Source organism: Aeromonas sp. 102P, from assembly GCF_051920345.1.
GTDB classification, from domain to species: domain Bacteria; phylum Pseudomonadota; class Gammaproteobacteria; order Enterobacterales; family Aeromonadaceae; genus Aeromonas; species Aeromonas veronii.
In genome coordinates this window covers 4013841-4244526 of the sequence record NZ_JBQBCZ010000001.1, presented here as the reverse complement: position 1 = coordinate 4244526, position 230686 = coordinate 4013841, and the positions used below count along the sequence as shown (strand labels likewise).

Annotated in this window: 191 protein-coding genes, 17 tRNA genes, 12 pseudogenes and 2 riboswitches (2 of these 222 only partly in view); of the genes and pseudogenes, 100 read left to right on the top strand and 120 right to left on the bottom strand. The window is 58.8% G+C overall.

Annotated elements, in window-relative coordinates:
* On the top strand, nt 1–1473 hold the 3' portion of the coding sequence (locus tag ACTG1K_RS19900; protein ID WP_440006488.1) for a glycosyl hydrolase family 18 protein. It extends 1122 nt beyond the left edge of the window; 1473 of the gene's 2595 nt are visible here — the last part of the coding sequence; its start codon lies off the left edge, out of view; the stop codon is at nt 1471–1473.
* A 130-nt stretch (nt 1474–1603) separates the two neighbouring features.
* Here ACTG1K_RS19900 and ACTG1K_RS19895 read toward each other — a convergent pair whose 3' ends face one another.
* Nucleotides 1604–2839: a sensor domain-containing diguanylate cyclase gene (locus tag ACTG1K_RS19895; RefSeq protein WP_440006486.1), complete on the bottom strand. Its 1236-nt coding sequence runs from the start codon at nt 2837–2839 to the stop codon at nt 1604–1606.
* Between the two features lie 315 nt (nt 2840–3154).
* Nucleotides 3155–3242, top strand: a riboswitch (cyclic di-GMP riboswitch).
* 99 nt (nt 3243–3341) lie between these two features.
* On the opposite strand from ACTG1K_RS19895, the gene ACTG1K_RS19890 reads away from it, so the two are divergent.
* The 8 genes from ACTG1K_RS19890 (at nt 3342) to ACTG1K_RS19855 (ending at nt 12296) form a co-directional block, all read left to right on the top strand.
* The gene (locus tag ACTG1K_RS19890) at nt 3342–5954 is read left to right on the top strand and encodes a glycosyl hydrolase family 18 protein (protein ID WP_440006484.1); all 2613 of its coding nucleotides are present in this window, start codon (nt 3342–3344) and stop codon (nt 5952–5954) included.
* 73 nt (nt 5955–6027) lie between these two features.
* Nucleotides 6028–9009, top strand: a complete 2982-nt coding sequence (locus ACTG1K_RS19885; protein WP_440006482.1) for a M66 family metalloprotease — start codon at nt 6028–6030, stop codon at nt 9007–9009.
* 79 nt (nt 9010–9088) lie between these two features.
* Nucleotides 9089–11002 (top strand): glycoside hydrolase family 19 protein, encoded by a 1914-nt coding sequence (locus ACTG1K_RS19880; protein WP_425854815.1) that lies wholly within the window; start codon nt 9089–9091, stop codon nt 11000–11002.
* 741 nt (nt 11003–11743) lie between these two features.
* A tRNA-Ala gene (locus tag ACTG1K_RS19875) sits at nt 11744–11819 on the top strand.
* 28 nt (nt 11820–11847) lie between these two features.
* Nucleotides 11848–11923: transfer RNA gene (locus ACTG1K_RS19870), tRNA-Ala, on the top strand.
* Between the two features lie 63 nt (nt 11924–11986).
* Nucleotides 11987–12062: transfer RNA gene (locus ACTG1K_RS19865), tRNA-Ala, on the top strand.
* Nucleotides 12063–12110: 48 nt separating this feature from the next.
* A tRNA-Ala gene (locus ACTG1K_RS19860) sits at nt 12111–12186 on the top strand.
* A 34-nt stretch (nt 12187–12220) separates the two neighbouring features.
* A tRNA-Ala gene (locus ACTG1K_RS19855) sits at nt 12221–12296 on the top strand.
* A 171-nt stretch (nt 12297–12467) separates the two neighbouring features.
* Here ACTG1K_RS19855 and ACTG1K_RS19850 read toward each other — a convergent pair.
* A complete protein-coding gene (locus ACTG1K_RS19850; RefSeq protein ID WP_440006480.1) occupies nt 12468–14651 on the bottom strand; it encodes an ExeM/NucH family extracellular endonuclease in 2184 nt (727 codons plus the stop codon).
* 293 nt (nt 14652–14944) lie between these two features.
* Nucleotides 14945–15027: riboswitch (cyclic di-GMP riboswitch) on the top strand.
* 115 nt (nt 15028–15142) lie between these two features.
* Between ACTG1K_RS19850 and ACTG1K_RS19845 the strand changes: the two are divergent.
* Together ACTG1K_RS19845 and ACTG1K_RS19840 are read left to right on the top strand one after the other, a co-directional pair.
* Nucleotides 15143–18173: pseudogene (locus tag ACTG1K_RS19845) on the top strand (glycosyl hydrolase family 18 protein).
* 139 nt (nt 18174–18312) lie between these two features.
* Nucleotides 18313–19256, top strand: a pseudogene (locus ACTG1K_RS19840) (chemotaxis protein CheV).
* Nucleotides 19257–19439: 183 nt separating this feature from the next.
* On the opposite strand, the gene ACTG1K_RS19835 reads toward ACTG1K_RS19840, so the two are convergent.
* Nucleotides 19440–20051: an arylesterase gene (locus ACTG1K_RS19835; protein ID WP_005335237.1), complete on the bottom strand. Its 612-nt coding sequence runs from the start codon at nt 20049–20051 to the stop codon at nt 19440–19442.
* A 56-nt stretch (nt 20052–20107) separates the two neighbouring features.
* On the opposite strand from ACTG1K_RS19835, the gene ACTG1K_RS19830 reads away from it, so the two are divergent.
* Nucleotides 20108–20803, top strand: coding sequence for an ABC transporter ATP-binding protein (locus ACTG1K_RS19830; protein WP_019446439.1), 696 nt, complete (start codon nt 20108–20110; stop codon nt 20801–20803).
* Between the two features lie 36 nt (nt 20804–20839).
* Nucleotides 20840–21058, top strand: a pseudogene (locus ACTG1K_RS19825) (hypothetical protein); the annotation flags it as partial.
* On the opposite strand, the gene ACTG1K_RS19820 reads toward ACTG1K_RS19825, so the two are convergent.
* Nucleotides 21056–22003 carry an IS481 family transposase gene (locus tag ACTG1K_RS19820; RefSeq protein WP_440004735.1) on the bottom strand — a complete coding sequence of 316 codons (948 nt, stop codon included), beginning with the start codon at nt 22001–22003 and terminating at the stop codon, nt 21056–21058. The pseudogene ACTG1K_RS19825 and the gene ACTG1K_RS19820 sit on opposite strands and share 3 nt — an antisense overlap.
* Before the next feature lie 99 nt (nt 22004–22102).
* Here ACTG1K_RS19820 and ACTG1K_RS19815 point away from each other — a divergent pair.
* Nucleotides 22103–24319, top strand: a pseudogene (locus ACTG1K_RS19815) (ABC transporter permease); the annotation flags it as partial.
* A gap of 127 nt (nt 24320–24446) precedes the next feature.
* On the opposite strand, the gene ACTG1K_RS19810 reads toward ACTG1K_RS19815, so the two are convergent.
* Nucleotides 24447–25352: a TIGR01777 family oxidoreductase gene (locus ACTG1K_RS19810; RefSeq protein WP_103250955.1), complete on the bottom strand. Its 906-nt coding sequence runs from the start codon at nt 25350–25352 to the stop codon at nt 24447–24449.
* Nucleotides 25353–25604: 252 nt separating this feature from the next.
* Between ACTG1K_RS19810 and ACTG1K_RS19805 the strand changes: the two genes are divergently transcribed.
* Entirely contained in the window at nt 25605–27134 is a 1530-nt protein-coding gene (locus ACTG1K_RS19805) for an EAL domain-containing protein (protein WP_440006478.1), read from the top strand.
* A 74-nt stretch (nt 27135–27208) separates the two neighbouring features.
* On the opposite strand, the gene ACTG1K_RS19800 is transcribed toward ACTG1K_RS19805, so the two are convergent.
* On the bottom strand, nt 27209–28390 hold the full coding sequence (locus tag ACTG1K_RS19800) for a PLP-dependent aminotransferase family protein (protein WP_440006476.1): 1182 nt from the start codon (nt 28388–28390) through the stop codon (nt 27209–27211).
* Between the two features lie 349 nt (nt 28391–28739).
* Between ACTG1K_RS19800 and trmB the strand changes: the two genes are divergently transcribed.
* The 6 genes from trmB to ACTG1K_RS19770 all read left to right on the top strand — a co-directional run bounded on the left by trmB (nt 28740) and on the right by ACTG1K_RS19770 (nt 33184).
* On the top strand, nt 28740–29453 hold the full coding sequence (trmB, locus tag ACTG1K_RS19795) for a tRNA (guanosine(46)-N7)-methyltransferase TrmB (RefSeq protein ID WP_005335228.1): 714 nt from the start codon (nt 28740–28742) through the stop codon (nt 29451–29453).
* Nucleotides 29454–29501: 48 nt separating this feature from the next.
* Nucleotides 29502–29834: a YggL family protein gene (locus ACTG1K_RS19790; RefSeq protein WP_005348158.1), complete on the top strand. Its 333-nt coding sequence runs from the start codon at nt 29502–29504 to the stop codon at nt 29832–29834.
* A 122-nt stretch (nt 29835–29956) separates the two neighbouring features.
* Nucleotides 29957–30877: a glutaminase B gene (glsB, locus tag ACTG1K_RS19785; protein WP_005348151.1), complete on the top strand. Its 921-nt coding sequence runs from the start codon at nt 29957–29959 to the stop codon at nt 30875–30877.
* Nucleotides 30878–30906: 29 nt separating this feature from the next.
* Nucleotides 30907–32202 (top strand): sulfurtransferase, encoded by a 1296-nt coding sequence (locus ACTG1K_RS19780; protein WP_279490335.1) that lies wholly within the window; start codon nt 30907–30909, stop codon nt 32200–32202.
* 203 nt (nt 32203–32405) lie between these two features.
* The gene (locus ACTG1K_RS19775) at nt 32406–32615 is read left to right on the top strand and encodes a YgdI/YgdR family lipoprotein (protein WP_005335219.1); all 210 of its coding nucleotides are present in this window, start codon (nt 32406–32408) and stop codon (nt 32613–32615) included.
* A gap of 167 nt (nt 32616–32782) precedes the next feature.
* On the top strand, nt 32783–33184 hold the full coding sequence (locus ACTG1K_RS19770; RefSeq protein WP_040066783.1) for a DUF2541 family protein: 402 nt from the start codon (nt 32783–32785) through the stop codon (nt 33182–33184).
* An 83-nt stretch (nt 33185–33267) separates the two neighbouring features.
* Here ACTG1K_RS19770 and mog read toward each other — a convergent pair whose 3' ends face one another.
* Nucleotides 33268–33798: a molybdopterin adenylyltransferase gene (gene mog / locus ACTG1K_RS19765; RefSeq protein ID WP_005348144.1), complete on the bottom strand. Its 531-nt coding sequence runs from the start codon at nt 33796–33798 to the stop codon at nt 33268–33270.
* Nucleotides 33799–34191: 393 nt separating this feature from the next.
* Between mog and ACTG1K_RS19760 the strand changes: the two genes are divergently transcribed.
* From ACTG1K_RS19760 to folA, 4 genes are all read left to right on the top strand, one after another.
* Entirely contained in the window at nt 34192–34527 is a 336-nt protein-coding gene (locus tag ACTG1K_RS19760; RefSeq protein ID WP_440006474.1) for a DUF3135 domain-containing protein, read from the top strand.
* 235 nt (nt 34528–34762) lie between these two features.
* The gene (locus tag ACTG1K_RS19755; protein ID WP_005348133.1) at nt 34763–35560 is read left to right on the top strand and encodes a threonine/serine exporter family protein; all 798 of its coding nucleotides are present in this window, start codon (nt 34763–34765) and stop codon (nt 35558–35560) included.
* Entirely contained in the window at nt 35557–36024 is a 468-nt protein-coding gene (locus tag ACTG1K_RS19750; protein ID WP_026035076.1) for a threonine/serine exporter family protein, read from the top strand. Before ACTG1K_RS19755 ends, ACTG1K_RS19750 begins: the two co-directional genes overlap by 4 nt.
* 18 nt (nt 36025–36042) lie before the next feature.
* On the top strand, nt 36043–36534 hold the full coding sequence (gene folA / locus ACTG1K_RS19745; RefSeq protein ID WP_362773301.1) for a type 3 dihydrofolate reductase: 492 nt from the start codon (nt 36043–36045) through the stop codon (nt 36532–36534).
* A 79-nt stretch (nt 36535–36613) separates the two neighbouring features.
* Here folA and ACTG1K_RS19740 read toward each other — a convergent pair whose 3' ends face one another.
* From ACTG1K_RS19740 to prfB, 5 genes are all read right to left on the bottom strand, one after another.
* Nucleotides 36614–37408, bottom strand: coding sequence for a phosphoadenylyl-sulfate reductase (locus ACTG1K_RS19740; protein WP_440006472.1), 795 nt, complete (start codon nt 37406–37408; stop codon nt 36614–36616).
* A complete protein-coding gene (gene cysI / locus ACTG1K_RS19735) occupies nt 37398–39122 on the bottom strand; it encodes an assimilatory sulfite reductase (NADPH) hemoprotein subunit (protein WP_440006470.1) in 1725 nt (574 codons plus the stop codon). The genes ACTG1K_RS19740 and cysI overlap by 11 nt, the downstream gene beginning before the upstream one ends.
* Entirely contained in the window at nt 39122–40912 is a 1791-nt protein-coding gene (locus ACTG1K_RS19730) for an assimilatory sulfite reductase (NADPH) flavoprotein subunit (RefSeq protein WP_440006468.1), read from the bottom strand. The genes cysI and ACTG1K_RS19730 overlap by 1 nt, the downstream gene beginning before the upstream one ends.
* Before the next feature lie 198 nt (nt 40913–41110).
* Nucleotides 41111–42646: a lysine--tRNA ligase gene (gene lysS / locus ACTG1K_RS19725; protein ID WP_421205090.1), complete on the bottom strand. Its 1536-nt coding sequence runs from the start codon at nt 42644–42646 to the stop codon at nt 41111–41113.
* Nucleotides 42647–42662: 16 nt separating this feature from the next.
* A protein-coding gene (gene prfB / locus ACTG1K_RS19720; protein WP_100645262.1) for a peptide chain release factor 2 occupies nt 42663–43761 on the bottom strand; the annotation gives its coding sequence in 2 pieces (ribosomal slippage) (nt 42663–43685 and nt 43687–43761; 1098 coding nt in all).
* A 256-nt stretch (nt 43762–44017) separates the two neighbouring features.
* On the opposite strand from prfB, the gene ACTG1K_RS19715 reads away from it, so the two are divergent.
* On the top strand, nt 44018–45889 hold the full coding sequence (locus ACTG1K_RS19715) for a methyl-accepting chemotaxis protein (RefSeq protein ID WP_124929092.1): 1872 nt from the start codon (nt 44018–44020) through the stop codon (nt 45887–45889).
* Between the two features lie 240 nt (nt 45890–46129).
* Here ACTG1K_RS19715 and gltS read toward each other — a convergent pair whose 3' ends face one another.
* Complete coding sequence (gene gltS / locus ACTG1K_RS19710; protein WP_005348115.1) at nt 46130–47329, bottom strand: sodium/glutamate symporter; 1200 nt, start codon at nt 47327–47329, stop codon at nt 46130–46132.
* A 446-nt stretch (nt 47330–47775) separates the two neighbouring features.
* Here gltS and ansA point away from each other — a divergent pair, with 446 nt between their 5' ends.
* Nucleotides 47776–48783: an asparaginase gene (gene ansA, locus ACTG1K_RS19705; RefSeq protein WP_005335195.1), complete on the top strand. Its 1008-nt coding sequence runs from the start codon at nt 47776–47778 to the stop codon at nt 48781–48783.
* A 135-nt stretch (nt 48784–48918) separates the two neighbouring features.
* Here ansA and ACTG1K_RS19700 read toward each other — a convergent pair whose 3' ends face one another.
* Nucleotides 48919–49212, bottom strand: coding sequence for a YeaC family protein (locus tag ACTG1K_RS19700; protein WP_021229727.1), 294 nt, complete (start codon nt 49210–49212; stop codon nt 48919–48921).
* Nucleotides 49213–49283: 71 nt separating this feature from the next.
* Complete coding sequence (locus ACTG1K_RS19695) at nt 49284–50717, bottom strand: glyceraldehyde-3-phosphate dehydrogenase (RefSeq protein WP_043822179.1); 1434 nt, start codon at nt 50715–50717, stop codon at nt 49284–49286.
* A 211-nt stretch (nt 50718–50928) separates the two neighbouring features.
* Here ACTG1K_RS19695 and ACTG1K_RS19690 point away from each other — a divergent pair, with 211 nt between their 5' ends.
* Both ACTG1K_RS19690 and ACTG1K_RS19685 read left to right on the top strand, forming a co-directional pair.
* Nucleotides 50929–51729, top strand: a complete 801-nt coding sequence (locus ACTG1K_RS19690; protein WP_425854843.1) for a DUF2989 domain-containing protein — start codon at nt 50929–50931, stop codon at nt 51727–51729.
* A gap of 7 nt (nt 51730–51736) precedes the next feature.
* Nucleotides 51737–52300 (top strand): NUDIX domain-containing protein, encoded by a 564-nt coding sequence (locus ACTG1K_RS19685; RefSeq protein WP_425854844.1) that lies wholly within the window; start codon nt 51737–51739, stop codon nt 52298–52300.
* 106 nt (nt 52301–52406) lie between these two features.
* Here the strand turns inward: ACTG1K_RS19685 and lipA are convergent, their stop codons facing one another.
* From lipA to leuS, 14 genes are all read right to left on the bottom strand, one after another.
* Nucleotides 52407–53372 (bottom strand): lipoyl synthase, encoded by a 966-nt coding sequence (lipA, locus tag ACTG1K_RS19680; RefSeq protein ID WP_005335190.1) that lies wholly within the window; start codon nt 53370–53372, stop codon nt 52407–52409.
* Nucleotides 53369–54046 carry a lipoyl(octanoyl) transferase LipB gene (lipB, locus tag ACTG1K_RS19675; RefSeq protein ID WP_040066806.1) on the bottom strand — a complete coding sequence of 226 codons (678 nt, stop codon included), beginning with the start codon at nt 54044–54046 and terminating at the stop codon, nt 53369–53371. Before lipB ends, lipA begins: the two co-directional genes overlap by 4 nt.
* Nucleotides 54047–54108: 62 nt before the next feature.
* Nucleotides 54109–54372 carry a DUF493 family protein YbeD gene (gene ybeD / locus ACTG1K_RS19670; protein WP_005335178.1) on the bottom strand — a complete coding sequence of 88 codons (264 nt, stop codon included), beginning with the start codon at nt 54370–54372 and terminating at the stop codon, nt 54109–54111.
* A gap of 292 nt (nt 54373–54664) precedes the next feature.
* Entirely contained in the window at nt 54665–55861 is a 1197-nt protein-coding gene (locus ACTG1K_RS19665; protein WP_005335176.1) for a D-alanyl-D-alanine carboxypeptidase family protein, read from the bottom strand.
* A gap of 186 nt (nt 55862–56047) precedes the next feature.
* The gene (locus ACTG1K_RS19660) at nt 56048–57028 is read right to left on the bottom strand and encodes a septal ring lytic transglycosylase RlpA family protein (protein ID WP_279491241.1); all 981 of its coding nucleotides are present in this window, start codon (nt 57026–57028) and stop codon (nt 56048–56050) included.
* Nucleotides 56970–57968, bottom strand: coding sequence for a lytic murein transglycosylase B (gene mltB / locus ACTG1K_RS19655; protein ID WP_181223067.1), 999 nt, complete (start codon nt 57966–57968; stop codon nt 56970–56972). Before mltB ends, ACTG1K_RS19660 begins: the two co-directional genes overlap by 59 nt.
* On the bottom strand, nt 57968–59071 hold the full coding sequence (gene rodA, locus ACTG1K_RS19650; RefSeq protein ID WP_005335170.1) for a rod shape-determining protein RodA: 1104 nt from the start codon (nt 59069–59071) through the stop codon (nt 57968–57970). Before rodA ends, mltB begins: the two co-directional genes overlap by 1 nt.
* Nucleotides 59064–60986 carry a penicillin-binding protein 2 gene (mrdA, locus tag ACTG1K_RS19645; RefSeq protein ID WP_139442252.1) on the bottom strand — a complete coding sequence of 641 codons (1923 nt, stop codon included), beginning with the start codon at nt 60984–60986 and terminating at the stop codon, nt 59064–59066. Before mrdA ends, rodA begins: the two co-directional genes overlap by 8 nt.
* Nucleotides 60987–61089: 103 nt before the next feature.
* Nucleotides 61090–61557, bottom strand: a complete 468-nt coding sequence (gene rlmH / locus ACTG1K_RS19640) for a 23S rRNA (pseudouridine(1915)-N(3))-methyltransferase RlmH (RefSeq protein WP_005335166.1) — start codon at nt 61555–61557, stop codon at nt 61090–61092.
* Nucleotides 61558–61576: 19 nt separating this feature from the next.
* Nucleotides 61577–61918 (bottom strand): ribosome silencing factor, encoded by a 342-nt coding sequence (rsfS, locus tag ACTG1K_RS19635; protein ID WP_005335165.1) that lies wholly within the window; start codon nt 61916–61918, stop codon nt 61577–61579.
* A 103-nt stretch (nt 61919–62021) separates the two neighbouring features.
* Nucleotides 62022–62672, bottom strand: a complete 651-nt coding sequence (gene nadD / locus ACTG1K_RS19630; protein WP_440006464.1) for a nicotinate-nucleotide adenylyltransferase — start codon at nt 62670–62672, stop codon at nt 62022–62024.
* Nucleotides 62666–63703, bottom strand: coding sequence for a DNA polymerase III subunit delta (gene holA, locus ACTG1K_RS19625; RefSeq protein WP_005354117.1), 1038 nt, complete (start codon nt 63701–63703; stop codon nt 62666–62668). The genes nadD and holA overlap by 7 nt, the downstream gene beginning before the upstream one ends.
* Before the next feature lie 13 nt (nt 63704–63716).
* Complete coding sequence (locus ACTG1K_RS19620; protein ID WP_005335160.1) at nt 63717–64199, bottom strand: LPS-assembly lipoprotein LptE; 483 nt, start codon at nt 64197–64199, stop codon at nt 63717–63719.
* A 98-nt stretch (nt 64200–64297) separates the two neighbouring features.
* Nucleotides 64298–66874, bottom strand: coding sequence for a leucine--tRNA ligase (gene leuS, locus ACTG1K_RS19615; protein ID WP_319920089.1), 2577 nt, complete (start codon nt 66872–66874; stop codon nt 64298–64300).
* 145 nt (nt 66875–67019) lie between these two features.
* Here leuS and ACTG1K_RS19610 point away from each other — a divergent pair, with 145 nt between their 5' ends.
* Together ACTG1K_RS19610 and ACTG1K_RS19605 are read left to right on the top strand one after the other, a co-directional pair.
* On the top strand, nt 67020–67514 hold the full coding sequence (locus tag ACTG1K_RS19610; protein WP_005335155.1) for a zinc ribbon-containing protein: 495 nt from the start codon (nt 67020–67022) through the stop codon (nt 67512–67514).
* 83 nt (nt 67515–67597) lie between these two features.
* The gene (locus ACTG1K_RS19605; RefSeq protein WP_440006461.1) at nt 67598–68158 is read left to right on the top strand and encodes a hypothetical protein; all 561 of its coding nucleotides are present in this window, start codon (nt 67598–67600) and stop codon (nt 68156–68158) included.
* A gap of 62 nt (nt 68159–68220) precedes the next feature.
* Here ACTG1K_RS19605 and ACTG1K_RS19600 read toward each other — a convergent pair whose 3' ends face one another.
* The 3 genes from ACTG1K_RS19600 to fldB all read right to left on the bottom strand — a co-directional run bounded on the left by ACTG1K_RS19600 (nt 68221) and on the right by fldB (nt 71682).
* A complete protein-coding gene (locus ACTG1K_RS19600; protein ID WP_440006459.1) occupies nt 68221–69561 on the bottom strand; it encodes a TldD/PmbA family protein in 1341 nt (446 codons plus the stop codon).
* Complete coding sequence (locus ACTG1K_RS19595) at nt 69561–70961, bottom strand: TldD/PmbA family protein (RefSeq protein WP_440006457.1); 1401 nt, start codon at nt 70959–70961, stop codon at nt 69561–69563. The genes ACTG1K_RS19600 and ACTG1K_RS19595 overlap by 1 nt, the downstream gene beginning before the upstream one ends.
* Nucleotides 70962–71163: 202 nt before the next feature.
* Nucleotides 71164–71682, bottom strand: a complete 519-nt coding sequence (gene fldB / locus ACTG1K_RS19590) for a flavodoxin FldB (protein WP_075113479.1) — start codon at nt 71680–71682, stop codon at nt 71164–71166.
* Between the two features lie 250 nt (nt 71683–71932).
* Between fldB and xerD the strand changes: the two genes are divergently transcribed.
* The gene (xerD, locus tag ACTG1K_RS19585) at nt 71933–72832 is read left to right on the top strand and encodes a site-specific tyrosine recombinase XerD (protein ID WP_075115057.1); all 900 of its coding nucleotides are present in this window, start codon (nt 71933–71935) and stop codon (nt 72830–72832) included.
* A 72-nt stretch (nt 72833–72904) separates the two neighbouring features.
* Here xerD and mscL read toward each other — a convergent pair whose 3' ends face one another.
* Nucleotides 72905–73315, bottom strand: a complete 411-nt coding sequence (mscL, locus tag ACTG1K_RS19580) for a large-conductance mechanosensitive channel protein MscL (protein WP_047438040.1) — start codon at nt 73313–73315, stop codon at nt 72905–72907.
* 316 nt (nt 73316–73631) lie between these two features.
* On the opposite strand from mscL, the gene ACTG1K_RS19575 reads away from it, so the two are divergent.
* The 3 genes from ACTG1K_RS19575 to ACTG1K_RS19565 all read left to right on the top strand — a co-directional run bounded on the left by ACTG1K_RS19575 (nt 73632) and on the right by ACTG1K_RS19565 (nt 77317).
* Nucleotides 73632–74279 carry a disulfide isomerase DsbC N-terminal domain-containing protein gene (locus ACTG1K_RS19575; protein WP_005335146.1) on the top strand — a complete coding sequence of 216 codons (648 nt, stop codon included), beginning with the start codon at nt 73632–73634 and terminating at the stop codon, nt 74277–74279.
* On the top strand, nt 74245–75975 hold the full coding sequence (gene recJ, locus ACTG1K_RS19570) for a single-stranded-DNA-specific exonuclease RecJ (protein WP_113739677.1): 1731 nt from the start codon (nt 74245–74247) through the stop codon (nt 75973–75975). The genes ACTG1K_RS19575 and recJ overlap by 35 nt, the downstream gene beginning before the upstream one ends.
* Before the next feature lie 157 nt (nt 75976–76132).
* Nucleotides 76133–77317 carry a MerR family transcriptional regulator gene (locus ACTG1K_RS19565; protein ID WP_440006454.1) on the top strand — a complete coding sequence of 395 codons (1185 nt, stop codon included), beginning with the start codon at nt 76133–76135 and terminating at the stop codon, nt 77315–77317.
* A 67-nt stretch (nt 77318–77384) separates the two neighbouring features.
* Here ACTG1K_RS19565 and lnt read toward each other — a convergent pair whose 3' ends face one another.
* The 5 genes from lnt to miaB all read right to left on the bottom strand — a co-directional run bounded on the left by lnt (nt 77385) and on the right by miaB (nt 83056).
* Entirely contained in the window at nt 77385–78929 is a 1545-nt protein-coding gene (gene lnt, locus ACTG1K_RS19560; protein ID WP_302245438.1) for an apolipoprotein N-acyltransferase, read from the bottom strand.
* Nucleotides 78930–79077: 148 nt separating this feature from the next.
* Complete coding sequence (corC, locus tag ACTG1K_RS19555) at nt 79078–79962, bottom strand: CNNM family magnesium/cobalt transport protein CorC (protein WP_005335139.1); 885 nt, start codon at nt 79960–79962, stop codon at nt 79078–79080.
* 95 nt (nt 79963–80057) lie between these two features.
* Nucleotides 80058–80522: an rRNA maturation RNase YbeY gene (gene ybeY, locus ACTG1K_RS19550; protein ID WP_101529543.1), complete on the bottom strand. Its 465-nt coding sequence runs from the start codon at nt 80520–80522 to the stop codon at nt 80058–80060.
* Nucleotides 80519–81568, bottom strand: coding sequence for a PhoH family protein (locus tag ACTG1K_RS19545; RefSeq protein WP_005335135.1), 1050 nt, complete (start codon nt 81566–81568; stop codon nt 80519–80521). The genes ybeY and ACTG1K_RS19545 overlap by 4 nt, the downstream gene beginning before the upstream one ends.
* A 54-nt stretch (nt 81569–81622) precedes the next feature.
* On the bottom strand, nt 81623–83056 hold the full coding sequence (miaB, locus tag ACTG1K_RS19540) for a tRNA (N6-isopentenyl adenosine(37)-C2)-methylthiotransferase MiaB (RefSeq protein WP_440006451.1): 1434 nt from the start codon (nt 83054–83056) through the stop codon (nt 81623–81625).
* A 265-nt stretch (nt 83057–83321) separates the two neighbouring features.
* Between miaB and ACTG1K_RS19535 the strand changes: the two genes are divergently transcribed.
* The 4 genes from ACTG1K_RS19535 (at nt 83322) to ACTG1K_RS19520 (ending at nt 87028) form a co-directional block, all read left to right on the top strand.
* Nucleotides 83322–84485: an FAD-dependent oxidoreductase gene (locus ACTG1K_RS19535; RefSeq protein ID WP_440006449.1), complete on the top strand. Its 1164-nt coding sequence runs from the start codon at nt 83322–83324 to the stop codon at nt 84483–84485.
* Between the two features lie 49 nt (nt 84486–84534).
* The gene (locus ACTG1K_RS19530; RefSeq protein ID WP_204477619.1) at nt 84535–85101 is read left to right on the top strand and encodes a cysteine hydrolase family protein; all 567 of its coding nucleotides are present in this window, start codon (nt 84535–84537) and stop codon (nt 85099–85101) included.
* A 132-nt stretch (nt 85102–85233) separates the two neighbouring features.
* A complete protein-coding gene (locus tag ACTG1K_RS19525; protein WP_064340812.1) occupies nt 85234–85890 on the top strand; it encodes an excalibur calcium-binding domain-containing protein in 657 nt (218 codons plus the stop codon).
* A gap of 199 nt (nt 85891–86089) precedes the next feature.
* Nucleotides 86090–87028 carry a diguanylate cyclase gene (locus tag ACTG1K_RS19520; protein ID WP_440006447.1) on the top strand — a complete coding sequence of 313 codons (939 nt, stop codon included), beginning with the start codon at nt 86090–86092 and terminating at the stop codon, nt 87026–87028.
* Nucleotides 87029–87122: 94 nt separating this feature from the next.
* On the opposite strand, the gene ACTG1K_RS19515 is transcribed toward ACTG1K_RS19520, so the two are convergent.
* Nucleotides 87123–88031, bottom strand: coding sequence for a LysR family transcriptional regulator (locus tag ACTG1K_RS19515; RefSeq protein WP_440006445.1), 909 nt, complete (start codon nt 88029–88031; stop codon nt 87123–87125).
* A gap of 116 nt (nt 88032–88147) precedes the next feature.
* On the opposite strand from ACTG1K_RS19515, the gene ACTG1K_RS19510 reads away from it, so the two are divergent.
* Together ACTG1K_RS19510 and ACTG1K_RS19505 are read left to right on the top strand one after the other, a co-directional pair.
* Complete coding sequence (locus ACTG1K_RS19510) at nt 88148–88393, top strand: hypothetical protein (RefSeq protein WP_440006443.1); 246 nt, start codon at nt 88148–88150, stop codon at nt 88391–88393.
* An 8-nt stretch (nt 88394–88401) separates the two neighbouring features.
* Nucleotides 88402–89049: an HAD-IA family hydrolase gene (locus ACTG1K_RS19505; protein ID WP_440006441.1), complete on the top strand. Its 648-nt coding sequence runs from the start codon at nt 88402–88404 to the stop codon at nt 89047–89049.
* 107 nt (nt 89050–89156) lie between these two features.
* On the opposite strand, the gene ACTG1K_RS19500 is transcribed toward ACTG1K_RS19505, so the two are convergent.
* Nucleotides 89157–89759: a nitroreductase family protein gene (locus ACTG1K_RS19500; RefSeq protein ID WP_425854877.1), complete on the bottom strand. Its 603-nt coding sequence runs from the start codon at nt 89757–89759 to the stop codon at nt 89157–89159.
* Nucleotides 89760–90246: 487 nt separating this feature from the next.
* Between ACTG1K_RS19500 and ACTG1K_RS19495 the strand changes: the two genes are divergently transcribed.
* Nucleotides 90247–90729 (top strand): YMGG-like glycine zipper-containing protein, encoded by a 483-nt coding sequence (locus ACTG1K_RS19495; RefSeq protein ID WP_323936622.1) that lies wholly within the window; start codon nt 90247–90249, stop codon nt 90727–90729.
* 80 nt (nt 90730–90809) lie between these two features.
* Here the strand turns inward: ACTG1K_RS19495 and ACTG1K_RS19490 are convergent, their stop codons facing one another.
* From ACTG1K_RS19490 to ACTG1K_RS19470, 5 genes are all read right to left on the bottom strand, one after another.
* On the bottom strand, nt 90810–91766 hold the full coding sequence (locus ACTG1K_RS19490) for a D-2-hydroxyacid dehydrogenase (protein WP_236293663.1): 957 nt from the start codon (nt 91764–91766) through the stop codon (nt 90810–90812).
* A gap of 143 nt (nt 91767–91909) precedes the next feature.
* Nucleotides 91910–92674, bottom strand: a complete 765-nt coding sequence (locus ACTG1K_RS19485; RefSeq protein WP_425854879.1) for a DUF3530 family protein — start codon at nt 92672–92674, stop codon at nt 91910–91912.
* 134 nt (nt 92675–92808) lie between these two features.
* Entirely contained in the window at nt 92809–93375 is a 567-nt protein-coding gene (gene efp / locus ACTG1K_RS19480) for an elongation factor P (protein ID WP_005335100.1), read from the bottom strand.
* A gap of 45 nt (nt 93376–93420) precedes the next feature.
* Complete coding sequence (gene earP / locus ACTG1K_RS19475; protein ID WP_425854881.1) at nt 93421–94617, bottom strand: elongation factor P maturation arginine rhamnosyltransferase EarP; 1197 nt, start codon at nt 94615–94617, stop codon at nt 93421–93423.
* Between the two features lie 96 nt (nt 94618–94713).
* Nucleotides 94714–95757: a GMP reductase gene (locus ACTG1K_RS19470; protein ID WP_005348017.1), complete on the bottom strand. Its 1044-nt coding sequence runs from the start codon at nt 95755–95757 to the stop codon at nt 94714–94716.
* A 381-nt stretch (nt 95758–96138) separates the two neighbouring features.
* Between ACTG1K_RS19470 and rloA3 the strand changes: the two genes are divergently transcribed.
* Complete coding sequence (rloA3, locus tag ACTG1K_RS19465; protein WP_181223898.1) at nt 96139–96633, top strand: retropepsin-like aspartic peptidase RloA3; 495 nt, start codon at nt 96139–96141, stop codon at nt 96631–96633.
* Nucleotides 96634–96671: 38 nt separating this feature from the next.
* Here the strand turns inward: rloA3 and ACTG1K_RS19460 are convergent, their stop codons facing one another.
* The 7 genes from ACTG1K_RS19460 to ACTG1K_RS19430 all read right to left on the bottom strand — a co-directional run bounded on the left by ACTG1K_RS19460 (nt 96672) and on the right by ACTG1K_RS19430 (nt 103277).
* Complete coding sequence (locus ACTG1K_RS19460) at nt 96672–98108, bottom strand: ATP-binding protein (protein ID WP_440006437.1); 1437 nt, start codon at nt 98106–98108, stop codon at nt 96672–96674.
* The gene (locus tag ACTG1K_RS19455; protein ID WP_139429381.1) at nt 98105–98791 is read right to left on the bottom strand and encodes a response regulator; all 687 of its coding nucleotides are present in this window, start codon (nt 98789–98791) and stop codon (nt 98105–98107) included. The genes ACTG1K_RS19460 and ACTG1K_RS19455 overlap by 4 nt, the downstream gene beginning before the upstream one ends.
* 130 nt (nt 98792–98921) lie before the next feature.
* Nucleotides 98922–99554, bottom strand: a complete 633-nt coding sequence (locus ACTG1K_RS19450; RefSeq protein WP_416004383.1) for a tetratricopeptide repeat protein — start codon at nt 99552–99554, stop codon at nt 98922–98924.
* 1 nt (nt 99555) lies between these two features.
* Nucleotides 99556–100425 carry an SDR family oxidoreductase gene (locus tag ACTG1K_RS19445; RefSeq protein WP_440006435.1) on the bottom strand — a complete coding sequence of 290 codons (870 nt, stop codon included), beginning with the start codon at nt 100423–100425 and terminating at the stop codon, nt 99556–99558.
* A 34-nt stretch (nt 100426–100459) separates the two neighbouring features.
* Nucleotides 100460–101113, bottom strand: coding sequence for a TenA family transcriptional regulator (locus ACTG1K_RS19440; RefSeq protein ID WP_005354042.1), 654 nt, complete (start codon nt 101111–101113; stop codon nt 100460–100462).
* Complete coding sequence (locus tag ACTG1K_RS19435; protein WP_440006433.1) at nt 101110–102606, bottom strand: AMP-dependent synthetase/ligase; 1497 nt, start codon at nt 102604–102606, stop codon at nt 101110–101112. The genes ACTG1K_RS19440 and ACTG1K_RS19435 overlap by 4 nt, the downstream gene beginning before the upstream one ends.
* The gene (locus tag ACTG1K_RS19430) at nt 102603–103277 is read right to left on the bottom strand and encodes a thermostable hemolysin (RefSeq protein WP_440006431.1); all 675 of its coding nucleotides are present in this window, start codon (nt 103275–103277) and stop codon (nt 102603–102605) included. The genes ACTG1K_RS19435 and ACTG1K_RS19430 overlap by 4 nt, the downstream gene beginning before the upstream one ends.
* A 144-nt stretch (nt 103278–103421) precedes the next feature.
* Between ACTG1K_RS19430 and ACTG1K_RS19425 the strand changes: the two genes are divergently transcribed.
* Complete coding sequence (locus ACTG1K_RS19425; protein WP_440006429.1) at nt 103422–104069, top strand: class I SAM-dependent methyltransferase; 648 nt, start codon at nt 103422–103424, stop codon at nt 104067–104069.
* 41 nt (nt 104070–104110) lie between these two features.
* Here ACTG1K_RS19425 and ACTG1K_RS19420 read toward each other — a convergent pair whose 3' ends face one another.
* On the bottom strand, nt 104111–105499 hold the full coding sequence (locus ACTG1K_RS19420; RefSeq protein WP_440006427.1) for an NAD(P)/FAD-dependent oxidoreductase: 1389 nt from the start codon (nt 105497–105499) through the stop codon (nt 104111–104113).
* A gap of 28 nt (nt 105500–105527) precedes the next feature.
* Nucleotides 105528–106451 (bottom strand): ABC transporter six-transmembrane domain-containing protein, encoded by a 924-nt coding sequence (locus tag ACTG1K_RS19415; protein ID WP_440006425.1) that lies wholly within the window; start codon nt 106449–106451, stop codon nt 105528–105530.
* A gap of 107 nt (nt 106452–106558) precedes the next feature.
* Between ACTG1K_RS19415 and ACTG1K_RS19410 the strand changes: the two genes are divergently transcribed.
* The 3 genes from ACTG1K_RS19410 to ACTG1K_RS19400 all read left to right on the top strand — a co-directional run bounded on the left by ACTG1K_RS19410 (nt 106559) and on the right by ACTG1K_RS19400 (nt 109326).
* The gene (locus tag ACTG1K_RS19410; RefSeq protein ID WP_440006424.1) at nt 106559–107152 is read left to right on the top strand and encodes a TetR/AcrR family transcriptional regulator; all 594 of its coding nucleotides are present in this window, start codon (nt 106559–106561) and stop codon (nt 107150–107152) included.
* Nucleotides 107153–107258: 106 nt separating this feature from the next.
* Nucleotides 107259–108485, top strand: a complete 1227-nt coding sequence (locus ACTG1K_RS19405) for a winged helix-turn-helix domain-containing protein (RefSeq protein ID WP_440006422.1) — start codon at nt 107259–107261, stop codon at nt 108483–108485.
* 55 nt (nt 108486–108540) lie between these two features.
* A complete protein-coding gene (locus tag ACTG1K_RS19400) occupies nt 108541–109326 on the top strand; it encodes a substrate-binding periplasmic protein (RefSeq protein WP_440006420.1) in 786 nt (261 codons plus the stop codon).
* Between the two features lie 89 nt (nt 109327–109415).
* On the opposite strand, the gene ACTG1K_RS19395 is transcribed toward ACTG1K_RS19400, so the two are convergent.
* The 9 genes from ACTG1K_RS19395 to tnpA form a co-directional block, all read right to left on the bottom strand.
* The gene (locus ACTG1K_RS19395) at nt 109416–110540 is read right to left on the bottom strand and encodes a M20 family metallopeptidase (RefSeq protein WP_440006418.1); all 1125 of its coding nucleotides are present in this window, start codon (nt 110538–110540) and stop codon (nt 109416–109418) included.
* Between the two features lie 25 nt (nt 110541–110565).
* Nucleotides 110566–111033, bottom strand: a complete 468-nt coding sequence (locus ACTG1K_RS19390) for a YjiG family protein (protein ID WP_005335063.1) — start codon at nt 111031–111033, stop codon at nt 110566–110568.
* On the bottom strand, nt 111030–111758 hold the full coding sequence (locus ACTG1K_RS19385; RefSeq protein WP_206874449.1) for a nucleoside recognition domain-containing protein: 729 nt from the start codon (nt 111756–111758) through the stop codon (nt 111030–111032). Before ACTG1K_RS19385 ends, ACTG1K_RS19390 begins: the two co-directional genes overlap by 4 nt.
* Before the next feature lie 257 nt (nt 111759–112015).
* A complete protein-coding gene (gene frdD / locus ACTG1K_RS19380) occupies nt 112016–112372 on the bottom strand; it encodes a fumarate reductase subunit FrdD (protein ID WP_040066869.1) in 357 nt (118 codons plus the stop codon).
* 10 nt (nt 112373–112382) lie between these two features.
* Nucleotides 112383–112781 carry a hypothetical protein gene (locus ACTG1K_RS19375; protein ID WP_005335058.1) on the bottom strand — a complete coding sequence of 133 codons (399 nt, stop codon included), beginning with the start codon at nt 112779–112781 and terminating at the stop codon, nt 112383–112385.
* A 16-nt stretch (nt 112782–112797) separates the two neighbouring features.
* Complete coding sequence (locus ACTG1K_RS19370; RefSeq protein ID WP_005335057.1) at nt 112798–113532, bottom strand: succinate dehydrogenase/fumarate reductase iron-sulfur subunit; 735 nt, start codon at nt 113530–113532, stop codon at nt 112798–112800.
* Complete coding sequence (gene frdA, locus ACTG1K_RS19365; protein ID WP_005335056.1) at nt 113525–115309, bottom strand: fumarate reductase (quinol) flavoprotein subunit; 1785 nt, start codon at nt 115307–115309, stop codon at nt 113525–113527. The genes ACTG1K_RS19370 and frdA overlap by 8 nt, the downstream gene beginning before the upstream one ends.
* A 509-nt stretch (nt 115310–115818) precedes the next feature.
* The gene (locus tag ACTG1K_RS19360) at nt 115819–117696 is read right to left on the bottom strand and encodes a methyl-accepting chemotaxis protein (RefSeq protein ID WP_021229777.1); all 1878 of its coding nucleotides are present in this window, start codon (nt 117694–117696) and stop codon (nt 115819–115821) included.
* Nucleotides 117697–117861: 165 nt separating this feature from the next.
* Entirely contained in the window at nt 117862–118287 is a 426-nt protein-coding gene (gene tnpA / locus ACTG1K_RS19355) for an IS200/IS605 family transposase (protein ID WP_440005151.1), read from the bottom strand.
* Nucleotides 118288–118338: 51 nt separating this feature from the next.
* Here tnpA and ACTG1K_RS19350 point away from each other — a divergent pair, with 51 nt between their 5' ends.
* Nucleotides 118339–119511, top strand: coding sequence for an RNA-guided endonuclease TnpB family protein (locus ACTG1K_RS19350; RefSeq protein WP_440005582.1), 1173 nt, complete (start codon nt 118339–118341; stop codon nt 119509–119511).
* A 79-nt stretch (nt 119512–119590) separates the two neighbouring features.
* Here the strand turns inward: ACTG1K_RS19350 and ACTG1K_RS19345 are convergent, their stop codons facing one another.
* Together ACTG1K_RS19345 and mscM are read right to left on the bottom strand one after the other, a co-directional pair.
* Nucleotides 119591–120274, bottom strand: a complete 684-nt coding sequence (locus ACTG1K_RS19345) for a glycerophosphodiester phosphodiesterase (protein ID WP_440006415.1) — start codon at nt 120272–120274, stop codon at nt 119591–119593.
* 24 nt (nt 120275–120298) lie between these two features.
* Nucleotides 120299–123580, bottom strand: a complete 3282-nt coding sequence (gene mscM, locus ACTG1K_RS19340; protein WP_088868674.1) for a miniconductance mechanosensitive channel MscM — start codon at nt 123578–123580, stop codon at nt 120299–120301.
* Between the two features lie 155 nt (nt 123581–123735).
* Here mscM and ACTG1K_RS19335 point away from each other — a divergent pair, with 155 nt between their 5' ends.
* On the top strand, nt 123736–125073 hold the full coding sequence (locus ACTG1K_RS19335) for an MATE family efflux transporter (protein ID WP_160882464.1): 1338 nt from the start codon (nt 123736–123738) through the stop codon (nt 125071–125073).
* A gap of 88 nt (nt 125074–125161) precedes the next feature.
* Here ACTG1K_RS19335 and ACTG1K_RS19330 read toward each other — a convergent pair whose 3' ends face one another.
* On the bottom strand, nt 125162–125983 hold the full coding sequence (locus tag ACTG1K_RS19330) for a peptidoglycan DD-metalloendopeptidase family protein (protein ID WP_101529520.1): 822 nt from the start codon (nt 125981–125983) through the stop codon (nt 125162–125164).
* A gap of 302 nt (nt 125984–126285) precedes the next feature.
* Here ACTG1K_RS19330 and ACTG1K_RS19325 point away from each other — a divergent pair, with 302 nt between their 5' ends.
* On the top strand, nt 126286–127065 hold the full coding sequence (locus ACTG1K_RS19325) for a BPSS1780 family membrane protein (protein WP_064340837.1): 780 nt from the start codon (nt 126286–126288) through the stop codon (nt 127063–127065).
* A 66-nt stretch (nt 127066–127131) separates the two neighbouring features.
* Here the strand turns inward: ACTG1K_RS19325 and ACTG1K_RS19320 are convergent, their stop codons facing one another.
* A complete protein-coding gene (locus ACTG1K_RS19320; protein WP_440006412.1) occupies nt 127132–128031 on the bottom strand; it encodes a LysR family transcriptional regulator in 900 nt (299 codons plus the stop codon).
* Between the two features lie 125 nt (nt 128032–128156).
* On the opposite strand from ACTG1K_RS19320, the gene ACTG1K_RS19315 reads away from it, so the two are divergent.
* The 4 genes from ACTG1K_RS19315 (at nt 128157) to oxyR (ending at nt 132607) form a co-directional block, all read left to right on the top strand.
* A complete protein-coding gene (locus ACTG1K_RS19315; protein WP_184233386.1) occupies nt 128157–129017 on the top strand; it encodes a Vmh family MBL fold metallo-hydrolase in 861 nt (286 codons plus the stop codon).
* Between the two features lie 75 nt (nt 129018–129092).
* Entirely contained in the window at nt 129093–129737 is a 645-nt protein-coding gene (locus ACTG1K_RS19310) for a DsbA family protein (protein ID WP_224969612.1), read from the top strand.
* A gap of 172 nt (nt 129738–129909) precedes the next feature.
* Nucleotides 129910–131550, top strand: coding sequence for a methyl-accepting chemotaxis protein (locus ACTG1K_RS19305; RefSeq protein WP_252656235.1), 1641 nt, complete (start codon nt 129910–129912; stop codon nt 131548–131550).
* Between the two features lie 157 nt (nt 131551–131707).
* A complete protein-coding gene (gene oxyR, locus ACTG1K_RS19300) occupies nt 131708–132607 on the top strand; it encodes a DNA-binding transcriptional regulator OxyR (protein ID WP_425854907.1) in 900 nt (299 codons plus the stop codon).
* Nucleotides 132608–132656: 49 nt separating this feature from the next.
* Here the strand turns inward: oxyR and ACTG1K_RS19295 are convergent, their stop codons facing one another.
* Nucleotides 132657–135128, bottom strand: coding sequence for a penicillin-binding protein 1A (locus ACTG1K_RS19295; protein ID WP_279461738.1), 2472 nt, complete (start codon nt 135126–135128; stop codon nt 132657–132659).
* A gap of 301 nt (nt 135129–135429) precedes the next feature.
* On the opposite strand from ACTG1K_RS19295, the gene tapM reads away from it, so the two are divergent.
* The 19 genes and pseudogenes from tapM to ACTG1K_RS19200 all read left to right on the top strand — a co-directional run bounded on the left by tapM (nt 135430) and on the right by ACTG1K_RS19200 (nt 153731).
* Nucleotides 135430–136491, top strand: coding sequence for a PilM family type IVa pilus assembly protein TapM (tapM, locus tag ACTG1K_RS19290; RefSeq protein ID WP_005362273.1), 1062 nt, complete (start codon nt 135430–135432; stop codon nt 136489–136491).
* A complete protein-coding gene (gene tapN / locus ACTG1K_RS19285; protein ID WP_139476498.1) occupies nt 136479–137057 on the top strand; it encodes a PilN family type IV pilus biogenesis protein TapN in 579 nt (192 codons plus the stop codon). The genes tapM and tapN overlap by 13 nt, the downstream gene beginning before the upstream one ends.
* Nucleotides 137054–137653, top strand: a complete 600-nt coding sequence (gene tapO / locus ACTG1K_RS19280) for a PilO family type IV pilus biogenesis protein TapO (RefSeq protein ID WP_005353996.1) — start codon at nt 137054–137056, stop codon at nt 137651–137653. Before tapN ends, tapO begins: the two co-directional genes overlap by 4 nt.
* Nucleotides 137650–138183 carry a pilus assembly protein PilP gene (locus ACTG1K_RS19275; RefSeq protein WP_005335020.1) on the top strand — a complete coding sequence of 178 codons (534 nt, stop codon included), beginning with the start codon at nt 137650–137652 and terminating at the stop codon, nt 138181–138183. Before tapO ends, ACTG1K_RS19275 begins: the two co-directional genes overlap by 4 nt.
* Before the next feature lie 16 nt (nt 138184–138199).
* Nucleotides 138200–140425, top strand: coding sequence for a type IV pilus secretin PilQ (gene pilQ / locus ACTG1K_RS19270; protein ID WP_440006408.1), 2226 nt, complete (start codon nt 138200–138202; stop codon nt 140423–140425).
* A gap of 191 nt (nt 140426–140616) precedes the next feature.
* The gene (gene aroK / locus ACTG1K_RS19265; protein ID WP_005335014.1) at nt 140617–141135 is read left to right on the top strand and encodes a shikimate kinase AroK; all 519 of its coding nucleotides are present in this window, start codon (nt 140617–140619) and stop codon (nt 141133–141135) included.
* 14 nt (nt 141136–141149) lie between these two features.
* Nucleotides 141150–142232, top strand: a complete 1083-nt coding sequence (gene aroB / locus ACTG1K_RS19260) for a 3-dehydroquinate synthase (RefSeq protein ID WP_021229792.1) — start codon at nt 141150–141152, stop codon at nt 142230–142232.
* Nucleotides 142222–143802, top strand: a complete 1581-nt coding sequence (locus ACTG1K_RS19255) for an SPOR domain-containing protein (RefSeq protein ID WP_376888854.1) — start codon at nt 142222–142224, stop codon at nt 143800–143802. Before aroB ends, ACTG1K_RS19255 begins: the two co-directional genes overlap by 11 nt.
* Before the next feature lie 70 nt (nt 143803–143872).
* Nucleotides 143873–144745 (top strand): Dam family site-specific DNA-(adenine-N6)-methyltransferase, encoded by an 873-nt coding sequence (locus tag ACTG1K_RS19250; protein WP_005335008.1) that lies wholly within the window; start codon nt 143873–143875, stop codon nt 144743–144745.
* A 189-nt stretch (nt 144746–144934) separates the two neighbouring features.
* Entirely contained in the window at nt 144935–145609 is a 675-nt protein-coding gene (rpe, locus tag ACTG1K_RS19245) for a ribulose-phosphate 3-epimerase (RefSeq protein ID WP_110302575.1), read from the top strand.
* A complete protein-coding gene (locus tag ACTG1K_RS19240) occupies nt 145596–146264 on the top strand; it encodes a phosphoglycolate phosphatase (protein WP_440006405.1) in 669 nt (222 codons plus the stop codon). The genes rpe and ACTG1K_RS19240 overlap by 14 nt, the downstream gene beginning before the upstream one ends.
* A 42-nt stretch (nt 146265–146306) precedes the next feature.
* The gene (trpS, locus tag ACTG1K_RS19235) at nt 146307–147311 is read left to right on the top strand and encodes a tryptophan--tRNA ligase (protein WP_440006403.1); all 1005 of its coding nucleotides are present in this window, start codon (nt 146307–146309) and stop codon (nt 147309–147311) included.
* A 118-nt stretch (nt 147312–147429) separates the two neighbouring features.
* Nucleotides 147430–147645, top strand: coding sequence for a hypothetical protein (locus tag ACTG1K_RS19230; RefSeq protein ID WP_005334997.1), 216 nt, complete (start codon nt 147430–147432; stop codon nt 147643–147645).
* 21 nt (nt 147646–147666) lie between these two features.
* The gene (locus ACTG1K_RS19225) at nt 147667–148248 is read left to right on the top strand and encodes an aminodeoxychorismate synthase component II (protein ID WP_425854921.1); all 582 of its coding nucleotides are present in this window, start codon (nt 147667–147669) and stop codon (nt 148246–148248) included.
* A 277-nt stretch (nt 148249–148525) separates the two neighbouring features.
* Nucleotides 148526–149742, top strand: a pseudogene (locus tag ACTG1K_RS19220) (aspartate aminotransferase family protein).
* Between the two features lie 76 nt (nt 149743–149818).
* Nucleotides 149819–150838, top strand: a complete 1020-nt coding sequence (gene astA, locus ACTG1K_RS19215; protein ID WP_005334994.1) for an arginine N-succinyltransferase — start codon at nt 149819–149821, stop codon at nt 150836–150838.
* Between the two features lie 72 nt (nt 150839–150910).
* Entirely contained in the window at nt 150911–152380 is a 1470-nt protein-coding gene (gene astD, locus ACTG1K_RS19210; protein ID WP_440006401.1) for a succinylglutamate-semialdehyde dehydrogenase, read from the top strand.
* Nucleotides 152381–152439: 59 nt separating this feature from the next.
* On the top strand, nt 152440–153237 hold the full coding sequence (locus ACTG1K_RS19205) for a DUF1338 domain-containing protein (protein WP_021229798.1): 798 nt from the start codon (nt 152440–152442) through the stop codon (nt 153235–153237).
* Between the two features lie 233 nt (nt 153238–153470).
* Nucleotides 153471–153731, top strand: coding sequence for a hypothetical protein (locus tag ACTG1K_RS19200; RefSeq protein ID WP_335811870.1), 261 nt, complete (start codon nt 153471–153473; stop codon nt 153729–153731).
* Nucleotides 153732–153816: 85 nt separating this feature from the next.
* On the opposite strand, the gene ACTG1K_RS19195 is transcribed toward ACTG1K_RS19200, so the two are convergent.
* The gene (locus ACTG1K_RS19195; RefSeq protein WP_202001848.1) at nt 153817–154419 is read right to left on the bottom strand and encodes an HAD family hydrolase; all 603 of its coding nucleotides are present in this window, start codon (nt 154417–154419) and stop codon (nt 153817–153819) included.
* 173 nt (nt 154420–154592) lie between these two features.
* On the opposite strand from ACTG1K_RS19195, the gene ACTG1K_RS19190 reads away from it, so the two are divergent.
* On the top strand, nt 154593–155969 hold the full coding sequence (locus ACTG1K_RS19190; RefSeq protein WP_440006398.1) for an MDR family MFS transporter: 1377 nt from the start codon (nt 154593–154595) through the stop codon (nt 155967–155969).
* Between the two features lie 111 nt (nt 155970–156080).
* On the opposite strand, the gene nifJ is transcribed toward ACTG1K_RS19190, so the two are convergent.
* From nifJ to pnuC, 8 genes are all read right to left on the bottom strand, one after another.
* Entirely contained in the window at nt 156081–159626 is a 3546-nt protein-coding gene (nifJ, locus tag ACTG1K_RS19185) for a pyruvate:ferredoxin (flavodoxin) oxidoreductase (protein WP_440006396.1), read from the bottom strand.
* A 228-nt stretch (nt 159627–159854) separates the two neighbouring features.
* Nucleotides 159855–161495, bottom strand: coding sequence for an alpha-glucosidase (locus ACTG1K_RS19180; RefSeq protein WP_440006394.1), 1641 nt, complete (start codon nt 161493–161495; stop codon nt 159855–159857).
* A gap of 200 nt (nt 161496–161695) precedes the next feature.
* A complete protein-coding gene (locus tag ACTG1K_RS19175) occupies nt 161696–162076 on the bottom strand; it encodes a DUF1622 domain-containing protein (RefSeq protein WP_127005888.1) in 381 nt (126 codons plus the stop codon).
* Between the two features lie 61 nt (nt 162077–162137).
* Nucleotides 162138–163058, bottom strand: a complete 921-nt coding sequence (locus ACTG1K_RS19170) for an alpha/beta hydrolase (RefSeq protein ID WP_440006392.1) — start codon at nt 163056–163058, stop codon at nt 162138–162140.
* An 87-nt stretch (nt 163059–163145) separates the two neighbouring features.
* Complete coding sequence (gene yqfB / locus ACTG1K_RS19165; protein ID WP_440006390.1) at nt 163146–163472, bottom strand: N(4)-acetylcytidine aminohydrolase; 327 nt, start codon at nt 163470–163472, stop codon at nt 163146–163148.
* A 42-nt stretch (nt 163473–163514) separates the two neighbouring features.
* The gene (locus ACTG1K_RS19160) at nt 163515–164186 is read right to left on the bottom strand and encodes a Crp/Fnr family transcriptional regulator (RefSeq protein ID WP_440006388.1); all 672 of its coding nucleotides are present in this window, start codon (nt 164184–164186) and stop codon (nt 163515–163517) included.
* A 105-nt stretch (nt 164187–164291) separates the two neighbouring features.
* Complete coding sequence (locus tag ACTG1K_RS19155; protein ID WP_429216140.1) at nt 164292–165017, bottom strand: nucleoside phosphorylase; 726 nt, start codon at nt 165015–165017, stop codon at nt 164292–164294.
* A gap of 3 nt (nt 165018–165020) precedes the next feature.
* Nucleotides 165021–165737 (bottom strand): nicotinamide riboside transporter PnuC, encoded by a 717-nt coding sequence (gene pnuC, locus ACTG1K_RS19150; RefSeq protein ID WP_440006386.1) that lies wholly within the window; start codon nt 165735–165737, stop codon nt 165021–165023.
* Nucleotides 165738–165999: 262 nt separating this feature from the next.
* Here pnuC and ACTG1K_RS19145 point away from each other — a divergent pair, with 262 nt between their 5' ends.
* The gene (locus ACTG1K_RS19145; RefSeq protein ID WP_425854939.1) at nt 166000–167832 is read left to right on the top strand and encodes an SLC13 family permease; all 1833 of its coding nucleotides are present in this window, start codon (nt 166000–166002) and stop codon (nt 167830–167832) included.
* Nucleotides 167833–168050: 218 nt separating this feature from the next.
* Here ACTG1K_RS19145 and ACTG1K_RS19140 read toward each other — a convergent pair.
* From ACTG1K_RS19140 to lolB, 15 genes and pseudogenes are all read right to left on the bottom strand, one after another.
* A tRNA-Leu gene (locus ACTG1K_RS19140) sits at nt 168051–168134 on the bottom strand.
* An 8-nt stretch (nt 168135–168142) separates the two neighbouring features.
* Nucleotides 168143–168219, bottom strand: a tRNA-Met gene (locus tag ACTG1K_RS19135).
* 39 nt (nt 168220–168258) lie between these two features.
* A tRNA-Gln gene (locus ACTG1K_RS19130) sits at nt 168259–168333 on the bottom strand.
* Nucleotides 168334–168343: 10 nt separating this feature from the next.
* Nucleotides 168344–168420, bottom strand: a tRNA-Met gene (locus ACTG1K_RS19125).
* Between the two features lie 39 nt (nt 168421–168459).
* Nucleotides 168460–168534: transfer RNA gene (locus tag ACTG1K_RS19120), tRNA-Gln, on the bottom strand.
* A 46-nt stretch (nt 168535–168580) separates the two neighbouring features.
* Nucleotides 168581–168655 (bottom strand) — tRNA-Gln (locus ACTG1K_RS19115).
* A gap of 46 nt (nt 168656–168701) precedes the next feature.
* Nucleotides 168702–168776, bottom strand: a tRNA-Gln gene (locus ACTG1K_RS19110).
* An 8-nt stretch (nt 168777–168784) separates the two neighbouring features.
* Nucleotides 168785–168861, bottom strand: a tRNA-Met gene (locus ACTG1K_RS19105).
* A gap of 234 nt (nt 168862–169095) precedes the next feature.
* The gene (ychF, locus tag ACTG1K_RS19100) at nt 169096–170187 is read right to left on the bottom strand and encodes a redox-regulated ATPase YchF (RefSeq protein ID WP_005353921.1); all 1092 of its coding nucleotides are present in this window, start codon (nt 170185–170187) and stop codon (nt 169096–169098) included.
* 116 nt (nt 170188–170303) lie between these two features.
* Nucleotides 170304–170900 (bottom strand): aminoacyl-tRNA hydrolase, encoded by a 597-nt coding sequence (gene pth, locus ACTG1K_RS19095; RefSeq protein WP_058059203.1) that lies wholly within the window; start codon nt 170898–170900, stop codon nt 170304–170306.
* A gap of 218 nt (nt 170901–171118) precedes the next feature.
* On the bottom strand, nt 171119–173107 hold the full coding sequence (locus ACTG1K_RS19090; protein ID WP_440006383.1) for a bifunctional metallophosphatase/5'-nucleotidase: 1989 nt from the start codon (nt 173105–173107) through the stop codon (nt 171119–171121).
* A 116-nt stretch (nt 173108–173223) separates the two neighbouring features.
* A complete protein-coding gene (locus ACTG1K_RS19085; protein WP_005343846.1) occupies nt 173224–174171 on the bottom strand; it encodes a ribose-phosphate pyrophosphokinase in 948 nt (315 codons plus the stop codon).
* A gap of 195 nt (nt 174172–174366) precedes the next feature.
* Nucleotides 174367–174441 (bottom strand) — tRNA-Gln (locus ACTG1K_RS19080).
* A pseudogene (ispE, locus tag ACTG1K_RS19075) lies at nt 174421–175291 on the bottom strand (4-(cytidine 5'-diphospho)-2-C-methyl-D-erythritol kinase). The gene ACTG1K_RS19080 and the pseudogene ispE overlap by 21 nt, the downstream one beginning before the upstream one ends.
* Complete coding sequence (lolB, locus tag ACTG1K_RS19070; protein ID WP_005353907.1) at nt 175291–175869, bottom strand: lipoprotein insertase outer membrane protein LolB; 579 nt, start codon at nt 175867–175869, stop codon at nt 175291–175293. The pseudogene ispE and the gene lolB overlap by 1 nt, the downstream one beginning before the upstream one ends.
* 126 nt (nt 175870–175995) lie before the next feature.
* On the opposite strand from lolB, the gene hemA reads away from it, so the two are divergent.
* The 7 genes and pseudogenes from hemA (at nt 175996) to ACTG1K_RS19035 (ending at nt 183094) form a co-directional block, all read left to right on the top strand.
* On the top strand, nt 175996–177255 hold the full coding sequence (gene hemA, locus ACTG1K_RS19065; RefSeq protein ID WP_139476479.1) for a glutamyl-tRNA reductase: 1260 nt from the start codon (nt 175996–175998) through the stop codon (nt 177253–177255).
* Nucleotides 177256–177306: 51 nt separating this feature from the next.
* Nucleotides 177307–178395, top strand: a complete 1089-nt coding sequence (prfA, locus tag ACTG1K_RS19060; RefSeq protein WP_042061304.1) for a peptide chain release factor 1 — start codon at nt 177307–177309, stop codon at nt 178393–178395.
* A 61-nt stretch (nt 178396–178456) separates the two neighbouring features.
* Nucleotides 178457–179307: pseudogene (gene prmC / locus ACTG1K_RS19055) on the top strand (peptide chain release factor N(5)-glutamine methyltransferase).
* 56 nt (nt 179308–179363) lie between these two features.
* Complete coding sequence (locus tag ACTG1K_RS19050) at nt 179364–179747, top strand: SirB2 family protein (protein ID WP_021229819.1); 384 nt, start codon at nt 179364–179366, stop codon at nt 179745–179747.
* Nucleotides 179748–179759: 12 nt separating this feature from the next.
* The gene (locus tag ACTG1K_RS19045) at nt 179760–180560 is read left to right on the top strand and encodes a SirB1 family protein (protein ID WP_005334938.1); all 801 of its coding nucleotides are present in this window, start codon (nt 179760–179762) and stop codon (nt 180558–180560) included.
* Between the two features lie 97 nt (nt 180561–180657).
* Nucleotides 180658–181512: a 3-deoxy-8-phosphooctulonate synthase gene (gene kdsA / locus ACTG1K_RS19040; protein WP_005334937.1), complete on the top strand. Its 855-nt coding sequence runs from the start codon at nt 180658–180660 to the stop codon at nt 181510–181512.
* Between the two features lie 301 nt (nt 181513–181813).
* Nucleotides 181814–183094, top strand: coding sequence for a dicarboxylate/amino acid:cation symporter (locus ACTG1K_RS19035; protein ID WP_440006381.1), 1281 nt, complete (start codon nt 181814–181816; stop codon nt 183092–183094).
* 116 nt (nt 183095–183210) lie between these two features.
* On the opposite strand, the gene grcA is transcribed toward ACTG1K_RS19035, so the two are convergent.
* Nucleotides 183211–183591, bottom strand: a complete 381-nt coding sequence (gene grcA / locus ACTG1K_RS19030; RefSeq protein WP_005334936.1) for an autonomous glycyl radical cofactor GrcA — start codon at nt 183589–183591, stop codon at nt 183211–183213.
* A gap of 619 nt (nt 183592–184210) precedes the next feature.
* Here grcA and ACTG1K_RS19025 point away from each other — a divergent pair.
* The 3 genes from ACTG1K_RS19025 to ACTG1K_RS19015 all read left to right on the top strand — a co-directional run bounded on the left by ACTG1K_RS19025 (nt 184211) and on the right by ACTG1K_RS19015 (nt 186071).
* Nucleotides 184211–184702 carry a substrate-binding periplasmic protein gene (locus ACTG1K_RS19025; protein WP_440006379.1) on the top strand — a complete coding sequence of 164 codons (492 nt, stop codon included), beginning with the start codon at nt 184211–184213 and terminating at the stop codon, nt 184700–184702.
* A gap of 69 nt (nt 184703–184771) precedes the next feature.
* Nucleotides 184772–185449 (top strand): uracil-DNA glycosylase, encoded by a 678-nt coding sequence (gene ung / locus ACTG1K_RS19020; protein ID WP_005353881.1) that lies wholly within the window; start codon nt 184772–184774, stop codon nt 185447–185449.
* Nucleotides 185450–185519: 70 nt separating this feature from the next.
* Nucleotides 185520–186071, top strand: a complete 552-nt coding sequence (locus tag ACTG1K_RS19015; protein ID WP_005353878.1) for a hemerythrin domain-containing protein — start codon at nt 185520–185522, stop codon at nt 186069–186071.
* Between the two features lie 168 nt (nt 186072–186239).
* Here the strand turns inward: ACTG1K_RS19015 and ACTG1K_RS19010 are convergent, their stop codons facing one another.
* The 4 genes and pseudogenes from ACTG1K_RS19010 to ACTG1K_RS18995 all read right to left on the bottom strand — a co-directional run.
* Complete coding sequence (locus tag ACTG1K_RS19010; protein ID WP_323928280.1) at nt 186240–187040, bottom strand: helix-turn-helix transcriptional regulator; 801 nt, start codon at nt 187038–187040, stop codon at nt 186240–186242.
* A gap of 11 nt (nt 187041–187051) precedes the next feature.
* Entirely contained in the window at nt 187052–187588 is a 537-nt protein-coding gene (locus tag ACTG1K_RS19005) for a YbhB/YbcL family Raf kinase inhibitor-like protein (protein WP_181223863.1), read from the bottom strand.
* Nucleotides 187589–187774: 186 nt separating this feature from the next.
* A protein-coding gene (locus tag ACTG1K_RS19000; RefSeq protein WP_440006377.1) for an IS3 family transposase occupies nt 187775–188994 on the bottom strand; the annotation gives its coding sequence in 2 pieces (ribosomal slippage) (nt 187775–188646 and nt 188646–188994; 1221 coding nt in all).
* Between the two features lie 104 nt (nt 188995–189098).
* Nucleotides 189099–189497, bottom strand: a pseudogene (locus tag ACTG1K_RS18995) (MGH1-like glycoside hydrolase domain-containing protein); the annotation flags it as partial.
* Nucleotides 189498–189990: 493 nt separating this feature from the next.
* Between ACTG1K_RS18995 and ACTG1K_RS18990 the strand changes: the two are divergent.
* The 3 genes from ACTG1K_RS18990 to ACTG1K_RS18980 are packed head-to-tail and all read left to right on the top strand — an operon-like array spanning nt 189991 to nt 194203.
* A complete protein-coding gene (locus ACTG1K_RS18990) occupies nt 189991–191550 on the top strand; it encodes an OmpA family protein (protein WP_440006375.1) in 1560 nt (519 codons plus the stop codon).
* Between the two features lie 11 nt (nt 191551–191561).
* Complete coding sequence (locus tag ACTG1K_RS18985) at nt 191562–193370, top strand: hypothetical protein (protein WP_323928413.1); 1809 nt, start codon at nt 191562–191564, stop codon at nt 193368–193370.
* Nucleotides 193367–194203, top strand: a complete 837-nt coding sequence (locus ACTG1K_RS18980; RefSeq protein WP_259585586.1) for a hypothetical protein — start codon at nt 193367–193369, stop codon at nt 194201–194203. The genes ACTG1K_RS18985 and ACTG1K_RS18980 overlap by 4 nt, the downstream gene beginning before the upstream one ends.
* Before the next feature lie 53 nt (nt 194204–194256).
* Here ACTG1K_RS18980 and ACTG1K_RS18975 read toward each other — a convergent pair.
* The 6 genes and pseudogenes from ACTG1K_RS18975 to ACTG1K_RS18950 all read right to left on the bottom strand — a co-directional run.
* Nucleotides 194257–194730, bottom strand: a pseudogene (locus tag ACTG1K_RS18975) (transposase); the annotation flags it as partial.
* Nucleotides 194731–194738: 8 nt separating this feature from the next.
* Nucleotides 194739–195745: pseudogene (locus ACTG1K_RS18970) on the bottom strand (IS3 family transposase); the annotation flags it as partial.
* Between the two features lie 36 nt (nt 195746–195781).
* A protein-coding gene (locus ACTG1K_RS18965) for an IS3 family transposase (protein ID WP_139731354.1) occupies nt 195782–196986 on the bottom strand; the annotation gives its coding sequence in 2 pieces (ribosomal slippage) (nt 195782–196668 and nt 196668–196986; 1206 coding nt in all).
* Nucleotides 196987–197077: 91 nt separating this feature from the next.
* Nucleotides 197078–197239, bottom strand: a pseudogene (locus ACTG1K_RS18960) (transposase); the annotation flags it as partial.
* Nucleotides 197240–197286: 47 nt separating this feature from the next.
* Nucleotides 197287–198165: pseudogene (locus tag ACTG1K_RS18955) on the bottom strand (IS4 family transposase); the annotation flags it as partial.
* 126 nt (nt 198166–198291) lie between these two features.
* Nucleotides 198292–199548, bottom strand: a complete 1257-nt coding sequence (locus tag ACTG1K_RS18950) for an adenylosuccinate synthetase (protein WP_005334922.1) — start codon at nt 199546–199548, stop codon at nt 198292–198294.
* A gap of 170 nt (nt 199549–199718) precedes the next feature.
* Between ACTG1K_RS18950 and ACTG1K_RS18945 the strand changes: the two genes are divergently transcribed.
* A complete protein-coding gene (locus ACTG1K_RS18945; RefSeq protein ID WP_005353868.1) occupies nt 199719–200633 on the top strand; it encodes a LysR family transcriptional regulator in 915 nt (304 codons plus the stop codon).
* A gap of 124 nt (nt 200634–200757) precedes the next feature.
* Here ACTG1K_RS18945 and ACTG1K_RS18940 read toward each other — a convergent pair whose 3' ends face one another.
* Nucleotides 200758–202182 carry a TAXI family TRAP transporter solute-binding subunit gene (locus tag ACTG1K_RS18940; RefSeq protein ID WP_440006372.1) on the bottom strand — a complete coding sequence of 475 codons (1425 nt, stop codon included), beginning with the start codon at nt 202180–202182 and terminating at the stop codon, nt 200758–200760.
* Between the two features lie 82 nt (nt 202183–202264).
* Nucleotides 202265–203410 (bottom strand): MalY/PatB family protein, encoded by a 1146-nt coding sequence (locus ACTG1K_RS18935; protein WP_288728089.1) that lies wholly within the window; start codon nt 203408–203410, stop codon nt 202265–202267.
* Between the two features lie 181 nt (nt 203411–203591).
* Between ACTG1K_RS18935 and ACTG1K_RS18930 the strand changes: the two genes are divergently transcribed.
* Complete coding sequence (locus ACTG1K_RS18930; protein WP_005334914.1) at nt 203592–204764, top strand: MFS transporter; 1173 nt, start codon at nt 203592–203594, stop codon at nt 204762–204764.
* A 14-nt stretch (nt 204765–204778) separates the two neighbouring features.
* Here ACTG1K_RS18930 and ACTG1K_RS18925 read toward each other — a convergent pair whose 3' ends face one another.
* Both ACTG1K_RS18925 and ACTG1K_RS18920 read right to left on the bottom strand, forming a co-directional pair.
* A complete protein-coding gene (locus ACTG1K_RS18925; protein ID WP_440006369.1) occupies nt 204779–205693 on the bottom strand; it encodes a LysR family transcriptional regulator in 915 nt (304 codons plus the stop codon).
* A 132-nt stretch (nt 205694–205825) separates the two neighbouring features.
* On the bottom strand, nt 205826–206581 hold the full coding sequence (locus tag ACTG1K_RS18920; protein WP_005334909.1) for a YciK family oxidoreductase: 756 nt from the start codon (nt 206579–206581) through the stop codon (nt 205826–205828).
* A gap of 222 nt (nt 206582–206803) precedes the next feature.
* On the opposite strand from ACTG1K_RS18920, the gene sohB reads away from it, so the two are divergent.
* Entirely contained in the window at nt 206804–207811 is a 1008-nt protein-coding gene (gene sohB, locus ACTG1K_RS18915; RefSeq protein ID WP_069554054.1) for a protease SohB, read from the top strand.
* Between the two features lie 16 nt (nt 207812–207827).
* Here the strand turns inward: sohB and ACTG1K_RS18910 are convergent, their stop codons facing one another.
* The 4 genes from ACTG1K_RS18910 to ACTG1K_RS18895 all read right to left on the bottom strand — a co-directional run bounded on the left by ACTG1K_RS18910 (nt 207828) and on the right by ACTG1K_RS18895 (nt 212801).
* Nucleotides 207828–208775, bottom strand: a complete 948-nt coding sequence (locus tag ACTG1K_RS18910; RefSeq protein WP_440004735.1) for an IS481 family transposase — start codon at nt 208773–208775, stop codon at nt 207828–207830.
* 621 nt (nt 208776–209396) lie between these two features.
* Nucleotides 209397–210287, bottom strand: a complete 891-nt coding sequence (locus ACTG1K_RS18905; RefSeq protein WP_440006367.1) for a dihydrodipicolinate synthase family protein — start codon at nt 210285–210287, stop codon at nt 209397–209399.
* A 28-nt stretch (nt 210288–210315) separates the two neighbouring features.
* Nucleotides 210316–211194, bottom strand: coding sequence for a MurR/RpiR family transcriptional regulator (locus tag ACTG1K_RS18900; protein WP_440006365.1), 879 nt, complete (start codon nt 211192–211194; stop codon nt 210316–210318).
* Between the two features lie 125 nt (nt 211195–211319).
* Nucleotides 211320–212801: a sodium:solute symporter gene (locus ACTG1K_RS18895; RefSeq protein WP_440006363.1), complete on the bottom strand. Its 1482-nt coding sequence runs from the start codon at nt 212799–212801 to the stop codon at nt 211320–211322.
* A 232-nt stretch (nt 212802–213033) separates the two neighbouring features.
* Here ACTG1K_RS18895 and ACTG1K_RS18890 point away from each other — a divergent pair, with 232 nt between their 5' ends.
* The 3 genes from ACTG1K_RS18890 to nanQ are packed head-to-tail and all read left to right on the top strand — an operon-like array spanning nt 213034 to nt 215247.
* The gene (locus ACTG1K_RS18890; protein WP_440006361.1) at nt 213034–213900 is read left to right on the top strand and encodes an N-acetylmannosamine-6-phosphate 2-epimerase; all 867 of its coding nucleotides are present in this window, start codon (nt 213034–213036) and stop codon (nt 213898–213900) included.
* Nucleotides 213900–214769: an N-acetylmannosamine kinase gene (locus ACTG1K_RS18885; RefSeq protein WP_440006359.1), complete on the top strand. Its 870-nt coding sequence runs from the start codon at nt 213900–213902 to the stop codon at nt 214767–214769. The genes ACTG1K_RS18890 and ACTG1K_RS18885 overlap by 1 nt, the downstream gene beginning before the upstream one ends.
* A gap of 13 nt (nt 214770–214782) precedes the next feature.
* Complete coding sequence (gene nanQ, locus ACTG1K_RS18880) at nt 214783–215247, top strand: N-acetylneuraminate anomerase (protein WP_440006357.1); 465 nt, start codon at nt 214783–214785, stop codon at nt 215245–215247.
* Between the two features lie 354 nt (nt 215248–215601).
* Here nanQ and ACTG1K_RS18875 read toward each other — a convergent pair whose 3' ends face one another.
* The 3 genes from ACTG1K_RS18875 to ACTG1K_RS18865 all read right to left on the bottom strand — a co-directional run bounded on the left by ACTG1K_RS18875 (nt 215602) and on the right by ACTG1K_RS18865 (nt 218177).
* Nucleotides 215602–215850: a YfhL family 4Fe-4S dicluster ferredoxin gene (locus ACTG1K_RS18875; RefSeq protein ID WP_440006355.1), complete on the bottom strand. Its 249-nt coding sequence runs from the start codon at nt 215848–215850 to the stop codon at nt 215602–215604.
* Nucleotide 215851: 1 nt separating this feature from the next.
* Nucleotides 215852–217213: a prephenate-dependent tRNA uridine(34) hydroxylase TrhP gene (gene trhP, locus ACTG1K_RS18870; protein WP_440006353.1), complete on the bottom strand. Its 1362-nt coding sequence runs from the start codon at nt 217211–217213 to the stop codon at nt 215852–215854.
* 226 nt (nt 217214–217439) lie between these two features.
* A complete protein-coding gene (locus tag ACTG1K_RS18865; RefSeq protein WP_425854986.1) occupies nt 217440–218177 on the bottom strand; it encodes an EAL domain-containing protein in 738 nt (245 codons plus the stop codon).
* A gap of 268 nt (nt 218178–218445) precedes the next feature.
* Here ACTG1K_RS18865 and ACTG1K_RS18860 point away from each other — a divergent pair, with 268 nt between their 5' ends.
* The 4 genes from ACTG1K_RS18860 (at nt 218446) to ACTG1K_RS18845 (ending at nt 223370) form a co-directional block, all read left to right on the top strand.
* Nucleotides 218446–219150, top strand: coding sequence for a hypothetical protein (locus ACTG1K_RS18860; RefSeq protein WP_425854987.1), 705 nt, complete (start codon nt 218446–218448; stop codon nt 219148–219150).
* A gap of 46 nt (nt 219151–219196) precedes the next feature.
* The gene (locus ACTG1K_RS18855; protein ID WP_440006350.1) at nt 219197–219688 is read left to right on the top strand and encodes a CS1 type fimbrial major subunit; all 492 of its coding nucleotides are present in this window, start codon (nt 219197–219199) and stop codon (nt 219686–219688) included.
* 72 nt (nt 219689–219760) lie between these two features.
* Nucleotides 219761–222178: a TcfC E-set like domain-containing protein gene (locus ACTG1K_RS18850; RefSeq protein WP_440006348.1), complete on the top strand. Its 2418-nt coding sequence runs from the start codon at nt 219761–219763 to the stop codon at nt 222176–222178.
* The gene (locus tag ACTG1K_RS18845) at nt 222165–223370 is read left to right on the top strand and encodes a hypothetical protein (RefSeq protein ID WP_335848300.1); all 1206 of its coding nucleotides are present in this window, start codon (nt 222165–222167) and stop codon (nt 223368–223370) included. The genes ACTG1K_RS18850 and ACTG1K_RS18845 overlap by 14 nt, the downstream gene beginning before the upstream one ends.
* Here the strand turns inward: ACTG1K_RS18845 and ACTG1K_RS18840 are convergent.
* Complete coding sequence (locus tag ACTG1K_RS18840) at nt 223367–224005, bottom strand: response regulator (protein ID WP_440006346.1); 639 nt, start codon at nt 224003–224005, stop codon at nt 223367–223369. The two genes, ACTG1K_RS18845 and ACTG1K_RS18840, sit on opposite strands and share 4 nt — an antisense overlap.
* Before the next feature lie 248 nt (nt 224006–224253).
* Between ACTG1K_RS18840 and ACTG1K_RS18835 the strand changes: the two genes are divergently transcribed.
* The gene (locus tag ACTG1K_RS18835; protein ID WP_440006345.1) at nt 224254–227571 is read left to right on the top strand and encodes an ATP-binding protein; all 3318 of its coding nucleotides are present in this window, start codon (nt 224254–224256) and stop codon (nt 227569–227571) included.
* Here the strand turns inward: ACTG1K_RS18835 and ACTG1K_RS18830 are convergent.
* The 5 genes from ACTG1K_RS18830 to astB all read right to left on the bottom strand — a co-directional run bounded on the left by ACTG1K_RS18830 (nt 227545) and on the right by astB (nt 229893).
* Complete coding sequence (locus ACTG1K_RS18830; protein ID WP_139476462.1) at nt 227545–227835, bottom strand: hypothetical protein; 291 nt, start codon at nt 227833–227835, stop codon at nt 227545–227547. The two genes, ACTG1K_RS18835 and ACTG1K_RS18830, sit on opposite strands and share 27 nt — an antisense overlap.
* A gap of 142 nt (nt 227836–227977) precedes the next feature.
* Nucleotides 227978–228062, bottom strand: a tRNA-Tyr gene (locus ACTG1K_RS18825).
* A 44-nt stretch (nt 228063–228106) separates the two neighbouring features.
* Nucleotides 228107–228191 (bottom strand) — tRNA-Tyr (locus tag ACTG1K_RS18820).
* Nucleotides 228192–228229: 38 nt separating this feature from the next.
* Nucleotides 228230–228314, bottom strand: a tRNA-Tyr gene (locus ACTG1K_RS18815).
* 241 nt (nt 228315–228555) lie between these two features.
* Nucleotides 228556–229893, bottom strand: coding sequence for an N-succinylarginine dihydrolase (astB, locus tag ACTG1K_RS18810; protein WP_440006343.1), 1338 nt, complete (start codon nt 229891–229893; stop codon nt 228556–228558).
* 355 nt (nt 229894–230248) lie between these two features.
* Between astB and topA the strand changes: the two genes are divergently transcribed.
* A protein-coding gene (gene topA / locus ACTG1K_RS18805; protein ID WP_440006341.1) for a type I DNA topoisomerase crosses the window boundary here: on the top strand, nt 230249–230686 show its beginning. 2184 nt of this gene lie beyond the right edge of the window; the window shows 438 of its 2622 coding nt (coding positions 1–438); it begins with the start codon at nt 230249–230251; the stop codon falls past the right edge of the window.

Below are 230686 nucleotides of genomic sequence, written 5' to 3'. Positions count from 1 at the left end.
AAGGCGGCCCAGCCCTACATGGACCACATCTTCATGATGACCTACGACTACAACGGTGCCTGGAGCAACACCGAGCTGGGCCACCAGACCAACCTCTATGCGGCGAGCTGGGATCCCGATACCAAGTACACCACCGACAAGGCGGTGAATCAGCTGCTGGCGCAGGGGGTTGAACCGGGCAAGCTGGTGGTCGGGGCCGCCATGTATGGCCGTGGCTGGACTGGGGTAAGTGGTTATCAGGGCAACAACCCCTTCACCGGCAAGGCGACCGGCAAGGTGAAAGGCACCTGGGAGGACGGAGTGGTGGATTACCGCGACATCGTCAACAACCGGATGGGGGCGGGCTGGGAGAAGGGCTATGACGAGGTGGCCGAGGCGCCCTATCTGTTCAAGGCGGCGACCGGCGACCTCATCACCTATGACAACGAGCGCTCGGTCAAGGCCAAGGGGCAGTATGTGCTGGCCAACAAGCTCGGTGGCCTCTTCTCCTGGGAGATCGATGCCGACAACGGCGACATCCTCAACGCCATGCACGAGGGGCTGGGCCACGGCGAGGGGACGACTCCACCAGCCAACAAGCCGCCATTGGCCAATGCAGGCAGTGACCTCAAGGTGACCGGCCCTACCGAGGTGACGCTGGATGGGTCGGCCTCCCACGATCCGGAAAACAGCGCGCTCAGCTTCAGCTGGAAGCAGATCTCCGGGCCGCAGGCTGCCCTGCTTGATACCACTCAGGCCAAGGCCCGCGTGGTGCTGGATGCTGTGGCTGCCGACATCAATCTGGTGTTCGAGCTGACAGTGACTGATGACCAGCAGTTGAGTGCCAAGGATCAGGTGGTGGTGACCAACAAGGCGCCGCAGGCCAATCTGGCGCCGGTGGTGAGTGTACCTGCGACGGCCTCTGTGGAGGCGGGCAAGCAGGTGACCATCAAGGCGACCGCCTCCGATCCGAACGGTGATCCGTTGACTTATCAGTGGAGTGTGCCGGCAGGCATCACCGCAACGGGTCAGAACAGCGCCACTCTGGTGGTGACTGGCCCGAACGTCACCAGCGACACCGGCTATGACCTGAGCGTCACTGTCTCCGACGGCGGGCTGGATGCCAGTGCGGCAACCCGTCTGACGGTCAAACCGGCCAGCAGCGGCGGTGGTTGCACGGCGACCGATCCGGATGCGGCCAACTGGCCAGTCTGGAAAGCGGCAAGCACCTATAACAGCGGCGACAAGGTGAGCCACAACCAGCTGGTGTGGCAGGCCAAGTACTGGACCCAGGGCAACGAGCCGAGCCGCACCGCGGATCAGTGGCTGCTGGTGAGCAAGGTGCAACTGGGTTGGGATGCCAATGTGGCCTACAACGGTGGCGAGCTCACCACCCATAACGGCCGTCAGTGGAAGGCGCAGTACTGGACCAAGGGCAATGAGCCTGGCAAACACGACGTCTGGCAGGATGTGGGAGCCGCCAGCTGTAAATAAGCATTGAATGGTGGCGGGGCATGCCGGTCATGCCCCGTTTATTCTCCCCGCTTCGCCACATTCTGGCGGGTCTGCTAATCGGTTTCCCCACCCAGCTTCTCTTTTGTGCCTGCAAAGCAGCCCTTCCGGGCTAGTGATTAATGCTCTCCCCGATAGCTGGCATCTGTGCCGCACGCTGCTCTTTGTGGTGCCGCTTGTGTTGGTACATGTCGGCATCGGCTCTGGCAAACGCGGCGGCAAAGTCGCCACGATAGGGGGCCATCCCCATGCTGCACGAGATAGTGGGGGAGGCGCTGGCCAGCATGGTCGTCAGCCTGGCCATCGCCTGTTGCAGCTCGGTCGGTGTCAAAGTGGTGAGTAGCACAAACTCATCCCCGCCAAATCGGGCGGCAATCACCCCCTGACCGAAGTGCTGGCGTATGCCATCTGCGATAAGGCGCAGGGCCTGATCACCCGCCAAATGGCCACTGCTGTCATTGAGTTGCTTGAGATTGTCCATGTCGATCAGCAGCAGGGTGCCTTCCGGCTGCCCCTGCAGAGCGAGTTCGAATTGCTGGCGATTGGCGAGCCCGGTCAGCTGGTCGGTATTGGCCAGCTGATAGATGCGGCGGGACTGCTGATAGATGGTGATGGCGTGGCGAATATCCCGCGCCAGGATCGCCATCAGGTGGCTGTCGTAGCGGGTAAAGGCATGACGTTTGCTGCTGTCCATATTGATCATGCCGTAGAGCTGACCATCGATATGGAGCGGGGTCGCCAGCGTGGCCTGGATGGGCAGGTCGGTGCAGTTGACCAGCAGCTCTCTGTCCTGTTCGGACAGGGGCATGGTGGCATTTATCTTCGACAGGTCGTTGATCAGCAAGGTTTTGTTGCAACGCCCCTGAGTCAGCTTGTACTGAAAGGTGTGCTCCAGCGGCAGATTGATCCGCCGCAGTTTCACCAGATCCATGCCGATGGCGGCTTCATATCTCAACATGCCTGTGCCCGGCAGCAGCTTGATCAGGCAGCCCATCTCGGCTCCCGGGATCAACATCACGGCTCGTCTGAGCAGATCCTCCAGAAAGGCCTCTTCGGTCTGGTATTGCGCCGAGTTGCGGGCCAGCTCGGCGGTGGTTTTGTTGATCTTGAGCGCCTCACTCAGATGCTGCCACTGGCGGTGCAGGTGGTAGCGGTAGTGGCGATAGAGCCAGAAGGTGCAGATAAGGTAGCTCTGGACTAGCAAGGTGCTGGCAAGCGGCGCCCTTTGCCAGCCATTGAGGCTGTTGATAAGCCAGATCATCCCGGCCAGTGGCAAGGCATAAATCGTCAAACGAACAAATTTGTCGTATCTGGATAACCGGGTGCGTGAGGGCAATTCGCTGGGCATGAAGACACCTGCTGGCCATGCAAAGCGGCGATTATAAATTCATTAGTTGCGATACAGATGGGTCTTTTGTCGCATATTGTTCTTACTCATTGATTTTTCTCAATTTGGTGTGATGCAGATCAAAAAAATGGTGTGAGGTATCTGGTTGGAGGTGATGAGATTAGGTCTGCATATCCGGCTGTTTTTTAAACATTAATTTCTTGAAAGTGGGTAATTGTCGGGGTTGGTAACTGGTGGGCTGGCAATGGTCCTATTTGCTTACTTATCAGAATTACCCTACAGTCAATCGGCGATTATTTATCGCCAGAAATAACGTTGTGACAAGGGCAAACCGATTGAAAAGTCGGGACGCAAAGCTTCCGGTCTAAGGGTCAAGACGACCTAGGATAGCGGGGCCACCACAGTAGAATGCAGGCTGCCTTTGCCAAGGGGTGGCCGTTTTTGTGTCACCTGTCGTGTTGCGTTGCCCTTTCGTTTTTCCAATAACGAAAAGGAAAGCAATATGCTAAGTCCAAAACCCGCACTGCTGGCCATGATGGTCGGTACCCTGCTCGCCTCCTCCGCCGCTTATGCGGCAGCTCCCGGCAAACCCGCTATCGGTTGGGGCACCACCAAGTTTGCCATCGTCGAAGTCAACCAGTCCGCGACCGCTTATAACGAGCTGGTCAAGGTGAAGGATGGCGCCGATGTGACCGTCACCTGGAATCTCTGGAACGGCGATATCGGCCAGAGTGCCAAGGTGCTGCTGGATGGCAAGGAAGTCTGGTCCGGTCCCTCTTCCGCCGCTGGCACTGCCACCTTCAAGGTGCACAAGGGGGGCCGCTATCAGATGCAGGTCGCGCTGTGCAACGGCGATGGCTGCACCCTGTCTGATGCCAAGGAGATCGTGGTCGCCGATACCGATGGCAGCCACCTTGCGCCGCTCAAGCCTGCCCTGCAGGAGAATAACAAACCCTATGTCAACAAGTCCGGCAAGGTGGTCGGTACCTACTATGTGGAGTGGGGGGGCTATGATCGCAACTTCACCGTGGACAAGCTGCCGGCCCAGAACCTGACCCATATCCTCTATGGCTTCACCCCGATCTGTGGCGGTGATGGCCTCAACGACAGCCTCAAAGAGATTGCCGGCAGCTTCCAGGCGCTGCAACGTGCCTGTGCCGGGCGCAAGGATTTCCAGGTCGCCATTCACGATCCCTGGGCCGCGCTGCAAAAAGGGCAGGGGTCACTGGTCGCCTGGGATGAGCCCTACAAGGGCAACTTCGGCAATCTGATGGCCCTCAAGCAGGCCTATCCGGACCTGAAGATCCTCCCCTCCGTCGGTGGCTGGACCCTCTCCGACCCCTTCTTCTTCATGCATGACAAGGCCAAGCGTGACGTGTTCGTCGCCTCGGTCAAAGAGTTCCTGCAGACCTGGAAGTTCTTCGACGGTGTCGACATCGACTATGAGTTCCCGGGCGGCGACGGTGCCAACCCCAATCTGGGGGACAAGACCAAAGATGGGGAAACCTATGTGCTGATCATGAAGGATCTGCGCGCCATGCTCGACGAGCTGGAGGCCGAGACCGGTCGCACCTATCAGCTCACCTCCGCCATCGGGGCCGGTTACGACAAGATTGAGGATGTGGATTACAAGGCTGCCCAGCAGTACATGGACCACCTCTTCGTGATGAGCTACGACTACAACGGTGCCTGGAGCAATACCTCCCTGGGTCATCAGGCCAACCTCTATCAGGCCACCAACGGCTCGGCCAACAAGCGCTACAACACTGATGCAGCGGTACAGCAACTGCTGGCGCAAGGGGTCGACTCGGAAAAGCTGGTGATCGGTGCCGCCGCCTACGGTCGCGGCTGGAAAGGGGTGAGCGGATATCAGGGCAACGATCCCTTCACCGGCACCGCCACCGGCAAGATCAAAGGCACCTGGGAAGATGGCGTGCTGGATTATCGCCACATCGTCAACAGCCATATGGGCGCAGGCTGGGAGTACAACTACGACGAGACTGCCGAAGCGGCCACCCTGTTCAAGCCCTCCACCGGCGAGCTGATCACCTATGACGACGAGCGCTCGGTCAAGGCGAAAGGCCAATACGTGCTGGCCAACAAGCTGGGCGGGCTCTTCTCCTGGGAGATCGATGCCGACAACGGCGATATCCTCAACGCCATGCATGAAGGTCTCGGCCACGGTGAAGGGGTTACCCCACCAGCCAACAAGCCGCCAGTGGCTAACGCGGGCAGCGATGTGGCGGTGACCGGCCCGGCTACCCTGACGCTGGATGGCTCAGCCTCCCACGATCCGGAAAAAGGCTCCCTGACCTACAGCTGGAAGCAGGTCTCCGGTCCGCAAGCCGTGCTGGGTGATACCACGCAGGCCAAGGTGCGGGTCGATGTGAATGCCGTCAGTGCCGATACCGCGCTGGTGTTCGAGCTGGCAGTGACCGACGACCACAACCTCACCGCTCGCGATCAGGTGGTAGTCACCAACAAGGCGCCGCAGCCCAACCTGCCTCCGGTGGTGACTTTGCCTGCCAGCGTCAAGGTGGAAGAGGGCAAGCAGGTGACCATCACCGCCAAGGCATCCGACCCCAACGACGACGAGCTGATCTATCAATGGCAAGTGCCTGCCGGTATCACGGCGACCGGCCAGAACAGTGCCACCCTGGTGGTCACCGGCCCGGCGGTCGATGTCGAAACCGGTTATGACCTCTCTGTGACCGTCTCCGATGGCGCACTCGATGCCAACGCGGCCACCCGTCTCACCGTCACGCCAATCAACGAAGGTGGTGAGGGTGGCTCTTGCAACACCACAGATCCGGAAGCAGCCAACGTTCCCGCATGGCAGGCCAGCAAGGTCTACAACGGCGGTGACAAGGTGAGCCACAACCAGCTGGTATGGCGTGCCAAGTTCTGGACTCAGGGTAATGAGCCGAGCCGCGCCGCCGATCAGTGGGCGCTGGTGAGTCAGGTTGATCTGGGCTGGAACGCAGTCGTTGCCTACAACGGCGGGGATCTCACCAACCACAACGGCCGTCAGTGGAAGGCCAAGTGGTGGACTCAAGGCAATGAGCCGGGCAAGCACGATGTCTGGCTGGATATCGGGGCAGCAAGCTGTAACTGAGGCCTCCTCACCGATGACGGGGCATGGCGACATGCCCCTCATTCCCGGTAGCAATATGAACGAGAACCCGACAATGACCACAAATGTGACCCGAATCGCTGCCCTCATCATGGCAACCCTGGCGGCTGGCCCCCTGTCTGCCGCCACCTCGCCCCTGATATTCAATGAGACGACACCGCAAAGCGATCTGGCGGGCAGCCTGGCTGCCAGCGTGCAGTTTGCCCAGAGCCAGATCCTGCCGTCCCATCCCAAAGAGGGGGATCGCCAACCCATCCTGACCAGCCTGCGCAAGAGCCTGCTGCTGGTGAAACCACTCCAGGCCGATGGGGTGACCCCCATGACGGTGGAGGCCCGTGACGGCAGCGGCGAGCTGCTGGGCACCCTGACCTTGTCGCCGCCATCGGCGCTGCCAGAGACTGTCTACCACCTCGCGGGAGCTCCTGCCGGGGGAGTGAGTTTCATCCCGGAGAGCGGCACCACTGCCATCATCAGCAGCAGCGCTGATTTGGCCAAACTGAACGACAAGAGCGGCGCCTTCCTCAAGGATCGACTGAGCGGGCGTGCGCTGGTGGAGATCCAGACCGCCGACGGCCGCTGGGTTCGGGATATCTACCTGCCCGTGAGCCCGGAGCTGGAGGGCAAGATGGTGCGGATCCGCTCCAGCGCCGGTTATAACTCGACGGCCTTTTATGGTGAGCGACAGGTGACCGTCTCCCGTGGCCAGACCCTGCAGTTCAAGTTTGCCAATGGGCAGTGGTTCCGCGAGGGGGAGCTGGAGAACAACCGCATCACCTATGCAGCGGATACCTGGAGCGGCGAGCTGCCTGCCGAGTGGATCCAGCCCGGACTGACCCTCTCCGTTCGTCAGGGCAATCTCAGTGGTGAACTGCGTGATATCAAGGTCGGCGCCCCCGGCGAGCTGCTGCTGCACACCATCGACATCGGCATGCTCACCACGCCACGGGATCGCTTTGCCTTTGCCAATGACAAGGAGGCCCATCGCGAATACTTCCAGACCATTCCGGCCAGCCGGTTGATCGTCAGTCAGTATGCACCGCTCTCCCTGCCTGAGGTGATGCTGCCCAATGGCACCTTGCTGACCGATTTTGACCCGAGCGAGGGGGGGTGGCATGGCGGCACCATGCGTCAGCGCATCGGCAAGGAGCTTATCTCCCACGGCATCGACAATGCCAACTACGGCATCAACAGCAGTGCCGGTGAAGGGGAGGGGAGCCATCCCTTTGTGGTGGCCCAGCTGACGGCGCACAACAGCCGCGGCAAATATGCCAATGGGGTTCAGGTGCACGGTGGCTCTGGTGGCGGTGGCATCGTCACGCTGGATGATTCGCTGGGCAACGAGTTCAGCCATGAGGTGGGCCATAACTTCGGCCTTGGCCACTATGTGGATGGCTTCCGTGGCTCGGTTCATCGCAGTGCCGATCAGCTCAACTCCAGCTGGGGCTGGGACAGTGACAAACACCGTTTCATCCCCAACTTCTCGCCGACCCGCACCAATGAGGATGCCTGTCTGGATGGCCAGTGCCAGCCGCCGTTCGATGGCCGCAAGTTTGGCTACGATGCGATGGCGGGCGGCAGCCCTCTCTCCGGCGCCAACCGTTTCACCCTCTATACCCCCAATTCCGCCGCCATCATCCAGCGCTTCCTGGAGAGCAAGGCGGTGTTCGATGCCAACTCGGCCACCGGCTTTAGCAAGTGGAACAGTGCGACGGCCAGGATGGAGCCCTATCAGCACACAATCGAGGGGATCGAGAAGGTCGATGCCCCCATGGATGCCCTGAGCGATGCCGGACTGAGTGCCCTGCTGGCGGATTATGGCTTGGTCAGGGTCGCCATGTGGGACGGTCGCTGGACCCGTGATATTCGGGTGCCGGTTGCCTCTGCGGACAACCGTGGGCGCAGTCTGACCATCGATCACGGGGCCGGTTACAACAGTCGCCTCTTTATCAACGGCAAGGAAATTGTGGTGAACCGGGGCTTCAAGAAGAGCTTCACCTCGGATGGCCAGAGCTGGGTGGAGGTCTCCCTCATCGATACCAAGGTTGCGCGCAAGCCCGAGCAGTTCGGAGTGCCGGTGACCACTCTGGTGGGCTATTACGACCCGCAGGGGAGTCTGCCCAGCTACATCTATCCGGCGCTGCACGGCGCCTACGGCTTTACCTACCCGGATGACAGCAACACCCTGTCCGGCAGTGACTGCCAGTTGCAGGTGGAGACCCGCGATGGTCTGCAGCGCTTCAGGCTGGCCAATCACCGGGCGGCCAGTAGCGTCATGAACAAGTTCCACATCAACCTGCCCACCGCCAGCGAGCCCGGCCGCCCCACCATCCAGTGCCGTGGTCAGACACTGGTACAGCAGAGCTTGCTGCCACCGCAGCAGTCACTCTCCTTTACCGTCAACGGGCGGCCGCTGGAGCAGGGCGTGGTGGAGAATCAGCCTCCGGTGGTGACCGTACCGGCGCAGCTCGGCGGCATCGGCGGTGAGTGGCTGACCGTCACTGCCGAGGCGAGGGATCCCGAGGGCGATGCGCTGAGCTACCGCTGGCACTTCCCGGCGGGCTGGCAGGCGGAAGGCGAGACCAGTGCCAACTTGCGTCTGCTGCCGCCAGCTGTCACCACCAGCGAGCAGCATGAGCTGAGTGTGAGCGTCTCGGACGGGGTCCATCAGAGCGAAGGGCGCGTTGTGCTGACGCTGGAGCCCGTGGTCGACGGCTCTTGCAACACCACAGATCCGGAAGCGGCGAATGTTCCCGCATGGCAGGCCAGCAAGGTCTACAACGGTGGCGACAAGGTGAGCCACAACCAGCTGGTATGGCGTGCCAAATACTGGACTCAGGGCAATGAACCTAGCCGCGCCGCCGATCAGTGGGCGCTGGCGAGTCAGGTTGAGCTGGGCTGGAGCGCTACCGTTGCCTACAACGGCGGTGAGCTTACCAACCACAATGGCCGTCAGTGGAAGGCCAAGTGGTGGACTCAAGGCAACGAGCCGGGCAAGCACGATGTCTGGCTGGATGTCGGGGCTGCAAGCTGCCCCTAGGTTGAGTCCATTATGAAGATTGCGGAGCCTGTTCAGGCGGGCTCCGCCTTTTGCCACAAAACCATAGAGAGCAACAATAATGAAAAAAAACCGCATCACCCTTTTGCTTGCCAGCATGATGCTGAGCGGCCACCTGTGGGCGGCCGAGGCATATGACATCAACAAATCCTATCCGGGCGGCAGCCAGGTCAATTACAACGGCCAGGTTTTTGAGGCCAAGTGGTGGGTCAACCCGGGTCAGACTCCCGGCATGGCGGCCGCCAATGAGTGGGATACCCCGTGGAAGCTTGTCGGCGAAGGGGAAGTGACCCCGCCGGACACCGGTGGCGATGACAAGCCCAATCCGCCAACGCCTACCCCGCCGGATGGCAGCACTACCCCCGTCTATATGAGCCAGGCCGAGCTGGATGCCAAAGAGAAGGCGCTGACCGACTTCCCGGCGATGGAAGCGGTCAAGGCCTCCATCGCTACCCGAGACAATCTGGTGGTCGAGGCGGTGCTGCCGGGTCGTGCCGACAACCCGAGCAACGTCAAGCGGGTCGAAAGCTTGCTGAGCGAGAGTCAGTTCAACTACCTCTTCCCGCTACGCGCTCCCGAGTACACCTATCGTGGCCTGTTGCAGGCGGCGGCCAAGTTCCCGGCCCTGTGCGGCGACTACAGCGATGGCCGCGATGCCGATGCTATCTGCCGCAAGACGCTGGCAACCATGTTCGCCCACTTCGCCCAGGAGACAGGCGGCCATGAAAGCTGGCGCCCGGAGGCCGAGTGGCGTCAGGCGCTGGTCTACGTGCGCGAGATGGGATGGAATGAGACCATGCGCGGTGGTTACAACGCCGAGTGCCGTCCCGATGTGTGGCAGGGTCAGCAGTGGCCGTGCGGTACGTTCGACAATGGCGAGTTCAAGAGCTACTTTGGCCGCGGCGCCAAGCAACTCTCCTACAACTACAACTACGGCCCCTTCTCCGAGGCGATGTTCGGTACTGTACGCACCCTGCTAGACCGCCCCGATCTGGTGGCCGACACCTGGCTGAACCTCGCCAGTGCGGTGTTCTTCTATACCTATCCGCAGCCGCCCAAGCCCTCCATGCTCCATGTCATCGATGGCACCTGGCAGCCGAATGACCATGACAAGCAGAACGGTCTGGTGCCGGGCTTCGGGGTCACCACCCAGATCATCAATGGCGGGGTGGAGTGCGGCGGCCCGGTCGAGCACGCCCAGTCCCAGAACCGCATCAACTACTACCGCGAGTTTGCCAACTACCTCGGAGTGGCGGTGCCATCCGACGAAGTGCTGGGTTGCAAGAATATGAAGGTGTTTGACGACAATGGCGCCGGTGCCTTGCACATCTATTGGGAGCAGGACTGGAGCTATGTGGCAGAGAACCCCAACGGCGGCAAGAGTTATGCGTGCAAGCTGGTGGGCTACCAGACCCGCTTCAGCGCCTTCAAGGAGGGGGATTACAGTCGCTGCGTTCAGCACTTCTATCCGGAGGTGGTGATCGAGGATAACGGCGGTGGCACCAACCTGCCGCCAGTGGCCAATATCACTGGCCCGGCGCAGGCCGAAGGTGGCAGCAAGGTGACTCTCTCCGGCCAGCACTCCAGCGATCCGGAAGGCAAGCCGCTCTCCTATGCCTGGACTATCCCGGCTGGAGCCGCCCCGGCACTGGATCAGGTCACTCTGGAGTTGACTCTGCCCACGCCGGCCAGCGATACCAAACTGGATATCAAACTGACGGTCACAGACGAAGGTAATCTGAGCCGCACTACCACCCATAGCCTGCTGGTGAAAGGAGAGGAGGGGGGCGTAACGCCGCCTGACTATCCGGCCTATAAAGAGGGGACTCCCTACAAGGCAGGCGAGCGGGTCAGCAACGGCAGTGCCAGCTACGAGTGCAAACCGCACCCCTACACCGGCTGGTGTGCCGGTGCCGCCTGGGCCTATGAGCCGGGCAAGGGAACCGCGTGGAGTGATGCCTGGATCAAGCTGTGATCCGGCATTAAGCCGAAGCAATAAAAGATGGGGCCTGCGGGCCCCATTCTTGTTTGGTGGAGTTCAGGTTTGGCCGTGGAACATCTGGCCCGGACAGGACAGCGCCTCGAAAGGGCTGTGTGATGATGTGTGTTGTTTTTTTTATTACATTTTCCGTGAAAGGCTTTCAGCAATTATTTGCCGTAGCGGAAGTAGTATTCACGGGTGGAGGGGGCATAGGCATCTTTCTCTACAACGCCGTTCTTGGTGGTTGCACCGCGCAGGTGGAACAGGACTGCCAGATTCTCAAACATGGTTTACCTCATCGCTCTGTCATTTATGGTTATGGTGTGTGACCTGGGTCACGGTTTGATCCTATGGTCATTTGTGAGCGAGATCAACTTTCTATGTTGTAAATTTACATAAATCATGGAAAGGGTTTTCAAATGCAATGCCCTTTATGGAAAGGCTTTCCCGAGGTGACGGGGGAGAAGCTGATGATCAGCCAGCAAAAGAAGCTTGAGAGCGGGGGCGTTGCACGGGGAAAGAGGCTCGCTGCACGGCCTCTCCTGTATAGGTGCTTGAGCCGATTTGTGACATAAAACAGAGAGATAGCACGCGCCTTGCTGGTAAAAACAGCGAACTGCTGCAATTTTGACTAAACGAATCAGTCGCGGTTATTTTGGGGTTGACAGCAAAGCGGGTGATGCCTATCATGCGCCTCCGTTGCCGGAGATAACTTCGGTGGCGCCGAGGTGAGTTGGGGTTATAGCTCAGCTGGGAGAGCGCTTGCATGGCATGCAAGAGGTCCGCGGTTCGATCCCGCGTAGCTCCACCAAATTCTCCTCGAACAATCTGGAATCAAAGGGGTTATAGCTCAGCTGGGAGAGCGCTTGCATGGCATGCAAGAGGTCCGCGGTTCGATCCCGCGTAGCTCCACCAGGTTCCTGATTGACATGAAGTACCCAGGGCAGTGCGGTGTGTATCACCCAAGCCGACCTTTGTGGGGTTATAGCTCAGCTGGGAGAGCGCTTGCATGGCATGCAAGAGGTCCGCGGTTCGATCCCGCGTAGCTCCACCATTATTTAGGATGAATGGCCGCCAGAACCATTCATTCAGTACCGAATTTGGGGTTATAGCTCAGCTGGGAGAGCGCTTGCATGGCATGCAAGAGGTCCGCGGTTCGATCCCGCGTAGCTCCACCAAATTCAGAGTGACTGCCGGTCATTCACACAAATCGGGGTTATAGCTCAGCTGGGAGAGCGCTTGCATGGCATGCAAGAGGTCCGCGGTTCGATCCCGCGTAGCTCCACCAAATTCTTGTTACAAGAAATAAAAAGGCCACCGCATCGCGGTGGCCTTTTTGTTTTCTCCATCATTTATTTTCTCCATACGTCCGCGCCTTTCATTTGTAAATCCAATGACCTGAATGAAAAAGCCCGCGAGACTCGCGGGCTTTGCTTGCACTATTCAGATGCGCTTGTGGTTAACGGCGACGTCGCCAGGCCAGCGGTAACAGGGCCAGCAGGCCGAGTCCAAGTGCACCGCCGCCTGAGGAGGTGTCCGGTTTGGTGGCATCGCTCTCCAGTCTCAGGTCGACGATGATGGGGTCATGGTCGGAGGCACTGAAGGGGTTGTCAGACTTGAGCAGGGAGCCGGTGTACTGGCTGCCGTATTCGAACAGGGAGCTCTCGAAGGAGTTGATGTGCCAGTCGGCGACACCTGCCACCTTACTGGCCAGCGCCGAGTTGGCGAGGGCATAGTCCAGGGTGCCCAGCTCCCCGTCGTAGCTGTAGGAGATGGCTTTCTCCTTGTTGAATTTGACGTTGAGATCGATCAGGCCGTAGCTGCGAGTCACTTCGCGACCGAGCTGTTCATAGGACTGATCACCGATAAAGGTGTGAGAGGCCGATACGATCTTCCGCTCGCTGGTGGCCGGGTTGTAGTCGGTCAGCACCCGGATCGGATCTTCCTTGGCGTAGGAGTTGAAGTCGCCCACCAGCAGCACCTGGCCTGGCAGTTTGCTGACCGCTTCACCCAGCACCTTGGCCGCGCTCACGCGGAACTCGGTACACTTGCCTTGCAGGTCGGCCGGTTCTGTCTTGCCATCGCCATTTTCGTAGCAGCCTGACCCCTTGGATTTGAGGTGGTTGACCACCAGCGTCAACGGCTCCTTGCTCTTGGCGAGGGTGAAGGTCTGAACCAGAGAATCGCGCTGACCGGCTGTCTTGGCCACACCACCAGTGGTGTAGCGCTGCTCCGGCAGCTTGATGACGCTGGCATCTCCGCTGGGGGTGAGCAGGGCAGGACGGTAGAGCATCGCCACCATGATGGCGTCGCCGCCGAAGAACTTGCCATCGGTAAGGGCAGTGACCGGCAGACGCACATAGGCGTAGTGTTTGCTCGCATCCTTCTGCTGTTCGTTGAGGCGGGTCACCAGATTGTGGAGGGCCGAGTTATCCTCGAAGCCGTTGTTCTCCATCTCCATCAGGCCGAGCAGATCGGCATCCATTGCGGTGATGGCATTGACGATCTTGGTGCGCTGTTTCTCGAACTCGGGCTGGCTCTTGGCACCCCGGTTGCAACCTTTGGCGTTGTCGGCATCCGCCTGATCCTTGCACAGGATATTGAGTGCGCCGCCAATGCTGGAGTGACTGGTGAAGTAGTTGAGCACGTTGAAGCTGCCGATCCGCAGATCGCTGCCAGAGAGGCGAGCCGGCGCGTCTTGACGATCCTCTTCAGGGCTGCGCAGCAGGGCGCCGGCAGTCAGGGTGACATCGCTCGGTACCACCAGACGGAAGGCATCCTTGTTGTATACGATCACCCCCTCCAGCCCGGTCAGTTGATCACCGATGCGCAGATATCCCTGATCGGCATCCCAGCTCGGGAACCAGGGCAGTACGCCATCCGGTGCTTTGTAATCAGACTCGACCACCAGACGGTTGCTGCCATTTTGGGTGGCCAGCGCGACAGCATCTGCACTGTTGGCGACATGGAGTTGGGTCGGTTTGATCAGTGGGGTTTTGTGGGCCAACTCTACGTTGTTGCGATAGACCTTGTAGTCGAAGCCGTAGTTGCGGGTCAGGTGCAGGTCACTGCTGCTGTCGAGACGTACCCGCATCCCTTCGTGGCGATTGAGCGCCTGCGCCAGCGTCTCCCCTTCATTGACCTGCAGTACGCTAGTCGGCACATTCAGCCCTTCTGCGGTGACTTGCAGGCGGGCTTTGCTGGATTCGAAGGTGGGTTTGAGCTGGGTGCCGCCGTAATACTCCTCGACCTTGGCTTCGAGGCAGATTTCAGCCCCCGGTTTGATGTCTTTATATTTGGTCGCGAAGTCCTTGTCGTTCAGATAGACAAAGATGCCATCAGAGGTGGCCGGATTGCCATCGCCCACCGGGTCGGTCAGATAGAAACCCTTGGTCAGGCTTTGGCCCAGCGTCGTCACGATACCGCGAACGTTGAAGGTGCCCGGGCTGATTTTGCCGGTCACCTTGCCGTTATTGTCGGTCACGGTCTGGGTGGCCAGCGCGCTGGCGGAGCCTGTGCCCTGAATGGTCGGGATGGGGGTGAGTTGAGCCGGATCGGACGGGCAGACAAATGCCGCATGGGCGCCTGAGGATGCAAGTGCCAGCCCCACGGCCAGCGACAGCAGGGTACGAGTACCTTTCATAGGTGTTCCTTTTTTATTTTTGCCAGTGATTCCATAGCCTTGGCTCGTTGACCAAGGGCGCGCATTGTCACATTTCTGGCATGTCATACCAGTGAGCCAACGCACATTAAATGAATCTGGGAAGGTGCGGGAAAGCGTTTTTATGATCCCAGTAACGATATGATTTTTTTGATAATTAAATCAATTTTAACCCTGTAATCATGACGCTTTCGTGGCAGGGGATAATTCTCTTTGAGAATAAAGATTGAGGGGATCTTGTCGCCTTCCTATACTGGGTTCGTTCCTCACGGAACCCAGGTAAAGGGCAAACCGGCAGTGATGTCGGGGCGCAATGCTTCCGGTCTCGATCGTGGATCCAGATAGCGGGGTTTCCCTGGGTGAGGGGTGGTTTTTGTGGCAGGTCCATTGCCAGTTGTCTGCGCCCATCATGCAGGTTGCGATTGTTCTTTGCCTTGGTGACCAAGCCAAGACAAAACAAGGAAGATAACAATATGCAACAGCTCTTCAGACCCAGCAGGCTTGCCATGCTGGTCGCCCTTGCGGCCGCGCCCGCCTGGGCTCAGGCCGCTTATCCCGCCTATAAATCCGGTACTGCCTACAAGGCTGGCGATATCGTCAGCAACGTCGGTGCCCTCTATGAATGCAAAGAATTTCCCTATTCAGGCTGGTGCGGGGCATCCCCCTATCACTATGAGCCGGGGGTAGGTGTAGTCTGGGCAGATGCCTGGAAGCCCTATGGTGGCGAGGTGCCTCCTCCTGCGCTCGGTGTGGCCGTCAGCTCGCCGGCTGTAGGTGCCAGCTTCAACGAAGGAGCCAGCGTGGCGCTGGCGGTGAGCCTGAGCGGCCCGGTAACGGCCTTGGCCCGGGTGGAATATCTTGTCGACGGCACGCTGGTCGCCACGGCGAGCGCCTCGCCCTGGAGTGCCAGCTGGAGCGCCGCCGGAGTGGGGGCCCATACCCTCAAGGCACGGGCGCTGGATAAAGATGGCAAGGTGCTGAGCGAAGCGGATTCCAGCTTCAACGTCGCCGCCGTGGTCGCGCCAGAGGCGCCCAAGGCGAGCATCAGCAGCCCGGCCAATGGCGCCAAGGTGACGCTGGGTCGCAGTGTGGCGGTGAGCGGCAACGTCACAGATGCCAACAACGATGTGGCCAAAGTCGAGCTCTATGTCGATGGCAAGAAGATTGGTGAAGACACTACTGCCCCCTGGCAGGTGAACTGGACGCCGGATGCCAAAGGGAGTGCCGCCCTCAAGCTGGTGGCCACAGACAAGACCAATCTGAGCGGTGAGTCGGCGGCGGTGACCGTCAATGTCGAGGAGGCCGCGCTGCCGCCCACCGGTGGCAACCTCTCTTGTGACATTCGCCAGATCTATCGTCCGGATGGTTACGAGTGCATGGGGGATGACCATGCCCGTCGGGTTATCGGCTACTTCACCTCCTGGCGCACCGGCAAGAACGGCCTGCCCGCCTATCTGGTGAGCGATATTCCATGGAACAAGATCACCCACATCAACTACGCCTTCGCGGCGGTGGATGAGCAGAGCCACACCATCAAGGTGGACGATGCAGCCACCAAGATGACTTGGGATGGCGTGCCGGGTGCCGAGATGGATCCTGAATTTGCCTACAAGGGCCACTTCAACCTGCTGTCGAAGTACAAGAAGCAGTATCCGGACGTGAAGACCCTCATCTCGGTCGGGGGCTGGGCCGATACGCGCGGCTTCTACACCGCCACCACCAAGGGCGATTGCTCGGTCAATACTGCCGGTATCAACACCCTGGCTGACTCGGCGGTGAGCTTTATCCGCCAGTACGGCTTTGACGGGGTCGATATCGACTACGAATACCCCACCTCGATGAAGGATGCGGGCAACCCCAACGACTTCCCGCTATCCAACCAGTGCCGGGCCAAGCTGTTTGCCAACTACGAGGTTCTGATGAAGACCTTGCGGGCGCGGCTCGACAATGCCGGTAACGAAGATGGCCGCAAGTATATGCTGACCATCGCCTCACCGGCCTCGGCCTATCTGCTGCGCGGGATGGAGAACTTCCAGGTCACTCAGTATCTCGACTACGTCAACCTGATGACCTATGACTTCCACGGTGCCTGGAACCACTTTGTCGGTCACAACGCTGCCCTGTTCGACAACAATGCCGACCCCGAGCTCTCTCACTGGGGCGTCTATACCCAGACCCAGTTTGGCGGTATCGGTTACCTCAACGCCGCCTGGTCTGCTCACTACTTCCGCGGTGCGCTGGCGGCTGGCAAGATCAACGTTGGCGTGCCCTATTACACCCGCGGTTGGCAGGGGGGTGAGCGGTGGCAGTCACGGGCTGGGTGGCAAGGCAGCCCTGCCGAGCCAGAACGAGTGCCAGCCGGGCACAGGTGGCAGCACCATTCCGTGCGGCAACGGGGCGGTCGGCATCGACAACATCTGGCATGATCTGGACAAGAACGGCAAAGAGATCGGCGGTGGCGCCGTGCCCATGTGGCATGCCAAAAACCTGGAGCATGCAGCCAGCCTCGGCATCACCACGCTGCCGAGTTATGGCACTGCCTGGGGTCTGGATCCCAACAATCCGGCTCACGTGATGCAGGGCAAGTATGTGCGTTACTACGATGAGAAGGCCCACGCGCCCTGGCTGTGGAACGAAGAGAAGAAGGTGTTTCTCTCAACAGAAGATGAAGAGTCCATGGGCCACAAGCTCGACTACATCATCAAGCGTGGTCTGGGTGGCGTGATGTTCTGGGAGATGGCGGGTGATTACGCCTTCGATCCGGCCAAGAACGAGTACGGCATGGGCAGTACCCTGACCACCCTGGCTTATGAGAAGTTTGCCAAGGCAACTCCGTACAACACCAAGCAAAACGATCTGGCCGCGCCGAGCGCCCAGCTCGATATCCAGGTCAGCCTCTCCGGCTTCAAGGAAGGGGACTCCAACTACCCGATCAACCCGAAACTCAAGCTGGTCAACAAGTCGACCCAGACCATTCCGGGCGGCGCTCGCATCGAGTTTCTGGTGCCCACCTCCACCTCTGACACCATCACGGATCAGAGTGGCATGGGCCTGAAAGTGGTGGAGAGCGGTGGCAACGATAACTCGGAAGGCATTGCGGGCGAGAAGGACTTCCACAAGGTCGCCATGAACCTGCCGGGCTGGCAGACTCTGGCGCCGGGGGCCGAGATTGAAGTCGCCATGACCTACTACCTGCCCGCCGCTGGCGTGCCGAGCGGTATGCGCATCATCAGTGGCAGCCAGACCATTGGTCTCAAGGTCGAGTTCCCGACCCTGCCGGAGGCCGTGCTGGGTTCGGGTGGCGGCGAGAATCCGGGCACCAGCTGCAGCAGCCAGAACGTCAATCCGGCGGCCTACAAGGCCTATCCGAGCTGGCCGCAGGGGGATCATGCCAATGGCGGTGATCGCATCACCCATAACAAGGTGGTGTGGCAAGCAAACTGGTGGACCAGCAGCGAGCCCAAGGCAACCGATGGCAGCTGGAAGTCTGTCTGTAGCTATTGATTTTAAAATCAATGAGATAAGTGAGGCTTCGGCCTCACTTTTTTTGTCTGGTTGGTCGCTCTGGTTGAAAATGCGCCTGCCTTTCCTGGCGGGCAGCCTCTATAATAGAGTCGATTAATAATCAGATGGATATCAGCGTATGGCGAGTATATTGGATTCCGTTGATCAACGAACTCAACTGGTGGGGGAAAACCGCCTCGAGTTGTTGATGTTTCGTCTCGGCACCCGTCAGATGTTCGCCATCAACGTCTTCAAGGTACGGGAAGTGGTCAAATTGCCCCATCTGAGCAAGATGCCGGGCTCCCATCACAATATCAGCGGGGTGGCCAATATCCGCGTACCTCGATCCCGGTGATCAACCTGCGCAGCGCCATCGGCATGCGTCCCATGCCCATAGACAGTGAATCCAACCTCATCATCACCGAGTACAACCGCACCATTCAGGGCTTTCTGGTGGGGCAGGTGGCCAATATCGTCAACATGACCTGGAAGGATATCCTGCCGCCGCCGCGCTCCGCCGGACGCGCCAACTACCTCACCGCCATCACCCGCATTCCCGAAGATGGAGTGGATCAGATCGTCGAGATCATCGATGTGGAGAAGGTGCTGGCGGAGATCATCACCTATGACATCCGCATCTCCGAAGAGGTGCTGGATCGGGAGATCCTGCCCGAGATGCATGGCCGCAAAGTGCTGATCGTCGATGACTCCAGCACCGCCCGCAATCTGGTGCGCGAGACCCTGGGCCAGCTTGGGCTTGAGGTGATCGAGTGTCAGGATGGTTTGCAGGCGCTGACCCTGCTCAAGGGGTGGTGCGATGCTGGCAAGAAGGTGACCGACGAGATCCTGCTGATGATCACCGATGCCGAAATGCCGGAGATGGACGGCTACCGCCTGACCCACGAGGTGCGCAGCGATCCGCGCATGTCTGACCTCTTTATCACCCTCAACACCTCCCTGAGCGGCAACTTCAACGAAGCCATGGTCAAGAAGGTGGGGTGTGACCGCTTTATCTCCAAGTTCCAGCCCGACTTGCTGGTCGGCGTGGCGCAGGAGCGGCTGCGCCAGGTACTGGAAAGCTGAAAAGTGAGCCTGCCGGTTATGCTAAATCAGTAACAACACATCCCGCTTCGGCGGGATGTGTTGTTATTGGGTATTGGCGATGGATTGGGTGAATCAAGGTGCCAAGCAGAGATCGTCGACCATTCAAAACATCCGATTTTGGCGGGATGTTTGGTTATGGGATATTGGCGATAGACGGCGGGCTTATTGGCTGAGCAGCGGCTCCATAAAGCGGGCGACTTTATCGCGGATTTGGGGCTGGGCCGCCGGGGTGGGATGAATGCCATCGTTCATCATAAGTTCAGGGCGCAGCGCAATATCATCCATAAAGAAGGGCAGCAGCGGCAGATCGTTAGCCTGGGCCAACTCGGGAAAGATCTGTTCGAACTGGCGCAGATAGCGGGCACCGTAGTTGCGGGGCAGCTGGATTTGGGTCAACACCACACGGGTCTGCTGCTCCTTGGCGAGCGCGATCATGCTGGCCAGATTCTGGCGGGTAATGGTCGGTGCGAAGCCACGCAGGCCATCGTTGCCTCCCAGTTCGATCAGCAGCCAGTCCGGTTTGTGCTCCTTCAGCAGAGCGGGCAGACGGGCCAGCGCCCCTTGGGTCGTTTCACCGCTGATGCTGGCATTGAGCAGGGTGTGTTTGCCCCCCTCCTCCTGCCATTTCTGGTTGAGCAGGGCGGGCCAGCTCTGCTCAACCTGCATCTGATAGCCGGCGCTCAGGCTATCTCCCAGTACCAGCAGGGTCTGGGCCTGAGCCGACGAGAGCAGGCTGCCGAGGCCAACGAACAAGGCAAACAGAATACGCACCATCAATTCAACTCCCGCTATGGATTGTCATCAAGGAATTGGAACAAAGGATACAGAGCATGAGTTCAACCCCCATTATTGTCGTCAAGGGCCTCGGCAAATCGGTTCGCCTCGGCCAGGAAAGCCTCACCATCCTTGAAGGGATCGATCTGCAAGTCAATAGCGGCGAGACGGTGGCCCTGGTCGGTGCCTCCGGCTCCGGCAAGTCCACCCTGCTGGGGCTGCTGGCCGGGCTCGATCTGCCGAGTCAGGGGGATATCGAAATCCTCGGCAAATCCCTTGGCGAGCTGGATGAAGAGGGGAGGGCCAGATTGCGTGCCGAGCAGATCGGCTTTGTGTTCCAGTCGTTCCTGCTGCTCCCGACCATGACGGCGCTGGAGAATGTGATGCTGCCCGCCGAGCTGCGTGGCGAGCGGGATTGTGAGCCAAGGGCCCGCGAGCTGCTGGCGGCGGTCGGGCTTGGCGAGCGGTTGCACCATCTGCCGCCACGGCTCTCCGGCGGTGAGCAGCAGCGGGTGGCCATCGCCCGTGCCTTTATGACCCGCCCCAGTCTGCTGCTGGCGGACGAGCCGACCGGCAACCTCGACAGCAAGACCGGCGAGAAGGTGATAGAGCTGCTGTTTGAACTCAATCGCAAGCACGGCACCACGCTAGTGGTGGTAACCCATGACCATCAGCTGGCCGAACGCTGCCAGCGGCAACTGGTCATGACGGCGGGCAGACTGGATCGCGAGGTGGCCCATGATGTGGTGTAACGGGGTGAGCTGCGGGTCAGGCGGGAGATGCAAGGGATGATGCAGTGGCGATTGGGATGGCGACTGCTGCGCCGGGAAGGTTTCAGCGGCGAGCTGCGCTGGTTTGTGCTGGCGCTAGCGCTTAGCGTGGCGTGTGTCTTGAGTGTGGCATTGGTGGCGGATCGGCTCGATGCCGGACTCAAGGCGTCGGGCCGCGACTTTATCGGGGCGGATCGGGTGCTGCGCACCGCCGCCGCCCTGCCGGATGGCTGGCTAGCTGTGTAAACCCACCAGGTTGTTCACAGATTGAAGACGACTGATGGGGGGCTGGTAGCCCAGACTGGCATGAGGACGATGCCAGTTGTACTCATGCAACCACGGTTGCAAGTGCTCTGCCCGTTGCTCTGACGAGTCATAGCTCCGTGCATAAGCCCACTCACGCAGGGCGGTCTGAATGAAGCGCTCTGCTTTGCCATTGGTTTGTGGTGTGTAAGGCTTGGTGCGCAGATGCTTGAGCCCCAGCCGACGACACAGCTTCTGGAAGCGTTTCGACCGGTAACAGGCTCCATTGTCCGTGAGTAGCCGACTGAAACAAATGCCGAGCCCGGCGTAGTAGCGAAGTGCCTGTAACAGCGCCAGGCAGGCACTGCGTCCCGTTTCATCAGGATGCAGAGCGCTGAACGCCACACGGGAGTGGTCATCAATCGCCACATGAACACACTCCCACCCTGCGCCGCGTGAGTCCTTGCTGCGGTCGCCGGTGATACGATGGCCGGGACGGTGGAAACGCCCCAACTTTTTGATGTCCAGATGCAGCAAGTCACCCGGTTTCTCATGTTCATAGCGTTGTACTGGAACAGCTGGGGCCAGATTGGCCAATCGATGAAGTCCCATGCGCTGCAAGATGCGGGCGACAGTACTGTGCCCTATGCCCAGATATTGGCTGATGTGCCGATAGGTCCGTCGCTGCTTGCGCAGTTCGATAATCCTCTGCTGGCGCTGGTCATCAATGGCATGAGGGCAAGATGCGGGTCGAGAAGAGCGATTGTACAAACCATCAGGTCCCTCCTGGCGATATCGAGTGAGCCACTTGTAAGCGGTGCGGATACTGACCCCGGCAGCGTGAGCGGCCTCTTCAACGCGCAGGCCCTGCTCAAGGATACGCTGGACAAGAAGCTGTCGACCAAAGACGGTTAATCGGGCATTTTTATGATTGTTCACTCGGGCACCTCGGATGATTGGTTTGGTTGGTGCCTCCAATTCTCCGGGAATGCCCCGAGTGAACAACCTACAGAGAGATCACAGCTAGCCCGAGCGAAACAGGATGGTTTGGCGGTGCAGACCACCGTCAGCTTCAACAGCATGCTGTTTCACGGCGACGCGCTGCAGCTTGCCTCCATTCGGGCGGTGCCCGATGGTTTTCCCTTCTACGGCAAGCTCACTCTGGAACCTGCCCGTGCCCCGGCCCCCGGCGAGATCTGGCTCTCCGCTCGGGTGATGCAGCTGCTCAAGGCCAAAACGGGGGATGAGCTGGAGGTGGGCAATACGGTGCTCAAGGTGGCAGGCCTGCTTGGCGAGGAGCCGGATCAGGGCTTCAGCCCCTTCCTGCTGGCGCCGCGTGCGCTGATCCACAGTGCCGATATCGAGGCGACCGGTGCTCTGCTCCCCGGCAGCCGCCAGCAGTGGCGCTATCTGTTCAAAGGGCCGCGAGAGTCGCTGGCCCGTTACGAGCAATGGTTGTTGCCGCAATTGCAGGCCGGACAGAAGTGGATCAAACCGGATGACAGCGAATCCCAAGTGGGTCGCTCGCTGGCCAATGCCGAGCGTTTCTTCCGGCTTGCCTCGTTAAGCGGGGTGTTGCTGGGGGCGTTGGCGATGGGGATTGCGGTGCGCCACTTTGCCGAGCGCCAGACCAATATGGTGGCGTTGCTCAAGACCCTGGGGGCATCTCGTCGCTCGCTCTGGCAACTGATGGGAACCCTGCTGCTGTCGCTGACGCTGATCGGTGCGTTGCTGGGTCTGGTGGCGGGCACAGCCATGCAGTGGATCACCTTGCAACTGCTGGGGGACCTGCTGCCGCCGGATCTGCCGCCCCCCTCCTGGCGCCCCTTTGCGCTGGGGGTGGCGGTGGCGCTCTTTATCACTCTGCTGCTCGCTTTTGTGCCCTTCTTGCGGCTGCTGAAAGTGCCGCCGCTGCGGGTATTGCGCCGGGAGCTGGAGGCGGGGATCCCCCCCTGGCTGGCCCTGCCGGTCGGCCTGTTCGGGCTGTTTGCGCTGGTCTGGGGCTTTACCGCCGATGTGCGGCTGGCGCTGGGTCTGGTGGGTGGCATGGGCTTGCTGATGGGGCTGTTGGCCCTGCTGGCAGCCCTGATGTTGCGGTTGGGGGCAAGAGTGAGCGGGCCTCATGCCTTGCGGCTGGCGCTTGCCCACCTGTCGCGCGAGCGCAGCAGTGGCCTGTTTCAGCTGGCGGGCTTTGCGCTGGCGCTGATGCTGTTTGGCTTGCTCTGGGCGGCCCGGGTCGATCTGCTGGATGAGTTTTCGGCCCGTCTCCCGGTTGATGCGCCCAACCGTTTTCTGGTCAATGTGGCCGAGAACGAGCGGGAGGGGATCCTGAGCGAGCTGGCGGCAGCTGGGGCCACCACTTCCGATTTCTATCCCATGGTGCGTGGCCGGCTGACCCATATCGCCGGTGAGGCGGTGGGCGAGGGGGCCAGCAGTGGTCGTGAAGGGGTCGATCGGGAGCTCAACTTCACTACCACAACAATCCTGCCAATAGACAACAAGCTGGTGGCCGGTAAATGGCTCGCTGGCCCCGGCGAGGTTTCGGTGGATAGTGAGCTGGCCAAGCGGCTCGATATCAAGCTGGGGGACATGCTCGCCTTTACCATCGAGGGGCGCAGCTTCGGCGCCAGGGTCTCCAGTCTGCGCAGCATCAAGTGGGACAATATGCGGCCCAACTTCTACATGATCTTCTCCGAGGATCTGCTGGCACCCTTCTCCCGTACCTGGCTTGGTAGTTACCGGCTGCCCGAGGCGGGGCGCACTGCCGAGGTGGAGTTGATCCGCCGCCACCCCACGGTGAGTCTTATCGATGTGGATGATCTGATTGCACGGCTTACGCAGGTATCGGAACAGGTGAGTAGGGCGCTGGCGCTGATGCTGGGGCTGGTGACAGTGGCGGCGCTCTTGGTGCTGCTGACCCAGACTCAGGCCAGCATGGCCCAGCGTCGGCGCGAGCTGTTGCTGATGCGCACCCTGGGGGCCAGCAGCGACCTGCTGAAAAAGATGCTGCGCTGGGAGCTGGTGGCCAGTGGTGCGCTGGCGGGGCTCTGTGCCGCCATGGTGGTGGAGCTCTGCTCCTTTGGCCTGCAGTGGTGGTGGTTCGAGGGGCAGTGGCAGTTCCACTGGGCCATCTGGCTCGGCCTGCCGACGCTGGGGGCATTGCTGGTGACGCTGGCGGGGCAGGGGATGCAGCGCCAGCTGCTGGCTGGCACCCTGAGCGATCGGCTGCGAGGGCTGGGTCAGGGGTTGTTGTAATCCCGCCAGCGCGAGCCGATGCACACAAGGTGCAATAGCGCAGCCACAATAAACAAGCAGCCCGGCCATTGGCCGGGCTGCTTGCTATGCGAGGAGCTGACGAGCGGATGCCGCGAGCGGGTGTGAGTTAGCGGGGCTCACGCAGAAGATTGGTGAGGGCGCTCGGCAGCTCGGGATAGCTGAAGTGAAAACCGGCCTGTTGCAGCCGCGCTGGTATCACCTTTTGTCCGGTCAGCAGCAGATCGGCCGCCTCCCCCATCACCAGTTGCAACAGCGGCGCGGGCACGAAAAAGAGGTGCGGGCGGTGCAGCGTGGTGGCAAGGGTCTGGCTGAACTCCCGGTTACTGACCGGATGAGGGGCGGTTCCGTTGAAGATGCCGCTGCACTCCTCGTGCTCCAGCAGGAACAGCATGGCGCGCACCAGATCCTGCACATGGATCCAGCTCATCATCTGGCTGCCCGATCCCATGGGGCCGCCGAGTCCGAGTCGGTAGGGGGGGAGCATTTTGGGCAGGGCGCCGCCATCCATGCCAAGCACCAGCCCGATCCGCACGATACAGACCCGGGTTTGGCGGCTCTGGGCCTCTTGCGCCAGGGTCTCCCACTGCTGGCAGAGCTGGTGGGTAAACTCGTCGTTGGGAGAGCGGCACTGCTCGTCGAGGGTTTCGGTGCCCTGTCTGCCATACCAGCCGATGGCGGAGGCGTTGATCAGCACCTTGGGCGGCGTGCTGGATAGCTTGATGAGATCCACCAGTTGCTCGGTCAACAGCCAGCGGCTATCGCAGAGCAGCTGTTTGCGCGACTCGCTCCAGCGTCCGGCGGCGATGGGTTCACCGGCCAGATTGATCACTGCGTCCACGTCATTGAGGTCATCAAGCCGGTCGAGGTTATCCAATACCTTGATATCGTGACCGAGCAGGGAGTAAGCACGGCTCCCCTGCCTGCTCAATACCACGACCTCGTGATTGACCTTGAGATGGGCAACCAGCTTGCGGCCGATAAAGCCGGTTCCTCCGGTAATAAGAATCTTCATCGCTGCATGCTCCTGCTGCCGTTTGCTCAACTTTAATGGTGTGGCTTCCCTTCAACAAGTGAGACGTGCTTCGGGAGTTTTCTGTTTGACGTTTGTTAACTCTATCCTCTTCTTACGACATATTGTTGAACAATAGTTTGAATTGATTGATTTTTGTTGTGTGGATGTTTGTTGAACAATCGCTATTATGGCGACCCTTTTCGCCTGTCCACAGAGGCTGTCACCCATTATCCGAGCATCAAAGAGGCCGCCATGCCATTTCGTCGTTTGAAACTTCGCCAGCTTTACTCGAGGATTCTGGTTGCGCTGCTGATGGGGGTCGGGATCCTGCTGCTGGGGGTTATTGCCGTTATCTGGCAGACCGTGACGGAGACAGAGCGTGATGCCGATTCACGGTTGCAGCATGCCCGGATGATGTTTGATCGCTCCATCGGTCATGCCCGGCAGGCGGCCATCAATGTGGAGGGGATGCTTGGTCACTCCTGCAAGGAGGCGGCACAACTGCTGCGCGAGCAGGTGGCCACGGTGCCCGATGTCCGTTCCGCCAATCTGGCTGTCGGCAGCCACATCTACTGCACCTCGCTCTATGGTGACTACGATGGCCCCTTCAATCCCGACCGCTATGTGGATGGCAGGTTGCAACTGCTGCCTGGCAATGAGGTCACACCGGATCGCCCCTTGATCGTGCTGCGTCATGAAACTGACAAGGGGAGTGTGCTGATCGGTGTAGATGGCTACTACCTGCGCAATACCCTGGAGATCTCCAGCAAGAACTCCCCGATGGCTCTGGTGGTGGGGCAGAGGGCTCTGTTTGGCTCAGGTCAGGTCGGGGCGGCGCCCTCTCCGACAGAAGAGGGTTATATTGCCCTCGCTTCGGCCGATTTCCCCTATCAGGTCGTCACCCGGGTCACGGTGCATGACTACTGGAGCCACGCATGGCGCTACTCCAGATATACCTTGTTCCTCTCTCCGCTGCTGGCACTGCTGATTGGATTCGGCACCTTCAGGCTGATGGGGCGTAGCAGCTCACCAGCGGAAGAGCTCAAGCGGGCGTTGATCGAGGAGGAGTTTATCCCCTATCTGCAGCCGGTGGTCTCCGGTGAGGATGAGCAGTGGCGTGGCTGTGAGGTGCTGATGCGCTGGCAGCATCCCAAGCAGGGGATGATCTCGCCGGATCGCTTTATTCCGCTGGCGGAAGATAGCGGGCTGATCGTGCCCATGACCAGCCTGTTGATGGCCCAGGTGCGCGACCACTTCTCCCCTTATGCCCGCAAGCTGCCGGCCAAGTTCCATTTTTGCTTCAATATCAGCGCCAAACACTTTCAGGATCTCGACCTGTTGGCTGACTGCAAGGCCTTTCTCGACGCGTTTAAGGACAATCCCGTTGATTTGGGGCTGGAGCTGACCGAGCGTGAACTGCTGGTGGCCGATGAGACAACCGCTCAGATGTTTGCCGAATTGCGCAAACTGGGCGTGTTGATCTCTATCGATGATTTTGGCACCGGTCACTCCAGTCTCACCTATCTGCAACAGTTTCAGGTCGATGCACTCAAGATTGACCGGAGCTTTGTGGAGATGATCGGCACGGATGCACTCTCCAGCCATATCGTTGAAAACGTGATTGATCTGGCGAAGCGACTTGAATTGATCCTGATCGCGGAGGGGGTCGAGAAGCAGTCGCAGGCGGACTACCTGCGGGCGCGCCACGTTGACTATCTGCAAGGGTATCGTTACAGCCGCCCCATCCCGATGAAGCAGTTTTGCAAGACCCTGTTTGGCTGAACGGTTGAATGGGGAGCATAAAAAAACCAGCGATCGCTCGCTGGTTTTTTGTTGGTACGGTTTGGCTTGGGCGATCAGAGCATGCGCTGGAGGGCGCGAGCCAAGCGTTTGACCCCCTCCTCGATGGTCGCTTCATCGACGCAGGAGAAGCTCAGGCGCAGGGTGTTCTTGATCTCGGGGCGCACGTAGAAGGGGGCGCCGGGTACGAAAGCCACCTTCTCCTTGATCGCCTCGTCAAACAGCGCCATGGCACTGATGTGGGCTGGCAGAGTCAGCCAGAGGAACATGCCCCCTTCCGGTCGGGTGTAGCTGACACCGGGCGGGCAGTGACGGGCCAGCGCGGCCTCCATGGCGGCGCGCTGGCGGCCATAGACCTCCTTGATCTTCTCCAAGTGAGCGTCGAGGGAGTTGTCGGTCAGGAAGCGGTGCAGCACCTGCTGGCTGAAGGCATTGCTGTGCAGATCGGTCGCCTGCTTGGCGATGGTCACCTTCTTGCGCAGCCAGTCCGGCATTACCATCCAGCCCAGCCGGAAGGCGGGCACCACGGTCTTGGAGAATGAGCCGAGCAGCACGGTATTGTTTGGCGCCAGCTCGGCAATGGGGGGCATATGTTCGCCCTCGAAACGCAGCTCGCCGTAGGGATCATCCTCCACCATCAACAGCTCGTGGCGCACCAGTCGCTCGGCCAGTGCCTCGCGGTTGGCACGGCTATAAGAGACACCGCTCGGGTTCTGGAAGTTGGGCACGCCGTAGAGCAGCTTGGCATTGGAGCCGCTTGCCAGCAGCGCATCCAGCGCCGCCAGGTCCAGTCCCTCTTCTTCAAGGGTGATCGGCTTGAAGGTGGGCTGGTAGACAGAAAAAGCCTGAATGGCGCCAAGGTAACCCGGCTCTTCGATGATGAGATCCTGACCCTCGTCGATCAGCACCTTGCCCAGCAGATCCAGCGCCTGCTGGGAGCCGCTGGTGATGAGGATGTTGTCCGGATTGATCTGCATGCCGTGGCGGGCCAGATAGCGGTCGGCAATATATTGGCGCAGCGGGGCGAAGCCTTCGGTCGCCGCATATTGCAGGGCGGCAGCCCCTTGTTCGCGCAGCACATCCTGACAGGCCTGATCGATCGCCTTGACCGGAAACAGGTGGGGATTGGGCAGGCCACCGGCGAAGGAGATGATCTCCGGATTGGCGGCAACTTTGAGGATTTCACGGATAAAGGAAGGCTCGACCTTCTCGAAGCGCTGGGCAAAAAACGGCTGCATAGACAATTCTCTCGGCATGTGGGCGGTCGCTCCATTCGACCGCCAGGTTATCCGTTTGTATCAGATTTCAGAAATGAGGCAATGATTGTCACAAAAATCGCCAAAAAAGGGCTGGAACGACTCTACTGCGGATTATATTGGACGGTTAGTCGGTGTGGTGATGCCAGTGAGGGAGCAGGGAAGTGGATGGCCGGAATATTTGTTGCGCGAAACACTTGCGCCTTGGGCCTATCTTGGGATAATTCGCTCCCCTGTTTTCGCGGGTCGATGAAATGCCGAGCCGCGAGCGGTCCCGCTCGGGATCGGACACAAGATGTATTACCCGGATTGATGAAATAACGAGACCATTATGCCTGTGACCCAAGATGTATTTAACGAAGACGGCAAGTTCATGCGCAAGATCCGCAGCTTTGTCCGTCGCGAAGGCCGCCTGACCAAAGGGCAGGAGAAGGCCCTGGAAGAGCTCTGGCCGGTCATGGGCATCGATTTCGAGCCAAAGCAGCTCGATCTGGTCGCACTGTTTGGTCGCGAGGCTCCTGTGGTGCTGGAGATCGGCTTTGGCATGGGCGCCTCTCTGGTTGAGATGGCCAAGAATGCCCCCGAGAAGAACTTCATCGGCATTGAAGTGCACTCCCCGGGCGTGGGCGCCTGTCTGGGTACCGCTCAGGAAGCGGGCGTCACCAATCTGAAGGTGATCTGCCACGATGCGGTCGAGGTGCTGGAGCACATGATCCCGAACGGTTCACTCTCCTGCCTGCAGCTCTTCTTCCCGGATCCTTGGCACAAGAGCCGTCACCACAAGCGTCGCATCGTACAGCCTGCGTTTGCCCAGGATATTCGCCAGAAGCTGGCCATCGGTGGCGTGTTCCACATGGCGACCGACTGGGAAAACTATGCCGAGCACATGTTGGAAGTGATGAGCGCCGCCGAGGGTTACGAGAACACCTCTGCCACCGGCAACTGGGTGCCTCGTCCGGACTGGCGTCCGCTGACCAAATTTGAACAACGTGGCCACCGTCTCGGCCACGGGGTTTGGGATCTGATTTTCAAGCGTGTCAGCTAAGCTGGCACGTCAACACACCTAGCGTATCAACTAACTTGAGGAGCTATCATGGCCAATCGTAGCCGCCGCCTGCGCAAGAAACTGCGCGTCGATGAATTCCAGGAAATGGGTTTCGACATCAGTTTCAACTTCCCGGTCGGCACTGCCGAAGAGACCATCGATGCGGTAGTCGATGCGATGATCGATGAGGTTGTTGAACCCCGTAAACTGGCTTTTGCCGGCTCCGGTCACCTGGCCTGGGAAGGGATGATCTGCACCCAGCAACTGGGCAAGTGTACCGAAGAAGACCGCGCTGCCGTCAAATCCTGGCTGGAAGGCAAGGGGATGGAAGCCGTGGTCGTTACCGAACTGTTCGACCTCTGGTACGGTGAACCGGCCTGATACAAGGCTGCCGCATCTGGCGCCTTGTTGTGGGTAACTGAAAAATCCCGCCGCTGGCGGGATTTTTGTCAGTGGGGATGGGATCTCCACCGCTGTTTTAGTCATGGAATCGCTTATTGCTTATGGTGTTGTCATCCGAATTACTGGCCAGCATCCTTGAAGAGGTGCGCCCGTTGCTGGGACAAGGCAAGGTGGCCGACTACATTCCGGCACTGGCTCAGGTACCGGCCGATCGGCTGGGTATCGCAGTCTGTACCGTCGAGGGGGAGCTGTTCACCGCCGGTGACGCTTTTGAACCTTTCTCCATCCAGAGTATCTCCAAGGCCCTGAGCCTGACCCTGGCACTCACTCTCTATCAGGAGGAGGAGATCTGGGCCCGTGTTGGCAAGGAGCCCTCCGGCCAGCCCTTCAACTCGCTGGTGCAGCTCGAGTTCGAGCAGGGGATCCCCCGCAACCCCTTTATCAATGCCGGGGCGCTGGTGGTGAGCGATCTGCTGGAGACCCGCCTCACAGCGCCCCGTCAACGTACCCTTGAGCTGGTGCGCCGTCTTTCCGGCAATCCGGCCATCATGGCGGATCAGGTCGTCGCCCGCTCCGAATATCAGCACTCTGCCCGCAACGCCGCCATCGCCTATCTGATGAAGGCCTATGGCAACTTCGAAAACGAAGTGGACAAGGTGCTGCAAAGCTACTTCAATGCCTGTGCCATCCGCATGAGCTGCGTCGATCTGGCGCGGGCATTCATCTATCTGGCCAACCGTGGTGTGCCACTGGGCGAGAGCGTACCGCTGCTGCCCGCCCGTACCACCAAACAGGTCAACGCCCTGCTCGCCACCTGCGGCCTCTATGATGAGGCGGGCGATTTTGCCTATCGGGTCGGCATGCCGGGCAAATCGGGTGTCGGCGGCGGTATCATCGCCCTGATCCCGGGCGAACTCTGCGTCTGTGTCTGGTCGCCGGAGCTCAACAAAGCCGGCAACTCGCTGGCGGGCACGGCGGCGCTGGAGCTGCTGGCCGAGCGGCTGGGTCGCTCCATTTTTTAACCTTGTTCACTATGAATCGAGAAATCACCATGAAACGACATCTTCGCTTCCTGCAGGCCGCGCTGGCGATCTTACTGCTCTGGTGTGCCCTGCCCGCCGTGGCAGGGGAGTTGCCACCGCTCTCGCTGGCCGATGCCAAGGCCAAACAGGCTGTCATCCTGGATACCCGCGCCAGCTACTTCTATCAGGGGTGGCCGATGGAAGGGGAGAAGCAGGGCGGCCATGTGGCGGGCGCCGAGAACCTCTCAGCCGAGTGGAAATACAGTGATGAAGAGTGGCCAAAGGCGCTCGAGATCAAGGGGCTGAAGGCCGATCGTCCGGTTGCCCTCTACGGTGCGTCCCGCGAAGTGGCCGAGGTGGCCCGTCTGCTGCGCAAGCAGGGGATCAAGCAGCAGTTCGAGTTGCAAGGGTGGCAAGCCGCACCGCGCGAGTCGCTGGCACGCTGGCAGCAGCTGGTCTATCCGCGCTGGTTGGCGGATCTGCAAGAGGGCAAGCCGGTTGCGGCTGCGCCCAAGGGAGACTGGAAGCTGTTTGAAGTGGATTGGGGTTCACCCAAGGCCTACCTTATCAGCCACATCCCGGGGGCCGGATATATCGATACCAACAGCCTCGAAGAGGAGCCGCTGTGGAACAAGGTCTCTGACGAAGCGCTCAAGAAGCTGCTGCTGGATAACGGCATCCGTCACGACACCACCGTCATCCTCTATGGTCGCAACACCATGGCGGCTGCCCGTGCTGCGCACCTGATGATGTATGCGGGGGTGGAAGATGTGCGCCTGCTGGACGGTGGCCTGGATGCCTGGTTTATCCAGCACCTGCGTACCGAAACCGGTCTGCCCAACAAATATGAGCCGGTGAAGGAGTTTGGCGTGGCCATTCCCGCTCACCCCGAGTACTACACCACGCTAAGTCAGGCGAAAGAGCTGCTCAAGCAGCCCGATAGCGCCCTGGTCAGCGTGCGTACCTGGGATGAGTTTGTCGGCAACACCTCAGGTTACAGCTACATCAAGCCGAAGGGCGACATCCCGGGGGCCAAGTGGGGTCACGGCGGCATCGATGCCAACAGCATGAGCGATTTCCACAACCCGGACGGCACCATGAAGCCGGCCCGCGAGATCCTCGCCATGTGGGACCAGTGGAACATCGAGCCAACTCAGCAGGCTGCGTTCTACTGCGGTACCGGCTGGCGCGCCTCCGAGGCCTTCTTCTACGCCTGGCTGATGGACTGGAAACAGATCAGCGTCTACGACGGCGGTTGGTACGAGTGGAGTTCCGATCCCAAGAACCCGACCGTGACCGGTGAGCGTCAGCCTGCCAAGTCATGATTGCGTTCTTGCGCTTGAAAGAAGAGGCCGGACAGAGATGTCCGGCCTTTTTCATTGCGCTCGCCACTCGGCCAGATAGCGAGGCTAAGTCGCTGATTATTGACGGCGATCCCGCTTTGCTCATCCCGTCATCCCGTGCCGTGCGATTGAACTAGGCTTCAAGAAACATCCTCGTGGTGAGGATGATCGCAGAAGAGGCCGCAATGAAAAAACTGATGATGATCCTGGTGTGCGCCCTGGGGCTGGTGGCATGCAGCTCCCAATACATCATGAGCACCAAGGATGGCAAGATGATCACCACAGAGAGCAAGCCCAAGCTGGACGAGAGCACCGGCATGTATCGCTATTACGATCATGAAGGGCGTGAGGTGATGATCAAGAAAGATGACGTGACCCAAATCATGGAGCGCTAAGCGCTCTCTTACCGCAAGGGCCGCTATCTGCGGCTCTTCTCTTTTTGCCGAAAAGTCGCGCTGTTTTCTCTGTTGATCCCCGCACATTCGCAGCAAATTCAGCCGTGATACAGCTTCCGTTATGGTTTAACCCTTATCATCACACTCCATTTTTTATTGGAGGTGTTATGTCCTTGATGTCTATCTGGAATTCCCGTTTTTCTGCACGCAGCTTGCTGGGTGGTGTCTTGCTGGTGGTGGCGTCAGCCAGCCATGCCGGTGACGATCAGTTCACGCTGGGGCGGACTATTTTGCTGGGAGCCGGTGATCATGGTGCGACAATTCCTTTGGTGGTTTGCCGTCAGACCAAATATATCAAGGTGAAGGCGGAGCGTGATTTGACCCTGGATCGGGTGGTGGTGACCTATGGTGGTGATCGTACCAAGACCATTCGTTTCGATCGGGAAATGAGCAGTGATAAAGAGACCGAGTGGAAATCACTGGGCTCGCGCCGTTGTGTAAAAAAAATCGAAGTGTACGGTAATTCAGAACGCAGCAAAGCGGGCGTAAAAGTATTCGGCCGCAAATAATTGATGCGGTTTTTCTGCGCAAACAGATGAGTTAAAAATAATGGCGAGCCGTGGCTCGCCATTATTTTTTATGGTCGGGTTCGCTATTTTTTCGGCCTAAATGGCTTGATGACAGTTTCATCGCACTCGAGATACGGCCCTTCCATCAAATCGATACAGTAGGGGATGGCGGGGAAAACTGCATCCAGACATTCGCGGATTGATTTGGGCTTGCCCGGCAGATTGACGATCAGGGTATCGTCGCGCAGTCCGGCAGTCTGGCGCGATAGAATGGCAGTCGGCACAAACTTGAGGGATTCGGCCCGCATCAGCTCGCCAAAGCCCGGCATCATGCGATCACATACCGCCTCGGTCGCTTCCGGCGTGACATCCCGCTTGGCCGGGCCGGTGCCGCCTGTGGTGACGATAAGGCAACACTGCTCTTCATCCGCCAGCCGGATCAGGGTCGCTTCAATCTGCTCCTGCTCATCGGGGATCACCTGATAGACAGGTTCCCACTCCGAGGTCAGATAGGCGTTCAGGGTGTCGATGATGGCCTTGCCGGAGAGGTCTTCATAGATGCCCGCGCTGGCGCGATCGCTGACGGTGACGATACCGATTTTTGCCTTGCTCATGGTCTGCTCTTGAATGTCCGATAAAAGTGGCAATTAAAATAACATAATCAGTGAGATATGTTAAACCGTCAGGAGATGACGCGGGTCGGTGAGGGAAGAATAAAGTGTCGAATGAAGCAAAATAAGGCCACCCGGATTTTTATTTGCAATAAAAAACAGAAAATCACAACCTAAAATGTATAAGTGTTTTATCTCGCCTGAATTAAAAACAATCGCTTGTTTCCAAACACAATTAAAATAGATAGACACCCTCGTAGTGACCATTGTCCGGTTTAGTCGCCAGTGGATGGATTGAACCCTTTTTAGCCGCGTCGTATATACAGATTTATATGGCTGGGACGTGATGGTGTGGTACCGCAGTGTGTTGCCAGCAATAGTCGCCAAGGAGGGCATATGGAGTTGCCTGATCTTGACACCCTGAAGGAGTTGGCTGCGAGTGAGCCCTCCCGGCTTGATGCGATTCTGGAGCAGCAGATCGACCAGTTGATGGCCCGAGCGAGCCCTGATCAGCAGCGCCGTCTGCGCGGGTTGCAGTTCAAGATTGATGGTCAGCGCCGGCTGGCGAAAAACAATCTTGATAGCTGTATCCGGATTACCAACATGATGCGGGAATCTTTTTATTTGATGCGCAGTGAAATGAGCCAGTTCAGAGAAGAGGGGGACCCTCCGCCTGAAAGCGATGGCAGTGGTAAAATAATCCATCTGGCGGACTATCGACGTCGTAAATAATCTGCAATAACCCCCTTGGTTGATATTTAAGCCAAATAGGTGAGGCCATAATAAAGGGAATTGCTGGCGACCTGATTGTTATGGTTTTTAATGTTAGTCGTAATGTATTTGTGATGTAATCTCTTTTCTCCTTCTTGTAATAACTTATTAGTCAGGTTGTGATAGGGGTGGATGAATAACAGTAAAAGTTAGGCTAATATGGCCGAAATTTTTATTGCTACGACTCGAAGGGATTATGAGAAGTATCACACCAAGACGGGTGTTGTCGCGGGAGCAACAGACAGAGATCACCCGCATTATCGTCAAGGTGGGTCAGATGTTGGCCCAGTTCGGGGCGGAGAGCCGGATCATCGAGCAGACCACGGTGCGGCTGGGGATGGCGCTGGGGCTGGAGAGTGTCGAAATGGCCATCTCTTCCAGTGCCATCGTGCTCACCAGTCTCTATCAGGGGGGTTGCGTCACCACTACCCGGCGGGTGCGCGAACATGGTATCAATATGCAGGTGGTGTGCGAGATCCAGCGGATCTGCATCATGGCGGAAAAAGAGCTGATCGGTGCCCGTGAAGTGCGCCAGCGCCTCGAAGCCATCGTCCCTTTCCACTATCACCCCTGGTTGGTGGTCCCCATGGTGGGGCTCTCCTGTGGTGCCTTTAGCCTGCTGTTTGGCGGTGACTGGCCCATCTTCCTGGTGACCTGTTTCTCGTCTGCCGTGGCGATGCGGGTGCGCCAACTGATGGCCCGCCATCACCATAGCCCGCTCATCAACTTTGCCGCCACCGGCTTTATTGCCACCTTGCTCTCCTCCAGCGCCACCTTTTTTAACTGGGGTGACCAGCCCTATCTCGCCATGGCGGCTAGCGTGTTGCTGCTGGTGCCGGGCTTTCCGCTGATCAATGCGGTCTCCGACATGGTGAAGGGCTACTTCAACATGGGGCTGGCCCGCTGGGGGACCGCGACCCTGCTGACCATCAGCGCCGCCATAGGTATCATTTTGGCCATGTCGGTCACCGGGATCTGGGGGTGGAAAGTATGATGGATTTGCTCTGGCTACTGGCCAAGGATGCCTTCTGGTCCTCCATTCCGGCGGTGGGGTTTGCCATGCTGTTCAACGTGCCACCACGGATGCTGAAGTATTGCGCCATGGGCGGCGCGCTGGCCCACAGTCTGCGTACCCTGCTGATCCACTATGGCATGCCCATCGAGTGGGCAACGCTGGCGGCGGCGACCACGGTCGGCTTTGTCTGCGTCTACTGGTCGCGCCGTCTGCTGGCGCCGCGTCCGGTGTTCAGCGTTGCCTCCATCATTCCGATGATCCCGGGCAGCTATGCGTTCAAGACCATGATTGCGGTGGTGGAGCTCAACATCAACGGCGTGACCATGGAGTTGATCCAGAGTGCGGTGGAGAACGGCCTCAAGGCGCTCTTTATCGTCGGTGCCCTCAGTTTCGGTTTGGCGATCCCCTCTCTGGTCGTGTACCGTAACCGCCCCATAATCTGACAGACGGTGAGAGGCCCCATGAAGATTTCCATGATTGCCGCCATGGCCCACGACAGGGTGATCGGCAAGGACAACCAGATGCCCTGGCATCTGCCTGCCGATCTGGCTCACTTCAAGCGTGTCACCCTCGGTAAACCGGTATTGATGGGGCGCAAGACCTTCGAATCCATCGGTCGACCGCTGCCCGGACGGCGCAATCTGGTGATCAGCCGCAATCCCGACTATCAGGCCGAGGGCATTGAGGTGGTGGGCTCCGTCGAGGCGGCGCTGGCGCTGTTGGCAGGCAGCTCGGTGGAGGAGTTGATGGTGATCGGTGGTGGTCATCTCTATGCCGAGATGTTGCCGAGCGCGGATTGTCTCTACCTGACCCGCATTGATCTGGCGGTGGAGGGGGATACCCGCTTCCCTGCTTTTGACGATGGTCAGTGGCAACGCGTTGATTGCGAGAGCCACCCTGCCGATGAGAAGAACCCGCACCTCTATAGCTTCGAGACCTGGCAGCGCCGCTGACGGACGAATGCCAATGTGCAAATAACAACAAGGGCATCTTCGGATGCCCTTGTTGTTCTGTTGGGTTTTCAAGACGGGATTAGATGCCTGAGCCGTCGTTCTCGCCATTTTCCTCGTGCAAACCGCACTCGCGCTTGAGGCCGAAGAAGCGGGTCTGCTCCTCGCTCATGCCCGGCTCCCACTTGGTGGTGGTGTGGACATCGCCCACCGAGAGATAACCCTGCTCCCACAGCGGATGGTAGGGCAGGTCGAACTCCTTGAAGTAGTAGAAGACGTCCTTGTTGCTCCAGTCGATCACCGGCAGGAACTTGAAGCGGCCGCGCTGGATGCCCAGCACCGGCAGCTTGCCACGGCTGCCGGACTGCTCCCGGCGCAGGCCGGAGAACCAGGTCTGGGCCCCCAGCTCACGCAGGGCGCGGTCCATCGGCTCCACCTTGTTGAGCTGGTTGTAGCGGGTGATCCCCTCCACCCCCTGCTCCCACAGGAGGCCAAAGCGCGCCTCCTGCCAGGCCGGGCTGAGCTCGGCTCGATAGATCTTCAGGTTGAGCGCGAGACGTTCGGTCAGCTCGTCGATAAAGCGGTAGGTCTCCGGGAACAGATAACCGGTATCGGTCAGCACCACGGGCACGTCGGCCCGCTCGCGGCTTACCAGATGGAGCATCAGCGCCGCCTGAATGCCGAAGCTGGAGGAGAGCACATGCTCCCCCGGCAGATTGGCCAGGGCCCAGCGCACCCGCTCGGGGGCGCTCATGGTATCCAGCTCCCGGTTGAGGGGAGCCAGCGCCTCGGCTTGCTCCTCACGGCCGAGGGCCAGCAGTACCTGTAGGTCAAGGCGGCCATCTTCAGTGACATCAAGCGGCAGATTAAGCAGCATAGAAGTCCCTCGCGGAATCGATAACGGGAGCAATCACCCCAACCCGGATCACGAAGTCGCCGAAGCACTCACCCTGATTGCGCTCGCTGGCCCAGCGGCCGATCAGCGCGTCCAGTTCGGCCAGGATCTGCGGCTCGGTGATGTTCTCCTGATAGAGGCGCGGAATGCGGGTGCCTTCCAGGTTGCCCCCCAGATGGAGGTTGTAGCGGCCCGGTGCCTTGCCCACCAGACCCACTTCTGCCAGCATGGCGCGGCCGCAGCCGTTGGGGCAACCGGTGACCCGGAAGATGATGGCGTCATCCGCCAGCCCATGTTTGGTGAGCAAGCCCTCGATGTCGGTGACAAACGCTGGCAGCATGCGCTCCGCCTCGGCCATCGCCAGCGGGCAGGTGGGCAGGGCCACACAAGCCATGGACTGCTTGCGTTGCTCGCTTACGCCGTCATCCAGCAGGCCGTATTGGCGTGCCAGCCCTTCGATGCGGGCCTTCTCGCTGGCAGGCACCCCGGCGATGATCAGGTTTTGGTTGGCGGTCAGGCGAAAATCCCCCTGATGCACCCTGGCGATCTCCAGCATGCCGGTTTTGAGCGGCTTGCCCGGGAAGTCCAGCAGGCGGCCATTCTCGATAAACAGGGTGAGGTGGTGCTTGCCGTCGATCCCCTCGACCCAACCGAAGCGATCGCCACGGCTGGTGAACTCATAGGGGCGAACCGGCCCGAACTGGATGCCAGCGCGGCTCTCCACCTCGGCCTTGAAGGCTTCGACGCCAACGCGCTCCAGGGTGTACTTGGTCTTGGCGTTCTTGCGGTTGACCCGGTTGCCCCAGTCGCGCTGGGTGCTGACCACGGCGGCCGCCACCTCCAGCACGTGGGAGAGCGGAATAAAGCCAAAGTCGCTCGCCTTGCGCGGGTAGGTGCTGGTGTCGCCGTGGGTCATGGCCAGACCCCCGCCCACCAGCACGTTGAAGCCCACCAGCTTGCCACCTTCGGCAATCGCCACGAAGTTGAGATCGTTGGCGTGGATATCCACGTCGTTGTGGGGCGGGATCACCACAGTGGTCTTGAATTTGCGCGGCAGGTAGTTGGACCCCAGGATCGGCTCCTCATCCTGCCCCAGTTTTTCACCGTCCAGCCAGATTTCCACGTAGGCGCGGGTCTTGGGTAGCAGGTGTTCGGATATCTTCTTGGCCCACTCGTAGGCCTCCTGATGCAGCTCGGACTCCACCGGGTTGCTGGTGCAGAGCACGTTGCGGTTCACGTCGCCCGCGGTGGCAATACTGTCGATACCGGTGCTGTTGAGGGTCTGGTGCATCAGCTTGATGTCGCGCTTCAATACCCCGTGGAACTGGAAGGTCTGACGGGTGGTCAGGCGGATGCTGCCGTAGAGGCTGTGCTCTTCGGCGAACTTGTCGATGCTCTGCCACTGGGCCGGGGTGATGATCCCACCCGGCAGGCGGGCACGCAGCATGACGTTGTGCAGCGGCTCCAGCTTCTGGGCGGCGCGCTCCGGGCGGATGTCGCGGTCATCCTGCTGATACATGCCGTGAAAGCGGATCAGCTGGAAGTTGTCGCCGTTAAAGCCGCCGGTGAGCGGGTCTTGCAGATCCTGCTCAATGGTGCCACGCAGGAAGTTGCTCTCGCGCTTGAGGCGCTCGTTGTCGGCCAGCGGCCCTTCGACCGGTCCCGCTTTTGGGTGAGAAAGAGGTTGTTTGCTCATCAATAGACATCCCTTTGATAACGTTTGGCACGACGCAATTCGCTCAAATACTCTTCTGCTTCCTCACGGCTCTTGTGGCCGTGTTCGGCAATCACTTCCAGCAGGGCCTCCTGCACATCTTTGGCCATCTTGTTGGCGTCACCACACACATAGAAGTGAGCGCCTGCTTCCAGCCACTGGTAGAGCTCCTGGCCCGCTTCACGCAGACGGTCCTGCACATAAATCTTGTTGGCCTGATCCCGGCTGAATGCTAGCGAGATCTTCGACAGCAGCCCCGATTTCACATAACGCTGCCACTCCACCTGATAGAGGAAATCCTGGGTAAAGTGGGGGTTGCCGAAGAAGAGCCAGTTCTTGCCTTCCGCGCCCTGAGCTTCCCGCTCCTGCATAAAGGCGCGGAACGGGGCGATGCCGGTGCCCGGGCCCACCATGATGACGGGGGTGTCGGGGTTTTGCGGCAGGCGGAAGTTGTCATTGTGCTCGACAAACACCCGCACCTCGCCATCCTCAATCAGCCGATCTGCCAGATAGGAGGAGGCTGCGCCAGAGCGCACAGTGCCATCTTCCTGTGGATAGCGCACCACGCCGACGGTCAGGTGCACCTCCTCTTCCACCTCGCTCTGGGCGGAGGCGATGGAGTAGAGGCGCGGGGTGAGGGGTCGCAGCAGGCCAACCAGCTGCTCGGCAGTGAGGGCGGTCGGGAAGCGTTTCAGCACATCCACCACCTGAGCGGAGGCCACCAGTGCATTGACCTGGGCCTTGTCACCGGCCAAGTCTTTCAGCGCCGCGTTCTCCGATATGTCAGCGAGTCCTGTGATAAAGCCGCCGTGCAGCCGGGTCAGTTCGAAGTGAGTGGTCAGGGCGGCGCGCAAGGTGCCGTGGGCCGTGGCTTCATCACCAGAGAGGCCGGTCAGTGCCAGCACTTCGCCCACCAGGTCGGCGTCATTGTCGAACCAGACACCGAGGGCATCACCCGGCTGATAGGCGAGTCCGGAGGACTCGAGGCTGATCTCGATATGGCGGATATCCTTGGTGGAATCCCGGCCGGTGATCTTCTGATTGACCGACAGACGGGCAGGGAAGGGGTTCTCCTTGCTGTACTGGCTGTAGTCAACCGCCTGCTGCACCGCGCTGGCTACGCTGTTGCTGGCAGCACCGATAGAGAGCGTCGCTGCAATGGCATTGAGTGCCTGTTCGCTCCAGCTCTTGGCGGCATCCTGATAATCCACATCGAGGCTGGCGAGCTCATAAATGCGCTCGGCCCCTGCTTTGGCGAGGAAGTTATCAAAATCTTTACCGGTCTGGCAGAAAAATTCGTAGGAGCTGTCACCCAGCCCCAGCACGGCGAACTTGAGCCCGTCCAGCTTGCCAATCTTGCCTTTTTTAAGCTGCTCGAACAGATCGACGGCGCTCTCCGGCGGTTCACCCTCCCCGTAAGTGCTCACTACCACCAGCAGGTGGCTCTCTTTCTTGAGCTGCTTGGGTTTGTAGTCGGCCATCGACGCGAGGGTGACGGGTAGGCCACGTGCCTCGGCCTGCGCCTTGATGGCAGTGGCGACCCCTTTGGCGTTGCCTGTCTGGGAGCCGTAGAGAATGGTCAGGCTGCCGCTGGGCGCAGCCACGGCGGCGCTGGCTGCAACGATCTGGTGACCGCTCTGGGAGAGGCCGTAGAGATATCCGCTCACCCAGGCCAGTTGCTGGGTATTGAGGGTCGAGAGTACTTGGCCCAGCTGACGTTGCTGCTCGTCAGAGAGGGGGGAGAGGTTGAATGGGGAATCCTTCAATTGCATCACACGCGTCTTCCATGGTCTGATTTTTGGCCAGATTAAAGGGCGTGTTGGCTAACAACAAAGAATAAAAATATCTTCTTTATTCCATTATTGAATTTATAAAGTGATTTGGCGGTAAATGAAGATAGAAAAACGCCCCGCTGTTGCGGGGCGTTTTCAAGCTATCGCGCTCGGGATGGATCCCGGCGGGCATGAACCTTACTTCTGCGGACGCAGGGCCGGGAACAGAATGACGTCACGGATGGTGTGGCTGTTGGTGAACAGCATTACCAGACGGTCGATACCGATACCCTGACCGGCAGTCGGCGGCAGGCCGTGTTCCAGTGCGGTGACAAAGTCGGCGTCGTAGAACATGGCTTCGTCGTCGCCAGCTTCTTTCTGATCAACCTGATCTTGGAAGCGCTTGGCCTGGTCTTCTGCATCGTTCAGCTCGGAGAAGCCGTTGGCCAGCTCGCGGCCACCGATGAAGAATTCGAAGCGGTCGGTTACGTCCGGGTTCACGTCGTTGCGGCGAGCCAGCGGAGAAACGGCAGCCGGGTACTCGGTGATGAAGGTCGGTTGCAGCAGCATGTGCTCCACGGTCTCTTCGAAGATCGCGGTGATCACGTGGCCCAGCTCCCATCCCTTCATCAGCTCGATGTGCAGACGCTTGGCAACGGCCTTGGCGCTCTCCAGGGTAGCCAGATCGTCCAGAGTTACGTCCGGGTTGAACTTCAGGATGGACTCGACCATGGTGAGGCGCTGGAACGGCTGACCGAAATCGATGGTCAGGCCCTCTTCGCCCTCTTTGGCGTAACGGATCTTGGTGTTGCCCAGAATGTCTTGCGCCAGGGTGCGCAGCAGCTCTTCGGTCAGGTCCATCAGATCGATGTAGTCGGCGTAGGCCATGTAGAACTCGATCATGGTGAACTCGGGGTTGTGACGAACCGAGATACCTTCGTTACGGAAGTTGCGGTTGATCTCGTAGACACGCTCGAAACCACCGACCACCAGACGCTTCAGATAGAGCTCCGGAGCGATACGCAGGTACATGTCGATGTCCAGCGCATTGTGGTGAGTGACGAACGGACGCGCGGAGGCACCACCAGGGATGACTTGCATCATCGGGGTTTCCACTTCCATGAAGCGCTTTTCGTTGAAGAACTTGCGGATACCGGCAACCACCTGGGTGCGGATCATGAAGGTCTTGCGGGACTCTTCGTTGGCGATCAGATCCAGGTAGCGCTGGCGGCAGCGAGCTTCCTGGTCGGTCAGGCCCTTGTGCTTCTCGGGCAGCGGACGCAGTGCCTTGGTCAGCAGGCGGATATCGGAAACGTGAACGGAGAGCTCACCGGTCTGGGTCTTGAACAGGGTACCTTCGACACCCACGATGTCGCCCAGATCCCACTTCTTGAACTGCTCGTTGTAGAAACCTTCCGGCAGGTCGTCACGGGTGACGTAGACCTGGATCTTGCCGGCCATGTCCTGCAGGGTGGCGAAAGAAGCCTTGCCCATGATCCGGCGGGTCATGATGCGACCGGCAATCTTCACCCGTTTACCCAGGCTCGTCAGCTCCTCGGCGCTTTTGTCGTCGAACTCTGCGTGCAGATCGCCAGAGAGGCTGTCGCGACGGAAGTCGTTGGGGAAAGGATTACCCTGGGCGCGCAGGGCGGCCAGCTTGGAACGACGCTCGGTCATCTCGTTGTTGAGTTCGAGAGTTTGGTCGACTTCCGGAGTGATGGTTTGTTCAGACATGGTGATTCCTGCTTGTTTACAGACCTGATTTCAGGCTGGCTTCGATAAACTTGTCCAAGTCACCGTCGAGCACCGATTGGGTATTACGGGTTTCGACGCCGGTGCGCAGATCCTTGATACGGGAGTCATCCAGCACATAGGAACGGATCTGGCTGCCCCAACCGATATCAGACTTGGTCTCTTCCAGGGCTTGTTTCTCAGCGTTCTGCTTCTGAATTTCCAGCTCGTAGAGCTTGGCTTTCAGCTGCTTCATACACTGGTCTTTGTTTTTGTGCTGGGAACGGTCGTTCTGGCACTGTACCACGACACCGGTCGGAACGTGGGTAATACGTACCGCGGATTCGGTTCGGTTAACGTGCTGACCACCGGCACCGGAGGCACGGTAGACGTCGATCCGCAGATCCGCCGGGTTGATCTCGATATCGATATCGTCGTCGATCTCGGGGTAGACGAACACAGAACAGAAGGAGGTGTGACGGCGGCCACCGGAATCGAACGGAGACTTGCGAACCAGACGGTGTACGCCGGTTTCGGTACGCAGCCAGCCGAATGCATATTCGCCGGTGAACTTGATGGTGGCGGATTTGATACCAGCCACGTCGCCTTCGGAGCATTCAATCAGCTCGGGCTTGTAGCCGTGGGCATCGCCCCAGCGCAGGTACATGCGCAGTACCATGTTGGCCCAATCCTGTGCTTCGGTACCACCGGAGCCGGACTGGATGTCGATATAGCAGTCGGAGCCGTCGTGCTGACCGGAGAACATGCGGCGGAACTCGAGATCCACCAGCTTGGCTTCCAGCTGTTCGGATTCGGCGATGGCTTCGTTGAAGGTCTCTTCGTCTTCCCCTTCCACGGCCAGGCTCACCAGCATCTCGACGTCATCCACACCCTGGGTCAGGGTGTCGATGGTGCCGACCACGTTTTCCAGCGCAACGCGCTCTTTGCCCAGCGCCTGTGCGCGCTCGGGTTCATTCCATACGTCCGGCTGTTCCAGCTCGGCGTTGACCTCTTCTAGACGCTCTTTCTTGGCGTCATAGTCAAAGGTACCCCCTAAGAAGCTCGGTCCGCTCAGACAGCTCCTTAAGTTTATTTAATACGGGATTAACTTCGAACATCGTGAAAACTCTCAGGGTCGATGTGATTTAAAAACGGGATATTCTAGCCAATTGTGGAAGGAATAAACAGGGTTGCCTTGGCTTGTGCGGCTCATGCCGTCAATTTCTGGTGCACTTTTCTCCACCTCGGTAGAAAATATCGCCCGCAGACCCATTTTCAGGTTCAGTTTTGGCCATTCGGGTCGCTAATGACTACGTGTAGTGTTGTGCAATTTAGGGAAAAACCCGCTCCTCACCTCAATAAGAAGAACACATGATGAAAAACCTGTCACTCAAGCAGAAGATACTGTTGTCAGTGGTGATCGCCCTTTCGTTGGTGATTTTGTTGCTCTCCTGGCAGAGCTATAGCAGCCAGAAGTCCCTGTTGCTGCAAGGAAGCCAGGAGCAGTTGCAACGGCTGGGTACCCAGCAGGCCGAGCGTGTCAGCGACTGGCTCGCCGCCCGTCGCGACGTGATCCAGGCGCTCGGCAACAAGGCCGGTGCCGACCCCCTCAATGCCTTGCAACAGGCACAAGTTTCCGGCCGTTTCCAGCTCACCTATTTCGGTGAGAGCAGCGGCAAGATGAATGACTCCGATCCCTCCATCAACCGCGATGGCTACGACCCGCGCTCTCGTGGCTGGTATCAGGAGGCGATGAGCAAAGGTGGCCTGATTGTCACCAAACCCTATCTCGATGTGGCCTACAACATCATGGTGGTGACCCTGGCCCAGCCGGTTTCTGGCGGGGTAGTCGGTGGTGACCTCTCCATCGCCTCGCTGGTGGAAGACGTGACCAAGATGCAGCTGCCTGCCGACGGTTTCGCCATCATGATGCACAAGGATGGCACCATCATCGCCTACAAGGATGCCGCCAAGGCGATGAAACCTGCCAGCGAGATCGACAACGATCTGACCAACGCGCTGATCGAGCAGAGCAAGTCGAGCAAGGATCTGGTTCCGGCCTACTTCGACAACGAAGGTCGCGACAAGCTGCTGTGGGCGGCTGATATCCCCGACACGGATTGGGAGCTGGTGCTGGTGCTGGACAAGGCCGCGCTGGAAGCGCCGCTCTCCTCCCTGCTGATGACCCAGCTGGGCATGGCGCTGCTGGTGCTGGTGGGTAGCATCCTCGCTATCTCCTGGCTGGTCAGCATGCTGCTTGGCCCGCTCACCAAGGTCTCCCAGGCGTTGGCCCGCATTGCCGATGGTAACGGTGATCTGACCCAGCGCATCAAGATCGACGCCAACGACGAAGTGGGCCAACTGGCCAACAGCTTCAACCGTTTCGTCGGCAGCCAGCATCAGCTGATCGGCAATATCCGCCAGCTGGCCAACGAGTTGAACGCCGATGCCGAGCGCAGTCTGGTGACCAACCAGGCTGCGGTGGACGAGCTGCAGCGTCAGCAGCAGGAGGTGACCATGGTCGCCACGGCGGTCACCGAGATGGCGAGCGCTACCATGGAGATCGCCGGCAACGCCGAGAATACCGCCGCCGCTGCCCAGCAATCTGCCCAGAGCAGTGAGCAGGGCAAGATGCTGGTCAACAAGACCCGCCAGTCCATCAATGGTCTGGCCGAAGAGGTAGGGCAGGCGACCGAGGTGATCGGTGAGCTGAGCCGCCACGCGCAGGCCATCACCAGCATCCTCTCCACCATTCAGGGGATTGCCGAGCAGACTAACCTGCTGGCGCTGAACGCGGCCATCGAAGCGGCCCGTGCCGGTGAGCAGGGGCGTGGTTTTGCGGTGGTCGCTGATGAGGTGCGGGTGCTGTCGCGCCGTACTCAGGACTCCACCCAGCAGATCCAGTCCACCATCGAGACCCTGCAGCAGACCACTGCCCGTGCGGTAAGCCTGATGCAGACCAGTCAGGGGCTGGCGGACAACAGTGTGCAGGATGCGGATCAGGCGGTGCGCGCGCTGGAAGAGATCACCAGCGCCATCTCCCTCATCTCCGACATGGCGGGTCAGATCGCCACTGCCGCCGAGGAGCAGACTCAGGTGACCGGCGAGATCACCCAAAACACCACCGCCATCAAGGATGTGAGTGACGAGATCACCGCCGCCGCCATGCGCGATCTGGATCAGGCCCACAGCCTCAAAGGGCGTGCTGCTGACCTGAACCAGCAGGTGTCGACCTTTATCCTGTAAGGTGCAACTCACGGTCTATTCCGGCTGAGATAAACAAGCCCCGCCCTCTGTCGAGTGCGGGGCTTTTTGTTGTTCGGAGGGAGTGTGGGCTTGGTGATTTCGGGCTGTCTAGGTTGCTCGCGGGTCACCTTGGTGCCGGATACGTGCCACGGCTCTGCCTGGATCAGCTGGCGAGTAGAGAACAAACAAAGAGCCCACCGAAAGGTGGGCCCTGATCATATACGTCTGACGGAAAGGGAATTACAGGAATGGCATCGCCATAAACAGCTTGATCACCATGGCGTTGATGATGTCGATAAAGAAGGCGCCCACCATGGGCACTACCAGAAACGCCAGGTGGGAGGGACCGAAGCGCTGGGTGATGGCCTGCATGTTGGCAATCGCGGTCGGGGTGGCCCCCAAGCCAAAGCCGCAGTGGCCTGCCGCCAGTACGGCCGCATCGTAGTTCTTGCCCATCACCCGGAAGGTGACGAAGATGGCGTAGAGCGCCATCGCCACGGTCTGGGCGGCCAGCAGAATGAAGATGGGCAGGGCCAGGCTGGCCAGATCCCACAGTTTCAGGCTCATCAGTGCCATGGCGAGGAACAGCGACAGGCTGACGTTGCCCAGCAGGGAGACTTCTCGATCGCTCACCTCATGCCAGTTCAGCAGAGTCAGGACGTTGCGCAGCAGCACGCCGACAAACAGCACGCAGACGAAGATCGGCAGCTCGAAGGCGCCCCCTTTGAGGGAAGCAGAGAGCAGCTCGCCGCCCTTGAGGCTAATGGCGATCAATGCCAGCGTCTCGATGACGCTGAAAGTGGTGAGGGGGCGCTCCATATCCGGCATTTCGAAGCCCTGGGGGGCCTCATCCTGATTGTGCTCCTCACCGGGCACCTGCACTTTCTTCACCAGATAGCGAGCCACCGGGCCGCCAATCAGGCCGCCCAGCACCAGACCGAATGTGGCACAGGCGATGGCGAGCTCAGCGGCGGATTGCACGCCGTACTTCTCGGAGAAGGTGGCACTCCAGGCCGCTCCGGTGCCGTGGCCGCCGGAGAGAGTGATGGAGCCGGCCAGCAGCCCCATGTGGGGATCCAGACCGAGCAGGGTAGCCAGACCGACACCCAGACTGTTTTGCACCAGCAGCAGGCCGGTGACCACCATCAGGAAGGTAACCACCGCCTTGCCGCCGCGTTTCAGGCTGGCGAGATCGGCGGAGAGACCGATGGAGGCGAAGAAGGCCAGCATCAGCGGGGTTTGCAGGCTGGTATCAAATTGCAGCTCCATCTGCAGGGTGGAGCGCAGCAGTAGCAGTACCAGCGCGACCACCAGGCCGCCGGCTACCGGTTTGGGGATGTTGAAGGTACGCAGCAGCCCGACTCGGGTAACCAACACCCGGCCAAGCAGCAATACCAGAGTGGCAGCGACCAGCGTTGCGTAGGAATCAAGTTGTAACATTCAGTACTCCCATGTTGATTGGCTGTGTCTTTCATAGCAAAAGACTTACAGATTCAGCCGGGATGAAAACAGTGTGGCTTATGTGCCAGCAAAGAAGGGGAAACATCTCCCCGCCCCAGGAAAGATGGGGCTTGTGCGGGCCTGAAATGCTCAGGCATCCAGATGAGATTTTAGTAAAATCCGGCGGATTGTAGCAAAAAGCATCGTTTAATTCCATCTTTGTCGTATTAATGCTCGTTTTAGTGGTTTATTGTGACATTTAACACTATGTAGGTAGAGGGCAGAAAAGCCGAAAAGGGTGCATGGAACGGCTGTCATTTGGGGCGCCAGTCTCTATAATTCGCCGGTTTCCGCTGCACGCAGAGGCGCTGGCGGGCGTTGACATTGTGGTTCACCCCGACATGGTTCATGTTCCGGCGGTGTTCACTTCATCAAGAGGAGAGGGTGTGAAGAAGTCTATCTACATTGCCTACACAGGCGGCACCATTGGGATGCAGCGTTCCGATCACGGCTACGTGCCGATGGCGGGCTTTATGGAAGACTGTCTGGCGCGGATGCCCGAGTTCCACCGCCCCGAGATGCCGGATTACCATATCCACGAGTATGCGCCCCTCATCGACTCCTCCGACATGACCCCGGCGGACTGGCAGCGCATCGCCGAAGACATTCGCGACAACTATGAGAAGTACGACGGCTTTGTGATCCTGCACGGCACCGACACCATGTCGTTCACCGCCTCGGCGCTCTCCTTCATGCTGGAAGATCTGCACAAGCCGGTCATCATCACCGGCTCCCAGATCCCGCTGGCCGAGTTGCGCTCCGACGGTCAGCAGAACCTGCTCAACGCCCTCTATATCGCGGCCAACTACCCGATCCACGAGGTGACGCTGTTCTTCAACAACCAGCTCTATCGCGGCAACCGCAGCAAGAAGGTGCACGCCGACGGCTTCCACGCCTTCGACTCCCCCAACTATCCGCCGCTGCTCAATGCCGGGATCGCCATCTCGCTGGAAGCGGGCGAGTTGGGCGTGCCGTCCGAGCGGCCGCTGGTGCTGCACGACATCACCCCCCAGCCGATCGGCGTGGTGACCCTCTATCCGGGGATCTCCAGCGAAGTGATCGCCAATATCCTGCAACAGCCGGTGAAGGCGCTGATCCTGCTGTCGTTCGGGGTCGGCAATGCGCCGCAGAACCCGGCCATGCTGGCGCTGCTCTCCGAGGCATCGGCCCGCGGCGTCATCATCGTCAACCTGAGCCAGTGCCTGCACGGCAAGGTCAATATGGGGGGTTATGCCACCGGCAACGCCCTGTCGCGGGCCGGGGTGATCTCGGGCTTTGACATGACCGCCGAGGCAGCACTCACCAAGCTGCACTTCCTGCTGAGCCAGGACTTGCCATCCCACCGCATTCGCGAGCTGATGCAGCAGTCCCTGCGTGGGGAGCTGACTCCCTGATAACCCTCGCGGTAGGGTGCAATAAGCGCAGCGCATTGCACCGGTGACGAGGGGTGATAAGTTAGGAAAAAAGAGGGGAGCCATCATGGCTCCCCTCTCTGTTGTGGCCGCTGCGAGCGGTCTGCCGGGTCAGGTTCAGTGGTTAAGGTCGACCCGTACTATCTCTTCCTCGTCGCGATACTGACGCTTGAGCTCGCTCTTGCTCTTCATCACAATCTCGCCGTCGCGGCCGATGTTCATGTGCTCGGGATTGTCGAGATGCATCGACTGCCAGGCCATCACGGCTTGCAGGGAGGTGGCCTTCTGCTCGTCGGTGAGGGGCTTGCCATCGGGCCACTTGCCCAGCTCGACAGCGGTTTTGAGCCGCTCATACACCTCTTCGGGCATCTGCCTGATAGCTTGTAAAAACTCACCCTGTTGAAACGACATCCGGCCTCTCCTTGAACTATTGAGCCATAAACAGCGGGATCTGATGGGCCATGCAGGTAGACCCTATTGGTCTATGCCGGCAGATCCTGGCGGACTACGCCAGCCATCTGTTCCATCACCCGCACTACCTGACAACTGTACCCGAACTCGTTGTCATACCATACGTAGAGCACGCAGTGATCCCCCTCGGCGATGGTCGCCTGGGAGTCGACGATGCCCGCATAACGGGAACCTACCATGTCGGAGGAGACCAGCTCGGTACTGGCGCTGAAGTCGATCTGGCGGTGCAGGGCCGAGCTTAGCGCCATCTGCTGCAGATAGGCGTTGAGGCTCTCCCGATCGGTGGCCTGTTCCAGCGACAGGTTGATAATTGCCAGCGAGACGTTGGGGGTCGGCACCCGGATGGCGTTGCCGGTCAGCTTGCCCTTGAGTTCGGGCAGCGCCTTGGCCACCGCCTTGGCGGCGCCGGTGCTGGTCATCACCATATTGAGGGCGGCACTGCGACCGCGGCGCTCCCCCTTGTGATAGTTGTCGATGAGGTTCTGATCGTTGGTGTAGGAGTGGACCGTCTCCACGTGGCCGTGGCGGATGCCGTATCGCTCCTGCATCACCTTGAGCACCGGGGTGATGGCGTTGGTGGTACAGGAGGCGGCGGAGATGATCCTGTCATCCGGGCCTATTACCTCATGGTTGACCCCGAACACCACGTTCTTCATCTCCCCTTTGCCGGGGGCTGTCAGCAGCACCTTGCCAGCACCGCGCGCTTTCAGGTGCTCGGAGAGGCCTGCTTCGTCACGCCAGACGCCGGTGTTGTCGACGATCAGCGCATCGTGAATGCCGTAGGCGGTGTAGTCGATGTCGGCCGGGCTATTGGCGTAGATCACCTGAATGAAGGTGCCGTTGGCGATGATGGCGCTGCGCTCCACATCCACCTCGATGGAGCCATTGAAGGGGCCGTGCACGGAGTCGCGGCGCAGCAGGCTGGCGCGTTTTTCCAGATCCCCGTCGCGACCACCGCGTACCACGATGGCGCGCAGACGCAGCGGATTGGCAGCGCCGGTACGTTCGATCAGCAGGCGGGCCAGCAGGCGGCCGATACGGCCAAAGCCGTAGAGCACCACGTCGGTCGGCTGCGGCATCTGGCTGCGGCCAAGGGCCGGTGCCAGTCGCGCTTGCAGATAGTCCTCGATCCCCGCCTCATCCTGATGATCCTGCCAGTAGCCGACTGCCAGCTTGCCAAGGTCAACCTCGGCGGCGGTGGGTTTGAGGGCAACGATGGCCTGAAGCAGGGGGAAGCTTTGCTGGATGGGGAGGGGCGCGCCCTGGTGGCGGCGGACGACCCGGTGGGCCTTGAGGATATCGATGGTGGAGGCGTTTTGCAGCGGGCGGCCGTAGAGGGTGATCTCGACCCCTTGTTGTCGGTAGAGGCGACCAATCAAGGGCTGCATGGCTTCGGCGAGCTCCTGGCTCTCCTGCCACGCTTGCAAGTAGTGCTCGTGGGTCATTGACCAGATCCTTTATTTCACGTTGTTGGTGTAAATAGAAAATTCGTCGAATGCAGATCAGTGTAGGGGTCTATATTTCGTTATATTATTCTGCAATCGCGGCCTTATATGGCGCGCGCATTGTAATGGATATGTAACCGGTTTGCTAGCCGGTGGTGGCCGACAGAGGCTTCAGTTGTTACCAACCCGCGTTACCAACAAGATGTGAATCATGGCCAATTTCCCCCTGCGACAGACCTTCATCATGCTTTCAGTCGGCCTTGCCGTAGCTGGCTGCAATGACGATCGGATCCACAATATCTGCAGCAACCATACCGAGCTCTGTCAGGATCTGGTGGACGATGGCTGGTGCCGCTACGAGCGTACCGATGTGATCCGCAGTCGCTTCTATCTCAAGGAGGAGGGGACGGATCGGCGCAAGTACGAGCTGATGCGCAACCTTGAGCGCTATCTCAAATGTGCCGAGCGCTCCACCAACATCGAGTACAAGAATGCCCGCGAGCAGAAGAGTCCACGGGTCGAGGGCATGCTGGCGGCCGGGGATCAGTTGGCCCAGCTCGATGCGGCGACCCGCAATTCACAAGATCCCTACCTGCTGCTCTGGCACTGGACCAACAACACCAACGAGTTGGCTCGTCAGCAGTTTATGGCGCTGGAAGGCACCAAGGCGCTGGATGAACCCGAGCTGCAACTGGCGCTCGGCGGTATCTACGCCAAGAGCGACCCCGAAAAGGCCATTGCCACCCTGCAGCACGGTCTCTCCCTCTATCAGGAGGGGGATAAGGTGAACAGCCGCATATTCACCTCCCTCAGCACCCTCTATATGGGCCAGAAACAGTACGGGCTGGCCTATCTGTGGGGCAAGGTGAGCGAGTCGTTTCAGGATAGCCCCGAGGTCTCAGCCAAGCGTTTTGGCATTTACCACACCCTGAGCAAGACAGAGCAGGATGGTTACGATGTGCGGGCTGCCGAAATTGTCGAGCAGCTCAAGCATGGCAACTACCGGCCCTGATGCAGTGATGACGACGTTCTCTCCGGCCAGCTGCTGGCCCAATCCGTTCGATCTCTCTTTCGTTCATGGCGAGGTACGTACCGATGGCCGCACGCTTGAGCGCCTCACAGTGCGCGCCGTGGTGCCCCGTGGTGACGAGCTGCTGCTGGTGCATTCCCGGGTCAACGGCGATCTGATGTTTCCCGGGGGCGGCATTGAAGCGGGGGAGAGCCACGATGTGGCGCTCGCTCGCGAGCTGCTGGAGGAGTGTGGTGCCGAACTGCGGGAAGTGGGGGGCCTGCTTGGCGAGACCCGTGAATATCGCGCCGCCCGCGAGCCGGGGTTTGATGCCTACTGCATCCGCTCGCTCTACTACTTGTGCCGGATTGGCGATCAGCTGGTGGCCCCGCAGCCGCAGCCCTACGAGATCCGCCTTGGCTTCGTGCCCGGCTGGTTTGCCCTCGACGAAGCGCTGCAGACCAACAAGACCCAGCTGGCGGGGCCCTGTCCCCAGTGGACGGCGCGAGAGACCCGGGTGCTGGCCCAGCTGCAACGCTGGCATCAGCAGGGAATCTTCGACCACGGCGACTGAAGTAGATCAAGCCGCAACGGTCAGTGATACCAATAAAAAAGAGCGCCAATGGGCGCTCTTTTTTATTGTGAGGGTGGCGGTTACTTGGCCACTCTGTCGTGCGAGATCATTTGACCTCTTCGCCCTTGGCTTGAAGATCAGCATGGTAGGAGGAGCGAACGAAAGGACCGCAGGCGGCGTGGGTAAAGCCCAGCTCCATAGCGACATCTTTCAGCTCGTCAAACTCTGCGGGCGGCACGTAGCGCTTGACCGGCAGGTGGTGGCGGCTCGGCTGCAGATACTGACCCAGGGTCAGCATGTTGACGCCGTGGGCGCGCAGATCCTTGAGCACCTCGACGATCTCTTCGTTGGTCTCGCCAAGGCCCATCATCAGACCGGATTTGGTCGGTACGTGGGGGTGCATCTCCTTGATGCGGCGCAGCAGCTCCAGCGACCACTTGTAGTCGGCACCCGGGCGGGCGACGCGATACATGCGCGGCGCGGTTTCCAGGTTGTGGTTGAAGACGTCCGGCGGGGTCTCGCGGAACACCTCCAGCGCCTGCTCCATCCGGCCACGGAAATCCGGAGTCAGGATCTCGATGCGGGTCTGCGGGCTGTGCTCGCGGATCTCGCGGATGCAGTCGGCGAAGTGCTGAGCACCGCCGTCGCGCAGATCGTCGCGGTCCACCGAGGTGATCACCACATACTTGAGGTTCATCTCCTTGATGGTCAGCGCCAGCTTCTTCGGCTCTTCCGGATCGAGTGCCAGCGGGCGGCCGTGGGCCACGTCGCAGAAGGGGCAGCGACGGGTGCAGATGGCGCCCATGATCATGAAGGTGGCGGTGCCGTGGTTGAAGCACTCCGCCAGGTTGGGGCAGGAGGCCTCTTCACAGACCGAATGCAGCTTGTTCTTGCGCAAGGTGCTCTTGATGTGTTCGATCTTCTGGCTGGAGGGGGGCAGCTTGATCCGCATCCAGTCCGGCTTGCGAAGGAGTTCTTCGTTGGGATCCGGCATGAATTTCACCGGGATCAGGGCCATCTTGTCGCCATCGCGCAGCTTGACGCCCGGCTCCATACGAACGGGTTTGCTCATGATTCACTCTCGGTGTTTGTTATTGTTTGATAGCCAATCAGGCGGGCCAGCTCGGCCACCAGAATGGATTGCGCCTCGGCCACGCTCTGCGGGCCGCCCAGAGCGCTGGTCTGGGTCATGGCCATGCCCGCATAGCCGCACGGATTGATGTGCAGGAAGGGGGTCATGTCCATGTTGATGTTGAGGGCCAGCCCGTGGAACGAGCACCCCTTGCGGATGCGCAGACCCAGCGAGGCCAGCTTGGCCTCCATGCCAAGGTCATTTTTCACATAGACCCCGGGGGCATCGGCCTTGGCATAGGCCTGGATATCGCTTTTGGCAAGGGTGTTGATGATGGCTGTCTCCAGCGCGGTCACCAGCTCGCGAACCGAGAATTTGCAGCGGCGGACATCCACCAGTACGTAGAGCACCAGCTGGCCCGGGCCGTGATAGGTCACCTGACCGCCGCGATCGCTCTGCACCACCGGGATATTGCCCGGATTGAGCAGGTGTTCGGCCTTGCCGGCCTGGCCCTGGGTGTAGACGGGATCGTGCTCGACCACCCAGAACTCGTCCGGGGTGTCGCTGGTGCGGTTGTCGGTGAAGGCTTTCATGGCGTCCCATACCGGCTGGTAGGGGCGGCGACCCAGCTGCCTGACAATCAGGCTGGACTGGGCGGGGATCTGGGATGACATGGCTTCCTCGCGGCGTGCTGCGGCCAAAAACAGTCGCCCCGCAGAACGGGGCGAGAGAGAAATTACAGTACGTATTTCACCAGCTCGATCTTGCCAAGGGCGTGGTACATCGCTTCGATGTGCTCTTTGCTCTGGGCAGTCACGGTCACGCGGACCGAGTGGTAGTTGCCCTTGGAGCTGGGCTGGACTGTCGGGCTGTAGGTGCCGGGGGCGTGCTGCTGCAGCACTTCAACCACCATTTCCGGCAGTGCCGGGTCGGCAACGCCGAGTACCTTGAACGGGAATTTGCAGGGAAACTCCAGCAGTTCATCAAACTTGGTATTCATTTACTCACCTTTTGCGTCATCACCGGGATGACTTCATCTTGGATGGCTAGTGGCCGATGGCCCGTGGAGGCCGCCATTTCAAGTCTATATGGGCACGGCTCATAACTATATGGGCGCTGCCCGGACCGGGATCAAGGCCAGGATCGGTCAGACAAGGATGGAAGTGCTGCTTTTTACCACAAATCAGGGTAAGGCGGAACCTGCAGTTTACAGGGTTATTCACTGCCTTTGCCGGTCACAGACAGCAGCGGCGCCTGTTGGCGCCGCTGTTTGGTGAGGATTGTGCGTTGGATTACTTGAACCAGCTGGTGACCAGCAGTACCAGGTAGTCCCACAGACGGCTCATCAAGCCACCTTCCTGCACCTCTTCCAGGGCAACCAGCGGCACCTGCTTGATCTCTTTGTCACCCTGTTTCAGGAACACGGTACCGACGCGCTGACCCTTGGCCAGCGGCGCTTTCAGCTCGCTGTCGAGCTGGAAGTCAGCCTTCAGGTTGTTGCCTTGACCGCGGGTGACCAGCACGGAGACATCTTTGTCGACGCCCAGTTTCACTTCCGGTTTGTCGCCCATCCAGATCTTCTGGGTGACCAGCTCGGTGCCTGCCTTGTACGGGGTCAGGCTCTGGAAGAAGCGGAAGCCATAGGTGAGCAGTTTTTTGCTCTCGGCGGCGCGGGAGGCTTCGCTGCTGGCGCCCAGTACCACGGCGATCAGGCGCATGCCTTCGTTGTTGGTGGCAGAGGAGACCAGGTTATAGCCGACCTGGCTGACGTGGCCGGTCTTGATGCCATCCACCTGCAGGGATTGATCCCACAGCAGGCGGTTGCGGTTGTGCTGAGTGATGCCGTTGAACACGAAGGATTTCTGGGAGTAGATCTTGTACTCCTCCGGCAGGTCGCGGATCAGCGCCTGACCCAGACGGGCCATGTCGTGAGCGGTACTGTAGTGACCTTCCGCATCCAGACCGTGCGGGTTCATGAAGTGGCTGTCATTCATGCCGAGCTTGGCGGCCCAGCTGTTCATCAGGCTGGCGAAGGAGTCGGTGCTGCCTGCCAGGAACTCGGCCATGGCGACACAGGCGTCGTTGCCGGACTGGATGATGATGCCCTTGTTGAGATCATCGACGGAGACCTGCTTGCCCACCTCGATAAACATCTTGGAGGAGTCGGAGTAGTTCTTGGACCAGGCGTTCTGGCTGATGGTCACCATGTCGGTGCGCTTGATGTTCCCCTTCAGCAGCTCCTGGCCGATGATGTAGGAGGTCATCATCTTGGTCAGACTGGCGGGCGGCAGACGCTCTTCGGCGTTCTGCTCGGCCAGCACCTGGCCGGAGTAGTAATCGATCAGAATATGGGCCTTGGCGGAGATCTCCGGCGCGGCGGGAACCACCATGGGCATGGCATTCGGGGTCGGTGTCGGCACCGGCGTATTGGCCTGGGCGGTTACGCTGATCAGTGAGGCCAGAAGAACTGAACGGGCAAATTTGGACATCTTGAAATTCCTGCGAGCCAGATGGGGATAAAATGCGGGCCTAACTATACCAGATGCGCCCGCAGGTTATAGCCCGAGATGGCGATCAGAACTGGTTTTTTATCCATCACTCCCTGTCATCACGCCATAAAACGACGTGATGACAGTGAGTAAGCGGTTAGTCACATCCGCAGCAAAGGCGGGCGATCAGGGCACGATAAAGGCCTGTTCCAGCCCGCCCTGACGTACTTTTTCCAGCACACTTGCCTGCTGGTCGGCGGCGACCGGGCCAATCAGCACCCGGAAAATGGCGCCATGAGCATCGATCCGGTAAGGCACGCCGTAACGCTGGGTCATCACCTTGCCCATTGCCTCGGCCCGATCCCGGGAGCCGCTGGCCAGTACCTGGATCATCTTGCCATCCCCACTGCTGGCAGGCGCTGCGGCCTTGGCCGGAGCTGACTTGACCGGTGCCGCTTTGGCGGGATTGGCCGCGGGCGCCTTGACTGGAGCGGGTTCGGCAGCGGGAGTGGCCATCGCCAGTGCGGTCGGTTCACCCAGGAAGCCATCTTGCGACAGCGTGTTGGAGGCCGCAGCCGGAGTGGTCGGGGTCATCTCGATGGGCTTCATCGGCTCCATGATCACCATCTGATCCGGGGTGTCGCTGATCAGCTCCAGCCGTACTCGGGCCTCACCGCTGTCGACCATCTCCAGCTGCTTGGCCGCAGCGTAGGAGAGGTCGATCAGACGCGGGCTGTTGAAGGGACCGCGATCGTTGATCCGCACAATGGTCTCCAGCCCGTTGTCCAGATTGGTGACCCGCACATAGCTCGGGATGGGCAGGTTGCGGTGGGCGGCGCTGAACAGCTTGCTGTCCAGCACATCGCCGTTGGCGGTCTTCTGGCCGTCCAGATCCGGCGACAACCAGCTGGCGGTGCCCTCTTCGCTGTAGTGTTTGATGTCGCGCCACACCTCGTGCTTCTGCTTGCCGATCCAGTAGTCCCGGTTGCCGCTGGCACTCAGGGGCTCGGGGCGCGGAATTGCGCCGGTGGCTTGCGGGATCTCGATAACGGGTGGCTTGCTGACCGGTGCTTGCGGCTCGACGGGGGCGCTCTGTTCCGGCTGGCTGCTACAGGCGGCCAGCAACAAGCTCAGGCTGAGCGGGAGGAGTTTGTGACGAAGATGCATACGCTTCCTGAATGGCTTGGCTAAGTTGATACACCGCCATCGCATAGAGTGGGCTGCGATTGTAACGGGTGATCACATAAAAGTTATGCCGTGCGACCCAGTATTCCGGTCCATCGGCTTGGGCAAACGCCAGCAACTTGACCGGCGTCTGTGGGGCCAGCGGCGTGGCGAGCTCAATCCCTGCCGCCGCCAGTTCTGACCACTGTTGTGTTAGCTCGGGCTCAGGCCTGAGTAGAGGTTCGACTGCCATCAACCCGATCTGGGCCGGTTCCACCACGGATTCGCCCCAGCGCCACTGGTGGCTGGCAAAATAGTTGGCCACGCTGCCGATGGCATCGACCGGGTTGGCAAACAGATCCCGCTTGCCATCCCCGTCAAAGTCGACGGCGTAGTGGCGATAGCTGGAGGGCATGAACTGCCCCATCCCCATGGCGCCGGCATAGGAGCCCTTGAGGGCATCGAGTTGCCACCCTTCCTCTTTGGCCAGCACCACCAGCTGGGCAAACTCCTTGGCAAAGAAGTCGCTGCGCTCCGGGTAGTGGAACCCCAGGGTGTAGAGGCTATCGAGCACCGGATGACGGCCCATCTGGCGACCGTAGAAGGTTTCTACCCCTATGATGGCCACGATGAGCGAGGCGGGCACCCGATAGGTCTGCTCCGCGCGGGCCAGTGTCTCGGCATGTTGCTGCCAGAACTGCTGGCCGTCACGGATGCGATCCGGGGTAACAAACAGCGGCCGGTAGCGATGCCAGGGCTTGGCCTCCCACGGCTTGCTGATGGTGTCGAGCACCTCCTGCCGTAACTGGGCGCGGGCGACCGCGGCCTGCAGCTCCGCCAGCGGCACCTGCTGCTGGTCGGCGAGCAGGGCCAACCGATCCGGCGACACGGCGGCGGTCGCCATCGTGGTGGCGAGGGAGAGCAGCAATCCAACCCGTCTCATCAGGCGAGCAGTCTTCTATGAGTCTGGATGGACATCAGGATACCGAATCCGGCCATCAGGGTCACCATGGAGGTACCGCCATAGCTCACCAGCGGCAGGGGCACCCCCACCACCGGCAGGATGCCGCTCACCATGCCCATGTTGACGAACACATAGACGAAGAAGGTGAGGGTGATGGCGCCGCCCAGCAGTCGCTCGAAGCTGTTCTGGGCCTGCATCGAGATAAACAGGCAGCGGCTGATGACGTAGAGGTAGAGCACCAGCAGCAGCGCTACCCCCACCAGACCGAACTCCTCGCTGAATACCGCGAAGATAAAGTCGGTATGCCGTTCTGGTAAAAACTCCAGCTGGGACTGGGTCCCTTGCAGCCACCCTTTGCCGAAGACGCCGCCGGAGCCGATGGCAATCTTGGACTGAATGATGTGATAGCCTCGGCCGAGTGGGTCTTTCTCCGGGTCGAGCAGCATCAGCACCCGCTGGCGCTGGTAGTCGTGCATCAGGAAGAACCAGAGCACCGGCATAAAGGCCAGCATCAGCAGGACCGCCAAGCCGATCAGCCACCAGCTGAGCCCCGCCAGGAAGATGACGAAGAAGCCTGAGGCGGCCACCAGAATGGAGGTGCCAAGGTCAGGCTGCGCGGCGATCAGCAGGGTGGGCAGCAGCACCATGATGAGGGCGATCACCACATGGCTGAACTTGGGGGGCAGCGAGTGGCGACTGAGCCAGGCGGCCACCATGATCGGCATGGAGAGCTTCATCACCTCGGAGGGCTGGAACTTCATAAAGCCCAGATCGAGCCAGCGCTGGGCCCCCTTGCCGATATGGCCGAACACGTCCACCGCAATCAGCATCAGCACCACCACGGCGAACAGCGGCACCGACCAGCGGGCGTAGAGGGAGGGGGGCAGCTGGGCCAGGCCGATCATCAGAGCAAAGGCGAGACCGCCGCGCACCAGCTGGCGCACGATGGAGTCCATATCCTGACCGGAGGCGGAGTAGAGCACCACCATGGAGAGGGTCATCACGGCCAGCAGACCGAGCAGCAGGGGCAAGTCGATATGCAGCTTGTACCAGATGCTCTGCTGGCGGGCAGAATTACTCATTGGGAGCGACCTCACTCGGTTGGGACTGCTTTTCCGGTGCCGGTGGCAGTTGCGGATCAGGGGGCAGCAGATAGGCATCCAGCATCTGGCGAGCAATGGGCGATGCAGCTCGACCACCACCACCTCCAATGGAGTTTTCCAGTACCAGAGCTACCACCGCTTTGGGCGCCTCGAAGGGGGCATAAGCAACGAACAAAGCGTTATCGCGATGCTCCGCCTTGACCGTCTTGATGTTGTAAACCTGATTTTCCTTCAAACCGACTACCTGGGCTGTGCCCGATTTGCCGCCTGAGGAATAAGGCGCCTTGGCAAACGAGTGACGGCCACTGCCTTCACTGCCATGGTTGACTCGCCACATCCCATCCTGCGCCACTTTCCAGAAGCTGTCGTTCTTGAGCTTGAGGGCGATATTGGGGTTGATGGGGGCATCGACCACCCCCGCCTGGGAGGCTGTACTCTTGAGCAAGTGCGGGGTGACGTCGTGACCATTCTGGGTCAGGATGCTGATCGCCTTGGCCAGTTGGAGCGGGGTGGCGCTCCAGTAGCCCTGACCGATACCGACAGAGATGGTGTCACCCTGATACCAGGGCTGGCGCCAACGGGCCATCTTCCAGTCACGGGACGGCATGACCCCCTTGGTCTCTTCATAGAGATCGACCCCGGTGTACTGACCGAAGCCAAACTTGGTCATGTAGCTGTGGATCTTGTCGATGCCGACTCGATAGGCGAGATCGTAGAAGTAGGTATCTGCCGAGACCTCGATGGCGCGATAGACGTCGAGCCAGCCATGACCCCAGCGGCGCCAGTCGCGAAACTTCTTGGTGGTACCGGGAATGGAGAAGCTCGGGCCGCCGAAATAGCGGTAGCCCGGGGTAATGGCCCCCTCGTTGAGACCCATGATGGACATCATGGGCTTGACGGTGGAGGCAGGGGCATAAATGCCCTGAGTGGTGCGGTTCACCAGCGGCCGCGCCGGATCGTTGAGCAGCGCCGAGTAGTTGGCGCTGGAGATACCGGTCACGAACAGGTTGGGGTCATAGCTCGGGCTCGACTCCAGGGCCAGGATGGCGCCGGTTTTCGGGTCCATCATCACGATGGCTCCGCGCTGGCCAGCCAGCAGTTGCTGGGCCTTGAGCTGCATCCGGACGTCGATATTGAGGTAGATATCCTTGCCCGGAATAGGCGGCTGGAACTTGAGGGTGCGGACAATCCGGCCGCGGTTGTTCACCTCGACCTCCTGATAGCCCGCCACACCGTGCAGCTCATCCTCGTAATACTTCTCCACTCCCTGCTTGCCGATATCCTTGGTGGCCGCGTAGTTGGCGAGTTTTTCTTCCTTCTCGAGGCGCTCCACGTCACGGGTGTTGATCTTGGCCACATAGCCCAAAGCATGGGTGAGGGTGTCACCAAACGGGTAGTAGCGTTTGAGGTAGGCCTCGATGCTGGCACCCGGGTAGTTGTGCTGGTTGACCGAGAAGAGGGCCACCTGATATTCGGTCAGCTTCTCGTAGAGGGCGACCGGCTTGAAGCGGCGCTGGCGCTTCACTTCGGCGAGGAACTTCTCCTTGGTGCCTTCCGGCAGACCCAGCAGGGTGATCAGCTGGTCGGCGGTTTTTTCGAGATCCTTGGTCTCTTCCGGCACGATTTCCAGACTGTAGACTGGGCGGTTTTCCGCCAGCAGCACACCGTTGGTGTCATAGATGAGGCCCCGTGGCGGTGCCACCGGCACCACGCGGATTCGGTTGGAGTTGGAGCGAGTCTGGTAGGTGTCGTAGGACTCGACCTGCAGATAATAGAGATTGCCCAGCAGCACCAGCATCAGCACGACGATACCGATGTAGGCTACCAAGGTGCGCCGGAAGAACAGATTGCCCTCGGCACTGTGATCGCGCATTTCGATGCGTTGTTTCAGCATGCCTTTACCTCAAGACCCTTGGGGGCAATAAGAGCAGGAACTGCATTGTTCACTCTCTGTGATAGGGGTGAATATGAGAGGTGAGACTCCAGAGACGCATGGCTCACTCTCTATGATACGGATGATTGGTGGTGATGCTCCAGGCCCGATAGAGGCTCTCGGCCACCAGCACCCGCACCAGCGGATGGGGCAGGGTGAGCGGTGACAGTGACCAGCTCTGTTCGGCGGCAGCCTTGCATTCGGGGGACAAACCTTCCGGCCCGCCTACCAGCAGGGCCACATCGCGGCCATCGAGTTTCCACGCCTCCAGCTGGGTAGCCAGCTGCTCCGTGGTCCAGGGCTTGCCCGGAATGTCGAGGGTGACGATGCGCGAGCGCCCCGCAGCCGCCAGCATGGCTTCCCCTTCCTTCTGCAGGATGCGGGGAATGTCGGCATTTTTGCCCCGTTTGCCTGCGCCGATCTCGACGAGTTCAAACGGCATGTCTTTGGGGAAGCGGCGACGATACTCTTCGAAGCCATGCTCTACCCAGGCGGGCATCTTGGTACCCACCGCAATCAACTGGATCTTCATGGTCGTTACACTTGTGCTCTTATTGCGTATTCATTTGAGCGGCACCGCTCCACAGCTTTTCCAGTTGGTAGAAGTCACGGTGTTCATCCTGCATCACATGCACGATCACCGAGCCCATATCTACCAGCACCCATTCACCGCTCAGTTGCCCTTCCACGCTCAGCAGATCCAGACCCGCGTGGCGGGCCTCGCTGGCCAGATGGTGGGCAATGGCGCTGACGTGACGACTGGAGTTGCCGGAACAGATGATCATGGTGTCAGTAATGCTGGATTTGCCGCGTACATCGAGGGTGATGATGTCGCGGCCTTTCATGTCATCGATCTTGTCGATGATAAAGGCATGCAATTCTTGGCCTTGCAATGAGTCTCTCCTGTATTCCGGCGCGCAGCGTTTGCGTCAGGGCGGCGGATTATATCATGGTCACTCCCGTTTCCCATCGGGTGGGGCGGGATTACGACAGGGGCTAGCGGCGGTTGGCGCGGTAGAGCCCCTGTTGATCAATATAGTGCGCAACCGACTCGGGCAAGAGGTAGCGGGTGTCTTTCCCCCCATCCAGCAAGGCCCGCAGTCGGGTGGCTGACAGTTCGATGGGCTGGTTGTCCGCCAGCCAGATATGACCGACCAGACGCTGATGCAGCGCGTTGGCATCCGCGGTGTGATGGCGCGCCAGCAGCTGCGCCACCTCGGTCGGATAATCCGGTTGCCAGCCCGGCCGCACGCTCACCACCAGATGGGCATGGTCGAGCAGCTCCTGCCAGCGGTGCCAGCTTGGCAGGCTCAGCAGGGAATCCATCCCCATCAGAAAACAGAGCGGCGTATCGGGCAGTTCACGACGCAGCTCGATAAGGGTCTCGATGGTGTAAGAGGGCTTGTCCCGTCTCAGCTCCCGCTCATCTACCACAAAGTGGTGGTTCTCTGCCGCCGCCAGTTTGACCATGGCGAGGCGCTGTTCGCTTGAGCAGAACGGATTGGCACGGTGGGGCGGGATATGGTTCGGGATCAGCCGCATTTCGGCCAGCCCGAGAGCATCGCGCGCCTCGATGGCCGGGCGCAGATGGCCGATATGGATAGGATCGAACGTGCCTCCCAGCAGGCCAATGGGCGCTTTCAGCACGGGCTGCTCTCCATCACCAGCGGCAGCGGGGTGCCATCACGAAAGCCGAGGGCAATGGTCTGCAGCATCAGCCACGCCTGTTCGGTATCGAAGCGGCGCTGGGCGTCGTCCAGCTGGGCCATCAGCTGCCACAGTTGCTGCAACTTGGCAAACGGCAGGCGGGTCAGTGCTTGCTGAATGAGCTGCTGGCGGCTCTGCCAGATGCGCAGGCGGCTGAAGTGCTCCCCCAGCGGCTGGCCGTTGCGCATCGCCAGCGAGAGTTCGGTCAGCTGCTCCAGCTCGCGGCAAAGGGTCCAGGCCAGCATCCCCGGCTCGGTACCTTCGGCCCGCAGAGCTGCCAGAATGCGCTGGGCCCGGTTCACCTTGCCCTCCAGCAGGGTATCGACCAGCTGGAACGGGGTGAAGTGGGCGTGGCGGATAATGGTCTCTTGCAGATAGGTGACGCTGATGGGCTGGGGCGGCGAGAGCAGGGTCAGCTTCTCGATCTCCTGGCTGGCGGCCAGCAGGTTGCCCTCGTAGGAGTGGCACATGAAGTTGATGGCATCCGGCAGCGCCTTGAGGCCGAAACGCGCAAAACGGGCGCTCATCCAGCGCGGGAAGAACTTGGGTTCCGGATGGTTGACCGGCACATAGGTGCCAATCTGGTAGAGCTTGTCGAACCAGGCTGCCTTCATCTGGGTCTGGTTGAGGCGACCGCCACTCAGCACCAGCAGCAGGTCGGGATGAAGCTGCTTGCCAATTTCGCTGATGCGGGCGGCCAGATCCTTGTCCACCTTGGCGGGCAGCTCCAGCTCGATGATCTGACGGGCGGAGAAGAGGCTCATGGCCTGACAGGCATCGTAGACCTGATTCCAGTCCAGCCCCTGTTCCACCACGAAGGTGTGGCGCTCATCGAAACCCTGCTTGCGGGCGACCTGACGGATGGCATCGATGGCCTCCAGTCGCAGCAGGGGCTCGTCGCCAAAAACGAGATAGCAGGGCCGAAGCCCTGCTTTGAGGTGGTCACCAAATTGCTCAGGGTAGACTCTCATCAAAGTACTCGCATCAGAAGCTGACCTGACTCAACTGCCGGATCACCTGATTGGCCGCCTGCTCCTGCATCTCGCGGTTGAGCTGCTCCTGCTCACGGGAGGAGGCGAGCGCTGCATCCGGCTTGTTGAGGAAGCTGCGGTTGAAGTTGATGGGGAAGACCTGAGTTGGCTTGCCAGGTACCGAGATGGTGAACTGGGTACCAAAGCCCAGCACATATTCGGTGTCCGTCCCCAGCGCGTTGACCGAGGCGACCTGACTGGTGCTGCCTACGCCGCCCAGAGTGAGCACCGGAATGCCCTCCTTGTCGGCCAGGGTCACGCCAGAGGCCTTCAGGCGGGTGGTAACCATCCGGTAGAAGTCGCTCTTGTTGTCGCCCACGACCTTCATGGTCATCAGCTCGCTCGGAATGCCGTTGCCGCGCATGTGAAAGCCACAGCCTTGCAGCAGCAGACCAGCCAGCACGATGGCCATCCAGCGGGTGAAGATGGTGCCCATAGAAAATCCTCTTTGCATTAAGGGAAAGCGGCGGGCGCAAGGCCCGCCGTTATCATCCGTTTGCTGTCACAGATTGGCAATGATCAGTTGGCAGCCAATTAGTTAGCGACAATGTTGAGCAGCTTGCCCGGTACATAGATCACCTTGCGCACGGTCAGGCCGTCGGTGAACTTCTGCACGGAGGCATCGGCCATCGCCAGCTTCTCGACATCGGCCTGGCTGATCTCGGCCGGCACGGTCAGTTTGCCGCGCATCTTGCCGTTGATCTGCACCACCACCAGCTTCTCGGTCTCGACCATGGCCGCTTCATCGGCCACCGGCCAGGCTGCGTGATCGATGTCGTCCCCCTTGCCCAGCATCTTCCACAGCTCGAAGCCGATGTGAGGGGTGATGGGGTAGAGCATGACCACCACGGCTTCCAGCGCTTCCTGCATCAGGGCGCGGTCCTGCTCGTCGTTGCCCAGCTTGGAGAGATTGTTCATCAGCTCCATGATGGCGGCGATGGCGGTGTTGAAGGTCTGACGGCGACCCACGTCATCACTCACCTTGGCGATGGTCTTGTGCAGTTCACGGCGTACCGCTTTCTGCTCGTTGGTGAGAGCCGCTACATCGAGTGCGGCAACGGCGCCACCGGAAACGTGTTCGAAGGTGACGCGCCACAGGCGACGCAGGAAGCGCTGGGCCCCCTCTACGCCGGAGTCGGACCACTCCAGGGTCATCTCGGCCGGCGAGGCGAACATCATGAACAGACGGACGGTATCGGCGCCATAACGCTCGACCATCAGCTGCGGGTCGATGCCGTTGTTCTTGGACTTGGACATCTTGGTCATGCCGGAGTGGAGCACTTCACGGCCTTCGTTGTCGATGGCCTTGGTGATGCGACCCTTCTCGTCACGCTCGACCTTGACGTCGGTCGGGCTGACCCAGACGTTGCCGCCCTTCTCGTCTTTGTAGTAGAAGGCGTCGGCCAGCACCATGCCCTGGCAGAGCAGGCGCTTGAACGGCTCGTCGCTGTTGACCAGACCCGCGTCACGCAGCAGCTTGTGGAAGAAGCGGGCGTAGAGCAGGTGCATACAGGCGTGCTCGATGCCGCCGATATACTGATCCACCGGCAGCCAGTGGTTGGCAGCCGCCGGATCCAGCATGCCCTTGTCGTAGTCCGGGGAGCAGTAGCGGGCGTAGTACCAGGAGGACTCCATAAAGGTATCGAAGGTATCGGTCTCGCGGAACGCTTCCTGACCGTTGTAGGTGGTCTTGGCCCACTCGGCGTCGGCCTTGATCGGGCTCTGGATGCCGTCCATCACCACATCTTCCGGCAGCAGTACCGGCAGTTGATCTTCCGGCGTCGGCACTACTGTGCCGTCAGCCAGGGTCAGCATCGGGATGGGGGCGCCCCAGTAACGCTGACGGGAGACACCCCAGTCACGCAAACGGTAGTTGACGGTGCGCTTGCCCTTGCCGAGCCCTTCCAGCTTGCTGGCGATGGCATCGAAGGCGCCCTGGAAGTCGAGACCGTCGAACTCGCCAGAGTTGAACAGCACGCCCTTCTCGGTGTAAGCCGCTTCGCTCACGTCGACGTCGCCATCAACCGGCTTGATGACCGCCTTGATGTCGAGGCCATATTTGGTGGCGAACTCGAAGTCACGCTGATCGTGGGCTGGTACTGCCATGACGGCGCCGGTGCCGTAGTTCATCAGCACGAAGTTGGCGACCCAGACCGGTACCTTGCGGCCATCCAGCGGGTGAATGGCATAGAGGCCGGTGGCCATGCCCTTCTTCTCCATGGTGGCCAGCTCGGCTTCGGCTACCTTGGTGTTCTTGCACTCTTCGATAAAGGCGGCCAGCTCCGGATTGTTCTGGGCTGCTTGCAGCGCCAGCGGGTGACCGGCAGCGATACCAACATAGGTGACGCCCATGAAGGTGTCCGGACGGGTGGTGTAGACCTCCAGCTGCTCAGCCTGACCCTCGATAGCGAAGCTGATGTTGACCCCTTCGGAGCGGCCAATCCAGTTGCGCTGCATGGTCTTGACCATCTCCGGCCAGCCTTCCAGATTGTCGATGTCGTTGAGCAGCTCTTCGGCGTAGTCGGTGATCTTGATGAACCACTGGGGGATCTCTTTCTGCTCCACCGGAGTGTCACAGCGCCAGCAGCAGTTGTCGACCACCTGTTCGTTGGCCAGCACTGTCATGTCGTTCGGGCACCAGTTGACGGAAGAGGTCTTCTTGTAGACCAGGCCCTTCTCGTAGAGCTTGGTGAAGAACCACTGCTCCCAGCGGTAGTAATCCGGTTTGCAGGTGGCGATTTCACGATCCCAGTCATAACCCAGACCCAGCATCTTCAGCTGGTTCTTCATGTATTCGATGTTTTCGTAGGTCCAGGGCGCCGGTGCGGTATTGTTTTTTATCGCGGCGTTCTCGGCCGGCAGACCGAATGCATCCCAACCTATGGGTTGCAGCACGTTCTTGCCATTGAGGCGTTGATAACGGGAGATCACATCACCTATGGTGTAGTTACGAACGTGCCCCATGTGTAGTCGACCAGACGGATAGGGGAACATGGACAGGCAGTAGAACTTCTCCTTGTCTACCTTCTCCACGGCCTTGAAGGTTTTCTTGGCATCCCAGTGCTTTTGCACTGCTGGTTCGATTGATTGGGGAACGTATTGCTCTTGCATTGGTGACATCCGGATCTGTGAAATGAATAGATAAATCAGCTGGGAAATCGCAATAGAATACCCATATCCTGCGGCGGCAACAACCGCCAGCGTCCCTTGGGCCTTAAGCCGGGCCAGATCAGGGTTTAGTAGAGGAGTTAGAGCCATGGACAAACGTCAAAAAGGGTACGAAGCCTTCATTGCCGAGCTGCAAAAACAGTGGCAAGAGACTGAAGAGTTCCAGGGGGAGCGCCTCAACCGGATGATTGCCAAGGTGCAGGCCTATCTGGAGGCTGCCAGCGACCTGACTCAGGACGAACTGGCGCTCATTGCCGAGTACGTGAAGCGGGATCTGGGCAACTATGACGAGGGGCGCCATGACGATAGTGCACAGGTGGAAGAGTCTGCCTTTATGCTGGCCCTCAAAGACACCGCCTGGTCCTGGCTGGCGGATGTGACCGACCGCGCCCAGGTGGAGTGGCGCGAGCTGGCCGACGAGCTGGAGCACAAGGGTGTTTACGAAGCGGGTGACTGGGTAGGGCTCGGGGTCATGGTGTGCGACCAGTGTGGCTGGCGCCATACCGTGCTGCATCCCCAGCAGCTTGATACTTGCCCCGAGTGCGGCTGCGCCGAGTATCACCGCGAGCCGCTTTCACCCTGAGTTTGAAAAGCTTATTGAACGACGTAGTTCGATACCGCAGCGTTGGTGTGAATTGAGAAAACACAATGTGAGGATGCAGTGCAGTGACGCAGATTTTTTTCAAGCCGTATATTGGCGACAAGTATTACGAAAGCCATTACGGTGTGCGAGTAATGGTTCTTGGTGAATCTCATTATGGTGATGCGGAAGATCTTTCTCCCGATTACACACAATTCGTTGTTAACGAACATGCTTTTTGTGCTGGGTCACCTTTTTTCACCAAGCTTACGAAGCTATTACGCTGTGAAGCAGGAGCGGTAAGTATTGAAGAGCGGCATGAAACATGGAGGCATGTTGCTTTTTATAACTACATTCAAGAGTTTGTTGGGGATGTAGGCCGTATCCGACCAACTACTGCAATGTGGGTGCGGGCTGTTTGTGCTTTGAAAGTGGTTGTGCAGGAACTACAGCCAGATGTGATCCTTGTTTTGGGGCATCAAATGTGGGAGCAGTTGCCTGAATTGCCTGAATTGCCTGTTGAATGGGCATGCGTTAAACATCCTAGTGGTGGAATGTCTTATGCCGATGCAATCCCTGAGTTTCTGGGCGCAATAGAAAGGGCACAAAAGCAATCAGCTAAAAAATCTGCTGCGTTTGTAGAATGAGATAAATAGCAAAAAGGCGCCATCAGGCGCCTTTTTCTTGCTTGCAGGTTTCGTCGGGACGTTTACTTGCCCGCGACGGAGAGGCCGCCAAAACGGATCTGCGGGGCGTAGAAGCCCTTGCCATCGTTGTGGTGCAGGGTGTCACCGACCGCTTCCAGCTCGCCCAGCAGGCGGTAGAAGTTGCCTGCTACCGTGATGCCGCGCACTGGCTGCAGTCGCACCCCATCGCGGCAGAGGAAGCCCGACGCGCCAAAGGAGAAGTCACCGCTCACCGCATCGGCACCGGAGTGCAGGCCGTCCAGCTTGACCAGCTCCAGATAGTCACCGCTCTGCACCTCCGCTTCACAGTGAGGGCCCGCGCCAAACACCAGATGGCGAGCGGTCACATCGAGGGCGCTGCGGGCACCGCGAGCGGCCGAGCCGTTGCTGGCGACGCCAAAGTGGCGGGCGGTGGCGCTGTTGTGGAGCAGGGTTTTCAGCTCCCCTTCGCCAATCAGCAGCAGATCCGAGCTGGCAGCTCCCTCGCCATCAAACGCCTTGATGTTCATGCCGCCAGGCATATAGACCCGGCTCTCCAGAGTAAGCCAGCGTGACGCCACGCTCTGGCCGACCTTGCTGCGCCAGGGGTTGATCCCTTGTTGGGCCCACTTGCCCGACAGCACACCCTGAAAGCAGCCAAACAGGCTGGCGAAGCAGTTGGTGCTAAAGATGACGCTGTAGCGACCGCTCGGCACTGCTTCACCGGGCAGTAGTCCATCGGCGATGGCGTAGATCTGCTCGATCAGGGCCTGACTATCCAGCTCGTCGAAGCGACGGCCATACTGCCCCTGCGAGTGCATCGACTGGCGGCCATCCCGTTCCACCAGCGCCGAGGTGTAGCAGCCGACGCTGAACTCGCCGTGCTGGCAGAGGGTGCCCTGACTGTTGGCGAGCCAGAGCTGGCTCTCCCCTTCAAAGAAGCTGTTGTAGGGGGCGCCGCTCACATCGGGCATGGCCAGCATGTCTGATTCGAGGCGCAGGGCCAGAGCGATCTTCTCCTCAACCGCCGTGGTATCGGGCTGGTTGATCTCGGCGCAATCTGTGGTGATCCGGCTATTGGCCACCGAGATGCGCTGATCCGGGTCAACTTTGGCAAAGCGGCTGGCATCGAGCGCATCTTGCAGCATGGCATCCAGCGCCAGCTCATCGAGCGCTTCCGAGTAGGCGATGCCGACCCGACCCTCTTTGATCAGGCGAATACCGAGTTGCTGACTGCTGGTGACCTTGTATTCCCCCAGCTCGCCCTTGTCTGCCTTGAGGGAGAAGGCCTTCTCCTGATTGGCGATGATGTCTGCCTCGGCGTTGAGGTCGGCCACCTTGTCGAGCAGGCGGGTGAGCAGTTGGTTCATGTCGAGCTGGCTCATCAGGCGTTCCCTCCCACCAGAATATTGTCCGCTTTCAGCGCCGGCTGGCCCACCGAGGTGGGGACCGAGCCCGAGACCGAGCCGCACATGCCGGCGGCCAGTGCCAGATTGCGGCCCACCATGGAGATCTCTTTGAGCACCTGCGGGCCGGTACCGATCAGGGTGGCTGACTTGAGCGGCTTGGTGATTTTGCCGTGCTCGATGAGGTAGGCCTCCTGCACATTGAAGTTGAACTCGCCGGTGCCGGGCTGTACCGAACCGCCCCCCATCTTCTTGGCATAGATGCCGTGCTCCACCGTGGCCAGCATATCATCGAGGCTGTGGTTGCCCGGTTCGATATAGGTGTTGCGCATGCGCGAGGTGGGGGCGTACTTGTAGGATTCGCGCCGCCCGGAGCCGGTGCGGGCGTAGCCCGTCTTGAGGGCCCCCATTCTGTCCACCAGAAAACCGGTCAGTACGCCGTCCTTGATGAGCTGGGTATGCTGGGTCGCCATCCCCTCGTCATCGACGTTGATGGAGCCCCAGGCGTTGCTCTGCAAGCCTTCATCCACCGCATTGACCACCGGATTGGCGATGAGCTGGCCCATCTTGTCGTGGAACACCGACGCCTTTTTGGCTACCGAGGTGGTCTCCAGCAGGTGGCCGCACGCCTCGTGGAAGATGACGCCGCCAAAGCCGTTCTCCATGATGACCGGCAGGGTGCCGCTCGGACAGGGAGCCGCGCCCAGCTTCACCAGTGCCTGACGGGTGGCGGTGAGGGCCAGCTCGCGCGGATCGATGCGATCGGCATGCTCCCAGCCCATCAGGGCGCCGGGAGCCTCGTAACCGACGCTCTGCTCGCTCCCTTCCATGGCGATGGTCTGGGCCATTATGCGGTTGTAGTGGCGGCGATCGGCTACTTGCAGCCCTTCGCTGTTGAAGATTTCCACCTCCTGCTCCCAGCCCAGCACGTTGCCGGAGAACTGGCTCACTTTGTCGCTCTCAGCACGGGCCGCCGCATCCATGGCGTGCAGATAGGCGATCTTCTGCTCCAGCAGCTTGTCTGCCGACAGCGGCAGCGCCACCGGGTTGCGATCGCTCAGGCGGGTGAAATCGAAGGCGGTGGCGGTCACCACTGGGTCGCGGCGGTCTTTGGCCGCCAGCAGGGTGACGATGCGCAGCAGTTCGTCGCGGCTGGCCAGATTGGTGTAGCCGTAGAGCACCTTGTGGCCGTAACAGAGGCGCACGCCGATACCGAAATCGAGGCCGCCGCTGATGTTCTCTATCTGGCTGGAGAGCAGGCTGAGCTGGCTACGGCGCTTGCGCTCCACAAACAGTTCGGCGAAATCGGCACCCAGCGCCAGCGCGTGATCGAGTATGTCACGGGCGATGGCGGGGGCCAACAGGGAGAATGGAGTCATAGAATATCCTTTTCTGGTCTGTCCGTTTGCTTCCGACATCCGGCTCTGATTGTTATGGGATGTCGAGTCCATTGTTGCAGACCAGCACAAAAAAGTCGCTATAGCGTCACGCGATGATACCGATTGAGAAAATCGGTGCGATAACTGCGCCCGGGCGGCCACATCAGCGGGTGAGTGGCCACCTTGGGGGAAGAGGGACGGATCAGAGCAGGGCGTGGATTTCGCTCAGGATCTGCTCGACCCACTGCTCGATGCGCGGATCGGTCTGGTCATATTGATTGGCATCGTCCAGCGCCAGTCCGACGAAGTGACGGCCATCGTCGATCAGTGCCTTGGAGGCATCGAATTCGTACCCTTCGTTGGGCCAGTAGCCCACCAGCTTGACCCCTTTTGGCACCAGCTGATCATGCAACATGCCGAGGGCATCCTGGAACCATTCGCCATAACCGAGCTGATCGCCGAGACCAAACAGGGCTACGATGCGTCCCTCCAGATGGAGATCGCCGATATCTTCCCAGCGGGACTCCCAGTCCTCCTGCAACTCGCCGAAATCCCAAGTAGAGATGCCGAGGATCAGGATCTCGTAATCCTCCATCCGGCGCAGGGAGACATCCTTGATATTGTGAATATCCACCAGCTCGGGGCCGATGAGGGCGCGGATCTTCTCGGCAGCCATCTCGGTGTAGCAGGTGGTGGAACCGTAAAACAGACCAATCTTCATCGCTCTTCTCTCTGTTGGCGCTTTCTCGCTTGCTTTTGGCGCCTTCTCGCTTGCTCGTGTGGACGACGCCATGTGGGCAACACGATGGGTAACGTAAGGGGAGGGTGCCAGTCTAGCAGATTGCCATTCGACCTTCACCGCCCGGCAAGGGGGCTGGCAAACGTGGCTTATCTTTCCAATGAAAGTGCCTTGTCTTTCCAAGGAGTTGGCGCGTTACAATGGGCCATCGATCCCCTGATTGCAGCGCACCATGAGCAAACCCGACCCCCATCCCCTGATTGAACCCTTTCTCGACGCCCTCTGGCTGGAGCGGGGATTGTCTGACAACACGGTCAGCTCCTATCGCAGCGATCTGGAGAAGTTCTCCCTCTGGCTCGACGAGCAGGGGAGCTCGCTGCTGCTGGCGGGGATGGACGAGATCCAGCACTACCTCGCCTGGCGGGTCGATCACCAGTTTGCGGCCAGCAGCACCGCCCGCTTCTTGTCGGCCCTGCGCCGCTTTTACCAGTACCTTAACCGCGAGAAGCTGCGCAGCGACGATCCGACCGTGCTGCTGGAGGGGCCCAAGCTGCCGAAAAAACTCCCCTCAGATTTAAGCGAAACGGAAGTGGAAGCTCTGCTGAGTGCGCCGCTGGTGGACGACCCGCTGGAGCTGCGGGACAAGGCAATGCTGGAGCTGCTCTATGCTACCGGCTTGCGGGTTTCCGAGCTGGTGGGGCTCACCGCCGAGCATGTCAGTCTGCGTCAGGGGCTGGTGCGGGTGGTCGGCAAGGGCAACAAGGAGCGGCTGGTGCCGATGGGCGAGGAGGCGATGTACTGGTTGGAGCGTTACTACCGGGAGGCGCGCACTCTGCTGCTGGGGGGCACCAGCTCGGATGTGGTGTTTCCCTCCAAGCAGGCCCGTATGATGACCCGCCAGACCTTCTGGCACCGCATCAAGCTCTATGCCCTGCGGGCCGGGATCAACGGTGAGCTCTCCCCCCATACCTTGCGCCACGCCTTTGCCACCCATCTGCTCAACCACGGCGCAGACCTGCGGGTGGTACAGATGCTGCTGGGTCACGCGGATCTTTCCACCACCCAGATCTACACCCATGTCGCCAACGAACGGCTCAAGGCGCTGCACGGGGAGCACCACCCCAGAGCCTGAGTGGCTGGCCTCCCAAAAACAAAAAACCGCCAGCAGGCGGTTTTTTTATCTCTACACGACAGGAGATGGCGCTTATTTCCCTTGCTGGGATTTCAGCAGATCACGGATCTCGGTCAGCAGCTCCTGATCCTTGGTCGGGCCTGCCGGGGCGGCGGCTTCCTCTTCCTGCTTTTTCTTCAGGGTGTTGATGGCCTTCAGTCCCATGAAGATGGCAAAAGAGATGATCAGAAAGTCGATGATGGTCTGGATGAACTTGCCATAGGCGATAACTACGGCGGGTGTTGCACCTTCTGCGGCCTTCAGGGTGACCGCCAGGTCGCTGAAGTCCACGCCGCCCAGGATCAGGCCGATGGGCGGCATGATCACGTCACCGACAAAAGAGGAGACAATTTTGCCGAAGGCGGCACCAATGATGATACCGACCGCCATGTCGATGACGTTGCCGCGGGCGGCAAAGGCTTTGAACTCTTGAATCAGACTCATTATTTCCTCCGAAATTAAACAAGATAGCGCGTTGATTACCCTTGCCAAAGGGCGAACTCTTGTCAGGAAAAACAGAGGCTAAGCCGCGTTGTTCCTGTCGTCCTGACTAGCTTGCGGGCGTTATGAGTCCTTGGCAATCGGGGGGAACCATTTTTTTGGTACAAAGTGATATTAATTTTTTGGTAAGTAGCTGGTTGAATGATGAGCTGTGCTGCTGTAGTTTGCTGGGTCGATTCATTCATACCATGTGAGTAAACAAGTGAAGTATTTACTACTGGGAATGATGCTTTTGTGCACATTTGCTGCCAGAGCGGGGATGGATACCCAAGCCTTGAAACAGACCATCACGGCCCGGCTGGGGGTCCCCGTCTATCTGGTTGAACCGACCCCGATTGCGGGGTTGTATATGCTGGGCACCTCACAGGGGGTGCTCTACAGCGATGCCAAAGGGGATTATGTGGTGCAGGGGGTCATGCTGGATATGACTCGCGACATGAAGAACCTGACCATCTCGGGTATGCGCGAGCAGCGCCGGCTTGGTTTGGCGCAGGTGGCTCATGCCCCCATCGTGCTCAAGGCCCGGGATGAGCGTCACCGGGTTGCGCTGTTTCTCGGCGAGCAGGACGCAAAGCGCCGTCAGCTCTCCGGCACCTTGCAACACCTGCAGGCATCCGGGGTGAGCGTGGCACTCTATCCGGTGATTGATCACGCCGAACGGGCCGCCGACTGGTGCAGCGATCCCCTGCTGCAAAATGATCCGTTAAAAGCCTATTTGCCTCAAACGGCATGTAGTGAGACCCTTATCCAAAATATTGGCCTGAGCCAATGGTTGGGGGTCAAGGTACTGCCGGCCTGGGTCTCCTCCGACGGGGATCTGGTGCGCGGGTATCAGAGCCCCGAACAACTGCTCAAGATACTGGATCATATTGATGTCCCTGCAAATCCGTCGTCGTCCGCGAGTTGATGATTCCCATCTGCCTGCCACCCTGCATCCCCTGCTTCGCCAAATCTTCGCCAGCCGTGGCGTAGAGGATCCCGCCCTGCTGGAGCGCAGCGCCAGCCAGCTGTTGCCGCCCCAGCGCCTCTATGGGATGGAGCAGGCGGTGCCGCTGCTGGCGGATGCCCTGACCGCCCAGAAACGGATCCTGATTGTCGGCGACTTCGACTGCGATGGTGCCACCAGTTCGGCCCTGTGTGTGCTGGCCCTGCGCGCCATGGGGGGGCGCCACATCGATTTTCTGGTGCCCAACCGCTTCGAGTTTGGCTACGGCCTCACCCCCGAAATTGTCGAGCTGGCGGTGGCGCGCGGCGCCGAGTTCCTCATCACGGTGGATAACGGCATCTCCAGCATCGCCGGGGTGGCGGCAGCCAAGGCGGCGGGCATGCAGGTACTGGTTACCGATCACCATTTGCCGGGTCAGGAGCTGCCTGACGCCGATGCCATCGTCAACCCGAACCAGCATGGTTGCGATTTCCCCTCGAAGTCGCTGGCCGGGGTGGGGGTAGCCTTCTACCTGATGGCGGCCCTCAACACCCATCTGCGTCAGCTCGGCTGGTACGAACGGCAAGGGTTGCGAGCCCCCAATGTGGCGGATTACCTCGATCTGGTGGCCCTCGGCACGGTCGCCGATGTGGTGGCGCTCGATGGCAACAACCGTATTCTGGTGCATCAGGGGTTGCAGCGGATCAGGGCCGGCCGCTGCCGCCCCGGCATTCAGGCGCTGGTGGATGTGTCGGGCCGCGATGGTCGCCGCCTCACCGCCGCCGACCTCGGTTTTGCGCTGGGGCCGCGCCTCAATGCGGTAGGGCGCCTCGATGACATGTCCCTCGGGGTCGCCTGTCTGCTCTGCGATGATCTCAATTTGGCGCGCCAGCTTGCGGCCGAGATGGACAGCCTCAATCAGGAGCGCAAGGAGATCGAGCAGGGGATGCAGCAGGAGGCCCTCGCCACTCTGGAGCAGATCCGGTTTCGCGATGGCGAGGTGCCGTCGGGCATAGTGCTGCACCGGGACGAGTGGCATCAGGGGGTGGTGGGGCTGGTGGCCTCCAAGGTGAAGGAGAAGTACTACCGCCCGGTCATCGCGTTTGCCGAGAGCAGCGAGACCGAGCTCAAGGGCTCCGGCCGCTCTATCCCCGGTGTGCACCTGCGCGATGCGCTGGAACTGCTCGATACCCGCCATCCGGGCCTGATGGGCAAGTTTGGCGGCCACGCCATGGCGGCGGGGTTGACCCTGCCCAAGGCCAACATTGAGGCGTTCAGTCGGGCCTTTGAGGCGGTCATCAGTGAGCTGGTGACACCAGAGCTTTTGACCGGGGTGTTGCTCACCGATGGCGAGTTGTTGCCGGACGAACTCAATATCGAGCTGGCGGAGCTTATTCGCGCCTCCGGCCCCTGGGGTCAGGCCTTCCCCGAGCCACTGTTTGACGGCGAGTTCGTGCTGGTGCAGCAGCGGCTGGTGGGGGAGAAGCACCTCAAAATGATGCTGACAACCGATTCCGGTCACGCGGTGGATGCCATCGCCTTTGGCGTCGATCTCAAGCGCTGGCCCGATGCCTCGGTCAAGCGGGTGCGGCTTGTCTACCGGCTTGACGTCAACGAGTGGCGCGGCAACCGCAGCGTGCAGCTGCTGGTGGAGCATCTGGAGGCGGCCGGTCTCTGAGTCAATAGCATCGCAGCCCTATCGCTGACAACGGCCACCCGAGGGTGGCCGTTTTTGTTGGCGGATTTCTGGAAAAGGGCGTTGACCTGTCTATAGCTTCACAGTTTAAGCTCGTCTCTATCGGGTCACCGGAGGGCCCGCACCGTGAGTGATTGCCATGAAAATATCCGAACTGGCCCGCCGCTGCGGCCTCGCCCGCTCCACCCTGCTCTATTACGAGAAGCTGGGGGTGATTGCCGGCACCCGGGCCGCCAACGGCTATCGCCACTATGACGAGGAGGATCTGCAGCGACTGCAGATGGTGCAGGCCCTGCAGGCAGGTGGTCTCAGCCTCAAGCAGTGCCTCGCCTGTCTGGCTGGCGAGATAGATCAGGCGGCATTGCAGGCCCGGGTCAGGGAGCTCGATAAGGAGCTAGCGCGGATGCAGCGCGCCCGGGATCTGTTGGCGGATCTGGCAGGGTTGCGTCCGCGCTCCGGTGAGGAATTCAAGGCCTGGCAGCTGCAACTGCAGCGCGAGGCACCGGAGGCCTACTTCGCGTGGGTGATGAAACAGGGTTTTAGCGAGAAAGATCGCTACCACTTGCAATGGTTGAGCAAAGACATGAATGAACATGAGCGTTACATCAAGGACTTTATCCAGCTGCTGGATGGCATGAGTTACTGGGGGCCGGGGGATCGCGCCTTCACTCAGCTGCAGTTTGCCGCCTTGCCCATCCGGCCGCGCCGGATCCTCGACATGGGCTGCGGGCGCGGTGCCTCGACCATGGCGCTGGCTCAGGTGACCGATGCCGCCATTGTGGCCATCGATCTGGAAGAGGAGGCACTGGCCGCCGTGGCGCACTCCGCCCGTGCAGCCGGCTTTGAGCATGTCTCCACCCTCTGCGCCAACATGGCGGCACTGCCGGACGATCTGGCTCCGGCCGACCTCATCTGGGCAGAGGGGAGCGCTTACGTGATGGGGGTTGCCAATGCACTGAAGGCGTGGCGTCCACTGCTCGCGAGCCCACAGGCTTGCATCGTGCTCAGTGATGCGGTCTGGCTGACCGATAACCCGCCCGAGGAGGCATTGGCATTCTGGCAGCAGGATTATCCCGCCATGCAGACGCTGGCGGGCCTGTTTGAGACGATACAAGCGGCAGGCTACCGCTGCCTGTCACACACTCCGTTGCCGATGAGCGCCTGGAACAACTATCTGGACCCTATCGAGGTCAATCTGGTGCGCTATAGAGACGAGCTGGGGGAGAGCCCCGCCTGGCAGGACTTGAGCCGGGAAGTGGCCATCCACCGCCAATATCTGGGCAGTTACGGCTATGTGATCTGCTGCCTGCAAAAAGATACGTGATTAGCTGTCGTAAAAAAACGAGGCGCCTGCGGGCGCCTCGTTTTTTATCGGGGATTGCGGATGGCCATTACAGCTCGCGGGCCCAGGGGTGGGCCTTGGGGCGCAGCGCCAGCGCCAGACCCAGCAGCAGTACGGTCAGGCCGTAGAGGGGCCAGCTGCCAAAGCGCATGTAGGGGGTCTCACCGTGGGCGGGACGCACCTCGCTGCGCAGCACGCCCGCTTCAAACTGCGGGATCTGGCCGATGATGCTGCCGTCGATTTCGGTAACGATGGTGATGCCGGTATTGGTATCCCGTAGCAGCGGACGAGCCAGCTCCAGCGCACGCATCCGGGCGATCTCCATATGCTGCCAGGGGCCGATACTGGTGCCGAACCAGGCATCGTTGGAGACGGTCAGCAGGAAGTCGGTATCGGTATTGACGTTGCGGCGCACCTCTTCCGGGAAGATGATCTCGTAGCAGATGGCGGCGGCAAACTTGAGCCCCTTGGCGATCAGGTTGGGCTGCACTTCGTCACCCCGGCTAAAGGAGGACATCGGCAGGTTGAAGAAGGGGGCGATGGGGCGCAGCAGATCTTCAAACGGCACGAACTCGCCGATGGGCAGCAGGTGGTACTTGTTGTAGCGGTTGGAGTGGTTGTAGAAGTAGGACTCCTTGCCATCCGCATCCTGCACCCCCATGCCGAGCACGGTATTGTAGAAACGCTGTTGCTGCTCGTCGTAGTGGATGATCCCCGCCAGCAGGCCGGTATCGTTCACCTTCATCGCCTTGTCCAGATTCTCCAGATAGGGGCCCATCGCCTTCTCGATGGCCGGGATCGCCGACTCCGGCCAGATGATGATGTCGGCATCCTGATTCTCGCGGCTCAAGTCCTGATAGGTGCGCACCGTGGGGGCCAGCGCCTCCGGATCCCACTTGAGGGACTGGGCGATATTGCCCTGCACCAGTGCCACCTTGACCGGCTCGCCACGGGTCACCCAGTTGAGCTGCATCAGGCCGTGAGCGCCGGCCACCAGCAGGGCGGGCACCGCCAGCCACAGTGGCGAGCGGGATTTCCACACCAGCCAAATGGCGGAGGCGGAGAATAGCAGTGCTAGGGTGATGCCCTGTACCCCGAGAATGGGAGCAAATCCCTTGAGCGGGCCGTCGATTTGGCTGTAACCAAACCAGAGCCAGGGGAAGCCGGTCATCACCCAGCCGCGCAGCCAGTCAGCGACCAACCAGAGGGCCGGGAAGGCGAGCAGCCAGCGGCTCCAGTGACGGCCGCCAAAGAAGCGGGCAAAGACCCAGCAGGCGAGCGTCGGGTAGAGTGCCAGATAGGCGGAGAGCCCGGCCAGCAGCACGAAGGCGACCGGTAGCGGGATGCCACCAAACTCGGTCATGCTGACATGGATCCACCACAGCCCCGGCAAAAAGAGTCCCATGGCGTAGCCAAAACCGCGCCAGGCGGCCTGTTTCGGCGTGGCTTTGTCCAGCAGGGCGTAGAGGCCAAGCAGGGAGGGGATCACCAGCGGCCAGTAGCCGAAGGGGGAGAAGGCCAGCACGGCGATGGCACCAGAGGCCAACGCACTGAGGCTTAACAGAATTTTGGAAGTAACAGGGGATAATCTCACGGGCGATGGTGCTCGTCTTGGTGTGCAACTGGGGTCGAATGGCCGGTATCTTAACCTGTAAGCGGGACAACGGCGAGCCTCGATGCCGGTGGCAGAGAGCACAACGCCCCGAGGTCGGGGCGTTGTTTCACACATCGAGCAGAGCTGCCTATTGCGGCTCGGATTGCGCCGCCGCGTGGTGTTCGGGGATCTTCACCTGCAGTTGCTGCAGACGGCGCCGGTCGGCGTGCATCACCTTGAACAGGTAGCCATCCAGCTCGATCTCCTCGCCCTTCTTGGGCAGGTGGCTGAATGCGTGCATCACCAGACCACCCACAGTATCCACCTCTTCATCGCTGAATTTGGTGCCGAAGAAGTCGTTGAAATCCTCGATCTCGGTCAGGGCACTGATGGAGAAGACCCGCTTGCTGAGGCGGCGGATTTCGTCCGGCTCATCCTCGATGTCGTCAAACTCGTCGTCGATCTCGCCAACGATCAGTTCCAGTATGTCTTCGATGGTCACCAGACCGGAGACGCCACCAAATTCGTCGACCACGATGGCCATGTGGTAGCGCTCTTCACGGAACTCCTTGAGCAGACGGTCAACCCGTTTGCTTTCCGGCACGATCACCGTGGGGCGCAAGATTTTCTCGAGATGCAGCGGCTCGCTGGCGTGATGGCCGCCAAACCCGAAGGGGAGCAGGTCCTTGGCGAGCAGAATGCCCTCCACATGATCCTTGTCCTCGTTGATCACCGGGAAGCGGGAGTGGCCGGACTCGATGATCACCGGCAGGATTGCATCCACCGGCTGGGACTTCTCGATGGTCACCATCTGGGAGCGGGGGATCATGATATCGCGCACGCGAAGATCAGCGATCTCCAGCACCCCCTCGATCATGTCCTTGGTGTCCTGATCGATGAGGTCGCGCTCTTCGGCATCGGCTATCACGTCTACCAAATCATTGCGGTCTTTTGGCTCGCCCTGGAAGAGTTGGCTGAGTTTGTCGAGCCAGGTTTTCTTCGGCGAGCCGGTACTAGGGTGATCGTCGGTCATTTTCTCTCTTGGTTACTCGTATGAACACACTTGAAATAGTTCGGGTTATATAAGGATGGCCATCTGCTGTTTCAAGACGATGACCATCCGGTTCTTTACTCTTCGTCGTTCAGATAAGGATCGGCAAAACCGAGCTCCTGCATGATGTCGCGCTCAAGCGCTTCCATCTCTTCGGCTTCCTCATCCTCGATATGGTCATAACCTAGCAGATGCAGACTGCCGTGCACAACCATGTGGGCCCAGTGGGCCATCAGGGGCTTGTTCTGCTCCTCGGCCTCGCGCTCTACCACCTGACGGCAGATCACCAGATCGCCGAGCAGCGGCAGCTCCAGACCGGGCGGCGCCTCGAACGGGAAGGAGAGCACGTTGGTGGGCTTGTCCTTGCCGCGATAGGTGAGGTTGAGCTCGTTGCTCTCCGCCTCATCGACGATACGCACCGTCACTTCAGCCTCCTGCTGGAAGCCGAGAATGGTGCCGTCGAGCCAGCCTTGCAGCTGGGCTTCGGTGGGCAGGCCGTCAGTGCTGGCACTGGCCAGTTGCAGATCCAGGGTTACGCTCATTGCTCACTCTCTTTGCTGGCGTTTGTTTGGCCGGCTACCTTCTCGGCTGCCTGTTTGGCATCGAATGCCTCGTAAGCCTGCACGATACGGGCCACCACCGGGTGGCGCACCACGTCTTTGGACTCGAAGAAGTTGAACGACAGACCATCGACCCCTTGCAGCACTTCCAGAGCATGGCGCAGGCCGGATTTGGCGTTGCGCGGCAGGTCGACCTGGGTGATGTCGCCGGTGACCACGGCCTTGGAGTTGAAGCCGATGCGGGTCAGGAACATCTTCATCTGCTCGGTGGTGGTGTTCTGGGCCTCATCGAGAATGATAAAGGCGTCATTGAGGGTTCTTCCGCGCATATAGGCGAGCGGCGCCACCTCGATGATGTTGCGCTCCATCAGCTTCTCGACCCGCTCAAAGCCCAGCATCTCGAACAGGGCGTCGTAGAGCGGGCGCAGGTAAGGATCCACCTTCTGGGATAGATCCCCGGGCAGGAAGCCGAGCTTCTCCCCCGCTTCCACCGCCGGGCGAGTCAGCAAAATGCGGCGAATTTCCTGACGCTCCAGCGCATCCACCGCCGCCGCGACCGCCAGATAGGTCTTGCCGGTACCGGCCGGGCCGATGCCGAAGCAGATGTCGTGGCGCACGATATTGGCGATGTACTGGGCCTGATTTGGGCTGCGTGGTTTGATGAGACCGCGCTTGGTCTTGACCGTCACCTCCTTGCCATAGGGGATGCTAGGCGCCGGTTCGTCATCCTGCTCCAGCACCCGCGACTCCTGAATGGCCAGATGGACCATGTCGGGGGTGATGTCGGTCACCTTGCCACCCTTGAGGGGCTGGGTTTCCACATAGAGGTGCTTGAGGATGACGGCGGCGGCATCCAGCTGGGCCGGTTTGCCCACCAGCTGGAAGTGGCTGTCACGGTAGCTGATCTCGACGCCGAGGCGGCGCTCCAGCTGCTTGATGTTGTCATCGAAGGGGCCGCACAGGCTGGCAAGGCGCTGGTTGTCGGCGGGCTCCAGATGCAGATTCAGGGTCGAGATGTGTCGGCTCAAAATATCCTCGTCTCAAGGCGCTCCCCATCCGCCGGGCGAATGGGGAGGAGGGGATTAATGGGGAGTGAAGGCGGCAACGCCCAGCTCGTCCGGTACGTTATCCGGGCGACGGGCCAGGATTTCGCTCGGGGCGGTGGCGATCCGCAGGTTCATCTCGCTCTCGCCGCGGATGAACTTGCCGCGCAGGGAGTTGGGACGCACCTCGGTGATCTCCACGTCGGCAAAGCCGCCGATCAGGGTGTGCTGGCCTTCGAAGTTGACCACCCGGTTGTTCTCGGTGCGGCCACACAGCTGCATCGGGTCGAGCTTGGAGGGGCCTTCCACCAGGATGCGCTGGGTGGTGCCCAGCATGGCGCGGCTAATCTGCATCGCCTGGTTGTTGATGACGTGCTGCAGGCGAGCCAGACGGGCTTTCTTCACTTCCATGTCGACATCGTCAGGCATGTCGGCGGCCGGGGTGCCCGGGCGCGGGCTGAAGATGAAGCTGAAGCTCATGTCGAAACCCACATCCTCGATCAGCTTCATGGTCGCTTCAAAGTCTTCGTCCGTCTCATTCGGGAAGCCAACGATGAAGTCGGAGCTGATGGTGATGTCGGGACGGGCGGCACGCAGGCGACGGATCTTGGATTTGTACTCTAGGATGGTGTGCGGGCGCTTCATCATGGTCAGGATGCGGTCGGAGCCGCTCTGCACCGGCAGGTGCAGGAAGCTGACCACTTCCGGGGTATCTTTGTAGACTTCGATGATGTCGTCGGTGAACTCGATCGGGTGGCTGGTGGTGTAGCGAATGCGATCGATACCGTCGATAGCAGCCACCAGACGCAGCAGCTCGGCGAAGGTGCAGATGCCGCCATCAAAGGTCGGACCGCGGTAGGCGTTGACGTTCTGGCCGAGCAGGTTCACTTCGCGCACGCCCTGCTGGGCGAGCTGGGCGATTTCGTAGAGCACGTCGTCCAGCGGTCGGCTCACCTCTTCACCGCGGGTGTAGGGCACCACGCAGTAAGTACAGTATTTGGAGCAGCCTTCCATGATGGAGACGAACGCGGTGGCCCCTTCGGCGCGCGGTTCGGGCAGGCTGTCGAATTTTTCGATCTCGGGGAAGGCGATATCAACCTGGGCACCACGGCCCTCTTGCACTTCCTTGATCATGGCGGGCAGGCGATGCAGGGTCTGCGGGCCGAACACGATATCCACATAGGGAGCGCGCTGGCGGATGGCATCGCCCTCCTGAGAGGCAACGCAGCCACCCACGCCGATCACCAGACCGGGCTTGTTGGCCTTGAGCTTTTTCCAGCGTCCCAGCTGGTGGAACACCTTCTCCTGCGCCTTTTCGCGGATGGAGCAGGTATTCAGCAGCAAGACATCTGCCTCTTCGGGCTCTTCGGTAAGGGTGTAGCCATTGCTGGCATCCAACAGGTCGGCCATTTTGGACGAGTCATACTCGTTCATCTGGCAACCCCAGGTTTTAATGTGAAGTTTCTTGCTCATTGCTTCTCTTGACTTGTTTTGAAATCGGCATGGTCAAAGGACCGCGCATTTTACTCCGCAATCTGGATACTGCCTAGCTAATATCCAGCTGGCAATGGTGCTCACCCGATACCTGTTGCCAGCAAGCTCAATAAGCTTTCTCCTTGATTTGACGCAGCAATTCCCCGTTTGTCTCACTGTTTATCAGCCGCCCTTGCGCTATCATGCTGCCATCCGGTTCACGTCCGGGCGCTGTCGCCGGACGCACCCTTTCAGGAATAAATGTATGGAACAGTGTGATATCGCCATCGTCGGCGCCGGCATGGTGGGCGCCGCCACCGCCTGTCTGCTGGCGGCTCAGGGTCTCTCGGTGCGGGTCATCGAGACCCAACTGCCGGAGCATTACGCGCCGGAGCAGCCGCTGGATCTGCGGGTCTCCGCCATCAGTCAGGCCTCGGTGGCGCTGCTGGAGCAGGCCGGTGCCTGGCACCATCTGCAGCAGATGCGGCTCTGCCCCTACCGCCGACTGGAGACCTGGGAGCTGGACGGTTTTGCCACCCGCTTCAATGCCGCCGATCTTGGCCTGCCCCAGCTCGGCTACATCATCGAAAACCGGCTGGTGCAGCTCGCCCTGCTCAAACGGATGGAGGATTTTCCCACCATCCAGACCCACACCCCGGCGGCGGTGACCAGCCTGCGCCAGAGTGCGGATGAAGCTGTGCTGACTCTGGATGATGGCACCGAGCTGGCGGCCCGCTGGGTGCAGGCCTGTGACGGTGCCGAATCCCACACCCGCAAGCTGGCGGGTATCGGCGTATCGCGCTTCGAGTACCGCCAGCACTGCATGCTGATCAATATCGACACCGACTTTGCGCAGGAAGATATCACCTGGCAGCAGTTCACCCCGAGCGGTCCGCGCGCCTTCCTGCCGCTGCCCGGCCAGCACGGCTCGCTGGTGTGGTATGACAGCCCGGCCCGGATCCGGGCGCTGGCAGCCATGAGCAACGAAGGGCTTGCCGCCGAGGTGCGTCGCCACTTCCCAAGCCGGCTCGGCGGATTTACCGTCACCGGCAAGGGGAGCTTCCCGCTGGTGCGCCGCCACGCCAACGACTACCACGCCGGTCGGGTGGTGCTGCTTGGCGATGCCGCCCACACCATCAACCCGCTGGCGGGGCAGGGGGTCAACCTCGGCTTCAAGGATGTGGCCTGCTGGGCTGATCTGCTGCAAGGAGCTGGCGCCGACTGGCATCAGCTGGCGTTGGCTGAGCGTTACGAGCGACGCCGTCGCCTCGACAACCTGCTGATGCAGTCGGGAATGGATCTCTTCTACGGGGTATTCAGCAACGAGATTGGCCCCCTCAAGCTGGCCCGCAATCTGGCCCTCAATCTGGCGGATAAAGCTGGCCCCTTAAAGGAGATGGCGCTGCGCTATGCACTGGGGCTGGTTTGACAGGTAGGAACCAGATAACACGGGCTGAATTCGCGAAGGAGCAAAGGTGATGAACAAGGCACTGCTGGTGATCGATTTTATCAACGATATTGCCCATTCCGACGGGCGCATTGCCGCCTCTGCAGCCCATGTGCTGGAGCAGGATGCTGTTGCGCATGCCAATCAGGCGCTGGCCCATGCCCGTGCCAACGGCTGGCTGGTAGTGCTGATCAAGGTGGGCTTTGACGGCGGCTATCTGCTGCAACCCAAGGGGTCTCCCATGTTTGGTCGCGCTCACCAGTTGGGGGCGCTCTCTTTGGCTGACAGCGGCACCGACTTTCATCCGGATCTGGATGTGCAACCCGGTGATCTGGTGCTGGCCAAGCCCAGGGTCAGCCCCTTCTATGGCACGGCGCTGGAGCCTGCGCTGCGGGCCAACCACATCGACCACCTCTATCTGTGCGGGGTGAGCACTAGCTGGGCCATTCAGGCGGCAGCGCGGGATGGTCACGATCGTGACTACGCCATCACCATTCTGGAGGATGCCTGCGCCGCCGCAGATGCCACCGAGCATCACACCTCGCTGCGGATGCTGGGTCGCATCGCCGAGATCATCAAGGTGTCCCGGCTGGCTTGATCCTTAACGCAGGCTGCGCCCGATCACCGTGTTGAGATTGACTCAGCGGCTCCCTGTCGGGCCGCAGCGCTTTTGGGCAACATGATTGTCGGGCAAGATAGTGCTCACATGGATAACAACAAGGATGGACAGATGCGTTATCAGGGACGGATCGCGAGCTGGAACGAGGCGCGCGGCTTTGGATTTATTACGCCGGAGCAAAATGGCGCCGAGCAGGCAATCAATGGAGCACGCAGTGCAGGGCTGTTTGTGCACGTTACGGCGCTGCAATCAGATGGCCGCGTGCCCGAGCCGGGGGAGCGTGTCACCTATCTGATCGGCAGTGGCCAGGATGGCAAACCGAGGGCGTTACAGGTCTTTTTCCCCGATCGCCCGCTCACGTTGGCGGATGCCGTGCCTTCGTCCGCATCATCAGCGGCACCATCATTTCGGGCGGCAAGTCAGCCGCCACGACCCACCTCGACCAGAGAGCGAAGTAACCCCTATCGACGTCGCAAGAGCAGCTGGAGTGGCAAATTGATCCCCCTGCTGGTGCTCGTCGGCCTCTTTTCCATCTATTCCCGTTTCTCGGCCGAGTCGATGGCGCCATTGCCGGTCTCCTCTTTCAATCAGGAGGAGGTCAGCACGCCACAGGCAACGACCTTTATTCGCCAGTGTGATGGTCGGCAGCATTGTTCCCAGATGACCTCCTGCGAGGAGGCAACCTGGTTTTTACAAAACTGCCCGAACACCAAAATGGACGGAGAGGGCGATGGCATCCCCTGCGAAAATCAGTGGTGTGGTCATTAAATGTGACTTATCAAATGCATATGCTCATGATGTGCTCTTGTTATCCGGAACAGGGAAACTGGCCTGAAACCTTGCCGGATGGTGTTCGATGGTGAAATTGGGTCTCAGTTGGCCAAGTGGAAATTGGGTGCTTTACTCTATCTGCTAACTTAATTGTTAATAGATGGCGGTATGCCACTTTTGCCACAGGATGGCCATCATGGTGGATGATATACAGAGGCCGCGAAGTCACTTCTCCGAGCGGGCTCATTATCTGGCTGCGCTGCTGGATTCGCTGGAAGACCAGATATCGGTGATAGACCGGGATGGGGTGATTCATTACACCAATCTCGCCTGGGAGCTGTTTGGTGAACAAAACGGCATGCCCAAGGGATATAACTGGCTCGGAGTCAATTACATGGGGGCTTGTGACGATGAAGCCGAGCCCTCGGGATTGGCTGCCGTTGAGGGGATCCTCCGGGTTATCCGTCATCAGCAGGATAAATTCTATCTGGAATACCCCTGCCACAGCCCCGACACCCAGCGCTGGTTTATGATGCGAGTAGCGCCGGTACCCGGGCTTGATGCCGAGTATTTTTCCATCGCCCATATCAATATCACCGAGCGCAAGCTGCTGGAGCTGGAAGTTGCCAGCCTCTCCCAACATGATCCCCTGACCGGACTGGCCAATCGGCGGCTGTTCAACAGCTTTTTGCATAACGAGTGGCGGCGCAGCATGCGTGAACATACCCCGCTCTCCCTCATCATGCTGGATCTGGATAACTTCAAGGCGTGCAATGACCATCTTGGTCATCAGATGGGGGATGGATCCCTCCAGCTGGTGGGCCATCTTCTGCAATCTTTCTGCCAACGTCCGGCGGATCTGCCCTGCCGTTTTGGTGGTGACGAGTTTGCCCTGATCCTCGGCAATACCGATCGAGATGCGGCCCAGCGGATTGGAGAGGAGATCCGCCAGGCCATCAACGATCTCGACATCGTGGTGGCAAATAATATTCAGCTTAGCGCCAGCATTGGCATTGCTACCTACACGGCAGAGCAACTGCTGGAGGGGGAAGGTGCGTTGCTGGCCGCGGCCGATGAGGCGCTTTATTGCGCCAAGGGGGCGGGTAAAAACCGTAGTCACTGCGCCAGCTGTTGAGCCGCATTGCCGCTTTTTTCCTGCATGCGCCCCCTTGATGGGGGCGCACTGTTTTTTGGCTGGTCACGGTGTTAGCAACCAGCGAGCGTTGGTTTCAGCGCTCGGGTGTGGCCGACACCGGCAGGGGATGGCTGGCGATCACCTGCCTGACGAAGTGATCCCGGATGGGGTCGGCAAAGTCCGGATTCCATACCATGCTGACCTCCCACTCGGAGCTGGGGCCAGAGAGCGGATAGAGGGTGACATCGGGCCCTGCGATAAAGCTGACGCTGCGCGGCAGGATGGCGTTGCCTATGCCCGCCGCGACCAATGCCACCAGCGTCTGGATATCTTCGGCCTCCTGAGCCATGCCGGTCAGCCGATTGGCGCCGAGAAAACCGGCGATCTGCTGGCTGAGCCCGGGGCAGCGGTGGCCCACCATCTGCAACAGGGGTTGACTGGTCAGTGCCTGCTGGACGTCGAATGCGGCCGGGTCTGGCTCGGTCATCCGTGTCGGCACCGCCAGCACCAGCCGGTCGATCAGCAGTCTGTGCTCCTGCAACTGCGGCACCTGAGGTCTGCGCATAAAGCCCAGCTGCAACTGGCCGGAGAGCAACTGCTCCTGCTGGATCGCGGAGGGCATATCCTGCAGATGGACCATCACGTCCGGGACCTGCTGTTTGAAGCGGGCCACCAGCGCAGGGGCCAGTGCGAAACTCGACAGACCGAAGCCAATCTTGAGCCGACCGGCTACCCCGCTCGCCACAGCCAGCGCATGGCTTTCGAACTCCCGACCGTGCTCGACCAGCGCACTCGCCTGAGTGAGCAGCTGGGCGCCGAGCGCTGTCAGCTCGGCGCCGTGGCGACCCCGCTTGAACAGGGTGCAGCCCAGTGTCTGCTCCAGCCCCTGGATCTGCTTGGTGAGGGCCGGTTGGGTGATAAAGAGGCGGCTGGCCGCTTCCCGGTAGTTGGCGGTGTCGGCCAGCGTCACAAACGCCTGCAGTTGCCTCAAGTCGAATTTCATTCCAATTGGTTATCAAAAGTGGCGATTTATTGATTATAAATTATCTAATCGCCTTGTTCTAATGGCTCGGCAAGGGGGGAATCGCCCTCCTCTGAACCGAAACAAGGAGCCATATCATGTCTACCCAACGCTATCTCTTTTTGATCAAGGGCACGCTGGTGCTGGCCCAGCCATTGGCGGCCCCGGAGACGGGGGATCTGCTCGCCAGCCTGTTGCAACAGGGGTTTGTGGTCGGCCCCTTGCAAGTGTGGGCTGACAGTGCCGAGCAGGCGCTGGCCTGTTATGAGCGTGCCGCCCAGCAGCAGGCCTTTGCAGATGCACTCTCTGGCTCTCAGCCCGAGCTGGCCGGGGTGCCAGTATGAGTGGTGGCATGAACACGATCACCCTGTCAGTATCCGCCCTGTTGCTCGATATGGATGGCACCCTGGTCTGTTCGACCGGCGATGTGGAGAAGGTATGGCGGCTCTGGTGCCAGCATCATCAGCTGGATCCCAAGCCTGTGCTGGCGATGTGCCATGGTATGCGCTCGCGTGAGGTAATCCGGGCTTTGGCTCCGCAACTGGATGTGGAACGGGAGGCGGCACGGCTCGACGAGCTGGAGATGCTGCATACCGGCGGCGATGCCATCGCAGGGGCTGGCGAGTTGCTGGGCCGCTTGTCGCCAGAGCGTTGGGCCATCGTGACCTCCGCCAGTGAACGGGTTGCCCGCCATCGCCTGAATTGTGCCGGTTTGCCGCTGCCGGCCGTGCTGGTGGGGGCCGAAGCTGTGATCAATGGCAAGCCCGATCCCGAGCCCTATCTGCTGGGGTCTGAACGGCTTGGCGTGCCACCCGCTCGCTGTCTGGTATTTGAGGATGCCCCGGCCGGTATCGAGAGCGCCCTGAACGCAGGCTGCGCCGTGGTACAGGTGGGGGGCGAGGCGCCGCTCAATCCGGCAGTGGTGGCGGTGATCCGCGACTGGCGCGAGGTGAAGGTGGAGGTCGGAGAGACATCTCTGCTGGTGACGCTGCCCGCCTGAGCGATGGAGATAAGGGGTTGTGGCTGCATATGCGCTATGAGCCATCCGCACTCTATGTTGCAATAAAAACGCCCCCGAACTGCGGGGGCGTTTTGCTTTCTCAACGGTTATTTGAAAACGCGGAAACGGGTGGCGTCGTCGATAAAGGTCTTGTCGCCGGCCGGTTGCTTGATGCTGCCAAAGGGCATTTGGGCGCGCAGCAGCCAGCTGGCGGGCAGGTTCCACTCCTTGCGTACCGCCTCGTCGATCAGCGGGTTGTAGTGCTGCAGGGAGGCACCGACTTTCTCCTGCGCCAGCGTTGTCCAGACCGCAAACTGGGCGATGCCGGTGGCATGTTCCGACCAGATGGGGAAGTTGTCTGCGTAGAGGGCGAATTTTTGCTGCAGATCCTTGATGACATCTGTGTCTTCGAAGAACAGCACGGTACCGAAGCCTGCGCGGAAGCTGCCATCTACCTTGGCCTCACTCTGGACGTAGGCCTCCGGCGGCACAATCTTTTTCAGCTCGGCTTTGACGATATCCCACAGCTTGTGGTGCTGGGCGCCAAACAGGATAACGGCACGGGAGCTCTGGGAGTTGAAGGAGGAGGGGCTGTGCCTGATGGCATCCTGGATCAGGGTCGTCAGCTGCTCCGGCGTGTGGGACACCTGGTCGCCCAGGGCATAGATGGTACGACGTGCTTTGATCTGCTCGATAAACGGACTGCTCATAACATCTCCTTTGCTTGATAGTCACCGGGCGCCAGCCTTGTGGCCAGCCATCCCCTGTTGTTCAAGCTATAGACTATACCACCCGATTATCTTCCGGGCGTTTACATGCAGTGGTGACACTTTCAACTGAGGGTTAACACCCCGCACATAGGCGATCCTGTTGCTCCCCAGTGAACGGGGTTGAGGCGCGCTGAACTGCCAGTCCAGCTGAGATTGCGCCACCCAACCCTGCGCAGGTGACAGGAGCTGTCCGATCGCCAGTAGTTGGGGTGGAGCTGCGACAGCCTCCCGCCCCTGCCGAGGGACGCGCCATACCTGTGAAATAAAAAATTTCTTGTGGTTATTCAAGAGATTGAATTCGGACTTGCCGGTCACGCCTATTGCCGGGTTTCAAGTGAAAATCTACTTGCCGCTAGTCACCCACTGGTTTGCTGCCTGCCGGTTTGTATAGTGCAGAGGAAATTAATCAGATTTGACAGGAGTACCCATGGAGATGAATTCGCGTGCTCTTCGCGCACTGGCACTGCTGGGCACCTTGCTGGCTGGCAGCACGACCGTGCACGCCTCCGAGACCCTCAATACCATTTTGGGTGGCGGTGCAGGCGGAGTAGCGGGCACCATGATTGGCAAGGAGCTGGGTGGTGATACCGGTGCGCTGGTGGGGGCTGCGTTGGGCGGTGCTGCCGGTGGGGCTGCGACGGCCAACAAGGGCAACAAGAATGAAGCGGCCCTTGGCGGCGCTGTGGGGGCGCTGGGTGGTGCTGCTATCGGCAAGAGTGTCGGTGGTGATACCGGTCAGCTGATCGGCGCCGGGGTCGGCGGGGCGAGCGGTTCGGCCATCGGTGCCAAGACCGGCGATGGCCACAAGAGCCAGGATCGCTATTACGATGATGACGATGATCATCACCATCACAAGCACCACAAGAAGTACAAAAAGCATAAGAAGCACAGATGGCACGACGACGATTGATGTGCGCGCAGTGAGTGCGAAAGATGCAAAACGGGGCCTGTTGGCCCCGTTTTGCATCGTGTGGTGACTCGATCGTGCAGTCACACCAGCCGGTGCTGGCGGCGACCGGCGGCAAAGGCGTTGATGTTGTCGATCAGCTGATCGGCGAGACGCTGCATCGACTCTTCGCTGGCCCAGGCCACATGAGGGGTCAGAATGAAGTGAGGGTATTGCAGCGCTTTCATCAAGGGATGGTCGGGGGGCGGGGGTTCGACGCTCGCCACATCGAAACCGGCGCCACCGAGGCGGCCGTTGGCCAGCGCTTGCAGCAGCGCTTCCTCATCCACCAGCCCACCGCGGCCGACGTTGATCAGCAGGGCGCCCGGTTTCATCAGATCCAGCTCCCGCTCACCAATGAGGTTGCGGGTGTAGGGGGTGAGCGGGCAGTGCAGGCTGATCACATCCGAACTTTGCAGCAACTCGTCGAGGGGGAGGCGATCCTCGTCGTGACTGGTGCCGACCTGGCTCTGGGCGTAACGCACTGTCATCCCCATCCCTTTGGCCCGCTCGCCGAGCGCCTGACCGAGTGTCCCTTTGCCGATGATGCCAAGCTGCTTGCCGTGCAGATCCATGATGTTGTGGTCGAAAAAGCAGAACTGGCCGCTCTGTTGCCAGCGTCCCTCCAGCAGCGACTGGCGCCAGCAGAAGAGGTTGCGCGACAGGGCCAGCATCAGCGCCATGGCGTGCTCCGGCACCGAGGGGCCTGAGTAATTGCGGATATTGCACACCCCGACGTTGGCGGCGCGGCACGCTTCCAGATCCACGTTGTCGCTGCCGGTGGCGGCCAGGGCGATGAGTTTGAGCTCAGGCAGCTGGGCCAGTTCGGCGGCGCCGATCCGCACTTTGTTGATGATGGCGATGCTGGCATCTTTGAGCCGCACCACCACCTGTTCCGGGGCCGTGCTGGGATAACTCTGCCAGTGGTGGGGGAAGTCGGGGTGATGCAGGGTGATGCCCGCATCCAGGGTATCGCTGTCGAGAAACACAATCTGCTGCATGGGCCTTCCTGCCATTGTTCAGGTTCGAGAGGCCATGATGCCAAAGAGGATGCAGTCAGGGCCAGCCTGCCGCTGTGTCATAGCTGGGCTTTATCCGGCAGATGTGATGTTGCGCGCTTTATTGCGCCACGCTAGTGGCCGGTTTAGAGCCAGCCCAGATGGTTGAGCCAGCCCTGAATGCGGGTGGGGGTCTCCTCCAGTTCCATCAGAGCGTAGGGGCGATAGTTGAGCTTGTGGCTGCGGCGGCTCTCGCTTTTGCGGGCCTCGGCGGCCAGCAGGGGCCAGCGACCGCCATCCTCCTGATAGAGGTCCAGGGTGGGGATGGCCGCCTGAGCCACCTGTTTGGCCAGGGTCTGGTTGCTCTGCTGATTGGGGAAGAAGCCATCGAGCAGCACCAGCGCGTCGGGGGCGGGCAACTGTTCGCTGGCGATGAGGTTGGCAGTCCAGGCGGCGCCGGTACCTTGCGCCAGGATCAGCTTGAAGCCCCCCTCCTGCAGCTTGGCATCGGCCAGCTTGCTGATCCGCTCGGCAAACTGCTTGCGAAACTCATCGCTGTTTTTCGCTTTTTTCTCGGCGGCTGGGTCCAGTTCGGTCTGTTGGGGGGAGGGCAGCAGCAGCAGGGTATCAAAGCCCAGTCGGCCGAGAGCGCGCGTCAGTTGCCAGAGCTGGCCGCTGCGCTGCCAGTCGGGCAGTAAAATGGCGAGCCCCAGATAGTTTTCACTGTCGTGTTTGGCAAACAGCACCGTCTGCTTGTCGATCTGGGTGGCATCGGGTAGCCCTTTCCAGTCGCTGGCTTGCCAATGGTCGAGGGGCAGTGGCTCGGCAACGGGGGGCGCGACCTCGCTCGCCTCTGCCCCATAGCCAGCCAGCAAGGTCAATAACAGCAGTGATAAGGATAATCTGGCCATAGTGTGCTCCCCCGGTTATCTGGGTTAGCGGCGGCGGCGGGATTTTCTGAAGGCGGGCGGTGTGATGGCAACTCGGAGGCAATAAAAAAGCGAGCCGTTGGCTCGCTTTTTTGTAATCAATTCAAAGCGGTCAATTAGTTGACGCGACGCTTGAATTCACCGGTGCGGGTATCGATTTCGATCTTGTCACCGATCTCTACGAAAGCGGCAACAGCCAGCTCGTAGGTAGTGCCTTTCAGACGGGCAGGCTTGGTCACTTTACCGGAGGTGTCGCCACGGGCTGCCGGTTCGGTGTACTCAACTTCGCGCACGATGGTGGTCGGCAGTTCTACGGAGATGGCTTTCTCGTTGTAGAAAGTCACTTCACACAGATCTTCCATGCCGTCTACCAGGTAGTTCAGCACGTCACCCAGGTTGTCTTTCTCTACGTCGTACTGGTTGTACTCGGTGTCCATAAAGACATACAGGGGATCGGAGAAGTAGGAGTAGGTGCACTCTTTACGTTCCAGCTGAACAACGTCCAGCTTGTCGTCGGCCTTGAAGACGGTCTCGGTAGCGCTGCCGTTCAGCAGGCCCTTCAGCTTCATTTTGACCACGGCGGAGTTACGGCCGGATTTGTTGAATTCAGCCTTCTGAACCACCATCGGCTCGGTGCCGATCATGACTACGTTACCAGCGCGGATTTCCTGTGCGGTTTTCATGTAAAAAATTCCTGTTCGTGAAACGGACGGATAAAAACTGCCAGATTATATACGGCTTTCTAAAAATTTCACCAACCTCGTGACGAGATCCCCATCCCGGAGCAACTTCTGTGACCAGCTTCGCCCATGTTGCTGCCAAATGGCGCTATATCGGGGCCATTGGGCCCAAAGTTCGCCGCAATCTTCGCCACGGTTGAGAGCCAGATTGAACCGGCGCAGCCATTGGCCGCACTCGGCGGGTAGATCTGATAAGTAGTGGTCAAGGAACTGCTCCAGCTTGACCAGATGGGCTTCCTCCTCCTGTTGGTAGATGTGCCAGAGGAAAGGACGAGCCGCCCACTGGGCCCGTACGAAGGAGTCCTCCCCACGCACCAGATTGAGATCGCAGCTCCACAGCAGCCGATCGTAACCGGCCTGATCGGTCATCGGTAGCAGCTTGATGGTGAGGTTGCCCGCGTGGAGCAGATCCCCCGCTTGTGCGGTGGTGATGGCATCTGCCAGACCGGCACCGGTGAGCACATCGTTGAGAGAGCGCCCCAGCGGCAGCAGCAGGGTGACGGGCGTGGCGCTCTGGCACCAGCTCTCGACTAGGCTTTGCAGTGCATCACTCTCGTAGGTAAAGAGGCTGACCCGCAGCTCGTTCTCTTGTTTTGGCGGCAAACCGAGGCTGGCCCAGTAGGCGGTAAGTCCCGCATCATCTTGCTGCCACTGCTCCCGTTCGGTGATGAGGTCGTGCTCGCACAAAAGGCCGCCGGTTTTAGCGGTAAAGCCCGGGAAGAAGAAGTATTTGTTGAGGCTCTGGTTGCCAACTCGCTGTGGCGAGGCGAGGCCGTGACAATCCTCGACCCAGCTCTCCGCCGAGAGGTACTCCAGATTGATCCAGCAGGGGGGCTTGGGTTGGCTCGCCATCAGTTCTATGAAGGGGGTGGGCAGTTCGCAGGCAAAGGCTTCGATCACCACCCTGGCCGGTGTCATGTCGCTCGGCAGGGACTCATGCCAGTGCTGGATATAGATGCCATCGACCCACTGGCCATCCTGCGCCGGGTCGAGCCCCGGACAGATGCGGGCGAAACTTGCCAGATCGTCCACCCAGAGCCGCACCTGAACCTCATTGCCATGTGCCGCAATATTCCCCTCCCGTTTTAGCTGGCGGGCAAGTCGCCAGGTGACGCCGATGTCACCGAAGTTGTCGACGACGCAACAGAAGATGTCCCAGTCAAACGGGGGCAGGGGAGTTGTCATGGCTCAGGATCCCGGATGCAAAAAAACCGGTGCGCAGGGTAGCACACCGGTTGACTGGCTTCTAACCGTCAGCGTGTGACGGCGGTCTGTGGCAGGTTACTCCTTGCCGTAGACGTTGTTCTCTTGCTCGCGTACCCGGATAAAGGTGGTGCGCTTGGTGAGCTCTTTCAGCTGGCTGGCACCCACGTAGGTACAGGTGGAGCGCACGCCGCCCAGAATGTCGCGCACGGCGTTCTCGACCGGGCCGCGGTAGGGCAGCAGTACGGTTTTACCCTCGGAGGCACGGTACTCGGCGACGCCGCCGGCGTGCTTGTCCATGGCGCTGGAGGAGCTCATGCCGTAGAACTTCATGAAGGGCTCACCGTCTACATCGACGATCTCGCCACCGCACTCCTCATGAGCTGCCAGCATGCCACCCAGCATCACGAAGTCGGCGCCGCCGCCGAAGGCTTTGGCGACGTCGCCCGGGCAGGTACAGCCGCCGTCACCGACGATCTGGCCGCCGAGGCCGTGGGCCGCATCGGCACACTCGATGATGGCGGAGAGTTGCGGATAACCGACACCGGTCTTGACGCGAGTGGTGCAGACCGAGCCCGGGCCGATGCCGACTTTGACGATGTCGGCGCCGGAGAGGATCAGCTCTTCGACCATCTCGCCGGTCACCACGTTACCTGCCAGAATGACGTGGTTGGGGCAGGCTTCACGAATTTTGCGCACGAACTCGACGAAGTGTTCGGAGTAGCCGTTGGCCACGTCGACACAGATGAAGCGCAGCGCTTCGGACATGGCGAGGATTTGGCGGGTCTTGGCGAAATCTTCAGCCGAGGTGCCGGTGGAGACCATCACATGGCCCAGCAGCGCCGGGTCGGTCTCGTTGACGAAAGCTTGCCACTGCTCAAGGCTGTAGTGCTTGTGTACCGCGGTCATCATCTCGAAACCGGCCAGCGTGCGCGCCATGGCGAAGCTGCCGACGGTATCCATGTTGGCGGCGATAACGGGTACGCCTTGCCATTGGGTCTGAGTGTGTTTGAAGGTGAACTGACGGGTCAGGCTTACTTGGGAACGGCTCTTGAGAGTAGAGCGCTTGGGGCGGAACAGGACATCCTTGAAACCGAGCTTCAAGTCTTCTTCGATACGCATTACAAATTCCTTATTGAGCCTTGTTGAAAGTCACTTTTGCAGTGGCAAATTTTCGGCAGGCGCAAAAAAACCGGTGGTTTTCAGGCCCTCCGGTTTACAACAGTGTAGGCAAAAATCCCTTCAGAACAAGACTGATAATTTGTAAATCCTTGTGGTAGCCTTTGGCGTCACAACCTGAGGTTAACCACCAGTTTCATCCAGCACCGTTCGGTGCCTTGCTTTCCTTCGATATTCCCGCCCGCTTGGGCCGCCGTTCGGCCACTCTTTGTCGTCTATCTCCTGACCCGCCAGATATTATCCAAGTAGCTGAAATAAATCGGATTGACCCACAATGGGACTGTGGTAGATCTGGGCGCAGGATTGACAAGGCAGGGCCGTAAAATGGGCAAGATGATGGTGGGGATCACCCTGATGCTGGCACTGTGTGGCAGTGCGCTGGCAGAGACCCCGACCAGCTATGGCTGGATCGAGAAGGGACTTATTTTGCCCACCGGCGTGGCGGTGAAGATGAAGCTCGACACCGGGGCGCTCACCTCTTCCCTCGATGCACGCGCCATCACCAGATTCAAACGGGATGGCAAGCCCTGGGTGCGCTTCATGCTGGTGGTGACCGATGCCGACAGCGGCAAACTGGTCAAGCAGCAGTTCGAACGGCGGGTCGAGCGCAGCGTGACGGTGCGTGGGGCGGGCGGCATGGAGCAGCGGCCAACGGTGACCATGTCCATCTGTCTGGGGGACAAGGTGTATGAGGAGTGGTTCACCCTGCGGGATCGCAGCAAGATGATCTATCCGGTGCTGCTGGGCCGACGTCTGCTGGCGGAGCTGGGCCCAGTGGATTCCAGTCGAACCTTTACCGTTCAGCCAGATTGTCATTGAAAGTAAAGAGCCCGCATCGCGGGCTCTTTACTTATCGCTTATCTTGCCGGCGGGAGCGGGAGTAACACGCTCACCTCCAGCCCCCCTTCCGGCCGGTTGTGGACATCGAGATCGGCGCCGTGCAACTGGGCGATGCGAGAAACAATGGCCATGCCGAGACCCACGCCATCCCCTTGCTGGGGATTGACCCGAAAGAAGCGTTCATACAGCCGGGGCAAGGCGCTGGCGGGAATGCCGGGGCCGTTGTCACTTACATCCACCCTCACCCGGTTGCCCTCTCGCTGAATCCGCACCCTGATCTCGCCCTCCGGCTGGGTGTAGCGCAGCGCATTGTCGATGAGATTACTGAACAGCAGGTCGAGCAGGGTGGCCTGCCCCATCACCAGCAGTGGCAATTCACACTCCAGCGACAGCTGCTGCTCCTTCTTGAGGGCAATGGGAGCAAGCGTTGCCAGGGTGCCTTGCAGCAGGTGGCCCACCTCCAGCTCGGTCAATACCAGCCCCTGTTGGTTGTCGATACGGGCCTGGGTCAGCAGTTGGCGGATCAGCCGATCGCTGCGGTCTAGGGCTTGCAGCATCTTGTGTAGGGATTGCTGGCGGCTCACTTCATCTTCGGCAGCCAGGGCATTTTCACTGTGGATCCGCAGCACCGCCAGCGGGGTGCGCAGCTCGTGGGCCGCCTCGTTGGTGAACTGCTTCTCCCGCTCTATGGTCTCCGCCAGCGCCTGCATCAGCCGGTTGATCTCGTTGGTGAGGGGGGTCAGCTCCTGAGCGCTTATCTTGAGGCTGAGCGGGCTCAGGTTGGCGGGGTGACGTTCACTGATGGCCTGGGCCAGCTGACGCAGGGGGGCTAGCCCGCGGGTGATGAGCCACCAGAGCAGGGCCAGCAGGAGGGGCAGGGTGATCAGCAGCGGCAGCATGGTGAGGGTGGCCATCTTGCTGGCCAGTTCGCTGCGCTCGTCGTCCCGCTCGGCCACCACCAGCCAGGTCTGCTCCTGCTGGTTGTAGAGAGTGAAGGTGCGCCACTGGTGATTATCTTTTTCGACCGTGTCAAAGCCGATGGCCAGGGTGACCAGCGGCTGATCCGGGGCGCTGGGGGCACGCAGCAGCAGGTGGCCATTTTCATCGAGCAGCTGGAAGTAGAGATTGCGTTCGAACTCGTGTCCGTAGGGGGTGATCTCCCGATCCTCGCCGGTCAGGTTGAGGCTGGGGTCTTTTTGCCACTCATCGGGATTTTGCGCTTCCCACTCCTGATAGACGGTGCCGTTGGCGGGCAGTTGCCCCTGCTGGGCCATATAGCGAGCCAGCAGCTGGTTGGTGATGCGGGCCGACTGGGCGAGGCGGGCATCAAACAGCTCCTCCATTTCGTGGCTCGCCTCCATGTAGCCGATAAAGGCGCTGATGGTAAGGCTCAGGCTCACCAGCGTCAGGATACCGGTGAGCAGAAAGCGGCGAATGGAGCGGGGACGTTTCATCGTGCGGGTGTCCGGCTTGGCTGTTCGAGCTGGGGAATGATGTAGCCGACCCCGCGAATATTGCGGATGAGGTCGCTGTAGAACTTCTTGCGCAGATGGTGGATATGCACCTCTACCGCGTTGCTCTCGGCCCCTTCATCCCAGCCGTAGAGGCTCTGTTGCAGCTGATCCTTGCTCAGCACCCGGCCGCTCTGGCTGATCAGCTCCTGCAGCAACTTGTATTCGTGGGGGGTGAGTTTGACCGCCTCCCCCTGATAGGTGACCTGCTGGGATTCGGGATAGATAAGGATATCGCCATACTCCAGCACCGCCTGAGCCTGCCCCTTGCTGCGGCGAACGAGGGCGCGCAGGCGGGCGTTGAGCTCCTGCAGGGCGAAGGGCTTGACCATGTAGTCGTCGGAGCCGGCATCGAGGCCGACCACCCGATCGTCCAGCGCATCGCGGGCGGTGAGGATCAGCACCGGCAGTTGGTGTCCTTCACGCCGCAACTTGCGCAGCAGGCTGAGGCCATCGATGTCGGGCAGATTGAGATCGAGGATCAGGGCGGCGAACTCGTTGCTCTTGAGGGCTGCCAGAGCGGGCAACCCCTGTTGCAGCCAGTCCACCGTGTAGCCGCTATGGCGCAGTGCATCCTGCATACCATCCCCCAGCATCACATCATCTTCCACCAGCAGGATCCGCATTCTTTTCTCCCTGTTTGTTGGGTGTGGCGATCTGGCTCAGCGCCAGGGTGTGCCGTGGCATAAACAACCCTGCCCACCAGTATGCAAGCTGGTGGGCAGAGTTTAAATAGTTCTTTGATCCATCAGGGTTTTATAGCTTGGCCAGCCGATCGCGGATCTCCATTCTGCGCCCTTCGTCGGCCACTTCGCGACCCGGGCGGGCCGGGGCGGCCAGCGCCTTGTCGAGGTAGGTTTTGGCCTCGGCCTTGCGACCCTGATCCAGCAGGAAGTCGCCATAGAAGAAGTTGGGGTCGATGCCATCCGGATTGATGGCCAGCGCCTGCTTGAGCAGCTGCTCTGCCTTTTCGTCATCGCCAAAGCCGACCGGCCACCCGGGCACCTGATAGTAGAGGGAGCCCAGACTGGTGTAGGCAGAGCCGTCCAGCGCTTTGGGATCCTGCTTGAGCGCCAGCTCCAGCTTGGCCTTGGCCTCTTTCACCAGACCCAGTGCCCCCAGCCCCCCTTTGGCCCCCGCCCAGGTGCTCTTGACGATGGCAGACCAGATCAGCAGATCGGCGCGAAAGGGCTCCTTGGCGCTGGCCGCTTCGGCCCGGGTGCTCAGGGTTTCGAGGCAGCTCTCTTTCGCCTTGCCGCTCTGTTGATACTGGCAGACGGCCCACTGTTGCTGGATGGGGACGAGGGCATCATCCGCGGCCATGACTGAGGTGGATCCCAGCAGGATGGCGATGGCACAAGAGGTCACTGATTGACGGAAAAAGTTCATATTAATGCTCCTTCTTGGTCGGGATCGGGCGGGACAAGTCTGGTTGTGGCGCGCTGTTGGCGCCAGCATCAGCCGTCCCTGGCTGAAGATGACGGGCATAACGTTTGATGATCGGCAGCTGTCTGGCCAGCGCCTTGTCGACGATGCCGGGCAGCAGGGCATTGAGCCGCACGAACAGTTTTTCCGGCCAGCCGAGCCAGCTGCGGCGGGTTTCGTTGCACAGGGCGATGACCGCCTCTTCGGCCACCTCCTGCGGGCTGTCGGTCTGGGTGCCGAGCGCCGCATTCATCTCGTAAGCGGCCTCGGAGTTGAGCTTGGTGCGGGTGGCGCGGGGGGCAAAGTGCAGCACCTTGATACCACTCCCCTCCAGCTCCCGTCCCAGCGCTTCGCTAAAGCCGCGCAGGGCAAATTTGCTGGCGCAGTAGACGCTGTAACCGGGGTAGCCGATGCTGCCCAGGCTCGAACCCATGTTCATGATGATCCCCGGCTTGCGCATGGTTGGCAGCAGGGCACGGGTGAGCTGGATGGGCGCCTCGATATTGAGCAGCAGCTGGCGCTCCACCTGCTCGAAGCTCTGATCTTCCAGCCAGGCAAACTGGTTGCAGCCAGCGTTGTTGATCAGGATGTCGATCCCATGCTCCAGCGCAGGGTGTTGCAACAGCTTGGCCCGCTCTTGCGCAGAGCCGAGGTCGGCGAGCACCACCTGATGGCGCTCGGGATGAGGCAGTGACTTGCACAGCCGCTCCAGTGCAGGGCCGCGACGACCGTGCAGCAGCAGGAGTGCCCCCTGGGCCGCCAGCTCCTGCGCCAGCTCTTCACCTATGCCACCGCTGGCGCCGGTGAGCAGCACGAGTTTCCCTTCAAGGTTCATGGTATGGATTCCCTTTTTGCTGTCTGCTGCCGACTTACGGTGTGGCGGTGAGGTTGTAGAGCATCTCGCCATAGAGGCGATAAACCACCTTGGCCCCGTGGATGATGGCGGCCTGATCCGCCGGGCTCTCGACCTTATCCATCAAGGATTCAAAGAACTTGAGGTGCTCCTGATCCAGGGCGCCGTGGGAACTCAGGTAGCTCATCGCCTGCGGGGGCAGGCCGAGACCCTTTTTCAGCTGGTCGGCGACGGTGAGGGCGATGGCCACGCTGGTGCCTTCCAGCACCTGTACCATGCCGAAGAAGCCCATGGGGTTGCCGCGCTGGATCTGGTCGTAGAGGAAGGCGACCATCAGCTCGATGGGCAGCCCGGGCTGGCCGTGGCGCACCGCTTCGGCATCACCGCCACAGGCGCGGATATCGTTGAGGATCCACTCCTGATGGCCATACTCCTCGTCGATGTACTCGGCAATGGCGCCACGCACCCACTCGTACTCCTGACCCAGCTTGCCGCCGGTTGCCATCAGCAGCGGAACTGTGTGGCGCACGTGGTAGTAGGCCTGCGCCAGAAAGGCGAGATAGGTGTCACGGCTGATATCGCCACGGCGACAGGCTTCGATAATGGGGGCGTTGAACAGATGCTCACGCTCCTGAGCAGTGGCTTGTTGCAGAGTCTGATAGAAGCTCATGACGATTCTCCTGTAAGGCATTGGCTGATTTGCCGGGAAAAGTGTTGGTAAATCTCGCTGCGACGGGGGCGCCCGTTGGCGGTCAGCAGCCCGGGATGCTGGTCGAGTACCACCGGCAACCAGTGGTGCAGGCGGGCATAATCGGGCAGCCGCTGGTTCAGACCTGCGATCTGGCGGGGCAGATCCGCCTCTTTCCCCGGAAGGGGCTGGATCAGCGCCACGTTGGCAGGCTGACCATCGCCAAACACCACGATGCGGGCGATGGCGGGGCAGAGCTGGGCCTCGGCCTCCACCCACTCTGGCGAGAAGTTGCGGCCAAAGGCGGTGATCTGGACATTCTTCTTGCGCCCGGTGATATGGAGGTAGCCTTCTTCATCGAGGTGGCCCTGATCGCCTGTGGCGATCTGCATGGCAGAAGGTTCGCCTGTGGCGATCTGTTCGGGAGTTGGTTCGTTGCTGCCGAGATAGCCCAGCATGGCACTGCCGCTCACCATAATTTCGCCGTCGCTGGCGATGGTGACCTGACAGTGGGGCAGGGGGCGGCCGACGCTGCCGAGCTTGTCAGCATCCGGGCTGTTGAGCGCCACAACGGAGCCACACTCCGAGAGGCCATATCCCTCATACACCGGCAGGCCGAGCTGGCGGGCGTGTTTGATCAGGTCGGGTGCTACCTTGCCGCCACCGACGGCAATAAAGCGCAGGCTCTTGAGCTGCTGGGCCAGCGTCGGTGTGCTGGTGCAGAGCGCCAGCAGCAGGCGCAGCAGTTCGGGCACCAGCACCAGACTGTGGGTCGGCCAGCGCAGCATGGCTTCCCCCAGCATGGCTGGATTGAGCGAACTGGATCCGGTGAAACCGAGCTCCCCGAGGGACGGAATGCGGCTGCAGGCGCCGGTCAGCAGCGGCACGTAGAGGCCGGCGATGTTCTCAAGCAGGGTCGCCAGCGGCAGCAGGGTCAGGTGTTTTTCCACCTTGGCTGGCGCGACCCGCTCGGCCAGCGCATGGCTCACCGCCATCATCTGGGTCAGTGACAGGCAGACGCCCTTGGGCTGGCCCGTGGTACCGGAGGTGTAGGTGATCTTGGCAGTGCCCTTGGGCAGCGCTGGTCGATTGGCTGGTGTGTGGCGCCAGAGCGGCAGCTCTCCGGTGATCAGCGAGAGCTGCTCGGCGGCATGCCACCCCTGATGATGTGGGCCCACCAGCGCATCGGCGCCGCTGCTCTCCAGCAACCAGGCCTGCTGGGCCTGACTGAAGAAGTGGGGCACCGGAATGACCACGATACCGGCGCGGGTGCAGGCGAGATCCAGCAGCGCCCAGGGCAGGCCGTTGTCCAGTTGCAGCGCCAGACGGCTGACGTCGAGCTGTTGCAGCTGGCTGGCCAGACGCTGGATCTGTTGCCACAGGGTCTGGTAATCGAGACGCTGCTGGCTGCTCAGCAGCGCAGGGGATTGCGGATGCTCGTGGGCATGTTTGGCGATGGCGTCGAACAGGCTCATTGGGCGCACCTTTTTTGATGGGGCTGGTTATCACTGCTCTTGCCGGCATCGTCAAACAGGGTAGGCATGGGGGCCAGCAGATTGAGCAGCAGGCTGCTCTGGGCCAGCACCTCGCGCCCCTGATTGATGTCGCCCACCATCACCTTGGGTTGGCAACGGTAGTACTCACCCCAGGCATCGGCGTCGGCTCCCACCTGATAGGCCTGTGCGGGGGCCAGCTCCACCGGATTGAGTTGCAGGCGGGCAAAGCTGTTGCGCAGCTTGGCAGTGCCGGTAAAGACCACGTAGTCGAGGGCGTTCTCACACAGCAGACGACACAGGGCCGCGAACATCAGGCGGGCATTGCCCGGTTCGCTGCAGGCCAGATTGCCCACTTCGATAATGCGATTGCGTGCCGGATAGACCCCGAGGCGGGTATTGATGGCGGCCTCGATGGGTTGCTCCAGATACTGTTCCAGATAGAGAGGCCCCTCACTGGCATGATTGAGACCACAGGCACCGACCAGCGTCCCGTCCGCCCGATAGAGCCCCAGCAGGCAGGGGAGGAAATGGGGGATGCGGGCGTTGAACTCGAGGGTATAGGCGGCCTGGATATAGGTTTGCAGCGCCATGACCTGCTGCGGGGACTTGGCTAGCAGCAATCGGTAGGGGGCCTGGATCTCGGTGGTCATGGGTGACTCCTTCTCTTGCGATGGTTTGAGAGTAAAAGGGCAAACTTAAGAAACCCTTAAGGAGCAAAAAAAGTTGTCAGCGAGGCAGCGGGCAGGCAATCTGCGCCGCTGTTATCCAACAGGAAGCCCCCAAGAGGAACCGCCATGTCATCCACCGTCAGCTGCCCCCTGTGTGCCAGCCATCGCAGTTATCCCCTGCCGGTGGCGGGCAAACGCTATCATCGCTGCCTCGCGTGCGAGCTGGTCTGGCTGGATGAGGCGGATCATCTGGATGAGGCGGCGGAGAAGGCGGTCTATGACGGTCACGACAATCGGGTGGATGATCCCCGTTATCGCACTTTTTTGATGCGGGCTTTTGGCGAAGTGCTGGCGCGGGTGCCGCTACCTGCCAGTGGTCTCGATTTTGGCTGCGGTCCCGGCCCTGCGCTGGTGGCGATGGGACGCGAGGCGGGTTACCAGATGGTGGGGTATGACAAGTTCTACGCCGATTTTCCCGAGTTGCTGACGCGTCAGTATGACTTCATCACCAGTACCGAGGTGATCGAGCATATCGCCGAGCCGCGCACGGTGCTGGCGCAGTTGTGGGATTGCCTCAAGCCCGGCGGCCTGCTGGTGCTGCAGACCCAGCGGGTGCTCAGTGACGAGCGGTTCAAGAACTGGCGTTATCGCCACGACCCGACCCACATCGTCTTCTTTGCCGAGGCATCGTTTCAGATGCTGGCTGCCAGCTGGCAGGCCGAGCTCAGCTTCCCCCACGCCGATGTGGCGGTATTGCAAAAAGGCACGCCCTGAGGCGTGCCTTCGTCTGTTACTCGTCGGATTCTTGCCCGGCGCTACTCCTTGTAGCCCTTGTCCTGCCACTGGTAGTACATCAGGGCAGATTTGACGCCAATTGACTTGAACGGCTCTGGCGGCAGCCACATCGGCAGACTCTGCTCCGCGTGGTTGAACCAGGGGTGCTCCTTGCCTTGATAGAGGCTGGCCACGATGTCGCCAAACAGGAAGGAGAGGTTGATGCCGTGGCCGTTGTAGCCGAGGGCGTAGTAGATGTTCTTGTGATCCCCCATCACCCCTACCGCTTCGGTGCTGTCGCCGGTCATGCCGAGCACCCCGTCCCACACCTGCTCAAATTTGATCCCCTTGAGGGCCGGATAGAGGGTCACCAGCTCGCTCATCATCATCTCGCTGACCCGGTTGAGATCGCCCTTGTAGTTGAGGCCATCGTTGAAGACGTACTCGGCATTGCCACCACCGATGACGATGCGGTTATCCGGGGTCAATACCAGATGGAACAGGATGTTGCGGGTGTCGTAGTAGGGCACCCGGCTCTGCCACTGGATGGCGGCCAGCTGCTTTTTGGTGAGCGGCTCGGTGACGGCGCTCTGGGCGTGTACCGGAAAGACCCGCCCGCTGAAGTAGCCAAGTTTTGAGGTATAGCCGTTGGTCGCCAGCACTATGCTGTCGGCGGTCACCTTGTACTTGTCGGCCACATTGAGCTCGATCTGCTTGCCCTCCTTGATCCCCAACACCGGGCTCTGCTCGTAGATGGTGACGCCCGCCTGCTCCACCGCCTTGCGCAGGGCATTGACCAGCTTCATGGCGTGTACCTGACCGCCATTGGGGTCGTAGACCGCCCCCACGTAGCGGTCGGTGCCCAGTTTTTCCTCTGTGGTATCGGCGTTCCAGTACTGGAGCGGGATGCCGAGGCGATTGGCGGTTTTCACATAGTCGCGGTACTCGGGGATATCCTCCTCATCGAGGATTGCCTCCACATAGCCATCGAGCTTGAGGTCGGCCTCGACGCCGGTTGAGGCGACCAGCGCCTGCAGCTTGCGCATGCTGGCGACGGTGAGATCGTAGTGGCGCTTGCTCGCTTCCCCCTCTTCGTAGAGGTCCATCACCTCGGAGCCCGGCAACACCATGCCGCCGTTGCGGCCCGAGGCACCACTGCCCACCTGCCTGGCCTCGAAGATGGCGATCTTGAGTGACGGATTGGCCTTGGCCAGATGCCAGGCGCTGGAAAGGCCGCTGTAGCCGCCACCTATGATGGCGATATCCACCTTCATGTCTTGCGCCAGCGGGACACTCTCCTCTGCCGGTTTCTCCTTGAACCAGTAGCTGGTGTTGGGCTCAAAGTCGCTCATCTTGGGGCCGCAGGCGGCGAGGAAAAAACAGCTGATGCACATGGTCAACGCTCGTTGGCAAAGGGTGGTCGGATTCATCTTCTACTCCGGTTACAGATAAAAAATATCAAATCATTTCATCGGGTTGGGCGGTGTTGACCCTGCGACCTATATCTCGCAGCCGGGCCAGCTGATCGGCAAGACCGGGCCCCTCATCCAGGCTGGTGACAAAGTTCCAGAGGTAGGTCATCACAGCATAGACATGGCCTGCCGAGACCTGGGGCTGGGCCATCAGCATGGTGATGGCCAGCAGGAACAGCAGGGAGGCGCTGATGCCGACCGCCAGAAAAGCGAGCGCCTCCCGATCCGAAATCCTGATGCGCAGCCAGGCCAGCGCGCGGTAGTGGCGGGAGAGGCTGGCTGATTGGGCATGAGTGACCAGTTTGACTTCGTGTTCCAGCCGATCGTTGAGCCGCTCGTGCAGCAGCTGGTTTTTGCGTGAAAAGCCGGGCAGCAGCAGGCCGAACAGCAGCAATACCCCCATACAGGCGATGCCGACCCAGAACTCGATCACCATCAGCATCACGGCCGCCCCGACGATGGAGATCAGGCTGGTAGCCAGGATCGGGATATGTTTCTCGAAGAAGTCGACAAATTCCCGCGCCAGGGTAACCCGCGCCACTATGGTGGATTGCCCCTCCTGCTGCTGGCGCTGGGTCAGGATCACCGGCACCGCCAGTGCCGCATAGATATGGGTAAAGGTGCGGGTATCGACCGCCCGGCGCAGGGCGCCGATCAGCCAGAACAGCAGCACGATCAGGGCGTAGCTCGAGGCCTGTAGCCACTGACCCTTGACGATGGCGTCGATGGCAAAGCCGGCGAACAGGGGATAGACCACCAGCAGGATGTTTTCGAGGGCCACCAGCGAGAAGGTGCCTGCCAGCTTGAGGGGATTGGCCCGCGCAATCGCCCCCAGCGAACGACCGGCCGAGTGTGGCAACGGCGTGGCCTGCTCGTCGCAACTGGCTGCCGAAGTGGTTGGTGTTGTCATGGGTTATCTCCTAAGATGTCGGAAACGCTAAGTTTGAGCGAGTGCTCAAAGTTTGTTTGAGCGACTGCTCAAAGTCAAGCAGATCGATTGATATCGCAGGAGGTCAGATGGCACGCCCATCAGCAGAACAGCGCAAAGAGATGATCATCGAGGCCGTATTGGCCTTGTTTCGAGAGAAGGGGATGGCGGCATCGTCAACCCGTGATATTGCCGAGCGCACCGGTCTGGCGCGCAGTCACGTCTACCACTACTTCAAGGATTGGAAGGAGCTCTGCCTCTGCGCCGTGGAGCGTTTCACCTATCAGGAGATTGCCGAGCAGCGGGAGTGGCTATTGCCGCTGCCAGCCCGCGAAGCGTTGCCGCTCTTTGTGCGGGACAACCTGCCGACCAGTCAGGATGCCTCCTGGGCCATCTATCTGGATGCCTGGAACGAGTCACTGCGCGACCCGGTATTTGCCGAAAGCTACCGCAAAATCATTCTGGCGTGGCGCGAGGTGCTGGAGCAGATCCTGCAAAAGGGGATCGACAGTGACGAGTTTGTGGCGGGCGATGCCCGGCGACTGGCGCGCCAGATCACCTCCCTCATCAACGGCTATGCCGATGACCTGATTCTGGAGCCGACCCCCGAGACGGTAGAGTCCACTTATCAAGAGATCATGCTGGTGGTCAATCAGCTGGTCTTGCCCCCGGCCCATTCATAGCGGCGCTGGCACACAGGGAGGGGAGGCATACCAGCGTGGTGCCTCCCACGGTTTTGTTGGCTATCCGCCGGGCGTGCGATGGCCAGATACCAGGGAGCGGTTGTTGATGTCGATTACCCATTTGTCACTGCAAGATGCCCGTCATCTGCAACTGGCGGCGCAAGGGCTGCTCGCCCCCCGTCGCAGCAAGGCGACTCCGGCCGATCTGTTGGCCACCATTCGCCGCATGGCGCTGCTGCAGATCGATACCATCTCGGTGGTGGCACGCAGCCCCTATCTGGTGCTCTTTAGCCGCCTTGGCCAGTACGAACCGCGCTGGCTGGAGCAGTTGCTGGCCGACGGCGAGATCTTCGAATATTGGGCCCACGAGGCCTGCTTTGTGCCCCGCGAAGATTACCGGCTGCTGCGCCATCGGATGCTCGACCCCGCCGCCATGGGCTGGAAGTTTTCGGCCAACTGGCTCGCTACCCATCAGCAGGAGATTGGCCAGCTGATCGAGCGTATTCGCCAGCATGGTCCGGTGCGGGCGGCCGACTTTGAACGCACAACCGGCAAGGGGAACGGCTGGTGGGACTGGAAACCGGAGAAACGTCATCTCGAGGTATTGTTTACCAGCGGTCAGCTGATGGTGCGGGAGCGACGCAACTTTCAACGGGTCTATGACTTGGCCGAGCGGGTCATCCCCGAGTGGAGCGACCAGCGGGATCTGCCAAGCGTCGAGCAGGCGCAGCGGGATATGGTGCGCGCCAGTTGCCGGGCGCTGGGGCTGGTCAAAACTGGCTGGGTCGCTGACTACTACCGTCTGCGGCGCGGCAAATACGACGCCTTGCTCCATCAACTGGCGGACGAGGGGGAGCTGTTGCCGGTACGAGTGGAGGGGTGGCAGCACGGCGCTTTTGTGCACGCCTCGCTGGCCGATGAGCTGGCACAGGCCGAGGAGGACACTCTCAAGGCAACTCATACCACCGTCTTGTCGCCGTTCGACCCGCTGGTGTGGGATCGCAAACGGGCCAGTGAACTGTTCAACTTCGACTATCGCATCGAGTGCTATACCCCGGCCCCCAAGCGCCAATACGGCTACTTCGTGTTGCCCTTGCTCCATCGCGGCAAGCTGGTGGGCAGAATGGATGCCAAGGCCCATCGCCAGCAGGGGATCTTCGAGATCAAGAGCCTCTATCTGGAAGCCGGTGTGAGAGTGACCCGTACGCTTGCACAGGATCTGGCGAAAGCCCTGCAAAAGCTGGCTGACTGGCACCAGACGCCGCAGCTCCGTTATGGTGCCATTCCGGCCAATTTGCTGGCGTTGTGGCATGAAAGCGCCCCTGCAAAGTGAGATCTATCCCTTCTGGGCTAAGCTGCAAGAGTGATAAACAGTCCGGGAGCGGGAGATGACACGAGCGGGAACATGGTGGGCGGGATTGGCGATGGCTATCTTGTCCCCCGCGCTATGGGGGCAAGAGCCGCCAGTGAAGATCTGTCTGGGGGAGGGCAACGAGTGGGCCCCCTTTACCTACTGGGAGCGCAAGGACGGTGTGCCCGATACCAGCCGCCTGACCGGTTCGGCGACGACGCTGGTGCTCGATGCATTGCAACAGAGCGGGCTCTCGCACCAGATCCGCTATCTGCCCTGGGCGCGGGTGCAGCAGGAGCTGGCGGATTATCGCCAGAATGGTCTGTGCGAGCTGACCTGGGATGCCAGCTACAAGCCGGAGCGGGCCGAGTTTGCCTTCTACAGCGTTACCCTCTACTACACCCACCTCGGTTTCTTCTATCTCAAGCGCCGCTACCCCGAACCGCCGGATCTGCAGACGGTCAATCGTTCCCGGGTGTGCGGGGTGATTGGCTACAACTACACACCCTACGGGCTTGCGCAGGAGCCACGCCGGGTCAAACAGTTGCAGCAGGCGCTCGACATGCTGGAGCGGGATCGCTGCGACTTTCTGCCAAGCGAAATCGAACCTCTGGTGGCAGGCATCAGCCTTGGCATCTACCGCAGCGAGAGCGGGTTGCTCAATCTCGCCCTGCCCAGCCGCAAGGGCTTCTATCTGCTGGTGAGCAAGGGCTCCCCCCGCGGTCACCAGCTGGTGAACATCCTCAATCAGTCGCTGGTGGCATTTCAGGAAGGGGGGCATACGGATGAGGTGATGCGCCGCTTCTTGCCACCGATGGAGTAATAGCGAAGGGGGGCTGTCATTCAGGAGGAGCAGATGGACAGAGGGCCAGCCGGTGCAAACCGGCTGGCCCTTTTTTACGTGAGAGCTTGTCAGGCTGCCAGACGGGTCAGTACCTTCACCAGCAGCTCGATGCGCGGGGCAATGCTGGCCAGATCCAGATACTCCTCGTCACTGTGGAAACCGGCACCGATAGGGCCCAGACCATCCAGAGTGGGGATGCCGAGGGCGGCGGTCAGGTTGGCATCGGAGCCGCCCCCCACCTCCTGCCAGCTGATCGGCAGCCCCAGTTCGGCGCCACACTCCTCCACCAGCTGCATCAGTGCCTGGGTGCCCTCGGACGGCACCATGGCCGGTTTGTGGGCCTCGCGGGTCAGCTGGATGGTGACGCCGTCCAGATGCGGCCGCTCGGCCAGGGTCAGCAGATGATCGTTGATCTGGTGGTACTCCTGATTGTCCCAGAAGCGGACGTCTACCACGGCGCTGGCATGTGCCGGCACTATGTTGGCGCCATTGCCCCCCTCGACAATGCCGATGTTGAGGGTGGTGCCGCTATCGAAGTTGGTCAGGGCGTTGATGGCCAGGATCCAGTGGCCCAGCTCGGTGATGGCGCTGCGCCCCTTCTGCGGTTCGTTGCCCGCGTGGGCTGCCTTGCCGGTGAAGTCGATGCGATAACGGGCCATCCCCTTGCGCGCCTTGACCAGCGAGCCATCGGCGCGGGCCGCTTCGGCCACCAGCACTTGTTTTGCCTGTTTGGCCACCGCTGCCAGCCAGTCGCTGGAGTGCAGGGAACCAATCTCCTCGTCCGGGTTCATGCAGACGCAGATGCTCAGGCGATCGCGCACCTCGCGGGGCAGTTCACGCAGGGCATAGACGATGTTGAGCAGGCCGGATTTCATGTCGGAGACACCGGGGCCGTAAGCGCGCTCACCATCTACGCTCATCGGGCGGGCGGCGGCGGTGCCGAGGGGAAAGACGGTATCCATATGGCCGATCAGCATTACATCGATCTGCGTCGCATAAGGCTGGTTGCGGATCTCCAGTCCCACCCCGGCTGCGCCGCAGTCGACCCGCTTGATCTGCCAGCCGCCCATCGCCTCATATTTGGCAGCCATCAGGTCGGCCACTGCCGCAATGCCCGGCTGGTGCAGGGATCCGCAATCCAGATTGATCAGCGGGGCCAGTTCGGTCAGGTATTGATCCAGAGAAAAAGTCATTGTTTGTTCCACTATCAGGTTCGGGTCAGAGAAGGATGTTCATCACCAGCATGGCGCCGAAGGCGTTGAGTACCGAGATGGCGACCATGATGGGGATGTAACGCCCTTCGGTGCCGATGCAGCCGAGGATGCGACCCATGTACTGCACCTGAGAGCCCATCAGGTAGATGGCTGGCGCCAGAATGGCGATGTGGGTGCCGTTGAGGATCCCCTGATCGAACAGGGTGATGACCACACCGACTGCACCCCCCATCGACATCCAGGCGCCGATCAGCACGGCTGCCGCCTCACCGGGCAACCCGAAGATGGCCATGACAGGGGAGAAAATGGCGCCCATGGCATCCAGCGCGCCGGTGATCTGCAGCGCCTTGATGATGACGAAGGCCATCAGTACGTTGGGTACGGTGGAGGTGGTGGCGATGACCCAGCCCTTCTTGGCCCCTTCGACGAAGATATCGGTGACGATGGGTTTCTTGATGTTGGCCTGGCTCATTTGGCTTGCTCCTGAGTGTTGAGGGTCTGCTGGGTGTTGTTATCGGTCTGCTTGCCTTCGCTCATATTGAGGTAGACCCGGAACAGGTTGGCTCCGACAAATTTGAAGGCGAACATCACGATGACTGCCAGACCGATGGAGGCGCTGACCGCCGGGCTGCCATCTGCCAGCGTCAGGGTGAACAGCACGGCGCCGGAGGAGAAGAAGTTGACGATGGTGGCACCAGCGGAGAACTGGAACATGGTGAACACGTCGGTTTCACGCTTGGTGATGAGCCCTTCATCCTTGAGCTGGCGGGTCATGGCGGCACCGGCATCGGTACTCTGCAGGGAGGCGATAAGGGCGAGGCCGGTATTGCCCGGGATCCCCATCAGCGGACGCAGCAGCGGGGTCAGCAACTTGCGGGCCGCTTCCAGCGCGCCGTAGTGTTCCAGCACATTGATCATACCGAGGGCAAACATCACGGTGGGGATCAGGGTCAGGGCAAACAAAAAGCCATCGCGAGCGCCGTTGCCCCCCTTGCCGCGCATGTCGGTCATGGCGGTTTTGATGCCGTCACCATTCTCGCTGACGCTCTGGACCATGGTGCCGAACGAGCCGTTCAGCGTGGTGAAATCGAATACCCCGTACCACTCGCCGGATTGCAACAGTCCGGAGAAGAAGACCACGGCGAAGGCCAGTGCCAGGTAACTGCCTATGCTCACCGAGCGTGTTTTGTCTGTCATTAGCTAGCTCCATATGAATAATTATTTAATCTGAGTAATTATAATTGATATGGATGTCACTAAATTGATGGTGGTCAAAATGGTTTGCTGCAAATGACGAATGTATTGGGGTTATGTGACTGTGATCGCCATATGTTTGGACGATAATCTGGTTTTTATCGAATTGTTTGAGTGAACAAAAAGCAGGGGCGGGATAGCGGGGCAATAAAAAACCGGGCACGAGGCCCGGTTTGGTCAATCAGTTAGATGCTCGGTGATTACTGGAGTACCAGTACCATCAGCAGACCAACGGTAATGGCAGATACCAGGAAGGCAAAGCCATAGAACACATAGTGGTGCAGCTTGGTGGTGTGGATCCCCAGATCGTGCAGACCGTGGTAGATACGGTGCATACCGTGCCAGACTGGCAGGGCGATGATCACCAGCAGGATGCAGGCACCCCACCAGGAGCTGGCGAACGCGTGCACGCGGTCATAGCTCATGGTTTCCACGTCCATGATGCCCATGGGCACCAGCAGACCGGTGATGAGGACAATGACCGGCAGCAGCATGGCAACGACCATGCCACCCGCACCAAACAGACCCCAGTAAATTGGTTCGTCAGAACGTCTCATTGTTTTCTCCTCAGGCCACGATGATCAGGACAAGCAGGGACACCACCGCCAGCGCCACATACTGGGCGAGAACGATCGGCTTCTCCGGTACCAGGTCTTCACCACGGAAGATACGCATGGCTTTCGGCGCCAGGGCGAACCAGGTTTTGGCATGGAACAGGCACGCCGCCAGAGCGACGACATGGAACAGGATGGCGATCGGGCTTTGCAGGGATTCCAGCCAGCCGTTGAACGCTTCCTGACCCTGAACCAGGCGCATCAGGCCCCACATCAGCACAACGGCGTAGATGGAGACGAAGATACTGGTGCCTTCACGGATCATGTAACCGGTGTAGAAGGCGTTCTTCAGCCACCAGTCTTTCTTCATTTCGCGGACGTAAGGTTTACGTTTGCTATCAGTATTGTTCATGGTCTCAATCCTGCTCTCAATCTGGCTTGAACATGGCGATCATGTAGTCCTTGGCGCTTTCGACCTTGCCAAGCTGGATGGCCGCCGCCGGATCGACGCCCTTCGGGCACACTTCGGAGCAGTAGCCCACGAAGGTACAGCCCCAGACGCCTTCGTCCTGGCTGATGATGCGCATACGCTCTTTGGCGCCGGCATCACGGTTGTCGACGTTGTAGCGATAGGCCAGAGCCAGTGCCGCCGGACCGGTGAACTTCTTGTTGATACCGTACTGCGGGCAGGCCGCGTAGCAGAGACCACAGTTGATGCACTGGGAGAACTGCTTGTACTGCGCCATCTGGGCCGGAGTCTGGATGTACTCGCCATCACACAGGCTGCGCGGCTCGCTCGGGATGATGTACGGCTTGATACTCTCCAGCTTCTCGATGAAGTCGGACATGTCGACCACCAGATCGCGCTCGATCGGGAAGTTGTTGAGCGGCTCGACGGTCATCTTGCCCGGCAGATAGTCGCGCAGGAACGCCTTGCAACCCAGCTTGGGCACACCGTTGACCATCATGCCGCAGGAGCCGCAGATCGCCATCCGGCAGGACCAGCGGAAGCTCAGGGTAGAGTCCAGGTGATCCTTGATGTACTGCAGGGCGTCCAGCAGAGACATCTCTCTCTGGTATGGCACCTGGAAGGTTTGCATCCAGGGCTCGTTATCCTGTTCCGGACGGTAGCGCAGGATCTCAATTTCAATCATCTCAGCCATTCTTCTTAGCCTCGTCTTGTTTCTCACCCTCGGAGCCGTACACGCGTTTTGCCGGCTGGGACTTAGTGATCTTCACATCGGAGTAATCGATGGAGGGCGTTTCGCCATTTTTGTAGAACGAGAGCGTGTGCTTGAGGAAGTTCACGTCATCGCGCTCTTCGTAACCATCCAGACGCTGGTGGGAACCGCGGGACTCTTTACGATTGATAGCGGAGTGCGCCATGGCTTCAGCCACGTCCAGCATGTAACCCAGTTCGATGGCGTACAGCAGATCGGTGTTGAAGACAGAGGACTTGTCGTTGATCTTGACCTTCTTGTAACGGGCTTTCAGCTCGTTGATCTTGTCGATGGTGCCCTGCATCAGCTCTTCGGTACGGTAGATACCGACACCGGCTTCCATGGACATGCCCAGCTCGTTGCGGATATCGGCCGGGTTTTCGGTACCGTCTACGTCCATCAGGGAGAGGTGCTGCTTGATGAGCGCCTCGGCCTTGGCGGCCAGGGCTTCGGTATTGCCATGCTTCTGAGTCTTGGCAAATTCACCTGCCTGCTCACCGGCCAGCTTGCCGAATACCACGATCTCGGACAGGGAGTTGGAACCCAGACGGTTGGCACCGTGCAGACCGACGGAGGCACATTCGCCCGCGGCGTAGAGGCCGGGCAGACGGGTGGCACACTTGTTGTCAGTCTCGATACCACCCATGGTGTAGTGGGCAGTCGGACGTACCGGGATAGGCTCTTTGGCCGGATCGACGTTGACGTAGGCTTTGGCCAGTTCGCAGATGAACGGCAGACGCTCTTTCAGGTACTTCTCGCCAAGGTGACGCAGGTCGAGGTGAACCACATCGCCCATCGGGCCCTGAATGACGCGGCCTTTCTGCTGCTCTTGCCAGAATGCCTGGGAAACGCGGTCGCGCGGACCCAGCTCCATGTATTTGCTCTTCGGCTGGCCGATCGGGGTTTCTGGGCCCAAGCCGTAGTCTTGCAGGTAGCGGTAGCCATCCTTGTTCAGCAGGACGCCACCCTCACCACGACAACCTTCGGTCATCAGGATGCCGGTGCCCGGCAGACCGGTCGGGTGATACTGGACGAACTCCATATCACGCAGCGGTACGCCGTGACGGTAGGCCAGCGCCATGCCGTCGCCGGTGACGATGCCACCGTTGGTGTTGTAGCGATAGACACGGCCAGCACCGCCGGTTGCCACGATCACCGATTTGGCCTGGATGAAGCGGGTGATACCGTTCTGGATGTCGAAGGTCAGTACGCCCTGGACACGGCCGTCGTCCACGATCAGATCAAGGCAGAAATGCTCGTCGAAGCGCTTGATGCTCGGGTATTTGACGGAGGTCTGGAACAGGGTGTGCAGAATATGGAAACCGGACTTGTCTGCGGCGAACCAGGTACGCGGAACCTTCATGCCACCAAACGGACGCACGTTGGCTTTGCCATCCGGCTTGCGGCTCCAGGGGCAACCCCAGTGCTCCAGCTGGATCATCTCTTTGGTCGCGTTGTTGACGAAGTATTCCACTACGTCCTGCTCGCACAGCCAGTCACCACCGGAGACGGTGTCGTTGAAGTGGTTTTCGAGGGAGTCGTCATCACGGACGACACCGGCGGCGCCGCCTTCGGCAGCAACCGTGTGGCTGCGCATCGGGTAAACCTTGGAAATCAGGGCGATGTCCAGGTCTGGCTGTGATTCGGCTATAGCGATAGCGGCGCGTAAGCCGGTACCGCCAGCACCGATGATGGCCACATCGGTCTTGATAATATCCACATCTGCCTCCTTAGGGATAGATTTGCTGGGCACGATTTTGCTCTATGAAAAAAATTCAGGCTTGATGCAAGTCAAACTGCTAGGTTTTATTCCCTTTTTATTGGTTATTTTTCTATAAAACACCCAAATCCCTGGATGAAAATGTCGTTATTATCGTCATTTTTTGGTGTTACTGAGCAGTTGAACACCTAGCTACGAGTACTTTAACTTCTGGATTGTACGTAGTTTTCTTTCAATAAAATGCGAATCACCTCTCTTTTTAGGTACTCGCGAAAAAAATTTTAAGTTTTTTATTGTAATTTTTTAATGAGAATTATTGGCATTCATCTATTCGGATAGAAATAGGTAATCCGAAGTGCGGCGGTGACCACGGCGGTGTTCTGATAATTCCAGACGAATTACAAGGGTTTCAAGGCGGGGGATTTGGCGGGTAATGTGAGATTACTCACTGAAAATTAAGCGCTATTTAGAAAAATAAAAGGGGCCTGTACGGCCCCTTTTGCTCATGCTCAAATGCGGAACATGCCGACCTGATTGCTCAGTTCACCCGAAATATTTTTAAGTTGTTCAGAGAGATGGCGTGAGCTGTCTGCATCCACTGCCAGTTCGTCCGAGACATCTTTCACCGCCTGAATGTTGCGGCTTACCTCGTCGGTGACGGCCCGCTGCTCTTCAGCCGCGCTGGAGATCTGGGTCGCCATGTCGGAGATCTGGTTGATCGAGGTGGTGATCTGCTCCAGCGCATGGGTGGCGTTGTTGGCGTCATCCACGCTGTTCTGGGCCAGCAGCTGGCCTTCGTGCATGGTGCTGACCGCTCCCTGGGTATTGCGTTGCAGGGTTTCGATCATATTGCGGATCTCGACGGTGGAGCTGTGGGTACGCTGTGACAGGACGCGCACCTCGTCGGCTACCACCGCAAAGCCGCGGCCCTGTTCACCGGCACGTGCCGCTTCGATGGCGGCGTTCAGTGCCAGCAGGTTGGTCTGCTCGGCGATGCCCTGAATGGTGGAGAGGATGGTGTTGATCTCCTGGGCGTTTTTCTCCAGTTCCTGAATGATGTTGGAGGCCTGTTCCACCTGGGTGGCCAGATCGGTGATGGAGCGCTGGTTGCGGGCGATCACCTGCTTGCCATGCTCGCAGCTGCTGGAGGAGCTGCGGGCCGCTTCGGCGGTCTGCTCCGCGTTGCTGGCAACCTCGACCGCAGTGGCCGACATCTCGTGTACCGCAGTGGCGATCTGGGAGATCTCGTTTTGCTGGCGTGCCAGCCCCTGATTGGCCTTCTCCGCCATGCTGTGGGAGGACTTGGCCTGCTGGTTGAGCTGGCCGGAGGAGTTGGAGATATCCTGCACCATCACATGGATCCGCTCGATGAAGGTGTTGACGTGTTTGGCAACCGCGCCTACTTCATCCTCACGTTCAATCTTGATGCGGCGGGTCAGATCGCCGTTGCCACGGGAGAGATCGGCAATCGCTTCGCCCAGGGTTTTCAAAGGGGCCAGCGATCCGTTGATGGCGACATAGGAGAAGCCTGCCACGATCAGTATGGTGATAAGCCCCTGAATGAGGGAGGAGGTAACCATGCGGCGTACCGACTGGTAGGCGATCTCTTCATCTACCATCATGCCGTAATACCAGTTGGTATTGGGAATGGCATTAAAGTCGTAGACCTCTTTCTTGCCGCTGATCACCAGCTCGTTGATCATGCCGTCATGGGCGACCTGATTGATGTAGGCCGCAGTCAGTTCCGGTGCCAGAGCGGTAGCGGATTTCAGGCTCAGGGAGGCATCGGGGTGCGCGATGATGGTGCCATTGCTGTCCACCAGCATGGCGTAGGTGCCCTCGGTGGTGACCGCCAGAATATCCGAGATCAGTGAGCTGATGGAGACGTCACCGGCGATGACCCCCTGGGTATTGCCACGCTGGAACGGCTCGGCAATGGTGACAATCAGCTGGCCGGTGGAGATATCGGCATAGGGGGCTGTGATGACCAGCTTGCCTGCGGCGGCCGCGTCCTTGTACCAGGGGCGTTGACGTGGGTCATAACCGGCGGGCAGGTCGGTTGGTTTGCTCTGAATCATTTTGCCATCTGCGGTACCGGCATAGACCAGGTCGAAGCCACCGGCATTCATGGACTGGGCCAGATGACTGATGGGCTCGTCTTCTTTGGCGAATGCTTCCTTGGTAGTGCTGACCATGCTGATCCGGGAGTCGACCCAGCGGGAGATCCCCTTGACGTTGGCCATGGAGCTTTCGTCGATGATGTTCCAGACCAGTCGCTGGGTCTCGCTGCGCAGTTGCGAGGTGTTGTACCAGACCTGCAGGCAGGTGATCACCAGAATGATGACCCCGATAGCCAGAACAAGCTTGTTTTTAATGGATAAGTTCATAGTTACATCCTTGTGAGCGTCAGTCTGAAGTGTGTGTGGAATCTAGTTATTGTTATGAGCCTCTGTTTATCGGCTGAAGTTGAACTCTTTGTATCCCGGTCAGCTATTTAAAGTTAGCAAATGCCCCGTAAACCCTCGCCCAATCGGGCGGGGATATAAGGGGAGCTAATCTGGTGTTTTCTGCGATGCCACATACGCCTTCAGCGTTTCGATAGTGGCCCCTCCTGCGCTACAGGCAAAGTAAGAGCGTGACCACAGCATCCCACTATTGCTCTGTTTCCGTAGATGCGTATTCAAAATCCGCACATGGCGGCTGCTGATTGACTTCAAATTGTTGACCAGCACGCTGATGGACAGCTTGGGCGGATAAGCAACGAGAAGATGAACGTGATCGGCTTCTCCATCCATCTCCAAAATCTCCACCTCCAACTTCTCGGCTGCGGACAAAAACGCGTGGCGCATCTGTTCGATCATGGTGCCGTCGAGCAGTTTGCGGCGGTACTTTGTGGTGAAGATTAAATGCACAACCAGCTTGCTGACGGAATGACGTTTGCGCAGATAGCCAGTGAAATCAATGTTGTGCTCACTCATTTGAAATGTCTCGAATTAAAGCATATAGTGCCTGAACTTTATCAGTGAGCAGTGACCGTGAAAAGAGCTACTAAAGTACGCCTTTACCCAACAAACGAACAGGCTGCATTTTTAAATGCCCAGTTCGGAGCTGTGCGGTTTGCGTACAACAAGGCTCTTCGTATTCAACGGCACATGTTCAAGCGCCGTGGTGTATCCCTGAAGCCCAAGCGTGACTTGAAACCGCTACTAGCGGTGGCAAAAAAATCGCGCAAATATGCCTGGCTCAAAGAGTACGATTCCCTCGCCTTGCAACAGGCAGTGATCAATCTGGACAAAGCATTTGCCAACTTTTTCAACCCTAAGCTCAAGGCTCGGATGCCGACTTTCAAGAGCAAACGGGGCAGGCAATCGAGCTACCACCCCAACGGGAAGGTACTGGCCGATGCTATCCAGCTACCGAAGATGACGCCGATCAAAGCAGTGCTCCACAGGGACATCAAAGGAACAATCTCTAGCATCACGATCAGCCGTGGCCCGACAGGGAAATACTACGCGTCAATTCTCAGTGATGATGGCTGCGAAGCGCCCGCCAAGCCGACACTCATCACAGATGTGACAGGCTGCGACATGGGGCTGTCTCACTATCTCATCGCGTCCAACGGCAAGAAGATCGACAACCCGCGTCACCTTATCAATGCCAGCCGCAATCTGCGGCGCAAGCAAAAATCGTTATCTCGCAAAAAAAGAGGCAGCGCCAACCGAGCGAAGGCACGGATACAGCTGGCCGCCCTGCACGAACGTGTAGCCAACGCCCGCGCCGATTTTCAGCACAAACTCTCCCGAACGATGGTTGACGAAAACCAAGCGGTCATCGTAGAGACATTGAAATCAGCGAACATGATGAAGAATCACAACCTAGCCAGAGCCATAGGAGATGCGGGCTGGCATGGATTTATCATGAAGCTGGAGTACAAAGCAGAGGCGCAGGGGAGACACGTGGTCAAGCTAGACCAATGGTTTGCCAGCTCGAAACTGTGCAGCTGCTGCGGGCACAAGATGCCTGAAATGCCATTGCATCAGCGCAGTTGGGCTTGCCCAGCATGTAATGCGGAGCATGACCGGGATATCAACGCGGCCATGAACATCCGACAGCAAGGCATATTGGAATTAAAAGCGGCGGGACACGTCGTTTCTACCCATGGAGGCCAGCGTAAATCTGCCAATTCGGCAGTAGCGGCCTAAGAAGTGGGAAGCCTCGCCGCTTGCGGCGGGGAGCAGTCACTGCCTAAATCAGTGGTTATCCATGTGCGTATCCCCCCCCTCACTGCGTCAGAAAACGATCTGGTCGATTGGTGAAGATTCCATCGACCCCCATGCTAGAGAGTGTTTCATAATCTTCTGGATAATCAACGGTATAAACCAGAACTTTGAGTCCCCGGCGATGTGCATCATCGACCAGCGCAGCGTCGATGAAATCAACATCGCAATTGATGGACCAGGCCCCCAGCTTGTCGGCAAACTGCGCCAGGTTGAGCGGCAGGTTGGCGGTCAGGGCACCGAGCCGGATATCGGGCCGCAAGGCGGCAAATCGGGCCAGCTCCGGGTGATGGAAGGAAGAGACCACCCACTGCCCGGGAGTAAAGCCCAGCTCGGCCTCTGCCCGTCGGGTCAGGGCTACCACCGCATCGGCGGTATGGGCGCCCTTGAGCTCAATATGCAACTCGCAGCGTCCAGCGATGATCTCCATTACCTGCCACAGGGTCGGGATCACCTCTCCCTCACCGGCATCGAGCTGCTCCAGATAGGAGCGGGATTGCTCGGTCAGCACCCCCTTGCCATTGGTGCAGCGCTCCAGCCGCCGATCGTGGAAGACCCACAACTCGCCATCGGCTGCCTGCACGTCGATCTCGATGGCTGATGCGCCCAGCTCCAGCGCTTTGGCCATCGCCTTTAGGGTGTTCTCCGGTGCCAGACCGCTGGCGCCACGATGGGCAATAATCTGCATGTTCTGCTCCTTTTACCTCGCGGATCAGCCGCGGCTCAGGTGAATGTCGATCTGTTGATGGGGCAGGGTAAGTCCCTGCTGCTGCATCTTCTCCAGCACCAGCGAGTGAACCTCGTGAGTGATGGGCATCCGGTGATCCATGTTGTTGACGTAGAGGCGGATCTCGTAGATCAGTGCCGAGTCGGTGAATTCGATCAGGAAGACCTCTGGCGTCGGCGTCTCCAATACCAGGGTCGATGCCTGGATTGACTCTTCCAGAATGCGTTGCACCAGTTTCGGATCCCGGGTCAGGCCGATCCGGATCCGCAGTTTGACCCGGGTGATGGCATCGGAGAGCGACCAGTTGATGAACTGCTCGGTGATGAAGGCCTTGTTGGGCACGATGATCTCCTTGCGATCCCAATCCACTATGGTGGTGGCCCGGGTCTTGATCTTGGTGACGGTGCCGGTGAGATCGCGGATGGTGACGGTGTCACCGAGCCGGATCGGCTTCTCAAACAGGATGATGAGGCCGGAGACAAAGTTGGCGAAGATCTCCTGCAGACCGAAACCCAACCCCACCGAGAGAGCGGCGACCAGCCACTGGGTCTTCGACCAGTCGATGCCGAGCATGGAGAAGCCGGTGAGGGCGCCGATCAGGATCACCAGATACTTGCTGGTGGTGGTGAGAGCAAAGCCGGTACCCGGGGAGAGGCTGAGGTGCTGCAACAGGGTCAGCTCCATCAGCCCCGGCAGGTTGCGGGCTGTCACCACGGTCAGAATGAAGACGAAGGCGGTCAGCATCAGATCCTGCAAGGTGATGGCCGAGAGCTGCTCGATGCCGCCAATCTTGCTGCTCACCTGCCACACCTCGATATTGCTGAGGAAACTGAAGGCGGAGTTGAGATCCGACCATTGCACCACCACCAGCATGGTGAAGCCCAGCATCAGCAGGGTGCGCACCAGCCCCAGCGACTGTGCGCTGATGGTATCGAGATCCAGCTCAGTCTCTTCCACCACGTCCGGGGTCTCGGAGCTGAGCTCGTCATGCCCCTCTTCCCGGCCGCGCTGGGCCAGGATCTCGGCCCGCTTGCTCTTGGCGCGCTCGAAGGCGAGGCGGCGGCGCTGGATCAGCATCCAGCGTCTGGCCAGATAGTAGACCAGCAGGCAACCCAGCCCCATCAGCAGGCTAAGCTCCAGCTGGCGCAGCAGGGTGCGCGAGGTATAGAAGTAGCCAAACAGGGCGCCAATCACCGCCAGCAGCGGCGCCAGCATCAGGCTGTTCCAGATGAAGTGGTGCAGCAGATGGGGCTTGGTCATATCGGTCTGGCCCCAGGTGAGCGGCAATCGCTCCCGGTTGAGACGGGCGAAGAAGAGCAGCAGCCAGAGTGCACCGATCATGAAGGCCATCCGGCCGAGGGAGTCGTAGAAGGCGTGCTCCTGATAGCTGTTGGCCATCCCTTGCACAAAGAAACTCGGGATCAGCACCAGCAGCAGGGTGCGAAACTGCCCCCATACCTTTTGCACTTGTTCCCGGGGCCAGCGGAAGTGGTGGATCAAAATCCCCCGCTCCAGCGTCAGGTGGCGGGCCATCACCAGTGCCAGCAGCAGAAACCAGATCTCGCCAAGACCGCGCGCCACCGCCACCGCAAACGGGTATTGCCAGGCCCCTTCGAGCAGGCCGCGCACCATCAGCACCATGGCGGGCAAGGGGAGGGCGGCAAGCAGGGAGCGCAGCAGCAAGCGGCTGGTGAGGCTGAATTTGTCCTGGGTCACCTTGCCGATCCGCGGCGCAATATGGTCGCAATAGAGGCTCAGATGGCGGGCCAGCTTGAACCAGCTCCAGGCCAGCACCAGCAGACCAATACCGGCCAGAGTGAGGCTCAGCGGGCTGTTCTCGGCGATGGCATAGGGCAGTTGCAACCAGTTGTCCGGGTTGAAGGCCAGAGTCAGCGCGGCGGGAATACCGAGCATGACCTGTGGGGTAAAGGGGCGGACATCGGGCATCCAGAACAAGTGGCTGGCGCTTATTTCGCGGATCTCGTCGATCTTGCTGTTCTGGCGGCTGTAGAGCAGCTTGAGACGGGTCTGCTCCTGAATGAGGGTGTCTGAGGCGTCGTTGAGCCGGGTCAGCAGTTGGCGCCGGGCCTTGAGCAGGTTGTCGAGCACCGCTTGCTGTGGCCGATCGAGCGTCACCTCCTCTTCGGCCATCAGCTTGTCGCGCAGCTGGCGGGTATCCTTGAGCCCATCCTGTTCGCTCTCGTACTGGTACTTGGCCATGCGGGCGCTGACGATGGCGGACTCCAGCTTGTCGAGGGGGAACTGGGGAGGCAGATCGGAGAGTTTGCTGCGCAGGTTCTCGCCGTAGGCATTACTGATCTGCAGCCATTCCAGCTGTTCGCGTACCGAGTTGACCAGCTCATTCAGTTCAAACAGATTCTTGTCGACGCTGCGCTGCTCATCCTGCACCCGCTCAATCTGATCTTCCAGTGTGCCGAGCTGGATGGAGAGCGCCTGATTCTGCTGTTGCTGCTCCAGCAGCAGCGGCATGTCGGTGGTGAGTTGTTTGCGCAGGCGCTCGCTCTCCTCCAGCGCCTGCTCGGTCTTCTCCCTACGCAGCTGGTTCTGCTGGGTCAGCAGGCTGGCTTGCCACTCATCCTCGTCGGCGATGGCCAGATTGAGCTCCTGCAGTTTCAGCTTGCCGAGATCGTTGCGCTGCTGGGCAGAGAGCTGCTCCAGCTCCAGCATCTGGATCCGGTCGGAGAGGCTCTGCTCCTTCATTCTGGTCAGCAGCAGCTGTGCCTCCTGTTGGCGATCCGATTCGCTGCTGAAGCTCAGTCGCTCCAGCTGGCTGCGGGTCAGTTGCAGCTGTTTGCGCAGATCGTCCACCCGCAGGTGATACTCCTGCCCGGTGCTCTCCAGCTGGTTGAGGCTGTCCATCACCCCCTGCCGCTCCTTGCGCAGGTTGAGCTGGCGGTTGCTGCTCAGGCCAATGGCCTGGCGCAGCGCCTCCTCCTTGAGGCTCGCCAGCGGCGGGCGAGCGGCGGGCTGATAGTTGTGCAGGCTCTCCTTGAGGCGCGCCGACTCCTTGGGGTAATCGATAAGGATCTGCTGATAGGCTTTGCTCTGCTCCCGGTAGCGCTCGGCCTCTCTGGCAAATTGCAGCGCCTGCTGGTAGCTCTCCCGCAGCTTCTGGTTTTCCGGGGTATCGCTCTTGGGCACGCTCTGCAACAGGGATTCGGCCTGGGCAATGGCATCGTCGGCGCGCACGGTTGGCGGCAACAAGAGAAGGGAGAGCAGCAAGAGGGTGAGCAGGCGTTGCAACATGAGGCTCGTTTCCGTTCAGAAGAGGTGGCCCTAGCCTAAAACAGGGCAGGGAGGCGGGTAAAGCAGTCTATATTAATGATTCATAACACAAATAACAGGAAGTCGTGCTGCCGTTTCGCTATGATCCCGGCCGCTTTCTCTCCACCGAGTCGAATATGTCAGCTGTTGATCTGGGCACAGCCCCGCTATCTCGCCTTTTCTGGCGTTACGTAACCCCGACCGTGGCGGCCATGCTGATCACTGGCATCTATGTCACCATCGATGGCATCTTCGTTGGCCATGTGCTGGGTCAGGATGGCATGGCCGGTCTGATGCTGGCTTATCCCATCTGCGCCGTGCTCTATGCGGTGGGGGCGCTGATCGGCATGGGGGCCTCGTCGCTGGTCTCCTTCTATCTGGGGCAGGGCAACCCGGCCAAAGCCCGCCATATCGTCGGCAATGCCCTGGTGATGGTGTTGCTTGCCTCGGCACTGCTCAGTTTTATCGGGATCCGTTATGGCGAGCCCATGCTGGCCTGGATGGGGGCGGAGGGGGAGATCTTCACCGCCGGGCTCTCCTACCTGCAGGCCTACGCCTGGCTGGGCGTCTTTGCGGTGCTGTCGATGGCGTTCAGCTCGCTGCTGCGCAACGATGGCCGCCCCGGATTTGTCACCCTCATCATGGTAGTCGGGGGGTTGCTCAACGTGCTGCTCGACTATCTGTTGATGGTAGTGTTTCCGTTCGGACTGGCCGGGGTGGCGACGGCCACTATGCTTTCCCAGGCGGTGACGGGCCTTGCCTGCCTGTGGCACTTCTTCACACCGCGTAGCCAGCTGCGGATAAGTTGGGACACCTTGCGCCCCGATCTGCGGCTGATGGGCGAGACGGTGCGCCTCGGGATCTCCAGTTTTCTGATGTACCTCTATTTATCTGTGGTGCTGGCGCTGCACAACAAGGCGTTGCTGGCGGTCGGCACTTCGCTGCATGTGGCGGCCTACGGGGTGATCAGTTACACCGAGGCCTTCTTCTATCTGGTGTTTGAGGGGATCGCCATGGGTATCCAGCCCATCGCCAGCTTTAATGCGGGCGCCGGTCACTGGCGGCGGGTGCTGCGGATCCGCAATCTGGCACTCGGAGTGACGTTGGGGATCGCCCTGTGCGCCATGATCCCGCTCTATCTGTGGCCGGAGGCGGCGGTCTATCTGTTTGCAGGGGACAACGCCACCCTGCTGCCGGTGGCGAGCCTCGGGATCTGGCTCTACTTCTGGGGGCTGCCGATGGAGGGTTTGCTGCTGGTGGGGGCCACCTACTTCCAGGCCATCAATCGGGCCCGCATCGCCTCCCTGCTCACCGGCGGCAAGCTGGTGCTGATTGGCGGTTTTTTGTGGGGTTTCTCGACCCTGTGGGGTGTGCCCGGGGTCTGGCTTGCATTGCCAACGTGCAGCTCGCTGCTGGTGTTGGTGATGTGGCGGGCGATGCGTCGGGAGTCCGGCGCCCACGCACTGGCCGAATAGACAATCAGGTTCGACGTACAGATAGCAGACAGGCAGCCATGGGCTGCCTGTCTTGTTAGAGGTTTTTTTGTTAACGGGCTCTGCCGATTCAGGGCTTGAAGGCGCCGATAAAGATGGCGGGATCGACCCGGGTGTCGTTGAGACTGACGTTCCAGTGCATATGGGGGCCGGTAGCGCGGCCGGTCGAACCGACTCGCCCGACGATGCCGCCACGCGGCAGGCTCTGACCGAGCTTCACATCGATCTTCGACATGTGGCAGAACATGCTGATGAGCCCCTGACCGTGGTCGACAAAGACGGTATTGCCATTGAAGAAGTAGTTGCCGATCAGGATCACCTTGCCTGCGGCGGGGGACTTGATCGGGGTGCCGGCGCCCACGGCGAAGTCGAGGCCGGAGTGGGGGTTGCGCTCCTCGCCATTAAAGAAGCGACGCAGGCCAAACGGGCTGGAGAGGGGGCCGTTGACCGGCTTGTCGAACAGCAGGTTGCTCGGCTGGTTGGGGCTGAAGGTCTGGTAAGCCCGGGTCTGCTCCGCCAGCTCTCGGTTGATGCGGGTCATATCCTCGGCGAGCGGATTGACCTGACGGCTGTTCTTGAGCTTGATGTGCTGCTCGCGGTAGTGCTTGGGGGTCACGGTGAAGCCGAGAGTACGGCCATCACCTGTGGTCAGTTGCTGGGCGCCGGGCGTGCTTTTCAGAGAGATGCCGACGATGGCGATCCACTGGTTGTCTTCGCGCACTACCAGCACGGGCTTGTCGTGATAGCGGGCCGTGGGGGCAGTGGGTGACGCGCCAAGAGGGATCACCGCAACGCCGCCCGGCACCGGATGGTTGAGCAGGCGACTGATAAAACCCTCGGCCAGGGCTGACTGGCTGGCCAGTAACAACAACAGACAACAAACAACTCTCATGACGATACCACTCGATGTTAAAGCGCCCGGGATGACGGGATGACAACCTCCTGTCCGGCATTCGCCGATCACTAAAGGGTGATCACGACATGCTGGCCACGACAGGTGCGGCTGTGGGAGGGAGCAGATTGTGCCTCGTTATAGTCGGGGCAGCCAGAGGCGGGGCGTGGCTGACGCCCCTTTTGTGCATAGCTGCGTCAGGTTTTATGTCGTGGTCGGGCCGCTTCGCCATTGAGTCGCCCCCGCCCTGGCTCTAGAATCGGCTTCCGGCACTGATGCCACCGACACTCCGAGGAGACGATATGAACGGATTACCCCCTTTGCGCACCACACCGGCCCGGTACACGACTGGTCGTGGCTGGCTCTGGGTTCGCAGCGGGTTCGATATCTTCAACAAGGGGATGGGGATCAGCGTAGCCATGGTGCTGGTCTGGTTTATGGTGGGCATGCTGCTGGAGCAACTGCCGGCGGGTGGCCTTATCTCCCAGCTGCTCTACATGGTGTGGGGCGCCGGTTGGGTAGTGGTCGCCGCTCGGGGTTATCGGGGGGAGCCGCTGCAGTTTGCCGATCTCTTCGCCGGTTTTCGCCACAAGTTGACTCCGCTGATGCTAGGCGGTCTGCTGGTGTTGCTGCTGTTTAGCCTGGTGGGCCTCGTCTGTCTCGGTCTGCTCTCCATGTGGGGGCTGCTCCCGCTGCTGACGCAGGATCCCGAGAGCATGGTGGTCTCAGCCAGCCAGTTGCAACAACTGCTGCTGGTATTGCTGGTGGGGATGCTGCTTATCATTCCCGTGCTGATGGGGGTTACCTTTGCTCCGGCGCTGATCTACCACCACGATATCGGCATCATCCAGGCGGTACGGCTGAGCTTCTTCGGCTGCTGGCGCAATATGTGGCCTTTCTTCTGGTGGGGGCTGCTCTCAGCCATGTTGTTGCTGTTTGGCGCTGTGCTGTTACTGGTAGGTCTGCTGGTGGTGATCCCGGCGCTCAACTACTCCATCTATGTGGCTTATCGGGATATTTTCCTGGACGAGAGTGCGCAGCCGGAAGCGCCGCACTCAGAACCATTCGGATTTGAAGCCTGATCAAGGGATCAGAGTGAAGAAGGGGCCCGCAGCGGCCCCTTCTTCATGGTCGGATGTGAGGAGTGTTCACTCCTGCCAGATGGGATCCGCCGCCATGCGAGCCAGCAGAAAATCGAGGAAGCTGCGCAGCAGTGGCGACATCTGCTTGCGGGTGGCATATACCCCGTAGACCCCGAGCCGCTTGGGTTGCCAGTCGGTCAGCAGGGGCACCAGTTCTCCGCGCTCCAGATAGGGTTGTGCCGAGTAGCGGGGTTGCAGGCTGATCCCTGCGCCTTCCAGCGTTGCTTCCAGCAGCAGGTTGGAGATATTGGCGCTCAGGTTACCGCTGACCGGCACTGACTCGGGACCGTCCGGTCCATTGAACTCCCACAGGCTCTTGCCGAAGTAGGTGTAGGTGAGGCAGTTGTGCAGCGCCAAATCCTGCACCTTGTGTGGCATCGGATGACGGGCCAGATAGGCCGGGCTGGCACAGACTACCGAGTGGCAGGTGCCGAGACGGCGCGCCACCAGATTGGGGTCGAGGTCGTTGGTGATGCGCACCGCCAGATCGATCCGCTCCTCTACCAGATTGACGGTTCTGTCGAGCAGCAGAATGTCGATGGCCGTCCCCGGGTATTGCGCCAGATAGTCGTTGGCCGCCCCGACCAGCAGTGCTTCTGACAAGGAGTAGCTGCTGGTGATCCGCAGTTGCCCCTTGGGGGCGTCATCCCCCTTCACGGTGATCTGCTCCATCTCCTCGCCGAGTGCCAGCATTGCGCGGGCCCGGTTCAGCGCCTCCTCTCCCGGCCCTGTCAGGCTCAGACGACGGGTGGTGCGGTGCAGCAGGCGGGCGCCCATCCAGCTCTCCAGCTCGGCCAGATAGCGCGACACCATGGCGCGCGACATATCCAGTTTCTCTCCGGCGCCGCTCAGGCTCCCTTGTTCGACTACGCTGACAAAGACCCGCAAGGCGGTCAGTCGATCCATGTACGGCTCTCTATATGTTCGATATGTGCAACAGTGATGCGCTTTTTATGCTGTATTTGCACCTTAAGTGATCCAATACACTGTGTCCATCAAATGAACCCCGAATACTTAATGAGGAATAGATGATGAACAACACCCTGATCCGCAACCTGACTCTGGCGACCACCCTGCTGAGTGGCGCCGCACTGGCCGCCCCCCTGAGCGTGACCGTCTACAACCCTGGCGAGAAGGCGATCTTCCCGGTCTCCTCCTCACTGGTGACCGGTGACAAAGAGGCCATCCTGATCGATGCCCAATTCGATGTGCAAAATGGTCAGGCGCTGGTCGACATGATCAAGAAGAGTGGCAAGAAGCTGACCACTGTCTATATCAGTGCCGGTGACCCCGACTTCTACTTCGGTCTGGAGCCGGTCATGGCGGCGTTCCCGGATGTCAAAGTGCTGGCCGATCAGCATGTGGTTGACCACATCAACCAGACCAAGGATGCCAAGCTGAGCTACTGGAGCCCGATCCTCGGCAAGGGCGCACCGAAGAGCCTGACCGTGCCTCAAGTGATGACCGCCAGCCACCTGACGCTGGATGGCGAGAAGATTGAGATCAAAGAGATGAACACCCCGAATGCCTACCTCTGGGCCCCTTCCATCAAGACTGCTTTTGGTGGTGTGCCGGTTTACCACGGGGTGCATGTCTGGATGGCGGACAGCCAGACCAAGGCGGCTCGCAGCAACTGGGTCAAGGCGCTGGACAACCTGCTGGCCCTGAAACCCGAGCGTGTGGTACCGGGCCACTTCCTGGGCACTGCTCCCAAAGGCACTGCTGCTGTGAGCTTTACCCGTGACTATGTAGAGCGTTTCGAACAGGAGCTGGCCAAGGCGAAAAACTCCAGTGAGCTGATTGAGGCTCTGAAAAAGGCCTATCCGGCACTGCCGGTTGACGATGGTCTGGCCATCGGTGCCAAGGTCAATACCGGCGAGATGAAGTGGTAAGCCACTGAGCCTGCTCTCCCTGTGTTTTTTTACCGGGCCTAAGGGCCCGGTTTTTTATCCGAGATTGAAGCGAGAATGAAGATGAGCGAACAACAAACCACCCTCCATTATGTCTATGACCCGCTCTGTGGCTGGTGCTATGGTGCCGCCCCCCTGTTGCAGGCGGCAGCCACCATTGCCGGACTCAAGATCGAGCTGCATGCGGGCGGTCTCTGGATGGGTAGTCGCCGTCAGCCGATGGGCGAGGCATTGCGTGATTATGTGCGCCCCCATGATCAGCGGATCGAAGCGCTGACCGGCCAGCATTTTGGCGAACGCTACTTTAACGAACTGCTGCTGCGGGAAGGCTGTCTGCTGGACTCCGAGCCGCCGATCCGTGCGGTTTTGGCCGTCACGGCGTTGGGGGGCGATGGGCTGGTCATGTTGCACCGGATCCAGCAATCCCACTATCGGGACGGGATCTGGATTGGTGAGCCTGCGTTTCTCGCCACGCTGGCGGCAGAACAGGGGATTGCAGCCGAGGCATTCCAGCAAGCTTATCTGCAGGCCCCCTTGCTGCAACATCTGGCAGATAGCCAGGGCTGGATGAAACGGCTGGGCGGTCAGGGTTATCCCACCCTTGGGTTGATGCACAACGGTAAGGTGAGTGCTGTTCGAGTGGCTGACTTTTTGGGCGATCCTGCCGGGTTGCGTCAGCATCTTCTTGAGTTGATGGAATAGTTATTAGAATGTGAACGGACAAGGTCTCTTTAGAAGTGGAGTGAACGGGCCGATATTCCTGTATGCAGAAGCGATATGAAAGCCTTCGACTTTCTGCTTGCAGACTATGCTCTATGTGACCATTCCCGGCGGATGTTGCGGGAGTGCAGACTCATTTCAAGGAAGCCCCCATATGTTCAAAAACATGTCTATCGGCCAGAAACTGAGTGCCGGATTCGCCATCCTGGCACTGCTGGTACTGGGCTTGGCCTGGTTCTCCATCAGCCAGTTGGCAAAGCTCTATGGTGATACCGAAACCATCACTGACAACCTGCTGCCGTCAACCCGCTATGCCAGCCAGATGCATGTTGCCATTCTGGATGCGCGCCGCTCAGAGCTGGCCCAGGTCATCGGTGGTCTGAACAAGGATGATCAAGAGGTAAGCGATCGCACCCTGACCTTCAATAAGGCCAGGCAGGAATTTGAGCAAGCAGCCCAAAAATACGGTGCTTTAGCTTTCACTACAGGTGAAGAGAAACAGGTTTATGAGCAGGTGGTTGCGGCGGGGGCCAAGTATTTTGCGGTGCATGACCAACTGTTGAGCGCCTTCGCTGCTGGCGATCTGGAGCGAGTCAGAAGTCTGCGCAAAAACGAAACCCGGGTCGCGCTGGAGGAGGTGGGAGCAAAATCCTTCCGCCTGCGGGAAATCAATAACGAGATTGCGGCCCAGATGACAAAAGATGTGGAGGCGCTCTACAGCAGTGCCAGAACCATGAGCGTCATTGTCAGTCTGGTGACGCTGGGTTTTGTTGTGGTAATTGCCTGGCTGCTGACCGGTCAGATCCGCAATCCGGTGATGGCGTTGCTGGAACAGACCCGGCGGGTCTCCTCTGGTGATCTCACCTCCCGCATCGATATGCAGCAGTTCAACAATGATGAACTGGGAACCCTTGCCAAAGGGTTTGGTGAAATGCAGACCAATCTGCGCACTCTGGTGAGTGAAGTGTCGGGCTCTGTGGTGCAACTGAGTTCCGCAGTGGAGCAGATCAGCTCTGTTGCCAGCCAGTCAGCCAACAATATGAATGCTCAGCAACATGAGCTGAACCAGCTGGCGACGGCGATGAACGAGATGCAGGCTACGGTGCAGGAGGTTTCTCGCAATACTAGTGATGCGGCCAGTGCTGCCACCTCGGCCAGTGAGACGGCCGAACTTGGTGCGCAAACGGTGAATGACTCCATTCAACGTATTGAACGGGTCGCCGGTGCCATCGAGAGCACAGCGGTGGTGATCCGCCAACTGGGCGATGACAGTCGCAATATCGGTATGGTGCTGGAGGTGATCCGCGGTATTGCTGAACAGACCAATCTGCTGGCATTGAACGCCGCCATTGAAGCGGCCCGTGCCGGTGAGCAGGGGCGGGGGTTTGCGGTGGTGGCGGATGAGGTGCGTACTCTGGCCAAGCGCACTCAGGACTCCACCTCCCAGATCAATACCATCATTGCCGAGTTGCAGCAGCGTGCCGAACAGGCGGGCAGTACCATGCAACAGAGTCAGGAGCTGATGAACACCACGGTTGCTACCGCGCGGGAAGCGGGCGAGTCTATCTCCCAGATCAGTGGCTCGGTCAGCAGCATCTCCCACATGAACATCCAGATTGCAACGGCCACCGAAGAGCAGGGCGCGGTGAGCGAGGAGCTCAACCGCAACGTGGTCAATATCAGCCACGCTTCCGAAGAGGTGGCCGCCGGTGCCACCCAGATGGCTCAGGCGTGCAACGAGCTGAACCATCTGGCTACCCAACTGCAAGATATGGTGCGCCGTTTCAGGGTGTAATCCCTCGGTGAGTCAAACAGCCCGATTGCCGCAAGGTGATCGGGCTTTTTCTGTTTTGGAGGGGCAGCCGGAGAGGTTCACCGCGAGCGGATGACTTGTCCCGCCGGACGATATTGTGCATGCTGATGGCCCATTTTCCAGGCAGGACTCTTGCTGTATGAATCTTCGCGATCTCGAATATCTGGTGGCGCTGGATGAGGAAAAACATTTTCGCAAAGCCGCTGAACGCTGCTTTGTCAGTCAACCCACCCTGAGCGGCCAGCTGCGAAAGCTGGAGGATGAACTCGGGGTCATTCTGATCGAACGTACCTCGCGCAAGGTGCTGTTTACTCCGGCTGGCGATGCCATGGCCCATCAGGCGCGTCGGGTGCTCAAGGAGGTGCGTGAGCTAAAGAGCATCGGTCAGCACTTCTCCGAGCCGATGTCCGGGGAGATCCATATCGGTTTTATTCCGACCGTGGGCCCCTACCTGTTGCCCCGCATTATCCAGACCCTGCGTGAGCGTTTTCCCCAGCTGGAGTTCTACCTCTATGAGGAGCAGACCCAAACCCTGCTCAAACGGCTGGAAGAGGGGGAGCTGGATTGCGTCATTCTGGCCGAGATGCCGGGGATGGAAGGGTTTGGTTCAATCCAGCTCTATCATGAGCCGATGTGGTTGGCGGTGCCTTGCCATCACCCCGAAGCACAGGCCAGACAGGTGCCGCTTGGTAATCTTAAGGGCAAGAAATTGCTGATGCTGGCCGATGGCCACTGTTTGCGGGATCAGGCGATGGGATTCTGTTTCGCCGGCGGGATAGGTGAGGATCAACGCTTCAAGGGGACCAGTCTGGAGACCCTGCGCAACATGGTGGCCGCCGGTAGCGGCATGACTTTGGTGCCAAAGTTGGCCGTACCTGCCGATCATGATGAGGGAGGGGTGAGCTATCGACCTGTGGTTGACCCTGTGCCGGGGCGTACCATCTCGCTGCTCTATCGTCACTACTCGGTGCGTCGCCCCTGTTTCAACGAGTTGGCCGCCTCGATCGCCACGCTGCTGACCAAGCAGTTGGCCCAATAAAAAAACCGGCAGCCAAGGCTGCCGGTTTTGCTTCTGCCGCGAGAGCAGCTTAGAAGATATCGTCGGTTGAGACAGGCCCTTCCACATCGGGGTTGTCACCGCCGTAGACCTGATTGCCATCCGAGCTCGGTGCTGCGTAGCGGGTCGGTTCGGTCCCTTCCTTGAAGTATTCGTCGGTGCCGCCACTGGTCGCCAGCAGGCCGGTTTCGCTATCAATCTTCACCGTCATGATCCCTTCGGGAACCGGCATTTTGTGCTCCGGCAGTTTTTTGAGGGCGACTTTCATGAAGTCGATCCAGATAGGCTGCGCGGCGCCACCACCAAACTCGGCACGGCCAAGGCCACGCTGGTGGTTGTCAAAACCGATCCATGAGGTAGCAACGATGTCCGGGGTGTAGCCGGAGAACCAGGCATCCCGCGATTCGTTGGTGGTACCGGTTTTACCGGAGATGTCGTGACGTTTCAGGTCGCGGGCTGCACGCCAGCCGGTACCACGCCAGCCGTTGCCACCCCAGATGGCTGTGCTCAGGGTGTCGGTGATCAGGAACGCACTCTGGGCACTGATGGTATGCGGTGCGATGGTTGGCGCGAGAGGGGTCTGCGTGCCATCTTGTGCGGCTCCATCAACAGTTGGCTCCGGCAGTGTGCTCTGCTCGGGGGCGGCCTGCTGTTCGCAGGTGGTGCAAGCAATAGCAGGATTGGCCTGATAGAGGGTGTTCTCCAGACTGTCGGTCACTTTGTCGATGAAGTATGGGGTCACCAGGAAGCCACCGTTGGCCAGTACCGAGTAACCACGCACTACCTCGAGGGGGGTGAATTCGGCAGCACCCAGCGCCAGCGACTCATGGGGAGAGATGAAGTCGCGGGGGAAGCCAAAGCGGGTCAGACCGTCGATATAGGTATCCAGACCGATGGCGCGCATCAGTCGAACCGACATCACGTTCTTGGACTTGGCCAGACCCAGACGCAGCGGGGTGGGGCCATCATAAACGGCCGGGGAGTTCTTGGGCTGCCACATGGGCCCTTTTGACGGATCCCACTGGTTGATCGGCGCATCGTTGATGAGCGACGCCAGGGTATAGCCGTGCTCCAGCGCGGTCGCATAGAGGAAAGGCTTGATATTGGAGCCGATCTGGCGACGCGCCTGATCGACCCGGTTGAATTTGGATAGTTCGAAGCTGAAGCCGCCAACCACTGCTTCCAGCGCGCCATTTTTCGGGTTCATGGCAACCAGCGCGGCGTTGACGTCCGGGATTTGGGCCAGCAGCAACTCTTCGCCCTCTTCCCGCACCCAGATCTGGGCGCCGACTTTCAGCACATCGCGCGCCGATTTCGGGGCATAGCTCTGACGGTCGTCGGTAATAAAGGAGCGGGCCCATTTGATGCCATTCCAGCCGAGCTCTGCTTCCTTGCCATTTTTCAGTACCAGCGTGGCGCTGCGATCACCAAGCTTGGTCACGACCGCCGCCATCAGCGGATCGTAAGTGGGCTGTTTGCCAAGGTGAGCGACAATCTGCTCGTAATCCCAGGCTGGCTCGCCAGCCTTCCACAACTGAGCCGTCGGGCCGCGATAGCCATGGCGCATGTCATAGGCAAAAACGCCATCCAGCAGCGCCTGTCTGGCTGCCCGTTGACGTTCGGCAGAGACGGTAGTGTAGACGTGCAGGCCCATGGTGTAAGCATCTTCACCGAACTGCTCGACCATCTTCTGGCGCACCATTTCACCGAGATAAGGGGCGTGCAGGGTCACTTCGGCGCCGTGAAAACGGGCCTTGATCGGCATTTTGGACGCTTCGTCAAACTGGGCCTGGGTGATCTTGCCGGTTTCCAGCATCCGGCCCAGCACCACGTTGCGGCGCGCAAAGGCCCGCTCGGGGGAGCGGATGGGGTTGAGCATGGAGGGAGCTTTCGGCAGACCGGCAATGATGGCGATCTCGTCCAGTCCCAGATCCTTGACCTCTTTACCAAAGTAAACCTGTGCCGCAGCACCGATCCCGAAGGAGCGATAACCGAGGGGGATCTTGTTGAGGTAGAGTTCGAGGATCTCATCTTTTGAGAGATTCTGCTCGATCCGCCAGGCCAGGAAGACCTCCTTGATCTTGCGGATAATGGTCTTCTCATTGCTCAGGAAAAAGTTGCGGGCAACCTGCTGGGTGATGGTACTGGCCCCCTGACGGGCATGGCCGGAAACAGCCCAGACGGATGCGGCTCGAATGATACCAATCGGGTCAATGCCCGGGTGCTCATAGAAACGTGCATCTTCGGTCGCCAGTACGGCATCGATCATGGGTTGCGGAATTTCGTCCAGACGCAGCGGAATGCGACGAATTTCGCCATATTGGGCGATCAACTCCCCATCCCGGCTGTAAACCCGCATCGGGGTTGCCAGCTTGACGTCACGCAGTGCGGTGACATCGGGCAGTTGGGGTTTGATATAGAAGTAGATACCGATGAGGCTGGCAACACCCAGCACAGCACCCAGCATCATGACAATAAACAGGCGAACGAGCCATTTCAGCATGGAAGAACTACCAATCGTCTTAAAATTAGCCAACGGGCGCAGAGTATAGCCCTTTTGCCATCGGGAATTCGAGGTTTTCCTGTGGCGAGCCACTCACCTCAAAAAGGATGCGAGAGGTTAGCACTACAGGGAGCAATTACCAAGGAGGGCCACTTGCCATGAAGAAAGCGAGATCGGTCACTTTTCGACATAAACTTTATGACATTGATAGTTAGAGCATTTAGGATGAGTGAAGCACTCCTCTGATCGGGTGTCCTACACTCTGTTCAGGAATAAAACCAAATAACGCATGGATGTGTATATGTTTGGGCTTTTTAACAAGGGATCCCTCCTCCCTCTGGTGGGCATTGATTTCGGCAGCCAGACCATCAAGGCCGTTACCCTCAGTGGCCGACCTGGCAAGCTTCATCTCGAATCGGTCGCCGATATTGCCACCCCGAAAGGGACGCTGGTTGACTATCAATTGCAGGATATCGAGCGTGTCAGCCAATCTCTCAAGAGCCTCAAGCGCCTGATCCCTGCTCACAGCGACTATGCCGCCACTGCGGTGACCGGCTCCAACGTGATAACCAAGGTGATCCAGATTGATGCCCGCCTCAGCGACAAGGAGCTGGAGAGTCAGGTGCAGCTGGAGGCCGAGCAGATCATTCCCTTCCCCCTCGATGAAGTGAGTCTCGATTTTGAGGTACTGAGCACCAACAACAGTGAAGATCGTCAGGATGTGCTGCTGAGCGCAGCCCGCACCGAGAGTGTCAACGGCCGGGTCAGCGCCCTTGCCGAAGCCGGTATTGCCGTCAAGGTGGTGGATGTGGGCGCCCATGCGCTGGGCCGTGCCGTGGTGGCTTGTCTGCCCGAATTGCAGGAGAGTGAACGGCCAATCGGAGTGATCGACATTGGTGCCAGTGCCATGACCTTTGCGGCACTGGTCAAGGGGGAGGTGATCTACTCCCGCTTGCAAAACTTCGGTGGCGATCAGTACAGCCAGGCGCTCTCCTCCTTTTATGGCATGACGCTGGATGAGGCTGAGCAGGCTAAAACCAAAGGTACCTTGCCTGTTGACCATGAGCTGGATGTGCTGATGCCCCACATCAACTCGCTGTTGCAGCAAGTGCGGCGCAATATCCAGCTGTTTTGCAGTTCATCCGGTTATCGCGACATCGCAAAACTGGTGCTGACGGGGGGAGGCAGTCTGCTGCCCGGTTTGTTGGTGCAGGTAAAAGAAGAGGTCAATTGCGAGGTATTGCACCCGGATCTGTTCGCTCTGTTTGGCAAACCGAAAGGAGAAGCCGAGCTGGTACATGGTGCTAAATATATGACGGCATTCGGGTTGGCTCTGAGGAGTTTCACACCATGTCAAATATAAACCTTCTGCCCTGGCGTGAAGCCCGTGCCCAGCGCCAAAAGAAACAGTTCGGGGCTTTGCTTGGGATTTTTGTGCTGGCCACGGTCGCGCTGGGATTTTTTGCCAACTGGCTGGTTGATCGCCAGATCGTCGCCCAGCAGCAGCGCAACCAGCGGCTGGTTCAGGAGATGACTATTCTGGATGCCCAACTGGGGGAGATCCGTCTGCTCAAAGAGCGTCGCAAGGAACTGATCGATCGGATGCAGCTCATCGAGCAGTTGCAGATGCGACGCAATGTGCCCGTCCGCCTCTTCAATCAGCTGCCTTCACTGGTGCCCAACGGGGTTTACCTCAACACCCTCTCGATGCAGAACAATATTATTGATGTTAATGGCAAGACCGAAGCCTATGGTCGGGTGGCCAGCATGATGCGAAGGATTGATGGTTCCGGCTGGTTGGGCCAGTCAAAGATAAGCACTATTTTTGCGGCTGATGTTGCGCCAGTGTCATTGAGCCAGTTTTCCATGATGTTCCTGATCGCCAACAATGCTGCGGCTGCAGGGAATGTGGCCAAGGAGCAACAATGAACCTTCAGCAACTCAACGAGTTGGATATCAATGACATAGCAAGCTGGCCAAAATGGGCAAAAGGGGTCTTCATCTTTTTCTGCTGCGTGTTGACCGGCGGCGCCATCTACTACTACGTGATTGCCAACTCACTGACCAGTTTGACTCAGGAAGCGGGGAAAGAGACCGAACTGAAAGCCCAGTTTGAAAGCAAGGCGATGCTGGCTGCCAACCTGGGGGCATACAAGGCGCAAATGGTTCAGCTTGAGCAACTGGTTGATACCCAGCTCAAGCAGTTGCCCAATACCCATGAGGTCGCCGGGCTGCTGGACGATATCAGCTTTATTGCTACCGACAACGGCTTGAAATTGAACCGGATCAACTGGGAACCTGAGGTCAAGCACGAGTTTTCGACAGAGCTACCGATGCGTATCGAAGTCGTGGGCACTTACCATCAAATTGGCAAGTTCACCGCTGACATGGCCGCTTTGCCCCGTATCGTCATCCTTGACTCCTTCACTCTGGGTCAGAGCAAGGATGAAGGGGAGCTGATTTCGATGTCGATGCTGGCCAAAACTTACAAGTACAACGGTAAAACAGTGGAGCCGAAACAATGAGACGCATCTGCTGGTTGTTGCCTGCCCTCTTGCTGGCGGCGTGTGGTGGCCAGGAGGACATGGATAGCTATGTCGCCCAGACCAAAGCAAGGCCGCCCATACCTATCGAGCCCTTGCCCGAGCTGAAGCCTTTTGCCCCTATGCACTACCAGCAACGCGAGTTGCGCAGCCCCTTCATGGTTCCCCAGCCTGAGGCGACGGTTGGAAGTACAAGCACTGCCAAGGCCCAGCCGGATTGTGCTCAGACCCTGATGGATCGTGAGAAAGAGGTGCTGGAAAATTATTCGCTGGCCAGTCTGTCGATGCATGGTTCTTTGGGTAAGGCGGGTCAGTTGTGGGCCTTGATCAGCACCCCGGATGGCAAATCGATGCGGGTCGGGCTCAACCAGTATATGGGGCTTGATCAGGGCCGGGTCATCAAGATCACTGACACAGCCGTGGATTTGCTGGAAACCATTCCGGACGGGAAGGGGTGCTGGGTAACAAGAGAAACCCAGTTGGCAATGGCCAATGTGCAAGAAAAACAATAATCAGGGACGAACAGCAATGAGAACAACAATAGAGAGTATATCCAAAGTGGCTTTGCTGTTTTGCGCCAGCGCCCTCAGTCAGGTGTGGGCAGTGGCAACCCTGCAGGAGATCAAGGTCAATCCGCTGCTTGCCGATCAATTGCTGGTGGAGCTCAGTTTCAGTGAGCCGGTCACGGGCCTTACCGATCGTCTCTCTTACCAACCCAATCAGCTGTTGTTGCATGTTCCCGGTGCGGTAGGGGCGCTGAAAGTGAACCCGCTGCCGATCCAGCGCTTGGGGGTAGATAATATCAAGGTTGAGGGTAAGGGAGCAGGTCTGGATATCAAGATCGCACTCGATCAGCTTGCTCCCTATCAGGTGCAGCAACAGGGGAACAAATTACTGGTGTCATTGGGCGAGGGGGCCTCTTCCTGGCTCATCAATGGTGAGAGCGCCCTGATTGCACCCGCAACCTCGGCTACTCCTGTGCCAGCGCCCTCTGCGATGGTGGCCACACCCTCTCCTTCGGCGCTGCTCAATCCTCAGGTCGTTGCCCGGTCTATGCCTGTTGCGCCCGTGACAACGCCGGTAGCCACACAGCCTGCCAGCAAGCCGGTGCTTAACAACTATCAGAGCAGTGGGGGCGGTGCCTATTTCAACTCGGTTACCGGTGTGGATTTTCGTCGTGGCAAAGATGGCCAGGGGGAGTTTCTGGTCACGCTGGATAACAGCTCGGCCGCTGTTGATGTGAGCAGCCGCGGCCAGACCGTATTGGCCAAGTTTCATGGCACTCGGGTACCGGATGGCTTGCTTAATCTGATCAACGTGCAGGATTTTGCAACGCCGGTCTCTCAGGTTGAAGTCTCCCGGCAGGGCAGCGATACCCTGTTTGAATTGTCGATCAATGGTCAGTTTGATTACCGTTACGATCAGGCAGACAAGCTCTTCATTATCGAGGTGAAAAAGCGGACGACGGCCACGGCATCCAAGCAGTATCAGGGAAAGCCCATCTCATTGAACTTTCAGGATATTCCAGTCCGTACCGTATTGCAGCTTATTGCCGATTTCAACAACCTTAACTTGGTAACCACAGATTCGGTATCAGGCAATATTACCCTGCGTCTGGATGGGGTGCCGTGGGAGCAGGCGCTCGACATTATTTTGAAGGTGCGGGGTCTGGATAAGCGGTTGGATAACAACATCTTGCTGGTAGCGCCTGCAGAAGAGATCGCAACACGCGAGAAGCAACAGCTGGAGAGCCGAAATCAGGTTGCCGATTTGGCTCCGCTCTATACCGAATATCTGCAGATAAACTATGCCAAGGCCTCGGAAGTGGCTGCCCTGCTCTCTTCCGAAAGTACCAAGTTGCTGTCACCCCGTGGTGCGGTGAGCGTGGATGAGCGAACCAACGTGTTGGTGGTCAAGGATACCGCCGATGTCATCAGCAGTATCAAGCGGATGCTCGATATTCTCGATATTCCGGTCAAGCAGGTGGTTATCGAGGCGCGGATGGTGACCATTGACGACGGCTTTGATGAAGCGCTCGGGGTGCGGTGGGGGGTGACCAAAAACGATGGTCATGGCAACAGTACGTCCGGTTCCATAGCGGGGAATGATGGCTCTGGTAACAACAATGGTGGCTCGGCAATTACCAGACCGACAAAAGACGAACGGTTGAACGTCAACCTGCCGGTGACCAATGCGGCCGGTACTTTGGCCTTCCAGGTTGCCCGTTTGGCTGATGGCACCTTGTTGGATCTAGAGTTGTCGGCGCTGGAAAAAGAGAGCAAGGCCGAGATTATCGCCAGTCCGCGGGTGACCACGGCGAACCAGAAACCGGCGCTGATCGAGCAGGGTACCGAGATCCCCTATGTGGAGTCCTCTTCCAGTGGCGCTACCTCGGTTACCTTCAAGAAGGCGGTATTGAGCCTGAAGGTTACCCCGCAGATCACCCCTGACAATCGGGTGATTCTCGACCTGACCGTAACCCAGGATACCAAGGGTGAAACGGTACCGACCGGTACCGGTGATGCGGTTTCCATCAACGCCCAGTCCATCACCACTCAGGTGCTGGTGAACAATGGCGAGACGCTGGTGCTGGGCGGCATCTATCAGCAGACCATCAAGAGCGATGTGACCAAGGTGCCGCTGCTGGGTGATATTCCCGGATTGGGGGCCTTGTTCCGCAAGACCACCAGCGAGAACAAAAAGCGGGAGTTGCTGATTTTCGTGACGCCCAAGATAGTTACCGACGCCTTCTGAATGCTTTACATGTGAGGGTAAAACACATATAACCTTACGCCCCAATAAGGCTGGGGCGTAAGGGCTGCGGTTGCCAGTCCCGATATCTATTGAGATAATCCCCCTCCTGATCCATCGCAAGATAAGGTTCATAGGTACCCCGATCCAGTATTCATCGGGGTCGTACAGTTTGTAATTACTAACGAAAAGACATGGCTGAGAAACGCAATATTTTCCTGATAGGTCCCATGGGTGCGGGCAAGAGCACCATAGGTAGACATCTGGCAGAACAACTGCATATGGAGTTTTTCGACTCAGATCATGAGATTGAGCGCCGCAGTGGTGCTGATATCGGCTGGGTGTTCGATGTTGAAGGCGAAGAAGGTTTCCGGATTCGCGAAGAGAAGGTGATCGGCGAATTGTCAGAGCAGCAGGGTATCGTGCTGGCGACGGGTGGCGGTGCCATCAAGAGTCGCGAAACCCGCAACAAGTTGTCTGCTCGTGGCATCGTGGTCTACCTCGAAACCACTATCGAAAAGCAGCTGGCGCGCACACAGCGAGACAAACGCCGCCCTCTGCTACAGACTGAAGAACCGGCACGCGAAGTGCTGGAACGTCTGGCACAAGAGCGCAATGCCCTGTATGAAGAGGTTGCCGACTTTGTTGTGCACACCGATGACCAGAGCGCAAAAATCGTTGCCAATCAAATTGTAAAGCTGATCGGTATGTAATCTAGAGGACGTCCATGGAACGGTTGAAGGTCGAACTGGGTGAACGCAGCTATCCCATCGAGATAGCTGCCGGGTTGTTGCAGCGCCCCGAGGCGCTGGTATCGACCATCAAGGGCAAGCGGGTGATGATAGTGACCAACACGGTCGTTGCTCCGCTTTATCTTGAACGGGTAACCGCTCTGCTGTCGGGTTTTCAGGTTGAACACCTGATCCTGCCTGACGGTGAGGCATACAAGAACCTGGCGACCTTTGAGCAGATCATGTCTGCTCTGCTTGAAACCAACCATGGGCGCGATACGACACTGATCGCTCTGGGGGGCGGCGTGATCGGGGATGTGGTGGGCTTTGCGGCAGCAAGCTATCAACGTGGCATTCCTTTTATCCAGATCCCGACCACTCTGCTCTCCCAGGTTGACTCCTCTGTTGGCGGTAAAACTGCTGTCAACCACCCCCTCGGCAAGAACATGATTGGGGCTTTTTATCAGCCCAAACAAGTTGTTATCGATACCGAGTGTCTGAGTACCTTGCCAGCCCGCGAATTTGCCGCAGGGATGGCCGAGGTGATCAAATACGGCATCATTTGGGATGCTGATTTCTTCAGCTGGCTGGAGCAGAACATGGTGCGTCTGCAACAGCTGGAACCTGCCGCGCTGGCCTACGCCATCAAACGCTGCTGCGAGATCAAAGCCGATGTGGTCGGTCAGGATGAGACCGAGCACGGCGTCCGTGCGCTGCTCAATCTGGGTCACACCTTTGGTCATGCTATCGAGGCCGAGCAGGGGTATGGCAACTGGCTGCACGGCGAAGCAGTATCCGCTGGCACCATGCTGGCTGCCTGGACTGCGCAGGCCCGTGGCGATATGAGCGAAGCGGACGTTGCGCGTGTGCGTGCTCTGCTGCTGGCCGCTAATTTGCCCATTCATGCGCCTGCCGAGATGGATTTCGCCGCCTTTATTCGCCATATGCGCCGTGACAAGAAGGTGCTGGAAGGCAAGCTGCGTCTGGTGTTGCCGGTTGGCATCGGCCATGCGCAGGTGGTGGGGGATGTGTCCGATGCCGAGTTGCTGGCGGTGATCGAGTCTGGTCGTGACGAATAAACTGCTAAAACTTCCTTCCCAGCGGCAGCTGGTTGACCGGCTGCTGCATCTGATTGAATTCAATCACCCTTTCATTTTTCTCTCCGGTAAACCCGGTTGTGGTCGCGGTACCCTGTGCGAATCCCTGCTCGGCGTGTTGCCGGAAAAAGTGCGGGTGGTGAGCCTGATCGGCACGCCTGCCATGAAGATGGTGGATGTACGCCAGCTGTTGCTGCCACAGGTGGTGGCGCGCCCGCTGTTCAATCCACAGGATGCGCTGGCGGAGAGCTTCTTTCGCATGCTGGAGGGGAGCAAGCCAGCCACCCTGTTGCTGCTGATAGAGCGGGCCGACCAGTTGCCAGCCGAATTGCTGGGAGAGTTGTGGGCGATCATCCGTCATAACGATACCCTGGCGGCGCCCCATCAGCTGGCCATTATTGTCTCGGGTAGTGACGTCTGGTGTCGTACCCAACGACCGCAGCTCAAAGGGCGTGCCATGCCAGCCCTTGAGCTGGAAGTGCCGCCCCTGAGCCCGCCCGAGCAGCGCATCTTCTTGTATGAAAAAGCCAAAGAGCTCAAGATCCCGGCGACCCTCTTGCCCAAGCCGCAAGTGGAGGAGATCCTGAAAACGGCGAACGGACATCCGTCCACCATCATGCAGTTACTGGAGGATATCATGACCGACAGAAGGCCCAAGAAGCGTCAGGCGGAGTTGCCTGTCAAGAAGATTGCCACTGCTATCGCGCTGGTCGCTGGCGGCCTGCTGGCGCTGAGCTACCTGCTGCCTGCGCTGTTTGACAATGAAAGCAAACCGGCGCTGCAGGATCCGGCGCAGAACACGGCATTGCCGATCCCGGTAGCGGGAGGCGATCCCCTCACCGCAGGCGGTTCGAATACCGATGCCGCTGCACAAGGCGCGCAAAACAGCGCTGCAGCCAGCAATCCCAACGGGGTGGTGAAGGATTGGCAGCCGGAGGCGAAAGTGCTGCCCAAATCGGTGGAGAGCGAAACTGTGACCACCGAATCAACCAATTACGAAGGGCGTCGGGTGGTGATCTCTGACGAGGTCGTGCAAAAGCTGATGACCGAACCCAAGGTGAGCGGCGCACTGCCTACTGACGTGGTGGACGAGCTGACCGGCAAGAACCCGAGTGGCACAGCCCCCAGTGGTGCAGTCGCAACCACGGCGCCAGCCAGTACCTCCAAAGCACTGAATCCGGCGACAACCGCAACGCCTGCTGCTACCACCAAAACAGCCAGCAACGAGCCGGTTGCCGCGCCAGCACCCAAAGTGGCCCTGACACCGGTCGCCACCTTGAACAAGAAGCCGCGTAACCACTACAGCGTTCAGCTGATGGGGGCGAGCAACACCAAGGCGGTGGATCAATTTGTTGCCGAGCATGGTTTGGCGGGTAAGGTATGGGTCTATCAGACCAAATTCCGTGGCAGCCCCTGGTATGTGGTGCTGCAAGGGGATTATGCCGGTCTGACCCAGGCCAAGAGTGCCATTCGCAAGCTTCCGCCAGCCTTGCTGAAAGGTCAGCCCTGGCCCAAGTCGTTTGCACAGGTACAAAAAGAGCTGAAGCAATAGCCTTGATACCGGATAAGGGGGTAGAATCGTCCCCCTTTTTGGGTCTTGCCTTCTTACACACCGGATTTCCATGAAAAAAACACGCGCTTTTTTAAAATGGGCCGGGGGAAAATACTCCCTGGTTGAAGAGATTGCCGAGCGCCTGCCGGCCGGGCGTGTGTTGCTGGAGCCCTTCGTCGGGGCCGGGTCAGTGTTTCTCAACACCGACTACGACGCGTATGTGCTCAACGACATCAATCCGGATCTGATCTGCCTGTACAACCACCTCAAGCTGACGCCGGACAGTTTCATTGCCGAGGCGCGCAAGCTGTTTGTGGCAGAGCACAACCACAAGGCGGCCTATTACCGGCTGCGTACCCAGTTCAATCAGACCGAGACCACCTTCGAGCGGGCACTCTTGTTCCTGTTCCTCAACCGTCACGGTTTCAACGGACTGTGCCGCTACAACAAGAAGGGCGGCTTCAACGTGCCGTTCGGTTCCTACAAGAAACCCTATTTCCCGGAAAAAGAGCTGTGGGCCTTTGCCGAAAAGGCGCAGAAGGCGACCTTTATCTGCGAGAGCTACGCCGATGCCATCAAGCGTGCCGAAGAGGATTGGGTTATCTATTGTGATCCACCCTATGCGCCGCTCTCCACTACGGCGAGCTTCACCACCTATGCCTCCGGTGGGTTTACCCTAGATGATCAGGCGATCCTGGCGCGATTGGCCCGCCACACCGCCGCTCACAAAGGGGTGCCGGTACTGATCAGCAACCACGATATCGAGCTGACTCGTGAGCTTTATCGCGGTGCTCGCCTCGACGAGATCCTGGTCAAGCGTACCATCAGTCGCAACGGCGGCACCCGTAACAAGGTTGCCGAATTGTTGGCGCTCTATCCGCCCGGAATCGAACCGGAGCAGGGCTACTATCCCAGCGACAGTGAACTGCTGCCACTGACGTAACAGACCATGCGGCGCCCAGGGGCGCCGTTTTTTATGGGCGAGTCCGCGCCCGTGCCGATGTCCTATAACCCGGGTTGCTGGGGGAGGGGAGGTGATTGCCCCATTTACCCCGCATTCGAGTCGTTTTCGCCCGCCTTTTACGTTAAAATTGCGCCGCTTTTTCTCCCTGGCTGCCAATGGATGATGCTGATGAAAGACTTTCTGATTGCCCCCTCGATCCTCTCTGCCGATTTTGCCCGTCTGGGTGAAGATGTAGCCAAGGTACTGGCTGCCGGTGCCGACGTGGTTCACTTCGACGTGATGGACAACCACTATGTCCCCAACCTGACCATTGGCCCCATGGTCTGTCAGGCGCTGCGTGACTACGGTATCGAGGCCCCCATCGACGTGCACCTGATGGTCAAGCCGGTGGATCGCATCATTCCTGATTTTGCCAAGGCGGGTGCTTCCCTCATCACCTTCCATCCGGAAGCATCCGATCACGTTGATCGCTCTTTGGGCCTCATCAAGGAGATGGGCTGCCAGGCCGGTCTGGTGCTGAATCCTGCTACCTCGCTCTCCTGCCTCGAGTATGTGATGGACAAGCTGGACGTGATCCTGCTGATGTCGGTCAATCCGGGCTTCGGTGGTCAGAGCTTCATCCCCGGTACCCTCGACAAGCTGCGTCAGGTGCGTCGTCTGATCGACGAGAGCGGCCGCGATATCCGTCTCGAGATCGATGGCGGGGTGAAGGTCGACAACATTCGCGAGATCGCCGAAGCCGGCGCCGACATGTTTGTCGCCGGCTCTGCCATTTTCAGCCAGCCTGACTATAAAGCGGTGATCGACAAGATGCGTGCGGAGCTGGCTCATGTCACACGCTGAGCGCGCATTTGATTTGGTGCTGTTCGATCTGGACGGCACCCTGATCGACAGCGCCGCCCAACTGGCGCTGGCAGTCAATCTGACGCTGGCTGATCTGGGTCTGGAACAAGCAGATGAAGCGGTTATCCGTACCTGGGTCGGCAATGGCGCCGACAAGCTGATCCAGCGGGCCCTTGCCTATCGCGAGGCCGACCCCGAGCTCTTTGCCAAGGCCCGTCCGATCTTTTTCCAGCACTACAACGCCTGTTTGCTGCAGGGATTGGCCATGTATGATGGGGTTGCCCGGAGTCTGCGCCGCTTGCAAACCCTGGGCTACAAGCAGGCGATCGTCACCAACAAGCCGAGCGATTTCGTGGCCCCTATCCTCGATGCTCTTGGCATCAGCGATTGCTTCGCGCTCTGGCTCGGTGGCAACTGCGTGCCGGTCAAGAAGCCGAGTCCGGAACCCTTGCTGCACGCCTGCCAGGAGCTGGGAGTGAGTCCGGCTCGCACCCTGATGGTGGGTGACTCCGAAAATGATGTGCTGGCTGCCAAGGCGGCCGGCATGAAGGTGGTGGGGCTCACCTACGGTTACAACTATGGCCGCCCCATCGCCGACTCCCATCCAGACTGGGTATTCGAGCAGTTTGCCCAGCTCGATGCACTTTTGGTCTAATAGCGCAGCTGGGCTGGCTGAATAACAAGGATTAACACTCTCATGACTAAACCAATCGTATTGAGCGGAGCGCAACCCTCCGGTCAACTGACCATCGGCAACTACATGGGGGCCCTGCGTCAGTGGGTCAACATGCAGGATGAGTTCGACTGCCTCTACTGCATCGTCGACCTGCACGCCATCACCACTCGCCAGGACCCGGCTGCCCTGCGCAAGGCTTGTCTGGACGCGGCCGCCCTCTATCTGGCGGTCGGTATCGATCCCAAGAAGAGCACCGTCTTCATCCAGTCTCACGTGCCGCAGCACGCTGAGCTGGGCTGGATCCTCAACTGCTACACCCAGATGGGTGAGCTGTCGCGCATGACCCAGTTCAAGGACAAGTCCGCCCGTTTCGAGAACAACGTCAACGTCGGCCTGTTCGGTTATCCGGTGCTGATGGCTGCCGACATCCTGCTCTATCAGGCCAATCAGGTGCCGGTCGGCAACGACCAGAAGCAGCATCTGGAGCTGACCCGCGACATCTGCACCCGTTTCAACAACCTCTATGGTGACGTGTTCACCATGCCGGAGCCCTTCATTCCGACCGAAGGGGCACGGGTGATGAGCTTGCAGGATCCGACCAAGAAGATGTCCAAGTCGGATGACAACGAAGCCAACTTCATCGGCCTGCTGGAAGATCCCAAGCAGATCGTCAAGAAGATCAAGCGTGCGGTGACCGATTCCGACGAGCCGGCGGTGGTGCGTTTCGACCCGGAAAACAAACCGGGTGTTTCCAACCTGCTGACCCTGATGTCCGGGGTGACGGGTCGCTCCATCCCCGAGCTGGAGCAGCACTTTGAAGGCAAGATGTACGGTCACCTCAAGACCGAAACCGCCGAAGCCGTGGTTGCGCTGCTGGAACCGATCCAGGCCCGTTTCCACGAGTTGCGTAAGGATGAGGCCCATTTGATCGCGATTCTGGCAGAAGGCGCACAAAAGGCGCGCGAAAGAGCTGAAAAAACCCTGACCAGCGTATATGATGTAGTCGGCTTCGTTCCTCGAGCCTGACATACTGGGAAGGTGTAGTAGAAGAGAGCTGGGTATTTGCCTGGCTTTCTTTATTTTCTGCCCGGCTATTTTGTTTAATTTCTTTATTTCAACCTGGGTAATATCCCCAAGAGAAAGCATGCCTGTTCAACCAACTATTTCTGCTGAAGAGCTGAGTGACAAAGGTCACTGGCTACGTAAATTTCGCAAGGCGAAAAACCTCAATACCCTGCAGTTGATGGTCTCCAATGCCATCGACAAGCACCATAAAACCCCTGCCGTTGCTGCCGCCATCTATCTGGCCGAGTGTCAGCGTGAGCGGGAAATGGAACAGGGTCGTTATCTCGATCGTTAATTCTCCGCTGTTGGTTATCTCATGCTGTTGTTGATCGATAACTACGACTCTTTTACCTGGAACCTGGTGCAATATTTCGGCGCCCTGGGACAAGAGGTTGTGGTCAAGCGCAATGATGAACTGACGCTTGATGCCATAGCGCAGCTCTCCCCCCGTTTTCTGGTGATCTCTCCCGGTCCTTGTACGCCCAATGAGGCGGGGATCTCTCTCGACGCTATCAGCCACTTTGCTGGCAAACTGCCCATTCTCGGCGTCTGTCTCGGTCATCAGTCGCTGGCGCAGGCCTTCGGCGCCCGCGTAGTGCGTGCCCGTCAGGTAATGCACGGCAAAACCTCGCTCATCCGCCATCGCAATGAGGGGGTGTTCAAGGGGCTCAACAACCCTCTGCGGGTGACCCGTTACCACTCCTTGGTGGTGGAGCGCGACACGCTGCCCGACTGCGTCGAGATCACCGCCTGGAGCGAGCATGCCGATGGCTCGTTTGACGAGATCATGGGGCTGCGCCACAAGACGCTCCCCATCGAGGGTGTTCAGTTCCATCCGGAGAGTATTTTGAGCGAGCAGGGCCATCAGTTGCTGGCCAACTTTCTGGCGCGTTCATAAAAAAGTTGTGATCGCCTTCTCAAGTTCGAGAGAAGGCAAAAAAAATTTCCCTGACACTTTATTCACCCCCTCTCCTGCCCAAATTATCTCTTGCCAAGCCCCCCTGAGTCGTTATGCAATGCGGTTGCCTAAAATCTCAAGAGCAATCGAACATTGTTCCTTATAGGCCGTCTTGTTACAGACTTTTTACTTTATTTCTGTGATAATCCCGTCACGTTTACACGGATTTAACTTTTGGGCGGTGGATTATTCTGTCGCCGAATCGAAGGAGAGCTATATGTCAGAGTTGTTGGCAGTGACACGTGAAGTGTTTGATGAAGTGATGGTTCCCAACTATGCGCCCGCCAAGATCATCCCGGTGCGTGGTGAAGGGTCACGTGTCTGGGATCAGGAAGGGCGCGAGTATGTCGACTTCGCCGGTGGCATCGCCGTCAACGGTTTGGGTCACTGTCATCCCAAGCTGGTCGAGGCCCTGAAAACCCAGGGCGAGAAGCTGTGGCACCTCTCCAACGTCATGACCAACGAGCCGGCCCTGCGTCTGGCCAAGAAGCTGGTTGCCGCCACCTTCGCCGACAAGGTCTACTTCTGCAACTCCGGCGCCGAAGCGAACGAAGCGGCTCTCAAGCTGGCTCGCCGCTACGCCATCGAGAAGTTTGGCGAGCAGAAGACCCAGATCATCGCCTTCAATCAGGGTTTCCACGGTCGTACCTTCTTTACCGTCAGCGTCGGTGGCCAGGCAGCCTACTCCGATGGCTTCGGTCCCAAGCCCGGTGACATTACCCATGTTCCCTACAACGATCTGGCTGCGCTGGCCGAGGTGATCTCCGACAACACCTGCGCCGTGGTGATGGAGCCGCTGCAGGGGGAGGGGGGCATCATTCGTCCTACCGACGAGTTTGCCAAAGGGGTGCGCGAGCTGTGCGACAAACACAATGCCCTGCTGGTGTATGACGAAGTGCAGTCAGGGGTTGGCCGGACCGGTGATCTCTATGCCTATATGGGTCTGGGCGTCACGCCGGACATCCTCACCAGCGCCAAGGCGCTGGGGGGCGGTTTCCCCATCGGCGCCATGCTGACCACCAACGAAATCGCCTCTTACTTGAAAGTGGGCACTCACGGCTCTACCTACGGCGGTAACCCGCTGGCCTGTGCGGTCGCCGAGGCGGTGATCGACGTGATCAATACTCCGGAGGTGCTGGCAGGCATCAAACAGCGTGAACAGCTGTTCCGCGAGGGGCTCGAGGCGATCAACGCCAAATACCACTGTTTAGCGAGATCCGCGGCAAGGGGCTGCTGCTGGGCGCTGCCCTGAGCGATGCCTACAAAGGGCGTTCCCGTGACTTCCTGCTGGCCTCCATCGATCAGGGGCTGATGGCACTGGTAGCCGGTACCAACGTGGTTCGTTTTGCCCCTTCACTGGTGATCCCGGAAGCGGACATCAAGGAAGGGTTGGCCCGCTTCGAGAAGGCGGTTGCCCAGGTGGTTAACGCCTGATTCCAGATTGAGGTGGGGAGCTCTCCCGGCAGGAGCCGGGACCCCACCTGTCGTCAATGAAAGGGAGTTGTCATTTATGTTGGTTATCCGTCCCATCGAGCAAAAAGATTTTGCCGGGCTCAAGACCTGCGCCATCGAGTCCGGCACCGGCATGACCTCGTTGCCCGTCAACGATGAGCTGCTGCAGCGCAAGATTGATGCCTCTACCCAGACTTTTTCCGACAAGCCCGCCGGCAAGGGGGACTGCCTCTACTTCTTCGTGGCTGAGGATCTGGAGACCGGCGAGATGGTCGGCACCTGTGCCATCGATGCCGCGGTTGGCCTCTCCCAGCCGTTTTACAACTACCACATCGGCAAGGTGGTGCACTCTTCTCCCAAGCTTGGCATCTACAACGTCGTTGAAACCCTGACCCTCTCCAACGACTACACCGGCAACTCCGAGCTCTGCACCCTGTTTTTGCGCGAATGTGCCCGCGAGGGGCTCAACGGCCGCCTGCTCTCCAAGCACCGCTTTCTGTTTATGGCCGAGCACCCCGAGTTGTTTGACGAGACCGTCTTCGCCGAGATGCGCGGCGTCTCCGATGCCAACGGCCACAGTCCCTTCTATGAGTGGCTGCAGACTCACTTCTTCTCGATGGATTTTCCTACCGTCGACTATCTGACCGGCATCGGCAAGAAGCGCTTTATCGCCGAGTTGATGCCCAAGTACCCCATCTACGTCAATTTGCTGAGCAAAGAGGCGCGGGCCGTTATCGGCCAGACCCACGAGAAGACCCGCCCGGCCATCAAGATGCTGCAGGACGAGGGCTTCGTGAACCGTGGTTACGTCGATATTTTCGATGCGGGCCCCACCGTCGAGTGCGACGTGAAGAATATCCGCAGCGTGCGCCGCAGCAAGAAGCTGCGGGTGCTGGTGGGCGAGCCCATCGGTGGCAAGACCCACCTTATCTGCAACAGCCGTTTCGAACATTACCGCGCCTGCTACGGCAATATCCGGGTCGATCTCGACAAGCATGAAGCCATCATCCCGCCCAAGATGGCGGCGGCGCTCAAGGTGCAGGATGGCGACATGGTGCGGGTGGTCGACCTCGACTGAGACAAACAGGACAAGCAAACCGATTATCAGACAGGCAGCCGAGGCTGCCTGCCAGCGACAGGGAGTGAATGGATGAGCCAGTTAGTGCAATTTATCGACGGTCAGTGGCTTGCCGGTGAAGGCAAGCCGTTCGAGTCAACCGATCCGGCCAAGAACGAGGTGATCTGGCAGGGGGCTGCCGCCAGTGCGGCGCAGGTGGATGCCGCCGTCAAGGCCGCCCGTGCCGCCTTCTACCACTGGGCGGACATGAGCCTTGAGGAGCGTCTGGCCATAGTGCGTCGTTATGCCGATCTGCTTGGCGAGCAGAAAGAGGCGCTGGCCCTGACCATCGCCCGTGAAACAGGCAAACCGCTGTGGGAGACCCGCACCGAAGTGGCCGCCATGCAGGGCAAGATTGCCATCTCCATCCGTGCGCACGACGAGCGCACCGGCACCGTTGAAAATGCCATGCCGGGCGCCAAGGCGTTTGTCCGTCACAAGCCCCACGGTGTGGTGGCGGTGTTCGGCCCCTACAACTTCCCGGGTCATCTGCCCAACGGCCATATCGTACCTGCACTGATCGCGGGTAACGCCGTGGTGTTCAAACCCTCCGAGCTGACCCCCATGGTGGCCGAGGCCATGGTCAAGGTGTGGCAGCAGGCCGGATTGCCCAAGGGCGTGCTCAATCTGGTGCAAGGGGAGGTCGAGACTGGCAAGGCGCTGGCTGGCAACCCCGACATCGACGGCCTCTTCTTTACTGGTTCTTCCCGCACCGGTCATTTCCTCCATCAGCAGTTTGCCGGTCAGCCGGGAAAAATTTTGGCGCTGGAGATGGGCGGCAACAACCCGCTGATTGTGAAAGATGTGAGCGACATCGACGGCGCTGTCCATGCCATCGTCCAGTCTGCCTTCATCACTTCCGGTCAGCGTTGTACTTGTTCCCGCCGTCTGTTTGTCGAGCGCGGCGAGCGCGGCGATGCGCTGGTCAAGCGACTGATCGAGGTGGTCAGCCAGATCAAGGTCGGCCTCTATGACGCCGCCGAGCAGCCTTTCATGGGTTCGATGATTAGCGAGAAGGCAGCACTGGGCATGGTCGAGGCGCAAGCCAACCTGCAGCGTCTCGGTGGCGAGAGCCTGCTTACCCTCAAGCACCTGGAAGCGGGTACCGGCTTTGTCTCCCCGGGCATTATCGATGTGACCTCAGTGAGCGAGCTGCCGGACGAAGAGTACTTCGGCCCGCTGCTGCAACTCATTCGCTATGACGATTTCGATGCCGCCATCGATCAGGGCAACGCCACCCGCTACGGTCTCTCGGCCGGTCTGCTGGGGGACAAGGAGGCGGACTGGCACCACTTCTTCAAGCGGATCCGTGCCGGTGTCGTCAACTGGAACAAGCCCATCACCGGTGCATCCAGTGCCGCGCCGTTTGGTGGCATCGGTGCTTCTGGCAATCACAGGGCGAGCGCCTACTACGCAGCTGACTACTGTGCGTATCCGGTTGCCTCCGTCGAAGACAGCAAAGCCGCCATGCCGGAGCAGCTGTCGCCCGGCCTGCGCTTCTGATAACGACACGGGGCATCCAGCGGTGCCCCCATCTGTACCCGCAATCAAAGGAAAGAGAGATGCAAAAGGATATCGACACCCTGTTCAGCCATCTGTGGGACAACTACATCAAGGTGACCCCGAGCGCCCTCAAGGTGCACACCCTGCTGGGTGGCGGCGAGCCCATCGTCAACGATCACGTGGCGTTTCGTACCTACAACCTGCCCAAACTGGGGCTGGAGAAGCTGGCGGCCCACTTTCTGGCGCTCGGTTACGAGCAGAAGGGCGAGTATGTTTTCAAGGCCAAGAAGCTCTACGCCAAGCACTTTGAGCATCAGGATCCGGATGCTCCCAAGGTGTTTATCAGCGAGCTGAAGGTGGAAGAACTCTCCCCAGCGGCACAGGCCATCATCCACAAGCTGGCGGATCAGGTGCCCGATCATCTGACCGATACCCCGGCATTTCTCTACACCGGTGCCCCCTGGCAGGTCTCCTATGCCGATTATCAGACTCTGCTGGCGGAGAGCGAGTATGCGGCCTGGATGGCAGCCTGGGGTTATCGTGCCAACCACTTCACGGTCAATATCAACAAGTTGAAGGATTTCGACACCATCCATCAGGTCAATGCTGCGCTCAAGGCGGCGGGTTTCGTGCTCAACAGCGTGGGTGGCGAGGTGAAAGGGGACCCGCAGGTGATGCTGGAGCAATCCTCCACCATGGCCGACAAAGCCGAGGTGCCGTTCAGCGATGGGGTACGTACCATCCCGAGCTGCTTCTACGAGTTTGCCCTGCGCTATCCGCAAGCCGATGGCGTGCTCTATCCGGGCTTTGTCGAGGCCTCGGCGGACAAGATCTTCGAATCGACGAATGCCATGTAACGGGAGCCACCCTGTTTCAGTCGCAACGCCTCCTCTGTGGAGGCGTTTTGTTTGGCGCCGAGTGACGGTGGCGAGTGTTGTCTGACGCCGCGTGGGGGGGGATTTGTACGGCGCCCAATCGGTAAATGTGTGTTGATAAAAATGTGAACTAGATCACTTGAGACGACACAGATTGACGCGGGCGGTGGAGCAAAAAGGAGTAGAATGGCGCTTTATTTTTGCGGGGCCAATCGATGCCTAACTATCACTTTTTCAAGCAGGGTCAGGCGCTTACCTATCTAGATGCCAATGCGCCCAGCTATAGCGATGAGCGTCGTCAACTGGTCGAACAGGGATTTGCCGCCATCGCCGCCCCCATCTTTGCAGATACCCCGGCCGAAGCCCTTGAGCTGCTTCGCACTCATCAGGCACTACAGGATGAGGCGCAGGCCAACGCCCTTTGTCTGACGGTTGCCACCATTCCGGCTGCGATCGCAACTCTGTCCGGGCACTGACGCTGCCGCCATGCTCACCTGAATAAAAAATGGTGCCACTGTGATGGCACCATTTTATCGGTTTGCCTGCTTGCCCCTGAGCCGTTTAGCGCGGGTGCAGGTCACCTTCGATGACCAGCACGGTATCCATCCCCGCCGCCTTGCCAGCCTCAAGCCCGATCCGGGTATCTTCAAATACCAGACAGTTGGCGGGATTGGCGCCGAGCAGTTCGGCCACTTGCAAGAAGGTATCAGGGTGCGGCTTGTGGTTGGTGACATCATCGGCGCTCACCACCACCGAAATATAGGCGTCGAGTCCGGTGCTTTTGAGGATGGAGTCCGCCTGATTGCGCGGTGAGCCGGTGCCAATCCCCATCTTGACCTTGCCGTGATAGTGCCTGACCAGTTCCCACATCTTGGGAAAGACGCTGGCCTTGTCGATATGTTCCATATAGAGGGCAATCTTGCGACGGGTAAAGGCCTCGACATCCACCGTCAGCCCCTGCTGCTCGGCCAGCATGGCGATGATCTTGCGGGTGGGAATGCCGCCGTACTGATAGAGCTGTTCCCGCTCGAAGGGGATGCCGAATTCGGCGCAGGTAAGCTCCCAAGCATCCAGATGAAGGGGCATGGAATCTACCAAAGTGCCATCCATATCGAAAATCAGGGCATCGTAGTGATCAAACCCGTACTGCTCACGCTCGCTCATGGGGGCTCCTCGAATCAAATAGAGCAGGCTAGCAGAAACGGTCGGCAGTTTGTGGGATCGGCCTCATGGTTGGGCAGATTGTGGCCGCCGTTTTTTCTATCTCTTGCTGATTTGTGAGACAATAATCCGTTCATTGCCGGATACTTTGGCATATCAGATCTGCGAGTCCGCTTATGACCTCGAAAATATCCCCCAAAACCATTTTCTCCAGTGTGGCGCTGGTGATCGCGCTCGGTTCACTGGAAAAGAGCATAGTCACCACCCCGCTGCCCATGATTGGCGCCGAGCTGCATGCCGGTGCCGCCCTCACCTGGGTGGTCACCGCCTACCTGCTGGCCGCCACCGCCGTGCTGCCCCTTTATGGCAAGCTGAGCGATCTCTTTGGCCGGGTGCGGATGCTCAATATCGGTATCGGCCTTTTTCTGGCGGGCTCGGTGGCCTGTGCTCTCTCCCAGGATCTGCCGACCCTGCTGGCTGCGCGGGTGCTGCAAGGGCTGGGGGGCGGTGGTCTGATTGCCCTCGCGTTTACCGTGATTGCCGACACCATTCCGCCGCGGGAGGTGGGCAAGTATCAGGGCTACATTTCGGCGGTCTATGCGGTCTCCAGCATCGCTGGCCCCTTGCTTGGCGGTTATTTCACCGAGCAGCTCAGCTGGCGCTGGATCTTCTGGATCAATCTGCCGCTCGGGGCGCTGGCGGTCTTTCTCATCAACCGCAACCTCAAGCAGCTCAACGTGCGTCGTCACAGTCGCTTCGACTGGAAGGGGGCGGGTCTGCTGATTACTGTCACTACGCTCACCCTGTTGCTGCTCTCGCCGGAAGCGGCGCTGCCCGCCCTCTGGCTTTCGGCGGCGCTGGGCGTGGCACTGCTGCTGCTGATTCTGATTGAGCGGCGTGCCCACGACCCCATATTGCCCGCCCATCTGGCCCGGCTGCCCGGCTATCTGGTGAGCGTGCTGCTGGTGATGCTCTCCCAACTGCTGATGTTTGCCGTGCTGGTCTATCTGCCGTTGCAGATGCAGTGGCAGAAGGGGATGAGCGCCAGCGAGAGCGGGATGAGCATGGTGATCTTCATGATCTGCATTACCGCCGGCGCCTTTGTCGGCGGCAAGCTGATTGGCCGTACCGGTCACTACAAGAGCTTTGTTGCGGTGGGGTTTGCGCTGGCCGCGGTGGCTCTGTGGCAGATCCACTTCGATGCCTGGGTCAAGCTGGCGCTCGGGTTTGCCGGTATTGGTCTGGGTCTGGTGCTGCCCGCCCTCTCGGTGGTGGTGCAAAATGCCCTGCCACGGGAAGATCGCGGCATCGGCATGTCGCTGTTCAACTTTGGGCGGGAGCTCGGCGGTGCCGTTGGCGTGGCCATCTGCTCCATGCTATTCCACTTGCGCCTGCCTGCTGGCAGCGGTGGCGATCTGAGCCGGCTCGCCCCCGATCTGCTGGCCCCGGGCTTCAGCGCAACCTATATCGGCATGGCACTGATCGCCACACTGGCGCTACTCATCACACTGCTCGCTCTTAAACGCCACGAGCTGGCCTCCATCAGCGCCTGATTTGGCCTGCGCCGATATTGGCTCACCATAGCTAGCATCAGGGCTCCCCGCGGGGAGCCCTGATTGTTATTTGGCGAATAGCGTGGCTGTTGCCATCAAGCCATGCGCGAGTTACTCCTGCGCCGGACTCTCCTTGCCTGCCAGCTGGCTCAGCCAGGCGAAGCGGCGATTGGCCTCCTGCTCCGCCTCTTCATAGAGCTGGCTGGCTACCTCTGGCTGCTGGCGCTCCAGCCGCCGGAAACGGGGCTCGTGGCGCAAGGTCTCGGCCAGCGAGGCATTGGGGGCTCGCGAGTCGAGCGCCAGCGGCAGTTTGCCCTCGTCAGCGCGGCGCGGATCGAAGCGGTAGAGGGGCCAGAAGCCGGTGGCTGTCAGCTGCTTCATCTGCTCATGGCTCTCGGCCATGTCGTAGCCATGCTCCTCGCATGGGCTGTAGGCGATGATGAGCGAGGGGCCCGGATAGGCTTCCGCCTCCTGAATCGCTTTTACCGTCTGGTTCATCTGGGCACCGAGGGATATCTGCGCCACATAGACGTGACCATACATCATCACGCTGGCACCGAGATCCTTGCGTGCCTTGCGTTTGCCCTGCTCGCCAAACTTGGTGATGGCCCCGAGTGGCGTCGCCTTCGATTGCTGGCCGCCGGTGTTGGAGTAGCACTGGGTGTCGAGCACCAGCACATTGATGTTCTCCCCCAGACTCAACACATGGTCGAGCCCGCCAAAGCCGATGTCGTAGGCCCAGCCATCGCCGCCGATGAGCCAGACCGATTTTTCCACCAGATAGTCTGCATCGCGAGCCAGCTCAAGGGCCTCCGGAGTCTTGCTCTCTTGCAGCAGCTCCCGCAACTGCTGGATATGGGCCCGCTGCTCGGAAACCGGCAGAGTGGCGTCGCCGAGCGCCTCGCGCAGCGCTGCCGGTATGGTGTCGCCCAGGCTCGCCAGCAGACGGCGCACCCGCTCCCTGTGCTGATCGACGGTAAGACGGAAGCCCAGTCCGAACTCGGCGTTGTCTTCAAACAGCGAGTTGGCCCATGCCGGCCCGCGCCCGTCGGCGTTGGTGGTGTAGGGGGTGGTAGGCAGGTTGCCGCCATAAATGGACGAGCAGCCGGTGGCGTTGGCAATCAGTAGCCGATCGCCATAGAGCTGGGTCAGCAGCTTGATGTAGGGAGTCTCGCCACAGCCGGAGCAGGCGCCCGAGTATTCAAACAGCGGCGAGATGAGCTGGGAGGTGCGGATGTCGATGCGCTCCAGCTGCTCGACGCTGCGCTCTGGCAGGTCGAGGAAGAAGTCGTAGTTGGCCTTCTGCCCATCGAGGTGATCGAGGCGTGAAGCCATATTGATCGCCTTGCGATCCGGGTTGCTGCGATCCTTGGCCGGGCACACCTCAACGCAGAGATTGCAGCCGGTGCAATCCTCTGGCGCTACCTGCAGCACGTACTGCTGGCCGCGCATGTCGCGGGATTTCACATCCAGCGCATCCAGGGTGGCGGGAGCTGCGGCCAGTGCATCCGGTTCCACCACCTTGGCGCGAATGGCCGAGTGGGGACAGGCGGCGACACAGTAGTTGCACTGGGTGCAGAGCGCCGCCTCCCAGATGGGGATCTCCTTGGCGATATTGCGCTTCTCCCAGCGGGTGGTACCAACCGGCCAGGTGCCATCCGGCGGGAAGGCGGAGACCGGCAGGCTGTCACCCAGCCCAGCCAGCATGGCGGCGGTGACGGTCTGGACAAAATCGGGGGCCTTGGCCGAAACCACCGGCGGGCGCGGGCGGCTGGCGGGATCCAGTTCGCCAAGTGGCACCCGGGTCAGGGCGGCGCAGGTTGCCTCCAGTGCCTGCCAGTTGCGTTCGACCAGCGTCTGCCCCTTGCTGCCATAGCTGCTGGCGATGGCCTGCTTCAGCAGGCTGGTCGCCTCTGCAGGGGGAATGATGACGCTGAGCTGGAAGAAGGCCATCTGCATCACGGTATTGATGCGGTTGCCGAGCTGGCAGTCGCGGGCAATCCTAGCGGCGTTGATGATGTAGAAGCGCGCCTCTTTCTCGCGCAGGGCATGCTGCACCTCGCTGGGTAGTCGTTGCCAGATCTCCGCTTCGCTGTAGGGGGTGTTGAGCAGGAAGATGCCGCCCGCCTTCAAGCGCTCCACCATCCGGTACTTGTCGACAAACTGCCACTGATGGCAGCCGATAAAGTCCGCCTCTTCCACCAGATAGGCCGATTGCAGCGGCCGCTCGCCCACCCGCAGGTGAGAGACGGTGAGACCGCCAGCCTTCTTGGAGTCGTAGACGAAATAGCCCTGCGGATAGAGGTCGGTGTGGTTGCCGAGGATCTTGATGCTGTTCTTGGCCGCCGAGACGGTGCCATCGCTGCCAAGGCCGTAGAAGAGCGCCTCCAGCTTGTGTTGCTGGCCGTGAATGAGGCTTTGCGAATCCAGCGCGGCCAGCGGCAGCGAGAGACCTGTGATGTCATCGAAGATGCCAACGGTAAAGCGCGGGCGCGGGTTCTCTTGCGCCAGTTCGGCAAACACCGCCAGCGCGCAGGCGGGGCCGAACTCCTTGGAGGAGAGGCCGTAGCGGCCGCCGATGACCCGCGGCAGGCTTGCCCGCTCGCCCCGGCTGACCGCTTCGGCCAGCGCCGTCATCACGTCGAGATAGAGGGGCTCGGCCTGTGCGCCCGGCTCCTTGGTGCGATCCAGCACGGCGATGGAGCGGGCACTCTCGGGAATCATGGCCAACAGGTGCTCGGCCGAGAAGGGGCGGTAGAGGCGCACCTTCACCAGACCTACCTTCTCCCCTTGGGCCAGCAGGCGCTCGATCACCTCTTCACAGGTGCCGATGGCCGAGCCCATTAGCACCACAATCCGCTCCGCCTGCGGGTGGCCAACGTATTCAAATGGCCGGTAGTGGCGGCCGGTCTGCTTGCCAAAAGCCTGCATCGCCTCGCTCACATGGCCATAGGCGGCGTCATACCAGGGGTTGCTCGCCTCCCGGCACTGGAAGTAGGTGTCCGGGTTGGCGGCGGTGCCGCGAATGACCGGTTTGTCGGGGGTGAGCGCTCGGTCGCGATGGGCACGGATGGCATCGGTGGGCAGCAGGGCGCGCAGGGTGTCGTCAGCGAGCGGCGCTATCTTGGCGATCTCGTGAGAGGTACGAAAGCCGTCGAAGAAGTGGATAAAGGGGAGGCGGCTGTTGAGGCTCGCTATCTGCGAAATCAGGGCAAAGTCCTGCGCCTCCTGCACATTGCTGGCACAGAGCATGGCACAGCCGGTCTGGCGCACCGCCATCACGTCCGAGTGATCGCCAAAGATCGATAGCGAATGGGTCGCCACGGTGCGCGCCGCCACATGCAGTACGAAGGGGATGAGCTGACCTGCCAGCTTGTAGAGGTTGGGGATCATCAGCAGCAAACCCTGCGACGAGGTAAACGAGGTCGCCAGCGCGCCGGTCTGCAGGGCGCCGTGGACGGCGGCGATGGCCCCCCCTTCCGATTGCAACTCGACAACCCGGGGCACATCCCCCCACAGGTTCTTGCCTCGCTCGCTCGACCAGGCCGACGACTGCTCAGCCATGGCCGAGCTGGGGGTGATGGGGTAGATGGCGATGACTTCGCTGGTGCGGTACGCCACCGAGGCGACTGCGTTATTCCCGTCTGTGGTGATCATCTGTTTTCCACTTTGCTATGCCAGTTTGAAGGCCGATAGTTGCATCGGCAATGGATAGGTCGCAGGCATAGTAAGAGGGGCAATGAGAGCGTATCAAACGGGATAAATAATCAATTAATAAGTCAGTAATAGTGGTTAATTTAATCCTGTCGCGTGGGAGCGTGATTTTCTGCTGACAGCCGACGGGAGGTGGCTGACGGGCCATTGGTATGGCCCGTCAACACGGGGTTAACCCTGCTCCACTTGCAGCCAGATGGCACACTGATAAGGGGCGAAGAGTGGCCGCGGTTCGTTTGGGTAATTGGCCAGCAGCAACCGCATCTCGTCTGTCACCTTGTCGAAGTGGGGCATCGTCAAGGGATTGGCCGTGAGATTGGCGAGCAGCAGCAGGGTGTGCCGATCTCCGCTTGCCGGATCCTGCCAGTTGCGGCGATAGCTGATGCGCTCGGGATCATCCCCATCCAGCAGCTCGAAATTGCCGTGACGAACTACAGGGTGAGCCTTGCGCAGGGCGATAAGCTGGCGATAGCAGTGAAACGGGGAATCGGGACGGGCCAGCTGCTCGACGGCATTTATCTCGACGTGATTGGCGTTGAGGACAATCCAGGGCGTGGCCGTACTGAATCCGGCGTGGGGGCCGGCGTCCCACTGCATCGGGGTACGGGCGTTGTCGCGGCCAATGGCATCGAGCCGCCGACTCAGCTCGGAAGGAGCCAGCCCTGAGTGGCTGGCGCAGTAGTTGATGGCCTCCACATCGCGCAGCTCGCCCGGCTGCCAGTGGCGGTTGGTCATGGCGAGCTCCTCCCCCTGATAGATGAAGGGGGTGCCCTGCATCATGTGCAGCACCATGGCCCACAGCCTGGCGCTGGTTTCCCGCCACTTTGGCCTGTCATCGCCAAAGCGGGAGACGGCGCGAGGCAGGTCGTGGTTGCCGAGAAACAGGCTGTTCCAGCCACGGCCATGTAGCCCTTGCTGGTGGCGGGCCATGGCTCGCTTGAAGGCGAGGGGATCAAAGCGGGATGACCACTTGTCACTGCCCAGCCCCAGATGCTCGAAGTTGAACACCATGCTGAACTCACGGCCATCGTGGTTCGAATAGTTCTGCATATGGGCAAGATCGGCTCCCCAGGTCTCGCCGACAGTGATGATCCCCTTGCTACCAAAGCTGGCCTCATTGAGTTCACGGATATAGTCGTGCAGGCGCGGGCCATTGCTCATGGCCAGCCGGTCCCACTCCTTGCTCACCATGTCGATCACATCGAAGCGAAATCCCTTGATCCCTTTGCCCAGCCAGAAGTTGATCACCTCTGCCATTTCGGCCCGCACCGCCGGGTTGTCCCAGTCCAGATCGGCCTGACTCGCATCAAAGTTGTGCAGGTAGTAGCGATCAAGCGCTGGCACGTACTGCCAGCCGCTGCCGCCAAAAATCGAGGTAATGGGGTGAGCATCGACAAAGGCTTGATCCCGGAATACGTAATAACCCTGATAACGGGGATCGCCGGCCAGTGCCTTCATAAACCACTCGTGCTCGGTGGAGGTGTGGTTGGCGACGATATCCATCATGATGCCGATGCCGTGAGCGGCCGCTTCGGCGATCAGCTGCTCCATCTCGGTCAGGGTGCCGAAGGCGGGGTCGATGGCACGGTAGTCCGCCACATCGTAGCCGTTGTCCCGTTTGGGGGAGCGATAGATGGGGGTGAGCCAGAGCATATCGACCCCGAGGGTGGCCAGATAGTCGAGGCGCTGACGGATGCCGTTGATATCGCCCATGCCGTCGCCATCGCTGTCCTGAAAACTCATGGGGTAGATCTGGTAGATGACGCAGCTATCGAGGTCGATATCGGGCGTGTGAAGGGAGTGCGTATTCATCAGCTTGGCCGGTTGGGGGAGAAGATTTTCTATCTTACGCAGATGAACGGGTACTCGACAGGGCAGGGGAAACCTTGAAAAGGGTTCCATTATTGGCTGATTGCCAAAAGTGCGGGAAGGGTCACAAAGGTGCCATCCCGGGCCACGGCTGTGGTCGGGATGGCACGGCACTTAGCGTTGATGCTATGCAGGAATACTGGTTATTGAGCAGCCTTGGCCTGCTCGCTGCGCTGCTCCTGCTGGCGTTCGGTCTGGGCTTCCAGCTCCTTGCCGAGGAAGTAGTTCAGGAAGGTTCGGATCACCGCGATGATGGCAAGGCGGATCAGCTCCTCCTTGCTCGGTGCGACCGTAGTGGCCAGGATGTCGGCGGCGAGCTGGAACTCCAGCGCCAAGATGAGCCAACTGCCGAAACAGAGGCGAATGCGCGGAAAGCCGGGTTGGTGATCCCGCACCCGTGCCGCCAGCCAGAGGGTCTTGCCAAGGCCAATGACCACACAGGCGATGGAGATGATCTCCAACAGCAGCTGGAACAGCTCGACTCCGTGCATCATCCCCTCTTTCAGGCTCGCTATCTCAAACACTCGGGTCACCTCCCTGATTCAAAAGAGGACACTATTAACACATCGCTCGGCAAAGGCCAAATCAGAGTCTCCTGATAATCTGTGAGAGCTGTTCAATGAGCTGACGCGCCGCGGGGCTGACTCCGGCCAGTTGGAAGAAGCCGTGTATAACGCCCAGTTGCCGCTGACAGGTAGCCGTGACACCGGCTTGCAGCAGTTTGCGATAGAGGGCTTCCCCTTCATCGCGCAGCGGATCATATTCCGCCGTTACGATATGGGTCGGCGGTAATCCTGACAGGGCTGGATGATGGAGCGGACTTGCTTCGGGGTGAGTGGCGGGCTGCTCCCCCAGATAGGCGTGAAAACCGCTTAACAGCATGTCGCGGGTGATGAGGTAGTCATCCCCTAGCTGCCGATAGCTGTCACTGTTGCCCGCAGCATCGAGCATCGGATAGATGAGCAGTTGGGCGGCAGGCAAGGGGGCCCCTCGCTCCTTGAGTCGCAAGGTGGTGATCAGGGCGAGGTGGCCGCCAGCACTGTCGCCCGCAAGGACAACCCGCGCCGGATCCCCATGCCATTTCTCCACATCGGCCATGATGGCGAGCGTGGCTGCCAGTGCATCGTCATGTGCTGCAGGATAGGTGTGTTCAGGGGCAAGGCGGGTATGTACCGCGAACACCAGTGCCTCGGCGCGATTGCACAGCATGCGCATCTGGCGGTCGTGAGTGTCGAACTCACCGCTGACAAAACAGCCGCCATGAAAGTAGATCAGGGCCGGACGGCTTGCACTTGAGGTGGACGTTGGCTGATAAAGGCGAACGGCATAATGGCCGTTTTGCCACTCTTCGGCAGCGCCAACCTCCTCCTGTTCACCACCCAATATGGCTGAAGCAAGATAGCCTTCACGCCGCTCCTGCCAGCTCAGGCTGCTCGCCTTGGGGCGGCCTGCGGCAATGAACTCTGTCACCATGGCCGCAATGGCCGGTTCAAGTTGTGTTTCCATAACGCACTAATGACTGTATATAAAAACAGTTATTTTGCGCTTTTAGCCAGAGAGCGCAACCGGCGTTAGCTGAGGCAGCTCACAAAATCAGACTTCAAGCAGCTGGAATTCAATCACATAGAGCGGCGGCAGAGCGGGGTAGATATCGCGGATCACCTGTTTGAGCTCGGGGAGGGTCATGTTCTCCTGACGGGCGTGCTCGTCATTGAGCTCATCGAAGGCCACTGTGTTGACGGAGAGTACCTCGATGGTGCCAAAGGGCTGGTGCTCCGGGTTGGTGAACAGCGCCAGACGTTGGCCGGGCTGCCAGTTGGCCTCGCTCTCGTCGCGGATGGTGATGGTCTTGCGGCCCGCCTGAATATCGGCAACGAAGCGGCTGAAGAAGGTGAATTCGGGATAGGAATGAGCAGACATGGTGACTCCTGACAGGGTGAATTGAAATGAGGTGAATGGAAATCAAAGATCGAGATAGGCGCGCAGCTTGGCCAGATCGGCGATAACGGGGCCATTGCTGCCGTCGGCAACTATGCCCTGCTCGATCAGCTCCTTGAGGGCGCGGCGGTAGACCCGCTCGGTGGTGCCGAAGCGGGCCGCCTCGTGGGCCCGCTTGCGTGATCCCAGCATCGGAGTGCGCTGGCGCTCGCGCCACAACTCATAGGCGATGTTGTAGGCGATGGGGTGGAGCAGTCGGCTGGTGGTGATCTCCAGGGTGTCGAGATAGTCGCTGGCAAGTGCGGCGGCAAAAAAGAGGGTCAACTCAGGTTCTGCCAGCAGGCGCTGGGCCAGTTTGTGGGCGCAGATGACCCTGGCATCCAGCTCGGTCTCGGCCACCACGTTCCACTGCACCGGGGTGGCGCTGAAGAACTCCATCTCGCCGAAGATCTGGCTGTGACACTCAATCTCGCCGAGCTGGAAGATGCGGCCCGAGTGGACGGCGCTATTGAGGGAGACCCGACCATGTTCGACCAGATAGAGCTGCTCGCTCTGCTCCCCCTGGCGCATGATCAATTCGCCCGGCAGGTAGCGGCGCAGAAACAGGGTGCAGGCGTCGAGCGCCGCGGCAAAGCGGGGTTCAAGCTGCTGGAGTTCGGCGTGAAAACGGCCGAGGGGGTAGGGCTGTTGCTGCATGACTTGCCTGTCGCACCGGATGACGAGGGCCATGAGGCTAGCAAGAGTGCGGGCCGGATACCAGCCCGCACGGTAGCGGATGTGCCGCAGTTAACGGTTTGCGTTTTATTGCACCAACGCGTGGAGGGCGGCGGCGATGGCGTGCTGCTCACCGGCCATCATCGCCTGTTCGGCGCTGGCGTAATCCGCCACCCCTTGTTGCACATCCTGCTCGAACAGCACCACGTTGCAGAGCACGGCGGCGACCCGCACCTTGCGCAGGCGACCCACGGTCAGCAGGGAGGCGGTCTCCATGTCAGCGCCGAGCACGCCACGGGCATGCCAGTAGCGGCACACCTCCTGTTCGTCATCCCGATAGAAGCTGTCGTGGGAGCGCACCAGCCCGTGCCAATGAGGTTGGCCGCTGGCCGCCACCTGATTGAGCAGGGCCGCTTGCAGCCAGATATCGGCGCAGGCGGGGTACTCGGCGGGCAGATAGGCCTGCGAGGCGCCCTCATTGCGTACCGCCCCTTCCACCACGATAAGGTCGCCAAGGCCGATGTCGTGCTGCAGGGCACCGGCGGAGCCGACCCGAATGAGCGAGCGGGCACCGGCTTGCACCAGCTCCTCCAGCGCTATGATGGCCGAGGCGCCGCCAATGCCGGTGCTGCAAACCGTGATGGGCAGCCCCTGATAGCGGCCGTTGATGAGGCGAAACTCCCGGTTTTGCCCCAGCACTTCACACTGTTCGAGCTGGCTGGCGATGCGATCGACCCGGGCCGGGTCGCCGCACAGTACCACCCGCTCGGCAATCTGGTCGGGGCGGCACTGGAGATGGGGTAACAGACTCATGGCTTACAGACCTTGTGGCTGGCGCTTGGCGGCAATCACCCAGAGGCGAGTGCCGTTGGCGGCGATAAACAGCAGGATCAGGTACTCCAGCGACATGGCGTAGACGCCCTGCGCGGCATAGACACCGATGCTGATGATGTTGATGACGACCCAGAGGATCCAGTTCTCCACGTATTTGCGGGTCATCAGGATCTGAGCGACCACCGAGAGCACCGTCATGCTGGCATCCCAGAACGGGAAGGCATCGGGTGAAGGCTCGGGGGTAGCAAGGTTGGCACCAAACAGGTTGAGCAGGGAGACCGAGGTGCGCGCCAGGGTGGCGAAGACCGGGTCGATATAGCAGGTCAGCAGAGCGATGGCTAGCACGCTCACGGCGGCGGTCACCATCAGTTTGGATTTGCTGAGCCAGCGGATCTGCAGGGTATCCCCCTGATCGTTGGCCGGGCGGGTCCAGGCGTACCAGCCGTAGACGTTGGCGCAGAAGAAGAACAGCTGCAGCATCAACAGTCCGTAGAGCTGGATCTGGAAGAAGATGATGGCAAACAGGCTGACGTTGATCAGGCCAAACAGGTAGTTGATGGTCTTCTCCTGACTGGCGAACCAGATACAGGCCAGCCCGAACAGGGTGCCGATGGCTTCAATCCATGACATGGCATAGCCGCCACCCAGCGGTATGGTCACTAGCGTGTTATTGATGCTGAACAGCTCGAATATGCTCATTTTCTGATCCTTGGACATGAGGGTTAGTATGCGAGGGCGCCATTCTAAGGGGTGAGGGGGAGTAGGGGCAGGACTTTTGTCCGCACCGGGCTTGGCCCATATCAAAGAAATCGCCGCTGCTGCCCGGTTATTCCAGCAGTGATGGGTTATGGGGTCCCGATGGGCCGGACTTTATTGATATGTAGCAAGATGATAGCGCCATAGCTGTGGTCTGATAGAGTCCACTCTCCGGGAGGAGAATCACGTGAAAAAGGAGGTTGCATTGAATTCCGAGCTTGTCTGGGTGCTCTGTCTGCTGGCTGGCGCCATCTATCTTTTTATGACCAACAAGGTGCGCATGGACGTGGTCGCCCTGTTGATCATTATCCTCTTTGTGCTGAGCGGCACCCTCACCCTGCCGGAGGCGCTGGCGGGCTTTAGCGATCCCAACGTCATTCTGATTGCCGCCCTGTTTGTGGTGGGTGAGGGGCTGGTGCGCACCGGCATCGCCTATCAGGTGGGGGATGCATTGGTGAAGGTGGCGGGCAGCAGCGAGACCAAGCTGCTGGTGTTGCTGATGGTGGCGGTGGCAAGTCTTGGGGCTGTGATGAGCAGCACCGGGGTGGTGGCCATCTTTATCCCGGTGGTGCTGAGTGTGGCGAACCGGATGGGGATCCCGGCCGGTCGCCTGATGATGCCCCTCGGTTTTGCCGGGCTGATCAGCGGCATGATGACGCTGGTGGCCACGCCCCCCAACATGGTGGTTAACAGCGAGCTGATGCGCCACGGCATACATGGTTTCGGGTTCTTCGATTTCACCCCCATGGGCGTGCTGATCCTGGGGCTGGGCATCCTCTACATGCTGCTGGTGCGCGGCTCCTTGGTGGGCGAAGGGGAAGAGGGCAAGGGCAAGCCGACCGGGCGCCGCACCCTGCGCGATCTGATCCGAGACTACCGATTGGCCGGTAGGGCCCGTCGTCTGGCGCTGCGGCCGGACTCCCCGCTGATTGGTCACACCCTGGACGAACTGCAACTGCGTGCCCGTTATGGTGCCCACATCATCGGGGTGGAGCGCTGGCGCAAGTTCCGCCGGGTGATGGTGCCGGTGTCGGGGATCAGTGAGTTCCAGGCCAGGGATGTGCTGCTGATCGACATGTCAGACCCCGAGGTGGATGTGCGGGCGTTTTGCAGCGAGGCGCGGCTCGAGCCGATGATCCTGCGCGGGGAGTACTTCTCCGATCAGGCGCGGGAGGTGGGAATGGCCGAGGTGTCGCTGATCCCCGAGTCCAAGCTGCTGGGTAAAAGCGTGCGTGAGGTGACCTTCCGCTCCAGCTATGGTCTGAGCGTGGTGGGGCTGCGCCGCGACGGTGAAGCGCTGGCAGGCAAGCTGGTGGACGAGCCGCTGCAGATGGGGGATACACTGCTGGTGGTAGGAAACTGGAGCCACATCAGACAGTTGCAGACCCATAGCCGCGACTTTCTGCTGATGGGGTTGCCCGCTGAAGTGGACGAGATGGCCCCCGCCCGCAGCCAGGCGATCCATGCCCTCTTCTGTCTTGGAGTGATGATCCTGCTGATGGTGACCGATCCGGTGCCCAACGTGATTGCCGCGCTGATCGCCTGTCTGCTGATGGGCAAGTTTCGCTGCATCGATATGGAGAGTGCCTACAAGTCGATCCACTGGCCGACCCTGATCCTCATCGTCGGCATGCTCCCCTTTGCGCTGGCGCTGCAAAAAACCGGCGGGGTGGATCTGATCGTCGGTGGTCTGATCAATGCGGTAGGGGAGATGGGGCCGCGGGTCATGCTGGCCAGCCTGTTTGCCCTCTGCGCGGTGATCGGGCTCTTTATCTCCAACACCGCGACTGCTGTGCTGATGGCACCCATTGCGCTGGGCACGGCGCAACAGATGGGGGTATCACCCTATCCGTTTGCCATGACCATTGCCATCGCCGCCTCGGCCGCTTTTATGACGCCGGTCTCGTCACCGGTGAATACCCTGGTACTGGGGCCGGGTAACTACAAGTTTGCCGATTTTATCCGTATCGGGGTGCCATTCACCCTGTTGGTGATGGCGGTGAGCGTGGTAGCGATCCCCTGGTTCTTCCCGTTCTGATAACCGGGATGATGAATGTGTGCACCAGCGGCCTGCGGGCCGCTTTTTTGTGGCCGGGAGACAAGAATAGCAAGGCGTGCTCGGAATAAATGAAGAGGGACGTGAACGTGAATTAACGTGGAGCTGGGTTAATAGAGGAGCGAGAGAAAAACTGGGGAGAGGCAAATTTCAGACACAAAAAAACCAGCGTGAGCTGGTCTGTTTGGTACTGCTATTAATGGTGCGGAAGGAGAGACTCGAACTCTCACGCCTAGGGCGCCAGAACCTAAATCTGGTGCGTCTACCAATTTCGCCACTTCCGCAATATTAATGGTGGCTATGACGGGATTCGAACCTGTGACCCCCGCATTATGAGTGCGATGCTCTAACCAACTGAGCTACATAGCCGTTTGTTATCGACCACTGATGTGGAAGAGAACAGAAAAATGGCTGGGGTACTAGGATTCGAACCTAGGGATGGCGAGATCAAAACCCGCTGCCTTACCGCTTGGCGATACCCCAACAGAAATAATGGTGGCTATGACGGGATTCGAACCTGTGACCCCCGCATTATGAGTGCGATGCTCTAACCAACTGAGCTACATAGCCGTTTGTTATCGACCACTGATGTGGAAGAGAACAGAAAAATGGCTGGGGTACTAGGATTCGAACCTAGGGATGGCGAGATCAAAACCCGCTGCCTTACCGCTTGGCGATACCCCAACTGTGCTCCTCAACAGTCATGAGACTGGCAAAGAACTTTTAAAAATGGCTGGGGTACTAGGATTCGAACCTAGGGATGGCGAGATCAAAACCCGCTGCCTTACCGCTTGGCGATACCCCAACAGCGCTCCTCAACAGTCGCGAGACTGGCAAAGAACTTTTAAAAATGGCTGGGGTACTAGGATTCGAACCTAGGGATGGCGAGATCAAAACCCGCTGCCTTACCGCTTGGCGATACCCCAACTAGAGATGGTGGCTATGACGGGATTCGAACCTGTGACCCCCGCATTATGAGTGCGATGCTCTAACCAACTGAGCTACATAGCCAACCTTGCTTCCGGTGAGTCGTTACCTCGTCACCGTGCGGGCCGAATTATGCGTATCTGGCTCTGGGGCGTCAACCCTTTTTTTGCCAGAAAAACGCAATTTGAGTGCGTTTGACCAGTTATTGGTCTCTGTTGCGCAAAAGCCCAACAATCTGCTTTTTTTTAAGACATTGCCATGATTGCCCGGGCAATGGCAGATAAAAAACAGGCCAGCAAATGCTGGCCTGTCATGGGATTAGACGTTGAACAGGAAGTTCATGATATCGCCATCTTTGACGATGTAATCTTTCCCTTCAGCGCGCATCTTGCCCGCTTCCTTGGCGCCTTGCTCACCCTTGTAGTTGATAAAGTCTTCAAAGGCGATGGTTTGGGCGCGAATAAAGCCTTTTTCAAAGTCAGTGTGGATCTTGCCTGCCGCTTGCGGGGCAGTGGCACCGACCGGAATAGTCCAGGCGCGTACCTCTTTCACACCGGCGGTGAAGTAGGTCTGCAGGTTGAGCAGCTGGTAGCCGGAGCGGATAACGCGGTTCAGGCCCGGCTCTTCGATGCCAAGGTCAGCCATAAACTCGGCGCGATCTTCATCGTCCAGTTCGGCGATGTCGGCTTCGATGGCGCAGCAGACCACGACCACGACAGCGTTCTCGGCGGCGGCGATTTCACGCACCTTGTCCAGATAGGGGTTGTTCTCGAAGCCATCTTCCGCCACGTTGGCGATATACATGGTGGGTTTCAGGGTCAGGAAGTTGAGGTGGCTCACGGCGGCCAGCTCTTCTTTATCCAGCTTCATGCCGCGGATCATCTGACCGTTTTCCAGTGCGACCTTGATCTTCTCAAGCACTTCCACTTCCAGCTTGGCATCCTTGTCGCCGCCTTTGGCGCGCTTGGACTGACGGTGAATGGCGCGCTCGCAGGCGTCCAGATCCGACAGGGCCAGCTCGGTGTTGATCACTTCGATGTCGTCGGCAGGGGAGACCTTGCCGGCAACGTGAATGATGTTCTCGTCATCGAAGCAGCGCACTACGTGGCCGATCGCTTCGGTTTCACGGATATTGGCCAGGAACTGGTTACCCAGACCTTCACCCTTGGAGGCACCGGCAACCAGACCGGCGATGTCGACGAATTCCATGGTGGTCGGCACAACGCGCTGCGGATTGATGATGGCAGCCAGCTGATCGAGGCGGGGATCCGGCATCGGCACCACACCTGTGTTCGGCTCGATGGTGCAGAACGGGAAGTTGGCGGCTTCGATACCGGCCTTGGTCAGCGCGTTGAACAGGGTGGATTTGCCTACATTGGGCAGGCCCACGATACCGCATTTAAAACCCATGGATTGTTACCTTACTTGATGGATGCTGTTGGGGGTCGCCCGCAGGCGGCCCATGTCATGCTTGTTCTGGTCGTTGCTCATGTACCGGCACAATGCCCGTACAGGGTCAAACCGACCTAACCCTTTTCCGCCTTGAAGCTGTGCAAGCGATTCATGGCCTTGGTCATATCTTGTTTGAACAGGATGTCGGTGGCGCGCAGGGACTCGTCCAGCGCGGCGTCGATCAGGTTCTGTTCACTGCTGGGGGCCTTGGTCAGGACGAAGCCAGCCACCTGCTCTTTGCTGCCGGGATGGCCGATCCCGAGACGCAGCCGGAAGAAGTTATTGTTGTTGCCCATCTTGGCGATGATGTCCTTGAGGCCGTTATGGCCACCGTGACCACCACCCTGCTTGAACTTGGCGATGCCAGGCGGCAGATCCAGTTCATCATGGGCAACCAGTATCGCTTCCGGTTCAATCTGATAAAAACGCGCCAGTGCGGCCACCGCCTTGCCAGAGAGGTTCATATAGGTGTTCGGGATGAGCAGCCGCACATCCTGCCCCTCGACCAGGATGCGGGCAGTATGGCCGAAGAACTTGGGTTCTTCACGCAGGCTGACATTGTGCCAGCGGGCCAGTTGCTCCACATACCAGGCGCCCGCATTGTGGCGGGTCTTGGCATATTCCGGGCCGGGGTTGCCCAGTCCGACGATCAGTTTGATTTCGCTTGTCACGCTTGATGTCTTCACTCGCAGCTGCCGTGGGCACACTACCCAGGGCAATAGGACGCAATATTCTAGCCGCCGAGTGGCGATCACTCAACCAATGCGCATGTTATGGCGGGATTTGCAGCATTATTGCGGCCAATGGGTGGCTAACGGTGGGCAAACGGGCCTCTTGCAAGAGGCCCGTTTCAGATTGCCGATGGATTGTGCCCGGTTGACTACCGTCGTTATTTGGCACGCAGCAGGGTGACGGTCTCTTCATCCAGTGCGGTCAGGGTGGGACGGGCATCGCGTACATACTCCACGAAAGAGGCTGCATCGGTGCCGCAATCCACGCCGCTGGCTTTGCAATCGAGGGGCTGGCCCGGGGCATAGACGGCGCTCAGCAGCTCGCCGTTTTGTGCCACCTTCAGCACCGGGAAGGCGGTCAGCTTGCCATTGACGCTGGCGATATCGACCCGCTCGCTCTTCTGGCGCTGGGCATTGGCCAGTGCTTGCCAGCCATCGTTGCCGTTGGCGCTGTAGGCGTTCATCACCACCCGATAGCGCTGGCTATCCACCAGATCCTGCCACTCGCCGCTTGCGGTCTTGCGCTGCAATTGGGTCAGGGTGCCCGCTTTGCCTGCGTCGGTCTCCTGGAAGGTGTAACGCAGGTGACCGCCATAGGGGAACTTGCCGGCATGGGCGCTGGCGGGCAGGGTGGCGGTGATGGTCTCGGTCAGCAGGGCGCGTACCTCGGCGCCGGTCAGGGTCAGCACCGAGAGCTGGTTCTTGAACGGCAGCAGGGTGAGGGCACTATCCCCCTCACGCCATTCGCCAGCAGGCAGGTCGGCGCGCACGCCGCCCACCGCAACCAGAGAAAAATCGACCGGGCCGCCGGTCAGGGCTTGCACTGCTGGGGTATTGGCCCAGTAGAACTCCCCTTCGGCAACCAGCGGCGCCACGTCGGAGCCATGGCTGTCGCTGCCGTTGTCACCGGGGCGACGGGCATTTTGCAGCTGCTCGGGGATGGTGCCGATCACCGGGCCGTAGGCTTTCTCCAGCGCCGGTTTGTAGTGGCTGTCGATGATGCCGCGCAGGCGCGGATCTTCATCCACGGTCACCAGATTGGGCTGGTTGTCGACAAACTGGCTCGCCTTTTTGCTGCGGGCGTCGTCGAGCGCCTGCTTGCGCGCCGCATCGGCGAAGAAGTCGCGGCTGGCCAGCAGGCTGTTGTGGCCCTGGCAGTCGGTCACCTGACCCTGGCTGTCAAAGGTCACCTGTGCCAGACCGATGGCCTGGGCGTAGGAGCCCGCCTGCACCACGCAGGTTTTGCCGATGCCATCCGGATTGGTCACCAGCTTGGCGTAATCGCCGGTCTTGCCCCAGCCGATATTACGAAAATCGCCGAGCAGGCTGTGGGAGTGGCCGCCGACGATGGCATCGAGGCCGTTTACCTTGGCGGCCAGCGCCAGATCCCGCTCGTTGCCGATGTGGGTGAGCGCCACGATCTGGTGGATCCCCTTGGCTTGCAGCATATCCACCGTGGCCTGAGCCGAGGCGACCTCCTTGCCAAAGCGCAGTTTGCCGACGTTGGGGGCGATATTACCCATGTCTTCCAGTACCAGACCGATGACGGCGACCAGCTGTTTGCCTTGCGGCAGGTTGTCGAGATCGGTGACCGGGCTCTTCTGGTTGCCGTCAAAGGCGTAGACCACGAAGGGCTTGAGGTTGTCAGCCTTGCTGAGGGCCGGATCGGCCTTGGTGTCGAGGTTGGCGGCCAGCACCGGGAAGTTGACCCCCTCGATGAAGCGGGCCAGCTTCTGGTTATCCAGATCGAACTCGTGGTTGCCCAGCGCCATGGCATCGAGGCCGAACTGGCTCAGCAACTCGGCGTTGGCCATCCCCTCGTTGAGTTTGAAGTAGCCACTGCCCTGCCAGGCATCGCCGCCGTGCAGCAGCAGCAAGGGTTGGTTCTTGGCCAGCGCATCGGCCTGATAGGCTTTCGCCATGGTCAGCAGGCGCGGATAACCGCCAAAGCGGGTATAGAGGGTGTCCGTCTCCCCCTGCTGGGCAAAGATCTGCCCTTTGAGCTCGGCATTGACCGGATCAAACTGGGAGTGGGTGTCGTTCATGTGAGCCAGGGTCAGCACGAAGGGCGGGTTCTCTTTGGCGGGCTGACAGGCGAACAGGGCGGAGGTAAGGGTCGCGAGCAGGAGGGGACGCAAGCAATTCATGGGTAAATCCTTAAGCCTGCCGGGGGCAGGGTCGTACCAGATAGCAGAAAGTTGGAAAGAGAAGGTCCAGAAAGACGAAAACCGCCTGATGGCGGTTTTCGTTATTGCTGAATCTATCAATGCTCAAACATGGCAGAGATGGACTCTTCGTTGCTGATGCGACGAATGGCTTCGGCCAGTACAGTTGACAGCGTCAGCTGCTTGACCTTGCCGACCGCTTTCATCTCCGCAGTGAGCGGGATGGAGTCGGTGATGATCAGTTCATCGATCACGGAGTTCTTGATGTTCTCGACGGCTGAACCGGAGAAGACCGGGTGGGTAGCGTAGGCGAATACACGCTTGGCACCGCGCTCTTTCAGGGCCTCTGCGGCTTTGCACAGGGTGCCGCCGGTGTCGATCATGTCATCAACGATGATGCAGTCGCGGCCGGCAACGTCACCGATCAGGTGCATGACCTGGGAGACGTTCGGGCGGGGACGGCGCTTGTCGATGATGGCGATGTCGGTGTCATCCAGCAGCTTGGCGATGGCGCGGGCACGCACGACGCCACCGATGTCCGGGGAGACAACGACAGGAGACTCGAGGTTCTTGGACTTCATGTCTTCCAGCAGCACCGGGCTACCGAACACGTTGTCTACCGGAACATCGAAGAAACCTTGAATTTGCTCGGCATGCAGGTCAACGGTCAGCACGCGATCCACACCTACGCTGGAGAGGAAGTCAGCGACAACCTTGGCGGTGATGGGTACACGGGCGGAGCGGACGCGACGGTCCTGACGGGCATAACCAAAGTAGGGGATAACGGCAGTGATACGGCCAGCTGAAGCACGACGCAGAGCATCCACCATGACGATCAATTCCATCAAATTGTCGTTGGTCGGGGCACAGGTGGATTGAATGATGAAGATATCGCCACCACGTACATTCTCATTGATCTGTACGCTGATCTCGCCGTCGCTAAAGCGACCTACGGCAGCATTGCCGAGTTTGATAAACAGGCGATCTGCGATCTTCTGGGCTAGTTCCGGCGTTGCGTTACCAGCAAACAGCTTCATGTCAGGCACGGTTTGAAACCTCGGGGTTGCATCCAGTATGTGGGGGAGTCTGAAATCAGACCCTATCGTTTTGGGGCAAACGATTTATCAAGATAACGTACAAGGTGTCTGCTGCCCAATGATTGTGATGATACCGGTAACCCGAATCCGTGGCCGAGTGCAAAACCGGCCACGTTAATCATCATCAATACCGTTCGGTAAAATTGGCTGGGGTACTAGGATTCGAACCTAGGAATGGCGAGATCAAAACCCGCTGCCTTACCGCTTGGCGATACCCCAATCATTTGAACTGTTGCAATGTGGAGAAGAGAGGTGATATGTTCTCGCCCTTGGCGACAAACCCATCAAGTCCCTTCGGCACGCAGGCCAACACTTCCCGAGCAGTCACTTCGTCTTCAAATTGAGCAAAGACGCAGGCTCCTGTGCCCGTCATTCTTGACGGCGCGTATTCTAGCAACCAGCCGAGCGCATTGGCAACCTCGGGGTGGCGCTTTTTCACCAGTGATTCGCAATCGTTTTTCCACTCGCCTTCCAGCAGGTTGTCCAGCGCCATTTTCGGCGTGGCTCTCGGCAGGTCCGGATCCTGGAATACGGCTGCGGTCGCTACATGGCAATCGGGCTTGAGCACCAGATACCAGGCATCGGGCAGTTCGACCGGTTGCAGCCGCTCGCCCACTCCTTCTGCAAAGGCCGCCTTGCCACGGACAAACACCGGCACATCGGCCCCCAGCTGGACGCCAAGCGCTGCCAGTTCATCTTCACTCAAACCCGCTTGCCAGAGGTGGTTAAGCGCTACCAGCGTGGTCGCTGCATCGGACGAACCGCCGCCAATGCCGCCCCCCATGGGCAGCACTTTCTCCAGCCGGATATGGGCACCTTGCGGGCTCGGCAGGGTTGTTTGCAGCAGCCGTGCCGCCCGAATAATCAGATTCTGCTCATCCGGCACCCCGGGAATGGCCGGGCTCAGGGTGAGTGTGTCGCTATTCGGTATCACCTCGAACTCGAGCCAGTCGCTGTGGTTGAGGAAGATAAACAGGGTCTGCAGCTCGTGATAGCCATCGGGACGACGGCCATTGACGTGTAGAAACAGGTTGAGTTTGGCCGGTGCCGGCCAGCGTGTGGAAGCCATTAACGTGCAAGAGTCCATTGGTTGATCTGAAGCTTGAGGCGGCTGTTCTGGCCGGTCATGGTCAGCTGGTGCGGCAGGCGGTAGCCATCCTGATCCCGATAATCGCCATAGACGATCTGCCACTGGCCGTCGCGCACGCTGGCCAGACTGCTGTCGGGGTTGAGTTCAAACTCCGCCTGACCCGGCAGCCCCTTGATCCACTCCGGTAATCCCGCAACCGGAATATTCCAGCCGGTCAGTTGATAGATGAGCGCTTCGGCGTCCTGGCTCTGGTGGCGATTGCCGTCGCTGTCGAGCAGGGTGATCTCCCCCTTGCTGCGGGAGAGCTCCAGAATGCTGGTGCCAATCAGGCTGGTGAGGTTGAGGCGATAATCCTCTCCATCCTGCTGCCAGTTGAGACGAGCGCTGCCCTTTTGCTGTGGCGTGATGATGGCCATCTTGCCGGAGAGCTGCCAATGGGTCAGCTGCTCGAGGCGGGTCCGCTCCTGGTTCCAGTTCACCTGATCACGCTGGGGCTGGGTGGTGGCACAACCGGCCAGCAACAGCAGGCAGGTGAGGGTAAAAATACGTAGCAGCAAGAGACGGCTCCAGAGAGAGGAATTTGCCACAGTATACGGGGCGGCCGTATTGCTTTTAAAGACTTACCCTTTCTCGTACAATTGGCAGCCTTTGCACCCAGCGTATGAAATGATCGTCGCCCACTCATGAGTTTGCTTGCCCTCGGAATCAACCACAACACCGCCAGTGTCGCCTTGCGGGAACGGGTCGCCTTTGGCCCGGACTGCATCGATCGCGCCTTGCGTGAGCTGGTGAGCCAACCCGGTGTCAGCGAGGCGGTGATCGTCTCCACCTGCAACCGGACCGAACTCTATTGCAATCTGGAGGAGGCGCGGCAGGAGCAAGTGCTGCGCTGGCTGCAGCAGTTCCACGGGCTGGACGCTGCCGAACTGGTCACAGCCATCTATCAGCATCACGATGAAGAGGCGGTGCGCCACCTGATGCGTGTAGCGTGCGGGCTCGACTCGCTGGTGCTGGGGGAGCCGCAGATCCTGGGGCAGATCAAGCAATCCTACGCCCATGCCCAGCAGGCGGAGTCGGTGAAGGGGGCGCTGGAGCGGCTGTTCCAGAAATCTTTCTCGGTGGCGAAAAGAGTGCGCACCGATACCGAGATTGGCGCCAGTGCCGTGTCGGTGGCCTTTGCCGCCGTCAGCCTGGGTCGGCGGATCTTCTCCGATCTCTCCCAGACCAAGGTATTGCTGGTCGGGGCGGGGGAGACCATCGAACTGGTGGCCCGTCATCTGCGCGAGCAGAACGTTACCAAGATGATGGTGGCGAACCGCACCCTGCAGCGCGCCCAGACCTTGGCAGCCGAATTTGGCGCCCAGGTGATGACCCTCGAAGAGATCCCCGATTATCTTCACGAAGCGGATATTGTCATCAGCTCGACGGCCAGTCCTTTACCCATCATCGGCAAGGGGATGGTGGAGCGCGCGCTGAAGGCCCGCCGCTTCAAACCCATGTTTCTGGTGGATATTGCCGTGCCGCGCGACATCGAAGCCGAAGTCGATGAGCTTTCCGATGCCTATCTCTACACGGTGGATGATTTGCAGGGGATCATTGAGCAGAACCTCGAAACCCGTAAACGGGCTGCCGCGCAGGCGGAAGTGATCGTGCAGGAAGAGCGCGACGAGTTTATGGGCTGGTATCGTGGCCAGAGCTCGGTCGACCTCATTCGCGATTACCGCCATCAGTCACAGCAAGTGGCTGATGAAGAGTTGCAACGGGCCCTGCTGGCATTGGCGCAGGGTGAGAGTGCCGAACAGGCGCTCAAGGCGATGGCCCATCGCCTCACCAACAAATTGATCCACGCGCCGACCCAGGCGTTGCGCCAGGCTGCCTCCCAGGGGGATCAGAGCGAGCTCTCCCGCTTGCGGCAGGCGCTGGGGTTGTCACAAGAGCCATAATTTTCGGGCAACCTGCCGGTTGTCTCGTCCTCCATTGAGAATGCAAGAGTTATGAATCCGTCACTGATCAGAAAGCTGGAAGGCCTCATCGAGCGCCACGAAGAAGTACAGGCCATGCTCGGCGAGCCGGATGTGGTCTCGGATCAGGATCGCTACCGCGCCCTGACCCGCGAATATGCCCAGCTGGAAGATATCGTTCACGCCTTCCAGCGTTACCGTCAGGCGCAGGATGATCTTGAGACCACCCAGATGATGCTGGAGGAGGAGGATGCCGACCTGCGCGAGATGGCGCAGGAGGAGCTGCCGCTGGCCAAGGCCAATCTGGAGGCGCTGGAGCAGGAGCTGCAACTGATGTTGCTGCCCAAGGATCCCAAGGATGACAACAACTGCTATCTGGAGATCCGCGCCGGTGCCGGTGGCGACGAAGCGGCCATCTTTGCCGGTGACCTGTTCCGCATGTATTCACGGTTTGCCGAGCGTCAGGGCTGGCGCGTCTCCATCGTCAGCTGCAACGATGGTGAATATGGTGGCTACAAGGAGGTGATTGCCAAGATCGACGGCGAGCGCGTCTATGGCCGCCTCAAGTTTGAATCCGGTGGTCACCGGGTACAACGGGTGCCGGAGACCGAATCTCAGGGCCGCGTGCACACCTCCGCCTGTACCGTCGCCGTGCTGCCGGAAGTGCCGGAAGCCGAGCAGATCGAGATCAACCCTTCCGACTTGAAGATCGACACCTTCCGCGCCTCCGGTGCCGGTGGTCAGCACGTCAACAAGACCGACTCGGCCATTCGTATCACCCACCTGCCGACCGGGCTGGTGGTGGAGTGTCAGGACGAGCGCTCCCAGCATAAGAACCGCGCCAAGGCAATGTCGGTGCTCTCCGCCCGCCTGCAAGCGGCCGAGGATGAGCGCCACCGCGCCGCCGAGCAGAGCACCCGCCGCAATCTGGTGGGCTCCGGTGATCGCTCCGAGCGCATTCGTACCTACAACTACCCGCAGGGTCGCCTCTCCGAGCACCGCATCAACCTGACCCTCTATCGCCTCTCCGAAATTTTGGAAGGGGATCTGGACTGCGTTATCACCCCGCTGGTGCAGGAGTATCAGGCCGATCAGCTCGCCTCGCTGGCCGAGAACAACTGATGCAAATGGTGATCCGGCAAGCTCGCATTAAGTGTGGTGCCCGTAAGGTGGAGTGGCACTGATGCAGATCCAGCAGGCCCGCGCCCATATCATGAATGTGCTGGCTGAGGGGGAGTCCCCCGCGCCGATGCCGATGTACTGCTCTGTCATCTGCTCGATTGTCGGCGCAGCTATCTGATGACCTGGCCCGAGCGTGAGCTGGATGCCGCCCAGCAGGCCACCCTGCAGACGTGGCTGGCTCGTCGTCTCAACGGCGAACCCATCGCCCATCTCGTTGGCGAGCGGGAGTTCTGGTCGCTGCCCCTCAAGGTGAGCCCGGCGACCCTGATCCCGCGCCCCGATACCGAGGTGCTGGTCGAGCAGGCGCTGACCAAAATCCCGCAAGGTCCTTGCGCAGTGCTGGATCTCGGCACCGGCACCGGCGCCATCGCGCTGGCGATCAAGTCCGAGCGGCCCGAGGTCGATGTGTGGGCGGTGGATCGGATGGCCGATGCCGCGGCGCTGGCTCGCGAGAACAGTGCCGCGCTGGGATTGCCCATCGAGGTGCGCGACGGCTGCTGGTTCGAGCCCCTTGGCGAGCCGGATCGCGACCAAACACCACGATTTGCGGTGATTGTCTCCAATCCCCCCTATATTGATGGCGCCGATCCCCATCTCGAGCAGGGTGATGTGCGTTTTGAACCCCGCTCGGCGCTGGTTGCCGATGACGCCGGGCTGGCCGATATCCGCCACATCGTGGCCCATGCCCCCGCTTATCTGTTGCCTGACGGCTGGTTGCTGCTGGAACATGGCTGGGATCAGGGGGTGGCGGTGCGTCAGTTGCTGCGCGATGGCGGTTACCGCGAGGTAGCCACGGTGCGTGATTACGGGGATAACGACAGGGTGACGCTGGGCCTCTGCCCGCTGCGCTGACGGTTCCTCACTGTTAATCGGCGGGTTGCCTGTGCGCCCCCATGCAAGGATTGAATATGGTTTTTGTGCTCAAACACCTGCACCTCACCCTGATTGCCGGGGCCGTGCTGATGTTTATGCTCCGCTTCTACTGGGTACAGACCGCCACTGGCCGAGCCTATAGCGCGCCGGTGATGAAGGTCAGCGGCTGGCTCAACGGTCTGGTGGTGCTCTCCGGCGTATTGCTCTGCATGGTGCTGGATCTCAACCCGTTCAATAACGGAACGCCCTGGCTCAGCGAGAAGCTGATGGCCATTCTGGTGCTGGTATTTCTGGCGGCGATGGCGCTGCGGTTGGCCAAAAGCAATCTGGTGCGCTGGTGCTCCTTTCTGGGGGCGCTCGGCTGGATCTACTTTATTGCCAAGTTGGCAGTGCTCAAACAGACGAGTGTGTTCGGCTAAGGCATGAAGAGAATGTTACACATAGACGAATGGACCGATTTCGAAGCCCACGACATCACCGAGCTGGCGTTGTCAGTCAGTGACGAAATTTATGGCTCGGTCGAGGAGGGGATGCGCGAGTTGAACCTGCTGGACGAGTGGCTGGATGAGCAGATCGAAGAGGGCACCTGCGACGAGGTGCGCCAGCAGTTGCTGCAAGGCTTCTACCACAGCCTCGGTTTTCATGGCGACTGGCAGGACTATTTCTCTGCCAACAACTGTGACCTCAATCAGGTGCTGGTGCAGCGCAAGGGGATCCCGGTCAGCCTCGGCATTCTCATTATCCAGCTGGGGCGCAAGCTCGGGCTCGATGTAGAGGGGATCTGCTTCCCCGGTCACTTCCTGGTGAGCTTTGCCGGTGGCGAGGGGGAGGTCTATGTCGACCCCTTTACCGGCGACGAGCTGAGTCTGGCCCGCATCGAGCTGCTGCTGCGCGGTGCGTTGGGGGACTTGGCGACCCTCACTCCCGACTACCTGCAGCCCTCCGGCCAGTGGGAGATCATCGAACGGCTGCTCAACGTCAGCAAGGGGGCCCTGCTGCGGGAAGATCGCATGCCCGAGGCGCTACGTTGCAGCGAGCTGTTGCTGCGGATGAAGCCCGGCGATCCGCTGGAGACGCGGGATCGTGGCTTTATCTACGAGCAGCTCGATTGCCCGCGCCAGGCAGCCGACGATTTTGAATATTTTATTGAACAATGCCCGGACGATCCGGTCGCCGATGTGCTGAAAGTACAGCTGGCCGCGCTGGATCTGAGCCCCAAGCCCCTCCATTAAGGGCGGCTTGAAACTGAAACAGAAGAATATCAAGGCCGCTGCGTCCGGTCGCAACGGAGTAACTAGGCTTCAGGCCCTTTTATTAAGGATGTCTTAGATGGAACAGAAGAATATCAAGATCAACCAGATCGACGTTGCCAACGACAAACCGTTCGTGCTGTTTGGCGGCATGAACGTGCTGGAATCCCGCGACATGGCGATGGCGGTGTGCGAGAAGTACGTGGAAGTGACCAGCAAGCTGGGCATCCCGTTTGTCTTCAAGGCTAGCTGGGACAAGGCCAACCGCTCCTCCATCCACTCCTACCGCGGTCCGGGTCTGGAAGAGGGGATGAAGATTTTCCAGGAGCTGAAAGCGACCTTCGGCATGCCGGTCATCTCCGATCTGCACGAACCCCATCAGGCCAAGCCGGTCGCTGAGGTGGTTGATGTTATCCAGCTGCCCGCTTTCCTGGCACGCCAGACTGATCTGGTGGAAGCCATGGCCCGCACTGGCAACGTCATCAACATCAAGAAGCCGCAGTTCCTGAGCCCAAGCCAGATGAAGAACATCACCGACAAGTTCGAGGAGTGCGGCAACGATCAGCTGATCCTGTGCGAGCGCGGTGCCAATTTCGGCTACGACAACCTGGTGGTGGACATGCTGGGTCTGGGCGTGATGAAGAAGAGCACCGGTGGCTATCCGGTGATCTTTGACGTGACCCACTCCCTGCAGTGCCGTGATCCGCTGGGGGCGGCCTCCGGTGGTCGTCGCGAGCAGGTGACCGAGCTGGCGCGCGCCGGTATGGCAGTCGGTCTGGCCGGTCTCTTTATCGAATCCCACCCGGATCCGAAGATTGCCCGTTGTGATGGCCCGAGCGCCCTGCCGCTGGAGAAGCTGGAAGGCTTCCTCAAACAGATGAAGGCCATCGATGACCTGATCAAGGGCTTCGAACCTCTCGATACCTCGGCCTGATCCCGACGCTGTCATGCCTGATGAAAATGCCCCGCAATGCGGGGTATTTTTATATCTGCCATATCTAGTTGAAGACTCAAATTAATCTACGAGCAAACAATTGTCGGTTGCTGTGGTGTTAATGGTGTTAATTTTGTTGTGTGATTAATGTCTCTTAATTGTTTTTTATTACATGTAAAGTGGTCCCCGTAGTAATGCAGAAACAGCATGGATCGGGTGAGGTACGCAGATATCTCGTCCGGCTATCTGCATGTTTATTGCTGCCATAACAATGTGCAATTAAATTAACAGGACGTTAATAATGCGAAAGAAACTATTTAGCAGCCTCTATTTTCAGGTATTGCTCGCGATTACCCTCGGGGTATTTCTGGGGCATGTCTATCCGGAACTGGGCGCCGATATGAAGCCCCTCGGTGATGGCTTCGTCAAATTGATCAAGATGATCATCGCCCCCGTTATTTTCTGTACCGTGGTTACCGGTATTGCCGGGATGGAGAGTATGAAGGCGGTCGGCAAGACCGGCGCCATTGCTCTGCTCTACTTCGAGGTGGTCAGCACCATCGCCTTGATCATCGGGCTGTGTGTGGTCAACCTGCTGCAACCGGGTGCCGGTATGAACGTCGATCCGGCTGCGCTGGATGCCAGCGCCATCTCCGCCTATGCGGAGCAGGCCAAATCCCAGGGCATTATCGCCTTTTTGCTGGATATTATTCCGGGCAGTGTGATCGGTGCCTTTGCCAGCGGTAATATCTTGCAGGTGTTACTGTTTGCTGTGCTGTTCGGCTTCTCCCTGCATCATATCGGTGAAAAGGGACAGGTTATTTTCGGCGTCATCGACAGTTTCTCCAAAGTCATATTTGGCATTATCAATATGATAATGAGACTGGCGCCGGTCGGTGCATTCGGGGCAATGGCATTTACCATCGGCAAATATGGAGTAGGTTCACTGGTACAGCTGGGCCAGCTTATTGCCTGCTTCTATCTCACCTGCCTCTTCTTTATCTTCATTGTGCTGGGCAGCATCGCCAAAGCCTCAGGCTTCAGCATCCTGCGTTTCATCTCCTACATTCGCGAGGAGCTGCTGATCGTGCTGGGGACCTCCTCTTCCGAGTCGGTACTGCCGCGGATGCTGGACAAGATGGAGAAGCTGGGTTGCCAGAAATCGGTGGTGGGGCTGGTCATTCCGACCGGGTACTCCTTTAACCTGGATGGCACCTCCATCTATCTGACCATGGCGGCGATTTTTATCGCCCAGGCTACCAATACGCCGCTGGATCTGTTCCAACAAATCACCCTGCTGGTGGTACTGCTGATCTCCTCGAAAGGGGGGGCAGGGGTGACTGGTAGTGGCTTTATCGTGCTGGCGGCAACTATTTCGGCGGTGGGCCATCTGCCACTGGCTGGTTTGGCGCTGATCTTGGGGATCGACCGTTTTATGTCCGAAGCGCGGGCGTTGACCAACCTGATCGGTAACGGGGTTGCCACCGTGGTGGTCGCCAAATACTGCAAGCAGCTGGACGAGAAGAAAATGGATGCAGTGCTCGGCGGCAAGGTCGGGCAACTGGAAGCGGACAGGGCGTAAGCGCTGTTTCCCCCGCACGACCGCGTTGGCTGGTGTGGGGGCAATAAAAAAACGGCCAATCGGCCGTTTTTTTGTGCTGATACCACGAGAATCAGCTCATCACTGCAGGGCGCTGATTACAGGCTCTGGGTGAAAGTACGGGTAACCACGTCACGCTGCTGTTCCGGGGTCAGGGCGTTGAAACGCACTGCGTAGCCAGATACACGGATGGTCAGCTGCGGGTATTTCTCCGGGTTTTCGATAGCATCTTCCAGAGTTTCGCGACGCAGCACGTTGACGTTCAGGTGCTGGCCACCTTCAACAGCAGGTTCAGCCTGAACCGGCAGTTCGCGGTATTCGAACTGACCCAAGTCAGCCAGTTGCACTTCTTGATCGGCAGCGAAAGCATCGCCTTTGACGCAGATGCAGCGAGCTTGTTGCTTCTCTTCGTCCAGCAGCCAGAAAGAGTTCAGCAGAGCGGTGTTGGCGGCCTGGGTGATTTGAATGCCTTTGATCATGGTATGACTCCTCAATGGGAACGCGAATCCAACTGTAAGGAAATTACCCTGATGTATTTAAGCTACCGTCGATGGCGATGACTTAAAGGGCCCTTGCCTTACACCTTTTCTTTGATGGGGTCATATATACCACGGTGGTAATATTACCAAAATTGATCTAGATCAAGAAAACCAGACAAAACGCCATTTCAATGGGATTAAATTCTTGAGTTGAATCAAAAATAGGTCATTTTCCTGATTTTGTAAGATATCCAAATTATGCATCTTTTATCTCGTCAATCTAGTAATTTAACTACATCTTTTCGGCTTTTTTCTGAGGTTAATTGAGGGGTTGGCTACACTCAGCAAAAAAAGCGAGGAGAGTGCCGGGTGAATAATGGGTGGCGAAAGTGGGCATGGCTGGCCCTGTTCTGTTGCTGGGCAAGCAGTGTTGCGGTACCGGCAGAGACGGTGCGTATTGCTGTAGGCGAGTGGCCACCTTATATCAGTGAGGTGCTGCCCAATCAGGGCTTTCTCTGTGAGGTGGTGCGCTAGGCCTTTGCTGAAGAGGGGCTCGATGTAAGCTTTCACTTCTATCTCTTGGGCCGAGGCTTACCGACTGACTCTGGAGGGGCGCTATGTGGTCACTATGCCCTGGTTTCGCTCCCGCGAGCGGGAGCAGCTTTTCTATCTCTCCGCCTCGCTCGGCCATTTCACCACTCGCCTGATGACGCTGACCGGTACACCCGTGGTCAATCTGGGGGAGCTGAAACACGAGCCGGTCGGGGTGACCCGTGGTTATTTCTATGGCGATGGTTTTGCCGCCCGCCAAGCCGGGCTCACCCTCGAGTGGTCAGATTCTGATGAAGAAAGCATGGGCAAGCTGCTTGACGGGCGGAGCCACTATCTGGTGATGGATGAGCTGGTGGCACAGACTCTGTTCCAGCAGGCGCTCGTTCGTCATCCCCAATCGCTGTCACTGACTGGTGCCGCCGACCCCATCTGGTCGCAACCGGGATACCTGCTGATGCGCAAGGTCGATCCCGAGGCGCGCCGTCTGATGCTGCTGTTCAATACCGGCCTGCGCAAGCTGGAGCGCTCTGGGCGCCTAGCCAGGCTCTGGAAAGCGTGAGCCACGGTTGCGTCTTGCGGGCTGGCCCCCTATCCTGAGCCCTTCGCCGTATCAAGTGAGGAGGCCGGGGTGCTGACCTGGAGTGATGTGATTGGCTCTGAGAAAGAGCAGGACTATTTCAAGAGTACGCTGGCAACTGTCAGAGCCGAGCGGGAAGCGGGCAAGGTGATCTACCCGCCAGCTACCGATGTGTTCAATGCCTTCAAGCTGACCGAGCTGGATCAGGTCAAGGTGGTTATCCTGGGGCAGGATCCCTACCACGGCCCCAATCAGGCGCACGGTCTCTGTTTCTCCGTTCTGCCCGGCGTGCGTACGCCTCCCTCACTGGTCAACATCTATAAAGAGATGCAGCGTGACCTGCCAGGTTTCGTCACACCCAATCACGGCTTTCTCGAATCCTGGGCCAAACAAGGAGTCTTGCTGCTCAACACTGTTCTGACGGTGCAGGCCGGTCAGGCCCATTCCCACGCCCATCTGGGATGGGAGACCTTTACCGATCGGGTCATCGAGCAGATCAATGCCAGTTGTCAGGGTGTGGTGTTCCTGCTGTGGGGTGCCCACGCCCAGAAGAAGGGACGTTTCATCGACCGCCAGCGCCACTATGTGCTGACCGCGCCGCACCCGAGCCCCCTCTCTGCCCACCGCGGTTTCATCGGTTGCGGTCACTTTAGTGAGACCAATCGCTTGCTGGAACAACAGGGTAAGAGTCCGATAGAGTGGAAATCTGTCTGCATCCCACTTGATTGAGTGCAAAGTTCGGGCGACAAATGACCGTATACTCAGGGACATAAGATTAATTCAGAGCCAAGGAGTGCCCATGTTATCCAGTCTGCACAAGGACCATCTCAACATCGCCCGACTTTTGGAGCTGCTCAAGCACAAGCTGGCAGCCATCCGTGCCGAAGAGCCCATCAGCTATTTTCTGGTGCGCGATGTCATCGACTACCTGCGGGAGGTCTCTGACAAGTACCACCATCCCAAGGAAGACCTCATCTATGACTACTACCTGAAATATCGGGTGGTGGAGGGTGAGGTCGCCAACCGCCTGCAGGAGGAGCACGTCAAGCTGCTGGAGGCCGGGGCCGATCTCAAGGAAATGGTGGAGATGATCCTGATGGATGCTGTGATCCCCCTCGATCAGTTCACCACCAAGCTGGAGCGCTTCGTGGAGCTGCAAGAGGCACACATGAACTATGAAGAGGGGGTGATCTTCCCCCATCTGCGTGACTCCCTGACCGAGGATGACTGGCGTCATCTGGAGCAAAACTGGCAGAACCGCGCCATTGGCGACCCCCTGTTCGGGGCCGAGGTGAGCCAGCACTTCCAGGCACTGGCCAAACGCCTCTCTTTGCCGCTCACGACCGGCTAAGACGAGCCCGTACCTGCCGTGTGGCGGGTATTGTGTGAGTGCAACTTGAGTGAAAACAGAAAGGCCTCCATCCGGAGGCCTTTTGCATTATGGATGTTGCCATCCATTGCGCAGCCCAAGGATATACAACTGCTGGCAGCAACTCTCTTCGGAGAAGTTACTTATCGACTATCTGGCGTGACTGAGCAGGGTGGATGGGCAGGTGTGCAGGTATTGGTGGGGCGTCAGGCCGAACTCCTGTTTGAAGCGGGCGGCAAAGCGGCTGGGGGAGTCATAACCGCAGGCGAGGGCGACCTCCAGCGGGGTCAGGCCCTGTTGCAACAGGTTGAGGGCGTGACTCATGCGCACCTGAGCCAGCAACTGGCGAAAGCTGCGACCTTCGGCGGCCAGCTTGCGCACCATGGAGGCGCGGCTCATGGAAAAGTGGGGGGCCACTGCCTCCAGGGTGTGGTCGATGCCGGGTTCCACCGCCAGGTAGCGGGCCAGCCGCTCTGCGAGGGTCATGGTGCTGGCGGGAAAGAGCAACCCGAGGGCGTTGGCGGCCCGCAGCTCGGCATAGAAGCCGCGCAGCAGTTCGGCCTGGGTTGCTTCGCTCAGTCCCCGTTCGGCCATGGTGCTGATGAGCTCAAAGCAGAAGGCGAGCCCGGGGGTGATCTTGACGGCAGGTTCCTCCAGATCGGCGTGGGAAGGGGCTGACTCGGCCAGCCATTCTGGTGGCGGCGGAGTGAGCAGCGTGATGGCGTGGGAGCGAAACTTGCCCTGCTCCGGCTGATTGATGAAGGTGAGCTGGTGGCCTGCCGGGATCAGCAGCCAGCGCACCCTGTCAAACGACAGACGCCGCTCGCGCCACCACAGTTGCTTGCTCCCCTGGGTGACCCAGATGAGGGTTGGGGCGTAGATGAGCACCCGGTGCAGGGGCTGCTGGCGGATCCCGAGATAGTGGCTCTGTTGCAGCAGGGGAGTGCTCATCCGGTTGGCTCCTAGGGGGTGACGAAGGTGGCGGTCAGGGTGGCTTTGCCGAGCGCCATGCTGTTGAGCATGTAGCCTACCATAGCGGGCGGGGTATCAGCCTTCACCTCGAGATCATGGGGCAGGGCCCAGGCGGTGAACTGATAGCGGTGCATGCCGTGACCAGCGGGCGGGCAGGGGCCGCCGTAACCCTGGCTGCCAAAGTCGGTGCGGACCTCCAATCCCTGCTTGAGCTTGCCGGAGGCATTGCTGGCCAGCTCGCTCTGGGTGGCAGGCAGGTTAACCACCAGCCAGTGCCACCAACCGCTGCCGGTAGGGGCATCGGGGTCATAGGCGGTGATGGCAACACTCTTGGTGCCTGCCGGCAGATCCTGCCAGCTAAGTTGGGGCGAGTGGTTGTCGCCGCTGCAGCCAAAGCCGTTGAAGCTGAACTGTTTGTCCATCAACTGGCCTTCGTGAATGTCCGTGCTCTTCAGGGTCATGGCAAAGGCCGGCATGGCCGTCAGGCAGAGCAGTGGCAACAGGGCACTCTGTTTGAGCAATTTCATCGGGTGACTCCTCGTGTGGTAACGGGTTCACTTTAACGAGGGTGGGACAGGATTTTGTTGCAGAACGACTCAAGATGAGGTCGATTGGTGAGTTAATTGAGCCTTTTGGTGTTTTTATGGCAAGAAGGTAAACGGCATGTTTAGTCCTGAAATAGGTTTACACATTTTCAACTAGCATTTCTCTACTCAGAACCCCCTATGTACCGCATCGGGGGTTCTGTATTTCAACGCATGATGCGGCCGCTCCGCGTTATAAATATCCACCGCTTCACGCACCATTTCCCGCGCTTGCATCAAATCCTGCGGGCTTTGCAACAATAACTCTCCTTTCAAAATCCCGTTCACCCGCTCCGCCAACGCATTCTGGTAACAGTCATACCCATCCGTCATCGAGCATTTCACCCCGTACCGTTCATGTAATGACTGATACAGCCCCGAGCAATACTGCACGCCGCGGTCCGAGTGATGGATGAGTTCACCGCTGCCACGTCGTTGCTTCAGTGCTTTCTTGAACGCCATCGCCACCGATTCGGCATGCATTCCTTCGTGCACGTGATGGCCCACTATCTTGCGTGAGTAAGCATCCGTCACCAGGCTCAGGTACAGCGGCCCGCTCCTGGCTGGCAGATAGGTGATGTCGGCGACCCAGACTTGCTCCGGTGCCACCGGCGTGACCTGCTCTGGCCCCGCCTTGAGCAAGTTGGGATGACGGTAGAAACGGTGAAAACTGTGGGTGGTCTTGTGATACGCCCGCTTTGGCTGCACCAGCAGGCGGTGCTCGGCCAATATCTGAAACAGCCTGTCCCGCCCGACCTTGAGCCCGCCATCATCCTGACCCTGAAGCAGATAATGCAGCTTGCGGGTGCCCACCCGTGGTTGTCGCAGCCGTACCTGACGCACGAAGCGCACTACCTGCGATCCTTGTGCGTGGCGCACGTCTGCAACCCGATTGCGCTTGTAGTAAGCCTGACGGCTTATCCCTAGAAACCGGCAAGCCCTGACGATGGTCAGCCTCTCGACTTGCCGCTGCGAGAGGACTTGCCGGGTCGCTTTTTTACGATGGAGACGCCGTAGTCATTCTTCAGTACATCGACGACGGCCTCAAAGAACTGGGCCTTCTGGCTCATCAGTGCCAGCTGCTGCTCGAGTTCCTTGATGCGCTGTTCGGGCGTCTGGTTGTCGGGGTCAGGCATGGTGATGCTCCTGCCGGCGCGCACAGAAGCCCCCTGGCTCCAATCCTGCCGACCATGTTTGCGCAACCATACCAGAACGGTGGAGCGGCCCTGAATGCCATAACGGGCCTGAGCCTGTTTGTAGGTGAGCTCGCCTTTTTCAATCTGCTCGACCAGTGCCAGTTTAAAAGTCAGCGTGTAATCGCGCTGTGTCCGTTTCACACCTTGCCCCATCGGGTTCTCCATTTATTGGGGGGAAAGGTGTAAACCATATTCAGGACGGGACAGTGAAAACAGAAAGGCCTCCATCCGGAGGCCTTTTGCATGGTGGAGCAAGCTTACGCCTGTGGTTTCAGGAAGTTGCGATAGAGCATATAGAGGTGGGCCGAGCTCCAGCTGAAGTTGCTGGCCCCCTGCATGGCGCCGGTCTCCGGATTGTAGTTTTCGCGGATGGGGCCGCTGCCCGCCAGTCCTTCGGCATTGTTGAACAGCTTGTTGACCAGTGCCTCGGCATCGCTGCGATAGCCGTAGTTTTCGAGCCCCTTCACCCCGAAGTAGAACTGATCTAGCCATACCCGGCCGCGCCAGTAAATATTGGGGTCGTAGGCCGGGTTGGTCAGCGCGGCTGTGCCCAGCGGAATCTTTGTGTTGAACTCCTAGGCGTTGAGCATCACCTCGCGCACCCGCGCAGCTTTCTCCTTGTCGGCGACTTCTGCCCAGAGCGGGCTCCACCCTTCGCAATCAACATAATGAGGCTGCATTGAATTCTCGAATGAGGCACAATATGGGCCGAAATATTGATTGTATGACTCCATTTGGAGAGCCTTGGTTTGTGGACATTTTCTCAATGGTGAGGCGATTGGATAGCTGGATAAGAGAGCCTGTCTTTTGCTGAAAAATGCCTAGGGAGAAACAGTATTACCCAGGAAAACTGCCTCAAAACTCAAATAAAAGTAACTAGTTGTTTATTGAATGGCCTGGGTATGCGTGTGACCGCACGTGGTGTGATGATGATTTTTGCCCAACTCAATATTAAGACCAGTCCCGAGATATTCCTGATGTGCTGGTATTTATCATGGAATTGTTTATCAACGTGGTCCTTAGCATTTTGTCTACTGACTTGCGGTGATTTGAGGGGCTGGCAATAAATCTTGCTATTTCAGGTAAACATAACAAAAAAAGGGATAAGTAATGATTAGGATGCCTATATGTAGGCCAACGGTGCTGGCGATGGCCATAACCTTGTCGATGACGGGGTGTGCAACCATCGATGAGCAAGTGGCCGAGAATGATAGTTGGGTAAGCTGTGCCGGTGGTGGCCTGCTAGGCGCTCTTGCTGGTGCTGCGATTGGTGCCACTCAAGGCGATAGCGACAAGGTGCTCATTGGGGCTGTTGCCGGTGCTGCTGTGGGTTGTGGCGGCGGCCTTTGGTACAAAGATCGAGTTGATCGGTTGCAAAAAATAGCCAAAGAAGAAGGCTTAAAAATGCAGGTGCGTGAACTGCAAGTGGCTGCCGCCCAAGAGCAGCAGAAACAGAAGGACAAACCTACAACAGTGGGACTTGAAGCGTCTATAGAGTACGCCGAGATGTTCCCGGTGGGCTCCGCTACCCTTACCACCGAAGGCTATCGGAAAATGACCCGTGTGGCGCAAGAGTTTGCCAGCAAGCGGGAAGATCAGTCCAAACTCCCCGAGAATCAACGTAGAAAGGTGCTGGTGGTCGGCCATACCGATTCTGCTGGCGCTGCTCAGTTTAATCAGCGCCTCTCTGAAGAACGAGCTCGGGCGATGGGCCAGATATTGGCTGCAGCCGGGGTGCCTCGTAGCGATATCTACTACCAGGGGGCAGGTTCTTCCCGACCGATAGCCAGCAATGATAGCGAAAATGGTAGAGCACAGAACCGCAGGGTCGAGTTGGTCGAGGTGCAAAATGAGGCCTTGCTGGTCAAGCGTGTGAGTGAGGAACGTGCCAGTCCCAAATATTTAGCTCATGGCACTGGTTCTGCGAGCAAGGTCGCATTGGCTGCCACTACCACTGCGGTGACCCAAAAGATTGTGAAGGCTAAAACAATACCCGCTAAGTCTGCTAGCACTGCCGAGTTGATGACTACTGCTGCAGCCCCCCTCAAGGATAAGCCGGTTGCTCAGCCTAAGTCGGATGACGTTCTCCCCCCTTCATCGAATGCCAGTGGTTCTGTAGCGGTCAAACTGGCCGGCAAGGGAACCATCGACTTTGGTGGCCATTTGGTTACTGATAATTTCTCACCGCTGACCGGCAGCATTGCGCCCAAAACCCCCACCTTCTCCATTATCACTCCGGCTTACGCCAGCGCTCCTATCAGTTCTTGTATCGGCGATCTGCCTCGTGTGGAGGGCCAGGTTAAGAATCTGGCGAATGGCCAACCGCTGGCGGAACATTCTACAGAAGAATACTTCCCTGGCCTCAATGGCAAGCCATGGGTTGCTGCCGTGAATGGTCATGTGGCATCGGTGGGACCGGTTGCGGTCTTACGTGACGAAGCGAAAGTGGCTAAGCAGCCCGCAATGCAGTTCATCCCAAATTACAAAAAATCCAAAAAGCAGACCGCCAAGATTGAATCAGTCGCCAATACCTACGAAGGGGAGACTCAAATCCTCTATCGGGTGTTCGCCGTCAATCAGGCTGCTTCGCCAGTGTCATGCATGGACGTTGTGTTCGACAAACGAACTGGTTCCGCGGTTGCGGGCGAAATTTATTATCCGAAGCAGGGTGACGCCTACGTGGCTCAATACCTGCCCAAGCGTCGTTAAGGGAACTAGACATGTTTGAAAATATTATTCACGCCCTGTCGGGGGCCTGGCACATCATCAGTCTGGTGATTGGTTTGATGGTTGCTGTCGTGACAGCCATTGTTTACTGGTACGAAGTAAAATATTGGCACATGGAGATGCGGCTTCGCATGCCGTGGTTTGGCCGCATCGCTGCTTGGGTAAAGAATCCGGGCGAAAACGAGAAAGCATCTGATGACAACCCCAATGCGGTAGGTTTCAACCCTGGTGAGAAAGGTGTATGTGGTGCATATGACACCTTCTACAAGATGTATCAGCCCTCTGAAGAGAACTTCAAACGCAACCTCGATTATTTGGGAAAAGCTGACGAGGCGGATCGGTCGGAAAAGGGTTTAGGGATCTGGTTGTTGATGATCGTCCTGATGGTGATAGAGGCATCTGCCTTTGGCTATGCGTTGGCACCGTTTGCCCTTACCATGGCGACCCCCAACACAGCCATTGTTGGCGCTTTTTTCCTAGGTTTGGTTATCTCAATCATTGCCTTGGCTCTGTCTGAGCTTGCAGGTCGCCAGCTTTACCGTAACGGGGTAGTGAACAAAATCCTCTCTTACGAGTCGATCCGCGATGGTGCAGACATGACCAAGACTCTCAACGCCACCATCGACAATACCTATGACGACAATGGCGCTAAACCCTTCCAGCAATTGCTGAACCGGATCAATGTGCCAATCGATAAATACGGACAGCCGCAGCGCCGATTCTCGATCATTGCCGGGTACGGGATCTTTATCATAGGGCTGGCAGTCGCCGCGTTCTGGGTTCGAACCGAAACCCTGAACCAGCAGGAAGCATTGCTGGTCGAGAATCCGACTGCTGTCATCCAGAGTACTGATGACTTCCCGGTTGCGTCTGGTGAGGACGAGATTCCTTTGCCATCCGATATGGCAGAGTTGTCCGCCAGTTCCAGTCAGAAGTCCGCACAAGACCAGATTGATGCCATCCATCGTGCTTCGCTGGTGACCTTTGCTGTGTTATCGGGGTTGTTCGTTTTTATTCAATTTACTTCAACCTTCCTTGCATTTAGGCACAGCTTTGCTGGAACGTACTCTCGTGGGGCTTGGGAGATGACTCATAAGTACAATAGTGCCTCCGAGTTTGTAAGACACCACAAGATCAAAGCTGACGCTATTGCCCAAGACGCTCAATCTTCCTTGGCGAAGTTGCAGTCGTTGCAGGACAAGGTGTTCAGAGTGAGCGGCAAGACGAAGGACAACCTGAGTCATAACAAAGACAGTCGTACTTTCCTGCGCTACGTGGAAGAGCAGGAGAGTATCGATCATATCAAGAAAAACCGTGAGATTGGCAAGCAAGGTACCAATCTGATCCGCAACTATGTCAAGAAGACCCTAGACGACTTGGACGCCGCCACAAAAGCTGGGGACAACGAGCGGATCGAAGAGATCATCGCTATTGCCGGACCTCGCTTCGAGGCTATCAATGACTCGGAGCTCAATGGTGAGAAGGAGCGCTTCTACGCCGTGGTCAATTTCTTCAGTGCCAAAGCGCCCCCCGTCCAGATTCCCCAGCCCATACAGTACTTCCCCAAGCCGGTGTCTGAGCCAGTAATAACTACACCGGTTGTCGCAATAGAACAGCCAGAAAAAGAGCGAGAGGCACTTGCCGTCAACAGCAAGATGGCGAGTTTTAATCCTCATGCCTGGGGTGACCTGACTCAGTTCGATGAGGATGATATGGAATACGTTGCCAACAAGAAGGGGGCGTTAGTGGAAGATCTTAAACGGGCTCGTCGCCTGCAGCTCTTGGACAAGGTGGAAGCGTGATAACTCTGAAACACTTCCTGACTTTGGCAATGTTACTGCCTGTGGTCGTAATGGCAGCGGAGCGCAACGACCTGAGCAGTTGCTATCAACAGGCTAGGATTAGCGAGTTCAAGCCTGCGTCCTCGGGTCGTATGTTGTCGGTTGTGGTGGATCAGACCACGCCGCTCACGCCGGATCTGCAGCGTACCGCTTGGGATCATATCAAGCGATTCCTGCAGCCGGGCGATCAGTTGCGTCTGTACTCCTTCTCCGCTTATTTGGAAGGTCACTACATGCAGCTCAAATATGCAGGACAGTTGGAGAAAGGGCTCGACCAGTCGACACTGGGTGATGTGCCAATGATGAGTGCCAAGAAGCTCGACCAATGCCTCGCGGCCCAGCCGAAGCAAATCTTGCAGCAGTTTGGTCAGCGTTTCGTGCAGACCATGGGCAAATCCTCCACCGATATCCCGCGCAGCGAGATCCTGTTTAGCCTCAAGGCGGTGGGTGACGACATCCGAGCGGCTGATGGCGTGAAGGAAAACATCATTCTGCTGATGTCTGACATGCTGGAATACAGCGACTTTGGTAGCTTCTATCAAGCCAAAGGGATCCGTGATATTTCCCCAGCAGTGGAGCTAGCCAAGGTCGAAAAGGCTAATCTAGTCGCTGACTTCAACGGTGCCAGGGTTTATGTGCATGGGGCGGCCTTTGTGCCAACCGATACAAAGAACGGCTATCGAAGTGGCAAGATGATCCAGAATCTAGAATCCTTCTGGAGTCAATATTTCCAACGGTCAAACGGCCAGCTCATCGCATTTGGGCATCCAGAGCTCACGGTCTCTGTGCAGTAACGCAGCGCTAAGCTGGTTGGGATAAGAACACCATCATAGTTAATGCCAGTCAGTTAAGCCTGACTGGCATTGTTTTTATTGGCTTTTTGCACCGCATACTTTTGTGGTCTCGCCTTCACACTGCGGGGATAACTCCGCTCCCTTCGCTCCGGTAATACAAACTGCCTCGCCTGCTTATCCAGCTCCGCCACCCGCTTCGGGATACTCCCCGGTGACAGGTACGGTATGCAGCTCAGTTCATGGATGAGGTACACCGATGCCATGTGAAAACTCAACTGGCTCGCCGTGTATCCCCTCAGACTCGCCGCCATCTTTACCATCTGGCTGCGCAGCAGGTTGTACGCCAGCAGCACACCCCACAGCTCTTGCCGTATCCCCGCCGCCTTCTTGCTGTGCAGGGTCAGCCGGTGTTGTTGCAGGCTGTGCTTCATCTCCCGATAGCCCAACTCGATTTCCCAGCGCTGGCTGTAGAGCTCAACGATGTCGGCGCCCGGTAAACGCATCGGGTCGACCATTGAGGTCAGCACTGTAGTGGTCAACTAAATCCGGACACTTGGTTAGGCCGTTCTTCGGCTTGTGCTGGCGGTATCCCGTCATTGTGTTGATGTGGACGCCGCCAGTTGTAGTAATCCATCAGGTAATAACTGATATCCCGCTTTGCTTCCCGCAAGCTCATATATCCCATAGCCGGGAGCCACTCTGACTTCAGGCTTCTGAACAACCGCTCCATCGGGGCGTTATCCCAGCAGTTACCACGACGACTCATGCTCTGGGTCATGCGATAGCGCCACAGTCGTTGCCGAAATGCCCGGCTGCCATATTGGCTGCCCTGGTCAGAGTGAAATAGCACACCGGATGGGCAACCCCGCTGCTGATAGGCCATCTCCAGTGCTTTGATGGCCAGCTCTGCATCAGGCTTATCAGACATCGCCCAGCCCACGACCCGCCGGGTGTACAGGTCAAGCACCGCTGCCAGGTAATGCCAACGACCACCGGCCCAGACGTAGGTGATATCGCCACACCACACCTGATTGGGTTGCTGGACATCAAATTCTCGGGCCAGCAGATTGTGAATGTCCGGTCGTTCTGACCATGCCACCTTATAACGGTGTACGCCCGGCTGTTTGGATGCCAACCCGGCCTCCTTCATCAGGTTACGTACTTTGAATCGGCCAATCTGATACCCCAACTCTCGCATCATCGACATCAAGGCGCGGCTGCCCACTGAGTTCCTGCTTTCTTTGAACAAACGGCGCAACTCACAGCGCTGTTGCATGCGCTCACGGTTAATTGTCCGCCTACGGGCCAGATAATCGTAAAAACAGGAAGTGGGCACATCGAAAGCGCAGCAGACCAGGGTGATGGGGGCTTGCTCCCTTAATCGGTCTATCAGCGCATACGTGTGAACTCGCCCGCCATCAAGAGAGCAGTAGCCTTTTTTAGAATGTCCTTTTCACGTTCGAGCCGGTTGATACGGGCTTCCAGCTCCTGAATTTTCTGCTGCTCCGGAGTCAGTGCTTTGCCGATTGGGGTTGTGCCAGTGGATTTGACCCCATAGATCCAGACACTTTTTCCCGCTTAGGGTTGTGATACCCGACTGCGCAGAAATTCCCGAGGTGAACGGTATCCCAAGGCGCTGTGCGGGTGGTGTTCGTTATAATGCTCAAACGCGATGGCCAAGTTGCCTACCGCTGTTCGGCTATCTGGTTTCGGCATCATCTCGATATAGTCTCGCTTCATCGTCTTGACGAAGCTCTCCGCTATACCGTTGCTCTGTGGGCTTCTCACCGCAGTCGTTCTGGGCTCCAACCCGATTTCTCGTGCAAACGCGCGGGTCTCATGGGCGCGATACGCCGAGCCATTATCAGTCAGCCACTCCACCGGTGATGCCGGCAACGCATCCCCGAAGCGTCGTTCGACAGACCTCAGCATGACATCTTGCACTGTGTCACTGTCGTAACCCCCGGTACTGGCAGCCCAGTCCAAGGTTTCCCTGTCACAGCAGTCCATGGCGAACGTGACTCGTAGTTTTTCACCGTTATCGCAGCGAAACTCGAAGCCATCTGAGCACCAACGTCGATTGCTCTCTTTGACGGCAACACGCCCCTTATGTGCCTGCTGGGCCAATGGTGCCGCCGGTTTTCTTTCCAGCAGCAGGCCATGATCGCGCATAACGCGATATACCCGTTTGGCGTTTACCACAGGCTGTCGTGTTGCCTCTGACTGACGCCGTAACAGCGCCCAGACTCGGCGATACCCATAGGAGGGAAGCTCAGCCATCGCTTCCATGATCCGGCCAAGTAAGGCAGCATCATCATGCTGGCGATGATGACGACCATCTTGCCAACCTGGTTTTCGATGAACACGAACGGATAGCTGCGCACGCGATACATTAAGGGCCTGGCTCACAGCACTTAATCGTCGTCCCCCGGCAACAAGGGCGCATGCGCAATCCATTTTTTTGCTCGACCATACTCCACGGCTTCTTTGAGGATCTCGTTCTCCATGGTCTTCTTCCCGAGCAGACGCTGGAGCTCTCGGATCTGCTTGATGGCAGCAGCCAACTCGGAGGCTGGAACAACATCCTCACCGGCGGTGATCGCCGTGAGAGACCCTTCCTGGAATTGCTTACGCCATTTGAAAAGCTGGTTGGCGTTGACGTCGTGCAAGCGAGCGACATGAGAGACGGTCATTCCGGGCTCAAAGGTCTGCTGCACGATGGAGATCTTTTCCTGCGGAGTCCGGCGTCGACGGCGCTCAGCCCCTGTTAACACTTCGACCATCTTCTCGTTGCGACTAGTACTGAACATAGTTCCAAGACTACCTCTTAAGTTAAGAGGGGCGAAGTGTCTGGATCTTCAAGGGGCCAATCTAGCCAGTTCGTTCGGATTGCAGTTGCTGAACCCAGCGACGGAGCACGGTTTCACCGACATCCAGTGAACGGCTGGCTTCAGGGACAGAATATCCCTGGTCGAGCACCAGGGATGCGGCTTCGAGTTTGAATTCGGCAGTAAATGAGAGACGTAATCTTGTCATTGAACACCTCAGGTCATGGTGGCGACTGTATCACCTAAAATGGTGTCCGGGATGATTAGACCACTACACACTTGCCGCTCTTTGCCGTTGATGGTGCGGGTAAGTAAGCGGGCTTCTAGTGTCTCTGGCAGTTGCGACCACTTCTTCCTCGCCTGTGGACTGGTTTTGAGACGCACCAGCACATCCTGACGCCCCAGCTTGCGCACCACCTCGTATTGGGTGCCTCTTTTGAGTGGCAGCAACCAGTGCCGCTCGCTGCCAGTGGTCTGCCAGGTATGGAGCAAACCGAGGGAGTAAAACCCCTTGTCGAACAGGGTCAGCGAGTGGTCCGGCGTGCGCGCGACCAGCCGCTCGGCCAACACCATCTCGTTGACGGCGCAACTCTCCATGACCGCCTGAACAAGCAGATGACTGGTCAGCTCCATCTGGCAGAGCATGCGCACCTGCGGATAGGCGGTTTCGCCCTGCCGGGTACCGGGCTTGGCAAAGGCGGCGGCATTGTCCGGGGTATCGGGGGTGCGCCACATCACGCCATCGACGGCGAGCAGTTGCAGCCCGGCCCAGCCGGGGTGATTAGCCTGCTGGTGCCAGCGCGAGGCGGTCTCGTGAAACAGGCGTTCGATGCTCTTGTCCCCCAGTTTTTGGCGAGCTTGCAGGAAGGCGCTGGGGGCGACAAAGGGGCGGTCACCGGGCAAGAGGATATCGAGCTGATTGACCAGCTGGGTCATGGGGACGTGGCGGAAGATGGCCATGCCAATGATGGCCCAGACCAGACGCTCCATGGGCATACGGCGGCGACGCAGGGTCGCGACATCCTCTTCGGCGAGCAGCGTCGTGATGAGCTCTGGCGGAATGAGGTCTGAGAGTGACTCAAACTGAGCGGTATTGCTAGCGTGGAGAAAGTCGAGAGCGTGGGCGATACGCATAAAAAATCCGAAACCAATCAACAGGTTTCGGATTTGCACACAACAGAAGGATCGGTCAATGGATCCTTAACTGATCGGCATTAGCATATGGTTGCCGGTTTTTTGTTTGACTATGAGAGGTGCGGCTTAGCGCAGGATCATCTCGTCACGGCCCGGGCCGACGGAAACCATCGGAACCGGTACGCCGAGCAGCTCTTCGATACGCAGCACGTACTGCTGGGCCGCTTTGGGCAGCTCTTCGAAGGTGCGGCAACCGGTGATGTCTTCGCTCCAGCTTTCCATCTGCTCGTAAACCGGCTTTAGGGCTGCAGTTTGCGGCCAAATTGGGTTCTCGGTGTGGGCACCTTCGTAGGCCACGCAGATCTTCAGATCCGGCAGACCGGTCAGGCAGTCCAGCTTGGTCAGTGCCACTTCGGTGGCGGCTTGCAGCTCGACACCGTTCTTGGTGGCGACGGCGTCGAAGTAGCCGACATCACGGGGACGGCCAGTGGTAGCGCCGAACTCATTGGTGATCTTGCGGAACTCGTCCTGGTTCTCCATGGCGGTCAGCAGAGTGCCGGTACCGACAGAGGAGCTGAATGCCTTGGCCACAGCGATGACGCGCTCCGGGCGCAGACCCGGCAGCCCGCCACCGATACCGGCGTAGGCGCCAGATACGTGGGAGGAGGTCACCCAGGGGTATTCGCCGTAGATCAGGTCACGGCCAGCGCCCAGCTGGGCTTCGAACAGCAGGGTCTTGCCTTCAGCCTGCAGCGCTTTGAGCGGCATGCTGACGTTGCAGACGGCGTCGATCCAGGGGGCAGAGACTTCCAGCAGCCAGTCGGCCATCTCCTGGGCAGTCTGGGTGAATTCGAAGGAGGGGTAGATAGCCTTCATCTGCGGCAGTTTCCAGTCCAGCATGAACTGGATGCGCTCGACCAGCACGTCCGGCTGTTTCAGCCAACCAACCAGGATCGCTTTCTTCATGACGCGATCGCCGTAGGCAGGAGCGATACCCTGACGGGTGGAGCCATAGGCGCCGTCACCCAGACGTTGCTCTTCCAGGGTATCTTCCAGCGCGTGCAGCGGCAGGCAGAGGGTTGCGCGGTCAGAGATGGCCAGCTTCGGAGTCACGCCGGAGGCTTTGACTTCGTCGAGCTCGACGGTCAGTTTCTCGGGGCTGATCACCATGCCCGGGCCGAGGACAACCAGGCAATCCGGGTTGAATACGCCACTCGGAACCTGGTGCAGCTTGAAGGTGCCAAGGTCGTTGACCACGGTGTGGCCAGCGTTGTTGCCGCCCTGGAAGCGAATGCTGGCGCCAGCTTGACCTGCCAGATAATCCACGATGCGGCCTTTGCCTTCATCACCCCAGTTAGCACCTACGACTACGATAGACGACATGACTCTTTCTCCTAAGACGTTAGGCGTCCATCCTAGGAGCCTGATGCGGATTAGAAAAATTAATTATATTTATAATTCCGATAAGATAATCATATAATCATGGTCAATTAAGCGGCAAACCATCCGATTTTGCCTGGCAAGCCCCGTACCTCGCGGGTTGAGGGACTCTTATGTTGGATATTCACTGGCTGCAAACCTTTGTCACCCTGGCCCGATTGCAACATTTTGGCCAGACCGCCACCGAGCTGCACATGACCCAGCCCAATGTCAGCCTGCATATCAAGCGGCTGGAGCAGGCGACCCGGGTGCGGCTGATCGAGCGCAGCCCGTTTCGCCTGACGCAGGCGGGGGAGCGGCTGCTGCAAAGCGCCGAGCGCACCATTGCCGAGTTGCAGCTCTGCCAGTCCGATCTCAATGCCCTCAACCAGCTGAGTCAGGGGACGCTGGCCATCGCCGCCAGCGACATCATCTCCCGCCTGCTGCTGATCCAGCCGTTCCAGCGCTTCAAGCGGGAGTTCCCCGGCATCGACCTTACCCTGTTCAACACCACTTCGGATCAGGCCGCCGAGCTGGTCAAGGCGGGCAAGGCGGATCTGGGTTTCGTGATGGCGCAAAAGCGCAGCGAGCCGCTCTTCTATACCGAGCTGCAACAGGTAACCTGGTGCGCGCTGGGCCACGGCCTTGCCCGCTGGCAGGCGCGGGCGGTGGCGGGGGAGAGCGACCCCCTCGACGAGCCGACCCTGATCCTGCTCGGTCACGACACCCGCACCCGGGCGCTGATCGACCCGTCCCTGCCGCTGCTGGCCTTGCCCCCTTGCCGCATCATGGAGGTGGGCAGCGTCGATGCCCAGCTCGATTGGGCCGAGGCGGGCTTTGGTGTCGCCATCGTGCCGGACTTCTCCCTGCATCCGCGCCTCAACCTCACCGCGCCGGTCACCAGCCTCGGCGACTTTCCCGGTACCAGTCTGGGCTACGTGGTGCGTCAGAATCAGGTGTTATCGCGGGCCATCAAGCAGTTGCTGCACTGGGTTGAGGAGGAGATCCAGAAGCCCAACCCCTATCTGACCCGGGTGATGGAGCCGTAGCGATACGGCAAGGTGAGCAGGCCTATCGGGGTGACTGCGCTGCCATCAATTGCGTCACTATTGAACGCGCGTAAACAATCAGGGCAGCCGAAGCTGCCCTGATGCGTTTGTGGGAGCTGACCACTCAGTGCTGTGGCGGTGTGGCTGCGCTGGTGGCAGGGGCGGGAGGCGTGTCGGTTTTATCCTGCGGTGGGGTTTCGTCAGCAACCGCGCTGCTGGCAGGCTGGGTTGCCTGCTCTTGCGGCGCAGTTGCCGCAGAGGCGCTTTGTGGCAACTGAGCCGAAACGGCAGCCGATGGTGATGGAACAGTTGACGCTGCTGTCGAAGGGGCCACACTCTGACCCCCGGTGGTCGGCGTAGCAGTGAGCTCGGGGGTGACCTCGAGCGCCTCTTCGGGCAAGGGATTAACCTCTGTGGCTTCTGTTGCCACTGCGGCACTGCTGGTGGCGGTCGCGTCAGAGGGCGCTTCAAGGGGAGCAGTCGTCCCGTCGGCGGCACTCACCGGCCCTGTCGTGGGCGCCGCCTCCGAGGCCGATGGCGCTGGTGTTAACGGCTCCGGCGTCAGCTGTTCCGCGGTTAACTGCTCGGGGGTCAGTGGCAAGGGGGCTGGCGGTTGATCCGACATCCCCGCATGGAGGGGCAGCTCGGTTTGCGCCTGCAACTGCTCGGGGGTCACCTTGCTCAGGGCGGGATGCAGCCGGCTGAACTGTTTGACCCGGGCCAGCAGGGTATCGCGCACGGTACGGACGATGGGGTCCGGCAGGCTGGCCAGCGCCACCAGTTCGGCACTCATTCCGATATTGTTGATGGCGGTGGTCTGCCCCGGATAGAGGTTGGCGGCGATGCGGCTGCGCTGGTAGTAGGGGTGTTGTTTGAGCAGCGTGTCGATCTGCTCCCCTTCGATGGGGATGAGGCGCACCTTGCAGCGGCTGATCAGATCGCCGACCGCCAGACTGGGGTGACCGGCAACCACAAACGCGGCATCCAGCGAGCCATCGCACAGCCCTTCCAGCGGTTCGCTGTCCGACTTGAGCTGATAGGCTGCAAACTGCCCGGGTTGCCATCCCATGGCTGCCATCAGGGCCTGACTGGTGATCTGCTCACCGGCTCCGTTGTTGCCCGGATAGACCCGTTTCCCTTCGATATCTGCCAGGGTGGTGATGCCGCTATTGGGGGCAGCCAGCAGGGTTAACGACTCCTGATAGAGGCGAAACAGGCTGCGCAGCTCATTGTTGGCCCCCTGCCCGCTGAAGGGGCCGGTGCCGTGCAGGGCGTGGTGCAACACATCGGACTGCACCAGCGCCAGCTGCACGTCCCCTTTGCCGAGCGCCTTGAGGTTGGCCATCGAGCCGCGGGTGCTCTGCACGGTGCAGCTGTCCCCATGGAGGGCATGGTCGGCATTGAGCACCCGGCAGATGGCGCCACCGGTCGGGTAGTAGACCCCGTTGAGCGGGCCCGTTCCGATAGTCAGCGCCTGGCTGCCAAAAGGGAGCTGCGCAGAGAGTGCACAGAGGGGGAGCAGAAGGTGATGCAAGATCCGTAGAGACATAATTGACCGTTGACTGAGTTGACCGCTGGCTGATGACACAGGGTAAAAGGGATGGGGCTTGCCCATCCCGTTGCTGGGCTGATCAGGGCTTGCTGTGGTTGAGGATTGCCCGCTCCATCCGCGCCAGCGCGTCGGTCAGTCGTGCCCTGGTGCAGCCGAAGTTGAGCCGCACGAACTGACCGTCGCCAAACTGGGCGCCGGGGGAGAGACCAACGCCGGCCTGCTCGAAGAAGGCGATGGGATCGGCAAGGCCAAGGGCGCTTACATCGATCCAGGCCAGATACGTTGCCTGATGGTTGGCCAGCTTGACGCCGGGCCAGCGAGCCACCGCCTGCTGGATCAGGGCCAGATTGGCCGCCAGATAGTCGAGTTGCTCGGTCAGCCACTGTTCGCCGCCCTCGTAGGCTGCTTCGGCGGCGACAAAGCCCAGCAGGTTGACATCGGCGCTGATGCCGCGCATTGCCTGCTGCAGCCTGAAGCGCAGACGGGCGTTGGGGATAATGGCGAAGGAGCAGCAGAGACCGGCGATATTGAAGGTTTTGCTCGGAGCCATCATCACTGCACAGCGCTCGGCCGCTTCCGGACTGAGGGCGCCGTAGGGAATGTGGCGGGCGTTTTTATCCAGCAGCAGATCGCAGTGGATTTCATCGGAGCAGATCACCAGATTGTGGCGCGCGGCGATGGCATCGATGGCCAGCAGTTCGTCACGGGTGAAGATGGTGCCGCCCGGGTTGTGGGGGTTGCAGAGCAGCAGCAGATCTGCGGCGGGGGCCTGACGCTCCAGCTCTTCAAGATCCAGCACCCAGCGACCCGCTTCCTCAATCATCGGCACGGTGAGCAGGGGACGATCATTGAAGCCCGGCGCCTGCAGGAAGGGGTAATAGACCGGCTTGGGGGTGATGATGCCGCGACCATGCTGGCTCCACGCCTTGCAGGCGAGGTTGAGCCCCGGCACCACGCCCGGCAGGAACACCAGCCATTCGGGCTCGATGGCCCAGCCATAGCGGGTCGCCATCCGTTCGATAATGAGTTCGATCAGGCGCGGCGAGGGGCGTGAATAGCCGAAAATGCCGTGGGCGACCCGTTTGGTCAACGCCTCGATCACGGACGGGGGGGAGACAAAGTCGGTATCGGCAACCCACATGGGCAGCACATCCTGACCCTTGTACTTGTCCCATTTCAGGCTCATGGTGCCACTGCGGTCTACTTCCTGATCAAAATCAAACATGCGAACTCCTTGTGCTGGCAGGATGGGCTTTCACTCTACGGGGTCGCGGCCTCCCTCGCAAGGCGCACACCCGCTTATGCATCCTTGAGCCCGCTCTTGATAGTGACATAAGATAGGCGCCGAATTTTCATACGGCTGCCGCCCGTTAGCCCGTATCGTCCCTCCAACCAGTGGTAACCCTATGAGCTTGTCGATAGCGGCGGTCAAACGCCCGGACCCCGTCTCTCTTTCGTTTCTTGCCGTGACCTTTATGACCGGCGTCGCGGTGGCATTGCAGGTGCCTACCTTAAGTCTGTTTTTGGCCGAGGAGGTGCAGGTGCGCCCCTTTCTGGTCGGGCTCTTCTATACCATCAATGCGGTGGTGGGCATTCTGGTCAGCCAGTGGCTGGGCCACCGCTCCGACAACAAGGGGGATCGCAAGCGACTGATCCTGCGCTGCTGCTTTGCCGGGGTGGCGCTCTCCTTGTTGTTTGCCTGGAACCGCAACTACTGGCTGCTGGCGAGTCTGGGGGTCATGCTGGCGGCACTGGCGGCCACTGCCAGTCCCCAGCTGTTTGCGCTGGCGCGGGAGTATTCTGACAGCCGCAACCGGCGGGCGGACATGTTCAGCTCGGTGATGCGGGCCCAGTTTTCGCTGGCCTGGGTCATAGGCCCGCCCATCGCCTTCGCGCTGGCCATCGGCTACGGCTTCGAGCTGATGTATCTGGCTTCGGCACTGGCCTATCTGCTCTGTGCCCTGGTGGTGTGGCGCTGGCTCCCTTCTCTGCCTTTGCCCAAGATGGCTGAAGAGACAGAGCGGGTTAGCAGCTGGCGGGATCCGGCGGTGCGGGCGCTCTTTATCGCCTCCACCCTGATGTGGACCTGCAACAGCATGTACCTCATCAATATGCCGCTTTACATCACCCGGGAGCTCGGGATGGATGAGAAGCTTGCCGGTATCCTGATGGGCACGGCGGCGGCGCTGGAGATCCCCTTCATGCTGCTGGCGGGTTACTACACGGCCCGTTTTGGCAAGCGCCCCATGATGTTGCTGGCGGTGCTGGCTGGCGCGGCCTTTTACACCGGTCTGGTGACCCTCACCGACCAATACGCCCTGATCGCCTTGCAGCTGTTCAACGCCATCTTCATCGGTATCGTGGCGGGGATCGGCATGTCTTACTTTCAGGATCTGATGCCGGGGAGAGCCGGGGTGGCGACCACCCTGTTTGCCAACAGCATCCGCACCGGCTCCATCATGGCGGGGGCCATCGCCGGTGTGGTGGCGGAGGTGTGGAGTTTCCACGGGGTCTTTATGGTGGCGTTGGGATTGGCACTGGTGGCACTGGCCGCCAGCTGGCGGGTGCCCAACGTCTGACGGGGGGCTGGCTGTTATTTGTCGTGCTGGGGCTGGGCGTGCGGGAGCGGCGCTGATTCGCCCTGATATTCGTTGCGCAGGCAGCGCAGCAGCAGCTCGGTCGCTGGGCCGAGGGATTCGGGGGAGAGGGTCAGCAAGTAGGTGTAGAGGTGGCGCTCGTTGCCGCTCTCCAGATCCAGCTGTATGAGTGACCCTTCCGCCAGCTCCCGCTCTACCAGATGGCGCGGCATCCAGGCATAGCCGAGGCCAAGGCGCAGCATGGCGAGCACTTCGTGGTAGTGGGTTGCCTTCCAGCCGGTGTCATCCGCATCGTTCCAGTCCACCGAGCGGTGAATGGGGGGATGAAGGCTGATCTGGTTGTGGCTGGTCAGCACGTCGCTGCGGATGGCCCCCTCCTCCTGTGCCAGCGGATGACTGGCGGCGCAGAGGGGCAGCAGGCACACCTCGTCCAGCAACAGGCCAGTGCGATCGCCGGGCAGGTGCTCGGAGAGCATCAGATCCCCCGGTTGCAGGGCGTTGAAGTGGCAGTGAATGCGTTCGTGCAAGTTGACCCGGCAACCCCGGCTGCGGGGATAGAAGCTGGCCAAGGCCCGATAGAGGCGATCCCTTGGTTGCAGCGCCGAGACATAGAGGTTGATCTGCGGCTCCCACTGCCGCTCCAGGTTGTTGGCCAGATTTTCCAGCTCCTCCACCTGCTGGCTCAACTGACGGGCCCGCTTGAGGAAGATCTCGCCCGCCGGGGTCAGCACCGCCTTGCGGCCGCGCACCTCCAGCAAGGGCACGCCCAGACTCTGCTGCAACTTTGCAACCGCATGATTGAGGGAGGACTGGCTCTTGTTCAGCGCCTCGGCCGCCTGGGCGTAGCCGCCGCAGTCGACCACCGCCTGAAAGATCCGCCATTGCTCAAACGTGCTCTTGGGACGAAACATAGTTCAACCTGATTGGAGATAGGATGGTCAGTGGTTCGAACAGGGAGCCTGTGCCCCCTATTCAATTTAACCCCTGCCGCACAACACTCTGGGTATTTTATTGATTTATTTGGGCTGGGCCACGCAACTTGTTTATTTTGGCTGAGCTACAAAGGTCTGGCCGGTTTTGCCGCGGCTGTCCGACCCCATCAGGTAGAGGTAGAGCGGCATCAGGTCGGCCGGAGTCTTGAGGTTCATGGGATCTTCCGCCGGGAAGGCGCTGGCGCGCATCTTGGTACGGGTACCGCCCGGGTTGAGGGTATTGACCCGCACACCGGTGTTCTCCAGCTCGTCGGCCAGCACTTCCATCATCCCCTCGATGGCAAATTTGGAGATGGCATAGGTGCCCCAGTAGGCGCGCCCCTTGCGCCCCACGCTGGAGGAGGTGTAGACGATGGAGGCATCGCCCTGCGCCTTGGCGGTCTGGCGCAGCAGCGGCAGCAGCGCCTGGGTCAGCAGAAATTCCGATTTGACGTTGACCTGCATCACCTCGTCCCACTCCTTCTCCTGAATATGTTCAAACGGAGAGAGGGTGCCGAGCAGACCGGCGTTGAACAGCACGCCGTCGAGACGGCCAAACTGCTGAGCGAAGGTTTCGGCCATGCCGCGGTAGTGGGCGGCGGTGGCTCCTTTCAGATCCACCGGCACGATGGCGGGCAGCGGATAACCGGCCGCTTCAATCTGGTCATACACGGCTTCGAGTTTGGCGCTGGTGCGGCCGAGCAGGATCACGGTGGCACCGTGGGCGGCGTAGGTGAGGGCGGCTTCGCGGCCGATCCCGTCGCCGGCACCGGTGACCAGAATGACTTTATCCTTGAGCAGATCGCGGGGTGCCTGATAATCGAGCATGACAACTCCTGTTAACAAATTCCGGCCATAAGTGCATGGCAATCGGCGCCAAGTGTACTGATCCGCGCGCCCGTTTGACCAGCCAGCGGCAAGAAAAATGTGAAGAAAATAGAGAGGTTGTGATGCTCGGGTTGGTTTTTCCGGGCTCTGGCTGCGATTTTTTGCGCGCCTCCACCAAACTCCCTAGAATGTGACGAAAACCGATCCATTCTGGAGTCCATCGTGACATTTCTGACCGAATATGGCCTGTTTCTGGCCAAGACAGTGACCTTCCTGCTGGCCATCGGCGCCATCATCCTGATGATTGTCAGCACTCGCCAGCCAAAAGCGCGCAAGGGTGAGCTGGTGGTGACCGATCTCTCGAGCGAGCTGGAGCAGGGGCAGTTCGCGCTCAAGAGCGCGCTCGCCAGCAAGGCCGAGCGCAAGGTGCTGGAAAAGCAGCAGAAAGAGGAGCAGAAGAAGCGCGCCAAGGCGGGGGATGAGCGCAGTCGCCTGTTTGTGCTCGATTTCAATGGCAGCATGGATGCCAAAGAGGTGGCCTCCCTGCGCGAGGAGGTGAGCGCGGTGATTGGCGTCGCCCAGCCCGGCGACGAGGTGCTGCTGCGGCTCGAATCTGGTGGCGGCGTGGTGCATGGTTACGGCTTGGCCGCTTCCCAGCTGCAGCGTCTGCGCGATCGTGACATCAAGCTCACCGTGGCTATCGATAAGGTGGCGGCAAGCGGCGGCTACATGATGGCTTGCGTGGCGGACAAGATCCTGGCGGCCCCCTTTGCCATCGTCGGCTCCATCGGGGTGATCGCCCAGATGCCGAACTTCAACAAGTTGTTGAAAAAGCATGACATCGAATTTGAGATGCACACCGCCGGTCAGTACAAGCGCACTATCACCATGTTCGGCGAGAACGACGATCTGGGGCGCGAGAAGTTTCGCGAGGAGCTGGCGGCGATCCACGAGCGCTTCAAGGCCTTTGTTGCCGAACATCGCCCGCAACTCGATATCGATCAGGTCACGACCGGTGAACACTGGCTGGCGAGTCAGGCCAAGGGGCTGGGGTTGGTGGATACCCTCTGCACCAGCGATGACTACCTGCTGGCGCAGGCCAGCCACCACAAGGTGATCGGCATCAGCTATCGCAAGCCAAAAAGCCTGACCCAGAAGCTGGGGCAGCAGGGCGCGCAGGCGCTCGAGGCGGGATTAGGGCGGCTGTGGCAGCAGAGCCCCTGGCGCTAAGCCTGGCCCTCTGGCGCTAGCTGTGTAAACCCACCAGGTTGTTCACAGATTGAAGACGACTGATGGGGGGCTGGTAGCCCAGACTGGCATGAGGACGATGCCAGTTGTACTCATGCAACCACGGTTGCAAGTGCTCTGCCCGTTGCTCTGACGAGTCATAGCTCCGTGCATAAGCCCACTCACGCAGGGCGGTCTGAATGAAGCGCTCTGCTTTGCCATTGGTTTGTGGTGTGTAAGGCTTGGTGCGCAGATGCTTGAGCCCCAGCCGACGACACAGCTTCTGGAAGCGTTTCGACCGGTAACAGGCTCCATTGTCCGTGAGTAGCCGACTGAAACAAATGCCGAGCCCGGCGTAGTAGCGAAGTGCCTGTAACAGCGCCAGGCAGGCACTGCGTCCCGTTTCATCAGGATGCAGAGCGCTGAACGCCACACGGGAGTGGTCATCAATCGCCACATGAACACACTCCCACCCTGCGCCGCGTGAGTCCTTGCTGCGGTCGCCGGTGATACGATGGCCGGGACGGTGGAAACGCCCCAACTTTTTGATGTCCAGATGCAGCAAGTCACCCGGTTTCTCATGTTCATAGCGTTGTACTGGAACAGCTGGGGCCAGATTGGCCAATCGATGAAGTCCCATGCGCTGCAAGATGCGGGCGACAGTACTGTGCCCTATGCCCAGATATTGGCTGATGTGCCGATAGGTCCGTCGCTGCTTGCGCAGTTCGATAATCCTCTGCTGGCGCTGGTCATCAATGGCATGAGGGCAAGATGCGGGTCGAGAAGAGCGATTGTACAAACCATCAGGTCCCTCCTGGCGATATCGAGTGAGCCACTTGTAAGCGGTGCGGATACTGACCCCGGCAGCGTGAGCGGCCTCTTCAACGCGCAGGCCCTGCTCAAGGATACGCTGGACAAGAAGCTGTCGACCAAAGACGGTTAATCGGGCATTTTTATGATTGTTCACTCGGGCACCTCGGATGATTGGTTTGGTTGGTGCCTCCAATTCTCCGGGAATGCCCCGAGTGAACAACCTACAGAGAGATCACACCTAGGCATCTAGAAAGTCAGTCTCTTATCAGCAGCCAAGGTGGGCTCCCGCCCCGTGGGCGGCAATGCCGAGCAACAAGGCCCGCTTGGCATACATGTCTTGGCCAAATATGTCGTCTATGTCGTCAATGTAGTTGAGAATGGTGTCGTGATTAAACATAGCGATAGGGTGAAAGTAATTAGCAGATCAATGATCGACGATCATATCTCAGAAGGCACGTCATACCTCCTTCATTTATATGAGGGAATGGCTAAGATCTTGGGGCTACCGTCTTCTGACGACAGCTCCAAGACTCACACTCCCGATATTCCGCACCTTTTTCTTTTTTCGGCGATGATGTCTACACGTTCGCATCGAATGGCGACTTTGAGAATCTTGTAGTAAATACGCCACCTGTGAAATTAATTGTTATCCAACAAGTCGCTATTACATGAGCATGTGAATAAATTAATTTTTTCAATTTGATCGCAACAATGTGAGCAGCATCACCATCTAAAATACAAAAATTCGGTGCAGGATGACGGATACTTCCATTTTTTAGATAAAATTAGCTTTTCTAAATTTATCCAACGCATCCTGTTTTTGCGCTTGTGTCATTGGTCGTAATGGGCGACGCGGATCCCCAGCGTCAATATCATGCAATTGCATGGCAACCTTACCCGCAGCAACGCCACCATATTCAACCAGAACACGAATAATACCAATCACCTTATCCATGCAAGCCGCGACATCGGCATGATCACCACGCTTAAAGCTCTCCATCATCTGTAAATAGAGTGGCGCGGCATAGTTATAGGTACTACCCACCGCACTGGTGGCACCACAGGCCAATCCTGCCGGCATAAACTCATCTACACCAAATGGAATATCAAAGCGACCTCCGGCTACCCGCAAGCAACGCTGATATTCATACATATCGCTAGAATTAAATTTGATACCACTCAAATTTGGAATCTGATCCGCAGCCTGGATAAGGAATTGCTCCATATCGACAGTGACGCCGGACATGGTAGAGTGGTAATAATAGAAACCCTTATCGGGTGCCTCTGCGGCAACCTGTCGGCAATATTCAACCAAATCGACGACATTACTTGGCTTAAAGAAACAAGGGGCAATCACCGACGTCGCCAGTATATCCAGAGTATTGGCATGACGAGTCAACTCAAGGGTATCTACAATGCTTAACGCACCGGTGTGAACGATCAGATTAAGCTTGCCCTGGCTAGCCAAAACCCAACGCTCTGCGATTTTTTTGCGCTCTTCAACAGAGCAATGAATACCTTCACCCGTCGTGCCCAATACATAGGCACCGGTCACCCCTGAGCCAATCAAATGCGCAGCGACTTTATCAATTTCTGCATAATTGACCATGCCGTTAGCATCAAATGGGGTGTGCGGGGCAGCGATCAAACCTTGTAATTTTTGCATCTTAAACTCCTACCTAAAATTTAATGTTTTAATAAATAAGATCAGACTTGAGTGCGTTAACAGTTTTAATTTTGTGTGCAACCAATGATTCAGGTCCAGATTGAACTAGCAAGGTGTATATCAGGTCGAAAACAAATAACTGAGCAATTTTTGTTCCAATCGAATCCCCCTGCAACACGCCTTGTTGATTGCCATTAATCAAACTGATATCGGCATGCTCAATTAATGGAGAACCAATGCTGTGCGTCAAAGCAATGGTACTTGCGCCAGCCTCTTTAGCCAATTTTAGCGTATGTACCGTTTCTGCCGAACGACCAGTGTGACTAATGGCAATAGCTACATCACCCGGGGTTAACAGAGAGGCCTGCATATACATAAAGTGATTATTGCTCGTACAACTAACGCGATAGCCTATACGCATTAGTTTATTTTTCATATCCTCGGCAGTGACCCCGGATGAACCTACACCACAGATAAAAATATATTTTGCCGTTTTTATCTTATTAACTGCTGATTTAACTTGTTCCATATCAAGCAGATTCAATGTTTCGTATAGAACTGTATTTAAAGCGGCTTCAATTTTTTTCCCAACTACCAAGGGGCTATCGGAACACGAAATCTTGCCATCTAATATTTTTGAGTTATCGACTTCTGTTTTTGACAATTCAAGTTCTATTGCCAAATCAAGTTTAAAATCCTGAAACCCTTTATAACCCAATGTTCGACAAAAACGTATAATCGTAGCTTCGCCTGATTGGGTTTTCCCAGATAATTGGGCAATAGATTGCTGTGTTACCAGTGCCGGATTGGCAATAATATAATCCGCAATGCGCTGTGAAACCTTGGTTAGATTGCCATGCATTGCCGACAAATTGGCTAAAATATTCCCTGGCTGCAACCCATTCATATGGCACCTGACTTATAGAGTTAAAATTAATTATTTATTTTAAAGCGTTTAACGCCATGAGGCAACCATGGATAAGCTGGTGCCCAAGCGTAAATAACACCCGAGCACCATGATTAAACCATTTATCACATCACCTCTGCTTTTTCTTCAGCAGAGGCTCGCTCACCCATCAGCAGAGAAACAAACAATCCAGCAATGACCACAGTTAATGAGCCGATAACACCATAGAAGAAGAAGTTAAGGTCAGTGGTATAACGTGTGAACAGTACTGCTGCAATGCTCACTATAATCCCGACAAAGGCACCAGTGGCATTGGCTCTCTTAAAGAAGATGCCCAGCATAAACAGACCTGTCATCGGGCCACCCATCAGACCAATCAGGCTGTTAAACGCATCCCATATTTCAGACTCGTTTGACATGACCAACCAGATGGTAGCAAAGCTACTAAACAAACCAGCGGCGATGATAACTTGCTTGGCAATTTTCATCCGCTTTTCGGCGCTACTCTTTGCATTCACCAAGCGAATATAAATATCAGAGTTAAAACAGCTGGAAATACTGTTCAGACTGCTGGAAATACTCGACTGGGCAGCCGCAATAATTGCCGCAATAATTAAACCAGCGATACCCATTGGCATTTCAGTTACCACGAAGAAGGGCAGTATACCACCGGTATTGAAGCCTTCTGGCAACAGTTGCTGATTCTGGCCATAAAACACAAACAGACCCGAGCCAATAGCAAAGAAGAACAATGGGATAACAGCCACCAATTTTGCGTTAGTCAACAGCGTCTTCTTGGTCTCTTCAATAGAATCGGTCACAATATAACGCTGCACGACATCCTGGCTGGCCGTAAATTGCTGGATGTTAGCAAACAAGAAACCGATCATCAGGACAGGAATCGTGCTGTCAGTCCAACTCCAGCGCCACTGGCTATCTGGGAAGAACTTGTCTGCATTGGAGGTCAGCGTAAATATTTCAGACCCCCCCCCATCCACCTTAAAACAGATCAGAACGAAGATCAGTACCGCACCAGCAGAGAGCAATAATCCCTGAATAACATCCGTCCAGATCACTCCTTCAATGCCACCCATCCAAGTATAAACGATACACATCATGCTAATGATCAGCACCAGCAATACTGGGTCGATATTGATGAATGGACGCAAAGCCAGCACAGTTAAATAAGTGATTATCGCAATACGCCCGATATGAAACAGCATAAACGAAACGCTGGCAAACAACCGACTGCGCACATCAAAGCGCGCCTCAAGATACTCATATGCCGATGTGATCTTCAGTTTTCTAAAAAATGGAATGTAGAATAAAAATACCACTGGCAAAATAGCGATTGCCAAATATTGACCAATAATGAATGTCCAATCCGAGGTGTAGGCTTTCGCCGGAATAGACATAAATGTGATCGAACTCAAAGTGGTAGCAAAAACGGATACCCCCGCTGCCCATCCAGGAATACGTCCACCACCGCGAAAATAGTCATCGGCTGTTTTTTGACGTTTTGCAAAATAAAAGCCAACCAGCATCATGGCGATTAAATAGCCAAACAGCACCACGTAGTTTAATAAACCAAAATCATATGTTTGCATGCTCATCACCATCTGCTTCACATATCTTGTAATCATGTGGCACTCATCATAAATGCAGAAGTTGCAGATTTTTGGTGTCACACTCCGAGGTGGAGTATCGTCACGAAGCAAAACTCCATCAATGCGTCATTTTAAAAAGTGTGACTTAAGGCAAGATAAACATCACTCCATTGAAATTAACGCCAAGTCGCACACAGGTTTGCATTTTTAATATTGCATGGTACATGCACACATGATAAGTGAACGCGCTAGTATCAATGGCAGATCAGCTGATTACGCTCCCTGCTCGACGAGCATAAAACTATTTTATGATCTTCATCACGCTTTTACCCTGCCCCCCTTGATGGAGTGCTGCTCCAAATTTAATATCCGCTTCGGAGTAAAACTCAACCTGGAAAATCCCATGGACTTGCTAAACAAACTTGAAGAAAAGATTAAAGAACAAGGTGCCCTCATCGTTTCTTGCCAGCCTGTTCCCGATAGCCCCATGGACAAGCCCGAAATTGTCGCTGCAATGGCTAAAGCTGCTGAGTTATCAGGAGCAGTCGCGGTACGCATTGAGGGGATCAAAAATATTGAAGCGGTACGCGCCCAAGTCAATATCCCTATCGTTGGCATCATCAAACGTGATCTCTGTGACTCCCCCGTTAGAATCACTCCATTCGTCAGCGACGTTGACGATCTGGCAAATGCCGGTGCAAGCATCATTGCCTTTGATGGCACAGCGCGTAACCGTCCAGCCAGCACCCAAGCAATCTTGAACAAGATTCATAGCTTGGGTCTGTTAGCCATGGCTGATTGCTCGACGATTGAAGATGGCCTCGCTTGTCACGAAATCGGCTGTGATTTTATTGGCACTACCCTCTCTGGCTATACCGGCAATGAAACCCCGGTCGAACCGGATTTGGCCCTTGTTGCCAAACTAAGTCAGCATGGTTGCAAAGTGATTGCTGAAGGTCGTTATAACTCCCCACAACAAGCCGCTCGGGCGATTGAACAAGGCGCTTGGTGTGTCACTGTGGGGTCAGCAATTACCCGAATCGAATATATCTGTCAGTGGTATTGCCAAGCATTGTTAGACGCCAAGGAAACACGATAATGTCCATTCTCACCATTGATATTGGCGGGACGAAATTAGCGGCAGCCCTCGCTGATGAACAAGGCGTGTTACAACAGCGCATGGAAATTAAAACGCCGGCCAGCCAAGATCCCGATGCCATGTCACTGGCGTTGGCAGCCATTATCACCCCCTACCTTGGTCAAGCTAGTCGGGTTGCTGTCGCATCAACCGGGATTATAAAAAATGGGATGCTCAACGCACTCAACCCGGATAACTTGGGGGGGTTAAACAACTTCCCTATTAGCAACACCATTGCAGAGATAAGTGGTTTACCCTGCAGCGTCATCAATGACGCCCAGGCTGCGACCTGGGCTGAATACCTGGCACAAGACAAGCAGGTTTCAGAGATGGCATTTATCACCATTTCAACCGGCGTGGGGGGCGGGCTGGTCATTAATAACCGCTTGCATATGGGGGTAGGTGCTTTTGCCGGCCACATTGGCCATATGTCGGTGAGCAATAATGAAACCGCCTGTGGCTGTGGTCGGATCGGATGTGTCGAGTCTATCGCCTCCGGCCGGGCCATTGCCGCACGAGCCAGCAACGATTTGGCCGGACTGGATGCTAAAGCTATTTTTGCCAAGGCAGAAGGGGGGCACCTGCAAGCGCAACAGCTAATCAGAGATTCCGCACAGACTATCGCACAGTTAATTGCCAACTTGCGAGCCTGTCTTGATATTCAATCTTTTGTACTGGGCGGCAGTATTGGACTGGCAGCGGGTTATTTAGATCAGGTAAATGTATTTCTCAACACCTATCCTGCGCCTTATCAGGCCAACCTGTCTCTGGCCAGACATCAAAAAGATGCAGGACTCATAGGTGCAGCACTGTGGGCCATGATTGATTAAATAGGAGGTTAAGATGATTTTTAGTCAGCTCGATGTTATAGAACGCCTGAAAGAGAGTGCCCCCAAAATTTACCATGCGCTTACATTGGCGCTACAGCATGATCTCCAGAAGATCGAGAATGGTTCTCATCAACTTGATGGCGACCAACTCTTTATGAATGTTATGACGATTACACCGGTTGATGCCCAGAGCAAACAGGCCGAATTGCATCATGAATATATAGATATTCAACTGGTTATTGCCGGACAAGAACGCATCGAGTTTCAAGTTAGCAATACGCTTATCAATAGCACCGAATATCAGCTTGAAGGTGACTACCAGCTTGGCGATTTTGCCGATACACCGCAGAGTTTGTTCTTGTCTCCAGGCTCATTTGCCGTCTTCTATCCCGAAGAAGCACATAAGCCTGGTTGTATTCATCAGTCAACGGCGATAATAAAAAAAGTAGTAATCAAATTGCACAAAAACTACGGTTGATATCCACCTAGCATGAAATCAGTCACTAAAAACAGAACCGCTATCTAAATAACAATTCCGAGTGGTCGTTTACGGCGATAATAGATGCAGCCTGAATAGAGCTAACTGAGGGTGATCTGATCACGACCTTCCTCCTCTACGCGGGCATGATAGGCAAGCACTATATCAAGGCCAACAGCACCGCTGAAGGTTTGCTCAAGTTTCAGGACCGGAGAAAAGTGCCACGCGGCAACACTCCCAAGGCAGGAAGCCCAGCGCACTGGACAGGTTGGCAAGTGATGGCCAGCCGCTGAACGTAGGATCAAAAAAAGCCGATTGCTCGGCCTTTTTTTCGTTTTACTGTCTGAGTCGATGTTACTGTCGGTGCATCCGCACGAACTTTCCCATCAACTGCGCTTCGGTCTCCACGTGAGCGGGATCCCAGATGATGCAGTCGATGGGGCAGACGCTGATGCAGGTCGGCTTCTCATAGTGGCCGACGCACTCGGTGCAGCGACCGGGGTCGATCTCGTAGATCTCCTCACCCAGGCTGATGGCCTGGTTGGGGCACTCGGGATCGCACATGTCACAGTTGATGCACTTGTCGGTGATGAGCAGTGCCATCTCAAGCCGCCGTATGAGGGTTGCGCGTGTCTTCGCGATCCCCGAGGTTGCGCAGCAGGATGCCGAAGTTCACATCGAGATCTTTGGGAACCGGCACATAGACCACGTGACCGTTGCCCGGGGCGGTGTCGATGAGCTCGCCCTTGCGGTTCTCCATCTGTTCCAGATTGAAGCGGACGTTGCCCTGTGGGGTCATCAGCTCCAGGCTGTTGCCCACCAGGAACTTGTTCTTCACCTCGACCTCGACCATGTCACCTTTGCGACCGGTGATCTCGCCGACGAACTGCTGGGTGTCGGAGACGGAGTAGCCGTAGTCGTAGTTCTGGTATTCGCTGTGGTTGTGACGGCGCAGGAAGCCCTCGGTATAGCCGCGGTGAGCCAGATTCTCGAGGGTGCCCATCAGGCTGCGATCGAACGGACGACCCGCCACTGCATCGTCGATGGCCTTGCGATAGACCTGAGCGGTACGCGCGCAGTAGTAGAAGGACTTGGTGCGGCCTTCGATTTTCAGCGAATGGACGCCCATTTTGGTCAGGCGCTCAACGTGCTCGATGGCGCGCAGATCCTTGGAGTTCATGATGTAGGTGCCGTGCTCGTCCTCGAACGCGCTCATGTACTCGCCCGGGCGGTTGGACTCCTCCAGCAGCACCAGCGCATCACTCGGCTTGCCGAGGCCTAGCGTGTTGTCCGGACGCACTGCGATGGGCTCCTGACGGTGGACGATCTGGCCCACGTCATCTTCTTTACCTTCGTGCACCTTGTACTCCCAGCGGCAGGAGTTGGTGCAGGTGCCCTGGTTGGGGTCACGCTTGTTGATGTAGCCGGAGAGCAGGCAGCGGCCGGAGTAGGCCATGCACAGCGCGCCGTGGACGAACACTTCCAGCTCCATCTCCGGTACCTGCATACGGATCTCTTCGATCTCGTCCAGCGACAGCTCGCGGGAGAGGATGGCGCGGGTCAGGCCCATCTGATGCCAGAACTTCACCGTGGCCCAGTTGACCGCGTTGGCTTGCACCGAGAGGTGAATGGGCATATCCGGGAAGGCTTCGCGCATCATCATGATGAGACCGGGGTCGGACATGATCAGCGCATCCGGCTTCATCTCCACCACCGGACGCATGTCGCGGATAAAGGTCTTGAGCTTGGAGTTGTGGGGCTGGATGTTGGCCACCACGTAGAACTGCTTGCCGAGGGCATGGGCTTCGTTGATACCCAGTTGCAGGTTCTCGTGATCGAATTCGTTGTTACGCACCCGCAGGCTGTAACGGGGTTGGCCGGCATAGACGGCATCGGCGCCATAGGCGTAGGCGTAACGCATGTTCTTGAGGGAACCTGCGGGGGAGAGCAATTCTGGTTTAAACATGTCGGACTCTTCGTATCTGATTGCAAATCAGGACGGCGCCACCTGATGGCGCCGTATGGATTGAGTAGCAGCGCGAGCCATTACATAGTGTTCTGCCACCCGATAACGGCATATCCAGCCTGCACGCTTATAAAATATGCGCCAGATATTCGGGGTGCGAGATTGTACTCGCCCCCACGCCATCATGCAATTTGGCAGGGATAAAGAGGGACGGGGTGTATCGCTGTCAGGCCCAGCGAGACAGGGGGGCGGGCATGGCGTGGGCATAGCCCTGCTGATAGTCGCAGCCGAGCAGGTTGGCGATCTCGATGTGAGTCAGGGTCTCGACCCCTTCGCACACCACCTTCATGCCAAAGCGCTGCAGATACTCCACCAGACCGCTCAGCATCCGCAAGGCATGGCTGCTCTTGCTCGCCTGCAGCAGCAGGGAGCGATCCAGCTTGATGATCTCGTAGGGGAGCGCCATCACCCGCTGAAAATTGCACTCCTGGGTGCCGAAATCATCGCAGGCGATATGAGCGCCGTGGCTGCGCAGCACTTCGATCAGCTCCCGATGTTTGCGATAGAGCGGCGCATGTTCCAGCACCTCGAACCAGATCGCTATCCCCAGCTTGCGAGCCTGCAGGATCACCAGCAACAGCAGGTTCTGGTATGTCGAGCTCTCAAGTGCAGGATTCAAGTTAATGGAGAGAGAGCAGGGCGCATGGCGTGCCAGTACGGGCAGGTCACGCCAGATCGCTCTCAGTATCACTATATCGATGTCCAGAGCTTCACCCTGGCTCAGAGTCAGGAAGTCGATGCCCTGGTAGCCCTGCCGGGCGGGATCCCAGCGTCTGGCCAGCGCTTCAAAGCCGATGATCTGGCGATCCCGGTCAACGATTGGCTGATAAAAGGGTACGGCAATGTCCGCTGTTGTCAGGGATGCCACGCCACTGACCGGAAACTCTTCTTTGAACGCAAGCATGGCACTCACCTGTTGACGGATATAGCTGCGAATAATACGTGAGGCAACGGAAGTCTGGCTGTAGGAATTGTCCGATTATTGAGATGGGGATAGAGAGGGAAGTAGTTTGGCAATATCAGATTATTCCGATTAAGTTTGGTGCGGGCATTATCTAGACTGGCCTCAATGACGAACAATCAAACAACATATTTAAATGTTTTAAATATTTCTTCGTTTTTGTCTCTGATATGACAGAGCTTTTTCCTATTTTAGTAGTGTGATAACACCCATGAATAAATTTTCTGTTTTGTTGCTGTTTATATTGAGCAGTAACGCATTGGCATCGCCGGATATCAGCGTTGGTACTTTATATGACTATATGCCAGCAGAGAAAACCACCCTGCTAAAGCGGGTTAGAAATATTGGTGATGAGACGGCCTTTGTCAAAATAATGCTGGCCGAGATTGTATATGGTGCTGATGGTGTGCCACAGGAGCGGGAGTTACCTGAGGAGGGCGTTCGTCAGCTGGTTACCAGCCCATCAAGGTTGATTATTCCCGCAAGCAGCATGCAGGCCACCCGCTTTATCTATATGGGAGAGCGGGAGCGGGAACGTTATTTTCGGGTGCGTTTTGTACCGGTCAAGCCACAGGATGATGAAATAACCGAATTACCACCACAACAGCAAATAAGTGCCGGTGTCAGCATCATGACCGGTTTTGGCACCATTCTGTTTGTGGCACCCAAAGAGACCCGTTATGACACCCGGATTGAACGTGAAACCGGGGCCCTTTATGTGGAGAACCGGGGCAATGCCACCGTTATTCTCGATTATCTGGAGCTGTGTGGCGAAAAAGAGAGGTCATGCAGTCAGCCGGAGAAGATGCATCTGCTGCCTGGCGTTAAAAAGCGGGTCAGTGAAGAGGCAACCCGAATGGTTCGTTTTGAACTGATCGAAGGGAAAAAATCGGTATTCAAGGAGTTCAAGCTCTGAATCCCGACCTATCACAAGAAAGACAATCACACCTGAAGGAGTGGCTATGAAGATGTTATCACTTTTTCCCGCCCTGTTGCTGGCGAGCGGTTCGCTGATGGCGGCCGAGCGAGTCGAGCATACGGTGACGGTGACGGCGCAGATCCCGACCGACAAGTTTTATGTGCAGCCGGTTGGGGACTGGATGAATACCCCGCAGAAACTGACGTTTAACCCCTTTAACCAGAAGCTGGATCCCTTGGCCAAGCAGCTGGAGATGAAGAGCACTCTTGGCCCCATCAAGGGCTATCTGGTCTATCCCGCCACCATGGCGAGTGGCAAGGAGAGCATCGGCCTGACGGTCAAGGTCGGAGGCATCGCACTGACCACCACATCCGCCGAGCTGTTGACCCAGGCGGATGCCAATACCGGCAAACAAGTCGGACTGGAGATCATTCCGGCCGTGGCTCCAAGCGGTGGCTACAAGCCCGGCAACTATCAGGGAATTGTCAGCATGATGTTTGAATCCGAGGCGCCGCCAGCCCCTCCAGCTACCTAAATTCATAACAGATCAAGACCCAAGGGGCCGTTCGGCCCCTTGTTATTCCGGTTGTTATTCAGGTTGTTAATCATGATTCGCTCCCCTCTTCTCTTGCTAGGGCTGTTGCTCTCTACCCCGCTGATGGCGGCAGATCCGGCACTGCTGTTGCAGCAGGCGCGGCAGTTGCCGGACGGGTTTGAAGAGCACTTTTTTGGTGTCCCCCTGATGGTGCGAGTCACTGTCGACGGTCGCCTGCTGGGGGATGGGGAGGTGCTGCTCGGGCGCGATAACTCGGTACAACTGCTCTCACTGATGGATGTGCAGGAGAGCGAGTTTGACGAGGGAGCACGCGAACGCTGGTTGAGCAAGTTGGGAAGCCATCTGCCGCTCGGCGAGTGTGGCCGGGCCTGTCCTGAAGGCATAGTGGGGTTGCAATACAGCCTGGAGGAGTCCCAGCTCTCGATACTGACCGGTAAGGTGGAGCAGGGAGCGCGGGATCAGCGTTTTATGGCGTTGCCCCAAGAGAGCAAGGGGTTGCTCGTCCAGAACCAGCTGAACCTGGTGCAAGGCAGCCAGCGCAATGGACACTACAACCTTCAGCTGGAGGGCAGCTGGGGACAGTGGACCCCTTTTATGGAGGGGGATGCCACCTGGCAAGAGAGTGGGCCAACTGATCTGGGGATGGCTCAGATCTATGGAGAACGGCTCCATGAGGCCAATTTTTATCGTCTCGGCTTCTTCTTTCCCTCGGCGCAGGGGTTGGTGCGTCAGCCCAACTACTACAGTGGTGCGACGCCTACAGTGCTTGGTGTGATGTGGGGCAGCTCGGATCTGCTGCGCCGGGAACGCGGGGTACCCAGTCTGGCGCCGATCCAGGTGGCACCGGCACGGCCGGGCATGGTGGAGATCTATCGGGACGGCAACCTGATCCAGTCCCAGCCGGTCGTATCCGGTCTGCAGGCGCTCGATACCCGCTCGCTACCTGGTGGTATCTACGAGGTGGAGCTGCGGCTGCTTGAGGATGGTCAGGAGACCCGCCGTTGGCGCGAGATGATCTACAAACCCTCCAACTGGCAGACACCGGAGGAACCGTGGCGTTTCAACCTCTTTGCCGGGCGTCAGACCCGCTGGCTGGTGCGGCAGGGAGATAGCGATTTGGAAGGCGCCAGTGGTGGTGCTGCGGTGAACCACCTGCTGCTTCCCTCGCTGGTGGTGGGGGCGGGTAGCCAGTATGTGGACAGACGTGCCCAGCACTCCCTCTCACTCGACTGGGAGGCTACCAGTCAGCTCCACGGCTTTGCCTCCCTCAACCAGAGTGTCGGCATGGGATGGGGTTACGATCTGCAGGGGATCTACTGGCATGGCAATAGCAGTCTGGTGGCCAGCCATTCACGCAATCTGCGCAAGCAAGGGGAGGCAAGTTCGGTGTCCAGCTTGTCACTACAGCAGTCGCTGGATCGGTGGGGCTCCCTCGGGGTCTATGTCTCTCACCAGTCTGGCCGTGGCAACGGCGCCGATGTGGGATGGCACTACAGTGACCGGCTTTGGGGGCGTTGGGTGACCTGGGGGGTGACCCTGTTCGATCGCCCCGGCAGCGAGAGCACGGCGCAGCAGCGGGATCGCGGTAGCACGCTGAGTCTCACTATCAACTTGGGGGGAGATGATCGCCAGTTGTCGCTGGGGCTGGGCAGCAATACCTCACGCTCGGGCGGTGCCCAGCGCAGTGCCTATCTCAACTACCAGCAGGAAGTGGATTGGGGCCCGTTGCGTCAGGTCAGCGTCGGCAGTACCCACGACAGCTATGGTACCGGTCTATCCGGCTATGGCCGCTTCGCGGCTCCCTGGTTGGGGGGCGACCTGTTTGCCCAGCACTCCTCCTATAACGAACAGGTGACTGGCGGTATCAATCTGGAGAGCGTGGTGGCACTGGGACGGGAGGGGGAGCTAGCACTGGGTTCTCGCGAGATGGGCGGCATGGGCAATGAGGCTGCGATGATCCTCGATATTGCGGCCGATGATGAGGCGGCGCGGATCCGGGTCAGCGATGATCACGGCAGCGTACAGACCCTTGGGCCCGGTCGCCATCTGGTCTCGGTGCCAGCCTTGCAGAGCGGTGCCTTGCAACTGGAGATGGCCGACCACGAGGGGACGCCGCTCACCATCAAGCCCACCGTGCTCCCCTACCACCTTAATCGCGGCGGAGTGGGTTATGGCCAGGTGAACGCCATAAGTACCGTCACTGTGATTGGTCGCCTGCTCGACGAGCAAAATAGGCCGCTGCGTGGTGCCATGGTCAGCAACCCCATAGGGCGGGCATTTACCGAAAACGATGGCTTCTTTGCGCTGGAGGCGAGTCGACGACAGCCACAATTTAGCGTGGAACATAATGGCACTCTCCGTTGCAACAACTCGTCAGGAGTGCAGAGTCGCACGGAGGCATCGGAGATTATTATGTTGGGAGAGTTAATATGTTCACCTGGTGTTACTGTAAAAAATGAAAAGCATTAAAATATTAGTTCTACTGATTATCAGTCACTCTTCTTTGGCTGATGTGATTGATATTACGGCAGACTATAAACCGGAGAGTTATGAAGTGAGTGGTGGGCGTTTTATCAACACCACTCCGTGCGATGTCGGCAATGAGATTTCTTATTGTGATCCCCTGAAGCCGCTAGAGTCATCGGTTATAGTAAAACTCCCTGTGTCGATAGGAAAAACAATAAATTCGGCGAAGGGTAAACAGAACTACCTAAGTTACTATCGACTTTCTGGGCCTAAAAAGGTCACGTTGACAAATAGCAACAATGGAGAACGCCATGAATTGGCATTTATTCCAACCAATATAGGTGCCAAGGTAATAAAAATGGAGTATCCAATTGTCAATAATAATAGATGGCCCATGCATACTATTGGTGGTGATTGCTATCAAAGCTTTAGTACTTGGGGGTGGTTCGGGTCTGTAGTAACTGGGCAACTTTTTTTATATTCTATTAATGATTTAGCTCAAAATGGCGCGTCTGAGTGCTATCACAATAGCCAACTTGGTGATGGAACATCATACTCTGTCGATTGGCTGAATTATGGCTTTCGTATCAAAGCACCTAATCCATTGACTATGTCAAACGGAAAGTATACTGGTAGTTTAAAAATAATGGTGGGGCGTAATAAGGATATTGACCTAGGTGATGCAACCTATTCTGGGGGAACAGAGCATGAACTTAAATTTACACTGACAGTCCGTCATCAATTGAAAGTTGATTTTCCCAAAGGAGATAGCGATGGCCATAGCCAAGTAACCTTATTGCCACCAGGTGGGTGGAGTAATTGGATTCATAGTGGAAAGCGAGAGCCAAGCATATTGCAGCAAGATCTTCCTTTTCGAATATGGTTTAGTGCCCCATTTACTGTCTCACTTCGTTGCCAATATCAATGGTCTACTAGTGGCGAGTGCGCATTAAAAGATAGCAAGGGGCGAACAGTGCCTTTAAAAACGCACTATGTTAACAGCATAAATGAAATGTTTCTGTTGACTAAAAATAAAACCAGATTTGTACTTCATGTACAGGGAAGTCCGGTTATCAATGCTGCCAGTACGATTCGATTTCAGATTGTGGGTGGGACGGTCGCCGAGATGATGAAATACCCTGGCTCCTCCTTTAAAGGTGATGTTACCCTGATATTTGATGCGGCTATTGATTAATAGAGTCCGCTGCTTTTGGCATAGTCAAAGAGGGCGCTATCGCTGCTAATACCCAGCCGTATCATGGCGCTCTTTTTCTGGGTGCTGATGGTTTTGACACTGCGATGAAGATAGTCGGCAACCTGAGTGACGGACATGCCGCTGGCAAGTAGGCGCACCACTTCGCTCTCCTTTGGTGTAAGCGGGTGGGGTTCGCCTTGAGCAGAGATTCCGGCATTGGCCAGCAGTATTTTTACCGCAGGACCAATATAGCGATGACCGAGCAATATCTGGCGAATGGCATCGGCCAGTTCATTGATAACCGATTTTTTCAGTATCAGACCGTTGACCCCAACCTGAATAAGGGATTGCAAGATGGCGCTGTTCTGGATCTGGGTCAGCACAATAATGGGCAGGTTTGGATAATCCCGACGCAACTGCTGGATCATCACCAGTCCATCACAGCGGATATCTCCCGGCATGCTGAAATCAGTGATCAACAGATCATAATGATGCTGTTGCAATAATTTCAGCAAGTCAGATACCTGATATGCCTCGGCGATCACTTCACAATGGGGTGTTATCTGGTCAATCAGGCTACGGATCCCGGTCAGAATCAAGGGGTGGTCATCAGCAAGAATAATCTTGAAGGACATGGATGAGCCTCTTATAAAACGGTGAATAATATTCAGGCTACCAAAGCTAACATTTCTATACTACCGTGCGCACCCCATTTTTTTAGGAGCATATATCTTTTGACAAATATATGTGAATCGTTATGTCTATGTATTGTTTGCTTATGTCATTAATCAAACGATTCATAATTATTGTCGCTGTTTTTTCCTTGACGCCTGCCGTATTTTCGGCGGAGGTACATTCTGTACCAACGATTGAAGTGGGCATATTGGCTGGCGGATGGGGACCATTCCAGCAGTGGGACGGCAAGGTCGCCGCTGGCTTCAGTGTTGAATTGATGGAGGAAATAGCCAAAAAGCTTGACTACCGGATTGCCTGGCAGGTCTACCCTGACTGGAAAACCATGTATGCCGATGCCTGCCGTGGCAAGCTGGATATCCTGCTCGATGCATTTAATTCTGAGGTGCGTCAGTGTGTCACCTATAGCCTGCCTTACTACACTTCGCCGACCGTGGTGGTGGTTCGTCAGGACAGCCCCCTGTTTCGGGATGTGAGCCGCTTGCAGTCCGCAAGCATTGCCATCGAAAAAGGCTTTCTGACCGAGAAGCTGGTCAAGCTGCACTATCCCAATGTCACACCGCGACTCTTTGTCGATACGCACCGTGCATTGCTGGCGGTTGAGCAAGGTCGGGCAGATGCCTACATCGGCAACCTTCATGTGGCCAATCTGTTTATCGAGCGTCACCCGGCGTTGGTGGTGGTTGCCCAGTCTCCCTTGTTGATGGAAACCCTGCATCTTGGCGTCGCCAGCCAGAAACACTCCCTTGCTATCCGGCTTGATACGGCAATTCAGGCGCTGACGGTCGAGGCGCGCAGTGAACTGGAGAGACGCTGGCTTGGGGAGAGCCTGGAGCCCAACTTTATGGGGCACAGCAATTTCTTGCTGCGTCCTGATGAGCGAGCATGGCTCTCGATGCTGCCGCCGTTAACGTTGGGATTGATCCCCGGCTGGGTGCCCTTCTCTTATCACGATGAGGGTGGCAATCCGGTCGGCTTGATGGCGGATTATCTGGACGTGCTGCAAGAGAAGTTGGGGCTGGCATACAGCCGTGTGCCAGTGCAGAGCTGGCCCGATCTGCAGCAGTTGCTGCTGCATCACGATGTGGATCTGGCGGTATTACCCACCCGCATCATTGAGCGGTTGGTGGGTTGGCATGCCAGCGAGCCCTTTGCATCATTCCCGATGGTGCTGGTGACGGCGCGCGGTAGTATTCCGATCGGGGATCTCTCTGATCTGGCCGGTAAAAAGTTGTTGTTGACCGACAGTATGCTGATCCCCCAGCTAAGGACACTGGTGCCTGACCTGAAACTGATCACGACCAAGAGCGCTGGCGAGGGGCTCGCTCGTGTTGCAGCAGGTGAGGGAGATGCCTATATCGGCAATCTGGTGGTGGTTTCCCGTCTTGTCACCGAGCAGTTTGATGACCGACTTCATATTGCCGCGCCCACCCCCTTCAAAGATGAGTTGGCCGTTGCGGTACGTGAGCCTTACAGCCCCTTGCTGCCCCTGGTCAACCGGGTGCTTGCCAGCATGAGCGACAAGGAGAAGCGCCAGATACGCAACAGCTGGTTGGCGCTCAATTACAGCGAAGGGATCCCCAGAGCGAAACTGGTGCGTACCCTGCTGCCCGCCGGGGTGGCGATTACGCTCTTTATTCTGGTGCTGTCGGTGGCGTACTGGCGGCTGCGTCAGGAGATAGTCCGTCGCCATCAGGTTGAGGCTGCATTGGCCAGAGCCAAGGCCAAGGCGGAGTCTGCCGCCACCCAGAAAGGGGAGTTTCTGGCCACCATGAGCCACGAAATTCGCACGCCTATGAATGGCATTATCGGTATGGCGGAACAGCTCACTTTTACCGAGCTGACCCAGGATCAGCGCCAGATGGTGGAGGTTATCAACCGCGGTGCCCAGGGATTGCATGCGCTGATCGACAACGTGCTCGACTTCGCCAAGCTGGAGGCGGGCAAGATGCAACTCGAAGAGGCTCCATTTCTTGTCCGGGAGCTGCTCGACAGTGTGCTGACCATGACGGTGAGCGAGGTGCATCGCAAGGGGTTGCGCGTCTATCTCTGGGCGGATGCCGGTGTGGCGGCTCGGGTAAGTGGTGATACGCTGCGTCTGCGCCAGATCCTCTTCAACTTTGTCAGTAATGCCATCAAATTTACCGAGCGGGGCTTTATAGAGATCTCGGTGCAACTGCTGTCGCAGGGGGAGGGGCAACAGCAATTGTGCTTCGGTGTGCGCGACAGCGGCATCGGTATGAGCCCAGAGGCGCTTGGCCGGATCTTCAATGCCTTTGAACAGGCAGAGAGCTCCACCACCCGCAGTTATGGTGGTACCGGCTTGGGGCTGAGTATCTGCCAGACTCTGGCCACCTTGATGGGTGGCGAGATCCGGCTGGAGAGTGCCCCTGGGCTGGGCACTTTCATCAGCCTGACGGTCACGCTGCCTGTTCTGGCACAGCGAGAGCCGGATCTTCACCTCAATGGCATGCAAGCCCATATCGATCTCCATGACGATAAGCTGTGCCACACCCTGTTGTTGCATCTTGATGCCTTGGGGGTAACACGAACGTTGGAGTCTGGTGATGCTCAGTTGCGTTTCACAGACCATGAGCTGGCAGGCAATGGGCTCATCCGGGTGCTGCCGTTGGCAACCCCCCTCGGCTATCGTTGTGATGAGGGGGGTTACATTCTCAACAGCAATCCCATGACCTGGCATGCGGTGCGAGAAGTTTGCTATCGCCAACTTGGTTTGAGCGACGGGACGGCAACGAAAGCGATGCGAAAAAGCGCACCCATGCAGCCCTATCGGGTATTGCTGGTGGAAGATAATCCCCTCAACCAGTCGTTAGTGATACGCCAGCTCAGGCAGCTTGAGCTGAGTTGTGATCTGGCAGAGCATGGCCAGCAGGCCCTCGAGATGGTTGCGCAGCATCCCTATGATCTGGTGCTCTGTGACTGCCAGATGCCGGTGATGGATGGTTATGAGTTCACGCGCAGGATACGGGCTGCAGAAACAGGCGAGCGGCTGCTGATCATCGCCATGACGGCCAATGTGTTGCCAGAACAGGCTCAGCGCTGTTTTGCCGCTGGCATGGACGATCTGTTGGGCAAGCCGGTGCTGCAGGATGCTCTGCGTCAGATGTTGCAGAAGTGGCAAATCTTACCCGCGCCAACCTTGATTGATGTCACGGCCATGGCGGCATTCTTTGGGCAAGGTGACAAGTTGCGGCAGATGTTTCCGCTTTTTCGCCAGGAGCTTGAACAGTCGATGGCACAGGAGCCACTTGATGACAATGGATTGGCCAATTGGGTACATCGTCAGGCGGGAACCATCAGTATGATGATGGCGCCGCAGCTGGCTGAGCAGGCATGGCAATTGGAAGAAAAAATCCGCCAGTTTGGATCGCCAGCTTGTACTGATGAGCTGACACGCTTTCGTGCCCAATTACAGCAAATCATCGGTGAGTTGACGTTATTGAGCGAGCGAGATGGGCACTCAGTTATCGAGGGAGAACTGGAGTAAGGGGAACTGTTCACTCATAAAATTGCGGGGGCTGTGGCCATTGCCTGCGGTGGCCAGCCACTCCCAATCCAGTTTTGGCGAGCCGGCTTTGAAGCGCTGATAGGCAACACCTTGATGGATGGTCAGAAAGAGGGTCGTGGGGAGTCCCAGCTTGTTGCTGTAGCGCACCATCAGATCACCCTGATAGTCGTTGCTGATTCTGACTTTGAGCGCCTGCAGTGTCAGACCGGTGGCGTGACCATGCTCGTCCCAGACTTCAAACATGATATGAACACTCTGATGTCGATGATGCCACGATGAGCAAGATGGGATGCAATTGCAACTGTCAGATCTGACAAGACCGAAAAAGTGTGAGGGGAATGGCAGAAAGCGAAAACCCGGCGCGAGGCCGGGTTTTCTTGAATGATGGTGGAGGGAGAAGGATTCGAACCTTCGAAGGCAGAGCCGTCAGATTTACAGTCTGATCCCTTTGGCCGCTCGGGAACCCCTCCACGGGGGTAAAGCAAATTGTATTCAGCCATTTCAATCAGGGAAATGGTGGAGGGAGAAGGATTCGAACCTTCGAAGGCAGAGCCGTCAGATTTACAGTCTGATCCCTTTGGCCGCTCGGGAACCCCTCCACGGGGTATTTCCTGATTGTCACTACTTTGCACTTGAATGGTGGAGGGAGAAGGATTCGAACCTTCGAAGGCAGAGCCGTCAGATTTACAGTCTGATCCCTTTGGCCGCTCGGGAACCCCTCCCCAAGTGCGAGGCGCATACTATCAGATCCAGAGGCTTTGTGAACCCCTTGATGAGGCATCTGGCAGTAAAAAATGACTGTTCGTCGATTTTTTGATACATCCAGCTCAAAATTCAAGCTTATCAGCAAGTTGTGCGCTGCTTTTCTGCACAAAACAGCATCTGTGCAAGTTGGCGATCGCGCTGAAGACAAGGCAGATAGCAGAAGACCGCTAGCGTCGGCGGTCTTCTCGGGCATCACATCTAGCGCTGGAACGGGTAGATCGAACCCAGTTTCAGGATCTGGGTCAGCTCGTCCAGCGCACTGCGGGACTCCTGCACCAGTGCCGGATCCCGCAGGTCATCGAGGGTCAGGCGGTCGCGGTAGTGACGATCGACCCAGCCATCGAGGCGGGCAAACTGGCTGTCGTTGATAAGGCAGGCCGGATTGACCGCAGCGAGTTCCTGATCGTTCATGGCAACCCGCAGTCGCAGGCAGGCCGGGCCGCCACCATTACGCATGCTCTGTTTCACATCCATATAGTGGACCGCCTTGATCGGAGTCTCCTGCGTCAGCAGCTTGCCAAGATAGGCCGACACCGCCGGATTATCGCGGCACTCGGTGGGGGCGATAATGGCCATCTCGCCACTCGGCAGGGTGAGGATCTGGGTGTTGAACAGGTAGGATTTCACCACATCCAGCACGGATACCTCGGCGGTTGGCACTTCGATAAAGTGCAAATCCCCCTCGCCAAACTTGCCGCTGATCTCGGTCAGTACCGCTTCGGTGTTGAGGAACGCTTGCTGGTGGAAGAAGAGCACGTTCTGGTTGCCCACCGCGATCACGTCGTTATGGAATACCCCCTGATCGATCACCTCCGGGTTTTGCTGAATAAACACCACGCTCTCCTCGCCAAGGCCATGCAGGCGGGCGATGGCCTGGCTTGCTTCCAGAGTCTGGCGGGCCGGGTAGCGCTTCGGCGCCGGGCGGGAGTAGTCAAAGGCGCTGCGGCCATAGACAAACAGCTCGACCCCCGCCTCACCATAGGCACGGCAGAGGCGGGTGTGGTTGGCCGCCCCCTCGTCGCCGAAGTGGTCATTCTCCGGCAGATGGAGGTGGTGGCTGAAGTGGCGATCATTGTTGAACACGGCTCGCAGGATACGGCCCGTGACGTCCGGCTCCAGGGAGCGGTGAAACTTGTTAGTCAGGTTGGCGGGGGTGAAGTGAATGCGGCCATCCTGGGTATCGGCACTGGGGGAGACGGTGGCGGCGTTGGCAGTCCACATGCTGGAGGCCGAATAGCAGGCAGCCAGTACGGCGGGAGCCTGCTTGGCGGCCTGCTCCAGCACCCGGGCATCGTTGCCGGTGAAGCCGAGGCGGCGCAGGGTGGCGAGGTCGGGGCGCTCTTGTGGCGCCAGTACCCCCTGGGTCATGCCAAGCTCAGTCAGCGCCTTCATCTTGCGCAGCCCCTGTTTGGCGGCCTCTTTCGGATTGGAAGCCTCCTGGGCATTGCTCTGGGAGGCAACGTTGCCGTAGGAGAGGCCAGCATAGTTATGAGTCGGGCCGACCAGACCGTCGAAATTGACCTCGAAGTGCTTCATTGAGTACATCCTTTCGATTTTTATGATGGGTAGCGGTTCCTTCCGCGCGCAATGCGTCGGGGTTGGGCCATTATAAAGAGATTTTATGTTTTTGTAACAAGCCGGTAACCAGCAGACGTTTTTATGTCGTTTCAGATATAAAAAGAGGGGCGGTATGGCAGAAAATTGAAAAAGCGGTTGCGTCCGGCCTGTTGCCTTCGCATTAATAAATAAAGAAGCAATAAAAGAAGCCGTGTGGTTCGGGCTGGTCAGGCAAATTTGCTCACAAGATTGCTTTTTCGCGCCAAATCTCTTATACAGCCCCACAAAACCGCACACCAACCCCGTCGGGTGCAATGAGGATAATAGTTACAGCATGGGCAAATCACTGGTCATAGTGGAGTCTCCGGCCAAGGCCAAGACGATCAACAAATATCTGGGCAAGGACTACGTGGTGAAATCCAGCGTTGGTCATGTTCGCGATCTGCCCACCAGCGGCAGCGCCAGCACCGAGCCCAAGAAACCTGTCATTCGCGGCATCAAGTTGAGCGAATCCGAGAAGGCTGCCAAGGATCGCAAGGCCCTGTTTGCCCGGATGGGTATCAATCCGACCGCTGGCTGGCAGGCCAACTACCAGATTTTGCCCGGCAAGGAGAAGGTGGTCAGCGAGTTGCAAAGTCTGGCCGAGAAAGCCGACACCATCTATCTCGCAACCGACTTGGATAGAGAAGGAGAGGCGATCGCCTGGCACCTGCGCGAGATCATCGGTGGCGATGACAGCCGCTACAAGCGCGTGGTGTTCAACGAGATCACC

Excerpts from the sequence above, each read along its gene's own strand:
- ACTG1K_RS19440 (WP_005354042.1), bottom strand. The coding sequence starts at position 101,113 with ATGAGCTTCTATCAGACTCTGCAACAAGCCACTGCTCAGGAGCGTGAG.
- ACTG1K_RS19240 (WP_440006405.1), top strand. The coding sequence starts at position 145,596 with ATGTCACACGCTGAGCGCGCATTTGATTTGGTGCTGTTCGATCTGGAC.
- aroK (WP_005335014.1), top strand. The coding sequence starts at position 140,617 with ATGGCTGAGAAACGCAATATTTTCCTGATAGGTCCCATGGGTGCGGGC.
- aroB (WP_021229792.1), top strand. The coding sequence starts at position 141,150 with ATGGAACGGTTGAAGGTCGAACTGGGTGAACGCAGCTATCCCATCGAG.
- ybeY (WP_101529543.1), bottom strand. The coding sequence starts at position 80,522 with ATGAGCGTAACCCTGGATCTGCAACTGGCCAGTGCCAGCACTGACGGC.
- ACTG1K_RS19435 (WP_440006433.1), bottom strand. The coding sequence starts at position 102,606 with ATGAGCCTGTTCGACGCCATCGCCAAACATGCCCACGAGCATCCGCAA.
- ACTG1K_RS18990 (WP_440006375.1), top strand. The coding sequence starts at position 189,991 with ATGGCCATAACCTTGTCGATGACGGGGTGTGCAACCATCGATGAGCAA.
- ACTG1K_RS18885 (WP_440006359.1), top strand. The coding sequence starts at position 213,900 with ATGTCCATTCTCACCATTGATATTGGCGGGACGAAATTAGCGGCAGCC.
- mltB (WP_181223067.1), bottom strand. The coding sequence starts at position 57,968 with ATGAGACGGGTTGGATTGCTGCTCTCCCTCGCCACCACGATGGCGACC.
- yqfB (WP_440006390.1), bottom strand. The coding sequence starts at position 163,472 with ATGTCTGCTCATTCCTATCCCGAATTCACCTTCTTCAGCCGCTTCGTT.
- mog (WP_005348144.1), bottom strand. The coding sequence starts at position 33,798 with ATGAGCAAGGCAAAAATCGGTATCGTCACCGTCAGCGATCGCGCCAGC.
- ACTG1K_RS19755 (WP_005348133.1), top strand. The coding sequence starts at position 34,763 with ATGAGAAGTATCACACCAAGACGGGTGTTGTCGCGGGAGCAACAGACA.
- ACTG1K_RS19360 (WP_021229777.1), bottom strand. The coding sequence starts at position 117,696 with ATGAACTTATCCATTAAAAACAAGCTTGTTCTGGCTATCGGGGTCATC.
- ACTG1K_RS18930 (WP_005334914.1), top strand. The coding sequence starts at position 203,592 with ATGAGCTTGTCGATAGCGGCGGTCAAACGCCCGGACCCCGTCTCTCTT.
- ACTG1K_RS19170 (WP_440006392.1), bottom strand. The coding sequence starts at position 163,058 with ATGGAAACACAACTTGAACCGGCCATTGCGGCCATGGTGACAGAGTTC.
- ACTG1K_RS19195 (WP_202001848.1), bottom strand. The coding sequence starts at position 154,419 with ATGAGCGAGCGTGAGCAGTACGGGTTTGATCACTACGATGCCCTGATT.
- ACTG1K_RS19450 (WP_416004383.1), bottom strand. The coding sequence starts at position 99,554 with ATGAACTTTTTCCGTCAATCAGTGACCTCTTGTGCCATCGCCATCCTG.
- ACTG1K_RS19790 (WP_005348158.1), top strand. The coding sequence starts at position 29,502 with ATGGCCAATCGTAGCCGCCGCCTGCGCAAGAAACTGCGCGTCGATGAA.
- mrdA (WP_139442252.1), bottom strand. The coding sequence starts at position 60,986 with ATGCTGAAACAACGCATCGAAATGCGCGATCACAGTGCCGAGGGCAAT.
- ACTG1K_RS19620 (WP_005335160.1), bottom strand. The coding sequence starts at position 64,199 with ATGGGCACCATCTTCACCCGCTGGATGGCCATCGTGCTGGCTGGTCTG.
- ACTG1K_RS19410 (WP_440006424.1), top strand. The coding sequence starts at position 106,559 with ATGGCACGCCCATCAGCAGAACAGCGCAAAGAGATGATCATCGAGGCC.
- ACTG1K_RS19610 (WP_005335155.1), top strand. The coding sequence starts at position 67,020 with ATGGACAAACGTCAAAAAGGGTACGAAGCCTTCATTGCCGAGCTGCAA.
- rpe (WP_110302575.1), top strand. The coding sequence starts at position 144,935 with ATGAAAGACTTTCTGATTGCCCCCTCGATCCTCTCTGCCGATTTTGCC.
- ACTG1K_RS19445 (WP_440006435.1), bottom strand. The coding sequence starts at position 100,425 with ATGAACCTTGAAGGGAAACTCGTGCTGCTCACCGGCGCCAGCGGTGGC.
- miaB (WP_440006451.1), bottom strand. The coding sequence starts at position 83,056 with ATGAGCAAGAAACTTCACATTAAAACCTGGGGTTGCCAGATGAACGAG.
- ACTG1K_RS19485 (WP_425854879.1), bottom strand. The coding sequence starts at position 92,674 with ATGGCCAGATTATCCTTATCACTGCTGTTATTGACCTTGCTGGCTGGC.
- ACTG1K_RS19885 (WP_440006482.1), top strand. The coding sequence starts at position 6,028 with ATGACCACAAATGTGACCCGAATCGCTGCCCTCATCATGGCAACCCTG.
- ACTG1K_RS19660 (WP_279491241.1), bottom strand. The coding sequence starts at position 57,028 with ATGCATCTTCGTCACAAACTCCTCCCGCTCAGCCTGAGCTTGTTGCTG.
- ACTG1K_RS18905 (WP_440006367.1), bottom strand. The coding sequence starts at position 210,287 with ATGCAAAAATTACAAGGTTTGATCGCTGCCCCGCACACCCCATTTGAT.
- ACTG1K_RS19230 (WP_005334997.1), top strand. The coding sequence starts at position 147,430 with ATGCCTGTTCAACCAACTATTTCTGCTGAAGAGCTGAGTGACAAAGGT.
- ACTG1K_RS19415 (WP_440006425.1), bottom strand. The coding sequence starts at position 106,451 with ATGACAACACCAACCACTTCGGCAGCCAGTTGCGACGAGCAGGCCACG.
- ACTG1K_RS19505 (WP_440006441.1), top strand. The coding sequence starts at position 88,402 with ATGAACACGATCACCCTGTCAGTATCCGCCCTGTTGCTCGATATGGAT.
- ACTG1K_RS19190 (WP_440006398.1), top strand. The coding sequence starts at position 154,593 with ATGACCTCGAAAATATCCCCCAAAACCATTTTCTCCAGTGTGGCGCTG.
- ACTG1K_RS19395 (WP_440006418.1), bottom strand. The coding sequence starts at position 110,540 with ATGACTTTTTCTCTGGATCAATACCTGACCGAACTGGCCCCGCTGATC.
- ACTG1K_RS18940 (WP_440006372.1), bottom strand. The coding sequence starts at position 202,182 with ATGTCTCTACGGATCTTGCATCACCTTCTGCTCCCCCTCTGTGCACTC.
- ACTG1K_RS19405 (WP_440006422.1), top strand. The coding sequence starts at position 107,259 with ATGTCGATTACCCATTTGTCACTGCAAGATGCCCGTCATCTGCAACTG.
- ACTG1K_RS19700 (WP_021229727.1), bottom strand. The coding sequence starts at position 49,212 with ATGTCGTTTCAACAGGGTGAGTTTTTACAAGCTATCAGGCAGATGCCC.
- ACTG1K_RS19740 (WP_440006472.1), bottom strand. The coding sequence starts at position 37,408 with ATGCTGCTTAATCTGCCGCTTGATGTCACTGAAGATGGCCGCCTTGAC.
- trpS (WP_440006403.1), top strand. The coding sequence starts at position 146,307 with ATGACTAAACCAATCGTATTGAGCGGAGCGCAACCCTCCGGTCAACTG.
- ACTG1K_RS19715 (WP_124929092.1), top strand. The coding sequence starts at position 44,018 with ATGAAAAACCTGTCACTCAAGCAGAAGATACTGTTGTCAGTGGTGATC.
- ACTG1K_RS19015 (WP_005353878.1), top strand. The coding sequence starts at position 185,520 with ATGTTATCCAGTCTGCACAAGGACCATCTCAACATCGCCCGACTTTTG.
- ACTG1K_RS19430 (WP_440006431.1), bottom strand. The coding sequence starts at position 103,277 with ATGACCACCGAGATCCAGGCCCCCTACCGATTGCTGCTAGCCAAGTCC.
- ACTG1K_RS19685 (WP_425854844.1), top strand. The coding sequence starts at position 51,737 with ATGACGACGTTCTCTCCGGCCAGCTGCTGGCCCAATCCGTTCGATCTC.
- fldB (WP_075113479.1), bottom strand. The coding sequence starts at position 71,682 with ATGAAGATTGGTCTGTTTTACGGTTCCACCACCTGCTACACCGAGATG.
- tapN (WP_139476498.1), top strand. The coding sequence starts at position 136,479 with ATGTCAAATATAAACCTTCTGCCCTGGCGTGAAGCCCGTGCCCAGCGC.
- ACTG1K_RS19695 (WP_043822179.1), bottom strand. The coding sequence starts at position 50,717 with ATGACCCACGAGCACTACTTGCAAGCGTGGCAGGAGAGCCAGGAGCTC.
- grcA (WP_005334936.1), bottom strand. The coding sequence starts at position 183,591 with ATGATCAAAGGCATTCAAATCACCCAGGCCGCCAACACCGCTCTGCTG.
- tnpA (WP_440005151.1), bottom strand. The coding sequence starts at position 118,287 with ATGAGTGAGCACAACATTGATTTCACTGGCTATCTGCGCAAACGTCAT.
- ACTG1K_RS19205 (WP_021229798.1), top strand. The coding sequence starts at position 152,440 with ATGCAAAAGGATATCGACACCCTGTTCAGCCATCTGTGGGACAACTAC.
- ACTG1K_RS19035 (WP_440006381.1), top strand. The coding sequence starts at position 181,814 with ATGCGAAAGAAACTATTTAGCAGCCTCTATTTTCAGGTATTGCTCGCG.
- pilQ (WP_440006408.1), top strand. The coding sequence starts at position 138,200 with ATGAGAACAACAATAGAGAGTATATCCAAAGTGGCTTTGCTGTTTTGC.
- ACTG1K_RS19835 (WP_005335237.1), bottom strand. The coding sequence starts at position 20,051 with ATGGTGCGTATTCTGTTTGCCTTGTTCGTTGGCCTCGGCAGCCTGCTC.
- ACTG1K_RS19490 (WP_236293663.1), bottom strand. The coding sequence starts at position 91,766 with ATGCAGCAGATTGTGTTTCTCGACAGCGATACCCTGGATGCGGGCATC.
- ACTG1K_RS19310 (WP_224969612.1), top strand. The coding sequence starts at position 129,093 with ATGAAGATGAGCGAACAACAAACCACCCTCCATTATGTCTATGACCCG.
- ACTG1K_RS19600 (WP_440006459.1), bottom strand. The coding sequence starts at position 69,561 with ATGAGCCAGCTCGACATGAACCAACTGCTCACCCGCCTGCTCGACAAG.
- ACTG1K_RS19345 (WP_440006415.1), bottom strand. The coding sequence starts at position 120,274 with ATGCAGATTATTGCCCATCGTGGCGCCAGCGGTCTGGCACCGGAGAAC.
- ACTG1K_RS19530 (WP_204477619.1), top strand. The coding sequence starts at position 84,535 with ATGAACAAGGCACTGCTGGTGATCGATTTTATCAACGATATTGCCCAT.
- xerD (WP_075115057.1), top strand. The coding sequence starts at position 71,933 with ATGAGCAAACCCGACCCCCATCCCCTGATTGAACCCTTTCTCGACGCC.
- nifJ (WP_440006396.1), bottom strand. The coding sequence starts at position 159,626 with ATGATCACCACAGACGGGAATAACGCAGTCGCCTCGGTGGCGTACCGC.
- hemA (WP_139476479.1), top strand. The coding sequence starts at position 175,996 with ATGAGTTTGCTTGCCCTCGGAATCAACCACAACACCGCCAGTGTCGCC.
- ACTG1K_RS19800 (WP_440006476.1), bottom strand. The coding sequence starts at position 28,390 with ATGCAGCCGTTTTTTGCCCAGCGCTTCGAGAAGGTCGAGCCTTCCTTT.
- ACTG1K_RS18865 (WP_425854986.1), bottom strand. The coding sequence starts at position 218,177 with ATGCTTGCGTTCAAAGAAGAGTTTCCGGTCAGTGGCGTGGCATCCCTG.
- ACTG1K_RS19155 (WP_429216140.1), bottom strand. The coding sequence starts at position 165,017 with ATGAGTCTGTTACCCCATCTCCAGTGCCGCCCCGACCAGATTGCCGAG.
- ACTG1K_RS19295 (WP_279461738.1), bottom strand. The coding sequence starts at position 135,128 with ATGCTGAAATGGCTCGTTCGCCTGTTTATTGTCATGATGCTGGGTGCT.
- ACTG1K_RS19045 (WP_005334938.1), top strand. The coding sequence starts at position 179,760 with ATGTTACACATAGACGAATGGACCGATTTCGAAGCCCACGACATCACC.
- ACTG1K_RS19250 (WP_005335008.1), top strand. The coding sequence starts at position 143,873 with ATGAAAAAAACACGCGCTTTTTTAAAATGGGCCGGGGGAAAATACTCC.
- efp (WP_005335100.1), bottom strand. The coding sequence starts at position 93,375 with ATGAAAACCGCACAGGAAATCCGCGCTGGTAACGTAGTCATGATCGGC.
- ACTG1K_RS18855 (WP_440006350.1), top strand. The coding sequence starts at position 219,197 with ATGAAGATGTTATCACTTTTTCCCGCCCTGTTGCTGGCGAGCGGTTCG.
- ACTG1K_RS19565 (WP_440006454.1), top strand. The coding sequence starts at position 76,133 with ATGAAAATATCCGAACTGGCCCGCCGCTGCGGCCTCGCCCGCTCCACC.
- ACTG1K_RS19315 (WP_184233386.1), top strand. The coding sequence starts at position 128,157 with ATGAACAACACCCTGATCCGCAACCTGACTCTGGCGACCACCCTGCTG.
- ACTG1K_RS18935 (WP_288728089.1), bottom strand. The coding sequence starts at position 203,410 with ATGTTTGATTTTGATCAGGAAGTAGACCGCAGTGGCACCATGAGCCTG.
- gltS (WP_005348115.1), bottom strand. The coding sequence starts at position 47,329 with ATGTTACAACTTGATTCCTACGCAACGCTGGTCGCTGCCACTCTGGTA.
- ACTG1K_RS18875 (WP_440006355.1), bottom strand. The coding sequence starts at position 215,850 with ATGGCACTGCTCATCACCGACAAGTGCATCAACTGTGACATGTGCGAT.
- folA (WP_362773301.1), top strand. The coding sequence starts at position 36,043 with ATGAAGATTTCCATGATTGCCGCCATGGCCCACGACAGGGTGATCGGC.
- ACTG1K_RS19160 (WP_440006388.1), bottom strand. The coding sequence starts at position 164,186 with ATGCAGCAACAGCCCTACCCCCTCGGCCGTTTTCACGCCGAACTCCAG.
- pnuC (WP_440006386.1), bottom strand. The coding sequence starts at position 165,737 with ATGAGCATATTCGAGCTGTTCAGCATCAATAACACGCTAGTGACCATA.
- glsB (WP_005348151.1), top strand. The coding sequence starts at position 29,957 with ATGGTGTTGTCATCCGAATTACTGGCCAGCATCCTTGAAGAGGTGCGC.
- ACTG1K_RS19665 (WP_005335176.1), bottom strand. The coding sequence starts at position 55,861 with ATGTCCAAATTTGCCCGTTCAGTTCTTCTGGCCTCACTGATCAGCGTA.
- ACTG1K_RS19750 (WP_026035076.1), top strand. The coding sequence starts at position 35,557 with ATGATGGATTTGCTCTGGCTACTGGCCAAGGATGCCTTCTGGTCCTCC.
- mscL (WP_047438040.1), bottom strand. The coding sequence starts at position 73,315 with ATGAGTCTGATTCAAGAGTTCAAAGCCTTTGCCGCCCGCGGCAACGTC.
- ACTG1K_RS18945 (WP_005353868.1), top strand. The coding sequence starts at position 199,719 with ATGTTGGATATTCACTGGCTGCAAACCTTTGTCACCCTGGCCCGATTG.
- ACTG1K_RS19525 (WP_064340812.1), top strand. The coding sequence starts at position 85,234 with ATGCGTTATCAGGGACGGATCGCGAGCTGGAACGAGGCGCGCGGCTTT.
- ACTG1K_RS19890 (WP_440006484.1), top strand. The coding sequence starts at position 3,342 with ATGCTAAGTCCAAAACCCGCACTGCTGGCCATGATGGTCGGTACCCTG.
- ACTG1K_RS19830 (WP_019446439.1), top strand. The coding sequence starts at position 20,108 with ATGAGTTCAACCCCCATTATTGTCGTCAAGGGCCTCGGCAAATCGGTT.
- ACTG1K_RS19515 (WP_440006445.1), bottom strand. The coding sequence starts at position 88,031 with ATGAAATTCGACTTGAGGCAACTGCAGGCGTTTGTGACGCTGGCCGAC.
- ACTG1K_RS19510 (WP_440006443.1), top strand. The coding sequence starts at position 88,148 with ATGTCTACCCAACGCTATCTCTTTTTGATCAAGGGCACGCTGGTGCTG.
- tapO (WP_005353996.1), top strand. The coding sequence starts at position 137,054 with ATGAACCTTCAGCAACTCAACGAGTTGGATATCAATGACATAGCAAGC.
- ACTG1K_RS19420 (WP_440006427.1), bottom strand. The coding sequence starts at position 105,499 with ATGAATCCGACCACCCTTTGCCAACGAGCGTTGACCATGTGCATCAGC.
- ACTG1K_RS18925 (WP_440006369.1), bottom strand. The coding sequence starts at position 205,693 with ATGTTTCGTCCCAAGAGCACGTTTGAGCAATGGCGGATCTTTCAGGCG.
- ACTG1K_RS19690 (WP_425854843.1), top strand. The coding sequence starts at position 50,929 with ATGGCCAATTTCCCCCTGCGACAGACCTTCATCATGCTTTCAGTCGGC.
- leuS (WP_319920089.1), bottom strand. The coding sequence starts at position 66,874 with ATGCAAGAGCAATACGTTCCCCAATCAATCGAACCAGCAGTGCAAAAG.
- trhP (WP_440006353.1), bottom strand. The coding sequence starts at position 217,213 with ATGTTTAAACCAGAATTGCTCTCCCCCGCAGGTTCCCTCAAGAACATG.
- lipB (WP_040066806.1), bottom strand. The coding sequence starts at position 54,046 with ATGTCATCCCAGATCCCCGCCCAGTCCAGCCTGATTGTCAGGCAGCTG.
- lysS (WP_421205090.1), bottom strand. The coding sequence starts at position 42,646 with ATGTCTGAACAAACCATCACTCCGGAAGTCGACCAAACTCTCGAACTC.
- ACTG1K_RS19500 (WP_425854877.1), bottom strand. The coding sequence starts at position 89,759 with ATGAGCAGTCCGTTTATCGAGCAGATCAAAGCACGTCGTACCATCTAT.
- ACTG1K_RS19320 (WP_440006412.1), bottom strand. The coding sequence starts at position 128,031 with ATGGATCGACTGACCGCCTTGCGGGTCTTTGTCAGCGTAGTCGAACAA.
- ACTG1K_RS19400 (WP_440006420.1), top strand. The coding sequence starts at position 108,541 with ATGACACGAGCGGGAACATGGTGGGCGGGATTGGCGATGGCTATCTTG.
- ACTG1K_RS19385 (WP_206874449.1), bottom strand. The coding sequence starts at position 111,758 with ATGACAGACAAAACACGCTCGGTGAGCATAGGCAGTTACCTGGCACTG.
- trmB (WP_005335228.1), top strand. The coding sequence starts at position 28,740 with ATGCCTGTGACCCAAGATGTATTTAACGAAGACGGCAAGTTCATGCGC.
- corC (WP_005335139.1), bottom strand. The coding sequence starts at position 79,962 with ATGACCGACGATCACCCTAGTACCGGCTCGCCGAAGAAAACCTGGCTC.
- recJ (WP_113739677.1), top strand. The coding sequence starts at position 74,245 with ATGTCCCTGCAAATCCGTCGTCGTCCGCGAGTTGATGATTCCCATCTG.
- ACTG1K_RS19050 (WP_021229819.1), top strand. The coding sequence starts at position 179,364 with ATGGTTTTTGTGCTCAAACACCTGCACCTCACCCTGATTGCCGGGGCC.
- ACTG1K_RS19760 (WP_440006474.1), top strand. The coding sequence starts at position 34,192 with ATGGAGTTGCCTGATCTTGACACCCTGAAGGAGTTGGCTGCGAGTGAG.
- ACTG1K_RS19090 (WP_440006383.1), bottom strand. The coding sequence starts at position 173,107 with ATGAATTGCTTGCGTCCCCTCCTGCTCGCGACCCTTACCTCCGCCCTG.
- holA (WP_005354117.1), bottom strand. The coding sequence starts at position 63,703 with ATGAGAGTCTACCCTGAGCAATTTGGTGACCACCTCAAAGCAGGGCTT.
- ychF (WP_005353921.1), bottom strand. The coding sequence starts at position 170,187 with ATGGGTTTTAAATGCGGTATCGTGGGCCTGCCCAATGTAGGCAAATCC.
- ACTG1K_RS19810 (WP_103250955.1), bottom strand. The coding sequence starts at position 25,352 with ATGAAGATTCTTATTACCGGAGGAACCGGCTTTATCGGCCGCAAGCTG.
- ACTG1K_RS19520 (WP_440006447.1), top strand. The coding sequence starts at position 86,090 with ATGGTGGATGATATACAGAGGCCGCGAAGTCACTTCTCCGAGCGGGCT.
- frdD (WP_040066869.1), bottom strand. The coding sequence starts at position 112,372 with ATGAGACGTTCTGACGAACCAATTTACTGGGGTCTGTTTGGTGCGGGT.
- ACTG1K_RS19325 (WP_064340837.1), top strand. The coding sequence starts at position 126,286 with ATGAACGGATTACCCCCTTTGCGCACCACACCGGCCCGGTACACGACT.
- ACTG1K_RS19370 (WP_005335057.1), bottom strand. The coding sequence starts at position 113,532 with ATGGCTGAGATGATTGAAATTGAGATCCTGCGCTACCGTCCGGAACAG.
- ACTG1K_RS19575 (WP_005335146.1), top strand. The coding sequence starts at position 73,632 with ATGGATACCCAAGCCTTGAAACAGACCATCACGGCCCGGCTGGGGGTC.
- ACTG1K_RS19180 (WP_440006394.1), bottom strand. The coding sequence starts at position 161,495 with ATGAATACGCACTCCCTTCACACGCCCGATATCGACCTCGATAGCTGC.
- ACTG1K_RS19880 (WP_425854815.1), top strand. The coding sequence starts at position 9,089 with ATGAAAAAAAACCGCATCACCCTTTTGCTTGCCAGCATGATGCTGAGC.
- ACTG1K_RS19225 (WP_425854921.1), top strand. The coding sequence starts at position 147,667 with ATGCTGTTGTTGATCGATAACTACGACTCTTTTACCTGGAACCTGGTG.
- earP (WP_425854881.1), bottom strand. The coding sequence starts at position 94,617 with ATGACAACTCCCCTGCCCCCGTTTGACTGGGACATCTTCTGTTGCGTC.
- ybeD (WP_005335178.1), bottom strand. The coding sequence starts at position 54,372 with ATGAATACCAAGTTTGATGAACTGCTGGAGTTTCCCTGCAAATTCCCG.
- ACTG1K_RS19305 (WP_252656235.1), top strand. The coding sequence starts at position 129,910 with ATGTTCAAAAACATGTCTATCGGCCAGAAACTGAGTGCCGGATTCGCC.
- ACTG1K_RS18950 (WP_005334922.1), bottom strand. The coding sequence starts at position 199,548 with ATGTCGTCTATCGTAGTCGTAGGTGCTAACTGGGGTGATGAAGGCAAA.
- ACTG1K_RS19375 (WP_005335058.1), bottom strand. The coding sequence starts at position 112,781 with ATGAACAATACTGATAGCAAACGTAAACCTTACGTCCGCGAAATGAAG.
- ACTG1K_RS19200 (WP_335811870.1), top strand. The coding sequence starts at position 153,471 with ATGCCTAACTATCACTTTTTCAAGCAGGGTCAGGCGCTTACCTATCTA.
- ACTG1K_RS19335 (WP_160882464.1), top strand. The coding sequence starts at position 123,736 with ATGTCAGCTGTTGATCTGGGCACAGCCCCGCTATCTCGCCTTTTCTGG.
- ACTG1K_RS19805 (WP_440006478.1), top strand. The coding sequence starts at position 25,605 with ATGCCATTTCGTCGTTTGAAACTTCGCCAGCTTTACTCGAGGATTCTG.
- ACTG1K_RS19780 (WP_279490335.1), top strand. The coding sequence starts at position 30,907 with ATGAAACGACATCTTCGCTTCCTGCAGGCCGCGCTGGCGATCTTACTG.
- ACTG1K_RS19460 (WP_440006437.1), bottom strand. The coding sequence starts at position 98,108 with ATGAAACGTCCCCGCTCCATTCGCCGCTTTCTGCTCACCGGTATCCTG.
- ACTG1K_RS19425 (WP_440006429.1), top strand. The coding sequence starts at position 103,422 with ATGTCATCCACCGTCAGCTGCCCCCTGTGTGCCAGCCATCGCAGTTAT.
- ACTG1K_RS19595 (WP_440006457.1), bottom strand. The coding sequence starts at position 70,961 with ATGACTCCATTCTCCCTGTTGGCCCCCGCCATCGCCCGTGACATACTC.
- ACTG1K_RS19275 (WP_005335020.1), top strand. The coding sequence starts at position 137,650 with ATGAGACGCATCTGCTGGTTGTTGCCTGCCCTCTTGCTGGCGGCGTGT.
- ACTG1K_RS18920 (WP_005334909.1), bottom strand. The coding sequence starts at position 206,581 with ATGCTCGATTATCAGGCACCCCGCGATCTGCTCAAGGATAAAGTCATT.
- ACTG1K_RS18890 (WP_440006361.1), top strand. The coding sequence starts at position 213,034 with ATGATAAGTGAACGCGCTAGTATCAATGGCAGATCAGCTGATTACGCT.
- astA (WP_005334994.1), top strand. The coding sequence starts at position 149,819 with ATGTTGGTTATCCGTCCCATCGAGCAAAAAGATTTTGCCGGGCTCAAG.
- ACTG1K_RS18830 (WP_139476462.1), bottom strand. The coding sequence starts at position 227,835 with ATGTTTGAAGTCTGGGACGAGCATGGTCACGCCACCGGTCTGACACTG.
- rodA (WP_005335170.1), bottom strand. The coding sequence starts at position 59,071 with ATGAGTAATTCTGCCCGCCAGCAGAGCATCTGGTACAAGCTGCATATC.
- lipA (WP_005335190.1), bottom strand. The coding sequence starts at position 53,372 with ATGAGCAAACCCGTTCGTATGGAGCCGGGCGTCAAGCTGCGCGATGGC.
- ACTG1K_RS18985 (WP_323928413.1), top strand. The coding sequence starts at position 191,562 with ATGTTTGAAAATATTATTCACGCCCTGTCGGGGGCCTGGCACATCATC.
- ACTG1K_RS19390 (WP_005335063.1), bottom strand. The coding sequence starts at position 111,033 with ATGAGCCAGGCCAACATCAAGAAACCCATCGTCACCGATATCTTCGTC.
- tapM (WP_005362273.1), top strand. The coding sequence starts at position 135,430 with ATGTTTGGGCTTTTTAACAAGGGATCCCTCCTCCCTCTGGTGGGCATT.
- ACTG1K_RS19010 (WP_323928280.1), bottom strand. The coding sequence starts at position 187,040 with ATGAGCACTCCCCTGCTGCAACAGAGCCACTATCTCGGGATCCGCCAG.
- kdsA (WP_005334937.1), top strand. The coding sequence starts at position 180,658 with ATGGAACAGAAGAATATCAAGATCAACCAGATCGACGTTGCCAACGAC.
- rlmH (WP_005335166.1), bottom strand. The coding sequence starts at position 61,557 with ATGAAGATCCAGTTGATTGCGGTGGGTACCAAGATGCCCGCCTGGGTA.
- rloA3 (WP_181223898.1), top strand. The coding sequence starts at position 96,139 with ATGGGCAAGATGATGGTGGGGATCACCCTGATGCTGGCACTGTGTGGC.
- ACTG1K_RS19005 (WP_181223863.1), bottom strand. The coding sequence starts at position 187,588 with ATGAAATTGCTCAAACAGAGTGCCCTGTTGCCACTGCTCTGCCTGACG.
- ACTG1K_RS18900 (WP_440006365.1), bottom strand. The coding sequence starts at position 211,194 with ATGAATGGGTTGCAGCCAGGGAATATTTTAGCCAATTTGTCGGCAATG.
- ACTG1K_RS18860 (WP_425854987.1), top strand. The coding sequence starts at position 218,446 with ATGAATAAATTTTCTGTTTTGTTGCTGTTTATATTGAGCAGTAACGCA.
- ACTG1K_RS19775 (WP_005335219.1), top strand. The coding sequence starts at position 32,406 with ATGAAAAAACTGATGATGATCCTGGTGTGCGCCCTGGGGCTGGTGGCA.
- ACTG1K_RS19470 (WP_005348017.1), bottom strand. The coding sequence starts at position 95,757 with ATGCGTATCGAAGAAGACTTGAAGCTCGGTTTCAAGGATGTCCTGTTC.
- ACTG1K_RS19535 (WP_440006449.1), top strand. The coding sequence starts at position 83,322 with ATGGAACAGTGTGATATCGCCATCGTCGGCGCCGGCATGGTGGGCGCC.
- ACTG1K_RS18895 (WP_440006363.1), bottom strand. The coding sequence starts at position 212,801 with ATGCAAACATATGATTTTGGTTTATTAAACTACGTGGTGCTGTTTGGC.
- ACTG1K_RS18850 (WP_440006348.1), top strand. The coding sequence starts at position 219,761 with ATGATTCGCTCCCCTCTTCTCTTGCTAGGGCTGTTGCTCTCTACCCCG.
- astB (WP_440006343.1), bottom strand. The coding sequence starts at position 229,893 with ATGAAGCACTTCGAGGTCAATTTCGACGGTCTGGTCGGCCCGACTCAT.
- astD (WP_440006401.1), top strand. The coding sequence starts at position 150,911 with ATGAGCCAGTTAGTGCAATTTATCGACGGTCAGTGGCTTGCCGGTGAA.
- oxyR (WP_425854907.1), top strand. The coding sequence starts at position 131,708 with ATGAATCTTCGCGATCTCGAATATCTGGTGGCGCTGGATGAGGAAAAA.
- nanQ (WP_440006357.1), top strand. The coding sequence starts at position 214,783 with ATGATTTTTAGTCAGCTCGATGTTATAGAACGCCTGAAAGAGAGTGCC.
- ACTG1K_RS19330 (WP_101529520.1), bottom strand. The coding sequence starts at position 125,983 with ATGAGAGTTGTTTGTTGTCTGTTGTTGTTACTGGCCAGCCAGTCAGCC.
- ACTG1K_RS19495 (WP_323936622.1), top strand. The coding sequence starts at position 90,247 with ATGGAGATGAATTCGCGTGCTCTTCGCGCACTGGCACTGCTGGGCACC.
- prfA (WP_042061304.1), top strand. The coding sequence starts at position 177,307 with ATGAATCCGTCACTGATCAGAAAGCTGGAAGGCCTCATCGAGCGCCAC.
- ACTG1K_RS19455 (WP_139429381.1), bottom strand. The coding sequence starts at position 98,791 with ATGCGGATCCTGCTGGTGGAAGATGATGTGATGCTGGGGGATGGTATG.
- ACTG1K_RS19850 (WP_440006480.1), bottom strand. The coding sequence starts at position 14,651 with ATGAAAGGTACTCGTACCCTGCTGTCGCTGGCCGTGGGGCTGGCACTT.
- ACTG1K_RS19730 (WP_440006468.1), bottom strand. The coding sequence starts at position 40,912 with ATGCAATTGAAGGATTCCCCATTCAACCTCTCCCCCCTCTCTGACGAG.
- ACTG1K_RS18840 (WP_440006346.1), bottom strand. The coding sequence starts at position 224,005 with ATGTCCTTCAAGATTATTCTTGCTGATGACCACCCCTTGATTCTGACC.
- ACTG1K_RS18845 (WP_335848300.1), top strand. The coding sequence starts at position 222,165 with ATGAAAAGCATTAAAATATTAGTTCTACTGATTATCAGTCACTCTTCT.
- ACTG1K_RS19895 (WP_440006486.1), bottom strand. The coding sequence starts at position 2,839 with ATGCCCAGCGAATTGCCCTCACGCACCCGGTTATCCAGATACGACAAA.
- mscM (WP_088868674.1), bottom strand. The coding sequence starts at position 123,580 with ATGTTGCAACGCCTGCTCACCCTCTTGCTGCTCTCCCTTCTCTTGTTG.
- ACTG1K_RS19770 (WP_040066783.1), top strand. The coding sequence starts at position 32,783 with ATGTCCTTGATGTCTATCTGGAATTCCCGTTTTTCTGCACGCAGCTTG.
- cysI (WP_440006470.1), bottom strand. The coding sequence starts at position 39,122 with ATGAGCAAACAACCTCTTTCTCACCCAAAAGCGGGACCGGTCGAAGGG.